This is a genomic window from Streptomyces sp. NPDC014676, assembly GCF_043084105.1.
In the GTDB taxonomy this organism is placed as follows: Bacteria; Actinomycetota; Actinomycetes; order Streptomycetales; family Streptomycetaceae; genus Streptomyces.
Genome location: NZ_JBIBZI010000016.1, coordinates 1 through 193,745 on the forward strand (window position 1 = coordinate 1; position 193,745 = coordinate 193,745).

The window sequence follows — 193,745 nt, forward strand, 5'->3', positions numbered from 1 at the left end:
CAGAGGAGGGCTTGGGTGTGGTGTTTGCCCTGGCTGATCTTCTTGTCGTAGTAGGCCCGGGAGACCGGGTCGGCCAGGGCCGCGAACGCGGAGAGGAAGAAAGCTCGTTTGAGCTGCTTGTTTCCTCTCCTGGAGGGCTGTTCGCCGCGGATTGAGGAGCCCGAGTTCCGGGTCGCCGGGGCGAGACCTGCGTAGGCGGCGAGGTGGCCGGCGGTCGGGAAGGTGCTGCCGTCGCCGACCTCGATCAGGATCCGGGCTCCGGTCCTGACGCCGACTCCAGGCATCGACGTCAGGACTTTCGAAAGAGGGTGGGCCTCCAGCAGTTCCTCGATCCGTCCGGCCAGCAGTTTCCGCTGGTCAAGGACGGCCGTGAGCGAGGCGGCGAGGCTCGGGACGATCAGCGCGGCCGCCTCGGTCCCGGGAACGGTGACGGTCTGCTCGTCCAACCCGGCGAAGATCTCCTCGACCAGCCGCTGGGCCATCCTCGGTGCCTTCGTCCGCAGCAGCGTGATCAGCCGCCGGCGGCCGGCCCTGCGGATCTGGGCCGGTGACCCGAACCGCTCCAGCAAGGTCAGGACGGCAGGGTGCTGCAACCGCGGTCCCAGGACCCGTTCCAGCGAAGGATGGATCTGGGTCAACAAGCCGTGCAGCCGGTTGGCGACCCGGGTCGCCTCGCCGACCAGGTCGTCGTCAAAGCCGACGATCATCTCCAGCTCGGCGATCGTCTCGTCCTGGCCGTCGATGGCCCGCAGCGTGTGGGGCATTGCGCGGGCCGCGTCCGCGATGATGAACGCGTCCTTCGCATCGGTCTTCGCCTCACCGGGATAGAGGTCGGCGATCCGTCGCATCGTTAGGCCCGGTAAGTAGGCGACCAGGCAGCCCATGTCGCGGGCGACGGCCAGTGGCAGGGCGCCGATCGAGGCCGGCTGGTCGACCACGACCAGCACCGTTCCGTGCTTGGCCTGCAGCTTGGCGAACAGCTCGCGGAGCTTGGGTTCGGTGTTGGGCAGCCGTTTGTCGAACGCCTTCTTCCCGGCCGGGGTGACGGCGGTGGCGTGGTGTTCGCCCTTGCCGACGTCCAGGCCGGGGAAGACGTCGATGTCGCCGGTGTCGATCACGTGCAGGCCCCTCCATCACGCTTCGTCCGGCCTTGCCTCGGCACCGAGCTGCCACATCCACGTTACGGAGAGCTCTTCCGGCTCGGATGAAGCCGGTGCTCAAGCTCCTCATCAGCGGTCCGTCGATGCCTTCGGACCCGGTGACACCACCCCCGGATCATCAACAACAGGAGGGGGAAGTCATGCCGGATCCGAAGGCCGGAGGCTCCATTGCGGAGCCAACGAAGACGGTAACGGGGGGAACGGACCAGCGACCTGCTGGAGGCCGAGTCATGAACGCATGGAATCCCCCGCACGCATCCGGTCCGCTGCCGCCGCGCCAGGAGCGCACCCCGAAGAGGACGAACCCTCTGCGACGTCCGTCCGACAGGTTCGAGTCCTGGTTCCGCGGCTTCCTGATGCTCGTCCTCGTCCTCGGCCTGCCGGCGGCCGCGCTCGGTGCGGGGCTGAACGTGTACGAGTCGTCGATGCGCACCGTGCAGACCCAGTCGGCCGAGCGGCACCAGGTCGACGCCCGGGTGACGTCGATCGCCGAGGAGGTCGGCGAGAACGCGAAACAGCAGGCGCGGGTCCGCTGGACCGACGACGACGGAACGGCGCGGACGGGAACCACCCTCGTGACGCCGGACACGATCGAGGGCACCACCGTGCGGGTGTGGGTGACCGGCGAGGGGGCCGTCACCAAACCGCCGATGACCGGCAACCAGGCCGTGACCACCGGCTGGTTCGCGGGCGGTGCGGCGGCGGTCGGCGTGGCGGCCGGGGTCTTCGCGGCGCGGGTGGGCGCGCGCCACGCGCTGGACCGGAGGAGGTACGCCCAGTGGGACGCCGAGTGGAACCAGGTGGAGTCCCTGTGGGCCGGCCGGTTCCGCCGGTGACATGAGGACGAGCCGGACAGGACCGAGGAGGCGACGCCGATGTCCGACGCGACGACCACCGACCTGTACGAGGTGACCATGGCCATGTCCTACCTCCAGGAGGGCATGACCGGCCCCGCGACGTTCAGCCTCTTCGTCCGCGACCTGCCCGCCGAGCGCGGCTTCCTGGTGGCGGCGGGGCTGGAGTCGGCCCTGGACCACCTGTCCGGCCTGCATGTCGGCCCGGAGGACATCGATGCCTTCGCGTCCGCGCTGCACCGCCCACCGAGTGACCTGCGGCCCCTGCTCGGCCTGGAGTTCACCGGAGACGTGCGGGCGGTGCCGGAGGGACGGATCGTCCTGGCGGGAGAGCCCCTGCTGGAGGTGACCGCGCCTCTACCGCAGGCACAGCTGGCCGAAACGTACGTACTCAACCAGCTCAGCCACCAGACCGCCGTCGCCTCGAAGGCCGCACGGTGCGTCCTCGCGGCGGCGGGCCGTCCGGTCGTGGACTTCTCCCTGCGCCGCACCCACGGCCCGCAGGCAGGGTTCCAGGCCGCCCGCCTCGGCGCGATGACCGGCTTCGCCGGAACCAGCAACGTGGCCGCCGCCACCGCCCTGGGCCTGACCGCCGTCGGCACGATGGCCCACTCCTTCGTCGAGGCGTTCGCCACGGAGGAGGACGCCTTCCGCGCCTTCGCACGGTGCCACCCGGGGCCGGTGACCCTGCTGGTGGACACCTACGCCACCGAGGAGGGCGTACGCGTCGCGGCGCGCGTGCTGCGGGACCTCGACCACGCGGCCCGCGGGCCCGGCTCGGCGGTACGGCTGGACAGCGGCGACCTCGGAGCCCTGGCGGTACGGGCACGCTCCCTCCTCGACGACGCGGGCCTGCCCGACGTACGGATCGTCGCGAGCGGCGGTCTCGACGAGTACGCGGTGGACGAACTGGTCCGCTCCGGGGCGCCGATCGACATCTACGCCGTCGGCACCCGCGTCGGCGTCTCGGCCGACGCGCCGTACCTGGACTCGGCCTACAAGCTGGTGGAGTACGACGGCCGGCCGGTGATGAAGCTGTCGTCGGCGAAAGTGACGGCACCCGGCCCCAAGCAGGTGTTCCGCCGCCCCGGCTGCGTCGACGTGATCACTCTGGCCGACGAGCAGCCCCCTGACGGTGGCACGCCGTTGCTGGAGACGGTGATACGGGGCGGGCGGCGCACCGGCGCCGGGCCCACGCTCGACGAGTGCCGGGAGAGGTTCACGGCGGACCTGGGCGGCCTGCCGCCGGCGGCCCGCCGGATCCGGGCGCCGGTCGCTCCCCGGGCGACGGCCTCCGAGCGGCTGGGCGCACTCGCCGCCCGCGTCCGGCGCCGCATCGAGCAACGGACGACGGAGGACTCCACCTGGTCCCGGGTCGCGGAACGAACCGTGTCCGGACCGCACGGGTCCGTACCGAGGTGAGGAGGAAAGCGATGCCGCACACGACGGAGTGGAGGGTTCGACTCGACCTCTTCGAGGACGACGACGGAACCACGAAGGCACACGTGGTGCTGGACACCGGCACCACGGAGCTCACCGGTCAGGGAACCGCGCACTGTCATCCGGCGGACGCGAACGTGCCGGAGATCGGCGACGAACTGGCGGCCGGGCGGGCCCTGCAGAACATCGCCCAGCGGCTGCTGAACACCGCCGAGCACGACATCGAGGGCATGGGGGTGCCGCGGCCCGGCCCCCGACAGGTCACCGGATGGCCCACATGACCGACGGCCGACACGACAAGGCAGGAGAATCAGCCATGACACATCCCGTACGACACGGCAGGGGCGGGCTCTCGGCGACCCTGCACGAGCTGGACGATCTCCGTACCCGGATGGACCAGCTCATGCACGCCGTCTTCCCCATCGGCGGCTATCCCGAATCCGGCACGGGCGAGCCGTGGGTGCCGCCGGCCGACGTCGCGGACACCGAGGACGCCTACCTGGTGGAACTGGAGCTTCCCGGCGTGGACAAGGACCAGATCGCCGTCGAGGTCGCCGAGGGCGAGCTCGGCATCCACGGTGAGATCAAGGAGAAGGAACACACCGGGGTGGTCCGCAGGCACACCCGCCGCATGGGGCAGTTCGACTACCGCACGACCCTGCCTCCGAACTCCGACACCGAGCACGTCAGCGCGGACCTGACGAGCGGAGTCCTCACGGTGCGCGTCCCGAAGACCGAGACGGGGAAGGCACACCGCGTCGAGATCACCGGCTGAGCCGGGGTGGCGCCGTCCGCCGGACCGTGTACCGGGTCCGGCGGACGCGTGCTGTTCCCTTCGCGCGGGGCCACGGCCTCGTGTGTCTCCCGGCCGTCGACGCCGACGGTTTCCTCATGGAGCGGTGGGGGACCGCCGGGCGTCGTCGGTCCGGTACGCGAGGCGCTCGGCGACCGGGACCACGCCGTGTCGACTCTCCCGTCCGGGTGGTGACCGTCCGGCATCCGGCCGGCCCGGCCCGTTCCCGCGGATGCGGGCCGGTCGTGCCGTGCGGCGGTGTGCCGCGCGTGGCACGTTGGATACAGGACCATTCTGAGGAGAGGGCGGCGATCATGCGAGCTCACCTCGGCGACCAGCTCGTCGTCGAAAGCCCGGCGACCGGCGCCACCAGGCGCGACGGCGAGATCGTCGGACTCCACCACGAGGACGGAACACCCCCCTACGACGTGCGCTGGTCGGACACGGACGACGTGACGCTCGTGTTCCCGGGGCCCGACGCGCACATCCGGCACGTGGAGCACGGGCGGTCCGGGACCCCCCGCGGGTCTTCCCGGCCCGACACGGGTGAGGCGCAGGCCATGTCCGAGGCCGCTCCGCCGCCCGGGACGCCCAACCCCGGCGACATCGGCCGGCGCGTGGCCGTCGAACGCCACCGGCACGGGCTCAGCCGGGAGGAGACGGCCCGCCGGGCCCGCATCTCGCCGGCCTACCTGGCGTACCTGGAGGAGCAGCCGGCCGACCCGACGACGGCGACCCTCCTCAGCCTGGCCGCCACGCTGGACACCACCGCCACGGCCCTGCGCGGGGCGGGCGTCGACCTGCCGCCCGGTCAGGGCCGCGCACTGCTGCGTCCACAGTTGCGGGACCTCGGCCCGGAGGAATGCCGCCACCTGCTGTCTACGCACGGCGTGGGGCGCGTCGCCGTGTCGGCGCCCGACGGCCGCCCCGCGGTCGTCCCGGTCAACTACGAGATCGTGGAGGACGAGATCGTCTTCCGGACCGCGCCCGACTCCGTGCCCGCTGCGGCTGTCGGAAGGGAGGTCGCCTTCGAGGTCGACCACGTGGACGAGGCGATGAGCCGGGGCTGGAGTGTGCTCGCGGTCGGCCCCGCGAGCGTCGTCACGAAGCCCGATGCCGTGCGCGCGCTCGTCCGGCGCGCACACACCGAGCCATGGCCGGGCGGTGCACGCGACATGTGGGTGTCGATCCGGCCCACGCATCTCACGGGCCGGCGCATCACTCCGGCCGATCAGTAGACGCCCACGGGGCGCCGACTCGAGAGGGGAGGCTTCGGTGAGCCGACTGGCACCGGCCGACGAGCAGGTGACGGCCCTGGTCCGAGCCGCCGCCGCGGCCCCGTCCATGCACAACGCACAGCCCTGGCTCTTCAGTTACTTCCGGCGCAACCGTACGTTCGAGATCCGCGCCGACCTCGAGCGCACCATGCCGCACTCCGACCCCGACACCCGCGGCCTGCACATCGGCTGCGGCGCCGCCCTGCTGAACCTGAGGGTCGCCGTGGCCCACGAGGGCTGGTGCCCGGAAACCCTCCTGCTGCCCGACCCCACCGACCCGGCGCTGGTCGCGACCGTGCGGCTGACCGGCTCCACGACCGACGAGAGCGACCTCGGCGCGCTGTACCCGGCGATACACCGGCGTCACAGCAGCCGTTACCCGTTCGAGGAGAGGGAGATCCCCGGCCCCGTGCGGGAGGCCCTCGGCGCGGCCGCCCTCGCCGAAGGAGCAACGCTGGCCTTCCCCACCCCGTGGCACCTGCAGGAGGTGCTGGAACTGGTCCAGGACGCCGAGGCACGCAACATCACCGACCCCGGCAGCGACCAGGACCTGGCGCGGTGGACGCGCACCGACGCCCCGTCGGCGGGCACCGCCGACGACGGAGTCCCGCACTACGCCTTCGGGCCGCGCAAGCGCGGGGGCAAGGCTCCCATGCGCGACTTCGCGGCCTCCCGGAGGGTGGCGGGCCGTGACGCCGCCGACTTCGAGCGCACCCCTCAGCTGGCCCTTCTCAGTACGAGCCACGATCACCCGGAGGACTGGCTCCGCGCGGGCCAGGCCGTAGAGCGCGTCCTGCTGCTGGCCACCCTCGAGGGCCTGTCCGGTTCCTTCGCCGCTCAACCCCTCGAATGGACCGACCTGCGCTGGCCGCTGCGCGACCCGGTGTCGGGGACGGGCTGCACCCAGATGCTCCTGCGCCTGGGGTACGGCCCGAAAGGACCCGGCACACCGCGCCGCCCGGTGTCGGACGTACTCGACATCCGACCCAGAGGGAACTCGGCGGGCCGGCGGTCGGCCTCGCACGCGGTCACCGGGTTGTTCCGGTCCCGTCCCGGTCCGCTGACTCGCCGGTGAGCTGCGGCTCGACGTCCACGACGCCCTCCACGGCGCGCACGAGACGCACGGCGACCGAGATGAGCGAGGTGTCGTGGATGTGCCCCCGGAGGGTGACGACACCCTCGTGGACGTTCACGTGGATGGCGTGGCTGAAGGCGGGGAAAAGGTAGGACACCACGGTGCGGCGGACCTCCTCCTCGATCTCCTCGTCCGGCCGCAGGAAGACCTTCAGCAGGTCGGCGCGGCTCACCATGCCCTGGAGCATGCCGATGTCGTCGACCACGGGCAGCCGCTTGACGTGCCGGACGGCCATGATCCTGGCCGCCTGTGCCAGGGTGGCGTCGGGGTGGACCGTGATCGCGGGGGTGCTCATGAGCTCCTCCGCCGTCACCGCCCCGGCCTTGGCGACGTCGGACAGGCGCCGGCGCTGCTCGAAGAGGCTCGGTTCGCTGTCGCGGAACTCCTCCTTGGGCAGCAGGTCGGCCTCGGAGACGACGCCGACGACACGCCCTTCTCCCTCCAGGACCGGCATCGCGCTGACCTTCCACTGCTCCATGGTCTGCACGATCTCCTTGAAGGGCGCGTCGCGTCCGACGGCCACGACCGTCCGGGTCATCACATCGCTGACGATGTGCGGGGTCTCAGGCACCGCGATCCTCCTCGTCTCGCCTCGTGGTGACGGGGAGGGAGCAGCCAGGCCCGGCCCGGCAGTTCCCCGGCACCGGTGGTCTCGATGACCGCCGCGCGGCGGCCGTGCCGACGATGCGAGGGAGGGGACCTCGCCCTTCCTCCGGCCGTATGACTCCACGATCGCCACAAATCGGCGCAGTGCAACCCGGGCCGAAGCCCCCGTCCGCGAGTCGGTCCATGTGCCGCGACGGAACCCGTGCGGTGCGACGGTATTGACAGGGACTTCAAGGCAGCGGCAGGGCAGGAAGGCGGTGGTGACCGTGGAGTTCCCGCTGGTCGTGGGTGTCGACGGATCGGATTCCAGCCTGGAGGCCGTGGACTGGGCGGTGGACGAGGCCGCGCGCCTCGGGCTGTCCCTGCGGCTCGTCCACGCCTCTTTGTGGGAGCGGTACGAGGGGGGTCTCCCGTCCTTCAGGACCGGCCGTCCGGCCGAAGAGGTCATGGCCGAGCACATCGCCGCGTCCTGCGCGGAACGCGCCCGGCTGCGCGACCCGGGGGTGAAGGTGTCGAGTGACGTGCTGCCCGACGACGCCGTGTCCGCGCTCCTGCACGCGGCTCATGAGTCCTCCGCCCCGGTCACGGGCTCCCGCGGCCGTGGGGGGATCAGGGGGATGCTGCTGGGTTCGGTGAGCCTCACGGTGGCCGCCCGTGCCGTGTGCCCGGTGGTCGTGGTGCGCGGCGGGGAGCGGAACCGGCAGGGCTCCTTCGGCCGGGTGGTGGTCGGCCTCGGCGACTCCACGGAGGGCTCGGCCGCCGTGCGGTTCGCCTTCCGCGAGGCACAGGCGCGCGGCTGCGGCCTGCACGCCGTACGGGCCTGGCGCCGCCCCGCCCACGAACACGTGGACCACCCCCTGATCGCGGACGATGCCGCCGGTGCCGAGGAGGAGCGCGCCTCCGCCCTCCTCACCGACGTGCTGCGCGACGCCGGACGCGATCACCCGCAGGTCGAAGTACGTCGTCAGGCGGTCGAAGGTCCCGCCCACAAGGCCCTCCTGGACGCTTCCTCCGACGCCGACCTGGTGGTCGTGGGGGCACGCAGGCGCCACGGCCACGTCGGTCTGCAGCTCGGCAGGGTGGCCCACGCCCTGCTGCATCACGCCGAGTGCCCGGTGGCGGTCGTCCCCCAACGGACCTGACCCGGACGTGCGTCCCGTGCTCCCGCACATGCGGTGAGGGGAGAAGGAGAGGACGCCACGTCACCTTCGGCGGATGCCTGGAGGAAGGCGCCAAGGGCTGGGTCGCCCGGATGATCCTGCGTAACGGAAAGGGGGGGCGACTTCCGCGACTTCGCCGCGATCGAGACGTGGGCGGCGCGGGTCGCCGACGAGATGAGGCACATGTGAGGAGCCGGTACGGCCCCTTGCCGAGACCCCGGTGCGGGGCACCGGGATCGTCCTCTTCGCTGATCCGGAAGCCGTGCGACTTCCTCATCGGACGGCGTGATGAGTGCGTCGTCCGGGCCCGCGCGACTCCGGGCATCGCAAAGGAGTGCCAGGAGCGTGCCCATCGAGGTGAGTACGAGAAGGGCACCGGCGGTAATGAGTACAGTCCACCACGGGCGCTCGGCCATCGCGCCCCCACCTCCACGGTGAGCCACTCCCACGGCATCTCGCCGATGGCGAGCACAGGAACCACGTACGGCGGAACCTTTAGGAACGGGCCGGGAGAACCGTCTTCGTCGAACACCGCGCCCTCTGACACGATGGACGGTGATCGGTGGGCTTGCTGTCAGGCGGCGCGCCTGAAGCGGTTGGCCCGGGAACGGGCGGGCAGCCCGAGGAGCTCGTGCAGGGCGGCGCCGGTTTCGGCCCGGCACCGCAGCTTCTCCCGGCCGACCCGGTGGACGCCGTGCCGGTCCCCCACTCCCTGGCGTCGCGGACGAAACCCGATGGGCCTGACGGCCCCGTGGAGAGGACCCGCCGGCCCCTGTGCACATGCTGCTGCCGGCGCGACGCTGAGAGCGGGGAAAGGGCCCTTCATGGGAGGTGGATGTCATGCTGTCGCCTGTTGTCGTCGGAGTGGACGGTTCGGCCGAGAGCCTGGCAGCGGCCGAATGGGCGGCCGGTGAGGCCGTGCGCACCGGGCGGTCGCTGCGGCTGCTGTATGTACGGAGCTGGCGCCCGCGTCAGGGTGAACCGGAGATCGCGGGCGTGGCCGAGCGGCACCTGGCGCGGCGCGTCCTGAGGCAGGCCGAGGAACGTGTCCTCGCCGTGTGCCCCGGGGTGCAGGTGCACGACGAGCAGGTCGAGGGGCCGGCCTCCGCCGCCCTGACCAAGGCGGTGGGCGACGCCGAGCTGCTGGCGCTGGGCTCGCGCGGGCTGGGCCGCATCACCGGACTGCTCGCCGGTTCGGTCGCGCTCGGCGTCGTGGCGGAGGCGCCGCGGCCCGTGGTCCTGGTACGGGCCGATGGTGCGGGCGAGGGCCCGGGAGGAGTCGGCCGGCGGGACGTGGTGCTGGGTGTCGACGTCACCGAACCGTGCGGCGAGGCGATCGAGTTCGCCTTCGAGGCGGCCCGCACCCGGGGCAGGCGGTTGAGGGCCGTGCACGCCTGGCGCGCACCCGACCCGCTCACCCTGGGAGCCGGCGAAGTCGGCCTGGTGAGCGATCCGCAGCGGGCCGAGGAATGGCTCGGCTTCCTGTCCGCCGTGCTCCAGGTCTGGCGCGACAAGTACCCCGATGTCGAGGTGCTGGAGTCGGTGGTGCAGGGCAAGCCCGCGGACGCGTTGACGAAGGCGGCGTCCGGAGCGGAACTGCTCGTCGTCGGGCACCGGCTAACCGACCGCCCGAGGATGCCGCGCACCGGCCCGGTCACCCATGCCGTGATCCACCACGTCACCTGTCCCGTGGCCGTCGTGCCCCACCACTGAACCACCAAGGGCGGTCCTCATGCTCAGACCGGTGGTGGTCCCTCCGGGTGGTTCGCGCGAGGACGACGCCGAGGCGAATCCGTCCGAGCACCGACGGGACATGCACGGCACGCTCGCCCGCGCCGTCATCCACCTCCTCGGCACCCTCGCCGTGGCCGCCGTCGTCTCCGGCATCGGTGCCCTGAACGGCTGGACCATGCTGTGCGCCGAGACGCCCTACGAGGCAGCCCGCGACGGCTCTTCCCGGCAGCCTCCGCGAGGCCGCACGGCGACAAGGACGTCCCGGTGTCCGGCATCGTGGCCTCGACCGTGCCGGCCTCGCTGATCACCGTCGTCGGCTACACCCTCTTCGACGACGTCTTCACCGACATCGTGCCGCTGAGCGTGCTGACCGCGGTGATCCCCACCTGTTCTCCGCCGCCCGGCTGTACCGGCTTCTGGTGCACGGCCGCGTGCCTGGACCGGCGGGCACTGCCCCGGGACGTCACCGTCGCGGTGCTCGCCATGGGCTTCTCCTCCTGACCGATCCAGGGCAGCGGCTACCAAGACCGTCTCCTACGGGCTCTTCGTCCTGCTCCTCGGCCTCCCGGGCCACGTCTGGCTCGAGCGCGACGGCGACGTGTCCGAGCGGCCCGGGATCGGAGCTCTCGATGCCGCGTACGCCATCGCCCACGGAACGTCGGGGACGCTCGTGCGACCTGAACTCGCCATCGGACGACAGCCGGCCGGCCGCGAACCGGTGGGCCGGGTACCGGGACCGTCGGCTTCCGGGCGAGGACCAGCGGCCCCTGCTGCCACCGCCCCGCGGAGCGAACACTTGGAGCAGCCTGAAGGAGGTTCACCATGACCCGCACCATCACCGTCGGACTGGACGGCTCGCCCACGAGCGTGGCTGCCGCGGACTGGGCCGCGCGCGAGGCACAGCTCAGGGACCTGCCCCTGCGGCTCGTGACCGCATGGGAGTGGCAACCGCCCGCCTACGCGCCGACGGCCGGACCCGGCGTGCCGGTGCCGCCGAGTGACCTCCGGCGCGCATGGGCACGGCGCCTGCTGGACGAGACGCGGGCCCGCGTCGCCGAGCGCCGGCCCGGGCTGCGGATCGACACGGACGAGATCTCCGGGCTGCCCGTCCCGGCCCTGCTGAAGGCCGCCGAGGACGCCGGGCTGCTGGTACTGGGATCCCGCGGGCTGAGCAAGACGGCGGGATTCCTGCTCGGTTCCGTCTCCCTCTCCGTCCTGGCCTCGTGCAGGCGGCCCGTCGTCCTCGTCCGGGCCGCCGGACACGGCGAGGAGGAAGCCCTGCCGGAGCCCTCGGCGCGCGGACTCTCCGCCGCCACCGACCACCGCGACGTCGTCCTCGGTCTCGACCTGCACAAGCCCGACGACGCGGTGATCGACTTCGCGTTCGACGCGGCTTCGCGGCGCACCGCACGCCTGCGGATCGTCCACGGCTGGACGCCGCCGCCCTACTACTACGGCGGCGAACTCATGCCCGACCTGAACGACCGCACGGCCGCACAGGTGCGACGCGAACTGTCCGACGTCCTGCGACCGTGGCAGGAGAAGTACCCCGCCGTGGACGTCAGCACGCAGGCCACGGTGGGCGGTGCGGGTCGTCACCTGGTCGACGCCTCCCACGACGCCGCTCTCGTGGTCGTGGGCCGGCAGATCCGTCGGGCGGCGGTCGGCGCGCACATCGGGCCGGTGACTCAGGCACTGCTGCACCATGCCGCCGCTCCGGTAGCGGTGGTTTCCCACGACTGACCGGAAAAAGTGCGTAGGACAACGGAGGTTTCAGGAGGACGTCGCCCCGAGTGAGCGGCGCGTCGGTGCGCGGCAGCCGCGGGGTGCGAGGCCCCGACCACTCCTGCTCGAATCCCCGGCCCGCCCGCGACGCGGTCGGTGAGAACACCGCCGTGTACCGGCGGGCTGTTCGCCGCCACGATCACGCCCCGCACGGCGCGCCACACGGGCTGCCGCCCGGACCACCACCGGAGCACCCGGCACAGTTCACCGGTCAGGACCGGCCTCGGCACAGCCGACGACCGTCCCGCGCGCGCCGTGGCCTCGAGCGGGACGGCCGCGCCGAACGGTAGCGCGAAGGAGTGCGTGGCGGCGGAAGCGGAGGAGGGCCCGGCCGACCCCATGGGGTACTCAGCGGCCAGGGGAGGGTAGGGCGTAGGACCTGTACGCACCTCCGCCGACCGAACCTTCGAGCCGCAAGGGAATCCAGCATGTCCGTCGATCCGCAGCAGGTGTCCGGTCCGCTCACAGACGAGGAATCAAGGACGCTGGACGCCCACTGGCGTGCCGCGAACTATCTGTCCGTCGGCCAGATCTATCTGATGGCCAACCCCCTGCTCACGGAGCCGCTGCGTCCGGAGCACGTCAAGCCGCGGCTGCTCGGCCACTGGGGCACCTCACCCGGTCTGAACCTCGTGTACACCCACCTCAACCGACTTATCTGCTCCCGGGGGCTGGAAGCGCTCTGCATCTGGGGACCCGGTCACGGAGGACCGGCGGTGGTGGCCAATTCCTGGCTGGAGGGGTCGTACACGGAGACCTATCCGGACGTCACCCGGGACGCCACCGGGATGGCCCGGCTGTTCCGGCAGTTCTCGTTCCCCGGGGGCGTGCCCAGTCACGTGGCCCCGGAGACGCCCGGATCCATCCACGAGGGCGGCGAGCTGGGCTACGCCCTCTCGCACGCCTATGGCGCGGCCTTCGACAATCCTGACCTACTGGTCGCCTGTGTCATCGGCGACGGCGAGGCGGAGACCGGGCCGCTGGCCGCCTCCTGGCACTCCAACAAGTTCCTGGACCCGGTGCACGACGGCGCGGTCCTGCCGATCCTGCACCTCAACGGCTACAAGATCGCCAATCCCACGGTGCTCTCCCGTCTGCCGGAACCGGAGCTCGACGATCTTCTCAAGGGGTACGGCCACGACCTGATCCACGTCACTGGTGACGAGCCGGCTGCCGTGCACCGCGCGATGGCCCAGGCCATGGACACCGCTGCGGACCGTATCGCCGGTATCCAGCGCGCCGCCCGCGAGGACGGGGCGACCGAGCGGCCCCGCTGGCCGATGATCGTGCTGCGCACCCCGAAGGGCTGGACCGGCCCGGCCGAGGTCGACGGCCTTCCCGTGGAGGGGACCTGGCGATCCCATCAGGTCCCGCTGTCCGCAGTCCGGGACAACCCGGACCACCTGCGGCAGCTCGAGGAATGGCTGCGCTCCTATAGGCCGCAGGAGCTGTTCGACGAACGCGGAGCGCCTCGCCCCGATGTCCTGACGTGCCTCCCTGAGGGCGCACGCCGGTTGGGGTCCACGCCGTACGCCAACGGCGGCCTGCTGCTGCGCGAACTGCCGCTGCCGCCGCTGGAACGGTACGCCGTCCCGGTGGACAAACCGGGCGCCACCCTGCACGAACCCACCCGTGTACTCGGTGATCTGCTGGAGAACGTCATGCGCGGGACCGCCGACCGGCGCGACTTCCGCCTCGTGGGACCCGACGAGACCGCCTCCAACCGCCTCCAGGCCGTCTACGCGGCCAGCGGCAAGGCGTGGCAGGCCGGCACCCTCGACGTGGACGAGCACCTCGACCGGCACGGTCGCGTGATGGAGATCCTCTCCGAACACACCTGCCAGGGCTGGCTGGAGGGCTACCTCCTCACCGGCCGGCACGGCCTCTTCTCCTGCTACGAGGCGTTCGTGCACATCGTCGACTCCATGGTCAACCAGCACATCAAGTGGCTGCGCGTCACCCGCCACCTGCCCTGGCGCGCGCCCGTCTCCTCCCTCAACTACCTGCTGACCTCCCACGTGTGGCGCCAGGACCACAACGGCTTCTCCCACCAGGACCCCGGCTTCGTCGACCACGTCCTCAACAAGAGCCCCGAGGTGGTACGGGTCTACCTGCCGCCGGACACCAACACCCTCCTCTCGGTCGCCGACCACGCGCTGCGCAGCCGCGACTACGTGAACGTGATCGTGGCCGGCAAGCAGCCCTGCTTCGACTGGCTGACGATGGAGCAGGCGAAGGCGCACTGCGCGCGAGGCGCCGGGATCTGGGACTGGGCCGGCACGGAGAACGGCGAACGGGAGCCCGACGTGGTACTCGCGGCAGCCGGTGACGTCCCCACCCAGGAGGTGCTGGCCGCCGCACAGCTGCTGAGGAACCACCTGCCGGAACTGGCCGTCCGGGTCGTGAACGTCGTCGACATCGCCCGGCTGCTGCCGAGCGGGGAACATCCCCACGGCATGAGCGACTTCGAGTACGACGGCCTGTTCACCCCCGACAAGCCGGTCGTCTTCGCCTACCACGGCTATCCCTGGCTGATCCACCGGCTGGCCTACCGCCGCACCGGACACGGGCACCTGCACGTGCGCGGCTACAAGGAGATGGGCACGACCACCACACCGTTCGACATGGTGGTCCGCAACGACCTGGACCGCTACCGACTGGTCATGGACGTCATCGACCGTGTTCCCGGTCTCGCGGTGCGCGCGGCGGCCGTGCGTCAGGAGATGGAGGACGCCCGGCTGCGACACCACGGGTACATCCGCGAGCACGGTGTCGACATGCCCGAGGTCGCCGACTGGTCGTGGGACGGCTGACGGAAGCCGACGGAGCCCGGACCGCGGACGTTCGATCCGCAGTCCGGGCCCCGTCGCCTCCCGGCGATCGGCTCCGGGTCTTCAGCAACCGCGTCGTGGCGACGGCCGGCCCCGTGTTCAGCCGTAGTAGGCCGCTCGCATGATCTCCTCCATGTCGTCGAGCATGGGCATGCGCGGGTTGGCGGGTGCGCACTGGTCCTCGTAGGCGTTGAGGGCCTGCTGGGGCAGGGCGTCGAGGAAGGTCCGCTCGTCGACGCCGAGGGCCTGGAACGACGATTCGATGCCGACGGTGTCGCGCAGGCGTTCGACGGCGGCGGTGAGGGATTCCACGCCCTCCTTCGGGGTGGCCGCGGGCAGGCCGAGGGTGCGGGCGATGTCCTGGAAGCGTTCGGGGGCGCGATAGTTCTCGTACTTGGGCCAGCCGGTGAGCTTGGTGGGGACGGTGCCGTTGTAGCGGATGACGTGGGGGAGCAGGACCGCATTGGTGCGGCCGTGCGCGATGTGGAAGGTGGCGCCGAGGGTGTGGGACATGGCGTGGACGATGCCGAGGAAGGCGTTGCCGAAGGCCATGCCCGCGATGGTGCCGGCGTTGTGCATCTTCTCCCGCGCCTCCTCGCTGCCGCCGTTCACCGAGGCTTCGAGGTTGCCGAAGATCAGCCGGATCGCGTGCAGGGCGAGGCCGTCGGTGAAGTCGTTGGCGTAGACGGACACGTACGCCTCGATGGCGTGGGTGAGGGCGTCGAAGCCGCTGTCGGCGGCCAGTGCCGGGGGCAGGGCGGTGGTGAGGAGGGGGTCGACGATGGCCACGCTGGGGGTGAGCGCGTAGTCGGCCAGCGGGTACTTCTTGCCGGTGGCGGGGTCGGAGATGACGGCGAAGGGGGTGACCTCGGCGCCGGTTCCGGAGGTGGTGGGCACGCACACCAGGCGGGCCAGCCTGCCCAGGGTGGGGAAGCGGAAGGCGCGCTTGCGGATGTCGGAGAACTTCTGCCGCATGTCGGCGAAGTCGATGTCGGGCTGCTCGTACAGCAGCCACATCACCTTGGCCGCGTCCATGGGCGAGCCGCCGCCCAGCGCGATGATCGTGTCGGGGCGGAAGTCCCGCATCAGGTCGGCGCCGCGCTGCACCGAGTCGATGCTGGGCTCCGGCTCGACGTTGTCGATGATCTGTACGGTCACCGGCTCACGACGCCGCTGCAGCACCCGTGTGATCCGGTCGACGAAACCGAGGCGGGTCATGGTGGTGTCGGTGACGATCGTGACGCGGTGGACGTCCGGCATGGAGGTCAGGTAGCGGATGGCCTGCGGCTCGAAGTAGATCTTCGGCGGGACCTTGAACCACTGCAGGTTGTTGCGGCGCGTACCGACCCGCTTGACGTTGAGCAGCTGGGCGGCGGAGACGTTGTTGGACACCGAGGTGCTCCCCCAGGAGCCGCAGCCCAGGGTCAGCGAGGGCAGCAGGCCGTTGTAGATGCCGCCGATCGCGCCCTGTGAGGAGGGTGCGTTGACGATGATCCGCACGGTCTTCATGCGTGTGCCGTACGACTCGGCCAGGGCGCGGTCCTCGGTGTGGATGACGGCGCTGTGGCCCTGGCCGTGGAAGGCGACCATGTCGGCGGCCAGGTCGAAGCCCTGCTCTTCGTTCCCGGCCCGCAGCACGGCCAGCACGGGGCAGAGCTTCTCCCGGGTCAGCGGCTCGTCCGGGCCCACGCGTCCGGTCTCGACGAGGATGACCGAGGTGTCGGCGGGCACGGAGAATCCGGCCCGTTCGGCGATCCAGGCGGGGCTTTGGCCGACGGCTGCGGCGTTGACCTTGGGCTCGCAGCCGGCGCCCGAGCCGCCGGCGGCGGGGAACAGGAAGGACTCCAGCTTCGCCTTCTCCTCGGCGGTCGCCAGATGGGCGTGCAGGGTCCGGAACTCGGCCAGCGCCGCGTCGTAGATCTCGTCGTCCAGGATGACGGCCTGCTCGGAGGCGCAGATCATGCCGTTGTCGAACGACTTCGACAGCACCAGGTCGTTGACGGCCCGGCGCAGCTTCGCGCTCTTGTGCACGTAGGCGGGAACGTTGCCGGCGCCCACGCCGAGGGCGGGCTTGCCGGCCGAGTAGGCGGCCTTGACCATGGCGTTGCCGCCGGTGGCGAGGATCAGCGAGACGCCCGGGTGCCGCATCAGCGTGCCGGTGGCCTCGACCGACGGCTGCTCGATCCACTGCACGCAGTGCTCCGGAGCTCCGGCGGCGACGGCCGCGTCGCGCACGACGCGGGCGGCTTCGGCGCTGCACTGCTGGGCGGAGGGGTGGAAGGCGAAGACGACCGGGTTGCGGGTCTTCAGCGCCATCAGCGCCTTGAAGACCGTCGTGGAGGTCGGGTTGGTGACCGGTGTGATCGCGCAGACCACGCCGACGGGTTCCGCCACCTCGATCATGTCCTCGATGTCGTCGCGGGCGATGACTCCGACGGTCTTCATGCGGCCCATGCTGTGCGTGACGTGCTCGCAGGCGAACATGTTCTTGGCCGCCTTGTCCTCGAACACACCCCGCCCGGTCTCCTCCACCGCCAGACGGGCCAGCGCGGTGTGCTGGTCCAGGGCGGCGACGGAGGCCTTCTTCACGATGTGGTCGACCTGCTCCTGGGTCAGGTCCTCGTAGTCGGCGAGTGCCTTGAGGCCGGCCGTGACCAGACGGTCCACGGCGACCGCGGTGTCGGACGGGGCGTCGGTCCCGCGGTCCTTGGTCCGCACGTTCTGTCGGGTCATGGTGGTCCGCCTCCGTTGTCAGGGGCCGCCGTGGTGTACGGCGGTGCCGCTCTCTGCCTTCACTGTCCTCCGGGACCGCCTGCCGCAGAGGGCGCCGAAAGGCCCCTCCCGCGTCCGTCCGGCCCGGCCCGGCAGGGACCGTCGGCCCTGGCCCGGTCGGGCCGCGACACGGGACCGCTCGCCGCCCCGCTCACGTGTTCCCGATCCGGGCGAGCGGGGAGGGCGGGGCACAGTCGTCGATGTGGAAGCCGAGGCGGTTCACCACACCGACCACGCCTTCGAGGCGCCAGGCGGCGTACAGGAGCTCCGGCACCTGACCGCGCCGCTCGACACGGCCGGCGAGGGTGACGACACCGTCGCGTACGGAGACGAGGACGGCGTCGGGCGGCAGTCCCAGTGCGCCGACGACGATGTCCCCGGTCACCTGGCGGCGGATGTCGTCGTCCGCGCGCAGGAAGACCCGGAGGAGGTCGCGGTGGGTGGCGATGCCGATGAGGCGGTCGGCTTCGTCGACCACGGGCAGCCGCTCGACGCCACGGCGCTCCATCAGCCGGGCCGCGTCCGGCACGGTCTGCTCCGGGTGCACGGTGATCGCGGGGCTCGACATCACGTCCCCCGCCGTCAGGGCGGGAGACGGCGCGGAGCCGTCCCGGTGTGCCTGGAGGCGTACCAGGTCGCTTCCGGACAGGACGCCGAGGACCTTGCCGTCGGCGTCGACCACCGGCAGCCCGCTGATCCGGTGGTGGTCGAGCAGCCGCACGACCTCCTTGAACGGCGTCGTCCGGTGGGCCTGGACGACGTCCCTGGTCATCACTTCACCGACGGTGTGAGCGGTCATGGCGGATCCTCCCTCACGAGCGCGGACGGGGAGGGCCGGAGCCGGAGGCCGGCTCCGGCCCTCCCGCCGGGTCGGGCAGGCGCCGTGCGGCGCCTACTTCTGCGGGCCGCCGCGCCACGGGGGCGGCGCGGCCGTCCGGCGGACGGTGTCGTCGCGGTGGGCGACGCGTCCGGTACCGGCGCACAGCCGGTCGTGGAGCCGGTCGGCGAGTTCGCGGGCGGTCGCCTCGCGGGCGTGGACGACGACGAGGTCGCCGCCGACCCGGATCTCGGCGCCGGCGGACCAGGGCAGCGTGACGTGGTGGGCCGAGGCCCGCAGGACGCGCACCTCACCGCTCACGGGCGGCAGTCCGGGCCGGTCCAGGGCGGCGGCGACCTTCTCGCGGAGATAGGCGAGGGACTCCTCGTCCACCTCGCCGTCGGCACGCACCCGTACGGTGGCGGTGGTCTCACGGGCACTGATGTCCTTGGCGGTCATGTGCTCCACTCCCTGTGATCGTTCTGCGACGCCTCAAGACTGCTGCGTTTCCCGTCCGCGTCCCAGAGGCGGTCGGCCCCCGGCCCCAGGGCCGAGGGGCCCGGGCCTCACCTGCTGTCGCTCCCCTCGGTCCCCTCCAGCGCCGCCCGGCCCGCCTCCAGTCGCGCCACCGGCACCCGGAACGGCGAGCAGGAGACGTGGTCCAGTCCCGCGGTGTGGAAGAAGTGCACCGAGTCGGGGTCGCCGCCGTGCTCGCCGCACACGCCGATCTTGAGGTCCGGGCGGGTGGCGCGGCCCTCGGCGACGGCGATGCCCCTTGGCGCGAGGTGCCGGCCGTCCTGCCCGGGGACCGGTCGGCCCCGGTCCACGCCGTTCGTCCCGGAAGGACCTTCGGGAGCTTCGCCGGGGCTGTACGGCCCGTGGACCACCGGATCGGCCGGGAGGACGCTCGAAGCCATCGGAAGTCATCGACCCGGGAGGGGACACGTCATGCCGCACGACATCGTGGTGGGGGTCGACGGATCGGCCGCGGGCCTCGCCGCCGCGCACTGGGCGGCGCAGGAGGCCCGGCGGAGGGGGACCGGGCTCAGCGTGGTCCACGCCTGGCACCGCCACGCCCGCCCCGCGCCGTACATCCCCATGGACAGCGACGAGCGTGACGGGGCCGAGCGGCTCCTGCGAGAGGCCGTGCGCAGTGTCCGTGCCGCCCATCCGGATCTGCGGATCACCGACCGACTCGTGTGCGACGCGACGGTCACCACTCTGCTGGCCGCCTCGGCCGACGCGGACCTGCTGGTCCTCGGTTCCCTCGGTCTCGGGGCCCTGAGCGGATTCGTGACGGGCTCCGTGTCCCAGCGCGTCGTCGGCCGGTCCACCCGCCCGGTCGTACTGGTCCGGGCGGGACGGGGAGCCGCCGACGAGCACCTGCCGGCCACGGACGGCGTCGCCCCGGAGGAGATCCCGAAAACGCCCTACCGCCAGGTGGTCCTGGGGCTGCGGACGGACCGTCCCTGCGACGAACTGATCGAGTTCGCCTTCGACGCCGCCCACCGGCGTGGCACCGGCCTGTGGGTGGTCCACGCCTTCCGGACGCCGCTTCGCCCCGCACCCGCTCCGTCGGCGCCCCTGGTGACCGCCGCCCCGGAGGGCCCGGCTCTCGCCCCGCAGCCCCGGGCCCAGGCGTCGGCGGACGAGGAGCGCACCCTGACGGCGGTGCTGCGCCCCTGGCGGGAGAAGTACCCGACCGTCCCGGTGACCGAGACGGTCACCGAAGGACGCGCCACCGTCGCACTGGTGCGGGCCGCCCGGAACGCCGGCCTCCTCGTGGTGGGCCGCCGTACCACCGACCCCCGGGTCGGTGCCCACACGGGCCCGGTCACCCACGCCGTCCTCCACCACGTCGGATGTCCCGTCGCCGTCGTCCCGCACGACTGAGGTGGCACGGCACATCGGCCGGCACCGGTCCGCCGGGGCCGGCCGGTCGGTGCCGGCCCGCCGGACGCGAGGGGACAGCGGCACCGCGACGTCATGGCCGGGCACGCACACCGTGCCTCTCCGGTTGTCCGCCGTCACCCCGGCGGCCCCGTCCCGCGGTGCGCGGGTTTCGGGACAGGGGGCCGAAGGTCCCGGCCGACCGGGGGCGGAGGGGACCCGCCCGGTGCCCTGTCCGGCACTCCTCGCCGCGGGCCCGCACGACGAGCATCGGCAGTGACAAGACCGTTCGACGAGAGGACCTGTGATGACCGCGACGGTGACAGCCGCCCCCCGGACCGCCGACGCCTGGCGGCAGTTCTCCGGAAGCGGATGGCGTGAGCGCATCGACGTGCGCGACTTCATCCAGGCCAACTACACGCCCTACGAAGGCGATTCCGCGTTCCTGGCCGGCCCGACCGAGCGCACGCTCGCGGTCTGGGGCAAGGTGGCCGCCCTGTTCCCCGAGGAACGGCGCCGGGGCGTCCTCGACGTCGACACGGGCCTGCCCTCCACCATCACCTCGCACCGGCCGGGCTTCATCGACCGAGACCGTGAGCTGATCGTCGGCCTGCAGACCGACGCCCCGCTCAGGCGGGCGATCATGCCCAACGGCGGGCTGCGGATGGTCGAGAACGGGCTGAAGGCGTACGGCTACGAGGCCGACCCCTTCGTCAAGCGCGTCTTCGGTACGTACCGCAGGACGCACAACGACGGTGTGTTCGACGCCTACACCCCCGAGATGCGGGCCGCCCGCAAGGCCGGGATCATCACCGGGCTGCCGGACGCCTACGGCCGAGGCCGGATCATCGGCGACTACCGGCGCGTCGCGCTCTACGGCACCGACCGCCTCATCGAGTCCAAGAAGGCCGAGCGGGCCCTGCTGGACGCCCAGCCCTCCAGCCCGGACGTCATCCGCGACCGCGAGGAACTCGCCGAGCAGATCCGCGCGTTGGACGAGCTGGCCCGCATGGCGGCCTCCTACGGCTGCGACGTCACCCGCCCCGCCGCCACCGCCCACGAGGCCGTCCAGTGGCTCTACCTCGGCTTCCTGGCCGCGGTGAAGGAGCAGAACGGCGCCGCGATGTCGCTGGGCCGCACCTCCACCTTCCTCGACGTCTACCTCCAGCGCGACCTGGACGAAGGACTCCTCGACGAGTCCCGCGCCCAGGAGCTGATCGACGACTTCGTGATCAAGCTCCGCATCGTGCGGTTCCTGCGCACCCCCGAGTACGACGCCCTGTTCTCCGGCGACCCGACCTGGGTGACGGAGTCCATCGGCGGCATCGGCGCGGACGGACGCACACTGGTCACCCGCACCTCCTTCCGCTTCCTGCAGACCCTCTACAACCTCGGCCCGGCCCCCGAACCCAACCTGACCGTGCTGTGGTCGCCGCGGCTGCCCGAGGGCTTCAAGCGGTTCTGCGCGCAGGTCTCCATCGACACCAGTGCGATCCAGTACGAGTCCGACGAGCTGATGCGCCCGCGCACCGGCGACGACACCGCGATCGCCTGCTGTGTCTCCGCGATGGCGGTGGGCAAGCAGATGCAGTTCTTCGGCGCCCGCGTCAACCTCGCCAAGGCACTGCTGTACGCGATCAACGGCGGCCGGGACGAGATGACCGGCGACCAGATCGCCCCCGAAATGCCGCCGCTGACCGGGGAACACCTGGACTACGACGAGCTGTCGGCCGCGTACGACCGAGTCCTGGACTGGCTCGCCCGGACGTACGTGGACGCCCTCAACGTCATCCACTACATGCACGACAAGTACGCCTACGAGCGCATCGAGATGGCCCTGCACGACTATCCGGTGCACCGTTTCATGGCGTGCGGCATCGCCGGCCTGTCCGTCGCAGTGGACAGCCTGTCCGCCGTCAAGCACGCCCGGGTCAAGGTGTTCCGCGACGCGACCGGACTGGCCGTGGACTTCAAGACCGAGGGCGAGTTCCCGGCCTACGGCAACAACGACGACCGCGCCGACGCGCTCGCCGTCGACCTGGTGGAGTCGTTCATGGAGAAGGTGCGCAAGCACCCCGCCTACCGCGACGCCGAGCACACCCAGTCGGTGCTGACCATCACCTCCAACGTGGTGTACGGCAAGCACACCGGCAACACCCCCGACGGCCGGCGCCCGGGCGCCCCGTTCGCCCCCGGTGCCAACCCGATGAACGGCCGCGACCGGCACGGGGTCGCCGCCTCCGCCCTGTCGGTGGCCAAGCTCCCGTACGAGGCGGCGCGGGACGGCATCTCCCTGACCACCACGATCACCCCGGAGGGACTCGGGCACGTCCCCGGGGAACGCGCCGATCACCTGGTCGGCATCCTCGACGCCTACATGGCCTCCGGCGGCTTCCACATGAACGTCAACGTGCTGGACCGGGCGACCCTGGAGGACGCCACGGAACACCCGGAGAAGTACCCCGAGCTGACGGTCCGGGTCTCCGGATACGCCGTCAACTTCGTCCGTCTCACCCGCGAACAGCAGCTCGACGTGATCAGCCGCACCTTCCACGGATCGCTGTGAACACCACGGAGAAGACCGTGAGGGGCCGGATCCACTCCTGGGACCTGTCCACGGGAGTGGACGGTCCCGGGACCCGGTTCGTGCTGTTCCTCAGCGGCTGCCCCCTGCGCTGCCGGTACTGCGCCAATCCCGACACCTGGCACATGCGGGACGGCAGACCGGCCACCGTCGACGAGGTGATGGCCGAGATCGAGAAGTACCGGGCCTTCCTCACCACCGCCGGCGGGGGAGTCACCCTCACCGGCGGCGAGGCCCTGCTGCAGCCCGCCTTCACCGCCGAGGTCTTCCGCCGCTGCAAGGAACTCGGCCTGCACACCGCCCTCGACACCTCCGGTTTCCTCGGCGCCCGCGCCACGGACGAACTCCTCGCCGACACCGACCTGGTGCTGCTGGACATCAAGTCCTTCGACGTCCGCACCTACCGGAAGCTGACCGGCGGCGACCTCGCTCCCACCCTCACCTTCGCCACCCGCCTGGACCAGCTCGGCGTCCCGGTGTGGATCCGCTACGTCCTTGTGCCCGGCTGGACCGACAACCCGGCGGCCGTCGACGGACTCGGCGCGTTCCTCGCCGGGCTGGGCAACGTCGACCGGGTGGATGTCCTGCCGTTCCACAAGCTCGGTGCCGCCAAGTACGACGCGCTGGGCATCCCCTTCCCCCTGCGGGACACCCCGGTCCCCGACACGGCGCTCGTGGACCGGGTACGGGGCCAGTTCCGTGGACGCGGCCTCGCGGCCCACTGAGGAGGGTGAGAACGAGGCCGACCGGCCCTGGACCTCGGCCGTCCTGGCAGGATGAGGAGTCCGACGGAGATCGAGGCAGCACGAGGAGCACGCGATGGCGCACAGTGAGCAGGACGACAGCACAGGAAGCCCGATCAAGGTCTTCCTCCTGGACGACCACGAGGTGGTACGGCGAGGAGTGCACGACCTGCTGGACGACGAACCGGACATCACGGTGGTCGGAGAAGCGGCGACGGTGGAGCAGGCACTGATCCGGGTTCCCGCCCTGCGCCCCGACGTGGCCGTCCTCGACGTGCGCCTGCCCGACGGAGACGGAGTGACCGTCTGCCGTGAACTGCGGTCGAGGATGCCGGACCTGGCCTGTCTGATGCTGACCTCCTTCGACGACGAGGAGGCACTCCTGGACTCGATCATGGCGGGCGCGGCCGGGTACGTGCTCAAGCAGATCCAGGGATCGGACCTGGTCTCGGCCGTGCGGACGGTGGCCCGCGGCCAGTCGCTGCTGGACGCCAGCGCCACGGCCAAACTGATGGCACGGCTGCGAAGCGCCGGACAGCAGCCGGCCGAGGAGCCGGACGTCCTGCCCGGCCTGACCGACCGGGAACGCGAGATCCTGGACCTGATAGGCGAGGGGCTGACCAACCGGCAGATCGGTCAGCGGCTGTACCTGGCCGAGAAGACGGTCAAGAACCACATCTCCCGTCTGCTTTCCAAGCTCGGCGTGGAACGCCGCGTCCAGGCCGCCGTCATCGCCACCCAGGCACGTGACCGCATGCGGCCCGAAGACCGATAGGGGTCGTGGCCCACCGGCCGGCGACACACCCGCCCCCGGGGCCGAAGAAGGCGGGTACGACCTGGGGCGGCACCACGTGATCTCCCGCGCCTGCGGAGCCGGGCCGCACGGCGGTGCTGATCTCTTGTTCTCCCCCCTGTTCGAGCCGCTACCGTGACAGCTGAACGGTACGGCTGCCGACAGGCGGTGAGGCGTTGGAGGAGTAGCGTTGGAGAACGCCGAGGAAGCCCGTGAGGCACGAGTACGACTGCCGCAACTGCGGCTGGACGAGTTGCTGGAGGAGCTGCAGGCCCGGCTGGACGCGGCCCGCGGCACCAGGGACCGGGTGCACAGCCTGCTGGAGGCGGTGCTGTCCGTCGGCCGTGAGCTGGACCTGGAGCAGGCGCTCCACAGCATCGTGGAGGCGGCGGCGGCACTGGTCGACGCGGAGTACGCGGCCCTCGGCGTGATCGGTCCGGACGGCAAGCGCCTGTCCGCCTTCCACACCGTGGGTGTCGATGACGAGCAGATCGCCCGCATCGGCCCCTACCCGGAAGGCCACGGCATCCTCGGCGAGCTGATCCGCCGTCCGGAGCCGCTGCGGCTGACGAAGCTGTCCGAGCACTCCGCCTCGTACGGTTTCCCGGCCCATCACCCGCCGATGAACAGCTTCCTCGGTGTTCCCATCCGGGTGCGGGACCACGTCTTCGGCAACCTGTACCTCACCGAGAAGCGTGGCGGCCAGCAGTTCGACGAGGACGACGAGGCGGTGCTGGCCACCCTGGCCGTGGCGGCCGGCGTGGCGATCGACAACGCCCGTCTGTACGAGGAGTCCCGGCTGCGCGAACGCTGGCTCCAGGTGAACGCCGAGATCACGCACACCCTCATGTCCGGCGCGGACCAGGGCGGGGTGCTGCCGTTGATCGCCGAACGGGCCAGGGAGATCACCGCCTCCGTCCTGAGCGTGGTGGCCATGCCGGTGAGCGGTACGGACACACTCGCCGTGGAACTCGCGACAGGCCAGGAGGCCGACGTGTGGCGCGGGGTCGTCCTGCCCGTGGAGGGAACTCTCATCGGGCAGGCGTTCGCTCAGCGGGTGTCCGTCAGCAGTCCGGATGCCTCACGTGACTCCCGGATCTCGGCCGGACCCCCGCGCTTCGACGGGCTCGGACCGGCCGTCGCCGTACCGATCGGCTCGGCCGACGACGCCCGCGGTGTGGTTCTGCTGGTCCGGCAGTCGGGTGGCCGTGAGTTCTCCGAGAAGGAGACCGAGCCGCTCCAGGTCTTCGCCGCCCAGGCCGCCGTGGCCATGGAGCTGGCGGAACGCCGCGCGGACGCCGAGCAGATCGCCCTGCTGGAGGACCGCGACCGGATCGCACGCGACCTGCACGACCTGGCGATCCAACGGCTCTTCGCCACCGGCATGACGCTGCAGAGCGCCGACCGGTTCATCCAGCACGAAGGGGCCTCGGACCGGGTCCAGCGTGCCGTGAACGACCTCGACGAGACCATCAAGATCATCAGGTCGACGATCTTCGGTCTGCGCTCCCGCGAGGACGACGCGGCTCCCGGCCTGCGCTCCCGCGCGGTGCGCGCGGTCGGCGAGGCCGCTCCGCTGCTGGGCTTCGCCCCCAGCGTCCGCATGGAGGGCCTGCTCGACACGCACGTCCCCGTGGAGACCGCCGACCACGTCCTGGCCGTCCTCACCGAGTCCCTGACCAACATCGCCCGGCACGCCCGCGCGGACCGCGCCGACGCCGTGCTGGAGACCGACGGCAAGGAGGTCCGCCTGACGGTCACGGACAACGGCGTCGGCATCCCGGCCGGGGGCCGCCGCAGCGGTCTGGCCAACATGGTGGAGCGGGCACGGAAGCTCGGCGGCGACATGGAGCTGGAGAGTCCGGGAGGAGGGGGAGCACGGCTCGTGTGGCACGCGCCGCTGGGGCGGTCCTCGGACGACGCGGAGGACGGCCGGCCCGCCTCGTGACGCACGGCGTCAGCGGATGAGCGGTCCTCGCGACTCCTCGAGGCCGCTGTCGAGCGAGGTCGGCCACTCACCGGGAGCACCGGCTCACAGTGCGGGCCCCTCCGGCCATGACGGCGCCCCGCGACCGCGACCGGACGGAAGGTGACCGATCCGCCTCCCCCATGGCACGCAGCACCCGATCAGTGTCCTTCGGCCCCGGAAAGCGGAGCGTCGCCCCCTCCAGGCGGGCCGCATCGGTCAGCTCGGCGAGCAGGTCCGACGGCAGCGGTCGCCCGGAGAAGGGGAAACGGCTGCTGTGCCGGTGCCACACCGCCTCGTACAGGCTGGCCGACCGTGCGCCGTGCGCTGATTCGGCGAGCCGGACCGTGGCGAGCAGGGCGGGACGGTCCGGGCAGGGGAGCAGCCGGGGCACCGGCTCCCGGCCGAAGTGGGAGGCCGCGATGCGCAGGTCGAGGACCGTGCAGCCCACGGACAAGTGCACGGCGCGGCCCACCGGATCGGTGTGGCGCAGTACCCGGTCCGTGGCGGCGTCGATCCGCACGGTGCGGGTGCCGGCAACGAGACGGAAGCGCCAGGGCTGGGTGTTGTGCAGGGACGGTGCGGCCGCGGCCGCCGCGACCAGCCGCTCCAGGGCAGGGGCGTCGAAGGCCGTAGAGCTCATCAGGACTCCTTCCCGCCTGCGGCCGAGGCCGGCTGGGCTGGTGGATGACCCTTTCCAGCCTCGGCCCTGACCCGCACGTGCGTGAGGGGCCGTGCGGGCCCCGTGCGGTGCCGTTCGGCCCTGCCGCGGGGGTTGGGGCCGAAGGTCCCTGTTGCTCGGGGCTGTTGAGTCCTCGGGTGCGGACCTTCGGCGTCGGGTGCGGGGTGGTGGGGGCCGGGAGAGTGGGTGGTGTCAGGAAGTAACCGGAGTTCGTCCGAAGGGATCACTGTCATGGCCGTGCACCAGCCCACGCATCGTGGTTCGGGTTTCCACCTGCCGTCGTTCCGTCGGAACCGCGCCGTTTCCGCGCCGGAGTCGGCCGAGTCGGCGGAGGCCGGCACGCTCACCGCACGGGCCTGCGTCTTCGCCTCGGCCCGGGTGTTGATGGGGTTTGTCTTCCTGTGGGCGTTCCTCGACAAGACGTTCGGCTTCGGATACGCCACCGCGTCCGGCAAGGGCTGGATCGACGGGGGCTCGCCCGCCGAGGGCTTCCTCGGACACGTCGCGGTCGGCCCGATGGAGTCGACGTTCCATGCGTGGGCCAGGGCGGCGTGGGCGGACTGGCTGTTCATGCTGGGGCTGCTGGGGATCGGGCTGGCGTTGACCGCCGGAGTGGCGCTGCGCCTGGCGGCGTTGGCGGGCACGGTGATGATGGCGTTGATGTGGGTGGCGGAGTGGCCGCCGGCGAAGCACCTGTCGGACGGGTCGGCGAGCATGTCGACGAACCCGTTCGTCGACTACCACCTGGTCTATGCGGTGGTGCTGATCGCGCTGGCCGTGGTCTCGGCCGGTGACGTGCTGGGTCTGGGCCGGTTGTGGGCGCGGCTCCCGCTGGTGCGCGACCACGGGTGGCTGCGCTGAACGCGGCTGGTGGGACGGGCCCGCCAAGGACCCGCCCCACCGACCCACCGGCAGGGACCGTCGGTCCCGTCCCGGGACCAGGGGCCCCTGCCCCCGCGGGGCCGCCGGAAGAGACGCTGAGAACGGATCGAACGACACAGGAGGTGGGCAACATGGCCCGCACGATCACCGTGGGACTCGACGGCTCGCCCGAGAGCCGGGCAGCCGCCGAATGGGCGGCCCGCGAAGCGGCGCTGCGCCGGATGCCGGTACGGCTGCTCCACGTGTGGCAGCCGGTTCCGGAGCCCATGGCCCAGGCCCCGCTCCTCGGCGCGGAGACGCACCAGCACTGGACCGAGCGGATCCCCCGGGAGGCCGCCGAGGGCCTGAGACTGCGGCACCCCGGGGCCGAGGTGACCACCGAGCAGCGGGCCGGAACCCCGGCCGACGTCCTGCTCGACGCCGCCCGTGACGCGGAACTGCTGGTGCTGGGCTCGCGCGCCCTCAGCGGACTGGCGGGCTTCCTGATCGGGTCCGTCGGCCAGTCGGTGGTCGCCCGCGCCGAGGTGCCCGTGATCCTGGTCCGAGCGGGCGAACAGGCCGCCGACGAACACGTCAAGGACCCCGTCGGCATCCCGTCCGCCGCCACCGGCTTCCGGCCCGTGGTCGTGGGGCTGGACACCGGCAGCCCCGACGAGACCGTCCTCGCCTTCGCCTTCGAGGAGGCGCTGCGCCGTCGGGCCCCGCTGACCGTCCTCCGGGTCTGGAACCTGCCGTCCTCCTACACCTACGTCCTGGCCGCCGGTTACGACCCGCGCGAGGACCTGGCCCGCGTCCAGGCCGAAGCGCTCACCGAGGCGCTGCTGCCGTGGCGGGAGAAGTACCCGGACGTCGAGGTGACCGAAGCGTCCCGGCTCGGCAGCCCCGCCGACCACCTCATCGACGCGGCCCACGACGCCTCCCTCGTCGTCGTCGGCCGCCGCATCCGCCGCAGCCCGTTCGGTGTGCACGTCGGCGCCGTCGCCCACGCGGTCATGCACCACGCCACCGCCCCCGTCGCCGTCGTCGCGCACGACTGACGCGGCCGGCCGAAGAGACACCGAAGGAGAAGGCACCATGAAGGCAGCGGTCGTACGGGAATTCGGCGAACCCCTGGTCATCGAGGAGCGCCCCGACCCCGAGCCCGGCCCCGGGCAGGTCCGCGTCCGTGTCGAGGCGTCCGGGCTGTGCCACACCGACATCCACGCCGCACACGGCGACTGGCCCGTCAAGCCCACCCCGCCGTTCGTCCCCGGCCACGAAGGCGTCGGCCTCGTCGAGAAGCTCGGCGACGGCGTGACCCACCTCTCCGTCGGACAACGCGTCGCCGTGCCCTGGCTCGGCAAGGCGTGCGGACGGTGCGAGCACTGCCGGTCCGGCTGGGAGACCCTCTGCGAGAGCCAGATCAACACCGGGTACGGCTGCGACGGCGGCTACGCCGAGAAGATGCTCGCCTGGGCCGACTTCGCCCAGCCGGTGCCCGAGGGCGTCAGCGCCCTCGACGCCGCCCCGCTGACCTGCGCGGGCGTCACCACCTACAAGGCCCTCAAGGTCGCGGACGTCCGGCCCGCCCAGCTCGTCGCCGTCTCGGGCGTGGGCGGACTGGGCCACCTGGCGGTGCAGTACGCGAAGATCGCCGGGGCGCGGGTCGCCGCGATCGACGTCACCGACGACAAGCTCGCACTCGCCCGGGAACTCGGCGCGGACATCGTCATCGACGCCCGTACCCAGGACGTCGGCGCCGAGCTGAAGCGGCACGGCGGCGCGCACGCGGCCCTCGCCCTCGCGGTGAACCCGGCCGCCTTCGCAGCCGTCAACTCCGGGCTGCGGCGCGGCGGGAAGCTCGTGATGGTGGCCCTGCCGGCACACGGCACGCTCGAGGTCCCGATCTTCGACACCGTGCTCAACGGCACCTCGGTGATCGGTTCCATCGTCGGCACCCGGCAGGACCTCGCCGAGGTCTTCCAGCTCCACGCCGAGGGCCGCACACAGGTCATCCGGGAGACCCGCCCGCTCACCGCCGTCAACGACTGCATCGACGAGGTCCTGCACGGTCACGTCAAGGCCCGCATCGTGTTCGACCTCGACGCGGAAGGCTGAGAACGATGTCCTCGCCCATGGTCGTCGGCGTCGACGGATCCGAGTCGAGCCTGCGGGCCGTCGACCGGGCGGCCGACGAGGCCGCCCGGCACGCGGTGGGTTCCTGCCGGACGGCCGCGGTGGTATCCCGGGTCCGGTCGAGCCGTGCGATCACGGGAGCGTGCACCGCCTCATGCGCTGTCACACCGGTAGGCCCGCCGGCCGCGCCGTCCCGCGGCCGCATCGCGTCTCCCCTCCGCGTGCGCGGTCGCGGGTGTCACCCTAGGGTGATCCGGTAGTGCGGCAGTGGCCGTCGAACGGGCGGCCGCCCGTCGATCCGCATCGGGAGTACGTCATGACGTCCGCCACCGAGCACCGCACCCACGAAGCCCATGATCACCGGCACGAGGAGGGCTGCGGACACGTCGCCGTGCCGCACGGCGACCACGTCGACTACATGCACGACGGGCACATCCACCGCGCGCACGACGGACACGTCGACGAGTGCACGACCGCCGGCCACAGGCCGCACGAGGGCCACGGACACCAGCACGGAAGCGGCTGCGGTCACGTCGCCGTGCCCCACGGCGATCATGTCGACTACGTGCACGACGGGCATCGGCACGCCGCTCACGAAGGACACTGGGACGACCACTGAGCCCTCCGGACCGCCGCAGGCGCCCGGAGGTTCCGCTGTTCTCCGCCCGACGGTCTCAGCGGCCGCGGATGACGCGCACACCCCCGATCGCACGGCCGTCGGGAACACGCGCAGGACGACCCTGCTTCCCCGCGGTCGGGGAACATCCGCACGGACATGACCGTACCGAGGCGCGCCCCTCGCTGCCCGTGGCGATCGGGCTCAGCGCTTCTCGTACGGATCCGACGGCTCCGCGATCCGTCGAACGGTGGTGGCATCCAGCACCGGGGGCCAGGCCTCCGGTGATCCCAGCTCGCCTTCGGGATGCCAGGCGCCTGTCACCACCACCCACGCGTCGGCCTCCGGTGCGTCCGCGCCGCGGACCTCCACCCTGACCGTCGTGGCGTCGGCCGCGCAGCACGCGACCCGGAGCCGGGTCACGTACCAGGCGCCGCCGTCGCCGTGCGTGACGAACCCGGTCAGCCGGACCGTGCGGCCCCTCAGCGAGTACCCGCTGTCGTAGACGGCGCGGGTACTGAACTCGGCCAGGCTCAGGTCCACCGGGTCCCCGACGGGCAGGGCGGGGAACGTGCCGACGTTCTCCGCGGCGTGCCGGGCCTCTTCGCGCGCGGCGCTGTAGGAACCGAGCGCGGGCGGCGGAAAGAGGAGAAGAGCGGTTGCGGGCAACGCGAGCAGCCAGGCGACGCGCGGGCCGCCCGCGGGGGAGTGGAGGTGGCCGTGTCCGTCCTCGGCCGGGTGCGCGCTCCGGTCCACGGAAGCGGTGCCGTCCCGTGCCGCTCGCGCCGTCAACGCCACCCGCGCCGCACCGAGCAGCACCAGCAGCACCCCGGACGCGACCAGGTAGGGCCGCAGCCCGGCCCGCACGTACCGCAGATACAGGTCACTGAACAGCGAGATCCGCAGCACCGCGGCGCCGACCAGCAGCAACAGCACGGCGGGACCGTACCGCCTCACAGCGCCCACCACCCCACGAGCGCACTGCTCGCCACCGCGACCACCCAGGTCACGGACGAGAACCGGATCGCGAACGCCCGCCCGAACGTGCCGGCCTGAAGCGCGAACAGCTTGAGGTCGACCATCGGGCCGACCACCATGAACGTCAGTTGCGCGATCGGTCCGAACCCGCTCAGCGACGCCGCCACGAACGCGTCCGCCTCGCTGCACACGCACAGCACCACGGCGAGGAGGGCCAGCAGGAGCACCGATACCCAGGCGGACGCCGTGAAGACGTCCAGCAGCGAACGCGGCACCGCGATGTTGAAGGTCGCCGCTGCCGCCGACCCCAGTACCAGGAAACCCCCGGCGTGCAGGAAGTCGTGCTGGAGCCCCGCCACGAAGGAGCCCGCGCGGGAGGTGCCGGACCCGGCCGTCGGCGCTCCCGGCAGCCGCAGCCACTCCTTCCTGCCGAAGCGTGCCCACAACCAGCCCATGGCGACGGCGGTGACGAGCGAGGCGACGAGCCGGGCCACCACCATCAGCGGCTGACCGGGAAACGCGAGGGACGTGGCGACGAGGACGACAGGATTGACCGCGGGCGCGGAGAGCAGGAACGCGAGCGCGGCGGCCGGAACGACTCCGCGCCGCATCAGGCTGCCGGCCACCGGCACGGACGCGCACTCGCAGCCGGGAAGCACCACACCGGCCGCGCCCGCGACGGGTACGGCGAGAGCCGGGCTGCGCGGCAGCAGCCGGGTGAAGACGCGCTCGGGCACGAACGCGCCGATGGCCGCGGAGACCAGCGCGCCGAGCAGGAGGAAGGGGACACCCTGGACGACGACGGCGGTGAACACGGTCCACCAGGCGGCGACGGGCGGAGTCCAGAGGTCGAGTGCGAGCACCGGCCCGAGGATTCCGGCGACCGTGATGATCGTGGCGAGTGCGAACCCGCCGAGGGAGATGTGCACGACCGCCCGCACGACGAGGCGCACGACGTCGGTGAGCCCGCCCCGCCTCCCGGCGTACTTCTGATCGCTCACGCCACTCGCTTCGCCGTACGGCAACACCGACGCGCCGCCCGCGGGAAGCCGCCGGAGCGACGACCGCGCGGTGCCGGACCGGGACACCTTACCGAGGCACCCTCCGCTGCCGGTCCCCAGGGCCTCGGGAGGCCCGACGGACCCGGCTGACGGCATATCAGCACCTCGTACATCTTTCTAGTAATGAAATTCATTTCTGATTACTGTACGGGGCGAACCGTGAGGCATCGAGTCTTTGGAGCAGTGATGAGCGACCCCTACGAGCGGTCCGCCGAGTACCTCGACATCCTGATCGCCGAATCGTGGGAGCCGTTGGCTCCGGCGCTGGCGGACGTCCTGTCGCACGTCCGCGCAGCGACCGGGTCCGTGGTGGACCTCGGGGCCGGGTCCGGCCGGGGCGTGCGCGTCATCTGCGACGCGCTGCCGCGGGTGCCGGTGCTCGCCGTCGAACCGTCCGCCGCGATGCGCGCCGTCCTGCTCGCCCGGGTCCACGAGGACGACGAACTGCGCAAGCGCGTCACGGTGGTTCCCGGCGACTGTGCGAGCGCCGACTGGCCCGACGGTGTGCGGGCCGTGGTGGCCCTGAACATGATCGGCCACCTGCCGCCCGGGCAGAGGCGCGCACTGTGGAGCCGCGCCGCCCGGCAACTCGCCCCGGGCGGGGCGCTGGTGTTCAACCTCGTCCCGCCGTTCGCCCCGGTGGAGGTGGGGCGGGTGCGGATGGCCCGGGTCGTCGTCGGAGAGCTGGAGTACGAGGGCTGGGCGAGCGCGCGTCCCACGGGAGCGGACGAGATCACCTGGCGCATGGACTACGGCGTCCTGCGTCAGGGCCGGCCGCTGGCCGGGACGTCGGTCGAGTACCGCTGGTGGGTCGCGACGGAGGACGCGTTGGCGGCCGAAGTCGCCGAGGCGGGGCTGGTGTTGCGCCGGACCGGCGATTTTGGCCTGGGGCTGTGCGTTCTCGAGCGTGCGAGTGATCCGACATCGCAAGTTGGTTGATCTGATAATCATTTTCAACTAGGTTCATCGGTGTTCCGCCTCCCCCGGATCTCTCTGCGGGGGAGGCGTCGCCCTGCCCGCCTTTCGACGGAGACCGGATGGACCAGCCTGTGCCGAGCGACGACCTCCTTGCCCGCGTCATCGACTGCATCGCCGAAGTCCTCGGCACGCCACCCCACGAGGTCCCACGGACGACTCCGCTCGCGGCCCTGGGGCTCGAATCGTTCACCGCGGTGCGGTTGAGGCGGAGGATCCGCGAACGCACCGGCCGGGACCTGCCGTTGACCGCCCTCCTGGGCGACGGCGCGACGGCCCGTGCGGTGGCGGACCGCCTGCTCGCCGGTCACACACCGGAGAAGGCCACCGATCCCGGGCCCCTCGGCGCCGAGGGCCGTGCGGCGGAGGAACCCGGCGGTGTGCGGAACGGCGGGGAAACGGAGGGGGAGGACTTCCCCCTGACACCCATTCAGGCTTCGTATCTGGCCGGGCGGGCCGAGGGCATGCCGCTGGGCGGAGTGGCCACCTTCTACTACCACGAGTACGACCGCACACCCGGCGACACGGACCCGCTCGTGGACGTGGCCCGGCTGGAAGCGGCCTGGAACCGACTGGTCGATCACCACCCGATGCTGCGCATGACGGTGGACGACCGGGGCCGCCAGCGCATCGCGGCCGCTCCCGGCCCCTACCGGATCGGAGTCACCGATCTGCGGGGCGAGTCCGCCGAACAGGTGAGGGAAACGTTGTCCGCCCAGCGGCGGGAGCGTTCCCACCAGAACCGGCCCACGGAGTCGTGGCCGTTGTTCGACATCCACGCCACACTGCTGCCCGACGGGCGGACCCGGCTGCACGTCGGCGTGGACGTGCTCCTGACCGACCTCACCGGCTGGATGCTGCTGATGCGTCAGTGGGGCCGCCTCGTCGCGGACCCCGACCACCGGCTTCCCGAGCCGGCAGCCCGGTTCGCCGACCTCCAGCGCGCCCGCTCGAGGGACCCGGAGTGGGCGGCCCGGCGCGCCCGCGACCACGCCTACTGGGCCGAACGAGCCCCCGGGCTGCCGCCGTCGCCACGGCTGCCCCTGCTGCGCGACCCCGCCGACACCACCCCGCCCCGCTTCGTCCGCTCCGCCGCCGAACTCGACGCCGACACCTGGACCCGGCTGCGAGCACGGTGCACCGAGTACGCGGTCACGCCGACCGCGGCCCTGCTCGCGGCCTTCGCCGTCGTCCTCGGCCGGTGGGGAGCCGGGGAACGGATCTGCCTCAACACCACCCTGTTCGACCGCCCGGAGGACGAGGGCGGCGCCGAGGGGGTGGTCGGCGACTTCACCACCACCGCCCTGGTCGGCACGCCACGCTTCGACCCCGCCGACTGGAAGGGCTTCGCCGACTACGCCACCGCCGTCAACCACCGCTTCTGGGAGGACCTGGACCACCGGTCCGTGTCCGGTGTCGAGGTGCTCAGGGAACTGCGGGGGCAGGACTCGCCGCCGGTGGGAGCCCCCGGCCACCCGGTGGTGTTCACCAGCGGGGTGGGCCTCGCGGGCGCCGGGGAGCCCCCGGCGTCCTGGATCGGACAGGAGGTGTACGGCATCTCCCAGACCCCGCAGGTCCTGCTCGACCACATCGTGTGGGACGAGGGCGGACGCCTCCGCCTGGCCTGGGACGCCGTCGAGGGGGCGTTCCCCGACGGCTGGATACCGGCCCTGCTCGACGCCTTCGTACGCCTGCTCCACACCCTGACGGACCCCGACGCCTGGCACGACACCGCCCTGGGCTGGGACCCGTCCTTCCACCCCGAAGAGCCCCTGGACGCCGTGCCCTTCCCGAACGCGGGCCCCCTGCTGCACGATCCGGTCACCGACGCGGCCCGGCGGCATCCGCGACGGCCCGCCCTGCGCACCTCCTCCACCACCGTCACCCACGCCCGCCTCGCGGACAACGCCGCCGCCACCGCGGCACTGCTGGCCGCACACGGGGTGGGGCCCGGCGACATGGTCGCCGTCGCCTGCGAGAAGGGCACCGCGCAGATCACCGCCGTACTCGGCGTCAGCCTGAGCGGGGCGGGCTACCTGCCGGTCGAACCCTCCTGGCCGGCCGCGCGGATCGCCGCCGTCTGCGAGCGGGCCGGGGTCCGGCACGCGCTGACCGGCCGCGGTGTGCGGACCGACTGGCCCGACGGCGTCACCGTCCACCGGCTGACCGCCGCGGGGCGCCCCGTCCGCACCGCCGCGGGCTCCGCCGCCCCCGCGGCACCGCTCACGGCCCCACGTCCCGAGGACATCGCCTACACCATCTTCACCTCGGGTTCCACCGGCAGCCCCAAGGGCGTGGAGATCGAGCACCGGGCCGCGCGCACGACCGTCGACGACATCGTCGACCGGTTCGCCCTCGGTCCCGACGACCGGGTGCTGGCACTGTCGGCGCTCAGCTTCGACCTGTCCGTGTTCGACGTCTACGGCGTCCTCGGCGCCGGCGGCTGTCTGGTGCTGCCCGACCCCGCCCGGCAGCGCGACCCGCAGCACTGGCTCGAACAGGCCGGCCGGCACGGCGTCACCGTGTGGAACACCGCGCCCGCCCTGCTCGAAATGCTCGTCGAGTACGCGGAGATGGAGCCGGAGGAGGCCGCCGGGGCGCTGCGCACCCTGCGCCTGGTGATGCTCTCCGGTGACTGGATCCCCCTGACCCTGCCCGACCGGCTGCGCCGGCTCGCACCGCAGGCGGAGGTGATGAGCCTGGGCGGAGCCACCGAGGCGTCCATCTGGTCCATCACGTATCCGGTGGGACACATCGATCCGGGGTGGCGCAGCATCCCCTACGGCCGGGCGCTGCGCGGCCAGAGCTTCTTCGTCCTCGACGAGGACGGCGCGCCCTGCCCGGTGGGCGAGGCGGGGGAGCTGTTCATCGGCGGCGACGGGCTGGCCCGCGGCTACACCGCCGATCCGGTCCAGACCGCCGAGAGGTTCGCCGTCCACCCCGTGCTGGGCCGGCGGCTGTACCGCACCGGGGACCTCGGCCGGTGGACCGCCGGGGGCACCATCGAGTTCCTCGGGCGCGTGGACCGGCAGGTGAAGATCCGCGGGCACCGCATCGAACTGGGCGAGGTGGAGGCGGTGCTGGCCCGCCATCCGGCGGTCCGCCAGTGCGTGGTGTCGTCGGTGCGCGGCCCCGACGGACGGCCGCGCCTGGTGGCGCACCTGTCGCCCCGGGGCGCGAGCGAAGCGCCGACCGCCCAGGAGCTGGCGGACGTCCTGCGCGAGCGGCTGCCCGACTACATGGTGCCCGGCCGGTTCGTGATCATGGACCAGCTGCCGGTGACGGCCAACGGCAAGATCGACCACGCGGCGCTGACCGCCGCACCCACCGATGACCGGACCGCCGGTGCCGACGGGCCGGCCCCGGTCGCCGCGGCGGAGGACGGACCCACCGCGGCACCGCGTACGGTCCCGGCCGGATCCGCCGCCGAGTCCGCCCCGGGCGGGGACTGGGTCGCCGCCGCGCTGGCCGAGGCGACCGCCCTGGGCCTGGAGGCAGCCGTCGTGGTCCGGCCCGGACGGCTCCGGCCGGACCAGGCGCTGGAGGCGTCGGCCCGATGGCTCCGGCACGTGGCGCGGACCACCGACGGCGAAGCCGCGGTTCCGCTCCTGGGACCCGGAGGACTGGCGGAGGTGGTCTGCCGCCCCCGGGCAGGGGACTCCCCAGCATCCTCCCCGTCCACCGGTCCGGCGCCCGGCGCCCCGGCCCCGGAACGGCACGGCACCGGACCGGACCAGGTGCCCCGGCATCGCGGGCCGGGCCCGGCCGCGCCCGTGGCACCGGCCGTACTGGAGGCCCTGACCGGCATCCTGGCCGACTTCACGGACGTGCCGGTGACGCCCGACAGCACCTTCAAGGAGCTGGGGGCCACCTCCCTCACCCTGGTCCTCACCCACCGCAGGCTCCGGGAGGGCATCGCGCCCCGGCTCGCACTGGCGGACATGTTCGAGCACCCCACCGTCGCGGCCCTGGCCGCCCGCATCACCGCCCAAAGCGCCCAGGACACCGACCGGGCCGCCACTGCCACCGCCGCCGACACCGTGACGCCCCCCGTGCCCCGGCGGTCCGAACGGCCCACGCGCAGAACGTCCCGCGTCGCCGCACGCGCCCTGGCCGAGGAGACCACACGATGACCGAACCGACGTCCTCCCGGAGAGACATGCCGGACATGCCCCGGCCCGACCACGAAGCCGGCGACGACCTGATCGCGGTCACCGCCCTGGACTGCCGGTTCCCCGGAGCCCCCGACACGGCGGCCTACTGGGACCTGCTCGTGGGCGGCCGCAGCGGACTGACCCGGCACGGCGAGCGGGAACTGGCCGAACGCGGCGTCCCGGCGGGGCTGCTGGCCAACCCCGCCCACATACCCGTCAGCGGGGTCATCGACGAACAGGACCGGTTCGACCCCGAGCCGTTCGGCCTGACCGACGCCGAAGCGGCCGTGATGGACCCCCAGCAGAGGCTCTTCCTCGAAGCGTGCCTGCGCGCCCTGGAGAGCGCCGGACACGGCGGCGGTGCCGGCGCGGGCGCCGTGGGCGTCTTCGCCGGCGCCGCCCACAGCGACTACCTCGCCCGCAACCTCGCCGACCGGTACGCCGCCTCCGCCACCGATCCCGTCGGCAGCCTCCAGGCGGCCCTCGCGGGTGTGGCCGACTACCTCCCCCTGCACGTCGCGCACCGCCTCGCGCTCACCGGACCCGCCGTCGCGGTCGGCACCGCGTGCTCGACCTCGCTGGTGGCGGTGCACCTGGCGGCCCAGTCCCTGCTGGCGGGGGAGTGCGACACAGCCCTCGCCGGCGGCGCCTCCCTGATCGTCCCGCAGGGCAGGGGCTACCTCCACGTCCCCGACGGGATCTTCTCCGCCGACGGGCACGTACGCACCTTCTCCGCCGAGGGCACCGGCATCGTGCACACCCAGGGCGTCGGCGTGGCCGTCCTGCGGCGGCTGCGCGACGCCCTCGCCGACGGCGACCCGGTGCTGGCCGTCCTGCACGGCTCCGCCGTCAACAACGACGGCGGCGACCGCACCGGCTTCACCGCCCCCTCACCGCGCGGACAGGCCCGTGCGGTCTCCGAGGCGCTCGCCGTGGCCGGTCTCACGCCCGGGGACATCACCTACGTCGAGGCCCACGGCACCGCCACCCGCCTCGGCGACGTCGTCGAGGTCGCCGCGCTGCGCCGCGTCTTCGGCGACACCGGCCCGGCCTGGTGCGCCCTGGGCTCGGTCAAGAGCAACATCGGGCACGCCAACTCGGCCGCCGGCATCGCCGGTTTCGCCAAGACCGTCCTCGCCCTGCACCACGGCGTACTGCCGCCCACCCTGGACGCCCTGCCCCTCAACCCCGATCTCCGGCTGGACGACTCGCCCTTCACCGTCGTCCACGAGACCACCGACTGGACCGGGCCCCGGTACGCGGGCGTCAGCTCCTTCGGCATCGGCGGCACCAACTGCCACGTCGTCCTGGGCAGCGCCCCCGTCCGGCCGGAACCGCCCGCCGATCCGCGCCCGCAGCTCGCCCTGCTCAGCGCGCACCGCGACGACGCCCTCGCCCGCCTCACCGAGGCCACCGCGACCGCCCTGCACACCGCGTCGGTCGACCCCGCCGACGCGGCCCACACCCTGCACACCGGCCGCGCGACGCTGCCGTACCGCGCCGCCGCCGTGATCACCGGAACGGCGGAGACCGACGGCCGCGCCCTGCGCGCCGCCCCGCGGCGCCGTCCCGGCCCCACCCCGCCCCGGATCGTGCTGGCCTTCCCCGGCGGGGGAGCGCAGTACGCGGGCATGGGACGCGAACTGTGCGCAGAGGAAGAGGAGTTCGACCGCACCGTGCGCGAGTGCGCCGACCTCTTCGACGACGGGACCGGTACCGGCCTCACCGCGCTGATCACCGCCGACCCGTCCGACGAGCACGCACGCCGGCTGCTGCGCGACCCCGCCCACGGACTGCCCGCCCTGTTCACCGTCTCCCTCGCCGCCGCGCGCACGCTGCGCTCCTGGGGCGTGAAACCGGACGCGGTGGTCGGTCACAGCCTCGGCGAATACGTGGCCGCCGTGCTGTCCGGAGCCCTGTCCCTGCCCGACGCCGCGACACTGGTGGCGGTCCGCTCACGCGGCATGTCCCGGGCGGCCGGCGGCGGAGTGATGCTGACGGTCCCGCTGACCGAGCGGCAGACCCTGGCCCTGCTCGCCGACCACCCGGAACTGGATCTGGCCGCCGTCAACGGCCCGCGGTCCTGCGTGGTGTCCGGACCCTCGCCGGCCGTGGCCGAAGCGGAGCGGGCCCTGACCGCACGCGGCGAGCGCACCGTGCGGCTCTCCCTCGACGCGGCCGCCCACTCGCGCCTGGTCGACCCGGTCCTGCCCGAACTGCGCACGGCCGCCCAGGCCGTCCGGGCGCGTGTCCCCGGCATCCCGCTCGCCACCACCCTCACCGGGAAACTGCTGGACACCGCTCCGGGCGCCGACCACTGGGTGGCGCACCTGCGCTCCACCGTGCGCTTCTCCGACGCCCTGGCCACCGCCCTGGGCGACGGGCCGGCCGTCCTCGTCCAGGCGGGGCCGGGCGGCGCACTGCTCCAACTGGCCCGTCAGCAGGGGCACCGGCAGCTCCTGGCCACCCTGGCCGCCTTCCCCGACCGCGAGCAGCCCGCCGGAGGACGTGCCGCGCTGCTGGCGGCCGCCGGAGAGCTGTGGACGCACGGGGTCCACCTGGACGCCGCGGCCCTGCACCGCCCGGGACGACGCCGTGTCGCCCTGCCGGGCCTGCCCATGGAGCGCCGCAGACTGTGGATCGATCCGCCGGCCGCCGCACAGCCCGGTGCCGTGGCCGGCCTCGGCCACGCTGCCGGACAGGCCGTCCCGGACGAGTCCGAGCCCCTCCACCTGCCCGTCTGGCGGCGCACGCCCCCCGTCGAGGCGGACCGGCCGGCACTGCGGGGCCGCTGGCTCGTGGCCGGCCCTCCCGGCTCGCCCTCGGCCGAGCGGGTGCGCGCCGCGCTCGCCGCCGCCGGGGCCGGCACCGTCACCCTCGACGAGGCGGTCCGGGACCCCGGCACCCCGTGCGAGGGCATCGTCGTGATCGGCCCGTACGGTGACACCGGCGACGACCCGGCCGAAACCGTCAGCGCGTCGGTCCTGCACTACGCGCAGGTGGCGCGGGCCGCCGCCTCCTGGGCGCACCGCACCTGCCTGCTGCACCTGAGCCACAACGCCCAGCAGGTGGAGAGCACCGACCGGCCCGCCGCCCATGCCGCCGCCGGCCTCGCCGTGCCCCGCGTCCTCGCCCAGGAGTTCCCGGGCCTGCGCTGGCGCTCGGTGGACCTGCCGGCCGGCCCGCCGCACGCCGACGACGTACGGACCGTGCCGGCGGAGGCCGCCGACCTGCTGGCGGGAGGCCCGAACGGCATCGAGTGCGCCCTGCGCGGCGGGCACCGCTGGACGCGCGGCATCACCCCCTGGCGGCCGTCCGCACCCGCGCCGGACACGGACGGCCCGGCCGTCACCGACGGCGGGACGGGCACGGCGGTGATCCTCGGCGGACTCGGGGACGTGGGCCTGGCCCTGGCCGGGCACCTGGCCCGCTCCGGACGGCGGGTCGTGGTGACCGGCCGCACCGGGCTCCCCCCGGACCCCGCCCCCGGCAGCACCGAAGCCGAACGGGCGGAGACGATCCGGGTCCTGCGGGACTCCGGCGCCGACATCGAGGTCCGTGCCGCGGACGCCGCGGACACCGCCGCCACGACGGAACTGCTGCGGGAACTGACCGACCGCGACGGCCCGCTGGACCTGGTCGTGCACGCCGCCGGCGTGGTCGCCTCCGCGGCCGTCGCGCCGTTGCGGACCACCGAGGAGCAGGCCGTGCGCGCGCACGCGCACGCCAAGGTCACCGCGGCCCTCGCGCTGCGTGGCGCCGTGCACGGCCTCCCGCCCGGCAGCCGCCCGGCCACCGTCCTGCTGATGTCCTCCGCCACGGCGTTCGTCGGAGGCCTCGGCCTCGCCCCGTACGCCGCCGTCAACCGCTACCTGGACGCCCTCGCCGAGCACGAGCACCACACGGACCCGGACGCACCCCGCTGGATCAGCGTTGCCTGGGACGGCTGGCGCGTCGGGCCCGGCCGGAGAGAGCGCACCGTCGCCTCCCGGCACTCGATCGGTCTGGCGGACGGCATGCGCACCGTGGACCGGCTGCTGGCGCTCGCGGCCGACGGCCGTGCCCCGGCCTCCGTCGCCGTCTCGCCGGCCGACCTCGCGCCCCGCACCGCGGGCACGCCCACCGCCGTACCCGCCTCCGTCGCACCGGCTCCCGGCACGCCCGCGGCCGGGCCGCCGGCCGGTGCGGGATTCACCACCGGTGCGGAGACCCTCCTGGCAGAGGTCTGGTCGGACCTGCTGGGCTTCCCCGTCACCGACCGCGACGCCGACTTCTTCGCCCTCGGCGGGCACTCCCTGCTGGCCACCCGGATGCTCGCCCGGCTGCGCGACGACCACGGCGCCGACCTGAGGCTGCAGGACCTGCTCGCCCGGCCCAGCATCGCGGCCCTGGCCCCGATGCTGCCCGGCGGGGAATCCCGGAGTGCTCCCGCCGCGCCCCGGACCGGGGGCGGTCCGTCTCCGCAATCCGGGGACGGCCCCCGGGAGTTCCCCCTCACCCGGGTGCAGCACGCCTACTGGGTCGGCGGATCGGGCGGTTACCGCCTCGGCGACGTCCCGTGCTCCTTCCACCTGGAGTACGACTGTCCCGGCCTGGACACCGACCGCTACGAAACGGCGTGGAACGCGGTCGTCGCCCGCCATCCGATGCTGCGCGCGGTCGTCTCACCGGAAGGCCGCAACCGGGTGCTCGACAAGGTGCCCCACTACCGGATCCGGGTGCAGGACCTGACGGAGGACGACGACGCCGAGCGAGCCCGGAAGCTGGAGCGCGTGCGCACCCGCATGGTGCGCCGCGAACCCCGCCCGGGCCGCTGGCCCCTGGTCGACATCAGGGCCGCCCGACTGCCCGGCGACGTCGTCCGGCTGTTCGTCAACGTGGACGTGCTGGTGTGCGACACCGCCAGCTACCTGATCTGGGACCGCGAACTGCGCACCCTCTACGACGACCCCGACGCCCGACTGCCGCCGCTGGAGACCACCTTCGCGGACTGTGTGGCCGCGCTCGAGCGCCGCGCCGAGGGCCCGGAGCACGCGCGGGCCGCCGCCTACTGGCGGGCCAGGCTGGACGACCTGCCCGGCGCACCCGCGCTGCCCGTCCGGACCGGGAGTCCCGGAGAGCGGCCCCGCTTCGCCCGGCGCACCGCCCGTCTGGAGCCGGACCGCTGGAGCGCCCTCAAGGCCGAGGCCGCCCGGCGCGGGCTGACCCCCACGGCCGTCCTGCTGGCGGCCTACGGCGAGGCCCTCGCCGAGTGGTCCGGGCAGAACGGCTTCGCCGTCACCCTCACCCTCTTCGACCGGCCCGCGGACCTTCCCGGGGCGGACGCCGTGGTCGGTGACTTCACCTCGCTGATGCTGCACGAGGTGGACCGCTCGGACACCCGCTGCTTCGCCGACGCCGCCGTACGGGCCCAGCGCACCCTCTTCGAGGACCTGGACCACCGGGAGTTCTCCGCGCTCGACCTGCTGGCCGAGAAGTCCTCGCGCACCGGCCGCACCGAGTCCGTTCCCGTGGTCTTCACCAGCGCCCTGGGCCTGTCCGGGCCGCTCGGCGGCGGACACGACCTGGACTGGGCGGGCACACCGGTGTACGGCGTGAGCAGCACCCCGCAGACCTGGCTGGACCACCAGGTGATCGAGCAGCACGGGGCGCTCCTGCTCCAGTGGGACGTCCTGGAGAACGCCCTGCCCGCCGACGAGGCGGACGCGGCGTTCGCCGCCTACACCGAGCGGGTGCGCCGGCTGGCCGACGCACCGCGGGCATGGGACACCGAGGAGCCCCGCACCGCGCCCGCCGCCCCGGCCCGCGAACCGCGGCGGCCGGCACCCACCGCGAGGAAGCGGACCGTTCCCGGCCCGGCCCCCGACACCGACGCGGCCATGCTGCTGCGCGACGGCAACGGCGACCGCCCCCTGTTCCTGATGCACCCCTCCGGCGGGGACGTACTGTGCTACGGCGAACTCGCCCGTCTCCTCACCGACGGCCGGCCCGTCGTGGCCCTCACCGACCCCGCCCTGACCGGCGGCACCGGGCCGCGGACCATCGCCGAGACGACCGACCGCTACCTCGCGGCGCTGCGCGCCCACCAGCCGCGGGGCCCCTACCTGCTGGGCGGCTGGTCGATGGGCGGCACCGTGGCCCACCAGATGGCCGTGGAACTCCAGCGACGCGGCGAGCGGACCGACCTCCTCGTCCTGATCGACTCCAACACCCCCGACCGCATCCGGGCGCTGGGCGGCACCGACCGCGCCCAGGACACCGCCTTCGCGGCCGTCCGCTACCTGCGCTCGCTGGAGGCGTTCCTCGACCTCGACCTCGGCCCGGACGCGGAGACGATCCGCACCGCCCCGGACCCGGCGGCGGTACGCCGGGCCGTCACCGAACGGCTGCGAGCGGCCGGCCTGCTCGGCCCTCGGGACACCGCCGACACCCGCCTCGAGGTCTTCGAACGCCACCTGCGGGCGCTGGCCGACCACAGGGCCGGACACCTCACCGACCCGGCCACCCGACTGCTGCTCATCGCCGCGTCCCGTCCCGCGCCGCACAACGCCGGCGTCGGCATGGGCGTCGACGACGCGGCGGACCTGCCCGCCCTCGGCTGGCTGCCGCACGTCAGCGGCCCCGTCGACGCACACACCGTCGAAGGCCACCACTACTCCCTGCTGCACGACCCCGCGGTCCGGCGGACCGCCGCCCTGATCGACCGGGCGCTGGCCGCCGTACACACCGGCCGGTGAGCCCGGCAGCCACTCCTGCCCCCGAACCCCTCGCGGAAAGCAACCATGCACCAGCACCCGTCATCCCGCAGCACCCTGTCCCGCAGATCCGTCCTCACCGCCCTCGGGACGGTCGGCGCCCTGCTGCTGAGCGCCTGCTCCGGCACACCCGCCGCCGACACCCCGGCCTCCCGCACCGGCGCGCCCGTCGACGGCGGCACCCTGCGGTACGCCGTCGCGGGGTCGCCCGCCACCGCCAGTGACGACCCGCACGGCGGCCTCGGCAACGAGTCCGACGTCCTGCGCTTCGCCCTGACGTACGACGTCCTCACCGTCCCCGGCGAGGACGGGAGGACCCGGCCGCGGCTCGCCACGTCGTGGAAGCCCAACGACGCCATGGACCGCTGGACCCTCACCCTGCGCGAGGACGCCCGCTTCACCGACGGCGAGCCGGTGCGCGCCGCCGACGTGCTGTACTCCCTGCGGCGCATCGGCGGCAAGGCCGCCGAGAACTACGGCCGGCTCGCCGACTTCGACATGGCGAAGTCCACCGCCCCCGACGAGCACACCGTCGTCCTGGCCACCCGCGCCCCGATGGCCGACGCGCCCCGGGCCCTGGAGTCCGTCACCTTCGTCGTCCCGGAGGGCACCGAGGACTTCTCCCGTCCCGTCACCGGCTCGGGCCCCTACCGGGTGGAGCGGACCGGCGCCCAGACCACCGTCCTGACCCGCAACGACACATGGTGGGGAGAGCGCCCGCACCTGGACCGCATCGAGATCCAGGCCGTCGCCGACCCGCAGGCACGGGCCGGTGCCGTCGCCTCCGGGCAGGCCGACGTCGCCGGCAGCGTCAGCCCCGCCGCGGTCAGGAGCGCCGGATCCCCGGCGAAGACCCAGGTCGTCCGGCGCGACGGAGTCACCGAGTACCCGTTCGTCATGCGTCTGGACACCGAGCCGTTCGACGACCCCAGGGTCCGTGAGGCGTTCCGCCTCGCCGCCGACCGCGAGGCCCTGGTCGACACGGTGTTCCTGGGCTACGGCAAGGTCGCCAACGACCTCCCCACCCCCTACGACCCCTCGGCCCCCGACGACCTGCCGCAGCGCACCCGCGACGTGAAGAAGGCCAGGAAGCTGCTGGCCGAGGCGGGCCACGCCGACGGACTGTCCGTCACCCTGCACACCACCACGTCCTATCCCGGCATGGACACCGCGGCCACCCTCTACGCCCAGCAGCTCTCCGACATCGGCGTCGACGCGGAGGTGAAGGTCGAGCCGGCGGACACCTACTGGACCGCCGTCTACGCCAAGAAGGCGTTCTACACCGGCTATTACGGCGGCATCTCCTTCCCCGACCTCGTCCGCGTCGGGCTGCTGTCCGACTCGCCGACCAACGAGACCGCCTGGCGCAGCGAGACCTTCGACGACGGCTTCGCCCGGGCCATGTCGACCGCCGACGAGGCGCGCCGCGAGGAGCTGCTCTCCGGCATCCAGCGCGAGCTGTGGGAGGACGGCGGCTACGTCGTCTGGGGCACCGGGGACGGCCTGGACCTCGCCGCGCCGGGCGTGCGCGGACTGCCCGACGGGCCCGGGTTCCAGCGCATGTTCATCGACCAGGTGTGGATGGCCGAGTGATCCCGCGCGCTGCCGGCCGCGCCCTGCGCCCGGCCGGCCGGGCCGCGGCCCTGGCCGTCGCCGCCACGGCCGTGGTCTTCACGGCCACCGAACTGCTCCCCGGTGACGCCGGGGAGTTGAGGACGGCGGGCCGGGCCACCGAGGAGGACGTCGCGGCGGAGCGGGAACGCCTCGGGCTGGACCGGCCGGCCGCGGTGCGCTACCTCGACTGGCTGTACGGCCTGGTCCGGGGGGACCTGGGACACTCGCTGGCGGGCGGCAGACCCGTGGCGACGCTGTTCGCCGAGCGGCTGCCCGCCACCGCCGTCCTGGTCGCGGCGGCGCTGGCGGTCACCGTGCTGCTGACCGCGACGGCCCTGGCCGTCACGTACCTGCGCGGCGGCCGGGGCGGCTCGGCCGCCACCGGACTGGCCGCCGTGCCGCAGCCGGTCCACGCGGCGGTGCTCGGCGCGGTCCTGGCCGGATTGCTGGGCTGGCTGCCCCCCGTGTCCCTGCTGCCGCCCGGCGGCTCGCCGCTGGCGGACCCCCGGCTCCTGGTGCTGCCCGCGCTCACCCTGGCGCTGCCCTCGGCCGCGTTCGCCACCGTCCTGCTGCGCGGGGCGCTGGGCGACGTCCTGCGCCGGCCCCACGTGGCCGACGCGCGGCTGCGCGGCCTGCCCGCCCCGCTCGTGCTGCGCCGGCACGTCCTTCCCTTCCTGTACGCGCCGGCGCTCCAGGTGACGGCCCTGCTGGCCGGTGGTCTCGTGGCGGGCACCGCCCTGGCGGAGACGCTGTTCGGCTATCCGGGCACCGGGCAGCTGCTGGTGTCCTCCGTCGCGGTGCGGGACGTCCCCGTCGTGCAGGCCGCGGCCCTCCTGCCGGCCGCCGTCCTGCTGCTGGGCATGCTCCTGGCCGACCTGGCCGCCCGTCGCACCACGGTGCCGGGGGAACCCGGCCCGTCGGTGGCGGCGGCGGGGAGGACCGTATGACCGGGACTCCTCTGCCGTTCCTCCTCCGAACCGCCCGCCCTTCGGTGTCCGTGACCGCGGCCCTCACCCTGCTGGTGTGCGTGCCGCTCGGCCGGTACGCCGCTCCGCACCCACCGGAGCGAACGGTCGCCGCCCCCTGGGCGCCGCCCGGCGGACGGCATCCGCTGGGCACCGACGCCCTGGGGCGCGACGTGCTGTCCCGGGTCCTGGCCGGGGGTACCCAGCTCCTGACCGTGTCCCTGCTCGCAGCGGCCGCCGCCGTCGTCTGCGGCGCGGGCCTCGGCCTGGCCGCGGGGTGGTCGGGCGACCGTACCGCCCGCACCGTACGGGCCCTGTGCGACCTGCTGCTGGCCGTTCCCGCCCTGGTCCTGGCGCTGGTGCTGGCCACCGCACTGCCGGGGGCGACCGCGGTCGTCGTGGCGTCGGTGCTCGCGGGAGCGCCGCTGACCGCGCGGGTCGTCGCCACGCAGTGCGCGCAACTGCGCGGCAGCGGGCACGTGCACGCCGCCGTCGAGCGCGGCGAGCGCACCCCCGCCGTGCTGCTCCACGAGGTGCTGCCCGCCCTGCGCCGTCTGGTCGCCGCCGACGCCGGGCTCCGGCTCGTCACGGCACTGCAGATCGCCGCGACCCTCGCCGTGCTCGGTCTGGGACCCCAGCCCCCGGACCCGGACTGGGCCCTGATGCTCAGCGAGAACCTGCCCGGCGCCGCACTCAACCCCTGGGCGCTGCTGGCGCCGGCGGTCCCCCTGGCGGGCTGCGCCTGGGTGTTCGCCGCGGCGGCCCGGACGGCCGCCCGTGCCCCGGGGGAGGCGGCATGACGGTCCATGACCATGAGGAGTCCGTTCCCACCGGTGCCCCGCTGCTGACGGTCGAGGGCCTGACCGTTCGCCGCGCTCTCGACGGAGCCACCGTCCTGCCACCGGTCGGCCTCCGCGTCGGTCCGGGGCAGGTGCTGGCCGTCACCGGCGTGTCCGGTGCCGGTAAATCCACGCTGCTGCGCGCCCTGCTCGACGTCCTCCCGGACGGACTGCACCGCGCGGCGGGCACCGTGCGCTGGCGCGGTGCGGCCGTGCCGCCCGGCCGGGCGGCACGGCGGTGGCGGCGTGCCCGGTGCGGCTGGCTGGCGCAGGACCCCGGCGCGGCCCTCAATCCGCTGTGGCGCGTGGACCGGCTGATCGGCGAGGAGTTCACCGGTGACCCCGCCGCCCGCGCCCGGCGGGTCGAGACCCTGATGCGCCGACTGGGCCTTCCGCCCGGGCTCGCCTCCCGGCGGACGGGGGAACTCTCCGGCGGCCAGGCCCAGCGGGTCGCCCTGGCCCGGGCCCTGTGCGCCGATCCGGAACTGCTCGTCCTGGACGAACCGACCTCGGCACTGGACCGCGCGACGGCCGACCTGGTGGCCGAAGAGGTGCGGTCCCGCCGTGGGAGCCCCGGCCGGTGCGTCGTCCTGGTCACGCACGATGCCCGGCTGGCCGCGGAGCTGGCCGACCGGACACTGGTGCTCGCCGCCGGCGCGCGCCCGGCCTCCGGTACGGACGCCGGTGCGCGGCACGCGGCACGTACGACCGCCGCCGTACGCGGACGGATGACACGCGCCCCGTGGGAGGAGCCGCTGCGCCCGGCCGCCGATCCCGCGCCACCACGGGCCGGGCGTCCGCCCCGCACGGCGGCGGACCCCGACCCGTCCCCGGCGCCCGTGCTGTCGGCGCGGGGTCTGACCCTGCGGACCCCGGACGGCACACCGCTGCTCGACGCCGGAGACCTGGACCTGCCGGCGGGCGGCTGGCTGGCCGTCACGGGACGGTCGGGCAGCGGGAAGACGACCCTGCTGCACGCCCTCACGGGCCGCCGCCCGCCGGCCGCCGGGCAACTCCTGCTGCACGGGCGCCCGCTGCCCGCCGGGACCCGCTCGCGCGACCGGCGGATGCTGCGCGCCGTCCAACTGGCCGGACAGGACACGGTGTCGGAACTCAACCCGGCGCACACCGTCGGCCGAGCGGTGGCCCGGCCGCTGAAGGTGTTCCACGGCACGACCGCGGCGGCCGGGCGGGAACGCGTACGGGAACTCCTCGAAGCCGTGGGCCTCCCCGCCGAGCTGGCCGGCCGCGGACCGGCGGAGCTCTCCGGCGGCCAGCGCCGCCGGGTGGTCCTCGCCCGGGCGCTCGCCGCCGGACCCGACGTGCTGCTGCTGGACGAGCCCACCGCGGGCCTGGACCCGGACTCGGCACGACTCGTCCTCGACCTGCTGGACCGGCTGCGGGCGGACGGCCCCGCCGTCCTGACCGTCACCCACGACGCCGGCACGGCCGCCCGCGCCGACCGCGTCCTCCACCTGACCGGGCGCCGCCTGGCCCCACCACCGCACACGACGCCCGACCACCCCCTCGACGAGAGAACGGAGCACTCCGGTGTCCGACCACACGACGGCTGAACACACCGGCCGGATCACGGACCTGCTGGCCGCCCATCCCTGGGTGGCCCGGGCCCGCCCCGCCCCCGACGGCGGCGTCCGGGTCGTCCCGCACCCGGACGCCGTGACCGCCGCACCCGAACCGGGCCCCCTGATGCGCGAACACCTCGAACAGTGGGCCGAGGTCTACGAGTGGACGTACGAGACGGCCGAGGGCCGGCACGCCGACGACCTCGACCTGTCCGGATGGCGGGCCTCCGACACCGGGGCACCGCTGCCCGAAGCCCACATGCGGGACTGGGTGGACCGCACCGTGGACCTCGTCCTGGCCCAGCGCCCGAGAAGGCTCCTGGAACTCGGCTGCGGCACCGGTCTGCTCGCCCACCGCCTGCACCCGCACCTGGACGGGTACGCCGGCACCGACGTCGCCCAGGTCGCGGTGGACCGCCTCGCCGCCGCCGGTCTGCCCCGCACCGCGTTCGTCCGGGCCGCCGCCCACGAGACGGCCGCGCCCCGGGTGCGGGACGCCATGGACGCCGCTTTCGGCCCCGGCGCGGACCCCGACTGCGTGCTGTTCAATTCGGTCACCCAGTGCTTCCCCGACCTGGCCTACCTGACCACCGTCCTGCACGGGGCGCTGTCGACGGTCGAGGACGGCGGCACCGTGATCGTGGGGGACATCCGGCACTCCGGCCTGCTGCTCGACCACTTCGGGCGGCTGGAACGGGCCCGGGACCCCGAGGCGGACGATACGACGATCGCCGCGAGGGCCGCGGCCGCCGCCGAGGCGGACGAGGAACTGTCCTTCACGCCGGCGGCCGTCGCCGCGGCGGTCGCCGCCCAGCCCCGTCCGGTCCGCATGGGCGTGCACGCCCGCACCATGGCCGAGGACACCGAACTCACCCGCTACCGCTACGACATCGTCCTGCGCGTCGGCCCGCACACCGACGGACCGGGGGCCCGGCGCGTGCGCCGGACGCCCTGGGACGGACACCGGGGGAGCGATGTCCGGCAAGTGCTGCGGGACGCGCTCGCCGACGCTCCCGTCGTCGTCCACGGCATCCCCAACGCCCTGCTCCACGACGCCCCCGGGGCGGTGACCCCGTACGCCCTGCGCGAGGCACTGCGGGGAGCGGACGCAGCCGTCCTGCTCGACGTCGCCGACCCGCGCGCGCTGGCCGTGGCGGCTCCCGCCGACTGCGCGCCCGCCGCGGCCGAGGACCTCCCGGCGTCCTCCGGCCCGCTCGCCCACGAGCCGTTCCCCCTGTTCGTCCGGCGCCGTCTGCCCGAGGTGCTGCGCGACCACCTGCGCCGGGCCGAGCCGGACACCGTGCCACCGGCGATCACCGTGGTGGACGTCGTCGAGGACGGCCGCGCGTGAACGGCGCACTCACCGACGAGAGCCTCACCGGGCTGCCCGGCGTGACGGACTGGCAGCTGGTGCGCGGGGACGGGCGGGACGCCCTGCTGGTGACGGGTCCGCCTCCGGTGGCGCGCCCGTCGTCCGGTCCCGGCCGGGACGACGCCCGCGCCGCCGGCCGGGCCGCGGACGCCGGTGACGCCGCCGTCCGCGGTACCGGCCTGACCGTTCTCCCGGCGCTGATGCGGCGGCTCGACGAGACGGCGCTGCTGACGATGGCCCGGGTACTGGACCGGACCCGTCTGTTCCGCGACGGCGGCCGGCCCCGCACCGACGAGATCCTCGAAGCCCTGGCGGTCGCTCCCCGGCACGCGTGGATCGTACGGCGCTGGCTGCGCACCCTGACCGCGGAGGGCCGGCTCCACCTGGACGCGGCGACGGGCCGCCACCACTCCCTCGCGGTGCCGGACCGCCGCGACCACGCCCGGGCCCTGCGCGAGCTGGACGGCGCCTGCGCGGGGCTGGGCTACCCGGCCTCCATGACCCGCTTCTTCCGGGCCGCGGCCGAACGGCTCCCGCTGCTGCTCCGGGACCGCGCGTCCCTGCAGGAGGTCCTCTTCCCCGACGGGGAGACAGGCACCGCGCAGGGCAACTACCGCGACAGCGTCCCCAGCCGCTGGGCCAACCACGCCGCCGCGTCCCTGATCGTCGGCGAGGCCCGCCGCCGGACGACGCCGGCACCCCTGCGCGTCCTCGAAGCGGGCGCCGGCGTGGGCGGCACCACCGGCACCGTCCTGGAGGCGCTGGGCGACACGCCCGTCGCCTACCTGTTCACGGACGTCTCCCCGTTCTTCCTGCGGACGGCCAGGGACGTCTTCGGCGACCGCCCCGGCCTGCGGCACGCCCTGTTCGACATCCAGGCCGATCCGCTCGAACAGGGCCTGGAGCCGGAATCCCAGGACGTCGTCCTGGCGGCGAACGTCCTGCACAACGCGCGGCACGTCGGACGCTGTCTGGCGGCCCTGCGGGAACTGCTGGCGCCCGACGGGCTGCTGGTCCTCGTCGAGTCGTGCCAGGAGCACTACCAGGCGCTCACCTCCATGTACCTGCTGATGTCGCCCGCGCCCGGCGAACAGGAGTGGTTCACGGACCTGCGGGCCGGCCAGGACCGGGTCTTCCTCACCGCCGGGGAATGGGCACGGCAACTGGACGCGGCGGGCTTCGACCCGCTGCCCGTTCTGCCGCACGAGGAGCATCCCCTCGCCGCGGCGGGCCAGCGCGTCGTCGCCGGCCGTGTCAGGTCACACGGCGCCCGCCCGGATCCCGGCCGCGTCCGTGCCGCGCTCGCCGGCCGCCTTCCCCCTGCCCTGCCCCTGCCACGGATCCACGCCGTGGACGACGTCATCCGCCCCACCGACCCGACTGGAGCCCCCTGTTGACCCCCGCATCCGCATCCGAGCACACCGCCGAGCAGACCTCGGCCGACCTGGTCGACGCCGTCCGCGCCGTGTGGGCCGACGCCCTGGAGACCGACCTGGCCGCCGTACCGGCGGACGCCAGCTTCCTGAGCCTGGGCGGCGACTCCGTCCTGGCCGTCCGCATGGCCGCGATGCTCCGCAAACGGCTGGGCACGCCGCTGGCACTGGCGGACGTCCGCGTCGAACAGAGCGCCGCGCAGCTCGCCGCCCTCGTCCACGAACGCAGTACCGGATCGGGAACGGGTGTCCTGCGCCCACTGCCCCTGGACCTGCGCCGACGCGAGGACCCGGACGCGCCGTTCCCGCTCCTGCCGCTCCAGCAGGGCTACTTCGTGGGCCAGCAGGACGCCTGGGAGCTGTCCTACCGCTCCGCACACCACTACGTGGACATCGGGCTGGAGGACATCGACGCCGACGAAGCCCCCGAGGCGCTGCAGGACGCCCTGGAGCGCCTGGCCGAGCACCAGGCCGTCCTGCGGGCCCGCATCCTGCCCGACGGTCGGCAGCGCATCCTGCCCCTGGACGACCCGGAGGCGGTACCGCGGCTCCGGGTCACCGACCTGCGCGACGCCGACGAGGAGACGGCCGCGGCCCGGCTCGCGGAGACACGCCACGAGATGAGCACCGAGGGCCCCGACCCGTCCCGGGGCTGCGGTCTGGACATGCGCCTGACGCTGATGCCCGGCGACCGCGCCCGGCTGCACTCCTCGACCAGCCTGCTGATCATCGACGGATGGTCCTCCGGCGTCTTCTACCGCGACCTGTTCGCCCTGGTCTCCGATTACAACGCCGTCCTCGCACCCCTGGACATCGACTACGGCGACTACGTGACGACCCTGCGGGACCTGCCCGGCACCGAGGCGTGGCAGCAGGACCGCGACTGGTGGTGGGACCGCCTCGACGACTTCCCGCTGCCGCCGGCCCTGCCGCTGGTGGCCGACCCCGCCGAGGTGCGCCCCACCCTGATGGGCACCCGACAGGCGGTGCTCGACCCGGAGCGCTGGTCACAGCTGCGCCGACTGTGCACCGAGCACGGGGTGACCCCGTCCGCGGCGATGTTCGCCGCCTTCGCCGCCGCCGTCGCCCGGGCCTGCGGCCACCGCCGCTTCCTGCTCAACACCCTCCAGCTGAACCGGCTCCCGCTCCATCCCGACGTGTCCCGCCTGGTGGGAGCCTTCTCCTCCACCATGCTCCTGCCGGTCGACCTGCCGGCGGCCCCCGTCTTCGCCGACCTCGCCGGCCGCGCCCAGCAGGACATCGGCGACGCGCTCGCCCACAATCTGATCACCGGCGTGGAGGTCTCCCGGGAACTGGGCCGCCGCCGGGGCACCCATCGTCCGGTGGCACCCGTCGTCTTCCAGTCCACCCTGGGTGTGGACGCGGCGCTGGGCAGCGAGGTGCCCCAGGAGGCGGGGCCGCTGGGCGCGATCGACCTGCTGAGCCACCATCAGCAACTGCGCACGCCCCAGGTGGCCCTGGAGGTGCGGCTGTTCGAGCTGCGCGGCGAGCTGGTGGTCGTCTTCTCGCTGGTGGAGGAGCTGTTCGCGGGAGCGGACGTCGACCGGATGTTCGCCGACCTCATGGCGACCGTGGAATCGCTGGTCGAACCGGACGGCTGGGCCGCCGTGGTCGAGCTGCCCGACGCGGTCGACGGTGAGGAGGCCGGGCCGGCCCGGCAGGCGTCCGGCCGGCGCCTGTCCGTACCCGCGGCGGCGGCCGGCGGAGCGGAACCGGGACCGCTCCGGGACGACACGGAACGAGCGGTCGCGGCGCACTGGCGGAAGCTGCTGGACTGTTCGGTGGAGGAACGCACCGCCGACTTCTTCGCGCTCGGCGGTGACTCGCTGCTCGCGGTGCGGATGCTCGGGTCGCTCGCGCGGGAGGGACTGGGGCGGGTGACGCCCCGCCGCTTCCTCCGGCAGCCCACGGTGGCCGGGCTCGCCGCCGCTCTCCGCGAACCGGACGACCGGTGAGAAGGGTGCGGCGGGGGCGGTCCCGCCCCCGCCGCACCCGGGTCTCAGCCGCCCAGGCCGGCGTCCTCGCGGAAGAGCTCCTGGTCGAGCCAGACCGCGGCACGGGCGCCGTCGGCGGCACCGGTGATCACGAAGGTGAGGGCGTCCGGCAGGGCCTCCAGCCGGGCGGTGTCACCGGCCGCGTACACGCCGGGCACGGAGGTGCGCTGGAACTCGTCCACCCGCACGCAGCCGTCCGGGAGGACCGCGCATCCCAACCGCTCGGCCAGCGGGGAGTGCTGACGGGTGGGCGCCCGGTGGTAGACGCCCTGCCGCTCGAGCACCCGTCCGTCGGCGAGGACCAGGCGGACGGCGCCCTCTTCCCCCTCGACGCGGGTCACGGCCGTCTCCTCCACGGCGATCCCGGCCTCGGCGAGACGGCCCGCGGCCTGCTCGGGCACCGGGTGACCGTCGGTGCACACGATCACGTCCTCGCTGAACCGGTCGGCCACGTAGAGGGCCTGCATGACCTGCGGCAGCTCGTGCCCCAGGACGGCCAGGCTCATCCCGCTGGTCTCCCAGCCGTGGCAGAACGGGCAGTGGTACACCCCTCGGCCGAACAGCGCGGACAGGCCCTCCACCCGCTCGTCGAGCACGTCCACCTGACCCGTGGCGAGGACCAGCTTCCGGGTCCGCTCCACGGTGCCGTCGGCCAGCGTCAGGGCGAACCCCCGCGGTTCGGGCGCGGCGGCGGTGACGGTCGCCTCGCGTACGGTCACGTTCGGGTAGGCGGTGAGCTGTTCCCGGCCTATGCGGCGCAGCTCGGCGGGCGGAAAGCCGTCCCGGCTGAGGAACATGTGCATCCGCGCCGCGGGTGCGTTGCGCGGGCGGCCCGAGTCCAGCAGGAGGACCCGCCTGCGCTGACGCCCGGACACCAGCGCCGCGTTGAGGCCGGCGGGCCCTCCGCCCACCACGATCACGTCGTACATCGTCGTCACTTCTTCCTTGGTCCGTCGAATAATGACTACGATAATAATTATCATTTTCATCAACCGGATCAGTGGGAAACAGGAGGAACACCGGTGCGACACCTGGCGGCCATCGGCGTCATAGGCGGTTACGGAGCAGTCGGCAGCGCGGTCGTACGGCGGCTCCACCGGGCGGGTGTCCACCCGCTGCTGGTGGCCGGCCGCGATCGGGGCCGGGCGGAAGCGCTGATCGCGGGTCTCCCGGAGGGCGGCCCGGACGTGGGCGCCCTGGCGGTGGACCTGACCGACCCCGACTCGCTGGAGCGCTTCACGGCGGGCTGCCGGCTCGTCGTCAACTGCGCGGGACCCTCGTACCGCGTCCTCGACGCGGTCGCCCGGGCCGCGCTGCGAGGCGGCGCGGACTACGTCGACGCGGCCGGTGACGACCCGGTCCACCACCTGCTGTCCGCCGACGGGGGCGCCGGGCGATGGGTGGCGGCCGGACGCGCGGCCGTGCTGTCCGCCGGCGCGCTTCCGGGCCTGTCCTCGCTGCTGCCCCGCGCACTGGCCGCCCGCGCCACCGGTCCCGTCGCACTGGACGCCTACGTCGGCGGCGTCGCGCCGCTCACCCCGGCCGCCGCCGGTGACGTGCTGCTCGGCCGCGGACCGGAGCACGGCACGCCGGCGGCCGCCTGGCACGAGGGCCGGATGCGGGAGCGTGCGCTGGCCCCCCGCCGAGGGGTGCGGCTCGACGCCTTCCCCGCCCCCGTCGACGCCTTTCCCTTCCTGTCCACCGAGGCCGTCCGGCTCGCCCGGGCCGCGGACATCGGCCGAGTGCGCTGGTACACCGTCTTCGGCGGCGGGCGCCTGGCCGAGGAACTGGCCATGGCATGGGCACTGGACAGCACGGAGACGGCCGACCTGGTCGCGGCGGCCGACGAGGACGTGCGGCGCCACGGGGCCTGGTACGGACAGGAGTTCCACCTCTGGGACGGGGCGACGGACGGCCCGCCCACCGCGAGGCTCGTCCTGCGCGCCCCGGACTCCTACGAGCTGAGCGGGTTCCTCGCCGCCGCCGCCGCCCTCCGGGTGCTCGACGGGGCGATCGCTCCCGGTGTGCACTTCGCCGCGGACGTGCTCGACCCCGTGCGGGTCACCGAGGAGCTGGCGGCCGATGACGCGGCGGAGCTCAGGACACTGTGAGTGTCCGCCGGGGCGCCCTCCGACCGGTGGGCAGGCCGGGGAGCGTCCCGACGGACAGGCGGCTGAGCAGGTCGGTCGTGCGCTCAGCGGCCGGTCGGGGAGAGGTTCGGCGGTCGACCGCCACTGGGCGGCACCCCGTGCACCCGGTCGGCGTCGGAGTCGGCGACCGGATCCAGCTTGTCGAGCACGAGCACGCCGGCGAACTCCACCTGGTCGACCGACAGACGGACTGCCGCTCTCCGAGCAGCGGGTGGTCGACGGCCGTACCCGGCGCGTCTGCAGGGCGACCGAGGCCGGGAAGCAGGCTCTGGCGGAGGACCGGCGGGCACTCAGGGAGCTGGCCCGTGAGGTCCTGGGAGACGAGGCGCCGTAGCGTACCGGCCCGGTCGACGGCGCGGGGGTCAGGAGGCGCGCGGGGTCACCAGGCCGGATTCGTAGGCGAGGACCACGAGCTGGGCGCGGTCGCGGGCGTGGAGCTTGGCCATGGCCCGGTTGATGTGGGTCTTGGCGGTCGACGGGCTGATGACCAGGTGATCGGCGATCTCGTCATTGGACAGGCCCTGTGCGGCCAGGGCGACCGCCTCGCGTTCGCGGCCGGTCAGCTCCTCCAGCCCGTCGCCGGCGCGGGCGGGCGCAGGCCGGGTGACGTACCGGTCGATGAGCTTACGGGTGATGGCGGGCGCGAGCAGGGCGTCGCCGCGGGCGGCTACGCGTACGGCGTGCAGGAAGTCCTCCGGCAGGATGTCCTTGACGAGGAAGCCGGCGGCGCCGGCGCGCAGCGCGTCGAAGACGTACTCGTCCATGCCGTAGTTGGTCAGCATGACGATGTGCACGCCGGCCAGGGCCGGGTCCGCGGCGATGCGCCGGGTCACTTCGATGCCGTCCATGACGGGCATCCGGATGTCGACGAGAGCGACGTCGGGCAGCCGCTCCCTGACGAGCACCAAGGCCTCTTGGCCGTCGGCGGCCTCGGCCACCACCTCGATGTCGTCCTCGAGGCCGAGCAGCGCGCGGAAGCCGCTGCGGATGAGCGGCTGGTCGTCGACCAGCAGGACCCGGATCACGAGGCTCCGTTCGTGGGAAGTTCGGCCTGGACGGTGAAGCCGCCTGTGCCGTGTGGCCCGGTGCGCAGCCGGCCGCCCAGGGCCGTGACGCGTTCGCGCATGCCGAGCAGCCCGAGACCGGGCGTCGGCGCGGGGTTCGAGGTGGCCTCTCCGTCGTCGTCGACGCGGAGGGCGAGAACGTCCGGCCGGTAGTCGATCAGTACCGAGGCGGTGGTGGCGGCGGCGTGCCGGGTGACGTTGGTGAGCGACTCCTGAACGATCCGGTAAGCGGTACGGCTCACCGCGGCCGGCACGGCGTGCGGATGTCCTTCGATCGTCAGCGTCGTCTCCAGGCCGGTCCTTCGGAACCGTTTCACCAGGTTCGGGATGTGGTCGAGTCCGTGCGGCGGGGTGGTGTCGTCGTCGCGCAGCGCCTCGAGGGTCGCGCGCAGCTCCCGGCTTGCCTCCCGGCCGGCTTCCTGGATCGCGAGCAGGGCCTCCGGCACCTGCTCGCCCCGCCGCCGGGCCACGTGGACCGCGACCTCGGACTGCACCTTGATGACCGAGATCTGGTGGGTGAGTGAGTCGTGCAGCTCCCGCGCGATGCGCAGCCGCTCCTCGTCGGCCCGGCGTCGCGCGGTCTCCTCGCGGGTACGCTCGGCTTCCTCCGCCCGCTGCTCGGCCTGCCGCACCGCCTCCCCGGCGGCGAAGGCGGCGATCAGCCAGGCGATCTCAAGGGTGTTCCGGGCCTGTGCCACGACCTCGCGCGCGGGCCCGTCGTGGGAGACCAGGGCGGTGAGGGGGAGTACGGCCAACAGGCCCAGGGACGCTGCGAGTGCGACGACGCGGTGCCCGGCGCGTACCGCGCCGTGGACCGCGACCAGGTAGGAGACGGCGAGCACCTCGAACCCGGCCGCCTGGTGGCCCACCGCGCACAGCCCGGTGACGGCCAGGACCACGAGCGGGGCCCGGCGGCGCGCGGCCAGTGCCAGCCCGCCGGCCACCAGCAGCGCGGAGCCCAGCAGCTCACGGTCCCCGGCCGGGTGTGGTCCGGACAGCCCGGTGCCCAGCGACAGCGTTGCCACGCCCACGGCGATCACCCAGCCGGTGACTCCGGCCGGGACGGCGAGCCGCCCTTTGTCCATGGGTGCACCGTAGCCGGATGCGGTGGTGGGCGAGTCCGACTCATGGAGGAGCGGCCGGCTACCGCGTGCGTGGTACCGGCGCGTCGTCCGGCGCGTCCGCGGTATCCGGATGCCGCGGCGGCGGTAGCGGGAAGTGTCCGCGTCTGCTGGACGACCGGCGGGAGGGCCGGCGCGCATGCTCTCCACACACATCGGATGGCGGCGACGGAGAAGGAGGAGAGCGGCATGAGTGCTTCAGCAGCGCTGGCGGCGGCCGCCGAGGGCGGGATCATCGGCGACGGGCGGACCGGTGCCAACCTGGCCCTCGGGGTGGGGGCGCTCGGCCTGGCCATCGGCTGGCTGGCCCTGGCCCGCGCCGGCGGCCGGATCAGCGCCGGCGACGCGCGCGTCGGCGGGATGTCGGCCATCACGGTGGGAGTGGTCGGCACGGTCCTCGCGGTGCTGCACGCGGCCACCTCCAGCGGCGGTCCCGGCACCGGCAACGGGCTCGTCGGCGCCGTCGTGGCCATCCCGCTGGGGCTGGGCGCCGTGCTCCTCGGCCGCCGGGTACTGACCCGGTGCCGTCGCGCCGGGCCCGCCGATCGGACGCCCGTCTGACTTCCCCGGTCACGACGGGCGTGTCACCCAGGAGGAGATCGACAGGCCGGGCATGCGGGCGGTCAGCACCTGATGGCGGCCCGGTCCGCGACCGAGGCCGTGGCGCGGCGTGCGGGAGCCCGGTGCGCGGACGCTCCGGGGTGGCCGGCACCCGGTCGGCGAAGGCCGGATCGTCCTCCGGTCCGGCACCGGCCCCCGCCACCGCGCGGCACCTCGCCGCTCACGTGGCGCCGGCTCGCACCGATCCCGCCGCGGCCTCGATCGCGCACCGTCCCGTTCGTGTCGAGGGCGCCGGGCACGAGGTGCGGGTGGATCTCGAAGGTGATGTCGACTCGGCAGGCCCTCTCGATCCGCTGCCGCCGGCCGTCGAGGCAGTGGTGCGGGAACGGCCGTGAGGCGTCCCGGGGATGGCGCGGCAGGGAGTCCGGATACCGCGCCGAGGCCGGACCGCGCCGGCCTTCTGTTCCCCGGCATGCTCACCGGACCGCGTCACCCCGTGGACCGGGAGCCGCTCCACCCGCACCTCGGCCACAGCGACCGCGGATGCCCGCACGCTGTGAGGAACGGCCCCGTCCCGCTCGACGCGGTCATCGTCCCGCGGGGGAACCCGGGCCGCCCGGTGGCGTGGCCGGGGCCCGCCGGCCGGTGGTCAGTTCGGCCCAGACGACACGTCCGGCCCGGCCCGGGGCGCGGGTGACCGCCCAGTCGCTGCTCAGCGCGTCGACCAGGAGCAGCCCGCGTCCGTTCTGGTCGTCGGGGCCGGGGCGGCGGAGCATGGGCGGCTTCGGGCCGCGGGCCTGGTCCTCGACCTCGACGCGGATCCGGTCCGCCCGTATGTGCAGCCGGCAGACGATCCGCTCACCGGCCGCGTGGGTGAACGCGTTGGTGAGAAGCTCCGAAGCCACGATGACAGCGTTGTCGCGCACCTCGTCGGCGACGCCCCGCGCGGTGAGCAGGTCCCGCACGCCGTTACGGGCGGCACGGACCGAGGCGGGGGTCGCCGGCAGGTCGAACACGCGGGTCTCCGCGCGGGGCCCGGAGGCGAGACGGCCGGGGCCGTCCGGCTGGGGGAGTGGAGCCGTCGGCTCGCCTCCGGGCGGTCCGGGGGAGGAGGGCCCGTGCCCGGCGTGGTGCTGCGGCCTGGGTAAGGGGAGCCGAGCCATCTCCGTGTGCCTTTCGTCTGCCTGCGCACCGGGGTCCGTCGTGCACAGGCCGCGGTCGACCGGCCGGTGCGGTACGGCCCTTCAGCGGGCCGGGGTGCGGTGCGGACACTCTGGCACCCGTCAACGGCGGGTCGCAACCGGCAAGTTGAAAATTGCAACCGGTCGCGTGCATGCTGCTTCCGTCGACGGGTGACCGAACGTGTCCGTACCGGCCGCCCGCGTGAGACGGTGAGCCCGGAACACCCGATGTGAGGGGGCACGGCGTGACCGCGGAGACCGACTGGGGCGGTGCCCCCTCCGTCCTGCGCATGATCCTCGGCAGACGGCTCGAGGAGTTACGCGTCCGGGCCGGTCTGACCTACGAGGAGGCGGGCACCGCCATCGGGGTCAGCCACTCCACGATCCGCCGGATGGAAGCCGCCAAGGTGGCCCGGCTCAGACTCGCCGACGCCGAGAAGCTGCTCCGCGTCTACGGCGTGACCGACCAGCAGGAGATCGACGCCTTCCTGAAGTCGGCCCGTGAGGCCAGCAAGCGGGGCTGGTGGCACACCTACCGGGATGTCATGCCGGACTGGTTCGCCGCCTATCTCAGCCTGGAACAGGCCGCCCTGCAGATCCGCGCCTACGAGAGCCAGTTCGTCCACGGGCTGCTGCAGACGGAGGCGTACGCCCGCGCCCTGCTGAACGCCGGCAACCCGCACGCCCCGGCGGAGGCCACCGAGCGCCGGATCGCCCTGCGGATGCGCCGGCAGGAACTGCTCGGCCGCGAGACGCCACCGCGGGTGTGGGTGGTGATGGACGAGACGGTGCTCCGCCGGCCGGTCGGGGGCCCGGAGGTGATGCGGGCCCAGATCGGCCACCTCATCGAACTGCACCGCCTGCCGCAGGTGACGCTGCAGATCATGCCGTTCGCCGGCGGTCCCCACCCGGCCATGCGCGCCGGGTCCTTCCAGCTCTTCCGGTTCCGGGCCCGTGAACTGCCCGACGTCGTCTACCTCAGCGGTCTGATCGGCGCCGTCTACCTAGACAAGGGCGAGGACGTCGTGGTGTACCGCGAGGCCCTCGACCGGACCGGTGCCCAGGCGACACCCGTGACCGGGACCGAGGCCGTGCTCGACCGGATCCGCAAGGATCTCTGACCGGCACCGCCCGCCCCAAAACCACGCCCCGCGAACCCGCCCGGGAACCACGCCCCGCGAAGGAGACACCAAGGTGACCGAGAACGGATGGCCGGCCGACCGCATCGACACCGAGAGCGCGCACTCCGCGCGGATCTACGACTACATCCTCGGCGGCAAGGACTACTACCCGGCGGACCGGGAGGCAGGCGACGCCATGGTCCGGGAGTGGCCCGCCCTGCCCGTTCACATGCGCGCCAACCGGGACTGGATGAACCGGGCGGTCCGGTGGCTCGTCGAGGAGGCGGGCATGCGCCAGTTCCTCGACGTCGGCACCGGCATACCCACCTCCCCGAACCTGCACGAGATCGCCCAGTCGGTGGCTCCCGGCGCACGCGTGGTCTACGTTGACAACGACCCCATCGTCCTCACCCTCTCCCAGGGGCTCCTGGCCAGCACACCCGAGGGAAGGACGTCGTACATCGAGGCGGACTTCCGCGACCCGGCGAGCATCCTGGACGCCCCCGAACTGCGGCAGACCCTCGACCTGGACCGGCCGGTGGCCCTCACGGTCATCGCCATCGTCCACTTCGTCCTCGACGAGGACGACGCCGTGGGCATCGTCCGCCGCCTGCTGGAGCCGCTCCCCCCGGGCAGCCACCTGGCCATGACGATCGGCACCGCGGAGTTCGCCCCCGAGGAGGTGGGGCGGGTGGCCCGCGAGTACGCGGCCCGCGGCATGCCGATGCGGCTGCGCACCGCCGGCGAGGCCCACGAGTTCTTCGAGGGCCTGGACCTGGTCGAGCCGGGCATCGTCCAGGTCCACAAGTGGCACCCGGACGGCACCGGCGAACAGGGCATCCGCGACGAGGACATCGCGATGTACGGAGCGATCGCCCGCAAGCCGTAGCGTCCCGGTCCGCGTCCGCGCCGGGGGCCGTACAGCCCGGCGCCGGCGCGGACCGCCGGACCCGGCGCGTTCCGCCACCGGTCCGAAGACCGGTGCGCCGCGGATGAATCCCGGCGGCCGGGCCCGCCGATGTCGGCGGTGATGCCGTGCGCGTACGCCATCATGCTGCTCATGAGTGACCCCGAACACATCGGCTCGGCCGGCGGCGGCAGGCTGGCGCACAGCCGGAAGCCGATGACCGGCCGTGACCCGGAGGAGCCGGGCAGGTCCGCCACACCCCTGGAACTGTTGTTCGACCTCACGTTCGTGGTGGCGGTGGGCACCGCGGCCTCCCACTTCGCCGAGATGCTCGCCGACGACCACGCCCTGGAGGCCGTCGGAGCCTTCACCCTGGCGATGTTCGCGATCGGCGTCGCCTGGATCAGCTTCAGCTGGTTCTCCTCCGCGTTCGCCACCGACGACTGGCACTACCGGGTCCTGACCATGGTGCAGATGGTCGGTGTCGTCGTGTTCTCCCTCGGCCTGCCGGCGATGTTCCACTCGGTCGGGGAGGGCGAGCACCTGGAGTTGCGCGCCATGGTGATCGGGTACGTCGTGATGCGGATCGCCATGGTGCTGCAGTGGTGGCGCGCGGCCCGCGAGTCTCCCCCGTTCCACGACGTGGGGACGCGGAACATCCGCTGGACCGTGCTGGTCCAGCTCGGCTGGGTCGTGGCGGGGTTCACGCGCCCGACGCTCGCGGTGGCGTTCGCCGCCTTCGCCGTGCTGGGGGTCGTGGAGCTGGTCCTGCCGCTGCTCGCGCAGGGCCGGGCCGGCGGCACGCCGTGGCACCCGCACCACGTCGCGGAACGGTACGGCCTGTTCGCGATCATCACGCTCGGCGAGGGCGTCGTCGGTACCGTCGCCTCGTCCGGTGACCTCCTGGGCGGCGCGGCCGGGACCGACTGGAGCGCCGACGCGGTCGCCGTGGTCGTCGTTGGTGTGGGACTGACCTTCGGCCTGTGGTGGGTGTACTTCAGCACCCCGTTCGGCGCCATCCTGGTCCACCGGCGCCGGCGTGGGTACCTCTTCGGCTACGGCCACATCCCGCTGTTCACCGGCATCGCCGGCGCGGGCGCGGGGCTGCACGTGGCGGGCCTGTACCTGGAGCACCACGCGAGGATCGGCGGTGTCGCCGTGGTGCTGTCGCTGGCGCTGCCGGTCGGCCTCTGTCTGCTGATGGTGTACCTGCTGCACACGCTGCTGCTGTCCGCGGGGGACAGGTTCCATCTGCTGCTGATCTCCCTCACCCTCGCGGTCCTGGCCGCGGCGGTGCTCCTTGCCGCCGCCGGGGTGGGGACGGCGGTGTGCCTGCTGGTGGTGATGCTCGCCCCGTTCGTCACCGTGGTCGGCTACGAGACGGTCGGCCACCGCCACCAGCGGCGGATGCTGCGCGACCTCGGCGCGGGGTGACGGCCCGCGGGGCCGGGAGGGGGCCCGTCCGCGAGGGCCACCGACGCGTCGACGTCACGTTTCCGTGCCGTCCACGCGGCCGCAAGGTGCCGTTGGCGCCGGGGAACGGCAGGGTGTGTGGGTCTCGTGAGGGTCGTCAAGTGACCCACCGGTCAGGTGGGTTGCCGCTGCCCGCCTGATACGATCATCGAACTTTCAGTAGGCTGGCGGCGCGTCGCGAACGCGCACGGGGGACAGTCTCTAAGGCCCCATCGCTGAGGAGTTGAGGCTTGGTCCGCCGCAGGCCCGCGCCGTCCGACGGCCCGGACCCGTCCCACGCATGCGCGGATCCGCCGAACTCCCGGCGCGATGCGACTTGAAGAGAGTCTCATGACGTCATTGATCGGGGATCCGCTGCTATGGATCCTGCTTGTGGTGCTCGTCGCTGCGGTGTTCGCAGTGCTGCGGGCCCGGAGAACCAATCTGGCGCTCCGAAGAACGAAGAAGGACCTGGAGGACGGACTGGGTCAGGCCCGGGGCCGGATCGACCAGCTCCAGGGACACATCGCCGCCCTGGACACCCAGCACCGCGGTGACCTCGCGGACGTCCGGGCGGACGCGGAGTCGTCGACCAAGGCGGTGCTGAAGTCGGCGATGGGCACGCTCCAGTCGCTCGCCGAGGAGCAGCAACTGCTGCTGGACGGGCTGCTGCAGAAGTACGGCAACGACACCGAGGTGCTGGCGGACCTGATGTCGGTGGACCACACCGGCAGTCAGTTCAGCCGCCGGGCCAAGGGTATCTCGGTGCTGTGCGGCGGCTGGCTGGGCCGGCGCGAGGGCGTGGCGACCGTCTACGACGTGGCCCGCAGCGCGCAGGGCCGCATCAAGGACTTCAACCGGGTGAGCATCCACGCGCAGGCGAGCGTCGCCGTCACCAGCAAGGCCGTCGAGCCGGTGGCGGTGGTCCTCGCCGAGCTGCTGGACAACGCGACCACGTACAGCGCCCCGGGCACACCGGTCGAGGTCAACATCCAGGCCGTGCCGACGGGTGTGTGCTTCATCGTCGACGACGCCGGTCTGGGCATGGACCAGGAGACCAAGGACCGGGCGGCGGCGCTGCTGTCCGCCGACGGCCCCGTCGACATCACCGGTCTCGGCGACCCGCCCCGGTTCGGGTTCGCGGTGTGCGGCATGCTCGCCGCGCGGTACGGCTTCGCCGTCTCCGTCGGTTCGGTGTCCCCCTACGGCGGAGTGCGCGCAGTGATCCGAGTACCGGAAAGCCTTCTGGCGGCCGAGGCCGTCACCCCCGCCGAACCCGTCCGGGAGCCCGTGGAGCAGGGCGGGGAGAGCGCCCCGCAGCGGCTGGCGCCCGTCCCGGTCGGCCCCTCCCACGTGGTGGGCACGACGACCGGCGGACTGCCCAAGCGCCGTCGGCGCCAGGGGCCCATCTCGGTGGTGCCGGCGCCGAAGGACACGGCCGCCATCGACCCGCAGACGTCCGAGTCGGCCGGCGAGGTGACCGCGTCACGCCTGGGGGCGTTCGCGCGCGGCACCCAGCTCGGGCGGACCAACACCACGGAAGGACCTGACCACCAGTGAACACCGACCTGTCGTGGGTGCTGAACGACGTGCTCGAGGTGCGTGGAGCCCGCCACGCGGTCCTCGTCTCGGGTGACGGCCTGCTGCTGCAGCGTTCGGACGAGATCTCACGCGACGACGCCGAGACGAACGCCGCCGCCATGAGCTCCATGCAGTCCCTGAGCCGGGCGGTCGCCGGTTTCGTCGGGGCGGGGCACGGCATCTGGAAGCAGACGCTGCTGGAATACGACGGCGGCTGGATCTTCCTCATCGCGGCCGGGCAGGGCGCCTACCTGGCCGTCTCGGCGGCGCTGGACGTCGACATGGAGGCCATGTCGTTCCGCATGCAGAAGACGGTGGCGGCGCTGAGCAAGGCGATGAGCGTGGCCCCGCGCTCGGACAACGGTGTCGGCGTATGACGACGCCCGGCGAGGAAGCACCCGTCACCAGTGACTTCGTCCGCTCGTACGTCATCACGGGCGGACGGAGCCTGCCGTCCTCGGACGAACTGGCGCTGCACACCTTGGTCACCCTGGCTCCCGAGCGGACGCTTCCGCTGGGGGCCGGCCCCGAGGTCAGGGCGATCTGGGAACTGTGCGCGGGTGGCTACCTGTCGGTCGCCGAGGTGGCGGGCCACCTCGGCCTGCCCGTCGGGGTGGCCCGGCTGCTGCTCACCGATTTAGCGGAGCAGGGGCACCTGCTCCGCCGGGCCGAGCCTCCCCGGGCCCAGAACGTTGACAGAGCGACCCTCGAGAAGGTTCTGAATGGACTCCAATCCCTCATCGGCTGAGACGGCGCAGAAGTCCATCTACGTCTCCAGCGCGGTGACCAACGCCGCCAAGATCCTCGTCGTCGGGCACTTCGCCGTGGGCAAGACGACCTTCATCGGCTCGCTGTCGGAGATCACTCCGCTGCGCACCGAGGAGAAGATGACCCAGGCGTCCGTCCACGTCGACGACCTGCGGGGCGTGGCGGACAAGACCACCACCACGGTCGCCCTGGACTTCGGCCGTCTCACCCTGAGCGACGACCTGGTGCTGTACCTGTTCGGCACCCCGGGGCAGCAGCGCTTCATGCAGCTGTGGGAGGACATGGCCCGCGGCGCGCTCGGGGCGCTGCTCCTGGTCGACCCGGGGCGTCTGGAGGAGACCTTCCCGGTCATCGACCTCATCGAGCGGTACGGCCTGGAGTACGCCATCGCCGTCAACTGCTTCGACCCCGCCGCCACCTACGGCGAGGCCGAGGTGCGCGAGGCGCTCGACCTGCTCCCGGACACCCCTGTCGTCTACTGCGACGCCCGCGACCAGCAGTCGTCCGCCAGGGCGCTGATCGCCCTGGTGAGGCACCTGCTCGACCGCGCGGCCTGACCGCCCCGCGCCCGCCCGGACCGGGAACAGCGGTTCTTCGACCCCTAAGGAACTTCATGGACCCCCAAGCACCGTCTGCCGCCACCGTCAGCAGATGCCCCATGCACGACGCCGCGTTCGCCGCCGATCCCCAGCAGGTCTACGACCGGCTGCGCGCCCACGCCCCGGCCGGCCCCGTCGAGCTCGCCCCCGGCGCGGACGCCACGCTGGTCGTCGGCCACGAGACGGCGCTGCGCGTGCTGCAGAACACCGAGCTGTTCGCCCGCGACGCCCGCCGCTGGAAGGCGCTCAACGAGGGTCGCATCGGCATGGACAACCCGGTGCTGCCGATGATGGCGTACCGGCCCAACTGCCTGTTCACCGACGGGGCGGTGCACCTGCGGCTGCGCAAGGCCGTGGTGGACAGCCTGGCCCGGCTCAACATCACCCGGATCCGGCGTGACGTCGAGCCGATCGCCGACTACCTGCTCGACCGGTTCAGCGAGCGGGGCCGGGCCGACCTGCTCAACGACTACGCCAAGCTGCTGCCGCTGCTGCTGTTCAACAAGCTGTTCGGCTGCCCCGCGGGCATCGGTGACACCCTCACCACCGCCATGTCGGCGATCTTCGACGGCAAGGACGCGCTGCGCGCCAACGAGGACCTCACCGCTTGTCTGATGGAGCTGATCGCGCTCAAGCGGCGCCAGCCGGGTGACGACGTCACCTCCTGGCTGATCCAGCACCCGGCCGGGCTGACCGACGAGGAGCTCAAGGACCAGCTGGTGATGCTGATGGGCGCCGGCGTCGAACCCGAGCGCAACCTCATCGGCAACGCCCTGGTGCTGCTGCTGTCCGGGGCGGGCGGCCGGGACAGCGGCATGCTGATCGAGGAGGCCCTCGACCACGTGCTGTGGAACCAGACGCCCATCGCCAACTACGCCACCCACTACCCGGTCCAGGACGTCGACCTCGGCGGCCACGTGGTGGAGGCGAACACCCCGGTCGTCATCTCCTTCGCGGGCGCCAACAGCGACCCCGCGCTCGCCGAGGCCCGCCGGGCGCACAGCAAGGGCGCCCATCTGGCCTGGGGGGCCGGCCCGCACGCCTGCCCCGCCAAGGACCCGGCGCAGGTCATCGCGACCACCGCGATCGAACGGCTCCTCAACGCACTGCCCGACCTCGCCCTGGCCGTGCCGGAGAAGGACCTGCAGTGGCGGCCTGGGCCGTTCCACCGGGCCCTGGTCGCCCTGCCCGTGACCTTCAGCCCCACCGCCGCCACCCGGATGGCGGCCGCGCTGCGGGACCGGGCCCCGGAACCGGGTGAGCGGCAGCCCTTCCCGGCGGCCGCGTCCGCGCAGGTCCGGCAGGAACCGGGACGGAAGAAGGGATTCTGGAGCAGTTTCCTGGACATCTTCCGTGTCTGATGCACGGCATGTGACAGGAGCAACACACAGGGGCGCATGACACAGGAGTGCGGACGGGTAGGTTCCGGCGGTACTGATCGGTAGCGCCCACTCAAAGGAGCTCTGCGTGACCGCCGTTGGCGACATACGCGGCACCACCCACGACCGCCGAGCCGTCATCTCCCTTCTCCGCCGCCTGCGTTCCCCGGAAGGGCAGGCCGACCCCCTTCCCATATGGGAGGAGATGCGCGCCCTGGGGGACGTCGTACGCGCCCCCTGGGGCGGCTATTTCGTCACCGGCTTCGAGGCATGCAGCCAGGTCCTGCGCGGCAGGAACTGGCTCGTGCCGGACTTCGCCTGGCAGGAGCGGCAGCCCGACCCGGAGCGCTGGCAGGCACCCGCCACCCGCGAGATGAGCCGCACCCTGCCCAGCCTCAACGCCCCGGCCCACACCTGCCGGCGACGCGCCCTGGGCAACCCGTTCGACCGCACCACCCTGGAGGGCCTGCGCCCCCGGGTCGCCGCTCTCGCCGCCGGCCTCCTGGACGGCCTCGAGGACCGGCTGCGCGCCGACGGGGAGGCCGACTTCGTCACCACCGTCGCCGAGCAGCTCCCCCTGCTGACCGTGGGCGACTGGCTCGGCATCCCCCCGGAGCACCACGCGCACATCCTGGACTTCACCCACCGGCAGGTCTACGCCCAGGAACTGCTGCCCACCAAGAGCGAACTCGCCGTGTCGGCACAGGCCACGCTGGAGATGCGGGCCTACTTCACCGAGCTGATCCGGCAGCGGCGGACCCGTCCTGGCAACGATGTCCTCACCGGCTGGATCCACCACTGGGACGCCCAGTACCCCGACGACCGGGCCGCCGCGGACCAGGTGATCTACGACCTGACGATGTTCATCACCATCGCCTCGCTGGAGACCAGCGCGGTGCTGCTGGCCAACGCCGTGTGGTTCCTCACCCGGGACCCCTCCCGCGCCGCGTGGCTGCGCCGGCACCCGCAGCACATCGACGACGCCGTCGAGGAGACGCTGCGCTACGACCCGCCCGTGGTCGTCAACACCCGTGTCGCCGCCGACGACACCGTCCTCGCCGGCACACCGGTCGCCAAGGACACCACCGTCCACGTGCTGTACGGGGCGGCCGCCCACGACCCCCGCCGCAACCCGGACCCCCACCTGTTCGACATCCGGCGCGGCGGCGGCCACCTCACCTTCGGCGGCGGCGCCCACTACTGCCTCGGAGCGGCACTCGCCCGGCTGGAGGCCCGGGAGCTGCTCACCCAGGTGCTGGAACGCTTCCCCACGCTGCGGCCCCTCGCACCCCCCTCCTACGACACCTCCCGCGTCGTCTTCCGCCGCATCACCTCCCTGAAAGTCACCGCATGAACGCCCCGCCCCTCGCCGAACTCCCCGCCGGACTTCCGGCCGACCGGATACTCAAGACCCTGCGCACCCACCGGCAGGGTCCTCTCCTCACCGTCGAACTGAACGTCCCTGAACAGGGCAACGCCGTCACCGACGCCATGCTGGACGACCTCCTCACCGTCCTCGACGACCAGGACCCGGCGGTACGGGTCCTGGTGCTGGCCGCCGCCGGCGACGACTTCTGCCTCGGCGGCGACCGCGGCGAGTTCGCCGAGCACCTCGCCCTCGACCCCACCGGCGGCGGCATCCGCGCCTCCGGGACCCGCGCCCGGCGCGTGTGCGAGGCGCTCACCGCCAACCCCGCCGTCACCATCGCCCGGGTCCAGGGGAGGGCCATCGGCGCCGGACTCGCCCTCGCCCTCGCCTGCGACCTGCGCGTCGGCGCCGACACGGCGGCCTTCCGCCTGCCCGAACTCGCCCTCGGCCTGCCCACCGCCTGGGGCGGGCTGCTTCCCCGCCTCATCAGCGAGGCGGGGGCCGCCCGCGTCCGCGACATCATCCTCACCGGGCGCGTCTTCGACGCCCACGAGGCCCACACCCTGTCGATCCTGCAGAAGGTCGTGCCCGAGGACGCCCTCGACGCGGCCGTCACGGCCTGGGCCGGACCCGTCCTGCGGCGCCCGGCCCCCGCCCTGCGGGTCACCAAGGCCCTGCTGAACTCGCTCACCGCGTCCACCCGCCTCGCCGACGTCTCGGTCCTCGATCCCGAGCTGATGGCGGCGGTCCTCACCCAGCAGCACCGGCCCGGCTGACCGCGGGCGTGCCGCTCGGCGGGCGGACGCGGTGATCCGCGCCGGTCAGGTGGACGTCCGTCCGTCGAGCGTCTCGCGCAGGACGCCGGCGTGTCCCGCGTGCTGCGCGGTCTCGGCGATGAGGTGCGTCAGCACCCCGCGCACGGCTCCCGGCTCGTGCCAGGGGCCTCGGTCATGAAGGCCGTCCGCGCCTCCTCGACGGCCGCGACATGCTTGATCAGCCCGCCCGGGCACAGGGCGCCGGCCGTCGGGCGCGCGGCGGCCTGTTCGTCGCTCAGTCCGCGCACCGTGGTGGTCAGGGACGCCCGCGCGACCGCGAGCGCGGCGAGCGGACCGGCCCGTTCGGCGTCGAGGGCGGGCGGCCGGGGCATGGCGGTGGTGGTCATGGTGATCGGGTCCTTCCGGTCGTCGTCGTGGCCGGACACGGGAGAACCGTCGCAGGGAAGCGGTCAGGGCGTGTCCTCATCCCGGGGCAGGATCGGCACCATGCCGAAAACCTCAGCCCGACTGCTGTCCCTGCTCTCCCTGCTCCAGGCCCGCCGCGACTGGCCGGGGGCGCTGCTGGCCGAGCGGCTGGGAGTGAGCCCGCGGACCGTACGCCGCGACGTCGACCGGCTGCGCGAACTCGGGTACCCCGTCGCGGCCTTCAAGGGACCCGACGGGGGCTACCGGCTGGACGCCGGCACCCGGCTGCCACCACTGCTGTTCGACGACGGGCAGGCCGTCGCCCTCGCCGTCGCGCTGCGCACCGCCGCCACCACGGGCGCCGCGGTCCGGGAGGACGCGGCCCGCGCCCTGGCCACCGTCCGGCAGGTCATGCCCGCCCGGCTGCGCCACCGCGTCGACACCCTCCGGGTGACCACCGTGGAGCCCGCGGCCCGTCCGCACCCACCCGTCGACGGCGCGCTGCTCATGACGCTGAGCGCCGCCGTCCACGCCGGCGAAGTGCTGCGCTTCGACTACGCTCCCGCCTCCCCGCCGCGCCGGGTGGAGCCGCACCGTCTCGTCAGCCGGGACGGACGCTGGTACCTCGTCGCCTTCGACCTCGACCGCGCCGACTGGCGCGTCTTCCGCGCCGACCGGATCACCCCGCGCAGCCCGACGGGGCCCCGCTTCACACCGCGCGAGGTGCCCGGAGGCGACGTGGCCGCGTTCGTCACCGGCAGGTTCCGCGGAGCGGACGGCTCCGGCGAGTGGCCCTGCCGCGGCGAGGTCATCCTGGACCTGCCCGCCGCCACCGTGGCCCGCCACGCCCACGACGCCGTCATCGAGGAGCTCGGCCCCGGCCGCTGCCGGCTCGTGACGGGCTCCTGGTCGTGGACCGCCCTGGCCGCCGGCATCGGACGGTTCGACGCCGCCGTCGAGGTCGTCGGCCCGCGGGAACTCAAGGACGCCTTCGCGCTCCTGGCACACCGTTACGCCCGTGCGGCGGCCGGCCCGCCCGACGCCTGACCCGCGGTCCCCGAAAAACCGTTGCGCCCCGTGCCCGGTCACCGGATTCTTGGGCCTCATGCCCTACGTACAGCGTCCCGCGGCACTCACCGACGTGCCCGCCGTCACCGAACTGCTCAACAGGGTCGACGAGATCGAGATCGGCCGGCCCGAGACCGACCTGCACACCGTCGAGGCCGAGCTCGGGCATCCCGGTACCGACCTGGAGCGGGACTCCTGGCTCGCCTGGGACGGGGACCGCCTGGTGGCGTACGGGCTGCTGTGGGACGAGTCCGGCGGCGAGCGCGTCGACATCGACCAGTACGTCCTGCCCGGGCACCAGGGGGCCGCCGCCCGGATGCTGGAGGCGATGGAGGCCAGGGCGCTGGAGAAGGCCCGGGAGAACGGGGCGGAACGGGCGGTGGTGCATCTGCACCTCAACGCGGCACCCACCCTCGACACCGGACTGCTCCGGGCGCGCGACTGGCGGACCGTACGCCGGTACCACGTACTGCGCCGCCCCCTGGACCCCGCACGGGACACGTTCCCCGAGGCGCCCGCCGGCGTCCGGGTGCGGGACTGCGCCGCCGAGGCGGACCGGTCGCGCGTCCACGAGCTGTACCAGGCGTCCTTCACCGACCACTTCGACTTCCGGCCGCGCGCCTACGACATGTGGCTGCACGACATCGACGCCCGGGGACTGGACTGGTCCCTGGTGTGGATCGTCGGCACCGAGGACCTGGGAGACGTCGGCTTCCTGCTCGCGCGGGACGACCGCGAGGCCATGGGGTGGATCCGCAGCCTCGGTGTGCTGCCCGCGGCCCGCGGCCGCGGACTGGGCGGATTCCTGCTGCGGCACGCGTTCGCGGCCTTCGCGGCGCGCGGACGGGACACCGTCGGGCTCGGCGTGGACACCGGGAACGCCACAGGAGCGCCCCGGCTGTACGACCGCCACGGCATGACGGTCCACTACGCCGTCGACACCTGGGAGGTGACAATCGGCCGGCGCACCGGCTAGAGCAGGCTGCTCCAGTACGTCCGGAAACGGGTCAGGACCAGCAGCACGACCACGCCGTACCAGCCGGCCAGCAGCAGCCAGTGGCTCTCCAGGACCAGGCCCAGGGCGGCGCGACCACGCCGGGGCACGGGAATGACACCGTGTGCGCAGTTGCGCAGGGTCACGTACCAGAACAGGGCGATGGTCACCACCCAGACGACGGCGCAGTACGGGCAGAGGCGGTCGAGTTCGTACAGCGACTGCCAGATCAGCCAGTGGACGAACCCCACCGCCGCCAGCGCCCCGCCGTTCAGCGCCAGCCACAGCGCCCGGTGGAGTCGCGCCCCCGTCAGCACGGTCACGCCGAGGACGGCCACCGCGGCGAAGGCGCCCAGGCCGATCAGCATGTTGGGAAAGCCCAGCAGATTCCCCTGCGGGCTCGCCATGGCGCTGCCGCAGCCCACCACCGGGCTGATGTCGCACGACGGCACGTAGTCGGGGTCCTCGAGCAGCCGCCAGTCGTCGATCGCGAGGCGCAGGGAGGCGAGCCGGCCGACGGCCCCGGTCAGCGTCATCAGCCATCCGACGCGCCTCCCCGGCGCTGTCGCCGTGCCGGCCGCCCCGCTCATACGGCCCGCCGCCCGCCCGGCGCGGTGGCGGCGGCCGTGCGCCGCCGGTAGACCACGTACGGACGTACGAGGTAGCCGCCCGGCGCGCTCCACACATGGACGAGCCGGGTGAACGGCCAGGCGGCGAAGAGCAGACAGGCGGTGAGCGCGTGGAGCTGGAACAGCAGCGGGGCCCCGGCGATCGCCCCGGGCTCGGGGGAGAGGGTGAACAGCCCCCGGAACCACACCGAGACGGTGGAGCGGTAGTCGTAACCGGCGCCGAAGACGTTGTGGGCGGCGGTGGCGGTGATGCCGAGCAGCACGGTCGCCGACAGCAGCGGGAAGAGGACCTTGTCGCTGCGGTCGGTGCGGAGCCGGATCCGGCGGCTCAGCAGCCGGCGGGCACACAGCATGCCGAGCCCGGTGACCATGGCGATCCCGGCGACCGAACCCGCCCACACGGCGACGGTGTGGTACGTGTGCTCGTCGACGCCGGCGGCCTCGGTCCAGGAGGCCGGCACCGCGAGACCGGCGACGTGCCCGCCGATCACCATGAACGCGCCGAGGTGGAACAGCGGGCTGCCCCAGCGCAGCCACCGGTGTTCCAGGAGCTGGCTGGTGCGCGAGGTCCAGCCGAACTGGTCCTGCCGGTAGCGCCAGACGTGCCCGACGGTGAACACCGCGAGGCAGACGTAGGGCACGGCGACCCAGAGGAACAGGTCGGCTGCGGAGGTGTTCATCAGTGGTCTTCCTGACGGTGCGCGGTGGACGGTGGCGCGAGGGTGGGCGGGGCCTGCTCGGGCGGGACGAACGAGCCCGGCGGCGCGAACTCACCGGCTCCGTAGGCCCCGTACGGGTCGAGCCCGACGTCCTCGTTCGGCGGGCCCTCGGCGGCCAGTTCGGCCACCGCCCGCAGATCGGCCCCGGTGGGCGGCGGCAGCAGCGCGGTCAGCGCCGCCAGGACGTGCCGGTAGGGGGAGTCCGCGTCGGTCAGGGCGCGGTGGATCAGTTCGATGCCGCGCCGGTGCTGGCGCAGCGGGGCCTCGCCCCGGCCGGGGCCGGTCAGGGCGGCGAACTCGAGGACGACCGGGAGGTGGTCGGGGAGTTCACCGGCGTCGGTGTCCCAGCCGGCCGCGCGGTACCGCTGGGCGAGGGTGAGCAGGGCCATGCCGCGGCGGCGGGTGTCGCCGTGCAGGTAGTAGGTGAGGTAGAGGCCGCTCCTGCGGCGCAGGTCGAACGTCTCGACGTAGTGCCGCTCCAGGGCGTCGGTCTCCTGTCCGGCGAACCAGGCGGTGAACTCGGCCAGGTGCCCGGCCGCCGGTGAGGGCGGCAGCGCCCCGACGGTGGCGGTGAGCACCGGCCGGGCGGCGGCGAGACCGGCGTCGGGGTACTGCAGCAGCAGCGACATCAGCCGCAGCAGCAGTGCCCGTCGCTCCGTCTCCTCGGGGGTGAGAGGCGCGGTGCGGGAGGTCCGGTCCGGGCGGCGCAGGGCGGCCCGGACCCGGGTGCGGACGATCCCGGGCACGGATGGGGGTCCCCCCAGGCGTTCAGCACTGGGGGAGGGCAGGGGGGTCACGGGTGGCTTCCGGCGGGGGTGTCGGTGGTGCGGCGGCGCAGAGTGGGGATGCCGAGCATCACGCGGCGGCCGTCGCCGGCCCCCGGCCCGTCGGCGGTCTCGACGGGGCAGCGGTTCTCCATCGCGGTCAGCGCCGCCGCGTCCTCCTTGTGCGCGGCGGGGACGACGTAGCGGTCCTCGTACTTGGCGACGGCGAGCAGCCGGTGCAGGTCCTCGGCCTCCCGCGCGGTCAGCCCGACGGCCTTGAGCACGGTCTCGTCGCCCTCCCCGCGGAGGCTGCGCTCGCGCATGTACGAGCGCAGCGCGGTGAGCTTCATCAGGACCCCGCCGACCACATCGGTGTCCCCGGCGGTGAACAGTTCCGCCAGGTACTCCAGCGGGATGCGCAGCCGGGTGACAGCGGCGAACACGTGGTCGGGGTCGTCCTGGTCGCCGCCGGCCGCGTCGACGGCGTCGAGGACGGGGGAGAGCGGCGGCACGTACCAGACCATCGGCAGGGTGCGGTACTCCGGGTGCAGCGGCAGCGCCACCTTGTAGCGCATGACCAGGTCGTACACGGGGGAGCGGCGGGCCGCGTCCAGCCAGTCCTCGGGGATGCCCGACTCCCGTGCGGCGGCGACGGCTTCGGGATCGAAGGGGTCCAGGAACACGTTCCGCTGGGCGTCCAGCAGGTCCTTCTCGTCGGGGGTGGCGGCGGCCTCGCCGACCCGGTCGGCGTCGTACAGCAGCAGGCCGAGGTAGCGCAGCCGGCCGACGCAGGTCTCGGAGCAGACGGTGGGCTGCCCGGCCTCGATGCGCGGGAAGCAGAACGTGCACTTCTCCGCCTTGCCGGTGGTGTGGTTGACGTACACCTTCTTGTACGGGCACGCGGTCACGCACATGCGCCAGCCGCGGCACTTGTCCTGGTCGACCAGGACGATGCCGTCCTCGACCCGCTTGTACATCGCGCCGGACGGACAGGCCGACACACAGGCCGGGTTGAGGCAGTGCTCGCACAGCCGGGGGAGGTGGAAGAGGAAGGTCTGCTCGAACTCGAACTTGACCTTCTGCGCCCACTCGCCGCTGAGGTTGGGGTCGCCGCCGGCGTTCTCGGGAGCCCCGCCGAGGCCGTCCTCCCAGTTGGCGCCCCAGGTGATGGCGGTGGGTTTGCCGGTGAGGACCGAGCGGGGCCGGGCGACGGGCATGCCGGGCCCGGCGGGGGCGCTGATGAGGTTGTCGTAGTCGTAGGTGACCGGCTCGTAGTAGTCCTCCAGGGACGGCAGGTCAGGGTTGGAGAACAGCGACAGCAGCCGCTTGACCCGGCCGCCGGAGCGCAGGACCAGGCGTCCGCGCCTGTCGAGCATCCAGCCGCCCTTCCACTGCTCCTGGTCCTCGTAGCGGCGGGGGTAGCCGACACCGGGCTTGGTCTCGACGTTGTTGAACCAGGCGTACTCGACACCGGTGCGGTTGGTCCACGTCTGCTTGCAGGTGACCGAGCAGGTGTGGCAGCCGATGCACTTGTCCAGGTTCATGACCATGGCGATCTGAGCCATGACGCGCATGTCAGTACTCCACATCCTGCGAGCGACGGCGGATGACGGTGACCTCGTCACGCTGGTTGCCGGTCGGGCCGTAGTAGTTGAAGGCGTAGGTGAACTGCGCGTAGCCGCCCGCGAGGTGCGTCGGCTTGAGCAGCAGGCGGGTCAGCGAGTTGTGCATGCCGCCGCGCTTGCCGCTGATCTCCGTCTTCGGCACGTTGATGTTGCGGTCCTGGGCGTGGTACATGTACACGGTCCCCTCGGGCATCCGGTGGGTGACCACGGCCCGGCAGGCGACGACACCGTTGCGGTTGTACGCCTCGATCCACTCGTTGTCCTTGACGCCGATCTTCCCGGCGTCCTCCAGCGACATCCAGATGACCGGGCCGCCGCGGGACAGGTCGAGCATGTACTTGTTGTCCTGGTAGTTGGAGTGGATGGACCACTTCGAGTGCGGGGTCAGATAGCGGACGGTGACCTCCGCCCGCCCGTCCTCGCGCAGCTGCTCGTCGCCGTACGCCCGCTGGGCGTTCAACGGCGGCCGGAACACGGGAAGTTGCTCGCCGAGCTCGGTCATCCAGTCGTGCTGGACGAAGAAGTGCTGGCGGCCGGTGAGGGTGTGCCAGGGCTTCTTGTGCTCGGTGTTGATGACGAACGGGGAGTAGCGGCGCCCGCCGGTCTCCGAGCCCGACCACTCGTAGGAGGTCATCACGGAGCGTGGCTGGGTGCGGGTGTCGGCGAAGGTGATCCGCTCGGCCTCGCGCTCGGAGGCGAGTTCCACCAGCCCCTCGCTGCCGGTCCGCCGCTCCAGTTCGCGGAAGCCCTCGGTGGCCAGCCGGCCGTTGGTGGTGCCGGACAGGGCCAGGATCGCCTCGCACATGTCGGAGGCGGTGGCCAGCGACGGCCGGCCGGCGGCCACACCGTCGCGGACGGTCCCGCAACGCCTGCGCAGGTCCTCGATCTCCCGGTCGGGGTGGACGGTGACGCCCTTGGTGGTGGTGCCCAGGGTGTCGAGGAGCGGACCGATGGCGCGCATCTTCTGCGCGACGGCCGCGTAGTCCCGTTCGATGACGGCCAGTTTCGGCATGGTCTTGCCGGGGATCGGTTCGCACTCGCCGGCCCTCCAGTCCCGTACGACCCCGCCGGGCTGGGCGAGTTCGTCGGGGGTGTCGTGCGTCAGCGGCACCGCGAGGACGTCGGTACGCGTGCCCAGGTGCTCGGCAGCCAGCTCGCTGAACCGGTCGGCGATGGTCAGGAAGGCGTCGTAGTCGGTACGGGCCTGCCAGGGCGGGGCGATGGCCGGGGTGAAGGCGTGCACGAAGGGGTGCATGTCCGTGCTGGACAGGTCGTCCTTCTCGTACCAGGTCGCGGCCGGCAGGACGACGTCGGAGAGCAGGCCGGTGGAGGTCATCCGGAAGTCCATGGTGACCAGCAGGTCGAGCTTGCCCTCGGGCGCCTCCTCCCGCCAGACCACCTCCCGCGGGCGCCCTTCCGGCGGGGTCTGCGCGGAGCGGACGTCCGCGTCCGTGCCCAGCAGGTGGCGCAGGAAGTACTCGTTGCCCTTGCCGGAGGAACCCAGCAGGTTCGCCCGCCACACGGTCAGCACGCGCGGGAAGTTGGCCGGGTCGTCGGGGTCCTCGACGGCGAACCGCAGCCGCCCCGACTTCAGCTCGTCCACGATGTGCTCGGCGACCGGACGCCCCCGCTGTGCCGCCTCGTCCGCCAGGTCGAGGGGGTTGCGGCCGAAGCCGGGGTGACCGGGCGTCCAGCCCAGCCGCACGGCCTGCGCCAGGCAGTCGGCGAACGTCTTGCCGGCGAGCTTGCCCTCACCCACCGGGGAGGCCAGCTCGTCCGCCCCGAACGCCTCGTACCGCCACTGGTCGGAGTTCATGTACCAGTAGGAGGTGCCGGTCATGTGCCGGGCCGGCCGCTGCCAGTCGAAGGCGAACGCCAGGTGCTGGAAACCGGTGAGCGGACGCACCTTCTCCTGGCCGACGTAGTGCGCCCAGCCGCCGCCGTTGACACCCTGGCAGCCGGTCATGGTGGTCAGCGCCAGGAACGCCCGGTAGATGGTGTCGGAGTGGAACCAGTGGTTGGTGCCGGCCCCCAGCGCGATCATGGAACGACCGTTGGTGCGCTCGGCGTTGCGGGCGAACTCCCGCGCGATCCGGGCCGCCTGCCGGGCCGGCACGGACGTGATCGTCTCCTGCCAGGCCGGGGTGTACGGCTCGGCGGCGTCGTCGTACGAGGACGGCCAGCGGCCCGGCAGACCCGGCCGCTCCACCCCGTACTGGGCCAGCATCAGGTCGAAGACGGTGGTGACCCGGCGCCCGCCGACGGTGCGCACCGGCACCCCGCGGACCATGGTCGTACCGCCCTCGGTGGCGCCCTCGTCGAAGCGGGGCAGCGTGACCTCGGCCGTCTCCACGGTCCGTTCCAGCAGGGTCAGTTCGGGCGTCACCTCGCCGAGGTCGAGGTTCCAGCGGCCCTGCTCGCCCTTGGCCCAGCGGAAGCCGAGCGAGCCGTTCGGCACGACCGGATCGCCCGTGGCCGCGTCGATCAGGACGGTCTTGGCGCCGGCGTTCTCCTCCTCGTGGCCGAGGTCGGCGGCGGTCAGGAACCCGTCCGGGACGAGACCGCCGTCCGTGTGCTCGCGCAGGGTGATCAGGAACGGGGCGTCGGTGAACTCGCGCAGGTAGTCCTGGAAGTAGGGCACCTCACGGTCGACGAGGAACTCCTTCAGGATGACGTGGCCCATGGCCATCGCCAGCGCTCCGTCGGTGCCCGGGTGCGGGGACATCCACTCGTCGGCGTGCTTGACGTTGTCGGCGTAGTCGGGGCTGACCGCGACGACCTTGGTGCCGTTGTAGCGGGACTCGGTGAGGAAGTGCGCGTCGGGCGTGCGGGTGACCGGGATGTTGGAACCCCACATGATCAGGTAGCCGGCGTTCCACCAGTCCGCCGCCTCCGGCACGTCCGTCTGGTCGCCGAAGACCTGCGGGGAGGCGACCGGCAGATCGGCGTACCAGTCGTAGAACGACAGCAGGGTGCCGCCGATCAGCGACAGGAAACGGGAACCGGCCGCGAAGGACGCCATCGACATCGCCGGGATCGGGGAGAAACCGGTGACGCGGTCCGGACCGTACTCCTTGACGGTGTGCACATGGGCGGCGGCGACCAGCTCGGCCACCTCGCCCCAGTCGGCCCGCACCAGCCCGCCCTTGCCGCGCGCCCGCTTGTAGGCGCGGGCCTTCGCCGGGTCGCCGGTGATCTCCGCCCACGCCGCCACCGGGTCGCCGAGCCGCTTGCGGGCCTCACGCCACAGCTTCAGCAGCGCACCGCGCACATACGGGTAGCGGACCCGGCTGGGCGAGTAGGTGTACCAGGAGAACGACGCCCCGCGCGGGCAGCCGCGCGGCTCGTACTCGGGGCAGTCGGTGCCGATCGACGGGTAGTCGGTGGCCTGGTGCTCCCAGGTGATGATGCCGTCCTTGACGTACACCATCCAGGAGCAGGAACCGGTGCAGTTGACGCCGTGGGTGGAGCGCACCACCTTGTCGTGGGACCAGCGGTCCCGGTAGAACCCCTCCCACTTCGGGTCGCCCGTGCCGAACACCGCGCGCCCGTCGGGCGAGACCTCACGGCGGTTCAGCAGTCTGCGCGTGGCCAGCGGCCAGGTCCCCGGTACGGGCTTCTGTCCCCGGCGTGCGCTCTGATCGTTCTCCATGGTCAGGAACCTAGGTCTCCGCCGGGGCGCCGGCCTTGGGCCGAACGGCCCCGGTCCCGCGTCCTACCGGCCCGCTCCCCGGCCCTGTGCCGGGACCCAGGGCCCCGGCGGGGTGGGCGAGGGCGGGGGCCCGGCGACGGGGCGGCGCGGGAGCACGACGCCGGGCCTCCCGCGCCGTCGGCGTACGGGTGGCGGAGCCGCGGACGGCCAGGACACCGGCCGGGCCGACACCACCGGCCGGTGTCCGCGTCGGCCCGTGCGACATCGGCGCCGCGCCCCTCGAAGGGGGCGCCGGGCGTGCGGACGCGTCCGGCCCGGGTGGCTGCCGTGATCCATGGGAGCGGACACCGGACCGCGCGGTTCGCGGCCCACCCGGGCCGAAGTGCCCACGGACCACCGGCCGTCCGGCCCCGTTCCGGGCGGTGGACAGGGACCGGTGGACGCCTGTGCGGACCCGCCCGGCCCAGGGAGAAGGGGCGCGGTACGGACGAAGCTGTGACGTGACCGGCCGGGAAGCGACACGGACCGTCACGTCACCCTGCGCGGCCACGTCTTCTCGTGCCACGGGCCGGGCAGCGGGCGCGGCGAGCTCCCGGACCGGTCACCGTCCGGCCGTTCCTCAGTCACGGCCGGACGCGCGGTCCACCACGTTCCGGGCCGGCCACCACCCGGGCCGGCCGCCCGGCGCCCCGGGTCCCGTCAGGGAACGTGGCGGACCGCGCCGCCCTCACCCGCACGGAACGGCCACCGCCGACGGCACCCCCGCCCTCGGGGCGTCTCCCGCGACATGGACCGGGCCTTCCGGCGCGCGGCCCACGGCGGTCGCCGTGAAGGGGGGCGGCCCCCAGGGCCCCGCTGAGGTGAGGCGGTCTCCTGCCCCGGTGTGGCCCCCCTGTCCCGCGGGTCCCGGTGCCCTGCCCCCTGCGCCACCCGGCGGGACGCCCTCCGCTCTCGCGGACACCACGCCCGCTCGAAGCGGTCTGTCGGGGCCGAGGCCCCCTTACTCGCGGGCGGGCCGGACGACCGCCGGGCCGTTCGGGCGGCACGGTCGCCGCGGAGAGGGACCATCGGCCCACCCGATCGGGACCGGTCGGCCGGGGTGCCGGCCAGGCCCGGTGCACGAGGCTGGTGCCGACCGATCCGGAGGTATCCCGTGCACCACCGCAACCAGCATCCGTGCGGATGTGTCCCCCGCAATCCCCCGTCGCGGGTGCTGCGCGCGGCACGGACCGGTCACAGTCCGGCCGCCCGGCCCACCGTCTGCCACGACTCCCGGGCGGCCGGACGAACACTCACCACGACACGGGACCGGAGGCGCCGGTGACCGGCGCACGCGCGATCCGCCGGCAGCACCAGGACGTCACCGACCGGCCGTTCATCGTCATCTGGGAATCCACCCGCGCCTGCCCGCTGGCCTGTCTGCACTGCCGGGCCGAGGCCGTACCGGACCGCGATCCGCGCGAGCTGGACACGGCCGCGGCCAAGGACCTCCTGGCCCAGGTCGCCGCGTTCGGGCAGCCCGCCCCGCTGTTCGTGATCACCGGCGGCGACCCGTTCCAGCGCCCCGACCTCAACGAGCTGATCGCCCACGGCAAGGAGGCCGGCGTCCGCGTCGCCGTGTCGCCGTCCGGCACCCCGACGCTCACCCCCGAGCGGCTGCGGGAGGTGCACGAGGCCGGTGCCGTCGGACTCTCCCTCAGCCTGGACGGCTCCACCGCCGAACTGCACGACGGCTTCCGCGGGGTTCCCGGCGTGTACGGCTGGACACTCGACGCGTGGGACGCCGCCCGCGCCATGGGCATGAAGGTGCAGATCAACACCACCGTCGCCCGGCACAACCTGCACGACCTGCCGGACATCGTCCGGCTCGTCCGTGACCACGGGGCGATGCTGTGGAGCGCCTTCTTCCTGGTGCCCACCGGACGCGGCCGGCAGCTCGGCGAACTCACCCCCGCCGAGACCGAGGACGTACTCAACTTCGTGTACGACGTCGGCCTCACCGTGCCCGCCAAGACCACCGAGGCCCACCACTTCCGCCGGGTGGCGATCCAGCGCGAGATCCTCGCCGAGGCCGGCGACGACCATGTGGCGGTGCTGGGACTCGGCCCGCTCTACCGGGAGCTGCGTGAGCGCTCCGTCCGGCTCGGCCTGGACGCCGGGGGACGGCGGGCCCGGCGTCCGCCGCTGGACGTCAACGCGGCCCGCGGCTTCGTCTTCGTGTCGCACACCGGCACCGTGCACCCCAGCGGATTCCTCCCCCTGGGCGCCGGCAGCGTGCGCACCCGCCCCCTGACCGAGATCTACCGCTCCTCGGAGCTGTTCACCGGCCTGCGGGACCCCGACCGGCTGGGCGGACGGTGCGGGGCGTGCGAGTTCCGCCGGGTCTGCGGAGGCTCGCGGTCCCGCGCGTACGGCGTCACCGGCGACCCGTACGCCGAGGAGCCCTGGTGCGGCTACCGGCCGGGGTCCTTCCCCCGCCGGCCCGAACCGGCGGCCCTGCTCGGCACCCCGCCGGTCCCCGGGGAGTGACGTGAGCGGCGACCACGACGGCCCCTCCCGGCGGCCCGCCCTGCTGGGCACCGCGGCCGGAGCGGCCCTGACCGTGCTGGCCGTGCTCGCCGCCAACAGCGGCGGGGACACGGACGGGCCGGACACCGCGAGCGGCACCGCCGTCACCCGCACCGTCGAGGTCACCCTGGACGGCATGCGCGTACGCCCCGCCCGCATCGACGTCACCGAAGGGACCGCCCTGCGTCTGAAGGTCACCAACACCGACGCGCAGCGCCACGACCTCAAGGTCGAGAACGGCCCCGCCACCCCGCTGCTCGTCCAGGGACAGAGCCGCACCCTCGACCTCGGGCCGGTCACCGAGGACCGCGAGGCCTGGTGCACCCTGCCGGGACACCGCGCGGCCGGCATGACCCTGGACATCGTCGTCCGCGGGACGGCCGCAGCCGAAAGCCACGACGGCCACGGCGGGCACTCCTTTGACGGCACGGGCCTCGACCTCGGCGCGGACTTCTCCCCGGACTGGCGGCCGCGCACGGCCGGCCTCGCCCCCGCACCGGAGGGACGGATCCACCGGCTGGAACTGCGCGCCACCCGCACCACGGCCGAGGTCGCCCCCGGCGTCGAACAGCAGATGTGGACCTTCGGCGGCACCGCGCCCGGCCCCACCCTGCGCGGCAAGGTCGGCGACGTCTTCGAGATCACCCTGGTCAACGACGACGACACCATGGGCCACGGCATCGACTTCCACGCCGGATCCCTCGCCCCCGACCGGCCCATGCGCACCCTCCGGCCCGGCGAACGCCTCGTCTACCGCTTCCGCGCGGAGAGAGCCGGGGCCTGGCTGTACCACTGCAGCACCGCCCCCATGCTCCAGCACATGGGCAACGGCATGTACGGCGCCGTCGTCATCGACCCGCCCGACCTGGAGGAGGTGGACCACGAGTACCTCCTGGTCTCCTCCGAGCTCTACCTCGGCACCCCCGGCAGCACCGCCCAGGTGACCAGGATGCGCGAGGGCACCCCCGACGCCTGGGTCTTCAACGGTGTCGCCGCCCAGTACGCGAAGCGGCCCCTGACCGTGAAGGCCGGGGAACGGGCCCGGTTCTGGGTGGTCGACGCCGGACCGGCCGACCCGGTGGCCTTCCACATCGTCGGAACCGTCTTCGACACGGTGTACAAGGAAGGCGCCTACCTGCTGACACCGGACCGGCCCGGCGGCGCGCAGGTGCTGGACCTGGCCCCGGCCCAGGGCGGCTTCGTCGAGACCACGTTCCCCGGGGCCGGGCACTGCTCCTTCGTCGACCACGACATGCGGCATGCCGAGGCCGGGGCACACGGCACCGTGGAGGTGAGCCGGTAGTGGACACCGTAGGTCCCTGGTCCCTGGTGCGCTTCGCGCACGTGGCGGGCGCCGCACTGTGGGTCGGCGGACAGCTCGCCCTGTCCCTGGTCATCCTGCCGCTCGCCAGGCGCCTGCTCGACCCCGACGCCAAGGACCGTTTCACCGCCGAGGCGGGACGCCGGTTCGGGATGCTGACCGGCGCCCTGTTCCTGCCGGTGCAGCTCGGCACGGGCATCGCCATGGCCTGGCACAAGGGCGTCACGTGGGCCTCCCTCGCCGAACCCGGCTACGGCCGTACCCTGGCCGCCAAACTCGCCCTGTTCATCCTGGTGATGGCCGCCGCGGCCGGCCACGGCATCGCGCACGCGCGACACCGCGCCGACCTGGCCCGCGCCCTCGCCGTCGTCTCCCTCGTCGGCTCCCTGGGCGTCGTCCTCCTCGCCGCCGCCCTGCCGGCCACCTGAACGCTCCGCCGGCAGCCGGAGAAGTACGGCGGTGTGCCGTCGGTCGTCCGCGGCGCCGTCGTGGCCGGTCGCGCCCACGCGGCGGGCCGCACGCCGGTACGGTCCCGCGCCCCTTCAGGGCGCCGCCGGACCCGCCCGGACGCCCGCCCCGAAGATCCCAGGGCCCCTCGGCGCGGGGCGAGGGGCCGGGCGGCCCTCGCCCCGCCCCCGACGGCGACGCAGGGTGGAGGCCACGGGCCGTACTCCTCCACACCGGAGGTTCCGGACAGCGAGGAGCCACTGTGCAGACCAAGGAGATAGACGCCACCGCCCTGGAGACGCTGCTGGCCGCGGCGGTGGCGGCGCCTTCGATCCACAACACCCAGCCCTGGCGCTTCGGCTTCGACCTGGACACCCGGGCGGTCACGGTCCACGCCGACCGCAGCCGGGCCCTGGCGCTGGCCGACCCGCACGGACGCGCCCTGCACCTGTCCGCCGGCTCGGCCGTCCTCAACCTGCGGGTCGCCGCCGCCCACCTGGGCTGGGAGCCCGTACCGCACCTGCTGCCGGACCCCCGCGATCCGGAACTGCTGGCCACCGTGCGGCTGACCGTCACCACGGGCTCCCCGCCGGCCCACCGCGCCCTGTACCCGGCCGTGGCACGGCGCCACTCCAGCCGGATGCCGTTCACCGGCCGCCCGGTGCCCGAACCGGTCGTCGCCGACATGACCGCCGCCGCGCGGGCCGAGGGCGCCCGCCTGTACGTCCCGGACATCCTCCAGACCCGCCGCCTGCTGCGGGTGACGTCGGCGGCCGAACTGCGCAACGCCACGGACGAGGCCCGTACCGCCGAGAGCCGCGCCTGGGTCGCCCCGCCCGGGGCGGGCCCGTACGGCATACCGCTCACCGCCGCCCGCCCGCTGGACGCCGCAGGACGCATGCCGATGCGCGACTTCACCGGCCGGGTGCCCGTGCCGGGACGGTCGCGGACGCGGTTCGAGCGGCACGCCCAGGTCGCCCTGCTGTGGACCGTCGGCGACCGGCCGCGGGACTGGCTCGCGGCCGGCCAGGCCCTGGAACGCGCGCTGCTGGTGGCCACCGCGCACGGGGTACGGACCTCACTGCTCCACCAGGCCATGGAGTGGCCGGACCTGCGCGAGGCGATGCGGGTCCCCGGCACCCGGTGGTGCCGCCCACAGGTGCTGATCCGCTTCGGCTACGGCCCCGAGGCGCAGGGCACCCCGCGTGCCGCGGCCCGCCCGGACGGCCGAACGACCGGTGCCGCCCGCCGTCCGGACCCCGGTCCGGGGACCGCCGGGCCCTGGTGATGAGGACTGACGGCCCACCCGTTCACCACCCTCCGCTGCCGATAGTGAGGGCGGGACACCGGGACACAGCCCGGGACCCGCGGCACCGACTGATCCGGGCCGCACCGCGAACAGGGAGGACAGGCGGCATGCTCCAGCCGTCGAGCAAGTCGAATCGAGCACCGGAACCCGGTGCGGCCGTGACCGGCCGGGCCTGGCTGATGCTGGCCCTGGCCACGGCCGGGTTCGCCCTCAACTTCTGGGCCTGGGCACTGCTCAGCCCCCTCGCCCCCCGGCTGCAGGACTCCTTGGACCTGTCGTCGTTCCAGCAGTCGCTGCTGGTGGCGGTCCCCGTCGTGGTCGGCTCCCTGGGCCGCATCCCGGTCGGCGCGCTCACCGACCGGTTCGGCGGACGGGTGATGTTCCCGCTGGTCTCGGTGACCACCATCGTGCCCGTGCTCTATCTGGGACTGGCCGGGCACTCCTCGCTCGCCGCGCTGCTGGTCGGCGGTTTCTTCCTCGGCATCGGCGGCACCTCCTTCGCCGTCGGCGTGCCGTTCGTCAGCGCCTGGTTCCCGCCCGGGCGCCGGGGCCTGGCCATCGGCGTCTTCGGCGCCGGTATGGGCGGCACCGCGATCAGTGCCCTCACCACGGTCAAGCTGGTCGACGCCCACGGGATGGCCAACCCCTTCCTGATCACCTCCGCGGCGCTCGCCGTGTACGCGGTGGTCGCCGCCCTGCTGCTGCGCGACGTCCCCGGACGCACCGTGCCGACCGAGCCGCTGGCCCGCCGGCTGGCCGCGACCTTCAGGCTGGGCATCACCTGGCAGGCGTCCGCCCTGTACGCGGTGGCCTTCGGCGGTTACGTCGCCTTCTCGGTCTACCTGCCGACCTACCTGAAGACCGGTTACGGTCTCACCCAGGCCGACGCGGCCAACCGGATGGCGGGATTCGTGCTGCTGGCCGTGGCCATGCGGCCGGTCGGCGGCTGGCTGTCGGACCGCATCGGTCCGGTACGGGTGCTCACCGGCTCACTGGCCCTGGTGGTCGCCGGCGCGCTCGCCCAGTCCTTCACGCCCTCCCTGGCCCCCGTCGGCACCATCGCCTTCCTGGCCATGGCCGCGGCGCTGGGCGCCGGCAGCGGCGCCGTCTTCGCCCTCGTGGCGCTGCTGGCCCCGGCGAGCAAGGTCGGCTCGATCACCGGCGTCGTCGGTGCGGCCGGCGGCCTCGGCGGCTTCCTGCCGCCGCTGCTCATGGGGGCCCTGCACGGCGCGTACGGCTCCTACGCCCTGGGCCTGGTGCTGCTGGCCCTGGTGTCCGCGGCGGCCCTGGCCTACACCGCGACCGGGGTACGCCGCGGGGCCACCCGACGGGTCCACGCCGTCCACTCGAACTGACCGTCACCCCCCTTTGAGGAGCCCACACCATGTACGAGTACTGCGGCTGCCAGTCCCTGACCGCGATCGACGACCTCACCCGCGAGCACGACGCGGTGGTGGACCTGATCAGCCACGTCCGGGACGCCCGCCGGGCGGGTGACATCGACCTGATGGCCCGGCTGGCCCGGCGGATCGGTGCCGTACTGGAGCCCCACACCCAGGTCGAGGAGCACGGGCTGTTCCCCGCCCTCGCCGACGACTTCCCCGAGCAGATGGCCGCGCTCGAGGCGGAACACCGCCGCATCGAGGCCGTGCTGGGAGAGGCCGCGGACGGCACACCACGGGACGCCGCCTGGCCGGACCGGCTGATCCGGGCGCTCGACCTGCTGCGCGAGCACATCCTCAAGGAGCAGGACGGTGTCTTCCCGGCCGCCCTGGCGGCCCTGTCGACCGAGCAGTGGGAGGAGATCGAGGCGGTGCGCGCCCGGGTCGGCACGCGCATGGAGCAGCCGACGGGCTGATACCCCTCCCGTGCCCCGGCCGGACAAGCGTCCGGCCGGGGCACGGGCATGCGGTGGCCCGCCGGATCAGTTCCGGGTGACCTGGGGAGCGATGTCCTCGGTGTAACCGCGGGCCGGGGCGGTGGACTTGGCGGCGGCCGTACCGGAGCCGCAGAAGGAGGCGTCCAGCGTGGCGCCGAGTGTGGCGTTCACGGTCCCGTTGTTGGAGGTGTTCGCCAGGGAAGTCATGCTGCGGGCGCCGTCGCCGGTGGTGAAGGCGTAGGTGTAGTAGCCCTGGACGGTGCCGGTGTGGCCGTAGACGGTGGTGCCGCAGGAGAGGGTGCGGGCCCTGAGGCCCAGCCCGTAGGACTGCTTCCCGTCCGCGGTCACCGGGACCATGGTGGTCATCTCCTCCAACTGCTCGGCGGGCAGGAGCCTGCCGGACAGCAGCGCGGAGAAGAAGCGGTTGAGGTCCTTGCCGTTGGAGACGACCGCGCCCGCGGACTGGGCCCAGGAGACGGTCTGTTCGGTGGAGTCGACCAGCGGCAGCGTGGTGTCGTCCGGGCGGAGGTAACCGCGGGAGTAGGAGCCGGAGAGGGTCGTGCGCGGATGGACGTACGAGGTGTTCCGCAGCCGCAGGGGAGCGAAGATGCGCTGCTGGTACTGGGTGGCGACCGGGGTGCCGGTGAGGTGTTCGATCATCTGCCCCAGCACCACGAAGTTGGTGTTGGAGTAGCTGTAGGCGGCGCCCGGCGTGTTGTTCAGGGGGCGCGCGGTCGACAGGTCGATGAGCTCCTGGTAGCTGAAGACCTTGTTCCGGACCGCCTCGAAACCCGGGACGGTGTGGAAGAACATGTCGTTGGTGTAGTCGTACAGGCCGCTGCGGTGGCTGAGCAGGTGCCGTACGGTGATGCGGTCGTCGGGCAGCGGTTCGGGCAGGTAGCGGTTGGCCGGGGCGTCGAGGTCGACGCGTCCTTCGGCGGCGAGTTGCAGCAGCACCACCGCGGTGAAGGTCTTGCTGACGCTGCCCACGCGGAACCGGCGGCCGGTGTCCATCGCCGTGTGGGTGCCGGTGTCGGCCTCCCCGGTGGCGACGCGGTAGGTGGTGAAACCCTCGTCGATCCGGGTGAGCGCTCCCGGAGCGCCTTGTGAGAGGGCCGTGTCGTGCACGGTGCGCACGGCGGTGAGGTCGGGGGCGGGCAGGGAGGAACCGTCCGCGAGGGCCGGAGCGGCCCCCAGGGTGACGAGCAGGGTGGAGCCGGCGAGCGCCAGGCTCACATCTTTGATCCGCATCCGCGTCTTTCCTGATGGTGGGGGAACCGGAGGGCGCTCGCGACCCCGGATCGGCCCAACTCCCGTTGTTCGTAGGAAAGTCGGAGAAGTCACCGGCGGCCGGGGCGGCACCTGGGGCATCGTAGTGCACCATCGGCCGCCCGCCGGGCACCAGGAACCCGGTCACCACATCCATGACACCGAGTACTCAGAACACTGTGACGCCAGGAATGTTGTGGGCCCGGTCCCTTTCTGTGCCGGGTGGGCCCGGAACCGCGGGAGGATCAGGAGCGCTTGGCGCGGTACAGGCCCCGGCCGCTGCGCCGGACGCGGGAGGTGGCGACGAGGCGGTCGAGGGTGCTGCGGACCGCGTTGATGCTCCCGCTGTCGGTGTCACGTCCGAGGGCCGCCGCCACATCGCGGGCCCGTACGTCGGCGTCCCCCACCGTGGCGAGGTGGTCGAGGATCTGCTCGGTGAGCCGGCCGTACCTCTTCCGCCCGTCCGCGCCCGCGTCGGCGGGTGCGTCCGCTCGGGGCGGTTCCGCCGCGGCGGCCGGGGCCGCGGGGACGGGGTCGCGCATCGGGACCTGGAGGGCGCCGAGAGCCCGCTGAACGGAGTCCACGTGGGCCACGACGGCGGCCAGTTCCCGCTCCAGGGCCTGCTTCTGCAACTTCAGGCGGTCCAGTTCCTCCTGGAGGCTTTCGGCGGTGACCTCGGTGGTGTGCGCTGTGCGGGCTCCAGAGATCATGTGTTCCCCTCGTCCTCGGCCTTCCCACCACAGCTTGTCGCCGACGGCGTCGGCACCGTTGCGGCACGGACGGGAGCGGCTGCGGGCGCCGGGGACCGGGTCAGCGCGTGTGGACGGCCATCCAGTCGTCATAACGGGTGGGGGCGAGACGGGCGTCGTCCTTGCCGGTGAGGACGTCCCCGCGGACGGCACCGAACATGCCGGCGCCGTCGTCCCTGACCACCGTGTGACGGGTGTCGCCACGGGCCTCCAGGGTGACCCGGCCCAGTTCGTCGAGGGGAAGGACCTCGGGGCCCGCGATGTTGCGGATTCCTCCCAGCGGGGCGCCCGCGGCCACCGAGGCGACCGCGTCGGCCACGTCCTCGGCGGCGATGACCTGGACCGGGGTGCCGGGCAGACGGACGGTGTCCCCTTCGGTGGTCCAGGACAGGATCGCGTCCACGAACTCCATGAACTGGGTGGCGCGCACGATGGAGTACGGGACCGGCCCGGCGGCCAGGAGCTCCTCCTGCAGGGCCTTCGCCCGGTAGTAGTCCAGCTCCGGCACCTGGTCCACACCGACGATGGAGAGGATGACGAAGTGACGCGCTCCGGCCTTCTCCGCGGCGGCCAGCAGCTTCTCCATCGAGGTCCGGAAGAAAGCGGGTGAGGCCTCGTCGAAGGTGGGGGAGTTCGTCAGGTCGACGATCACGTCGGCGCCCGCGGCGGCCTTCTCCAGCCCCTCACCGGTGAGCACGTCCACCCCGGTCGAGAGCGAGTGCGGCACCGCTTCGTGACCGGCGGCGTTCAGCTTCTCGACGACCTTCGACCCGATCAGTCCGGTACCGCCGAAGACTGCGATGCGCATGGTGTGCCCTTCCGGGAAGGAGCGACAGGGTGTTCATGGCCTGTCCGGCAACACGTTAGTGCCACTGTTGCGGCCGGCAAGGCGGAGCGCGCGTGTGACGCCGAAAGGCGGATCGTCCGGGTGACGGTCCGCCTTTCGGTCCGGTCCTACTTGCTGAGCCAGAGGTCGGGGCCGAACACCTCGTAGTGGATGTCCTTCGGGCCGACCCCCTGGGTGAGCAGGTCACCGCGGACGCCCCGCATGAAGGGCAGCGGACCGCACAGGAACGCGCTGACGCCCTCCCGCAGCGTCAGCCGGGTCACATCGGCCCGGCCCTCGTGGACGTGGGGCGGCACCTGCTCCCCGGGCGTCTCGTACCACACGTGCAGCGCGGCGTTCGGGAGTCGGCCGACCAGTTCCTCCGTCTCCAGGCGGTGCGCGTGGCGGGCGGGGGAGCGGTCGGCGTGCAGGACGGTGACGTGGCGCTCGGACGCGGTGTCGGCCAGGTGGTCCAGCATCGACAGCATGGGCGTGACGCCGATGCCGGCGGAGGCGAGCAGCAGCGGGCTGTCGCCCTCGGGGAGCACCAGGTCGCCGAAGGGCAGGGAGACCTTGAGGAGGTCACCCGGGCGGGCGTGCGCGTGGAGCCAGGACGACACCTCTCCCTCGGGCATCCGGCCGTCGGCGGAGCGCTCCCGCTTCACGGTGATCCGCCAGGTCTTGCGGCCCGGAGCGGAGGAGAGGCTGTACTGGCGTATCTGCTTCGCCCCGTCGGGGAGTTCGACCTGGACGCTGACGTACTGGCCGGGCGTGAACGGCTCGGTGGGATCGCCGTCGGGGCGGCGCAGCTCGAAGGAGGCCGCGTCGACCGACTCCTCGACGCGGTCGGCGATCTCCATGTCCCGCCAGACGGCCCCGTTCTCGACCCCCGCTCCGGCGTACAGCCGTGCCTCCATGGCGATCAGCGCGTTGGCCATGAGCCAGTACACCTCGTCCCAGGCGGCTCCCACCTCGGGGGTCACGGCGTCCCCGAGGACCTCGCCGACGGCCCCCATCAGATGCCGGCCCACGAGCGTGTACTGGTCGGCGGTGATGCCCAGGGAGGCGTGCTTGTGGGCGATGCGTCCGAGGACGGCGTCGGGACGCTCACCGGGCCGCTCCACCAGCGTGGTGGCGAAGGCCGCGACGGCGCCGGCGAGGGCCTCGCGCTGGGCGCCGCTGGCCTGGTTCGCCCGGTTGAACAGGCTGCGCAGCAGATCCGGGCGCTCCTCGAACATCCGGCGGTAGAACAGCTCGGTGATGCTGCCGAGGGAGCCCCCGACGGCGGGCAACGTGGCCCGGACGACCGGGATCGACTGGGTGGAAAGCATCCTCTGGCTCCTTGATCGGCACTGACGTGCTTCGTGGATCGCGCGCAGCAGCATGCTAGTTAATTGGCATCTAATATTCCTATTTAAGAGAGTGTGATCTGTACGACCCTCCCGCGCGCACCGCCGACGGACAGCGGGGCGGGCAGTACGTCGAGGACGTACGACGTGCTGCCCGTGTCCATTCCCGGCTTCGTCCGCCGGTGCCGGGGTGGGCGCCTCAGCCGAACTGGCCGGGCTGGTAGTCGCCGGCGGGCTGCCGGTTGATGACGTTGATGCGGTTGTAGGCGTTGATGATCGCGATCAGCGAGATCAGCGCGGCGAGTTCGTCCTCGTCGTAGTACTTCGCGGCGTCCGCCCAGGCCTCGTCCGTGACACCACCGGCGGCGTCCGCGATGCGGGTGCCCTGCTCGGCCAGTTCCAGGGCGGCGCGCTCGGCCTCGGTGAAGACCTTGGCCTCACGCCACGTGGCCACCAGGTTGAGGCGCTGCTGGGTCTCGCCCGCGGCGGTGGCGTCCTTGGTGTGCATGTCGGTGCAGAAGCCGCAGCCGTTGATCTGGCTGGCGCGGATCTTCACCAGTTCCTGGGTCGCGACCGGCAGCGCCGAGTCGTGCACCACCTTGTTCGCCGAGTTGATGTGCTTGAGCACCTTGCCGGCGAGCGCGTTGCCGAAGAGGTCGATGCGAGCGTCCATGGGGGATCCATCCTCCGTAGTGCGGTTACACCCGGATGACCGGGTGGGGGTGGCTCCCCGTGACACCAATCCGATGTGACGTGCGTCACCGCTCCGGCGTTCACGTGGTCCGGTCGACACGGTGGCGAACGGTGTGCGGCCGGCCTGCCGCTTTCGGGCGCTTGACGCTCCGGGGTGCTGAAAATATCTTTCAATTTCGAGCGGAACACAGGAAAGAAAATTTCAAAGACGCGCCGACTCCCCCTCACAGCAAGGCATGACCGCACCATGAGCGAAGAGAACAAGCATCACGCCACCGCTGCCGCCATCCTCCCCCTGGTCGGAGGCGCGCAGAACGTGACGTCGGTGACCCACTGCATGACCCGTCTCAGGCTGGGACTGCGCGACCAGTCCCTCGTACAGGACGAGCGGCTCAAAGCCCTCCCCGCGGTCATGGGGGTCGTCGAGGACGACACCTACCAGATCGTGCTGGGACCGGGAGCGGTGGCGCGTGTCACCCCGGAGTTCGAGGCCCTGGTCGAGGCGGAGAAGGCCGGGGCCGCGACGGCGTCCCCCGCCCCGGACCGCGGGGGCGACCCCGTGACGGCCGAGGCGCTCGCCGAGCGGGGAGCGGCGCTCAGGGCGGAACGGAAGGCGAGGAACGCCACGCCGTTCAAGCTGTTCCTGCGCCGCATCGCGAACATCTTCGTGCCGCTGATTCCCGCGCTCATCGGCTGCGGCATCATCGCGGGCCTGAACGGCCTGCTGGTCAACCTGCACTGGCTGCCGGGAATCACCCCGGCCCTGACCGCCGTGGCGTCCGGGTTCATGGCGCTGATCGCCGTCTTCGTCGGCCACAACACGGCCAAGGAGTTCGGCGGTACGCCGATCCTGGGCGGTGCCGTCGCGTCGGTCGTCGTCTACGCGGGAGTGGCGGACGTCGAGGCGTTCGGCCGGCACCTCTCACCGGGACAGGGCGGCGTACTCGGTGCCCTGGGTGCCGCGTGGCTCGGCGTGTACGTGGAGAAGTGGTGCCGGCGCCGGGTGCCCGAGGCCGTCGACGTCCTGGTGACGCCCACCGTCACCGTGCTCGTGGCCGGACTGGCGACCCTGTTCGGTCTGATGTTCCTCGCCGGCGAGGTGTCCACCTGGATCGGCGACGCCGCCGACTGGCTGCTGTCCCACGGTGGCGCGGGTGCCGGGTTCCTCCTCGGGGGCCTCTTCCTGCCGCTGGTCATGCTGGGCCTGCACCAGGCCCTGATCCCCATCCACACGACCCTCATCGAGGGCGCCGGCTTCACCGTCCTGCTGCCGATCCTCGCGATGGCGGGCGCGGGACAGGTCGGTGCGGCGATCGCGGTCTACTACCGGCTGCCGCACAACACCTCGGTCCGGACGACCGTCAAGTCCGCGCTCTGGCCCGGCTTCCTCGGCGTCGGAGAGCCCCTCATCTACGGCGTGTCCCTCCCCCTGGGGCGTCCGTTCATCACCGCTTGCGCGGGCGGAGCCTTCGGCGGCGCGTTCGTCGGCCTCTTCAACCAGCTGGGCACGGACGTCGGTTCGACCGCGATCGGCCCCTCCGGGTGGGCACTGTTCCCGCTCCTCGACGGCGACCACGGTCCGGCGCGGACGGTCGCCGTCTACGCCGCCGGTCTGCTCGTCGGTTATGCGACGGGCTTCCTCGCCACCTACTGCTTCGGCTTCACGAAGACCATGCTCACGGAACTCGACAAGGCGCCCGCCCCTCCGGCGGAGGGCCGGCCCGTCCCCGCGGAACGGGCCGCCGAAAAGGTCTGACCCGGTCCCCGGACGCCGTCCCGTCAGGGCCGGCACGACGGGGGATTCCGTACGACGCGGCCGGCGCGGACGCGCTTCGAGTACGGAGGCCCGGCACGGGCGGGCCCCAAAGAGCCCGGGGCCCGCGCCCGGAGGCGGTTCAGCCCTTCAGGGACGCCACATAGGCAGACAGCTTGTCCGGGTTCATCACCCACATGATCCGGTCGATCCCGTCCGCCGACACGTCGACGGACAGCAGTGCCACGGCGTTCTCGCCGACGGAGACGAGCACGGCCGGCCGCCCGTTGGCCTCGACCCACCGGGTCCGCGCCGGTGGCCAGAACCGAGGCGCGAAGGCGGTGAGGTACTTGGCGACGTGGTCACGTCCCACGACCGGGATCTTCGACGCGCCCCGGATGCCCCCGCCGTCCGCGTAGCTGACGACGTCGGCGGCGAGGACCTTCTCCAGCACCGCCAGATCGCCCTTCTGCGCGGCGGCGAGGAACACCTCCAGCAGGCGCCGGTGATCGGCGGGGCTGACGGGTTCCCTGCGCTCGGCGGCAAGGTGCTTGCGCGCACGGCTCACCAGTTGCCGTGTGTTGGCCTCACTGGTCTCCAGGATGTCCGCGACCTGCTTGTAGGGGTAGTCGAAGGCTTCCCGCAGCACATAGGCGCCCCGCTCCAGCGGGTTCAGCTTCTCGAGCAGGAGGAGGACCGCCAGTTCCAGCGCCTCGGCACGCTCCGCGCCCAGCTGCGGATCCTGACCGGTGTCGACCGGTTCGGGGAGCCACGGCCCGACGTAGGACTCCCGCCGCACCCGCGCGGACTGCGCGACGTTGATGGCCAGGCGCGTGGTGATCGTGGTCAGGAAGGCCGCGGGCTCGTGGATGTCGCCGCGGTCGGTGTTCTGCCACCGCAGCCATGCCTCCTGGAGGACGTCCTCGGCCTCCGCGGAACTGCCGAGCACGCGGTACGCGATCCCGAACAGTCGCGGACGTGCCGCGATGAAATCCCCCGTGGCCCGCTCGAGGGAATCGGTGTCGTCCCCGGTGCGCATGGTCGCCCCTTCCGGCTCCTGCGCGACCATGCTACAAGCCGGTCCGACGGCGTGCGCCCGGGACGTGGGAGCCCGCACACCGTCATGAACCCGGGATGACACACCGTTTCACTCCGCGGCGTGCACGCCGGCCCGCGACGGAAACGGACTCGTCACCGTGGCCCGCCCCGTTCCGGCGCCGACGCCCGGCACCCCGAACCGGGCGCCCGCGACGGCGCACGGGGAGATTCCGGCAGGCCCCGACCGGACGGTACGGTGCTGCGACGACGGACGAAAGCCCCCACGGAACGCACTGTGCCGGTCCTGCCCCTACCTGACCTGGAGAAGGTGTGAAGCCCAGATCCCGACGTCCTGTCCGCGCCACCGCCGTACTCGCCGTCGTACTCGCCGCCGTCCTGCCAATCACGGCCGCACCGGCCACGGCCGCCGGTGCTCCCGGCGCACACGCCCCCGCGGTGCCGCTGCGGGTGGCGACGTACAACATTCACGCCGGGGCCGGCCAGGACCAGGTCTTCGACCTGGACCGCACCGCGACGGCCCTGCGCGACCTGCACGCCGACGTGATCGGCCTCCAGGAGGTAGACGTCCACTGGGGTGCCCGGAGCGACTTCGCCGACGAGGCACGCGCACTGGCCGAGAAGCTGGACATGCGGGTGTTCTTCGCACCGATCTACGACCTGGACCCGGCCGACCAGGGCGGTGAGCGGCGGCAGTTCGGCGTCGCCGTGTTGAGCCGCCACCCGGTGCTCGCCGCCGAGAACCACGAGATCACCCGGCTCTCCACCCAGACACCCGATCCGATACCGGCCCCGGCGCCCGGCTTCGCCGAGGTGGTGGTCGATGTGCGGGGTGCCCACGTGCACGTCTACACTACGCACCTGGACTACCGGGCCGACCCGTCGGTCCGCGAGGCCCAGGTGGCGGACATGCTCGGCGTCCTGGCCGCCGACCGCGGACCGAAGATCCTGGTCGGCGACTTCAACGCCGAGGCGACCGCCCCCGAGTTGGCGCCGCTGTGGGAGCGACTGCGGGACGCCGCCCCCGACGCCGGCGGGACGTACCCGGCGATCGACCCGGTCAAGCGCATCGACCTGATCACCGTCTCGCCCGGCGTCCGCGTGACCGGCGCCCGTACGGTGGCGACGGAGGCGTCGGACCACCGGCCCGTGGTCACGGACCTGAAGGTCCGCCGGTACGGAAGGTAGCGGGAGGCGCCCTCACCCGCCCTGAAGGCGTTGCAGGTCGGAGAGGCGGACCTGGATGGCCACCACGGCGATCAGCGCGGCGAGCACGGCGAAGATCGCCGCCATGACGAAGGCCGCCGAGACCCCGGAGGTGAGGACCTCGTCGGCCCAGGGCGGTGGCAGCTCCCCGGTGCGCCGGAAGCGCAGGCGCTCGGCGGGGGTCGCCTGCCGCAGGAAAAGCGGAACCTGTTTCTCCGCCTCGTTGTTGCTCGCCGTACCGAACACCGTGACCAGAATGGACAGACCGAGCGAGCCGCCGACCTGCTGGGTGGCGTTGAGGAGGCCGGAGGCCGCGCCGCTCTCCCGCACGGGCACGTCCGACAGCGCCATCAGCGTCAGCGACACGAACTCCATGCCCATGCCGAGGCTGAAGACCAGCATCGGCCCGAGGACGCTGCCCGCGTAGGTGGAGTGGACGTCGGTCAGCGTCAGCCAGCCCAGGCCCGCCGCCGCGAGGACACCGCCCCCGACCATGAAGGGCTTGGGCCCGTACACGGGCAGGAACCGTGAGGCCAGCCCGGCACCGATCGCGATGACCGCGCTGACCGGCAGGAAGGCGAGTCCGGCCCGCAGGGGACTGAAGTCCAGTACGTTCTGCACGAAGAGCGTCAGGAAGAAGAACATGCCGAACATCGCCGCGGCCAGGCACAGCATGATGCCGTACGTGCCCGCGCGGTTGCGGTCGGCGAACATGTGCAGCGGGGTGATCGGCTGTCTCGACCCCCTCTCGACCAGGACGAACCCGGCGAGGACGAGGACGGCCGCGGCGAACGAGGCCAGGGTGAGCGCGTCCCGCCAGCCGTCCTGCGCGGCCCTGATGAACCCGTAGACCAGCAGCACCATGCCGGCGGTGGAGGTCAGCGCGCCGGTGAGGTCGAAGCGGCCCGGGTGGCGTTCGGACTCCTTGATCCAGCGTGGTGCGGCGAGGGCGATGAGCAGCCCGATCGGGACGTTGACGAAGAGCACCCACCGCCAGTTCAGCCACTCGACGAGCACACCTCCGGCGAGCAGTCCGATCGCGCCGCCGCCCGCCGACACCGCGGCGAAGACCCCGAAGGCCCGGTTGCGTTCCGGCCCTTCGCGGAAGGTCGTACTGATCAGGGCGAGGGACGTCGGGGAGGCGATGGCGCCTCCCACGCCCTGGAGGGCGCGGGCGGCGAGGAGTTGGCCGGAGTTCTGGGCGAGCCCGCCGAGCAGCGACGCCAGTACGAAGAGCAGCACGCCGGCGACGAAGACGCGCCGTCTGCCGAGGATGTCACCGGCCCGGCCGCCGAGCAGCAGCAGACCGCCGAAGGTCAGGGTGTAGGCGTTGACCACCCACGACAGGCTGGTGGTGGAGAAGTCCAGGGAGCGCTGGATGTGCGGCAGCGCGATGTTCACGATGGTGATGTCCAGCACCACCATCAGCTGACACGACGCGATGACCAGCAGCGCCATCACGTTTCCACCGCCGCCGGTGTCCTGGGCGGCGTTCTGCGGTGCGGAGGCCGGTCGCGGACTGCTTCTGGTCATGCCGGGTCACCCTTTCGGGGGTCCACCGTTCGACCGTACGCGCACGTCTCCTCGCCTACATCTCGATCACCACGGCCCGCCGGAGGCCGGTGACCGGCCGGGAAGTCCCGCCGGTCGCCGGTGCCGCCCGGCAGCCCGAGCCGCCCGGACCGGGCCGGGGTTCCCCGCGGTGCGGCGGATTCGGCTCCCAGCCTGCCGCTCCGGTCTCCGCGAGCCACCGGCGGGGCAGGGCGAACCGCGCCGCTCACCGGATCAACTGCCTGTCATCGGCCCGCATCACGGCGTTCGACGTACAGGCGGGCATCCTTCCTGCCGGTCCACTCCAGCCGTACGACACCGGGCACGGCGGCGTCGGCGACGCGCTCCGGGTCCTTCCAGTAGCCCTGGGCCGGGTTCCGGAAGAACGTCGCCCACAGGCCGCCCCCGTGGTCCTCGAAGAAGTTGTTGTGACCGGCGCCGACACCCGCGGTCCACCGCTCGGAGTACGGGCCCTCGAAGCTGTCCGAGACGGCGACGATCGCGTCGTACTGGTACTGCACGCGGCCCGCCCCGGGCGGGTCGTAGGCGTTGCGCGTGCTTCCGTAGGCATCGACCGACGTGCGGTCCCACGAGGCGTGGACCAGGTAGTACCTGCCCTTGTACGTGAACACGTACGCGCCCTCGAGGTACGGCTCGGGGGAGTAGGGCGTCTGCTGGAACCTCGGGAGGTCCGTCGTCGTGACGGTGTCCTCCATGACCAGTCATCACCCTTCCTGCTGCACCCCGGCCGACACACCGGTCATCCTCACCGTGCCACCCGCGCCGACGGCCGTACCCGACGCGGGACAGCGCTCGACCCGCGGGCAGGTCCGTCTGCCCGGGGGCGAGTTCGCCATGGGCGACGCCTTCGACGAGGGGTACCGCGCCGACGGCGAGACCCTCGTCCACCCGGTGCGTCTCAAGCCCTTCCACATCGACGAGACCGCCGTCACCAACGCCCGGTTCGCGGTCTTCGTCAAGGCCACCGGCCATGTCACCGACGCCGAACGCCACGGCTCCTCGGCGGTCTTCCGCCTCGTGGTCGACGCCGACCCGTCCGATGTCCTCGGCGCCGCGGCCGGAACGCCCTGGTGGATCAATGTCGGGGGGCGCCCACTGGTGCCGCCCCGAAGGCGGCCGGTCCGACATCACCGGCCGGCAGAACCACCCCGTCGTCCACGTCTCGTGGAACGACGCGACCGCCTACGCCCGGTGGGCGGGCAAACGCCTGCCCACCGAGGCCGAGTGGGAGTACGCGGCACGCGGCGGCCTGGCCGGACGCCGCTACGCCTGGGGTGACGACCTCACCCCCGACGGCCGCTGGCGCTGCGACATCTGGCAGGGACGCTTCCCCCACACCGACACCGCCGAGGACGGCCACCTCACCACCGCGCCGGTGAAGTCCTACCGCCCCAACGGCTTCGGCCTGTGGAACACCGCCGGCAACGTGTGGGAATGGTGCGCCGACTGGTTCTCGCCCACCTACTACGCCCACTCCGCCCCACAGGACCCGCGGCCCGGACACCGGAACCGCACGGGTCCTGCGCGGCGGCTCGTACCTCTGCCACGACTCCTACTGCAACCGCTGCCGGGTCGCGGCCCGCTCCTCCAACACCCCGGAGTCGTCCTCGGCCAACCTGGGCTTCCGCTGCGCCAACGACTTGCCGTCCCCGGAATCAGGTGATGCCGCAGGCGCGCTTCAGCGCGGGGACGAGGCGTAGCGCGTTGTCGCGGTAGATGCCGCGGCGCTGGTGATCGGTGAACGCGTGGTCGGCCTCGACGGCCGGCCCCGTGAAGCCGGTGATGATGTCGGCGGAGGCGGCCGGCCAGTCGGTGCCGTACAGGATCCGGTCGGCACCGGCCGTGGCCACCAGGGTGCACGCGGGGGAGAGGGGGCCGGCCGTGTCGTAGTAGAAGCGGTGGAGATAGTCCCGCACACGGGCGGCGTCGATGGGCGGGACGCAGAAGCCACCGAAGGCGTCGATACGGGTGGCGATGTGAGGAAGGAACCCGCCGGCATGCGGCAGGACGACTGACAGACGCGGGTACCGGTCGAGTGTCCGGGTGCGGATCAGATTGACCGCGGCGCGCGTGGTGTCCAACGCGAAGTCGCACATGAAATTCGGGATGCCCGCAACGGTGGGTACCCCCGGTGGTCTGCCCGGGAGATCCAGGGGGTGCGTGAAGAGAACGCCGGAGCGTTCGTCGAGTTCGGCGAGGAAGCGGTCGTACGAAGGATCACCGAGGTACACACCGTTGTAGTTGGCCTTCACACTCACTCCGACGGCGCCGAGGTCGTCGAAGGCCCGGCGGAGGGCCCACGTGGTGACTTCGGGGTGATCCAGGAGGGCAGGGCAGAGGAAGGCGAACCGGCCCGGGTGCTCATGCGTCAGGTCGGTCAGCGCTTCGAAAACGACGGTGAGCCCCTCCTTCGCCTGGGCCGGGGTGCGGTACCGGTCCTGCATGGTGGGATTGAGGACGGCGGTCGCGATCCCCACCCGGTCCATCACATCGAGCGCGGAGTCCACGTCCCAACGCGCCCACCACAGCAGTTCCTGCCGCCGCAGCAGGCCTTCGCGCTCCGCCCAGTCCACCCATGCCGGAGCGGTGACATGGTGATGGACATCGATCTTCGTCCGCCAGGCGGCGTCGTCACCTGCCGTGTCGGTCGGTCTCACCGTCCCCCGGGCGAGAGCGCGGGACTCGTCGGGGGCGGCGGTCACGGACGCCGCGGCCCCGCCGGCTATGAGAAGACTGCGCCGGCTCACGGACCGGCGGGAATTCGACATGTGCACATCCGTCCGTTGCCACCGTCTGCTGTCGTACCACGGTGACCCGGCGGCGGGCCGGTGAACTCCCGGGCCTGCTCCGTCGGGGGGACGGATTCCGCCGGACGGAGCAGCACCTCTCGGGAGTACGGCCTCCCAGGCGTTCGGGCGGTGCAGCGGTGGCTGCCGCAGCCGTCCTCCGCACGGGGGAACATCGCGTGGGTATGGGCGACCGCGTCCGGGTCCTCACCTCATGTCAGCACGGGCATGATCTCCTGATGTATCAGCCGCAGTTGGTCGTCCGCGTCCGCCACGTCCGCCAGATCCCGGCCGGTGAAGGCCCGCACCAGCCGCCGGTCGGTGACGGCGCAGATGACGTGGTTCACGCCGCTGGGCGCGATCTGGGTACGGATCTTCTCCGCGCACTCGGCCGGGGTGCCCGCGACGGACAGCCGCTCGGCGACCTCGGGCGTGGTGAGTTCGATGCCCCGCGCCAGATCGCCGGCGCCGATCGCCTCGATCACCGGTTTCAGCTCGGCGGGCTCGACGCCGTTGCGGCGCAGTTGCTCCTCGGGCATGGAGGAGGCGTAGATGCCCACCATGCTGCGGGCCGCCTCCTTCGCCGACCGGGAGTCGGGCCCGGTGGCGAACACCACCCAGGCGCCGATGTCGAGGGAGCGCCAGTCCTTGCCCGCCCGCTCCGCGCCGGCCTTGATGTGGCGGACCGCGTACGCGTAGGCCTCCGCGGTGTAGCTCAGCGCGTGGTGGCAGCCGTCGGACAGTTCACCGGCCGCCTCGAAGGACTTGGGTCCCCGCATCGCCCCGAGCTTCAGGGGTACGTGCCGCTGGACCGGGCGGGCGAAGGTGAACAGCCCGTCGTAGGAGTAGAAATCGCCGCGGTGGGTGATGGTGCCCTCGTCCAGCAGCGTCCGCACCACATGCAGTGCCTCCTTGACGCGGGACAGGGGCCGGGTACGGGTCCAGTCGATGCCGTACTGCGCCAGGAGGCCGAAGTTGCCGCTGGACAGCACGGCCTCGGCGCGGCCGTCGGAGAGTTCGTCGAGTGTGGCCAGGGCCTGCGCGATCAGTGTGGGCTCGCGCAGGGTGACGGGCGAGACGCTGGGTCCCAGGCGGATGGTGCGGGTCCGGCCGGCGGCCGCCGCGAACAGCAGCCACAGGTCCTTGTGCCAGGTCTCGTCCGCGGCGTAACAGGCGTAGAAGCCCAGTTCGTCGGCGAGCTCGATGGACGCCAGCGAATCCCGCAGCGGATAGTCGGGTAACAGGGCGTAGCTGAACCTCATGGGCGTGTCCTCTCCGGCCTCGGCCGATCGGTCACCGACCCGACCAGTGTTCAGGCCGGTCCGGCCGCCGGCCAGGGCGCGCACAGGCCACTTCCCACGTTCGGCGAACAAGGTTCACGCCCGCTTCACACCCGGCGCGGCGGGTGCGACGCGAGCCCGAGCCGTATCCGCGAGCTTGCCGCATCTATCGAATCTCGATAGTTTCCCATCGTGATTCGATCGAAGCGTTCGCCTTCGACGGCCTGAAGGAGCACAGCCATGCCCACAGCAACCCCCACCCCCCACCGCCCCGGAGACACGGCCGAAACGGATGTGCTGGTGGTCGGTGCCGGACTGGCCGGCCTGCACGTCGCCACACTGCTCGCCCGGCGGGGCCACGACGTGCTTCTGGCCGAACGGCGGACCGCCCTCGGCGGCGCGATCCGCACCACCGGGATCTTCGTGCGGAAGACGCTCGACGACTTTCCGCTGCCCGATGAGCACCTCGGACCGCCGATCCGGCGCGTGGTGCTGTATCCGCCCGGTCTGTGCCGCCCCGTCAGCCTGGTCAGCGACCGTGACGAGTTCCGGGTGGGGGACATGGCGCCGCTGTACGAGGCGGCGGCCGCCGCCGCGGTCGACGCCGGCGTGCGGCTGGCGCTGGGCACCCGCTACGCCGGCCGGCGGGACGGCACCTTCCGCCTGGTGGGCCGCGACGGGCCGGCCGCGGTCCGGGCGCGCTTCGTCATCGGCGCCGACGGAGCGCGTTCGAGCGTCGCCCGCGACCTCGGCCTCGACCGCAACCGCCGGCTGCTGATCGGGGCCGAGGAGGTCTTCGAGGTGCCCGCGAGCGGTGAACCCCCGACCTTCCACTGCATCCTCGACCCCTCGCTCGCCCCCGGGTACCTGGCCTGGGTGGTCAACGACGGGCGGCACGCCCACGTGGGGGTCGCGGGCTACGCCGACCGCTTCCCCCAGGGCCTGCGCCGGACCATGGAGCGGTTCAGCGCCTCGGCCCCCGGGCTGGCCGGCGTGGACCGGCCCGAGGCGGTGGAGCGACGCGGGGGCCCGATCCCCGTCGGCGGGGTGCTGCGCCGCATCGCCTGTGCCGAGGGACTCCTGGTGGGGGACGCGGCGGGCGCGGTCTCGCCCCTCACCGCCGGGGGCCTGGATCCGTGCCTGCGACTGTCGGAGCTGGCCGCCTCCGTCCTCGACGACGCGCTGCGGTCGGGGCGGCCGGAGGCGCTGGCCCACTACAGCGGAGCCGCCCTGCGCGCGCGGTTCCGGGGCCGGCTCACTCTGCGCAGGGGCCTGGCGCACATACGGACACCGGCCGCGTCCACCGCGGCGTTCGCCCTGCTGCGCACACCGCTCGGCCGGGCCGCGGCCGGCCGTGTCCTCTTCGGCGACCGGTCCTTCCCCGGCCCGTCGCCCACCGGTCAGAGGCCGGCGAGCAGACCGTCGAGCGGGGCGGGTACGCGCTCGGGGTGGAGGGCCTCGACGAGAACACGACCGTAGTGGATCTTGCGGCCCTTCTTCGTGCCGAGGAAACGCCGCAACCGCTCCTGTGCGGTGCGGTCCCGCTGGGCGGGCTGGCTCAGGAAGGTCCGCAGGGGGCGCAGGTCGCCCTCCGCCCGGACCAGTTCCTCCACCCGCGTCACCCCCAGCGCGCGGATGAGTTCGTCCTCCAGGTCCGCGGCACAGACGAAGAACTCCCGCCGTGCGACACCGGCCCGCTCCAGCCCGCGGGCGTAGTAACCGCGTTCGCCCTCGTCGCACAGCCCCGTGAGGCGCAGGCCCAGGCCGGGCGGCCCGAGCAGACGGGCGAAGCGCCCGATGTTCATCGCGCCTCCCATCGGCAGGACGCAGACCCCCTCGGCCGCCAGGTCCCGGCCGCGGCCCGCGGCCAGCGCGTCGACCGCCGCGGCGTCGCTCAGTCCTTCGAGCAGGACCGCCGTCCGGACGTCGAGCCGCGCCGCCAGCCCGCGCGCGGGGCCGCCCGGGCCACCGGCCGCCCACGCGGTGACCGCGTCCCGGAACAACTCCATGTCAGCCATGGGACGAGTCTCCGCCTTCCCCGGGCGCCGGCGGTAGGGGATTTCCGCCGGCGGCCCGCGGGGCGGACGGCACCGGTGGGCGCCGGTGCCGTCCGCCGAGGCCGGTTACGGCGTCACGCAGCCGATCGTGCCCACCGGGAAGTCATTGCCCGACGACGTGGCCGTGAAGCCGAACGTCACGCTTCCGTCAGGGTTGACCACACGGTTGTGATCGACGTTCCGTACCGTCACCGTGCCGTCGGATCCCTTGGTCAGGGAGCCGTTCCACGCACTGCCGATCGTGGTCCCGGCGCCGGGCTTCCACTGCACGGCCCAGCCGTTGAGCGGTGACGTCCCGTGGTTCATCACCTCGACGGAGCCCTGGAAGCCGCCGCTCCAGGAGTTCACCACGTTGTAGACGGCCATGCAGGAACCGGTGTGCGGGGGATCCGTCGGGTCCGGGTCCGTCGGGTCCGGGTCCGGTGTGCCGCCGGAGTCGCCGATGCCGGTCACCTCGCCGTTGCCGCCGTCGAAGACGATGTCGGAGCAGGAGAAGAAGTTCTCCTGGCTGTCCGAACGCACCCACTGCATGAAGATCAGCGCGTCCCCGGAGCGGCCGGAGGGCAGCTTGAGATCCCAGTAGTAGTGGCCCCCGTTGGCGCCGGCCGAGCCCCGCTGGGGCGGGTTGGTGACGGTCTGGATGAGCTCCAGGTCGTTCCAGCCCAGTTGCGACGTGGGCGACCAGCCGGGCTTGGTGAGGTAGACCCGGAAGTCACCGGGATGGGCGGCCCAGTTGCTGTACTGCACCTTGACCGTCGCTCCGGACGTCAGATGCGTCCGGGGCCAGTCGGAGCGGGCCGCGTTGTAGGCGGAGAAGTCGTACGGGGAGCGGTCGCCCGCGCTGCAGAGCGTGCCGTCCGGGACGTAACCGGCCCCCCGCCCGCCCGCGTTGGAGTCGAGGACGGCGAACCAGTTGTACAGCGCCGTGGCGCCGCTCCGGTCCAGCGCGTCCTGGCACGCCGGGTTGCTCGGGTCCAGTGCGCCGGTGCCGGTGATGGCGTCCAGCTGACAGAGGTAGGTGCGCGATCCGGGCATCATCGCCACGCCGTGCGCCCGCGCGTCGTCCTGCCAGAGGAAGCTCAGGCCGAGCCCTCCGAGGAGGGTGGCCAGTACTGCTGCCAAGGAGACGAATCTCCGTCGTAAGAGCATGGGGATCTCCTGTGCCGGTAGTGGATGGGTCGGGGAGCGGCGGGAGGTGGAATCCCCGCCCGTCGGGGAGGGGCGTCGACCGGACGGGCGGGGGGTTCGGGGGGCGGGACCCGGGGCCCGCCCTGTCGGCGCAGGGAGGAAGAGCGGGCCCCGGGCCCGGGGGACACGGCGGGTGCGCGGCCCGCCGGCCGGGTCAGGCGGCCGCGCAGGCGGTGCCGTTCAGGCTGAATCCGTCCGGCCGGGCGAAGGTGCCGCTGTAGGTTCCCTGGAAGCCGAAGGTCTGGCTCCCGCCGGGCGCGATCCGCGCGTTGCCGCCGAGCCCGCTGGCCGTGACCGCGCCCGAGGAGGGACTGACGGACGCGTTCCAGGCCTGGGTGACGCGCTGCCCGGAGGGCAGGGTGAAGGCGAGCTTCCACCCCTCGACGGCGGACGGACCGGTGTTCCTCACGGTGACGTCGGCGGTGAAGCCGCCCGGCCAGACGTTCGTGGCGTACGACACGGTGCACGCCGCCGGGCCACCGGGCTCCCCGGAGCCGCCGCCGGTGTTGACGGTGGAGGAGAAGGAGTTCACCGCGAGCCCGGCGCCGTTCTGCCAGGGCTCGAAGCCGGCCTGGACGCTCGTCAGGTACCAGTCGTTCCGCGCCATTCCGCGCGCGACGGTCTCTTCGACGAAGTCCATCACGTCGAAGCTCCAGCTGCTGATCGCCGACGGCGCGACGAACGACAGCACGTCGTTGGAGCCGTTCCCGCCCGACCACACCTGCCAGGTGCGCCCGGCCACGGTGGCCGTGCCGACCTGGGAGCCGATCGGCTGGATCGGGCCCACCTTGTTCAGCCAGATCATGATCTCGGTCCGGTTCACGCCGTCGGTCCGGGGCGTCGGGTCCAGCCAGATGTCGTACGAGGCGTTGTACACGGCGTCGCCGACATAGCCGTACGAGATGCTGCTGGGCGCGCTGGAGATGCCGCTGATCCGCGCGGGGAGGGCGGTTCCCGGCGAACAGTTGGTGTAGTGGCAGCCGTTGAAGACCGACGGGTACGACTTCGGGGCGCCGTTGGTGGGCACCGAGCCGTCGGCCTGGGCGACGCGGAAACCGGTGTCCGTGGCGGTGACGCACTGGGTGGCGCTGGTGCCCCAGCGGTTGTTCTGGACGACGTAGCGTCCCTGGATGACGGCCGATCCGTACTGTTCGCAGATCGTGGTGTCGGCCTGGGCCGGCGCCGTTCCGGTCACCAGCGCCGCGACCACGGCGAGAGCGGTGAGGAGCGTCGCGAACAGGCCGCGCAGGGCCCGGGTGTGGTGCGGTAACCGTCGCATGCGGGGGCCTCTCCAAGAGGGTGCGGGGGGCGACCGGGAGGGAGCGCTCCCCTCTCCCCATTGATGGGAGCGCTCCCATTTGTGTTTCGGAACGGGACTGTAGGAGCTACCCATGTCCCTGACAAGGCTGTGCGCGGGAAACTGTCGAATTAAATTCGAAGCCGCAGGTCAGAGAGGTGATCCACAAAGCCCGTCCACCTCGGGAGCGCTCCCGAAACATTCGATGACGCCATGACCCGTGAGGCGGTCGAGGGGAAGGGGAGGGCGGGTCAGGCGGAGCCGCGCAGCACCAGTTCCGTACGGAGGATGACGTGCCGCCAGGCGACCTCCGGCTCCTCCATCTCCTCCAGGAGCAGCCGCACCATCGTCCGGCCGATCTCCTCCAGCGGCTGGCGCACCGTCGTCAGTTTCGGATCGGTGTGCTGGGCGAGCGGGAAGTCGTCGAACCCGATCACCGCGACGTCCTCCGGCACCCGGCGCCCCGCCGTGCGCAGGGCGTCGAGCGCGCCCGCGGCCATGGTGTCCGACGCGGCGAACACGCCGTCGATCTCCGGGGCGCGCTCGATGAGTTCGGCCATCGCCCGGCGTCCGCTGTCCGCCGAGAAGTCCCCCTCGACGGTCCAGGCCGCCCTGTTCTCGGCGCCCGCCCGCTCCAGTGCCTCGCGGTAACCGCGCAGCCGGCACTGGGCCACGTACATGTCGAGCGGCCCGGTGATGGTCGCGATCGAGCGGCGTCCGAGGCCCAGCAGGTGCGCCACCGCGCCGCGGGCGCCACCGGTGTTGTCCGCGTCGACGTAGGTCACGCTCTCCTCGCCCGAGCGCCGTCCCAACAGGACGGTGGGCAGCCCCACTTCGGCCAGCATGTCGGGCAACGCGTCCTCGGCGTGCACGGACATCAGCATCACGCCGTCGACCCGGCCGCCGCGCGCGTACTCCACGAGGCGCTGCCGTTCGGCGTCCGTACGGACCAGGGTGAGCAGCAGCTGTACCTTGGTGTCGGTCAGCGCGTCACCGACGGAGCGGACGATCTCCGAGAAGAACGGCTCACCGAACTGCCGCCAGTCCGGCTCCGTCATGACCAGCGCGACGGCGTCGGCACGCCGGCCCGCCAGCGAACGGGCCGCCAGATTGGGGACGTACCCCAGCTCGGCGATGGCGCGCTGCACGGCACGGCGCGTCGAATCCTTCACGCCCGCCGCGTCGTTGATGACGCGGGAGACGGTGCCCCGCCCCACACCGGCGAGCGCGGCCACCTCCTCCAGCGTCGGTGTACCGGGACGCTGCCTGCGCATGACCACCCCCACGAGATCCCTAGATCTTACGGCCACCGAGTGCCGGAACGGCCGTTACCGGCCCACGCCTCACACCTGGACGGCGACCGGTTCCGGACAGCGGCACCCGCCTCCCGGCCGGCCGGGGGGAGAGGAGCGGGCATCACCGGATCCGGTGCCGCTCCGGCTTCCTACGGCGCGGACGGAGGGGAGAGCCGCTCGCGGACCCACGCGGGATCCGGGTTGACGTGCGGCCGGCCGCCGACGACGACCGTCGGCACGGTCTCGTCGCCGTCGTTGGCCGCCCTCACCACTGCCGCTCCGTCCGGGTCACGCCAGATGTTCACCCAGTGCACCTGCCCGGCGGCCCGGCCCGGCCGGATGCGCAGCCGCAGGCAGTACGCGCAGCCGGGCCGCCAGAAGACGACCGGCCGGCCGTCGGCCGCGCTGCGGCGTCGTGCCGTCACAGCGCCGATCGACCTCGGGAAGACGAGGGGCGAGTTCAGGCCCGCGAACGCCGGCAGTACCAGCGGAAGCGCCGCGGCCGCACCAGGACGGCCGGCGAGGACCAGCCCGGCCGCGACGACGGAGCCGCAGAGCACCAACAGCATCGGAAGGACCCGGACGCGCATCATGAGGACGCAGGCTGTCGGGCGCCCGCGGACACCACCGCCGCGCCTCGCGCTCCCCGGCCGGCCGCCCGCCACGACGCCGGCACGGGTTGCGGCGGAAGCCGCCGTCCGCCGGACCGGGAGGACGGCCCCGGACCCGCCCCCGCCGGCGGAGGCGGTACGTCAGGACGGCGTACGGCGTGCCCCCGGCGCCGGTTCCTCCCGTGTGGCCGGACGCGGCGCGCCGGGGCGGGCCTCCGGCGCCGGTGCTCCGCCCACCCGCAGGAACGGCCAGTCCGCGAGGTCCCGCAGGAGCCGGCGGTCGTGGGTCGCGACGACGACGCCGGCACCGGTGTCACGGAGCGCCCCGGTCAGCTCGTCGACCAGCGGCACCGACAGGTGGTTGGTCGGCTCGTCGAGCAGGATCAGCGTGGGCCGCCCGCACAACGCCAGCGCCAGGTCGAGACGCCGCTGCTGACCCTGGGACATCCGCCCGACCGGCGTGCCCGTCGCGTCGGGGTCCAGCAGTCCGAGGGATCCCAGCGGGACGGCGTCGCCGTCCCGGAGCACCCCGTCGGCCACCAGCCGCCCGACGTGCCGGTCGTACACCTCGCGGGCGGTGAGCCGGGCATCCTGCCGGGCGGTCTCCTGGGTGACCCGGACCACCCGCGCCCCGCTCGCCGTCCACACGTGCCCGGCGGTGGGCCGGAGGGCGCCGGCCAGCACCGCGAGCAGCGTGGACTTCCCGGCGCCGTTGGGCCCGGTGACGAGCAGCCGTTCGCCGCCGTCGAGGGCGAGGTCGACCGGAGGGGCCAGCCGCCCGTCCACGGCGACACCGTGCGCCCGTAGCTGCGGCGCGCCCGGCCGGACGTCCAGCCGGGGCCACCGCAGGGCGGGCGGCGGCTCCGGCACGTCGATCCGGTGCGCGTCCAGTGCCTCCTGCTGCCGGATCAGGGCCTGTACGACGCCCGGGGCGCGGGACTGGCGCTGATGCCTGCCGGTTCCCTTCTCCGGCCGCCAGCCGGTGGAGAGCCGGTCGCGGGCCCGTGACACCGCGTCCTGCAGCCGCCGGTGCTCGCCCTGTTGCCGCTCGTGGTCCTGTTCCCAGCGTTCCCGCTCACGGCGCCGGGCCTCCTGCCACGCGTCGTAGCCGCCGGCGTACAGGCGCGGCCTCCCGTCGCGGGTGGGGTCGAGGTCGAGGAACCGGTCCGCGACGTCGCGCAGCAGCGCCCGGTCGTGGCTGACGACGGCGAGACCGCCGTCGTGTTCGCGGAGCCTGCGGGTCAGGAAGTCCAGGCCGCCGGAGTCGAGGTGGTTGGTCGGCTCGTCGAGCAGCAGGACGTCGTGCCGCGCGCCGAGCAGGCACGCCAGCCGGACGCGGTAGCGCTGTCCGACCGACAGGGCCGACAGCGGCCGTTCCCGGTCGGCACAGGCACCGAGGGCCGCCAGGGCGACGTCGACGCGGCGTTCGGCGTCCCAGGCGTCGAGGCGGGTGGCGGCGTCGAGCGCGGCGGTGTAGCGGTCGGCGGCGGCGGGGTCGCCCTCGGCCATGGCGCGGCCCGCCTCGTCCAGCGCGGCGAGGGCCGCCAGGGACGGGGCCAGCGCCGCCGACGTGAGGGTGCCGACGGTCTCACCGTCGCGCGCGGACAGCTCCTGGCGGGCCAGGCCGACCGTACCCGTCCGGTGCACGGTGCCCGTGTCGGGCGTGAGCAGTCCGGCGAGGACGTGCAGCAGGGTCGTCTTGCCGCGGCCGTTCTCACCGACGACGGCGATCCGTGACCGGGCGGAGACGGTGACCGAGAGGTCGTTCAGGACGCGCCGGGAGCCACGGGTGACGGTGATGCCGTCGGCGCGGACATGGGCACGGCCGCCCGCCTCGACGGGCAGGGGCAAGGCTTCGGGGGTCGGGGTGGGGTTCAACGGACGCTCCGCGGCTCGCAGTGGAGCCGGGCAGCACGAGACAGCCGCCCGGCAAGGACCGGAACGGCGTGCGCTGATTCAGGGAGAAGGCGCCGCCGTCAGCGGGCGGATCGAACCTTCTGCGACCAGATACCTCGTGCCATGCCGAGCACCCTAACAGGGCCGGCGCCCCTGGTTCCCCCGGTTTTCGACGGGTACGGCCGGACCGTGCCCGGACCGCGGCGGGACGGCCGGCCCCGGGCGCCGGACACCGGCACGCGCCGGGCACCACCGCGGGACCTCAGGCACCCCCGCCGGACACCGGGCACCCTGCGGGATCATGACGGCCATGACACTCTTCCTCAGAACCCGCCCCGGCGGCGGTCCGGCACGGACCCGTGCCGCGGCGGCCGTGGCCGCGCTGGTGACCGTCGGCGCGGGACTGGGCCTGCGGGCCGTGGCGACGGGGGACGTGGCCAAGTACGGCGGGGACGCCCTCTACACCCTCCTGATCTTCGCCCTGGTGGTCCTGGCGGCGCCGCGGGTGACACCGCCGAGGGCCGCCGGGATCGCGCTCGCCGTCAGCTGGGGGATCGAGTTCCTGCAGCTCACCGGGGTGCCGGCGGAACTCTCCCGGCGCAGCGTCGCGGCCCGTCTGGTCCTCGGTTCCACCTTCAACGCGCCGGACCTGTTCTGGTACGCGATCGGCGCGATCGCCGGCTGGCTCCTCGCGCGGGGACACGCGGCGCCGACCGGGAAGCCGTGACCCACGGTGCCGGTTTCACCCGGCGGGGAGGTGATACCCGGCCCTCCGACCTGTTCCCCACGCGCAGGAGGGCTCATGGCAACCGGCGAGACGGGCTTCAGCGATGTCGTGTACGACCTGATCTCCGTGCAGTACCACTCGCTGAAGGCGGGCCACGACTACGGCCAGTACGTCCGCGACGCGGAGAACGCGGACCAGAAGGAGATCGCCGACTTCTTCAGGGAGGTCATGGAACAGGACGCGGAGCGCGCGGCCCGCTGCCACCGGTACCTGGCCCGGTTGTCCGGTACCGGGAAGGCCGGCCCGGCCGTCGGCTGACGGCACGGGCACGTCGCAGCCCCGCCCGGCCGGCACCGGGGCGGCCGGCCGGGCACCCGGCATGCGGGCGGACGCCGCTCGTTGCACGCTGGTGCCATGACGAGCGATCAGCCCATCGTGATCTACCCGCCCGGCGCGGACGGCGGTCGGCGCGTCCGCGGCGGCGCGCGGTTCCTCGGGATGGCGTACGGGCTGCTGGACGTGGTGGAGTTCCTGCGCCTCGAAGGGCTGGAGAGCGTCGACGACGACTGGCTGCGCCGGTCCGCGACGGTCGAGTGGCGCGGCGGCGGCCCGGACGTGTGGAGCGCTCACGGCTGATCGGCACGGTGGGAACGCCGCGACGCGGCGGAGCGGGAGGGGCTGGGGCAGGATGACGGCCGACGATGCTTGAGCGGGGCTCGCCGGGGCCGTGCGCGCGGTGCGCGGGAACTCGCCGAGGCCGTCGCCGGCGGGACCGGCGTACGCTTCGATCACCGGGCGCGGGGAGCCCGCCCGAGACGGAGGGGGCCCGTCACTCTTCGGGAAGTCCGACGCGCCCGGCTTCCTCGACGTTCCGTCCTCGCACCCGTCCCTGAACGGGGGCCGTGGGACGGCGGGTGACGCGCCGGAGCCCTGACAGGGCCTTGCGGTCCTGCCAGGGCGGAGCGGTCCGTCGGGAGGCGCGGGTCAGCGGGTGAAGGTGACCCGGTGCTCCTTCAGAGCGCCGCAGTTGGAGCCGTACACCTGTACGTACACGTTGTCGATGCCGCCGCCCCAGTCCACGCAGTGGCCCTTGCCGTAGACGTAGGCCGGTCCCGCGTACGACGTGAACCGTCCGTCGTCCTGGGCACCCTCCTCGGTGTCGGGGACGTAGATCCACGCGGACATGTCAAGCCTGGTGCCGGGGTTGGTGCGGATGGTCGCGACGCAGTTCCGGCCGTTGGCCGAGTTGTACGTCAGGTAGACGGTGCCCAGCGAGCCGACGGCTGCCGAGTTCACTGTCTTGTAGCCGCTTCCGCAGACCTTCTGCGGTGTGGTGTCGGGTGCGGCCGAGGCCGGTGACGCCAGGGCGGTCGTGGCTCCCACCGACAGGGCGGCCACCGCGGAGGCGGCCAGGACGGAACGGGTGAATCTCATATTTCCCCCTTGCGGCTCTTGGAGCGGTTGCTCCTTTCTGGTGTGACCCGCGGACCGGGCGAAGGGTTGTGCCGTGTTCGACGGTGAACTCCCTTGCCCGGTCCCCGGGTTCGCGGCGGGAGACCGGTCAGCGGCGCCGCAGTGACGCGTCGAGCAGCGCGGGCGGGGTGTCGTGCTTCTCGTGCGCGGCCAGGTCGGTGCCCGGGGCGACGACGGAGTCGATCGCGTCGAGTACGTCGGCGGGAAGCACGGTGTCGGCGGCGGCGAGCTGGGAGCGCAGGTGGTCCAGGGTGCGTGGTCCGACGAGGGCGCTGGTCACGGCCGGGTGCGCGGTGGCGAAACCGAGCGCGAGCTGGACCATCGTCAGGCCGGCCGCGTCGGCGATCCCGGCCAGTCGCTCGACGGCGTCGAGCCGGGCCCGGTTGGCGGGGAGAGCGGTGTCGAAGCGTTCCGGCATGAACGCCGAGCGGTGGGTGGTGACGTCCTTGCCCCTGCGCACGGCGCCGGACAGCCAGCCCGAGGCCAGCGGACTCCACACCAGCACACCCATCCCGTACTCCTCCGTCACGGGCAGGACGTCGGACTCGATCCCGCGCTGCAGTACGGAGTAGCTGGGCTGTTCGGTGACGTAGCGGCTCAGGCGGTGTTCGCGGGCGGCCCACTGGGCCTGCACGACGCGGTACGCGGGGAACGTCGAGGAGCCGAAGTAACGGATCTTCCCCGCGCGTTGCAGATCGGTCAGGGCGGACAGGGTCTCCTCGTCACTGGTGGCCGGGTCCCACCGGTGGATCTGATAGAGATCGACATGGTCGACGCCGAGCCGGCGCAGGCTGTCGTCCAGTGCGGTGACCAGCCGGCGGCGCGAGCTCCCCCGGTGGTTCCGCCCGTCGCCCATGGGCATGCCGGCCTTGGTGGCCAGCACGATGTCGTCGCGGCGGCCGGCGATCGCCCTGCCGACCATCTCCTCCGATTCGCCGTCGCCGTAGATGTCGGCGGTGTCGATGAGGTTGACGCCGGCCTCCAGCGCGGCGTCGACGATGGCGGTCGCCTCGTCCTGGGTGGTGTCGCCGATCCTGCCGAAGTTCATCGCGCCGAGCGCGAGGGTGCTGACCCGGACGCCGGTGCGGCCCAGGGTGCGGTACTGCATGGTCGTGTCTCCTCGGTACGGGAAGTGTGTGACGGCACGGCGGCGCACGGCTTGGTGGCCGGGCGTCCGCTCTGGCATGATGAGTAAACGGAACAGCGTTCCGGAACGATACGGAACATCGTTCCGTTTTGGCAAGCGATGGTGAGCGGAAGGAGCGGCGCGGTGAGCGACAGTGACGAGGGCGCCGGGCGCGCGGCTCCGTCCCGGCGCAAGGACGCCCGGCGCAACAAGGAGGCCCTGCTGGACGCCGCCGCCGCGGTCTTCGTCGCGTCGGGCGTGGACGCGCCGGTCCGCGACATCGCGGCCAGGGCCGGAGTCGGGCTGGGTACGATCTACCGCCACTTCCCGACGCGGGCGGACCTCATCATCGCCGTCTACCGGCACCAGGTCGACGCCTGCGCCGAGGCCGGCCCGGCCCTGCTGGCCGGCGGTGCGACTCCGCACGCGGCACTGGGGGAGTGGATCGGCCTCTTCGTCGACTTCCTGGTCACCAAGCACGGCCTCGCCGCCGTGCTGCACTCCGACGAGGCGGGGTTCGACGCCCTGCACACCTACTTCCTCGACCGTCTGGTGCCGGTCTGCGCCCACCTGCTCGAAGCCGCCGCGGCGGCCGGTGAGATCCGCTCCGACATCGACGCCTACACACTCATGCGCGGCGTGGGAAACCTGTGCATCGGTGCGGAGGACGACCCCCGCTACGACGCACGCCGACTGGTGGCGCTCCTCGTCGCGGGGCTGCGGTCACCTCAGAACCACCTTTCCGGGCGGTGAGTGACACAGGGCACCCCGTGTCACACCTTTGAGGGGCCTCCCGTCTTGCGGAAGGGAAGGCGGCGCATGGTGACCACCGGCCCCTCCGTCCCCCGTGCGAGAGCGCCGACTGCCGTCGAAGCAGGTCCCCGCCTCGCCCCGCCGGACCCGTGGGACGACGGGACGTGACAGGGGCCGGCCGACACCGCGCACCGGCTCGCGCGCGACTCCTGCGCTCTCGTGAAGCCGCCCGGCGCCCCCCGCGCGATCGGGCGGCGCCGTTCCCGGTCCGGCCCCGGACCGGGTGCCGTCCTTCTTCCGGCAGGCGACCGGCTCAGCCGAAGGGGGTGAGGAACTCCTTCACCGACAGGGGCCGGCCGACGATCCGGGTGTCGCCCATCCAGCCGTAGAACCCCTGGCCGAAGGTTCCGTCGAACTGGGTGGCGCCCAGCACGAAAGGCTTGCCCAGGGTGGCGATGCCGGTCGATGCCTGCGCCGGGTTGCGGGCAATCTTCGAACCGTCCACGTACATCACCGTGCGGCGGGTGTCGTTGACGACGGCGATATGCATCCAGCGCCCGGTCGGCACGGCGTGGCTCCACGACGTGGGGTCGGCGTCCTGCTCGTGCGGGTAGACGACGAACTGCAGGAACCGCTCGGGCGACAGATTGAGACTGCAGGTCGGTTCCAGCGGCGACCAGCCCGTTGTCTTGCCCGCCTCCGCGTTGCGGCCCTCCCAGCTGAGGATGCCCATCCAGCTGTGGTCGCCCTCGAACGGCTCGGGCAGCCGGACGAAGGTCTCGATGGTGTACCCGCGGAGGAACTTCTCGCTGTTCAGGGCCGCATGGGCGGCGGTGGTGAGGACGGCGCCGCGGTCGGGGTCCTTCCCGCCGTTGAAACGGAGGCTGGCGTGCGCGGGCTGTCCCCGGTGGTGGTCGGCCGACCAGGTGAGCGCCTCGGCACCGCTGGAGTGCAGCCGCCGCACCGTCAGGTCGTTGCCGTTGCCGGTCAGGTCCCGCACGACGGTGCCGTCGGCGACGCCGGCGCCGGAGGAGCCCGCGGCGTCGGTCCCGGCGGCGTCGAAGCGCCAGTAGGCGAGGGTGCCGCGGGGCATCACGGCGCGGGCGGGGCGGGGCTCGGCGGGCGTGACGGGGGCGAAGCCGGCGAACCGTTCGTCGAAGTCGACGGTGAGACTGAACCGGTCGGCGGGACCGGTCAGTTCGATCGTCTCGGCGGCCAGGGGGGAACGCTTCTCGGGGTCCCGGGCCAGGAACCAGGGTGAGAACGTCTCGACGTCGATGACCCCGCGCACCAGGTCGAACCCGTAGGTGCGGATCATTCCGGCGCCGCCGTAGTAGCGGTCCTGGTAGTTCGTGATGTGGACGTGGACGTCGTTGCCCGCGTCGTTGGTCAGAACCGTGCGGCCCGGCGGCCAGTAGTGCCCGCCCAGCGCCAGGAAGATCTGGTCGTTGCCCTTGATCAGACGTTCCCAGAGGCGCTGGCCGTTGCCGGACAGCCGGGCCTCGCCGTCATCGCCGGACCAGGCGATGTCGTGCGTGGTGAGCACCGCCGGGAGGGCGCGGTGGGCGTCGAGCACCTCCTGCGCCCAGGCCAGTCCCTTGTCGGAGACCCGCCAGTCCAGGGCGAGGACGAGCCACCTCCGGCCACCCGCCCGCAGGACGTGGTAGCTGTTGTAACCGTCGGGCGAGGCGCCGCCGAACGTCGGCATGGACCGGTAGCGGTCGGGCCCGAACGCGGAGAGATAGGCGGAGCCGCCCCGCTGGTCGTCGGTGGACGATCTGACGTCGTGGTTGCCCGCCAGCACGCTGTAGGGCACCTTGCCGTGCAGGAGGCGGAAGGTGTCGGCCGCGAGGCCGATCTCGTCCTCGGTGCCGTGCTCGGTGACGTCGCCGAGGTGTGTCATGAAGGCGATGTTGGCCCTCGACCGCTCGGCGGCGAGGTACCGGAACGTCTCCCGCAGCGGGGCGGGGTCGGCGCTGTCGGCGTCGAAGAGGTACTGGGTGTCGGGCAGCACCGCCAGCGCGAAGCGCGGACTCCCGGCGTCGAACCGGCCGCCGGCCGCCGGGGAGGCCTCCGACGCCGCGGCCGTACCGGCGGTCGCGGCACCGGCGGCCGGTACGACCACCGCCGCGCGCAGCAACGCGCGTCTGTGCAGGGTCTGGTGGGGATGTGTCTGTCGCTCCGCGCTCATCAGGGCTCCACGGGCCGGGTGTCGGGACGGGGTCAGCCCGAATGCTGCTCACCCGTGCTGACCGCCCGATGGCGCGGAGCTGAACACCGGCCACACGGCGGTGCGTCCGCCGGCGGGCCGACGGCGCGGGTGCTCCCGCCGGACGACCCGCGGGTACGTGGACCTGATCGGGCCCTCGGCCCGAGCGGACCCCGCGCCGGTGTGCCCCCTCCTGGCGTCGGGGCCGTGTCCCGGGCCCGGCGTCAGAACGGAAGCCGCCCGCGCGCCCGCCGCCCCGCGGAGCCGCTGCGGCCGACCGCGCGGGAGCTCGAGCGGAAGGGCTTGCTGAGGAGGCGCCCGAGTGGGCCCGGTGCCTTGGACCCGGCCCGGGAGCCGGCACCGAGGGTGCGTTGCGCTCCGTTCTGCGGGTGCCGGGAGAGACGGGGGACGAAGAAGGCGAGGACGGCGATCACCACGCAGACGGCGACGATGCCAACGACCATCATGGAGGCCTCCGGAGTCGGGAACGGGGACGCCGGACCGGTTGGTCCGCAGGGGACCGCTTGCCCCGTTCCCGCGTGAACACGCCCTGAACCGGGCATCGAGGACTTCACCGCGCCGCAGCGTCACGTGGCACCGTGCCCTCCCGGGGGGTCTGTGCGACACCCGCCTCGCGCGGCATCCCGAGGTGACGACCGGGCGTGGACCCGACCACAGGGACGCGGTGCCGGCCCGCCCCCGTCCGCGTTCGGCACCGCCGGACAGCACGGGCGCGATGCCCGGCCGTGCCGGACCGCCGGGGGCCCCTCAGGACTTTGCCTTCTCTTTGCAACCCGTACCGTCGCTGTCCCGTCTCTTCGCACGATCCATGACCCAGCCCGCCGGCCATCGTGCGGGCGGAGCGACGAAAGAGAGCGATCCATGCGCCGAACTGTCCTCAATGCCACGGCACTTGCCTGCACCGCCGTGCTGGCGAGCACGGTGCCCGCCTTCGCCGACGGGCCGTCCCCGGTCCCCGCTGCCACCGCGGCCCCCAGCGAGGCACCGGTCCCGGCCGACGCCACGGACCCGAGCCCCGTACCGGCCGAGAGCGAAGCGCAGGCCCCCGGCGAGGTCACCGTCGTACCGAGCGGTGCGCCCGACACCGGTGTCGCGCCCGCGTCCGCGGAGTCCGGAACCGACGGCGCGCTGCTCGGCGGGAGCGCCGCCGCGGTGCTCGCCGCCGGCGGCGCGGCGGTCCTCCTCGTACGTCGCCGGCGGGCGACCACGGCATGACGTCGCTCTCCAGGCGTGCCTTCGCCACCACGGCGGCGGCCGCGCTCCTCGGCGGCTGCGGAGGCGGCCACCGGACCGGCCGGCCCCCGGCCGGACACCCCGCGAGTGCGACGCCGTCCGCGCGGCCCTCCGGGAAACCGGCGCGTGCCCTCGGGCGTTCGGTCCCGGTCGGGCTGGAGATACCGGACATCGGGGTCGACACGCCGGTCATCCGGCTGGGGCTGGCCCCGGACCGCACGGTCCAGGTGCCTCCGGTCACGGCCCATGACCGGGCGGGCTGGTACCGGCACTCGCCGACGCCCGGCCAGACCGGCCCGTCGGTGATCCTCGGCCACGTCACGGTCGGCGCCCACGGGGACGGCGTCTTCCGGCACCTCGCACGTCTGCGCCCGGGGGACAGGGCCGTGGTACGCCTGGAGAACGGCACCTCGGCGGTGTTCGCCGTCGACTCGGTCCGGACGGTCGCCAAGGCGGACTTCCCGACGGACGCGGTCTACGGTGACGTCGGCCGGCCGGAGCTGCGGCTCATCACGTGCGGTGGCCCGCGTACCGGCGACGAGTACCGCGACAACGTGATCGTGTTCGCCTCGCTGACCTCGACGAGTCCCTGATCCACCACCGTGTTCCCGGGCCGCGGGCCGTGCGCCCGCGGCCCGGGAACCGACCCGCGACGGGTTCCACGACACCCGTACCGCCACGACCATGGAGAGCGTTGAAACGGTCCCGAGAGCAGGCGGCGTCCGAGCTCTTCGCCGCCCTCTACCCGCGCCTCGCCGGCTGGTGCCGCCGGCTGGTCGACGACGACGAGACGGCCCACGAGATCGCCTCGGAGGCGTTCACCCGGCTGTGGGCCCGCTGGACGTCCGTGGCCGAACCACGGGGCTTCCTCTACGTCACCGCCGCCAACCTCGTCCGGGACCACTGGCGCACCCTCGAACGCGAACGCAAGGCCGTACGCCGTGTCACCATCGAGACCGCCGTCCGCCCGCACGCCGAACAGTCCGACCCGTCCGTACGTCTGCTCGTGCAGTCGCTGCCGGAACGACTGCGTGTCCCGATCCTGCTGCACTACTACGCTGACATGCCGGTCCGGGAGGTGTCCGCGGTGACCGGACGCAAGGAGGGAACCGTCAAGGCCGACCTCCACGCGGCCAGGGAACTGCTCCGCGCCCATCTGAGGAGAAGTCTTGATCACATACTCTGACGACGGTCCGGAGTTCGAACCCGACGACCCCCTCGCCGTCATCCTGCGGCCGGCCTCCGACCGCCTCGGCCCGCCTCCCGGCCGGTACGAGGAGATCCGCCGCGGCGCGGCGCGGCGCCGGCTGGTCCGCGCCGCGGTCTGGGCCGGGACCGGACTGACGTGTGCCGTCGCCGCCCTCGTCGTGCTGCTGCCGCAGTCGTCGCCCCCCGGCGATCCGGTGTCCCCGTCGGTCCCGCTCGCCCCGCCGCCCGTGAGCAGCCCTTCCGTCGCACCCACTCCGTCGGTGTCATCGGAACCCGCCGAAGTCCACCCCTCCCCCCGGGCCCCGACCGACGGTCCCGGAACCCCGGTGACCGAGGTCGCCCCCGTTCCCGGTCCGAAGTGAGCCCGGATTCCGTCCCCGCGGCCTTCGCATCCCTTGAACTGCTCGGTCACCATGAGGTTCCTCAGTCACCGAAAAGTGCGTTCTTCCATGTCAGCGATCACTTTCCTATGGTTCCCCAGTAACCAAAAGAGACCGCAAGGGTCTTGCGTGACAAGGAGGCGGGCAGCATGGCCATCACTCTGGTGAACCCCGACGGATTGCCGAAGATCGACGTCTACCGGCAGGTGTCCATCGCCTCGGGGTCGAAACTGGTCTTCATCGCGGGGCAGGTCGCCTGGGACGCGGCGGGGGTCACGGTCGGGGCGGGCGACCTCGCCGCGCAGGTCGAGCGGTGCTACCTCAACATCGGCACCGCCCTGGCCGGGGCCGGCGGCTCCTTCGACGACGTGGCGAAACTGACGGTCCACGTCGTCGACTGGACTCCCGACAAGATGCCCCTGCTCCTGGAGGGGATCTCCCGCGCGGCCGCGAAGCTGGGAGTCACCCCGGTCCCGCCGGCCACGCTCCTGGGTGTGGCGGCACTCGACGTCCCCGAGCACCTGGTCGAGATCGAGGCCGTCGCGGTCCTCGACTGACGGGCCTCGCGCGCCGCTTCGGCCGACGCACGTGCCCGTGTCGGCCGGAGCGCCCGGGTTGTGAAGTGCCGGTGAAAACCCTGTGGAAGCGGTGTCGGTAGGGTCGCTTATGCTGCACCGGATGATCACGCGGGACCAGGGGAGGGCGCGGATGTTCGGCAAGCTGTTCGGGAGGGACGAGGCGAGACCGGCGGCGGATCCGCACGCCCTCTCGGCCCCGCGCAGGAAGAACGGAGTCTACGCCCTGCGCGCCCTCGGGGACACGCGGGTGCTGGCGGTCGTCGAGGCTGCGGACGCGGGTGACTGGGAGGCGGTCAAGACGGCCCTGGCCCCCTTCGACCTGGGCCGCGACCATCACGTCCTCGGTCAGCTGGCCGACCTGGACGGGGTGCAGGACTGGATCGGCCGTGCCATCGAGGAGGACAAGGAGCACCGCGCCCTGGCCCTGCTGATATCCGGGGCGCGGCACATCAGCTGGGGCTGGGAGGCCCGGACCAGCGCGCGTGCCGTGGACGTCACGCGGGAGCAGTGGCGGATCTTCCACGAGCGGCTCCGCATTGCCGAGGAGCAACTGTTCGAGGCCGCCGAACTGCGCCCCGGGTGGATCACCCCGTGGCGCCGCCTGCTGACCTCCGCCCGCGGCACGTCCCTGGGCCGCGTCGTCGGCGAGATCCGGCTGGACGCCGCCCTGCGCCGCGACCCGCTGGACCTGGAGAGCCACCTCGAATGGCTGTCGCAGCTCCAGCCCCGCTGGGGCGGTGAGCCGGGTGAGGCCCTGGAGTTCGCCCGCGCGGCGTTCGACAAGGCGCCCGACGGCCACCGGCTCGGCTGTGTCGTCGCCATGGCGTACATCGAGGAGTGGGTGGAGTCCGACGACAGCGCCTGCCTTCAGCATCCCAGGATCCGGACCGTGTTGAGGCAGGCGGCGGAGCGCAGCATCCTGCACCACGCCTACGAGCGCCGGCTGGGCTGGCAGGGCGACTACAACATGTTCGCCATGGCCCTGTCCCTGTCCGGAAGCAGCACGGCCTCGAACGTCTTCCGCGAGCTGGAGGGCGCGTACACGGAATGGCCGTGGACGTTCATGTCCGAGCCGCAGAAGGCGTACGCGCGCTTCCGCAAAGCCTTCTGAGCCCCGGCTCGTCCTTTTCCGCCGCCGCCCCGTGCCCTCACACCCCGGACCGCCCATGCCCCAGCCCGAGAACACCGCCGACCGCACCTTCCAGGTCGACCTGCGCGGCCTCGTCGACCTCCTCTCCCACCACCTCTACTCCAGCCCCCGCGTCTACCTGCGCGAACTCCTGCAGAACGCGGTGGACGCGCTCACCGCCCGGCATACCTTCGAACCGGACGCCCCCGCGGGCACTTTCGGCATCCGCCTGTACGCCGACGGCACGGTGGTGCGCGTCGAGGACGACGGCGTCGGCCTCACCGAGGCCGACGTGCACACCTTCCTCGCCACCATCGGCCGCAGCAGCAAGCGCGCCGAGAGGATCGCCGAGCAACGCGGCGACTTCATCGGCCAGTTCGGCATCGGACTGCTCTCCTGCTTCCTGGTCGCGGACGAGATCCACGTCCTGAGCCGCTCCGCCCGCACCCCCGACGCGCCCGCCGTGGAGTGGCGGGGACGCGGCGACGGCAGCTACACCGTCCGCGTCCTGCCCGCCACCGCCCGCCCCCGGCCCGGCACCACCGTCACCCTGACGCCCCGCACCGACGCGGGCGAGTGGACCCGCCCGGCGCAAGTCCACGCGCTGGCCCGGCACTTCGGTTCACTGCTGCGCCACCCGGTGACCTTCGACGACGGCACGGGCGCCACGTCCGTCAATCCCGAGCCCGCCCCCTGGGCACGTACGTACCCCACACCGGGAGCCCGCTCCCGCGCGCTGGCCGCGTACGGCGAGGAGGTCTTCGGCTTCAAGCCGCTGGACACCATCGAGCTGGACCTGCCGGCCGTGGGCCTCAAGGGCATCGCGTGCGTGCTGCCCGAGACGGTGCCGGCCGGCCGCAGCCACGGCCACCGCGTGCACGTCAAGGGCATGCTCCTGTCCGAGCAGGCCGAGGAGATCCTGCCCGAGTGGGCGTTCTTCGTCCGCTGCGTCGTCGACGCCGAGAGCCTGCGCCCGACCGCGTCCCGCGAGTCCCTGTACGAGGACGACACCCTCGCCGCCGTCCGCGACGCCCTCGCCGAGCGGCTGCGCGCGTGGATCGCCCGGGCCGCCGCCAGCGACCCGGACCTGCTGGCCCGCTTCCTCCACGCCCACCACCTGGCCGTGAAGTCGCTCGCCGTGCACGACGACGAGATCCTGCGGATGCTGCTGCCCTGGCTGCCGTTCGAGACCACCGACGGGCACACCACCCTCGACGAGTTCGCGCGCACCCACCGCACCGTGCTCGTGACCTCGAGCGTGGAGGAGTTCCGGCAGGTCGCGGCGATCGCCTCGGCCGCCGGGCTCGGCGTCGTCAACGGCGGCTACACCTACGACCGTGAACTGGTCCACCGGCTGCCGGAGATCAGGTCCGAGGTCACCGTCGCCGACCTCGACCCGGCGACCCTCACCGCCCACCTCGACCCCGTCGACCGGGAGACGGAACTGGCCGCCGCGGCCTATCTCGCCCGGGCCCGCGACGCCCTCGCCGTCTTCGACTGCGACGTCGCGCTGCGCACCTTCCAGCCCGCCTCCGCCCCCGCCCTCCTCGTCGACAGCCGCGAGGCCCGGCACGAACGCACCCGCTCCCAGCTCGCCCGCGAACAGGAGGGCGGCCTGTGGGGCGACATCCTCGGCGCCCTGCGCCAGGAGGCACCGCGGGCCCAGCTCATCCTCAACCAGCTCAACCCGCTGGTGCGCACCGCCGTCGCCATCGACGAGCCCGAGCTGGCCCGCACCAGCGCCGAAGCCCTCTACGGGCAGGCCGCGCTGCTGTCCCGGCGACCGCTCAGGCCCGCCGAGTCGAGCCTCATCAACCGCTCCTTCCTCGACCTCCTCGCCCACGCCCTCCGCAAGGACAGCTGACGATGCCCACCGCACCCCACCCCCAGAGCACCGACGAGCTGTACGAGGCGCTCCAGGAGAACCGCCGGCGCCCCTACGGCCGCCCCCGCACCGTCACCGCCGAGGAACTCGTCGACGCCGCCGAGCGGTTCGAGGAGCCCGTCCCGCTCGTCCGCGCGCTCCTCGAACTCCAGGAGGCGTACACCTACGGCTCCGAACCCCGGAAGTCGCCCGTCGTCTTCGCCCGCCTGCTCACCCTCTTCGACGAGCAGCCCGACGTCTTCGACGAGCGCCTGCGCCACACGCTGTTCTGGCGGTTCAAGTGGGTGGCGAACGCCCTGCGCGCGCTGCCCGAGATCCCGCTGAACAGCCTGCGCCAGTGGCTGACGGAGATGCGCGACCGCTACGAGAAGGCCGGCCTGGGCCTCCAGCCCTACTACGGACAGGCGTACCAGCTCGCCGCGCACATCGGCGAGGACACCGCCCTCGCCTACGAGCTGTGGGCCGGCCGCACCCGCACCCGGCTCAGCGACTGCGAGGCCTGCGAGATCTGCGAGCGCGCCCTGTACCACCTGGCGGCGGGCGACGACGAGCGGGCGCTGCGCGTCTGGGAGCCCGTCCTGGCCGGGAAGGAGTCCTGCCAGGAGGAGCCGGCCCGCTCCTTCTCGTACGCGCTGCTGCCCCTGCTGCGGGCCGGCCGCACCGACGAGGCACGCGAACTGCACCTCGCCGGCTACCGCGGCTGCCGCCGCAACCCCTCGATGTCCGGGGAGGTCGGGCGGCACCTGGAGTTCTGCGCGCTGACCGGCAACGAGGCACGCGGCCTGGAACTCCTCGCCGAGAACCGGAGCCTGTTCGACGAGGTGGACTCGCCGCGGGAGCAGTTCGACTTCCTCACCGGCGTGGAGGTCCTCCTCCGGCGCGTCGAGCACCTCGGCCACGGCGAACTGCCCGCCGCCGGATTCGCGGGCCGCGCCTGGACGGTGACCGGCCTGTGCGCGGAGGTGCGCGAGCGTGCCGACGACCTCGCCGCCCGCTTCGACGCCCGCAACGGCACCACCGCCCACACCGACCGCCGCGGAGTCCGCCTCGACCGCGCCCCCCTCCTGGACGCGCTGGAACTGACCCTGCGCACCCGCACCCTCGACGACGCGGCCCCGGCGGCCCCGGCCGCCGCGCCCGCCGCCCGGACGGCCCCCGCCGTCCCCGAATCGCTGCCCGAACTCATCGTCCGCGCGCGGGAACTGGACGAACAGGGGCACCCGGACGCGCGGGCCTGCTGGGCACGGCTGCGCACGCTCGTCGCCGCCCGCGACTACACCCACCCCGACGACCCGGCCGTGGGCCCGCTCGTCCGGCTGCGCGCGGACCTGCTGGACGACGAGGCGGGCCGGGCCCGTGAGAAGGACGAGTTCGCCGACGCAGCCGCCCTCCACGAGGAGGCCGCGGGCCTGTACGAGGACGCCGGGCAGCCGGGCCACGCGGCCCTCGCCCGTGCCTGCGCCCTGCTCGCCACCGCGGAGCTCCCGGCGCAGGACACCGGCACGGCACAGGACAGCGGTGCGGACGACACCCAGGCGCAGGGCACCGGCGGCGCCGAGGCGAAGGCCGCCGCGCTGACCGCCGCCCACGCGTCCATGGTCCGCCTGCACGAGGAGACGCCCGGCCTCACTCCGTACCAGGAGGCCCGCCTGCTGCGGCTGCGGGCCACCGTGCTCGGCATGCGCCTGCAGACGTCGGGAAGCGAGGAGCACATCGCGCCGGTCCTCGCCGAGGTGGACCTGCTGCACACCTTCGCCACCCGGCACGGCGTCGACGCGCAGATCGCCGGGGCCCTGCTGCTGCGGGCCACCACGTACGCCATGTCCGGCGACCTGCCCGCCGCACTCACCGAGACCGACGGCGCCCTCGACCGGCTCAAGGCGCACGGCCCGGCCTGGCACCTGCCCCGCACCCTCGCCCTGCGCGGCCGGCTCCAGCTCGGCCTGCGGAACGCGCAGGCCGCGTACACGGACCTGGCCGAGGGCCTGCGGCTGGCCGCCGACTGGCCGGCCGACACGGTCGACACCTCCCGCCTCCACAGTGAACTGGCCGGGGCATGCCTGCACCTGGGCCGCCCCGACGAGGCGCTGCGGCACCTGACCCGCTCCGCCGAGCTGGACCTCCGCGGCGGCAGCCGGTTCGACGCGTACTGCACCTACAGCAACGCGGCCCAGCTCAGCCTCGACCTCGGCCGCGTCGAGGACTGCATCGCGCTGCTCGACTCCGTGCTCGCCGAACCGGACGTCACCGCCGGGGAAGTGGACGACCGGCTCGTCGCCCAACTGCGTCTGACCCGCGCCCGCGCGCTGCACGCGGGGGACGACCTCAAGGCCGCCACGGCGGAGTTCGTCGCCCTCGCGGCCGAGTCGGCCGGCTGGGACGACGACCCGGGCAGCCACGCCATGATCGCCGCCGAGACAGCCGTACTCCTCGGCGAATCCGGCGAGTTCGGCCGCGCCCGCGAGGCCGCGGACCAGGCACTCGCCGCCCACGCCAAGGAGCCGCGCCCCGAGCAGCTCAGCAACTGCCTGCGCGAACTCGCCCGGCTCCAGGCGGAGCGGCAGGGCCCCGACGGCCTGGCCGGTGCCCGCGCCTTCCTCGCCGACGCCGGCCGGATCGCCGACGAGGCCCGCGCCACCGGGTACGAGGCCCACGGCCGCCCCCTGGACGCCGCCCTGGCCTACGAACACGGGCGGGTCAACGCCTACGCCGGTGAGTACGAGGACGCCCTGACCGCCCTGGAGAAGGCGCTCGCCCTGCTCGGCGAGCCGGGGCAGGACCAGGGGCACGCAGGCGAGTGGGCCGAGTGCGTCCGCCTCGCGGGTGCCGTGGAGGGCATCTACCTGGAACGCCCCGCCCCGGCCCTCACCCGCCTCGACGCCGCGGTCTCCCGCCTCACCGCGCTGGGGCACACCGAGGTGGCCGAGCCGCTGACCTCACTGGCGGCCCGGCTGCGCGACGAGGAGTGACGCGGCGGACACGCGGCCGGACGGCAGCCGCTCAGGCCGCCGTCCGCCCGTCCACCGGGACGCCCAGCCGGTCGGCCACGGTGGTGAGGGCCGTTCCCAGGGGGAGCGCGACCCGGGTGACGGCGTGCCGGTCGCCCCGGGTCGGGTCCCGGTTGACGATCAGTACCGGCGTGCCGGCCCGGGCGGCCTGACGGACGAACCGGAGCCCGGACATCACCGTCAGCGACGACCCGAGGACGAGCAACGATGTCGCCTCGCGAACCAGCGCGCGGCAGTGCTCGACCCGCTGCGGCGGCACGTTCTCACCGAAGAACACCACGTCCGGTTTGAGGACACCGCCGCAGACCGCGCAGGGCACCACACGGAAGTCGCCGACCTGTTCGTCGGTGAGGTCGGCGTCACCGTCGGGGTTGATCCCCGCGGCCACCGGAGCGAAGCCCGCGTTGGCCTCCTCCAGCCGCCGGGCGAGCTCGCGGCGCCGGCTGACGTCACCGCAGGAGAGGCAGACGACCCGGTCCAGGCCGCCGTGGAGTTCCACGACGTCCTCGCTGCCGGCGGCCTGGTGCAGACCGTCGACGTTCTGCGTGATCACACCCGAGAGCAGGCCGTGCCGCCCGAACGCGGCCACGGCCCGGTGCCCGGCGTTGGGCAGGGCCCGGCGGAAGGTGCGCCAGCCGAGGTGGCTGCGCGCCCAGTACCGGCGCCGTGCCCGCTCGCTGCCGGTGAAGTCCTGGTAGGTCATCGGTGTGTGGCGGCTCAGGCTCCCGCCCTCGCCACGGTAGTCGGGGATGCCCGACTCGGTGGAGAGGCCCGCCCCGCTGAGCACCACCACACCGCCGGCGCCCAGTGCGTCGGCGACCGGTCCCAGGTCCGTGGAGCCCGGCGGCAGGTCTTCTTCGGGGGTCCAGCTCAGAGTGGGACGCATGCGCATGCCGCCAGGGTACGGAACGCGGCCCGCACCGTGCCGGTGCGGCGGCCCGCCGAGGGGCACCCCTCGGCAGGTCAGCGTCCGGTCGCCCCGCCGATCAGTTCACGGAGGACGTCCGCGTGGCCGGCGTGGCGGCCGGTCTCCTCGATCATGTGGGTGAGCGCCCAGCCGACGCTCGGAGCGGGGCCGGGTCAGGCCGTGCGGCGGACGATCAGGACGTGGTCGGTGACCTCGGCGGTCCGGCCGTCCGGTCCGGTCGCGACCCGGCGGGGCGAGTCGGCCCGTTCGACCGTCCAGGCCGCCGGGTCCAGGGCGATGTCCGCGGCCACCTCCCGCGGGGCCGGGTACCGGACGTCGGGGTCCTGGTTCCACGACCACGGAGCGGTCGACCCGTGGTCGACGACCAGCAGCCGCCCGCCCGGCCGCAGAGCGTGCGCGGCCCTTCGCAGCACGGCCACCCGGTCCAGGTCGAGGGGGGTGTGCAGATAGTGGGCGCAGACGACGTCGAACTCGCCCTCCGGGAACGACTCCCGCAGGTCGTGCCGCCGGGCGGTGATCCGGTCGGCCAGGCCGTGCGAGACGGTGAGCGAGGTGAGGCGCTCGACCGCCACGGCCGAGACGTCGACGGCGGTGACGCGCCACCCCTGGCGGGCCAGCCACAGCGCGTCGCCACCGGCACCGCATCCGAGGTCCAGCACGTCACCGGGCGGCAGATCCGCGAGGGTCTCGGTGAGGCGTACGTTCGGCCGCGGATCGGTGGCCGCCGGCCGGGCCGCGTAGACGTCGTCCCAGAACCTGACCGCGTCGTCGGCGCTCATGCATGACTCCTTCTGCCGGGGGAACGCGTCCGAGCCTCGCCCGGCCCACGGCGAACTGCCAAGAGATGTTGCCGTTCCGGCAAGGCGCCGGTGGAGTCCGCCGTTCGAGGGCATGGCAGGCGGACGGACGAGTCCGGGGTGTTCCACCGGGTACCGGCCACCGTGGACCGCCGGCATCGCCCAGTGCCGGGCCTCGTGGTGGAGGACCGGGCCGCGGCGGGCACGGTCCTCCGGCTCGTACGGGCGGCGTTCCAGGACCGCTTCCGTGGCTTGTGCCGGCGCCGGACCGCCGTGATGCCGCATCACCCGTGCGGAGGCACGCCGTTCGGCGTGCAAGCGGTCCAGGCGCTCCGTCTCGCGCCACGTCATGGCCGAAACCTTGCGGTGTGTGCTCACCCGGTGGTGGCCCGACGCCGGGCCGCCGTCCCCTCGGGGACGTGAACGCGCCCTTCCCCTGCGTGGAGTTGATGGCGGAAGCGAAGGGAGTGCCCCCGTCCGGGCCGATCGCCACGTGGGGTCCGCCAGTGAGGCCGAATCACTTCTGACCATGGAGCCCGCGGTGGGGGCGGCCGCCGACCGGGCCGAGACCGTCCACCCTCCGGCGCGGACGCACCGGAGTCGTCCTCGTTCCTGTGCGCCCGCAAACGGGGTGTGCGGAGTCCGGCCCACGGGAGACGCCGGCGGTCGCGCCCCTGGGCCGCGGACCCCGTCGATCTCGTCCGTGCGCGTCACCGGTTCCGGAAAACACCTGGCGTCCCACACCTTGACCCCTTCGAACCGCGCGGTTTAGCGTTCCCGCGTTCGGTAGCGATTGAAACGATTCAATCCATGTGAACTTCTCTGGGGTGCACTCATGTACGACGAATCCGTCCCGCAACGTGGCGGGATGTCCCGGCGCACGGTCCTGGCCGCGGCGGTGACCGCGGGGACCGCGGCAGCCCTCGGCGCCGCCTCACCCGGTGCCGCCGCGACCCCCGCCGCCGGCGCCGCCGCGGCCCCCGCAGCCGGAGGCGCCGGACCGGCCGCCGACTGGTTCGCCGTCCCCGCCCGGTCGGTGCGTCCGAAGTTCCGGTGGTGGTGGCCGGACGGTCTCGTGGACCCGGACGAGATAGCCCGCGAGATCGACCAGATCGCGGACGCGGGCTTCGGCGGAGCCGAGATCGCCGCCGTGCACCACAGCATCAAGGACAAGTCGCTGCTCGACACCGCCCGGCACGGCTGGGGCAGCAGACCCTGGCGCGACGGCGTCGAGGCGGCCCTGCGCCGGGCGGCCAGACGCGGCCTCACCGTGGACATCACCCTCGGCCCGAGCTGGCCCGCGGCCGTCCCCGGCGTCACCCCCGACGACGAGGCCGCGACCCAGGAACTCGTCCACGGCCGGGTCCCGCTGACCGGCGGCGCCACCTACCGCGGGCCGGTGCCCCCGCCCGCGCACAAGGCCGCCTCAGGCGTCACCCGTGAGCACCTCGTCGCCGTCCAGGCGGCCCGGGTGGACACCGCCAATTCCACCCGCAAGGAGACCGGGCTCGCCCCCGACAGCGTCCGCGACCTGACCGGCACCGTCACCGACGGCACCCTGGAGTGGACGGCGCCCGCCGAGGGCGACTGGGTGCTGATCTCGTACTGGCGGCGCGGCTCGGGACAGCAGCCGGAATCCGGCCCCCACACCGCCCCCGCCGCCTACGTGGTCGACCACCTCGGCGAGGCCGGCACCGCCGCCGTCACCGACTTCTGGGACCGCCACATCCTGACCGACTCCCTGCGGCGCCTGCTCCGAGCCGCGGGCGGTGCCTTCTTCGAGGACTCCGTGGAACTGGAGACCGACGGACTGGTCTGGACCCGGCTGCTGCCGGAGGAGTTCGAGAAGCGCACGGGCCGCCCCCTGCTGCCCCACCTGCCCGCCGTCGTCCTCGACAACAGCAACCAGGTGTTCGCCTTCGACGCCCAGCTGACCCGGCAGATCCGGCACGACTTCTGGGCCACCGTGTCCGACCTGTTCAACCGCCACCACGTGCGCGCCCTCAGGGACTGGGCGCACGGCCTCGGCATGACCCTGCGCGCCCAGCCCTACGGCCTGCAGACCGACTCCATCGCCTCCGCCGCGATCCTCGACATCGCCGAGGGCGAGTCCCTCGGCTTCAAGAACCTCGACGACTACCGCTGCCTGGCCGGCGGCCGGGACATGGCGGGGCACACCGTGCTCTCCTGCGAGTCGGGCGCCTACAACGGCTCCGCCTACAGCACCACCTGGGACCGCGTGCTGCGCACCATGGGCGGCGCGTACGCGGCCGGCGTCAACCAGACCGTCCTGCACGGCTTCTCCTACGCGAAGGCCCCGGAGTCGCAGTGGCCGGGCTTCGCCGCCTTCAGCCCCTACAACGGCACCGCCGGCTACAGCGAGTCCTGGGGGCCCCGGCAGCCCACCTGGCGGCACGCCGAGGACGTCTCCGGCTACCTCGGCCGCGTCCACCAGGTCCTCCAGGCCGGCACGGCCCGCGCGGACGTCGCCGTCTTCCGGCAGACCGGCTACTCCGCCACCGGCATCGGCGCGTCCTGGTTCACCTCGACCGGCGTCCCGCTCGGATGGACCCACCAGTTCCTCAGCGGCCCGCTGCTCGACCTGCCGAACGCCAGGGTCTCCGGCGGCCGGCTCGCCCCGGACGGCCCGGCCTACAAGGCCCTGTTCGTCGAGGGCGACTTCTTCCACGGCTCCACCCCGACCCTGGCCCTGGCCGACGCCCGCAAGCTGTTCCGCTTCGCCGAGGCCGGGCTGCCCACGGTGTTCCTCGGCGCCTTCGACCAGGCGCTCACGCCGGGCGTCCCGGAGTCAGGGGAGACGGAGCGGCTGCGGGACGTCCTGGCCCGCCTGCTCGCCCTGCCCAACGTGGTCCGGGTCACCGACAAGACGGCGGTCGGTGACGCGCTCGCGTCCCTCGGCGTCACCCCCGACGTCCGCTACTCCACCGCCTCCACGCTCCTCAACGCCCACCGGGTGACGGACCAGGCGGACTTCTACTACCTGTGCAACGGCAAGCACGCCGAGACCGTCAAGCCGCCCGTCGCCGCGATCGACCACGAGGTCACCCTGCGCCGCACCCGCGGCGGCGCGTTCGTGCCCTACCTCCTCGACCCCTGGACGGGCAGGGTGGAACGTGCCGCGCGGTACACGCGGCAGGGCGACGAGGTCACCCTGCGCGTCGCGCTGCGGCCCGGCCAGACCACGATCGTGGCGCTGGGACGGCCGGGGCTCTTCGGGGACCGCAACGGCGACCGTCCGCACGCCGTCTCCTCGGACGCCGACGAGGTGCTGTTCACCCGTGGCGGGCTCACCGTGCGGGCCGGCGCCGGGGGTACGTACCGGACCCGGCTGTCGCAGGGCCGCACGGTCACCACCACCATCCCGGCCGTGCCCGCCGCGATCGAGCCGGACCGCTGGCGCCTCGACGTGGACGACTGGTTCCCGGGCGCCGACGCGACCCGGACCGAGAGCGTGCGCCGCGGCGTCGCCCTCGACACCCTGCTGCCCTGGTCGCGCATCCCCGAACTGGCGGACTCGGCCGGCGTCGGCACGTACCGCACCACCGTCGTGCTCCCGGACGACTGGAGCTCCTCCCACGGCGCCGTGCTCGACCTGGGACAGGTCAGCGACACCTTCCGGGTGACGGTCAACGGGCGGGCCGCGGGCCCCGCCGACCGCCTGTGCCCCGTCATCGACGTCGGTCCGCTGCTGCGGCGCGGCGAGAACACCCTCGAGATCGAGGTGGCGACACCGCTCGTGAACCGCCTGCGGACGACCCGTCCGGAGGTCTTCGGCACAGTCGCCCGCCAGGACCACGGGCTCGTGGGCCCGGTCCGCCTGGTGCCGTACGCCCAGACCACCCTCTGATTGAACGTTTCAACCCATCCGATTCCCGCCGGGGTTTCCCGGCCGTGAGACAGCCGCTGCGCGGACGGTGCCCACGCCCGTCCGCGCAGCGGCATGCCCGCGTGCGCCCAAATCGTGCACGTCATAGGGGTACTTGTCGCCCCACGCGCATCCTGTGAGAACTCTTGACGCTCGCTGCGGCGACGCTTAGCGTCTGCGCCGAGTCGAGTAAAACGATTCAACTCCCCTTGGTCTCCCCGTTCCTGACCCACCCGCCGCCGTTGCCAGTGAAGGGAGCCCCGTGCCATGCCCGCATCCTCCGGCAGGCCCGCCCCGTCCAGACGTCAGATCCTGTTCACCGCATCCGTCGTCACCGCCGCGGCGGTGACGACCCCCTCGTCCCCGGCCGCCGCGGCACCCGCACCCGCACCGGCGTCCGTACCCGCAGGACAGGCCGGCACGACCGGCCCGGAACCGGCGCTGGACGAGTTCGCGCTCTCCGAGGTCCGGCTGCTCGAGAGCCCGTTCCTCGCCAACATGCGCCGCACCTGCGCCTATCTGCTCTTCGTCGACACCGACCGGCTGCTGCACACCTTCCGCCTGAACGCCGGCCTGCCGTCGTCGGCGGAACCCTGCGGCGGCTGGGAGGCCCCCACCGTCCAACTGCGTGGCCACACCACCGGGCACCTGCTCAGCGCCCTGGCCCAGGCCCACGCGGCCACCGGTGACCGCGCCTACGCGGACAAGGCCCGCGCGCTCGTCTCGGCGCTCGCCGAGTGCCAGCGGGCGGCACCGTCGGCCGGCTTCCACCGGGGCTACCTCTCCGCGTTCCCGGAGGCGGTCTTCGACCAGCTGGAGGCCGGCGGGAAGCCGTGGGCGCCCTACTACACGCTGCACAAGATCATGGCCGGCCTGCTGGACCAGTACCGGCTGGCCGGTGACGCGCAGGCCCTGGACGTCCTGCTGGAGATGGCCGCCTGGGCCGAGGCCCGCACCGCGCCGCTGTCCCGCGAGCGGATGCAGAGCGTGCTGAAGGTCGAGTTCGGCGGCATGAACGACGTCCTCGCCCGGCTGTACCTGGTGACCGGCGACCCGGTGCACCTGCGCACCGCCCGGCGCTTCGACCACGACGAGCTGTACGCGCCGCTGGCCGCAGGCCGCGACGAACTCGCCGGCCGCCACGCCAACACGGAGATCGCCAAGGTGGTCGGCACCGTGCCGGGCTACGAGGCCACCGGCGAGCGGCGCTACCTGGACATCGCCGACACCTTCTGGACCACCGTCGTACGCGACCACTCGTACGCCATCGGCGGCAACTCCGACAAGGAACTCTTCGGCCCTCCCGGCGAGATCGTCAGCAGGCTCTCGACGGTCACCTGCGAGAACTGCAACAGCTACAACATGCTCAAGCTCGGCCGCCACCTCTTCCGTCACCGCCCCGAGCGCGCCGACTACCTGGACCACTACGAGTGGACCCTCTACAACCAGATGCTCGCCGAGCAGGACCCCGACTCCGAGCACGGCTTCGTCACCTACTACACGGGGTTGTGGGCGGGCTCGCAGCGGGAACCCAAGGGCGGACTGGGCGCCGCCCCCGGCAGCTACAGCGGGGACTACGACAACTTCTCCTGCGACCACGGCACCGGCCTGGAGACGCACACCAAGTTCGCCGACACCATCTACTTCCGCTCCCGCGGCACCCGCCGGCCCGAGCTGTACGTCAACCTGTTCATCCCCTCCGAAGTGCGCTGGGAGCAGACGGGTGTGACGCTGCGCCAGGAGACGGAGTACCCCGCGGGCGACCGCACCCGCCTCACCGTCACCGCCGGACAGGCGCGCTTCACCCTGCGGATCCGCGTCCCCGCGTGGGTCGCCGACGGCGACGGGCGGCGGGCCGTGCTGAAGGTCAACGGCCGGACCGCCGGGGCGCCGCCCGAACCGGGCGGCTACGCCGCCGTCACCTGCCACTGGCGCACCGGGGACACCGTGGAACTCGTCCTGCCGCGCGTCCCCGTCTGGCGTCCGGCGCCCGACAATCCGCAGGTGGCATCGTTGTCATACGGTCCGCTGGTGCTGGCCGGCGCATACGGCGGCACCGGCCTCGCGACCCTCCCCGTCATCCGCCCCGACACCCTGCGCCGCACCCCCGGTGAGAAGACCGCGTTCACCGCGGTCGCGGACGGCGGCCGCGTCGCCCTGCGCCCCTTCCACGAGGTCCACCACCAGCACTACAACGTGTACTGGGCGGTCACACCGCGCCGTACGGCCGCACGGGACGTCGCCCGCTACCCCCTCGACGAGGGCGGCGGCACCTCGGCCGTGGACCGCACCGGAACCTTCGCCGACGCCACCCTCGTGGGCGGCGCCGCCTGGAGCACCGACGGCGGCGTGAGCGCCGTGGCCCTCGACGGACGCGACGGCCACATCGCGCTGCCCGCCGGACTGCCCAGCGGCCTCGACGAGTTGACCGTGGCGGTACGCGTCCGCGTGGACGTCCTCGCGCCCTCCGCACGCGTCTTCGACCTCGGCTACCACAAGGACACCTACCTCTTCCTCGCCGCGACCACGGGCGCCGGCCGCGCCCGCGCGGCCCTGAAGATCTCCGGCATGGAGCGGGAGGACGTCGTCGACGCCACCGGCCCGCTGCCGGCCGGCCGGTGGGTCCACGTGGCACTCACCCTCGGCGGCGGCACCGGAGTGCTCTACGTCGACGGAGCCGAAGCGGGCCGCAACCCGGCCATGGTGGCCGGCCCCCTCCTCCTCGGCCGCACCAGCCGCAACTTCCTGGGCCGCTCGCAGAACAGCACCCATCCCTATCTGCGCGGGGCCGTCCGCGACTTCCGGCTGCGCAACCGGGCCCTGACCGCCGACGAGGTGCGCCGACTCGCCCAGGGCTGAGCGGCACATCCGCGCCCACGGCCCCGCCCACCCCGCCCACCACCCACTCCAGGAGCTCCGCCATGCCCGAAGACGCGACACCTGAACGCCCCGACGGCCCCGAAAGCGCCCTCTCCAGACGCCGGTTCGTGGCCGCCGCCGGAGCCGCCGGCGCCCTGGTCGCCGTCGGCCTCCCCGAGGCCGACTCCGCCGCGTCCGCCACCGAAGCGGCGGAGGCCGCCGCGGGACCCGACCGGGAGGACGCCTTCTCGCCCCGGTACTTCGCCGACCCGCGCCGCGACAGCCGCCCCACCGTCTACTGGTACTGGAACGGCCCCGTCACCCCCGAACTCGTGGACCGCCAGATGGCGGACCTCCGGGACAAGGGCATGTACGAGGTCGTCCTCTTCTCCTTCGACAACGCCGAGATGCGCCCGGTGTTCTTCACCGAGGAGTGGTTCGACATCGTGGGCCACGTCCTGCGCACCGCCGAACGCACCGGCATGCGCGTGTGGCTGTTCAACGACGACCACTTCCCCAGCGGACGCGCGGGGGAGTTCATCGTCAAGGGCGGACAGGTCGGCGGCCGCACCTACGCCCCCCGGCCCGACCTGCGCCTGAAGGCACTGGCCCGCTCCACCACCGTGGTGCGCGGCCCGGCCGTCGTCGACCTGCGCCGCAGCACCGGGGTCGGGATCGAGGCGGGACGCCTGGTGGCCGACGCCGCCGTGCTCCACGGCGCCACCGTCCTGCGCGACAGCGCCGGCTGGACCGACTACACCGTCACCGGCAGCGCCAAGGCCGAGCACGGCGCGGCCGGCCTCGTCGTCCGCGGCTCGGCCGACGGACGCTCCGGGTACGCCGTCACCTTCGACCAGACCGGCGTGACCACCGTCCACCGGCTGGCCCCCGGCACGGAACCCGCCGAGCTGCTGCGCAGCACCCGCACCGACGGCTTCAACAAGACCAGGTTCCACACCCTGCGGGTCACCGTCCGCGCCGACACGGTGTCCGTCACCCTCGACGGCCGGGACAAGGGCACCGTCCGGGACCCCGCCCACGCCACGGGCGGCACCGGCGTGCGCGCCGTCGACGAGCAGCGCGCCCTCTGGGAGAACCTCACCGTCGAGGGCGCCGACGGCACCGTCCTGTACGACGCGGCCTTCGACGACTCCGCCGCCGCCCGGGCCTTCCCCGAAAAGGAGCTGCCGGACGGGGATTTCACGGTCGCCGCCGCGGCCGCACGCCCTGTGGGCGCGGCCGGCGCGGCCGACGTCACCGACCTCACCGGCCGGCTGACCGGCGACCACACCTGGCAGGTGCCGGCGGGGGAGTGGCAGGTGGACCTCTTCGGCGGGGTCCTCCTCGTCGACGACTCCCAGGGCTACAGCCGCAGTTACGTCGACCTGCTCGACGACGAACCGGTCGAGCTGTTCCTCGACATCGTCCCCGCCGAGTACCACCGCCGCTTCGGACGGTACTTCGGCACGGTCGTCCCCGGCTTCTGGGACGACGAGCCCTTCTTCGCCTCCGCCGAGGCCCACTTCAAACGCCTGCCGTGGTCACCCTCCCTCGAAGGGGCCCTGCGCGCCGTCGGGGTCACCCCCGGCACCGCCTACGCCGCCGCCTTCGACGACCTCGGCCGCACGGGCCGCACCGTCCGCGGCCGCTACTGGCAGGCCGTCTCCGACCGCTTCGCCAAGGCCTTCGAGAAGCAGGCGCGGCTGTACGACGAGTGGGGCGTCGCCCTCGTCACCAACCCGCTCTACGACGAGACCGCCCCCGCCAAGCGCATCGTCACCACCGGCGACCTGCACAAGGTCCACCAGTGGGCGCAGGTGCCCGGCGGCGACATCATCACCGCCGAGTACAAGGCCGGCGAGCCCACCATGATCCCCCGCAACCCGGTCTCCGTCGCCCACCAGATGGGCCGCGAACGGGCCCTGCTGGAGATGTTCGGCAACATGGGCTGGCAGGTCACCCCCGCCTTCGTGCGCGCGACCGTGGGCGCGCAGGCGGCCCGCGGCGTCAACCTGACGGTGCTGCACGCGCTGTGGACCGACGAGACCCGCGTGTACTTCCCGCCGCCGTTCGGCCCGCGCGCGCCCTGGTGGTGGGCGATGCGCCCGCTCGCCGAGTGGATCGGACGGCTCATGGAGGCCGGCCGCGGCACCTCCGCCGCCCGCACCGCGCTGCTGCAACCGCAGCGCGCCGCCGAGCAGTCGACCGGCACCGGCCGGCAGGGCGACGTCGACGGCCCGCTCGCCGATGCCGCCTACGCCCTGGAACGCTCCCAGGTCGACTTCGACCTGCTGCACGAGGGCGCCCTCACCGGCGACCCGGCCCTGCGGGCCCACGCCGACGTCCGGGGAGGCCGGCTCGTGGTCGGCCACGCCGCCTACGACCTGGTGGTCGTTCCCGGGACGCCGACCCTGGCCGCGGACGGACTGCGGGTGCTGCGCGCGTTCGTCCGCGCGGGCGGCACCGTGATCGCGGTGGGCGCCCTGGACACCGACGAGGCCGACGGCGGCGACCGCACCCTCGCCCACGGCCTGCGCGACCTCTTCGGCGACCGCGTTCCCGGCAGCCGGACCCTCGGGCGCGGCCGCGCCGTACGCGTCGCGGACACCGGCGGGCTGGGCGCCGCCGCGACCGGCGCCGGGGCGGCCGCCGCCGTTCTCGACCCGCCCCAGGACACCGTCCGGGTGCTGCGGGTACGGCAGGGCGCGGACACCGTCTTCCTGATCAACAACGAGAGCGGCGAGCGGATCCGGACCGTCGCCGCCCTGCCCGCCGCCGGCGTGCCCCGGATCTGGGACCCGGAGACCGGCACCGGCGGCCCGGCACCGCTGCACCGGAGCACCAAGGACGGCGTACGGCTCCCGCTGGACCTGGAGCCGTACGAGACCCTGGTCGTCGTGGTGAGCCCCGGTGTCCGGCACGAGCCCCACCTCACGGACTCGCCCCTGCCGGTCCTGGCCGTGGAACGCCGCGGAACGGTGCTCAGGGCCACCGTGGAGGCCGCCGCGCCCGGCACCCACACCCTCACCGGCACCGACGGCGGCCACCCGCACCGCGGCACCGTGCGCGTCGACGACCCGCTCGAACCGGTCCCGGTGACCGGCGACTGGACGTTCGCCTTCGCCCGCGACGGCGCCACCCCCGTCACCGCGCCGCTGGGCAGCTGGACCGCGCACGACCCGCTGTTCTCCGGCAGCGGCACCTACACCACCACCGTCGACGTCGACGCCGACCGGCTGCGCGGACGCCGCATTCTGCTGGACCTCGGCGACGTGCGCGACGTCGCGGAGGTCACCGTCAACGGCACCGCGCTGCCGCCGCTGCTGTGGGCGCCGTTCGTCGCCGACGTCACCGGGCGGCTGCGCCCCGGCCGCAACACCCTGAGCGTGCGCGTCTCCAACACGCTGTCCAACGAACGCAAGAAGCCGCTGCCGTCCGGCCTGCTCGGCCCCGTGACCCTGCGGTTCCGGCGCCGCGTCACGGCCGAACTGCACCGCCTCTGACGTCCGTCCCCACCCGTCCCACTCACCCCGGCAGGAAGCCACATGCCCACACCGCACCCGCACCGCAGACCCGGGTGGTCCGCCGCCCTGGCCGCGGCCACCGCCTTCGCGACCGTGCTGGCCGGCGCGGTCACCGCAGACGCCGCCACCGGCGACGTCTCCCCGGCCCGGCTGCGCACCCAGCACCTCACCCAGGCCCTCGGCATCGACGACACCACCCCCGAACTCAGCTGGGAGATCGACGCCGGCCACCCCGGCGCCCGGCAGTCCGCCTACCGGGTGCAGGCCGCCACCTCGCCCCGGCTGCTCGACTCCTCCCGCCCCGACCTGTGGGACTCCGGCCGCGTCGACTCGGCGGTGCCCGCGACCACGTACGACGGGAAGGAACTGGGGTCCCGCACCCGCGTCTACTGGCGCGTCATGCTCTGGTCCGGGCCCGGACACAGGCACGGCGGCTGGAGCCGCACCGCCGTCTTCGAGACCGGCCTGACGAAGCGCTCGGACTGGGGAGCCGACTGGATCACCCACCCCGACTGGCAGTTGAGCGGGCGCACGGCCGAACCCGTCGTCGTGAAGCTCCCCAGGACCACCGCCCGCTACGTCCGTCTGGACGTCACCCGGCTCGGCCTGCCGCTCGCCGAGTCCTTCCCCGACCGCACCTGGCGGCTCCAGCTCGGTGAGATCGACCTCCGCGACTCCACCACCTCCACCACCGGCCTCGCCCGCGGCGCCGCGGTCACCGCGTCCGAGAGCAACACGCTGCGCAAGACCTGGGAACCCGCGCTGGCGGTGGACGGCCTGCCCAACAGCGCCCTGCAGACCGCGGCCGGCTACGCGAGCGCCCCGCACACCGGCCCGGACGTCTCCGCCGCCCCGGTCACCCTCACGCTCGACCTCAAGTCGGTGAAGACCTTCGACGAACTGGCGTTGTACCCGCGCGCCGACGTCCTCACCGACGACGGACACGTCCCCAACTTCCCCGTCGACTACGCCGTTTCCTCCGCCGACGGCGCGACCGGCCCGTTCACCGAGCTCACCCGGGTCACCGGCCGGCGGCCGCCCGCCCCGTACCTTCCGGCCGGACTGCCCCTGCTCGCCGACGACTTCACCCTCCCCAAGGCGGTGCGCAGCGCCCGCCTCCACATCGCCGGCCTCGGCGTCTACGAGGCCAGCATCAACGGCGAGCCCGTGGGCGACGCGGTCCTCGAACCGGCCAACACCGACTACGCCGAGCGCGTCCAGTACGCCACCTACGACGTCACCGAACGCCTGCGGACCGGATCCAACACCATCGGCGTGGCCCTGGGCAACGGCATGTCCAACGTCGTCAGCACCGCCGACCGCTACCGCAAGCTCTACGGCAACCTGTCCGACCCCAAGCTGATCGCCCGGCTGGAGGTCACCCTGGCCGACGGCCGGGTCCGCACCCTCACCAGCGGGGACGACTGGCGCACCACCCTCGGGCCCACCACCTCCTCGAACTGGTACGGCGGCGAGGACTACGACGCCCGCCGGGAGATCCCCCGCTGGGACGAGCCCGCCGGCGACCACTCCGACTGGCGGCGGGCGACCGTGGTGGCGGGCCCCGGCACCGCCGAACGGCCCGCCGCGCTCAGCGCCCGCGAGACGGAGCCCATCCGGATCGTCGAGACCCTCGAGGGCCGCGAGGTCGACGGTGCCGAGGGCAGCCGCGTCTTCGACCTCGGCCGCAACATCGCCGGCTGGCCGGAGATCACCGTGAACGCCCCCGAGGGCACCGCGATCCGGATCCACCCCGCGGAGAGCCTGAAGGACGGCCGCGCCTTCCAGTCCCTCAGCAACGTCGGCGCCCCCCTGTGGGACTCCTATACCGCCCGGGGCCGCGGCGACGAGACCTGGCACCCGCGCTTCAGTTACCACGGCTTCCGCTACCTCGAACTGAGGGGTGTGCCCGAGGGGACGACGGTGAGCGTGCGCGGGCACGTCCTGCACACCGACAACACCTCCGCCGGTGACTTCACCAGCTCCGACCCGCTGATCAACGACATCCACGCGCTGATCCGCCGCTCCATCGAGGGCAACATGATGAGCGTCCTCACCGACTGCCCGAGCCGCGAGAAGCTGGGCTGGCTGGAACAGAACCAGCTGGTCTTCCCGGCGCTCGCCGGCAACTACGACATGCAGGCCCACCTGCGCAAGATCGTCCGGGACATGGCGGACGCGCAGACCACCGAGGGGCTGATCCCGAGCACGGTCCCGGAGTACACGAGCCTGCCCGGCGGTTACCGCAACGACTCCAACTGGGGCGGCGCCTTCGTCCTCGTCCCCTGGCAGCTCTACACCACCTACGGCGACCGGCAGACCCTCGAGACGTACTACCCGCGCATGCGGCAGTACGCGGCCTTCCTGGAGACCCAGGTCAAGGACGGCATCCTCGACTACGGCCTGGGCGACTGGTTCACGCCCGACCGGACCTTCCCGCGCGCCGTGGCCGGCACCTACGGCTACTGGCGGGTCGCCGACGCCCTCAGCCGCATCGCCGGCGTCCTCGGCGACGAGGCGGCCGCGGACGAGTACCGCGCCAAGGCCGACGCGAGCGCCGAGGCCCTGGCCGCGAAGTACTACGACACCACCACCGGCACCTTCGGCGGCGGCGGCCACGGGGCCGAGGCGCTCGCCCTGGACATGGGCGCCCACCCGGCGGGGGAGCGGGACCGCCTGCTCACCCACTTCACCACCGCGGTCGAGGACGCGGGCCACCACCTGATCCTGGGCGAGATCTCCCTGCCCGCCGCCTTCCGGGTCCTCAGCGGGGCGGGGCGCGACGACCTCGTGCACGCCATCGCCACGCGGACCACCAGCCCCAGCTACGGCCACCAGGTACGCGCCGGCAACACCACCCTGGGCGAGTCCTGGGACGGCGGTCCCGGCCAGTCGCAGAACCACTTCATGCTCGGCGCCATCGACTCCTGGTTCACCACCCGGGTCGCCGGCATCTCGCAGACCGCCGATTCCGTCGGCTACACCGAGCTGCTGATCGCCCCGGCCGTCGAGAGTGACATGACCTCGGCGTCGGGCTCCTACCGGACGCCGTACGGCATCGCCCGCAGTGACTGGGAGCGGACGGACGGCCGCTTCCGGCTGACCGTGGACGTCCCCGCCGGCAGCACCGCCGAGGTGCACGTCCCCGCGGCCGGCGGACGGGCCGGGGCGCCGAAGGGAGCGCGCCTGCTGCGCACGTCCGGGGAGGAGGCCGTGTACCAGGTGGGTTCGGGACACTGGACCTTCCGCTCGGTCCCGCCGCGGTCCTGAGCGACGGCTCCTCCCGCCGGGCGGCGACGACGGCGCGTCGCCGCCCGGCGGGCCGGCCGCACGTTCCCGGCGGTCCGGCTGAACGGGCGGACCGCCGGGAACGTTGGAGAAGGGCGGACGGCCTTTCGCACACGCGCCCCCTGGCGCCGGCCCTCCACGTTGCACCGACCGACGCGAGGAGTACGCGACGATGAGCACCGCACGCCTGAGTGACCGGCTGGCCGGTCACCAACCGCTCGTTCTGGGCCTGTTCCGCATCGTCCTCGGCCTGCTGTTCACCAGCGAGGGCGCCGCCACGGTCTTCGGCGTGCTGGACAGGAAGGCCGCCCCGGCGGGTGACTGGCCGTTCTGGTACGCGGGCGTGATCGAACTCGTCTGCGGTGTCCTCGTCCTCCTCGGGGCCGTGACCCGCGGCGCGGCGTTCCTCAGCTCGGGAGCCATGGCCTTCGCCTACTTCACCGAACACCAGAAGGACGGTCCGTTCCCGCTGCAGAACGGCGGTCTGTCACCGGTGTTGTTCTGCTGGGGCTTCCTGCTCCTGGTCTTCTTCGGGCCGGGTGCCCTGTCCCTGACGGGTCTGCTCCGCCGCGGCGCATCCGGGGACACCGAGGCGGTCCCCGCATCGAGGTAGCGCGTGGCTCGGCCGGATCTCGTCCAGGTGCACCACCAGGTCCGCCGACCTCAGCAGGTCGACCCGGTCGCCGGCCGGCGGGTAGTCGGTGCCGATCTCCCGCTTGGGCCGGGTGACGTCCAGCAGGGCGCGGGCGGCGGGCGGCACGGTGCGCAGGTCGGCGTACCAGTTCCGGTGGCCCACCCGGTCCAGGACGTGCTCGGCCGAGCCGGGAGCGGCGGGCTCCACCTCGACCCGTCCGACGTCCTGATCGGCCGGGTTCTGCAGGCCCTGTGCGGTGGCGTGCACGGCACCCCGGTCGAAGGAGAGCCCCACCGCCAGATAGCCGTCGCCCAGCCGTCGCCGGAGCACCGCTCCCTGGGTGAGGGGCAGGGTGGGGGTGGAACTCCTGGTGTACAGATGGCTGTTGTGCCCGCCGAGCACGAGTCGGTGGCCCGTGTGGCGGTGCCACCACAGGGTGTTCTCCGCCATGACGGTGTCGCGGAGGGCCATGGCCTCCGGCCCGCTCCGGGGGTCGGAGAGGTCGAAGGCGTACAGGCGCGCCACCTGGTCGATGACGGTGGCGTGCTGGAGCGCCCAGGCATGGTCCTCGTCCGTCCCGGCGGGTCCGCGGGCGCGCAGTAGTTCCAGGACGCGTCCGGTGCGTTCGGCCCGCGCGCGGCGCTCGTCCAGGGGCGCGGTCACGGCGGTGCGCATCCACGCGTCGACGGGCAGGGCGGGGCGCAGCCCCCGGTACAGCTCGGTGACGGCGGGCAGCAGGCCGGGGTGGGCGCGCCGGACGTGGCCGACGACCCGGTCGTACAGCTCCGGGCCGGCGTAGCCGTTGTCGGTGCCGGCGAACCTGACCGGGTCGCCGGGATGGGCGACGTTGTACGCGCGCATCCAGCGGATCATGTCCAGGTACTCCTGGCTGTGCAGCAGCAGGTAGGCGTTCCGGAACTCCTCGGACATGATCCGGGCGGGATCGCCGCGCCCGGTGAGCAGGTAGTCGTCCAGCCGCAGCCCCGTGCTCCAGTTGGCCTCCAGGACGAAGGAGCGGAAGCCCTTCTCCTCGACCAGGTACCGCAGCACCCGGTGCCGGAAGGTGACGAAGTCGTGGGAGCCGTGGGCGGCCTCGCCGACACCGACCACCACGGCGTCACCGACCGCCTCCCCGAAGGGGCGCAGATCCTCGAAGGGGCCCGAGGGCTCGGTGGTGCGCAGCGGACGGGCGGCATCCTCCAGGGGCGACAGCGCGTCGCCGGTGGCCGTGGGAGATCCGTCCGAGGCCCCGGGGTCCCCGCCGGCCGGGGCCGCCGCCACGGCCGTCCCGGGGGCGACGGCGAGCCAGACCAGCAGCGCGGCGGCCGACCGCCTTGATAGGAAAGGTGTCATGGCGTCAGCGTCGTCGCCGCGGCGCCGGACCGCGCTCCGGAGGTCACCCGACCGGAGCAACGTCGCCGAGGCGGACCACCACGTACCCCGTCCGGGGCAAGGAGACGGCCGTCGACGAGCCGTCGCCCGACGGCACGGTGTAACAGTTCTCTATGAGTCATGGACGAAGTACCCCTACAGGTGACGTGCGGAGTTCGCGGGGGAGCCGGATCCGGGCCGCCGTGATCGTCCTGGTCGCCGCGGCAGCCCTGGGCACGACGGCCGAAGCGGAGGCGTCGTCCCCGTCGGCTCCCCGGGGCACCGACTGGGACGCCATCGCCGCGTGCGAGTCCGGCGGCGACTGGCAGGCGAACACCGGCAACGGTCACTACGGCGGCCTGCAGTTCACGCAGTCGAGCTGGGCCGCGGCCGGGGGACTCGAGTACGCCCCGCGTGCGGACCTGGCGACCCGCGAGGAACAGATCGCCGTGGCCAGGCGCCTGGCCCGGATCCAGGGGATGTCGGCCTGGTCCTGCGCCTGACTCCCCGCCCCGCGGCGGCGAGCGGCGGCCCGGCCGGAGGCGTCCCCCGGGCGGGCCGGGCCGTGCGACGTCCGCCCCCATGGAACATCCGGCTCATCCGGGCAGGCCGTCGCCGTCACCGGTGGTCCGGCCGACAGCCGGTGGACGGAGGCGGAACGGTGGGCCTCAGCTGTGGGAGAGGGCGAAGGAGACCAGGAAGCCGCTCACGGTGACCAGGCCGATGGCCAGGTGGGCGTCCTCGAACGCCTCGGGGATCATCGTGTCGGCGATCATCGCGAGGATGGCCCCGGCGGCCACCGCGGTCACGGCGGCGATCACAGCCGGGGAGAAATCCCCGATCACCGTGTAGCCGAGGACCGCCGCGAGGGTGCTCGCGGCGGCGATGGCGGCCCACACCCCGAAGACGTAGGCCCTGCCGCGCCCGGCCTTCTTCATGCCCGCCGAGCTGGACATCCCTTCGGGGACGTTGCTGATGAACACCGCCGCCACGGTCACCAGACTCACCGCTCCGCCGTCGAGCAGGCTCACGCCGATGACCGCGGACTCCGGGACGCCGTCGAGCAGCGCCCCGAAGGCGAGCGCGAGACCGGAGCCGGCCTGCTGTCCCTCCGACGGCTGCGCCTGTTCCCGCCGGTGCCCCGAGCGCTTGCGGTGCCGGGCGCCGCGGCGGGCCAGCCACATGTTGCCCGCGGTGTAGGCCACCGCGCCGGCCAGCGTGCCGACCGCCGCGGGAGCCAGCCCGGCCTGGTCGTAGGCCTCCCCGACCAGTTCGAAGCTGACCGCCGACAGCAGCACCCCGGCACCGAAGGCCATGACCGTCGCGATCACCCTCTGCGGGATCCGCAGTCCGTATCCCAGCGCCGCCCCGAGCAGCAGCGCCGAGCCCGCCACCAGTCCCCACCCACCCGCCTGAAGCACCTGTGTCATGTACTCCCGGTACCCGCCGCGGGCCGTCTCCTCTCTTCGCCGCGTCAGTCGCAGGGGCTGATGAGGAGCAGGGCGATGTCGTCGCCGGGAGCGGGGGCGTGGCGGATGAGGGTGTCGGCCATGGCGTCGAGGTCGGCCGGGTCCGCGTGTTCGAGAAGCCCCGCGAGGGCCGCGGTGGCGTCGTCGAGGTCCACGCCGGGAGCTTCGACGAGCCCGTCGGTGTAGAGGGCGAGCACACAACCGGCCGGCAGGGTGAATTCCAGGGCCGGGTAACGGGAGTCCGGCTCGATGCCGAGGAGGAGACCGGGGGGAACCGGGAGGACCTCGGTGCGTCCGTCGGCGTGGCGGAGCAGGGGTGGCGGGTGGCCGGCGGTGGCCACGCACGCGCGGCGCGTGGCGAGGTCGAGGTGGACGTAGAGGCAGCTGGTGAACAGGCCCGGTTCGAGGTCGGTGAGCAGACGGTTGGTGCCGGTCAGGACCTGGTCGGGGGCCGAGCCCACGGTGGCGTGGGCGTGGACGGCGGTGCGGACCTGGCCCATGAGCGCCGCGGCGTCCACGTTGTGGCCCTGCACATCGCCGATGGCGGCGCCGGCGGTGTGCTCGTCGAGACGGATGAGGTCGTAGAAGTCGCCGCCGACCCCCAGGCCCTGGGCCGCCGGGAGGTAGCGTGCGGCGACCTTCAGACGGGGGACGTCGGGAAGCGTGTGCGGCAGCAGGGCGGACTGCAGCCGGTGCGCGAGGTCGTCCTTGGTGTCGTAGAGGCGGGCGCGGTCCAGGGCCTGCCCCACCAGACCCGCCATCGAGGTGAGGACGGCGCGTTCACCGGGCGGGAAGGCGCGGGGCCGGCGGTAGGAGAGGAGGAGGGAGCCCTTGGGGCGGCCGGAGGCGATCAGCGGCAGGACGGCCCAGGCGGCCATCCCGTCCTCGTGCACCGTCGCCGGGAACGCGTTCCGGAGCTCGGCGAAACTCGCGAAGAAGCATGGGACGCCGGTGGTCAGGACCCTGGCGACGGGGAGGTCCGAGTTCAGGGGGACGGTGTCGAAGCGGTCGATGATGTCGGCGCTGTAGCCGCGGTGGCCGATGATTCTCAGCCGGTCGTCGTCGGAGGCCATCAGTACCATGCCCTGGGCGCCGAGGGCGGGCAGGAGCTGGTCGGCGGTCTGGTCGGCCACGTCCTGTACGCCGATGGCCTCGGTCAGGGTGGCGGCCAGCTGCATCAGCTGGTACAGCAGGATGGCGCGGCTGGGACCGGCGGCCGGCGCGGAGGACGGAGCGGGAGCGCTCTCGGACGGGTCGGTGCCGGTGATGCGGACGCTGATGCCGGAGGGGTCCGGGTACAGCTCGAAGGCCAGCCACGTGTCCGGGGGGCGCAGGACGGTGAACGTCTGCGGCTGATGACTGACCAGCGCGGCCCGGTAGCGGTCCTCGACCTGGGGGACGTCCATCCACGGCAGCGCTTCCCAGGGCAGGGCGCCCACCAGCTCGTCCGGACCGGCGCCGAGGAGCTCGGCACCGGCGGGGGTGACGAAGGTGATGCGGCCGTTCATGTCCAGCGCGCAGGACCCTCCGGGCAGACGGTCGATGAAGGCCGTGACCGCGGCCGCCTCGCCGGGCGGGGCGGTGCGTCCCGACGGCAGGGGCAGGGTCCGCGGCCGGCCGGCGGGCCGCAGCGGATCGCCGCGGTCCGCGGCCTCCTGGAGGAGGTCGCCCAGGCGGCGGCAGCCCGACTCGATGGCAGCGCGCTCGTCGGGACCGAGCCGCGGTGGATGGGTCCCGGGCCACAGCAGCACCAGCCCGCCCCGGACCGTGACGCCCGAGGTGACGGGGGCGGCCGACAGCGCGAAGTCGTACGGCAGTACGAGGGCCGGCCGCGGGTACCGGCGGGCCAGCTCCTCCTGTCCGCCGATCCACACCAGGCGCCGCTCGCGCACGGCGTCCGCCACCGGCATCGGATCGGTCAGCGCGATCCGCCGCCACGGAGTCGCGAGCTCGTGCGGGGCCCCCGCCACGATGACCAGCCACAGGGCGTCCTCGCCCGGCGGCAGCACGTACAGCAGCCCGCCGTACGCGCCGCTCTCCCGCACCACGGCAGCCATCGCGGTTTCCATCAGCCGCCCACCTGAACCCCACCAACCTCCCAGCCGGCCGCCGGTGTGCCGTACCGGCCACACCGAGCACCACCTCTATGCGGACAGTATGCCCAATGGGCCGCAAAGGCATCTAAATGCCCGCGTACCCGACGTTCGGCAGGGGCCTCCCGCGGCTCCCGCCACGTGCGCCGGGCACCGTTCCGTCACCGCGGCCCGTCCGCCCCGGGCGAGTGCCGGCCACCGCTCACCGCCCGGGGCACCCCGTGTTCGGCGAGCGGGCCGACCGACAGGCCCGCCTCCCGGCAGCCGTTCACGATGCCGGGGAGGGCGCCCAGCGCGGCCCGCCAGCAGTCCGGTGCCGACATCCTGTCCGTGTCGTGCAGAAGGACGGTGCCGCCGCCGCGCAGACCGGCCGCGACGGCCGAGCGCACCGACGCCGGGGTGGCCCCGGCCGTCCAGTCCCGGCCCCAGGCGGTCCACAGCACCGGCCGCAGACCCGCCGTACGGGCGGCGACCCAGCGCCCGGAGGTGAGGATGCCGTAGGGCGGGCGGTACCAGCGGGGGCGCCGGCCCGTCAGTTCCCGCACCGCGCCGGCGGCCCGCACCAGGCCGCGCACGTCCTCCGCCGGGGCCGGCAGCCAGGGCCGGTCGTGGCTCCAGCCGTGCACGGCCAGTTCGTGTCCGCGGCGGACGGTCTCACGGACCACGGAGGGATGCCGCACGACGTGGACGCCCAGGACGAAGAAGGTCGCCCGGACCCCGAGTTCCTCCAGCGCGTCGAGGAAGCGCGGGGTGGACCCGGGATCGGGCCCGTCGTCGAAGGTCAGCGCGACATGGGCGGGGTGCCCGACACCGGCGAGGCGCGGGAAACGGCGGCGCACCACGGGCAGCCAGGTCGCGGCGGGGGCGATGTGCGCCGCGGCGACGGCGGCGACGGCGGCCGGCACGGCCGCCGCCCGCCGGGCGGGGGAGGGGTCTGGAGACATGGGCATCGGCTTCCGGCTCCTTTCCGCGAGAGACCGCCGCGCCGGTTCGGGGTGCCTACGGCACGGACCGGGGCGAGTTGGTACCCGGACTCCGCGACGCCGCGTCCCAGCTTCCGGAGACCGACGGGGCGCGGGCCAGGCCCGCGGTGCCCGCCCCCATGAGCGCCACGCCGAGCACCGCCGGCACCACCCGCACACCGAGCGTGATCTGCTCCCCGAACAGCGCCCACCCCAGCGCCACGCTCGTCAGCGCGTCACCGAGGGTCAGGGCGGGCTGGGACGCCGCGAGCGTCCCGGCCCGGAACGCGCTCTGGAGCAACAGGAAGGCGACGGCCCCGGCGACGGCGGTGGCGTACACGGGCCACGTCCCCAGCACGGCGCCCACCCCGTCCGGAATCCTGCCGGTCACCTCCTTGAGCAGCGCCGCCGTCAGGGAGAACGACACGGCGGACGCCAGCCCCAGCAGCCCCGCGCGGGGCGCGCCCCGTACCGCGCGGGCCGTCACCACCAGCATCACGACGGCGCCCAGCACCGCCCCCGCGGTCACGAGCCACCGTCCCGCGGAGGCCGTGGACCGGCCGGCGGCCGGGGCGACCGAGATCAGGAACACCGCCAGCCCGGCGGCCAGGGCGGCGAACGCCAGCCAGGTCCGGGGGTCCGGACGACGGTGGAAGACCACGCTGCCGACGACGAGGGTGAACAGCAGCTCGGCGGCCATCAGCGGCTGGACCAGCGCGAGACTGCCCACGCCCAGAGCCGCCGCCTGCAGAACCGTCGACAGCGCCAGCATCCCGGCCCCCGCGACCCAGTAGGGCCGCCGCAGCACCTTCCCGAGCCAGCGGACGGCCTGGCGCACGCCCGCGCCGCCCTCCGGTTCGTCCGCCGCGGCCCGCCGCTGCAGCACCGAGGCCGCGGCGTTGGACAGCGCCGCCAGCAGGGCCAGGACGACGACCAGCACGCCGTGACGCCGTTCAGCCGAACACGGCGGCGGGCCGCCGGCACGGGCCCGGTGCCGTCCTGTGCAACCGGCCGGGGACGCAGACCTCGTCCCGCCCTCGGGAGACCGCGCTCCACAGGGCGTCGGCGACCCGCTCCGGCGGCACAGGACCGGGCCACGACCGCCGGCAGGGGACGCCCCGCCGTTCGAGGAACGGCGGGGCCACCACGCCCGGCACCACGAGGCCGACCGCGGCGCCGCCGCCGCGCGGCTCGTACCGCAGGGCGTCGGCGAAGACGCCCGGGGCGGTGCCGGTCACCAGCGCGGCGCGCGGGCGCCCGGTGCCGCCGTCCGGGGCTCCCGGCACCGCGACGGGCGTCCGGGGGAACGGCATGTCGGCCGTGCCGGCGGGGGAAGCATGAGACATGGGCTGCACCTCGGATACGAGGGTGAACGCCCGGAGGACCGCCGTCCGCGGCCGCTCCCTGCGTTCGTCGGGGGAGGGCACCCCGGAGTATCCCCGGTCCGGCCGCCGAAACGCGCGGGAGCGTGTTTCACCGGCGCGGCGCGGGAGACACACCATCCCGTGCACTCACCGTCCTCGGTACCCCGCCGGTACGCGCCGGCGGACGGCCGGCTGCGCCTGCTGATCGTCAGCGCGAGCATGGGAGCCGGTCACGACACGGTGGCCGGCGAACTCGCCCGCCGAGCCCGGGAACAAGGCCACGACGCGCAGATCGTGGACCTCCTGCGGCTGCTCCCGCACGGCCTGGGAACCGGCCTGCGCCGCTTCTACCAGTCGTCGGTGCGCCACTTCCCCTGGATGTACGCGGGCCTGTACCGGGCGCTGCTGCGCCCCGGCCCGCGGCACCGCCCCAGCGGCATCCCCCTCGCCCGGCTGGCGGGCCGCCGCCTGACGGATCTCACGGAGCGCACGGGCGCCGACGTGGTGGTCCCCGTCTTCCATCTGGCCGCTCAGCTGACCGGTCATCTGAGGGCCCGCGGACGGCTGCGGCCCCCGAGCGCCGTCCTCGTGATCGACTTCGCCGTCCACCGGCAGTGGCTCCACCCCGGCAACGACCTGTACCTCTGCCTCACCGACGACGCCGCGCGGGACGTGGGCCGGCGCATCGCGGTGCCCGTCGAGACGGCCGGACCGGTCGTGGCACCCGGCTTCTTCGCGCCGGCCGCCGGAGCGGAGCAATGGCGGCGGCGCTTCGAGCGGTACGCCCCCGGACACCCGCCCGTCGTCCTGTCCGCCGGCGCCTGGGGCGCGGCCTCGGAGCTGGACCGGACCGCCCGGCTGCTCGCCGCCGCCGGTTTCCTCCCGATCGTGCTGTGCGGCCGCAACGAACGCCTGCGGGCCCGCCTGGCCGGGCTGCCGGGCACGCTCGTACCGGACTGGGTCACCGACATGCCCGGCCTGCTGCGTGCGGCCCGCGTCCTGGTCGACAACGCCGCCGGCCAGACCGCCGTACAGGCACTGGCCTGCGGGCTGCCCGTGGTGGGCTACCGTCCGCTGCCCGGCCACGGCGCGGAGGGCGTGCGCCGGATGGCGGCACTCGGCGTCTCGGAGACCGCCACGGACGCCGCCGGCCTGCTGCGCGCGCTGCGGCGGCTGTCGGCGGACGGCCCGTACCGGGAGCACCGGATCGCCCGCGGGCGGCGGCTCTTCCGGGGAGACGTACTGGCCCGGGTGACCGCGCTCGCCGGCCCGCCCTCCGAGTGACCGGGCGTTCATGGCCCGTGCCGGTCGTCACCGGCCGGCTCCGTGCCGGGCGGCGGGGGCAGGTCCTCGGTGAACCGGTGCCCGTGGTGGTGGAGGAGCCAGCGGCCGAACAGGGCGCCGCCGAAGATGACGAACCCCACGCCGATGAGCCAGGACTCGACGATGAGGACGACACCGACGGTGCCGTAGCTGATCGCGTTGTCGATGATCAGCGGGGTGAAGACGAAGTAGGAGAAGCCCCGCAGACCGATCAGGCCCGCCATGGTGGCGATCGCGCCCGGCAGCAGATGCCACCAGCCGATCTGGCCGCCCAGCAGGAAGCGCTGCCCCCACCAGAAGAACAGCACACCGGTCGCCAGCGAGAGGGTGATCCGTTCCGGCCCGTGCAGGGCGTCGCGGGTCAGCACCTCCTGGTAGAGGTACGCGGTCAGGACGCACAGCCAGGTCGCCTGGCGCCAGATGCGGTGCCACGGCCCCGGCCGCAGGTTCCACATCCGCTCGTAGCCGTTCTGGACGCTCCCGCCGAACGGGATGCCGAACGCGGCGAGCGCCAGCACACCCCACAGGCTGGTGGTGCCGATCACCTCGCGCGGCGGGCTGATGACCTCCGTGAGGACGCGCGCGGACCGGCCGGACAGCCCCATGCCGTCCGCCAGCCAGGCCGCGAAGCCGCCCCGCCCGAGCGGGTCGGCGGCGGCGATCACGATGAGCAGGGGCGCCAGCGTGACCAGCGCCAGCGTGGCGAAACCCATGGCCCTGTGCATCAGTTCGATGTCACGGCCGCGCCGCATCAGGGTGTGGGCGCCCAGCCACTCCCACCCGTGCCGGAGCGTGCGCAGGCCACGCCTCACGGTGCGCTCCTTCGTCGGCTCGCGTACACGCACCTGTGTCACCCCTCGGCGGGCGGGACGAACCCGGTCGGGGACGGTGCTCTCTCCTCGGGCGCGCGGCGGGCGGGAGGGGGCCGCGCCCTCGCGGTACGCGACGCGGTTCTGGCGTACGTCCGCCATCGCGAGCCCGCGCGCCGCCGGGCCGGGTGTCCGTGACCGCGCCGGGGCCCTGTACCGGCCGCGGCACGCGGGGCCGGGCGTGCCGGGCCGGCGGCTCCCACGGGTCGTACCGGTTCCTCCGTGCCACGGAGGCCGCACGAGGTGCGCGCCGGCCGGGCCGCCCGCCCGGTGGCCGGACCCCGCGCCGCCCTGCCGGCTCCCGCGCGCGGCTCGCCCGCCAGGAGCGCCTCGCGGAGCCGGTCGAGGCAGCGCCGCAGGATGCGCGAGACCTGCATCTGGGAGACGCCGACGGCGTCCGCGATCCGCTGCTGGGTGTACTCCCGGTAGAAGCGCAGGTAGAGCACGTGGCGGTCGCGCTCCGGCAGCCGCCTCACCAGGGCGGTCAGGGACACGGTGTCGACCACCCGGCCGAGCGCCGGGTCCTCCGCGCCGACCAGACATGCGAGCGGGATCTCCTGGTCGTGCCCGGCGGGCTCGTCGAGGGACCGCGCACGGCACGCGTGCACCGCCCGCAGCGCGGACAGCACGCGGTCCCGTCCGAGCCCGGTGTGCACGGCGATCTGCTCCGGAGTGGGCGAGCGGCCGTCCAGCCGCTGTTCGAGCTCCTCGACGGCCTGGAAGATCCGGCCGCTCGCCTCCCGCAGGGGGCGGGGCAGCCGTACGGTGGCCGTGCGGTCGCGCAGATGCCGCCGGAGCTCACCGGTGACCTTGGGGACCGCGTACGACAGGAAGGCGTGGCCCAGGGCGGGGTCGTAGCCGTCGACGGCCTTGACCAGTCCCAGGGACGCGACCTGTACGAGATCGTCGAGTTCTTCCCCGTGGCGCCGGAAGCGGCGCGTGACACGCCGCGCCATCGGCAGCAGCAGGCGGATGACGTGCTCCCGGAGGGCGGCCCGCCGCGGTCCCGGCGGGTGCTCCGAGAGCTCGCGCAGCAGCGAGTCGAGCTGTTCCGAGGACGGCTCCGGTACGGCGTCGCGTGTCCGGATCACGTCGGCGGCTGAGGGGGACATGGGCCTCTCGGGGGTGTGACTCCGCTGTGGTCGGCGTTCGGGTGCGCCGGCCGCTCCGCGCGGGAGCGGTGTGCGCGCCAGTCTCGGAGTCACCCTTCGGCCGGACCGAGAAACACGGCCTGAGCCGCGTGCGGGACACCTGTCCTTCCCGCGAGTGACATCAGGCGCCGGCGGGTTGCGCTCCGGTCCGGTACGTGTCGTCCCGCCGGGACCGTACGGGGCAGTGGCCTGCTCCGTACGGGAGGGGCGGAACCGCTGCCGGGCGTGGTGCCCGGTGCGGAGTTCCCGTGCGTGCCGGAGCCGGGAGGTTCTCGGACGGGGCGGCGGCCGGCGGGTTCCGGACGAGCCGGCCAGGGGGAACGGACGGGACCGTTCCTGGTCCGGCGGGCGCGGCGCACGGGCGACGCCCCCGAAGCACCCGGCGTGAGGGGCCCCGTCCGCGGACCTGCTCCGGACGACCGTGGCGGTCCGCCGGGACCGGATCGCGGTCGCCGGACACTCGCTCGGCGGCCACACCGTCACCCTCCTGCCGGGCGCAAGGACGACTCCCGGCACTTCACCGACGCCGACCCCTGCCGGCTCGCCCCGCGCCCAAGACCCTGCTGACCCTGTTCGACGCCGGGCATCTGCTCGGCGGGATCTCCGGCTAAGACGCCGCGGAGACCACCGACGGGAACCCCGGCCGCGTCGCGGCGCTCGCCCGCATCACTTCGGCCTGCCTCTGCGCCCGGTTCCGGTGCGGCACCCACGACTGGCGGGAGGAGTGCGAAACGCCGACGCCGGGGCGGTTCCCGGTCGGACGGGTCGAGTTCAAGCAGTCCTGCCCCGGCGAGCACCACGCCGCACACCCGGCGGACGTGGGGAGCCGCTCATGAGCCGGCTCCTCGCCCCCGGTCACTTATGGCACCTGCCGGTCGGAACGGCCCAGGACACCGAGGTCTCCCCACACCCGGGCAGGGAGCAGGGAGCAGGGAGCCGGGAGCAGGGAGCCGGGAGCCGGGCGCGGTCACCGCCCCGTGGCTGGATCCGGACAATCATCGATGACTCGAGGTCAACGATCGTTGCCGCCGGGCGGGTACGTCACATAGGGTCCCGCGGACAACACCAGGCGCCGGTAACCGACTTGGGAGTGCAACGGTGGCATCACCCCCTCCTCTCGCCGAGACCCTGCGGCGCCTCGACGCGGCCGTGCGGGAGAAGGGCGTCCGTCCGGACCCGCTGGACGTGGCCGGACTGGCCGCCAGGACGGCCCTGCCGGCGTCCACGGTCCGCACCTTGCTCCGGGGCGGCACACCACCGGACGACTCCGTCAACGACCGGGTCCGGGCGCGGATCGCGGCGCTCGCCAAAGCCAGCATGACCACGACCGGCACCCGCATGTCCGACCTGGCTTCGGACATCTCCCGACGGCTGGGGGTGTCCGGGTACTGGGCCCGTCAGGTCTGCGACGGCAAGAAGGTGCCCAGCGTCGAACTCCTCCACGGGCTCGTCGAGTACTTCGGCGTCGAGGACGGAGAGGCGTTCTTCACCGCACCGGCCGCCGACGCGCTCAACCGCGCCCTGCTCCCCCTTCTGCGCGGGCTCGAACATCCCCAGAGCGATCCGGTGCTGGCCCTGATGGACCGCTACGGGGTGAACTCCGCCGACCTGCGCGCGCACGGTTCCCTGACCCGTGAGCAGGTGGAGCGTCTCCTCGAGGGAGTCCTCCGGTCCGTCGTGCCCCCGGAAGGAACCCGCGGGCAGTGAGCACCAAGGCGATGAAGACCTTACTCACCGTCCTGGGCCGCCGGGCGGCGGGAACCGTCGAGCGGCCGGCCGAGCCCCAGGAGGTCATGGAGGCGTTCTGCAAGGCCATGACCGCACGGACCGGCCGGCCGATCAGCCTCCTGTTCCGGGCGTTCCCGCCGGACATTCCCGTCTCCGGCATGCGACTGGACTGCGGGGACCACTCCATCATCGTCGTGGAGGAACGCACCGTCCCCGAGGCCCGGTTGGTCATCCTCGGCCATGAACTGTGGCACGAGGAGCAGGGCGACTGCGGTCACCACGTCGCGGGAATGCCGGCCGCCGCCCGCGCGCTGCCCGCCGGACAGGTCACGGAGGCGATCGAGCGGGCCATCGAGCAGATCCTCACCGCACACGAGGTACCCCGCGACGCGCTCCTCGCCGTCGCGGCCCGTGCCGGGTCGATGGACGACCACGAGGCGGACGCCGAGACGTTCGGGCTGCTCTTCGGCCGAGAGGCCCGCACCTGGATGAAAGGCCGCTACGCGCGGGGCCCGGTCAGCGCGGACACCGTGGAGGGCCGCATCAACCTGTCCCTGAGCAACCGCGGCGGGCACATCCTGTCATGAGCCCTTCCTTCCACGTCCCGTACCTCCTGCCCACCGTGCTCCTGGCGCTGGCCCTCGCCCTGAAGCTCCCCACGTTCCTGCGGGCCTCGCGCGACCCCGACGTCAGGGCGACCACCCTCCTGCTGACCTGGGCCACCGCCGTCCTCGTCGTGATCACCCCGGTCAACATAGAACGGCTCAACGCCCTCACGGGCGTACCGAACATCGCCGCCCCCTGGGCCTACTCCTTCCTCACCGCGTTCTGCGCGACCGGCCTGACCATGATCATGCGCTGGCGGGAGGAACCGTCGGAGGGGCGCCGGCGCAGAATCCGCCGCGTCTACTGGCTCTACGCGGGCGTCGTCGCCGTCCTGTGGCTGACGTTCCTCCTGGCGGACGTCCCGACGCCGCGCGTCTACGACCTGGACACCTACTACGCCGGCACCCCCTGGATGCGCGAACACATCCTCCTCTACATCGCCGCGCACATGGTGTCGTCCCTCGTGGCGGCCTCCATGCTCTGGAAGTGGTTCCCCGAAGTCGCCGACCGCTGGCTGAAGGCGGGGGTGGTCTTCCTGCAACTCGGCTTCGCGTCGGGACTCGTCTTCGACGTGGCGAAGACGGCCGCGGTCGGCGCCCGCTGGTCGGGACACGACTGGGACGTGCTCAGCACCCAGGCCGCACCCCCTTTCGCGCTGATGGAAGCCGCCCTCGTCGCCCTCGGTTTCCTCGTGCCGCAAGCCGGGCCGTTCCTGCAGAAATGGATCCGGGACCAACGCGAATACCGCCGGCTCGGCCCGCTGTGGCGCGCGCTCCGCGTCCTCACCCCGGCGGCGGCCGAAGCGCGCTTCGGGCCGTGGACCCCTCTCGACCTGCGCCTCATGCAACGTCAGCAGCGGGTCCACGACGCCCTGCGCATGCTCGACCCCTACGTCGACCCGGCTCTTCACCGGCGGGCCCGCGAGGCCGCGCGTGCCGGGCACGACGACATCCCGAACGCGGACGGTGTCGCCGGGGCGATCACGATCAGCGCCGCCCTCAGCGCCTACCGGCGGGGCGGACCTCCCGCCGCGCACTCCCGGGAGCCATGGGGAGGCACGGCCGTGAGCGACCGCATCGAAGCGATCGCGTCTGCCCTGCACCACCCGCACCTCCTCGAAGACGTCCGCCGACGCATGACCAGCACAGGAAGCGCGCACCACCATGGCTGAAGAGAACGCCCCCCGCCGCCTTGCCGCCGTGGTCGTCGGAGCCGGTGCCACCGGCCTGTTCGCCGCGGCGGCCCTCACGGACTTCGCCGACGTCACCGTCGTCGAACGCGACCGTCTCCCCGACGGGCCGGAACCGCGCCGGGGCGTTCCCCAGGCCCGCCATGCCCACCTGGTGTGGAGCGGAGGGGTCACAGCCTTCGACGAACTCCTCCCCGGTCTCACCGACGAGGTCGTCGCCCACGGCGGCCGTCTGGTGCACATCATGGGCGACATGGTCTCCCGGGCCCCCAACGAAGTATGGTTCCGCCGCTTCACCGCCACCCGTCACCGCAATCTGGTCTGCTCCCGCGACCTCCTCGACTTCGTCCTGCGCGGCCGCGTCCTGACCGACGGACGCGTCACACTCCGCGAAGGGACGACCGTCCTCGGCCTGGAGGGTGACGCCACGACCGTCACCGGCGTCCGCGTACGCACCGGCGACGAGGAGGGCACCCTCCGCGCGGACCTGGTCGTCGACGCCTCCGGCCGGGGCTCCCGTGCGCCGCAGTGGCTCACCGGACTGGGGGTGCCGACCGTCGCGGAGCGAGTGGTGAACGCCGGCGTCGCCTACGCCACCCGCGTCTACGACGCCCCCGAGGCGACCAGGGGGACCGGCTTCCCCCTGGTCAACGTGCAGGCGAACCCGGCGAAGGCGCCGGGGCGGGGCGGCATCGTCCTGCCCGTCGAGGGGAACCGCTGGATCGTCACCCTGTCCGGCACCCGCGGCGGCGAACCCACCGGCGATCCCGGCGCCTTCGTCGATTTCGCCCTCGGCCTGGGCGATCCCGTCATCGGCGAACTCATCAAGGACGCCCGGCCGCTCGGGGACATCGTCACCACCCGTGCCACGGCCAACCGCCGTCGCTACTACGAACAGGCCAGACGCTGGCCGGACGGCTTCGTCGTCCTCGGTGACGCCGTCGCCGGCTACAACCCCGTCTACGGCCACGGCCTCACCGTCGCCGTCCAGGGCGCCCTCGCCGTGCGCGACGTGCTGCGCGCGGCCGGGCAGGGGCGTCCCGGCCTCTCGCGCCGTCTCCAGCGCGCTGCCGCACGACCGGTGGCCGCCGCCTGGGACCTGGCCGTCGGCCAGGACGCCCTGTATCCGGGAGCCACCGGGACCCGGCCCAACGGCGTCGAACGCGTCCTCGCGCGCTTCGTCGACAAAGCGGTCGAGACCGGGGCACGCAATCCGCGCGCCATGGCGGCGCTGCTGGACGTCATGAGCCTGGAGAAACCCGCCACCCGCCTGTTCTCGCCGGACATGCTCGTCCCCATGCTCATCGGCCCCAGAAAGCCCCACCTGCAAGGCCCGCCCCTCACCGAGACGGAGCGGAAGGCCGCTCTGTCATAGCCGGGAGCCGGGCCGGTGCCGTGCTCGTCGCGGCGGAACGCCGGCCGCACCGTCCTCACGGCGCGGTACGGGCGCGCAGGATTCCCTCGACGCCCTGCAGGAAGGTCTCCGAGACCAGTTCGGGGTCGAAGAGACAACCGGCCGCCATGGCACCGTCCCGGAGCATGACGAGGTGCCGGCCGGCCGCCTCGGCGGGTGCGTCGCCGGTCTCCGCCAGCAGCTCCGTGACGGTGTCCAGGAACCACTGCCGGTGGGCCAGGACGGCTCGGTGGACCGGGTGGGCGGGGTCGGGATACTCGGCCACCGCGTTGAGGAAGGCGCAGCCGCGGAAACCGGGGGACCGGATGCCCTCGGTGATGGCCCCGGCGACGGCCCGGACCCTGTCGGCCGCCGGCCGGCCGCTCGCCAGGGCGGTGGCGACCTGCTCCCGGATTCCCCGGTCGGCCTGTTCGAGGTAGGCGAGAACGAGGTCCTCCTCGCCCGAGAAATGCCGGTACAGCGGCCGGCGACGACGCCACCTTGGCGAACCTCGCCGGCTACGCCTTCCTCGGAGGTGTCTTCTTCCTCGTCTCGGCCCTCCGGCTGAACCGGACCCGCGACGAGGTGTGACCTCCCCGGGCCCGGACGGGTCAGCCGGAGTCGTCGAACATGGCCAGCAGCGCCTGCTCGTCCGTCTCCGGTCCGGGCTGTTCCGGCTGCGGCAGCTGCTCGGCCCATACCGTCTTTCCCTGCGGCATGTAGCGGGCCCCCCAGCTGCTGGTGAACTGCGCCACCAGGAACAGACCGCGCCCGCCTTCCTCGGTCATGGCCGCCCGCCGGATGCGCGGAGAGGTGTTGCTGCGGTCGGAGACCTCGCAGATCAGCGAGTCGTCGCGCAGCAAGCGCAGGCACACGGGCCCCCGGCCGCCGTACCGCACGGCGTTGGTGACCAGCTCGCTGACCACCAGCCCGGTGTTGAAGTCCAGCTCCGACAGGCCCCAGGCGGCGAGCTGATCACGGGTCAGCGCTCTGGCCCGCGCCACGACCGAGGGGTCGGACGGGAACTCCCAGACCGCCACCCGGTCCTCGGACAGCGCGTGCACACGGGCCAGCAGAAGGGCCACGTCGTCGTACGGGCCGCCGGACGGGAGGGTGTCCGTGATCCGGTCACAGACGTCCTCCAGCCCCGGGCCGCCGTGGTCCAGCGAGTCCAGCAGCCGCCCGGTGCGCACGTCGGTGTCCCCGTAACCGCGGTCCTCCTTGAGCAGACCGTCGGTGTACATCGCCAGCAGGCTGCCCGCGGGCAGGTCGACGCCGGCGGACTCGTACGGCTGGATCCCGCCGAGCCCGAGCGGCGGACCGCCCGGCAGGTCGATCAGCCGCGCCCGTCCGCCCGGTGTCAGCACGGCGGGCGGCGGATGACCGGCCCGTGCGGCCGTGCAGCGGCACGACACCGGGTCGTACACCGCGTACAGGCAGGTCGTTCCCGTCGCGGGGTCCTGCTCGTCGTCCGACTCGCCGGGTGTCCGGCTGACCAGGTCGTCCAGGTGGGCCAGCACCTCCTCGGGCAGCAGGTCAAGACCGGCCAGCGTCCGCACCGCCGTACGCAGCCGGCCCATGGTCGCCGCCGCCTGCAGGCCGTTCCCGGGCACGTCCCCGACGACCAGCGCCACGCGCATCCCGGACAGCGGGATCGCGTCGAACCAGTCCCCGCCCACACCGGCCCTGGCGTCCGCGGGCAGATAACGGGAGGCGAGTTCGGCGGCGCTCAGCCGGGGCAGGACGTGCGGAAGCAGGCTGCGCTGCAGCGTCAGGGAGGCGCGGTGCTCCCGGCGGTAGTGGCGGGCGTTGTCCACGCTGATCGCGGCACGGGCCGCCAGTTCACCCGCCAGCGTCAGGTCGTCCTGCTCGTACGGCCTCGTCCTGCCGCGCCGGTAGAAGCCCGCCAGGCCCAGCACGGAGCCCCGCGCGGACAGCGGCGCGCCCAGATAGGAGTGCACGCCCTCGCCGAGCAGGCCGACGGGGTGCGCCCGGCCGGCCGGGGACCCGGACAGGGCGGCGGTCGGCACCGAGTCCGACACCGGCCGCCCGGTCTCCAGACACCGGGCCTGGGGCGTACCGTCGGGGTAGTCGACCGGTACGTCCACGCCGCCGGCCGGAGTGCCGCGGGAGTCCTCGCCCGCCCAGACGGCCACCCGGCGCAGTGCCGTGCCGGGGCGCAACCGCCCGGGCGGTGGTTCCTCGCCGGCCAGGACACCTTCCACCAGGTCGACGACGACCAGGTCGGCGAAGCGCGGCACGGCGATCCTCGCCAGCTCCTCGGCGGTACGCCACATGTCCAGGGTGGTGCCGAGCCGGGTGCCCGCCTCGTTCAGCAGGGACAGCCGACCGCGGGCCTCGGCGGCGAGCCGGCTGACGCCCGGCTCACCGACCAGCAGCAGCCACGCGTCGGCCGGCCCGGTGGCGGGCGGTTCCGCCGTCGCACCGGGCGCGTCCGCCCCCGCCGCCTCGGCGGGACGGTCCAGGAGCGGCACATGACGGCCGTCGGGGGCGGTCACGGTGCCCCGGCCCGGCGTCCCCCTGCCACGGATGTCCTCGAAGCTGACCTCGACCGCCGCGCCCTCCGCGTCGCCGTGGTGCAGCTCCCGGCGGCGCAGCACGGCCACGCGGCTGCCCGCGAGGGGCACCTCGGCGAACGCCTCACCGGCCGAGGAGATCAGCTCGACGGCACGCTCCAGCAGCATCAGCCGCTCCTGCGAGGCCAGGGGGGGAGCCAGCCCGCCGAGCCGGTGCAGCTCACCCGAGCCGAGGTCCAGCTCGGTGTGCCCGCCGCGCTCCCTGGCCCGCTGGAAGGAGCGCATCAGCTCGAGCTCGCGGGCCGTGCTCAGCTCCAGCAGGCGCTCCCCGATGCGTTCGGTGGCTTCCTGCAGGACCAGTGCCATGCCGGGGTCGGCCAGCGCCCGGGGCACGGAGAGGTTGACCGCGCCCCGCACGGTGCCGCCCACCGGGTCGCGCACCGGCGCGGCCATGCAGGTCAGCTCCTTGAGGCCGTGCAGGAAGTGTTCGTGGCCGACGACCACGAACGGCGCCCGGATGCTCAGCACCATGCTGACGCTGCTGGTCCCCATGAACCGCTCGTCGACGTTGGCGCCCGGTACCAGGGAGGCGGCGTCCATCAGCTCCAGCCCCGCCGGGGTGCCCCACCGGTCCACGATGTTCGCCCGTGAGTCGGCCAGCGCCACGGTCACCGGCACGCCCGAGAACCGTTCGTACAGGTGGTCCAGCACCGGCGCGGCGGCCCTGATCAGCCGGGAGTCGGGATCCAGGTCCCTCTCGACCGGCAGGGCCACCCCCTCCTGGTCGATGCCGAGCGACCGCGAGCGCTGCCAGGAGGCGAGGATCTCCGGACGTACTCCGGCGACCGGCTGCGTCCGGTCGCCGGGACCACCGCCCGAAGGAGTCGGATACGGGTCCACAGAATCAGGGTAATCGGGCACATGGGACGTGCGCTCGGTCGCGAGTGTCCCGGAGGCGAAGGATCCGGGTTCCGGACCCGGGACGGTCCCTCACCGGCCTTCACGGGCTGCGCAACAGCAGCAGGGCGATGTCATCGGTGGACGCGTGCCGGGGGACGGCGTGGCGCACCAGGTCGTCGGCCAGATCGTCGACCGGCTGGTCGCCCGCCCCGGTGAGGCGGTGTCGGCCGGGTGCCGGTCGTGGTTGGGGGAGACGAGGACGCTGATGCCGCTCTCGTCCGGGTGGAGCCGGAAGTCGAGCCACCGGCCGGGAGGGCGCAGCGCGGTGAAGGCGACGGGCTCACGGCTGAAGACCGCGGTGCGGTAGTGCTCCTCGTGGACCGGGTCGTCGAGCCGGGGCACGGCCTGCCACGGCAGGTTCCCCAGGAGGCGGTCGCGTTCGCGGCCGAGCAGCCGGGCCGCGGCGTCGTTGAGGTAGGTGATGCGCGCCTCCAGGTCGAGTCCGAGGGCGCCGACGGGCAGCCGCTGGATCAGGTCGACGGCGGCGATCCGGGCCTGCGCCGGATCGACGTCGGGCCGGCGCAGGGGCACGGTGCGCGGCTCGTCGGGAACGGTCCACGAGGCGGGCGACCGGTCCAGCAGCCGGGTGAGGCGCCGTGCGCTGGACAGGATGTGCCCGCGCTCGCGCGGCGTCAGGGACGGCGGATGGCTCTTGGCCCACACCAGCGCCATGACCCCGTAGCGGCGCACGCCGTGCAGGGGGTGAAGGCCACCGCGAACTGGTAGGGCATCCCGGCCGCGGCGTTCGGATACGGGCGGGCCATGTCCTCCTGGCGGCCCACCCAGACCAGCCGGTCCTCCCGCACCGCCTCCGACAGGGGGCCCGCGGCCGAGACCGCCACCCGCCGCCACGGAGCCACGGTCGCCCTCGGCATGCCGCAGACCGCGGCCAGGCCCAGTACCGGTTCCTGTGCCGACAGCAGGTACACGCCGTCCGCCAGTGCCCCGGTCCGGCGCACCGTGGCACCGAGCGCCTCGTCCAAGGAGGCCACGCCACCGTCACCGCCGGGCCTCTCATCACTCACCTGTCCGACAGTATGCGGTCGGTCGCCGGCGGGTGAAGGGTGTGCCGCGGTGTCCGCGCGGATGTGCCTGCCCCATGTGGCCGTGACCGCTGGCAGTCGTCCGGGCGGACGGCTGTGATGGACGTACGGGTCCGGTGTCCGCGCCGGGCACGCCCGCGCCGCGGGCCTCGTCCCCACCGGTCCGCCGGTCCTGTCCCGGTGTGCCTCGCGCGGCGTGGAGGGGAAGGACGGGGAGCACGCCGGCCGGCCGGTCACGGAGACCGTTCCGGCCCCGAGGTCCGGGCCCGCCGTCCAGGCGCGGTCGGACAGGAGAAGCAGAGGTGTGACATGGACAAGTCCCAACTGGCCCGGGCCAGTGTGCGCAAGGCCGCGCAGAGAGGCCACGACATCCGCGAGGAGGACGCGGAACAGGTGATCGACGCCCTGTTCGGCACGGTCGACATGGCGGGTGTGATCGCCGAGACACTCAAGCACGACGAAGCGGTGGTGGCCGGCAGCTTCGGCCGCTTCCACACCGACGGGGGTTCCGCCGCCTTCCAGCCGGGCAAGGCCCTGACCGAGTACCTCCACGACACCGCCCCGTGAGGGGACGTACGAATTCCCCGTCCCGGGTCGCGGGATCACGGCTGCCGGGTGGACGTACGGCGGGGATCCGCCTGGTGCCCCCGTACTCCGCCTCCGGCCTTCCGGGCCCGGCGGCCCGGTGCCCGCGCCCGCCGAGGGCCGTGCCGGCCGCGGACGGCACCACGGACGACGACCCGGTGTCCACTGCGGTGATCCCTGCCCGGGAAGCCGAGGTGCTCGCGCTGCCCGGGGAGCACCTCGGCAACGCGGAGACGGCCGCCCTGCTGTTCATCTCCGTACGCACGGCCGAGTCACACGTGTCCTCGCCGCCGCGCAGGCCGTACCCGCCCGGCCGGCAGGCAGCCGCCTTCGCCCGGCGACAGAACCCGGGCGGGGCGGGACAGCCCTTGGTGACCGTCCCGCCCCGCCGCGGTCCACGGGTTCCTCGTCACCTCCGCGGACGCCCGGCCTCCTCGAGCCGCCGGCGCGAACGGTTCCCGCCCCGGCTGCGCAGAGAGGCGTCCGCCTCGGTGAGGACACGGTGGACGAACCCGTACGACCGCCCGTGAGCTTCGGCGATGGCCCGTATGGACAGGCCGTTCTCGTACTGCTCCTTCATCTCCCGCGCGAGTTCCGCACGGGCCGTGCCGGTGATCTGTTTGCCCTTGTCCACGGCTCGTCTCCTTCGGTGATCGACGTCTGGCCGTGATCGTCGTCTACCCCCGACGAGGGACGAGCCACTCGACGGGCGACGGCGGAGGGGAACAATCCGCGGGCGGGTGCGGTTGGGAAGGACGTGGTCGTGGAGGGGACAGTGTCCCCGGGCCTCACCCCTTGCCCGCAGGGACGATCGTCCGGCTGAAGCCCTGTGGAGCCTTTCGCCGCGTAGGCGACCGCCCTCCACGGTCACGCACCCGGTGGCCCCGGCCCGCGCCGGCGCCGCCGCACCTCATGCATGACATGTTCGAGCCAATGAGCTCGGACGGTGACGGAAGGAGCACCTCATGGCACGCAGTACCGCGCGGCCGGTCGTCAGGCTCAGGTCGACGGCGGGCACGGGAGTCACCTACGTGACCCGCAAGAACCGTCTGAACGACCCCGACCGGCTGGTCCTGCGGAAGTACGACGCGGCCGTCGGCGCACACGTCCTCTTCCGCGAGGAACGATGAGACCCACCCCCGTCCGCCGCCGACAGCGGTGCCCCCTCCGGTCCCGCGGAAGGAGATCGTGATGAAGGTACGCACGTCCCTGCGCTCGTTGAAGGCCAGGCCCGGCGCCCAGGTGGTGCGTCGGCGGGGCGCGACGTTCGTGATCAACAAGAAGGATCCGCGTTTCAAGGCCCGCCAGGGCTGACGAGCCGCCTCACCGGCCGGACGGCCCGGCACCGCACGCGCGGTGCCGGGCCGTCCGCCGCTTCCCGTCCCGGCCCCCGACGTCGTTCCCGCCCGCCGGCCGGTCGGCGCTCCAGGTCCCCGCGCATCTCGACGAAGAGCTTCCCCGCGTCGGCGAGCGTGCTGTTCTCGAAGAGCGCGACGGCCGCCGTGCCCTCGTCGGCCCGGCCGCGGACGACGCCGCCGTCCTCGCTCAGCGAGGCGAGCAGGAACTCCACCGAGCCGCCGAGCGGTCCCGGCTTCCCGTAGGTGCCGGTGACCGGCGTCATGCCGTCCCGTATCCCGCCGGGGCCGACGGAGATGCCCGTGAAACCGTCACCGCGCCCGTCCGGGTCCCGCCGCACGCGACGGCGCGGGCGGCTGGTGGGTGCGGGTGCGGAGGGTGAAGGCGGCGAGTGCGGTGGTGGTCATGGCGGTCAGCCAGGCCGCGCTGTGCAGCAGGGGGCTCAAGGTGGCGTTCCGGGTGAAGCCCGCGGCGAGGCTGGTCTGGAGGGAGCCGTAGCTCGGAAGCAGCTCGACCAGGGCCTTGTCGGCGGTGGTGCTGGCGACGGGATTCTGCGGCGCGAGATCGATGATGCTGGTCATGATGATCGTGACCAGTCCTTCGACCTCGCCGCGCAGGAAGAGGGCCAGGCACATGCCCATGGCCCCGTAGACCAGGCAGACCGCCAGGACCGCGAGGCCGAGGAGGAAGGGCTGGAGGGGGGACCAGAACAGCAGCATCCAGGCGGTGGCATAGGTGCTGACCAGCACCGAGGCGACCAGGAGCGTGGTGAGTTTGGCGCCGATGAGGGCGGTTCGGGGATAGCCGGCCGCGGTGAGGCGACGGTCGAAGGCTTTGGTGCGGCGTGCGGCGCTGAACATCAGGAATCCCACGAGGAGGGACACGGCGTTCAGGGAGCCGCTGATCATCGTGATCTCGTCTCCGCCGGCGCGCAGCCAGGTTCCGGTGGCGCGCAGCCGGAAGGGAAACGTCTTCGGCGTGGTGAGGGTCTTCGCCACGGTGATCCACATCGGGATGAAGGCGACCAGGAGCACGGCGGCCAGCCGGTTCTTCGCCATGGCCAGCAGGGCGTAGCGGCAGGCGACCCGGTAGGCCCTCATGCGGTGTCCGCCGTGGGCGAGGGCCCGAGGAGGCCGTCGTGCAGACGGTGCAGGACGTCCAGGCGTCCGGTGTCGTGGGCGAGGTGGGAGACGATGATCACGGTACGGCCGCTGCCTTTCAGCTCCTGGGCGAGGTCCCAGAACCGCAGATAGGTCTCCCAGTCGAAGCCCTGGTACGGCTCGTCGAGCAGGACGACGTCCGGGTCGTGCATCAACGCCAGGACCAGGTTCAGCTTCTGCAGGGTGCCACCGCTGAGGACTTTCACCGGCGCGTCCAGATAACCGGCCGCGGAGAGCGTGTCGATCAGCCGGAGCGCGCGGCCGGGGTCCGGGAGACGGTAGGCGATCTGGAAGAGACGCAGGTGCTGGCGCACGGTCAGTTCCTCGTCCAGGACCGGGTGCTGGGGGCAGTAGCCCCGGGTGCCCACCAGGTCGACGCGTCCGTCGTCGGGGCGCAGGTCACCGCTGAGGATGCGCAGCAGGGTGGTCTTCCCGGCGCCGTTCTCCCCGACGATGCCCACCAGCTGCCCTGCCCGCGCCTCGAAGCCGACCCCGCGCAGGACCTGCCGGGACCCGAAGTCCTTGCGGACCGCCGTCACGCGCAGCACCACCGCCGGTTGCCGCCTCACGTCCGGGCCCGGACGTGCGTACGGTCGGCGAACGGGCACCGGAGGGACGGCGGGCCCTCGTCCCGGTCGGCGTACAGCGGGCTCGAACTGGCCACAGAGGCTCCTCGAGAGCGATGGAGTGCACGGGTTCCGACCGGCCAACGATCCACGAGCCTGTCGGGACACGTCACGCGCGCTTCCGGGGTGTGAGCGGCTCCGGAAGCCCCCGGAACCGCTTGTGGGCCCCGTCGGCCGGCTGCCGCGGCTCACCCCTCCACGGGCCCGTCCCGGACCCTCGGCCGCAAGACGGTGAGGGGGCCGCTCCCATGGCCCGTACACCCCGCCCACGCGCGGCCGACGGCGTTGCCGCCGAGCGCGTTCGTCCTGCTGGAGCGGTCACGTCGGCCGTAGCCCCGCCCGGCCCCTGGGCCGGCCCGCCGGTTTGCGACGACGCCACCGGCGGGCGGTTCAGAGATAGCTGACGCCGGTCAGTTCCTCGGCCGCCGTCCAGAGCCGCTCGCCGACGGCCGGATCGGACGCTTCCCGGCTGAGCCTGGCCTCGGTGACCCGGCCGCGCGTCTCGAAGAACCCGGCCGGCCCGAAGAACTGGCCGCCCCGCACTCCGGGGTCGGTCGCGGCGCGCAACTGCGGCAGCGCGCCCCGCTCCACCGGCTGGGTGACCAGCAGGCCGAGCCGCGCGATCAGCCGCCCGGTCCGGCCGCGGTGCTCCCAGGCACGCGGGGTCAGGTTGGTGCGGGTGAGACCGGGGTGGGCCAGCGCGCTGACGACCGGCGATCCGGCGGCGCGCAGCCGGCGGTCCAGTTCGACGCCGAAGACCGTGGTGGCGAGCTTGGACCGGCCGTAGGCGGAAGCGGCCCGGTAGTCCCGCTCGGACATCAGGTCGTCGAAGTCGAGGTGCGCGCTCTTGTGGGTGATCGAGCTGAGACCGACCACCCGGGCCTCCCTCCCCGCGGCCAGCCGGTCGAGCAGCAGTCCGGTCAGCGCGAAGTGCCCCAGCATGTTGGTGCCGAGGTGCAGCTCGAAGCCGTCGGCGGAGGTGCGGCGCGGGCCGAGCAGCACCAGGCCGGCGTTGTTGACCAGCAGGTCGACCGCCGGGTGGTCGGCGGCCAGCTTCGCGGCGAACGCGCGGACGGAATCGAGGGAAGCCAGGTCCAGTTCGCGCACCTCGACGTCTCCACCGATCCGGCGGGCGGCCTCCTCACCCGCCGCGGTGTCGCGGACGGCGAGCACGACGCGGGCGCCCCGGCGGGCCAGCTCGGTGGCGGTGACCAGGCCGAGGCCCGAGTTCGCGCCGGTCACGACGGCGGTCCGGCCGTGCTGGTCGGGGATGCGGTCGGCGGTCCATCCGGCCATCTGCTGCTCCTGGGGGTGTCGGTGCGGTGGACCGACGACGCTAGGGCCGGTGCGGGCCGGTTCGCTCGTTCCCCGTTGCCTAGGTCTGCGGGACCTACCCTGGACGCCCGGCGAGGGGACACACTGGCGGTATGACCCATCCCTACGCCCGTGAGCTCGGTGATTTCCTGCGCGCCCGGCGCGCCAGGCTGCGCCCGCACGACGTTGGCCTGGAGCCGGGCGGCCGGCGCAAGGTCACCGGGCTGCGGCGCGAGGAGCTGGCCCTGCTGGCCGGACTGAGCACCGACTACTACCAGCGCATGGAGCAGGGCCGGGAAGTACGCCCGTCCGACGGCGTCCTGGACGCGCTCGCCGGCGCGCTCGGCCTCGACGACGCGGAACGCCGGCACCTGTTCACCCTGGCCCGTGCCGCCCGCCGGCCCGTGCCCGCACGGAGGGAACGCGGTCCGGAGAGGGTGCCGGACAGCACCCGGCGGCTGCTGCGGGTCATGGACACCCCGGCGGTCGTGCTCGGCCGCCACCTCGACCTGCTCGACTGGAACCCGATGGCACAGGCGCTGCTCGGCAGCCCGGACGGCTACCCGCCCGACCGGCTCAACATGCTCCTGCTGCTGTTCGACGACACGCGGACCGGCGAGCGGAGCTGCCCGGACTGGGAGCGTCAGGCCCTGGAGTACATCGGCATGATGCGCGCCGCCGTCGCCACCGACCCCACCCATCCGCGCGCCACCGCGATCGTCGGCGAACTGAGCATCCGCAGCGCCGAGTTCCGGCGGCTGTGGGCCCGGCACGACGTACGGGTGTCGGTCAGCGGCACCAAGACCTTCCGGGTCCCCGAGGCCGGCGACGTCGTCCTGGACTGGGACACCTATCCGCTGCCCGGCGAACCCGGCCCGGTCATGCTGGTCTTCACCGCCGAGCCGGGCAGCGCCGACGCGGACCGGCTGCGGCTCCTGGCGTCGTTGCACGCGACCCGCTCGACACTCACCGACGGGCACCGCTAGCCGGTCGGGTCCCCTCTCCGCGGGCGGAGGCGTCCCGGAACGGCGCCGCCCGTTCCGCGTCCGGCGGGAGAGCCCCGGCCTCCGGCCGCCCCGCCCGTCCGACCAGGACTCCTGAACCGGAGGGACTAGTAGAAGGTGCGGTGGGCCTGCCGCGGCGGCTCCCCGTGCTCCTGGAACCTCTTCCAGACGCCGTAGGCCGCCGTCACCATCACCCGCCACTCCCGACCGCCCTCCCACCGCGCGTGCCTGCGCGCCGACTCGTCCTCGGTGAGCCCGAAGCGGACCTCCATGCCGTCCTCCAGGACGGCTCCCGTTCCGTCGCATTCCCGGAAGAGCCGCTCCGTCGGGACGAACAGCATCCAGCCGCGCCGTCCGTCGTCGGGCACCAGCCAGGAGTACACGAACCCCGCCCCCGCGCTCCCGGACGCCTCGGCGACGAGCCGTACGCCGATCGACGCCACCCCCATGCTCCGCCCTCCCGCGTTCCTCCGGCCACGGACGCCGGTCAGCCTACGTGGACCGGCTGTCCATCGAGCCCCGTTTGACCTTGACACGGTGACAAGGCCTTCACTGCTTGCCGAGGAGGTGGTCCCGATGGCCACGACGAGACAGGACACGGACGCGGTACGAGTGCTCCAGGGGCTGGAGGACGGGAGTCCGTCCGTGCGGTTGCGGGCCGCTCTGGCGGCCGGCACGGCACCGGACCCGTGCTTCGTCGACAAGCTCGTCCAACGATGCGCACTCGAACCGGAGTTCTTCGTCCGGGACATGCTGACCTGGGCACTCACCCGCCACCCGGTGTCCATGACGCTCCCCGCGCTGCTCCGCGAAGTCCGCTCGGAGCGTGCGCGGGCACGGAGCCAGGCGCTGCACACGCTGTCCAAGATCGGGGACCGGCGGGCGTGGCCGGCGATCACACCGCGGCTCCTGTCCGACACCGACGACGAGGTGGCGCGGAGCGCCTGGCGGACCGCGGTCGTGCTCGTGCCGGAAGGCGAGGAACCCGGGCTGGCCGCGCTGCTGGCGGGACAACTCGGGCGCGGCGAGCGGGAGACGCGGCTGAGTCTCAGCCGGGCGCTGGTCGCACTGGGCGGCGATGCCGTTTTGCCGGCTCTGCGTGCCGCGGCCATGGCCCCCGACCCGCGCGTGCGCGCGCACGCGCTCGCCACGGAACGGCTGCTGCGCGACCCGGACACCGGATTCGAGTACGCGATCGAGGAGGCGAAGCGCGTCGTGGCCCTCGGCGGCCCGGGCCAGGAGGGAAGATAGAACGTGTTGATCGGTGAGGTGGCGCGACGGTCCGGGGTCAGCGCCCGCATGCTCAGGCATTACGAGTCACTCGGCCTGGTGCGGCCTTCGGGCCGTACGGGCTCCGGCTACCGGGAGTACTCCGACGAGGACATCCGGCGGATCTTCCACGTCGAGAGCCTGCGATCGCTGGGGCTGTCGCTGCGTGAGATCGGGCGCGCGCTCGACGACCCCGGCTTCACGCCCTCGGCGCTCGTCGACGACCTCATCCGCCAGACGCGCGAACGCATCGCGGCCGAGACCGAGCTGCTCACGCGGCTCCGCCGGATCGATGCCGCGGAACCCGCCGGCTGGGAGGACGTCCTGCGGAGCGTCGCACTCCTCCAGGCACTCGGATCGAAGAGCGCCGACGCGCGCCAGCGCGCGGCCCTTTCCTCGGCCGGCGAGGTCCCGGTGCCGGTGGAGGCCCTGGCCGAGGCGGTGCTGCGCGAGACGGAGCCGAACGTCGCCGGGGCCCTGCGCTGGACACTGGCGCGATCCGGCGGCGACGGCACGGCACTGCTGGCGCAGGGCCTGGACTCACCGGTGGCCGCGGTGCGTGAACGCGCCGTCCGGTCCCTCGCCGAGATGCCCGGTGACGAGGCTGCCGCCCGGCTGCGGGACGCCCTCGCGCACCCTGACGCCGTGGTCCGCGGGTACGCGGCTCTGGCGCTGGCGGCACGTGGAGCGGCCGATACGGTCCCGGCGCTCATCGACATGATCGTGGAGGGGAGGAACGACACCGACGCGGCCGACGCGCTGAGCGGGCTGGCGAGCGACCCCGCGACGGCGGACCGGATCGCCACCGGGCTTGTCGACCGCCTCGCCCACGACACCACCGAAGCGCCCGTACGCCGGTGGCTGACCCAGGCGCTGGCGGACATCCCGGGAACCACGGCGTCACGTGCCCTCGTACAGCTCTCGCACGACGAGGACCGTGCCGTCGCACTGACCGCGGCGTACCTCCTTCACCTGCGCGACGCACGATGACGGACCCCCGGAGGGCCGACGGGCCGGGCCGTGCCACCGTCCGTCCAGGCGCGCACGCGGAGCGGGCCGCAGGGCGGTGATCACGGTGGCATAGGCGTCCCGATACGGGGCACATGAAGGTCTGCTCGGCGCTGCCCGGTGGTGGGCCGCGGCGCCGGCCGCCTTGTGAGACGGACTTCGAGGGGAGAGGCATCACCATGATCCTTCCGGCGGAGAAGGAACTGCGCGCCGTACTGGCCCGGTTCGCTCAGGCGCGCATCGAACACGATGTGCGCCCCACCGGCCGCACCAGCCGGGACCTCGAGGACTCCACCTACACGCTGTGCGTGATGACCGGGGCCCGCACCGTCGAGCAGGCTCTGCTCGCGGCCGACGCACTGCTCGAGCGGTACGGCACGGACCGTATGAGCTCCTCCCCGAAGGACGAGACACTGGCCGCGTAAGGCCGGATCCCCGCCCCTCGCCGTCGAGTCGGGCGACCGGCGCGCCGTAGGAGAACCCGTACCCGGCGAAGGCGACGGCCTCGGAGAACCCGGCTCATGGCGTGGTGGAGGGGCAACGGCCACGGCAGCCGGTCCCGTTCCGGCAGACCGAGAACACCGACGAGGCCGCCCGCCGCGACCGGCGCGAGGCGGTCGCGGCGGGCGGCCGGCACTCCCTTGGGGGTGGGGGGACCCGGAGGAGCGGAGCGGCCACGCCGTCCCGTCCCGCCGGAGACCGTCCCGGGCGGGCGTCCCCGGCGCCGTGCACGCCAACCCCTCGTACCGCAGAACGTCGCCCGCCACGCCCCGGAAGTCCCCGGACGGCGGAGCGCCCCCGCCCTCCTCACCGTCCTCGGCCACCAGCACGGTCGGCCCGGGCGGGACAGCCGCTCCCGCTGACGCGCCGGCCGGGTCGCATCGGTGATGAGCACGCGCGCACCACAGTCGTCCAGCGGACGGACCGGCGGTGACGACGGCCCTCGGTGACACGTGTCCTACGCCGGATCCGATCGTTGATCAGCGCGTCACTTCCTACGCGAAAGGGATAAAAGTGCGTAATAGTCTCGCCATCGGTGCCGTCGCGGCACTTGCTGCTGCCGGGGTGCTCTTCCCGGTCTCCGCCGCGCAGGCGGCCTCGCCCGTGCCGGCCGACCCGGCCGCCGAATCCGCCAGGGACGGCAGCAGCCTGGGGGACCTGGCATACCTGGTACCGAGCCTCGCTCGCGGCCTGCTGCCGGTAAACCCGGAGGGAGACAGCGGCCGCTCCCCCCAGGAGCCCGCCGACAGCCCTGAGGGACAAAGCTGAGGGGACACCGCTGGTAGTGCTTCGCCGGGTCCGGTCCTGGTGCGGGTACCGGTCCATCACCTCGGCAGGTCCTGGATGGCGCCCAGGAGCTGGCAGGGGGCCGGCATCCCGGCTTCCGCGCCGCACCCGCCCGGTGGAGCCGGGACCGGTTCCGGGGACGCCGCAGGCTTCCCGCGACCGGGACGGCGGGGCGCCCCTGCCCGGGACAGCGGAATCCGCGCGTGCCGCGCACCGGCCGTTCTTCCCCGGAGCGCGGGCGGACCGGCGCGGCCGGTATCCGGTGCGGCACGCCTCAGATCAGTTCGGGCTGGGGTTCCGGTCGCCGCGCCGGTGCGGTCCTCGGTTCCCACCGTGCGGTGGTCCGTACGTAGCCGTAGATCACCGAGACCATGGCCAGCACGAGCAGCGGTCCGGACACCCAGGGATGCGCGGCCATCGCCGACGGCAGGAACCGGTAGGACAGCAGAAGCGCGGCGAAGACCGTCACGCCGTAGGCGACCAGCCGGATCCCCGACCGGTCCCAGCCCTGGTCGAACGAGCGCAGGGCCGCCTCGATCGTGAGCGTGAACACCACGCCGGCGAGGAGGTCCGCACCGTAGTGGTAGCCGAATCCCAGCGTCGCGGCGAGCGTGGCGACCAGCCAGAACGTTCCCGCGAACCGCAGGACGCGAGGGCCCTTCCGGGAGTGGATGAAGATCGCGGTGGCCCACGCCGTGTGCAGGCTGGGCATGCAGTTCCGCGGGGTGATCCCGTCGAACGGCATGGGCTGCGGGGCATCGGCCGACGGCAGCGTCCGCGGCCACAGATCGGCCACGGCCCAGGGCTCGCTGGGCGGCATGTCCGGCGCCCACAGGCTGACCGCCGCCCAGTGCTCGGTGCCCGTGCCGTAGGCGAAGAGCGGTCCGACCACCGGGAAGATCATGTAGAAGGCCGGCCCGACGAGGCCGATCACCAGGAACGTGCGCACCAGGTGGTGGCGCGGGAAGCGGCGCTCGACCGCCACGTGGCGCAGTTGGTACAGCGCGGCGATGACCGCGGCCACCGCGAGATTGCCGTAGACGAAGTCGAGGAAGTTGAAGCCGACGGGGCCGGTGGCCGTCACGATACGGCCCGCCAGCCACGACGGGTCGCCCAGCGCGTGATCGGCGGTGGCCACGTACTGGTCGAGCACCGTCGGGCGGGTCTTCGAGGTGATGAGCAGCCAGGTGTCACCGGTCTTGCGGCCGGCCACCAGCAGCAGGGCCAGCCCGACGCCTTTCAGGAGCAGGACCCGTTCCCGGCCGGTGCGGCGGGTGACGGCGACGACCGCACAGCCAAGGATCACCCAGAGGGCGCCGTTGCCGAAGGGGTGGCCGCCGGCCGTGTCCGCGTCGGCCGCCCACCGGACCACCAGGAAGGCGACGTCGACACCGATCGCCGTGCCCACCGCGACGAACCGTTCCCGCCAGGTGAGCACCACCATCATCAACGCCATGGCCGCGTACAGCAGGCCGCCCGACTTGGGGGCGTACACCACCTCCCGCACCTGGTTGGTGAGCGGCCCCGGCAGGCCGTAGTGACGCGCGGCGAACTCCAGCGCGACGAGGAACCCGAGGGCCACGGCACCCACCGCGGCCCAGAGGACCGTCCGTGGCCGACGCCACAGGGGGAGCGCGGTTTCCCGGTCCGTTCGCGAAAAGTTCTGCGGTGGTATGTGTATCAATTTTCGACTGCTTTGCTAGAGGTTGGTCATGTCAGGGCGGGTTCCGCTCGTCACCTTCCGGCCGGCGTCGCTTTCCCCCTCGCCAAGGGCGGTCCGTCGGAGCAAGACGGAAAGAACGCGGCGCGGGTTCCGGCTAATTCGCCGTCGAGCCGCGCGTCATCCGCCGGCTCCGGTGCGGGGCGCCGTCCCGGCAGTCCGGCCACCGCCGTTCTCCGCGCCGCCGACGGCTCACGCCGCGGCGGGACGGGCGTCAGGGGGTTCGCCCGGCGGACGTGAGGGGATCGCCGGGGACCGGCCGGGGCACGGCCATGAGGCCGTCGTACAAGGATCACCGGCTTCGTGGCACCCGCCGCAGGGGCAGGCCCGGCCGAGGCGCACGCAGGTGCGACGCGGTCACTTCGTCAGCGTTCCCGCTGTGTCCCCCCATGCCCCGAGACACCTCACGCCCCCTCGATCCGCCCCTGCACGCCACCCGTGCCCCCGGTGTGCCTCCCCAGGCCCTCACGCCGAGACAAGCACAGCGCATTCGGGCAGGTCAATAGCCATGCGGAAGCCATACGACGATCCAGACGCGGATGCCCTCCATCCGCGCCGCACGCTTCCGCGGGTGTTCCGTCGTGTCCGCTCGCCGGTCAGCCGTCCGACGGACCCCGTCTCCGCCGCTCCTCCACCGCGCCCCTGCGCGCGGAACCACGCACCGCGTTCCGCCGCCAGGATCACCAGGTCCGGGTGACCGTGCCCCAGCCGCCGGCGTACGCCCGGCCGGCCCCGGCTCAGGAAGGAACCAGCCGAGAGGCCCGAGGGAGACGGCTGGGGGACACCGGCCGTACGCGCCGGGCACCGTTCCCGACGCGGTCGTCGTCATGGCGCCGGGCGGTGACGTACGGGCCCGGGGCGGCCGTCACCGCCGCGCAGCGGCACGGCGAAGAGGCGTGGCCGAGGGTGCCTCCCGCCGTCGAAGCCGCGGCCGGGGGGGCGAGGCCCGCGGTCCTGCCGAGGCCGCTCTCTCCCGGTCCGGCCCCGACGGCCCGGACAACACGGCCACGCACCCCGGCGTCCTCGGGGGCGACGAGACCGGCCACACCCGGTGCCCCGCCGGGACCCGGAGGCGAGACCCCGTCCTCCCGGCAGGGGCGAGCGGTGAGCGGTCCGCGCGTACGGCGGGTTCCTCCGTGCCGGGGCGCGGCTCGTCAGGGCCGCCGTCCCGCCGTCGGGTCGAGGCCGCAGGTCCCCGAGGCCGGCACTCCGTCCTTTCCCGTGAGCCGCACGGTGGCCCGGCCGTCGCCGCCTTGGCTGTAGGCGATCGTGCAGAACAGCTGGCGCAGCGCGGTCCGGCCCAGCCCGTCCAGCGCGATGGGCAGGCCGGCCGTGACCTCCTCGCCGCCGGGCGAGACCTCCACCCGGAGCACCGCGGACCGCGGGACGGGGGGAAGGGACGTGCCGAGCCCCGCTGCGCGGTCCTGTTCGTCGGGACCGCCGAGCAGCGCGAGGATCACCTTCTCCGCCGGCACGGGCACGGCGTTCGCGCCGGTGGGGTCCTGGCCGGCGACCGGGTCGTCTTCAGGGCCGTACTCGGGCACGGAACCGGTGGACCGGACCACCGGACTGATCCCGCCGTCGCGCGAGTGGAAGAAGAGCAGCATGTCGTAGTCGCGGTCGACGAACGCCTGGACGGAGGCGGGACCGCCCGCCTCGATCACGTCGGTCTCCTGGATGCCGCAGCCGCCGAGCAGCAGCACCCCCGACACGACGGCGACCGCGCGGGCACCCCGGCACATCCGCGCACGCCTCATCCGTCGGCCTCTTCCGGATGGAGCGGTATCTCGACGGTGAAGACGGCACCGCCTCCGGGAAGGTTCCCCGCGCGGACGGTCCCGCCGTGCAGCCGCACGTTCTCCTGGGTGATCGCCAGCCCCAGGCCGCTGCCCGCCGACCGGGTACGTGCCGCGTCGGCCTTGTAGAACCGGTCGAAGATGTGCGGCAGCACGTCGGGCCGGATGCCGGGCCCGCTGTCGGCGACCTCGGTGATCAGTACGGGCGGGCCGGGGGAGCGCGCTTCGCCGCGCAGGCTCACGGTGACGGGCGCGCCGCCGTGCCGCAGGGCGTTGCCGACGAGGTTGGCGATCACGATGTCGAAGCGGCGCGGGTCGAGCCGGGCGCGGATGCCGGGGGGCAGCGCGGTGCGGACGCGGCCGTCGGTCCAGTGCCGGTTCTGCAGCGTCTTGCGGATGGTCTGCGCGACGTCGACCTCGTCGGTGTTGAGCTCGGCGGCGCGGGCGTCGAAGCGGGAGATCTCCATCAGGTCCTCGACGAGCACGGCGAGCCTTCCGGTCTCGGTGCTGACCAGCCGGACCGCGCGGGCGGTGTCGGGGTCCAGCCGGTCGGCGTCCTCGTCGAGGACCTCGGTGACGGCGAGCATTCCGGTGAGCGGTGTGCGCAGTTCGTGGGAGACGTCGGAGGCGAAGCGGCGGGCGCGTGCCTCGGCCTCGCGCAGTTCGCGTACGGAGCGTTCGAGTTTGCCGGCGGAATCGTTGAAGGTGCGGGCGAGATCGGCCAGTTCGTCGCTGCCGCGTACCGTGATCCGCGTGTCGAGCCGGCCGCTGCCCATGCTCCGGGCGGCCTGGCGCAGTTCCCGCACCGGCCGCAGCACGCTGCGCGCGGCGATCAGACCGGGGATCAGCGCGACGACGAGGCCGGGCAGGGCGCCGTCCCGGGCGGCCACGAGGAGCGCGTCGACGTTGACCTGCTCGTCGGTCATCCGCATGACGGCGTAGAGGACGAGTCCGCTGGGCAGCACGCCCTCGGGGCCGGTCCTGATGACGGTGGGCATGGCGATGGTCAGGTAGGGCACGCCGTCCTTCACGACCCGCTCGAAGCTGCCGCTGGGGTGGGCGTGTGCGGCGCGGCGCAGTCCGGGGGTGATGACGGTGGAGACGGGGTTGTCGCCGGAGGAGGCGCGGAGCGAGCCGTACTCCGCGAACACCACCCAGGGGCGCGGCTTCCCCTTGCGGGCGAGGTCACGCAGGATCTCCTCCAGCCCTTCCCGCTGTACGGGCAGGCCCCAGCCGGTCTGCTGGACCTGGTCGCGGAACGAGGAGACCGCGGTGTCCTGGGCGGTCTTCAGCAGGGCGTTGCGGGCGTCGCGGTAGGTCAGCGCGGACGTGGTGCCCGCGCTGACGGCGGCGACCAGCAGGAAGGCGAACACCAGCCGGGTGCGCAGCCCGAACGCCCTGGCCCGGGCCCGCCCCGCAGGGGGGCCGCCGGACGTGCCGTCGTCGGGCGCGCCGTCGTCGGTTCCGCGGCGCCGGGCGCCGGAGAGGCCGCGCAGGAGCCGCCGCGCCGGGCCGGGGCCGCAGGTCACAGCGGTCCGAAGCGGTAGCCGAAGCCCCGCAGTGTCTGGATGTAGCGGGGGCTGCCCGCCTCGTCCTCGATCTTGCCGCGCAACCGTGCGACGCAGGCGTCGACCAGTCGTGCGTCGGCGTGGAAGCTGTGCTCCCACACGTGTTCCAGCAACTGCTGCCTGCTGAACACCTGCTCGGGGGCGGCGGACAGATGGAGCAGCAGTTTGAGCTCGGAAGGGGCCAGCGCGAGGTGCCTGCCGGACTTGGTGATACTCAGCGCGGCCCGGTCGATGGCCAGTTCGCCGTGGACCTCGACGGCCGTCCGGCCCTGGCCGGTGTGGTCGATGCGGCGCAGCACGGCACGGATCCGGGCCTCGATCACCTCGGTGCGGGCGGGTTTGACGATGTAGTCGTCGGCACCGGCCTCCAGGCCGATCACCACGTCGAAGTCGTCACCCCGCGCGGTCAGCATGATGATCGGCAACTGGCTCCGCTCGCGGACCCGCCGGCAGACCTGCACCCCGTTCATGCCGGGCAGCATCAGGTCAAGGAGCATCAGATCGGGCCGGAACTCCGTCAGCGCGGCGAGACCGGCCTCGCCGGTCGCGGCCGCCCGTACCTCGTGTCCACGGCGGCGCAGACCGAGTTCGACCCCTTCACGTACGGAAGGGTCGTCCTCGACGAGGAGCACGCGGGGCATGAGTGGTTCTCCCTCGGTGGTGGTCAGGTCCGGGTCACTCTCCGGCGTGCGCCGGAGAGCAGGGCGTCGAGTTCGGTGAGCCGCAGCGGACGGGCGAGCAGGGCGAAGGAGAACACGACGGCGGCGGCCCCGGCGGTTGCGGCGGCGAGGGCTCCCGCCCGTGCGGCCCCCAGCGCGGCCAGGTGGCCCAGTACGGTGGCGGGTACGGCGGCGAGGACGAGCCGCGCGTGCGTTCCCGCGGCGGTCGAGCGCAGCGGACGGGCGACGGCGAGCCGGCGGCTCAGCACCCGGGCGGTCACCGCCCAGCCCGCGCACAGCGCCACCGAGTACGCCGCCGCCATGCCGGTCACGGCCCAGCGGGCGGGCAGCAGTTGGGCCGCCGCCACGGACAGTCCCGCGTTGAGGACGACGATCACCAGGTTGAGCAGGAACGGCGTACGGGTGTCGGAGAGCGAGTAGAAGGTGCGGGAGAGCACGTACTGGCCCGACATGGCGACGAGCCCGGGTGCGAAGGCCATCAGGATCACGGCCATGGCCGCCGTGTCGTCGGCACCGGTCCTGCCGTGTCCGAAGACGAGATCCGTCACCGGCCGGGCGAGGGCGAGCAGCATGCACGCGGCGGGTACGACGGCGGACGCGGAGGTGCGCAGGGCCCGGGAGACGTCGCGCCGCAGGGCGGCGGTGTCCCCGTCGGCGGCGGACGCGCTCATCCGGGGCATCAGCGCGGTGACCAGGGAGACCGTGATGATGCCGTGCGGTACGACCCACAGGACGTAGGCGTTGTTGTACGCGCTGAACCCGGGGCCGCCGTCGAGTCCCGCGGTCGTGGCCAGCCGGGTGGTGACCCAGTAGGCGGCCTGGTTGGCCAGCACCAGCAGCACCAGCCAGAAGGCCGACCGCAGTGGGCGGGTCAGTCCGCCGCCACGCCAGTCGAAGCGGGGCCGCCAGCGGAACCCCGCCGCGCGCAGCGCGGGGAGGAGGGCGAGGGTCTGGACGGCGATGCCGGCGGTGGTGCCCCAGCCGAGCAGGGCGGTCTCGGCCGGAGTGAGGGTGTCCCCGCCCGTGGCGAAGGCCAGGTACAGGCCGAACACGGCCATGACGACCAGGTTGTTGAGGACCGGCGCCCACATCATCGCGCCGAACCGGCCGCGTGCGTTGAGGACCTGCCCGAGCAGGGTGAACAGCCCGAGGAAGAGGATCTGCGGCAGGCAGTAACGGGCGAACGCGGTCGTCATGGCGGCCTGCCGGCCGCGGTAGTCGGTGTACGCGTCGACGATCGCGGGAGCGGCCCACACCGCGGCCGCGGTGATCGCCAGCAGGCCGGCCACGCAGACGGTGACGAGCCGGTCGGTGTACGCGACGCCGCCGTCCTCGTGTTCCTTGGCCGTCTTGACCAGTTCGGGGACGAAGACGGCGTTGAGCGCGCCGCCGAGGAGGAGCATGTAGACGATGGTGGGCAGGGAGTTGCCGACCGCGTAGCCGTCGGCGGTCGGCCCGATGGTGCCGAGCGCCGCCGCGACCACGGCGGAGCGGGCGAAACCGGTGCCCCGGGAGACGATCGACCCGGCGGCCATGACGGCACTGCCGCGTGCCGTGGAGGCCGTCTTCGCACCGGTGCCGTCGTCGCCGGACCGCCCGCCGTCCGGCCGGGAGGCGGCACCGTCCGTACCGGTCGGAGCCGTGGCGCTCACCGGCGGTTCAGGTACGCCTGGAAGGCGCGGTACAGCGTCTGGTTGGCGGTACCGCCCAACGGTCTCTCCCATTCCCCCAACGTCTCGACGACCTGCCCGCCGGTGCCGAGCTTCCACCGCAGCAGTCCGTACGCACGTTCGGCGGGGTCGAGAGTGGAGGGTACCCCGCGCATGTCGTAGACGTCGGCGCCGAGGGCGTGGGCGTCCTGCAGCATCCGCCACTGCAGGGCGTTGGAGGGCCTCACCTCGCGGCGGTGGCCGGCCGACGCCCCGGTCTGGTACCAGACCCGGCGGCCCACCGTGATCATCGTGTGGGCGGCGAGGACCTCACCGCGGTGACGGGCGAGATACAGCTTCATCCGGCCCGGTTCCTCGGCGTTGAGCGCCGCGTACTGACGCTCGTAGTAGGCGAGGGAGCGGCCGAGCCGGAAGCCGTCGCGCTGCTCGGTGATGCCCAGCAGCCGGTAGAACTCGGGGAGTTCGGCGGCGCTGCCCACGACCACCTCCACGCCCTCCTTCCGGGCGCGCCGGACGTTGCGCCGCCACTCCTGGTTGAGCCCGGACCACAGGTCCTCGGTGGTGCGTCCGGCGAGCCGTATCCGGAAGACGTGGCGGGGCTGGGCGTCCCCGTCGTCCGCGGTCCCGTCACCGCCGCAGCGGCGCCACCCCCGGGCGCGCAGCCGCTCGGCGACGGCGGTGCCGAGCGGGTCGACCTCACTGGCGAGCACGTCGCCCAGCCGGCGGCCCGGTCCGGCGAGCGGCTTCAGCGCGGAGGCGTCCCAGCGCCGGTACGCGGGGGAGGGGCCCATGCGTACGGCGAACACGCCCGCGCCGCGCAGGTGGTCGAGCAGCGGCGTGAGCCAGACGTCGACGTCGGGATCCGTCCAGTCGGCCACGGGTCCCTCGGGAAGGTAGGCGAAGTACCTGCGGGTGCCGGGGAACTGACGCAGCAGCACCAGTGCCACGCCGCTCAGCGCCCCCGATCCGGGATCCGTGCCCCAGCCGAGCAGCCGGGCCCGCCAGCCCTCCTTGACGTCGGCCCAGGAGGGGCACTGCAGGAAGCCGGGGCCAAGGGCCCGGCCGGTGGGCGACGCCAGGAAGCCGCGGTAGACCTCGGGCGTGACGGGCCCGAGGACCACGGGCCCCTTCCCCGCCCGGGGGACGCGGCCGGGCGGTACGAGCAGTGCTGACACGGTCCGATCCTCGCTTTCTCCCCGGCCTGTCGCAGGGACGACGACGATGCTCACAGCGGTCCGTGACCGCTCCGCACGGCGAATGTGACGGGACCATGACCGTTCCTCACCAACCGCCGTCACATTGCCCCGTAGCGGCTGACCTGCCCTTTTCCTGGTTCTGAAGTCACGATCGTCCGCTCGTCACCGCGGAGTCGTCCGTCACGGAGGTCCCCTTGCACCGCACACGTGTGTTCGCCCACGCCCCGATACGGGCCGCCGTCGCGGCGGCCCTGCTGGCGCCGCTCGCCGCCTGCTCGATGGGTTCGCCGCCGGCCGCCTCGGACACGCCGCGGACCGGGAAGCCCGGCGACCGGCCCGTCACGGTCACCGTCACCCCCGAGGGGCGGCAGGCCGCGCCGGGCCGGCCGGTGACGGTCACCGCCTCCCACGGCCGTCTCACCTCGGTGACCGTCACCGACGCCGACGGCCGCCGGCTGCCCGGCGAGGTCGCGGCCGACGGCGGGACATGGACGTCGGACCGCAAGGCCGCGCCCGGCACGGCGTACACCGTCGCCGCCGCGACCCGCACCGAGGGCGGCACCACCGCGACCACCAGGACCTCCTTCACCACGGCAGAGGCGGACAAGGTCAACAAGGTCGACTGGCGTCCGGGCACCGGCACCACCGTCGGCGTGGCCCAGCCGGTCTCCCTGGTCTTCGACAACCCGGTCGCGAACCGGGCCGAGGTCGAGAGGCAGCTCGAGGTCACCACCTCGGACGGCACCGAGGGCTCCTGGGGCTGGATACGCGACTGGTCGGGCAGGGACAGGGCCGACTGGCGTCCGAAGTCGTACTGGAAGCCCGGGACGAAGGTGACGCTGAACGCCGAACTGAACGGCACCGACTCGGGCCCCGACGGCGGCTGGTTCGTCCGCGACTACACGACGACCTTCACCGTCGGCGCCCGGCAGATCGTCGAGGTCGACCTCGACCGCCACCGGCTCACACTGGTACGCGACGGCGAGACCGTCCGGAGCATCCCGGTCTCCGGCGGCACGCCCGGCGGCGACAAGCGCTCCTGGCACGGAACGGCCGTGCTCATGGCCAAGGAGGGCACGATCAACATGAACTCCGAGACGGTCGGACTCGGCGACGCCTACGACAAGATGGTCGACTACTCGATGCGGCTGACCTGGTCGGGCATGTACGCGCACGCCGCCCCGTGGAACGCCCCCTATTTCGGCAGCGCCAACCGCAGTTCGGGCTGCATCGGTATGAGCGACGCGGACGCGGCCTGGTTCTACGGGCAGGTACGGCCGGGCGACCCGTTCGAGATCACGGGCGAGGAGACCAAGGGCGTGGTCGACCCGGGCAACGGCTTCGGTGCGTGGAACGTGCCGTGGACCGACTGGCGGCGCAAGAGCGCGCTGCGGTGAGGACGGCGCCGACGCCGGGGTCACCGCACCGGGCCGGCGTGCCTTGTCCGCAGGCCTTTCCGACTCAGCGGAACTCGTGGACCACCTGGATCCTGCCGACGATGTGGGCGTTGAAGTCGTCCAGTTCCCCGGCCGGGACCCAGAGTTCGAGGATCGTCCGCCCACCCGCCTGCTGGATGGGATACCGGCTCAAGAACTCCGACTCGACCTCGAAACGAGTGACGAAGCCGGCGCCGTCGTGCTTCACGTTCCAGTCCCGGGCGATCCTGATCGCGTAGTCCTCGTCGAGGACCGGGTAGAAGATCGGCTGCTCGGGCAGCCGGGGCGGCCACGCACGCCAGTTCAGCTCCCGAACCAGATCCAGCTCCTTGGGACCGGTGGGACGCCACAGGGTCGTCGTCGCTTGCCGACTGGTCATGCCCATCACTCTCTGAACACAGGCCGCCGGTACGGCGGTCCGGGAACCCGGACGATACCGGCACCACCGACCCGGCAGCCACGCGGTTTCCGCTTCTGCCCCGACGACATGGGGACGGGGGCGGCTCCGCAGCGCGCCGAGGGCGGTGGCACGCACACCGGGGTCGGGGTCGTCGGCGAACGGCGGCAGCGCGTCGTCGGCGAGAGAGCCGGGCATCCGCGGCGCGGACAGCGCCCGGGCCCGGACCGCGGCCCGTGGGTGACGGGCGAGGGGGCGCAGCAAGGCGGCGTCCTCGGGACACCGCTGCTTGGCCGGCCCGACGAGTGCCGCCGGTGCGACGGCAGCCGGGCCGGCGCACAGCGCCCGGTAGTGCGCGTGGGGGTCGTCGCCCGCCGCCCGGAGTTCCCGGCACACCGCCGCGCTGACGGTGCCCGACCGGACGCCGGCATCGAGGATGATCCGGTCCTCGGCCGGCCCGGCACCGACCGCCGAGTCCACACCCTTGCCGTGAAGCAGCCGTTCGCCGGGGGGTGTGCAGCAGGGTGGGGCGGAGTCCGTACGTCGTCATGGGCGGACTGCAACGCCCTTGCCCACCGCCCTCACCAGTTCTTTTCCCTCTCCCGGTGCTGCCGTCGTGGACAGCCGGAGCGCCGGGCCACGGAGCGCGGTGGGCCGCACGGCAGTCACCTGAGACCCATAGGATCCTCGCTCACGCAACCCACGTCGATGCTGAGGCGTCCAACTCCCTGACAGGCGGCCGCCGATCACCCAGGAGAGCTCGTGGCGAAGAAGGACCCGATGACGGACGCGGCGGGGGAGAAGGACCGCGAGAAGTGGATGGCGCGTTTCCAGGTACGGCTGGCCATGCAGCCGGGCGTGGACCGGGCGGTCGTGCTCCAGGCGGTCAAGGAGGTCACGGCGCACTGCGCGGATACGGGAGAGCACCCGCGGACCGCCTTCGGCGACCCGGACGCCTACGCCGTACAGGCCGCCGCGCGGCTGGTGCCGGCGGACCGGACGGCGCGCGCGAGGCGGCACAACGCCGTGGTGGACGCGCTCGACTCCGTGTCCAGGAGGGCCGGGGACGTCGCCGGTCTGTGACCGGTCGAAGCGACTTCCGTCATGCCCGGCGCCCGGGTTCTGACACAGGCTTCTGTCCGCGACGACCGTCGTGGCCGGGCCTGGTGGCGTCAGCGGCCGGTCAGGGCGGCGAGGGTGGCGTCCAGGTCGGCTGCCCCGGGCCGATTGTGGGGGAGCTTGGCGAGGATCCCGGCCATGCCGCAGGTGTCGGTCAGGGCGGAGAGGACCAGGCCGCCGGCGACGCCCGCGGACAGCCGGCGCGCCGCGCTCCAGCGCTGTCCGGCGATCAGACCGGTCAGGACGAGGGATCCGGCGACGAGGCGGACCTGACGGTCCATGGCCCGAGGGGAACGGGTGACGGCGGGGCGGTGGATGTCGTGACCGAGTTGCGTCCAGGCGGTGGTGCCCCCGGTGAGAGTGGCGGCGCTGATGCCCTGACCTGACCGGCCCCGGTCCGGTGGACCGCCGGGTGACGTCCGCGGACGGTGCCTTCGAGGCGACGGTGGAGCACCGGCCGCGGTCCTTCCAGCACCTGGCCGGGATCACCGCGTACCACAACACGCGCAACTGGTACTTCCCGCACGTCACGGCGGACGACGAGGGGCGGACGGTGCTGCGGGTGGCGGGCTGCGACCGCGGCGCGCTGAGCGTGGACGAAGCCGGCGAGGTGTCTCTCGGTGAGACCCGCCGCCTGCGTCCCGGCCTCGACCTGCGAGGGGCCGTCCTGCGTTTCCGTTACGCCACCGGCGACGACTGGCAGCCCCCCCGGACCGCCGCTCGACGCCACCGTCCTGTCCGACGAGCACGCGGAAGAATTCGAGGACGGGCGGATCCGGGCTCTCGGCTTCACCGGCGCGTTCGTCGGCATGTGGGCCTGGGACCTCACCGGGGGCGGCCTGCCCGTCGACTTCGACGAGGTGACCTGGCGCGCACTTCGTCAGCACCGCGAAGCGCCGTGATCGCTTCCAGGGGGAGCGGCCGCCGGGGGGAGGGCTGTCCGGGGCCTCCCCTCAGGGCCGGTCCTGCCCGCCGGTCACGGCGTCGACCGGGTGTCTGCGTGGCCGTGGCGGAATGGACCGCGGCATGTCGGCTGAAGTCCTCAGGAACGGGGCCGCCGTCTCGGTGCCGCGCCTCGAACGCGGCACCACCCGGCCCGCGTCCACGGAGAACAGGGCCCTGAACCCCGTCCCGCTCGCACGCGACGATGCCGAACGGCTTCTCGAGTTCGACCACGGTTTCGTCGGGCAGGCCGTGGTCCGGCTGGTGGCGTTCGGCTTCCTCGGGGCGGTTCCTCTTGCCTGCCTGACGTTCCGCCTCGTCGGGTCACCGCTGCCTTGGAACGTGTGTCACCAGCCGCAGCCGCTGCTCGCACCTGCCCACCCGTACCGTCTGCCCCCATGTCAGCTCCAGGGCATCGCCCTCCACACCGTCCCCGAAGGCGACGAGACGTTCGGACTCGACGGTGAGGCGCAGCCGGCCGGTGGCGGCGAGTTCGCCGGCCACCAGGGACGTCCCGGTGGCCGGCGACGGCCAGGCCTCGCGGACGAACCAGAGCAGGCGGTCCTCCGTGGGGTGTGGCAGACGCAGAGCGCTGCTCCGCTCCTGCCACACCGACCGGAGCCAGCCGGTCGCGCCGGTACCCGTGCCCACCAGCACTCCGGAGGAGGCCTGGGCCTCGACGACACCCCCGTCGCCCTCCAGGCCCAGGCGGTACCTGGCCGTCTGGTGTCCGACGGCGCCGAGGTAGATCTCGTTGAGCGCGACCAGCCGCTGGGTGTCGTCGGCGACGGCCTCGACCATGGTGAGTTCATCCGCCCGGGCCGTGGACGCGCCGCGCAGCAGCGCCGCCGCGTCGGCCGCCCGGTGCCGCACCAGTACGCCGGGGTTGCGCCCCGGCTCGGGATCGACACCGATCACCGGCTGCCCGGCGAGGTACTTGGCCACGTTGGCCACCAGTCCGTCCTGTCCCACCACGACCACGACGTCCTCCGGGGCGAACAGGAAACGGTCCAGGTCGCTCCGCTCCACCCGGGCCTGCCGCCAGGTCAGCGGGACCGCGGCCGCCACCTCGGCCAGCGCCCGGTGCGCGCGGCGGTGGCGTTCGGCGACTTCTCCGAGATCCCGGCCCCGGGAGGAGAGGAAGAAGGCGGCCTGTCCGTGGGTACCGTGCCGGGCCACCAGTTCCTCGTACTCCGTGGTGCGGTGGACCAGGACGGCCCGCGGGGCGAGGCTCACCCCCGGGCCCCGCCGCCGAGCCGGGCCAGCAGCCCGGTCAGCACGTCCGGCGAGACGGTCACGCTGTCGATGCGCGGCAGGTTCTCCGCCAGCCGCGTCCCGGTGAGCGCGTGCAGCGTCGCCACGTCGACATCGCCGTGGACGCGCAGCCAGGCCGCCTGGGCCTCGGCCCGGGCCTCGCCGACCTCGCGCGCCGCCTCGGCCTCCGCGCGGGCGAGCGCCACCGAACGGGCGGCCTCGGCCTCGGCGAGCTTGACCGTGCGCGCCGCCTCGGCCTGTGCGCGCACCCGGTCCGCCGCCGCGCCCTCCTCCGCCTCGCGGCGCGCGTTCGCCCCGCGCTGTTCCACCAACCGTTCCTCGCGGCGGGCGAGTTCGATCTGGCTGGCCAGTTCGTTCTCGGCGATGGCGCGCTCGCGCTCGACGGCGACGGCCCGCCGCTCGTACGTCGCCCGGTCGGCCTCCTGCTGGATCAGCTCCCGGGCGGGCGTACGCAGCGCGCGCTCCACCTCCGCCTCGGGACGTACCGCCATGACCCGTACGGCCACCACCTCGATCCCGGTGGCCGGCAGCCGCGGCTCGGCGCCGAGGCCCGCCGCGATCCGGTCGCGCACCGCGGCCACCCCGTCGATCAGTGCCGCGGACAGCGGGGTGCGGGCCAGCACGTCCAGCGCGTGCTGCTGAGCCGTCTCGGTGAGCAGTGTGCCCAATTGCTCCAGCGGGGCCCCGCGCCAGGCTCCGGTGTCGGGGTCGACGGAGAAGTCCAGGCGGGCCGCGGCGAGTGCCGGGTCGCCGATCCGGTAGGTGACGGTCGCCTGCACCGACACGTCCTGGAAATCGGCGGTACGGGCGCGGAAGGTCATGGCCAGCTCCCGGTCCTCGACCGGCACCTCGGAGAGCGCGGCGGTCAACGGGCGGAACCAGAAGCCGAGTCCTGGCCCGTCGTGCACCAGCTTGCCGCCGCGGTGGTAACGGATGTGGGCCGTGGGCGTGGAACGCAGGTGGCGCCAGCCCAGACGCCGGGTGATGTCGGCCATGGGATCTCCTTCTTTCTCGTCTTATTGACGATAATGCGGAATTTTCTTATCGTCAAGAGGACGAAAAAAAGGGGGGTGCGGTGTGGCTGTCGCGCCTGTGGGCGGCGGAAGGCCGGCACCCGGGGCGACGGCCGGGCGGCAGACCCTGCCGGCCCTGGCCCATCTGCGGTGCGGCGACACCTGTGCGCAGCGTGCCACCAGGCCCGGTGTCGCGACCGTCCATTGCTACGCGCGCGCGAGGCGGCACGGGATGAACGTCCACGTCCGCACGGATCTGTTCGGGCGTACTGCTACGGGCCTCACCCGCGCTGCCCGGCGCCACGCGCGACCCGGCCGCGGCCCACGTACACCCGCGGCTACCTGTGGATCGCCCGACGCGCTCCTTGCGACGCACCGCCGGGTCCAGGCTGCGTTACCCTACGGCCAATCAAGGTCACACCATGTTGGGGGCGGACATGGCGGTGCGGGGCGAGGCGATCCTGGCCGAACTCGGCTCTCTTCCGGCTCACGTGCGCGCGGACTACATCCGTGTCCTCGAGACGGTCGCACGGATCGCTCCTCGCATGTGGACCCGTCGAAGGGGCGTCCGGCTACAGTGGATCATGCTCCGTGACGGCGACGATGCCGTCGTGACGCAGGTGGACTCCGGCGAACTGAGCAAGCACGTCGACTGGGACGGTCCACGGTCCGCCCGCTCTTTCACCGGTGCCCTACGGGAAAAGCTGGGAACGAACCGGTGCGCCGCTCTGGTCTACGGGAACGCGGTCGACTCGCGCACATGGGGTTGGGTCCTCCCGCTCCTGCTCGGGCGGCTGCCCAGGCTGGACACAGCGGTGATGGTCGAGGTCGAACACCGCACCGGAGCCCGGTCCACCTTCTCGTTCCCGATCAAGTACCGGCGCCTGCCCGTCCGAGGCCTGGGGTTCGAGGAGGACGTGCACGCGATCCTGCGGTGCGCCAGGAACCCGTGACCCGTGTTCCACGTCCCCACCGATGACGTCCCTTTTCGCGGTGCAGGCGATCAGCCGTCCGGCGCGGCGGAGGAAAGCGGGGGAGGACGGGGCCGCTGCGCGGGTCCCGTCCTCCGAGCTGCGGTCCGGCGCGCGGGTCAGACCGGTACGGGAGTTTCGTCGCGTGTCTCCGCGTCCAGCCGCCGGTTCAGCTTCTCGCCCTCGATGTCGAGGTCGGGCAGGGCCTTGTCGACGGGCCCCGGCAGCCACCAGGCGGCACGGCCGAGCAGGGACATCACCGCCGGTACCAGCGCCATGCGGACGACGAAGGCGTCGATGACCACGCCGACGGCGAGGGCGAAACCGATGGATTTGATGATCGGGTCGTCCATCAGGACGAAGCCTCCGAACACGGACGTCATGATGAGCGCGGCGGCCGTGACGACACGGGCGTTGTGGCCCATGCCGCTGACCATGGCCGCCTGCGGGTCGGCGCCGTGGACGAAGTCCTCGCGCATACGGGAGACGAGGAAGACCTCGTAGTCCATGGCGAGGCCGAACAGGATGCCGATGAGCAGGATCGGCAGGAAGCTCACCAGCGGGCCGGGGGTGTCGACGCCCACCAGGCCGGCGAGGTGGCCCTCCTGGAAGAGGGCGACGGTGATGCCGAAGGTCGCGCCCACGGTGAGCAGGAAGCCCAGGGCCGCTTTCAGCGGCACAAGGACCGACCGGAAGACCAGCATGAGCAGCAGGAAGGACAGGCCCACCACCAGGAGCAGATACACCGGCAGGGCGTCGGCGAGCTTCTCCGAGACGTCGATGCCCAGGGCGGTCGCGCCGGTGAGGGCGATGTCGGCACCCTCGATGTCCGCGACCCGGTCGCGGATGTCGTGGACGGCGTCCTCGGTGGCGACGGCGGTCGGGCCGGACTCGGGGATGACGGCCAGCAGGGCGGTGGTGCCTTGTTCGTTCAGCTGCGGCGGGGCCACGGCCAGGATGCCGTCGGTGTCCTTGATGAGTGCGGTGGCCTTCTCGGCGGCCGCCCCGGTGGACTGCGCGTCCTCACCGTTGACGACGGCGATGAGACGGCCGTTGAAGCCCTCGCCGAAGCCCTCGGACGTCAGGTCGTACGCCTCTCGCGCGGGGGAGCCCTCGGCGGCGGTGCCCGCGTCCGGGAGGGCCATGCGCATGTCCTGGGCCGGGAGGGTGAGCGCGCCCAGGCCGAGGACGCCGACGACCAGGAGCGGTACGCGCAGCCTGGTGACGAGCCGGCCCCAGGTGAAGCCGAAGCCCTCGGTGGCGGCGCCCTCCTCGGCGGGCTTTTGGCCCGCGCGGCGCTGCTTGCGCGGCAGGATCCTGTCGCCGGCGAAGGAGAGGAAGGCCGGCAGCAGGGTGAGGGCGACCAGCACGGCGACGGCGACGGTGCCCGCCGCGGCCAGGCCCATCACGCTCAGGAAGGGAATGCCGACGACGGAGAGGCCCGCCAGGGCGATGACGACGGTGGCGCCGGCGAAGACGACGGCGGAGCCGGCGGTGCCGGTCGCGCGGCCGGCGGCCTCCTCGGGCTCCAGGCCCTCGGCGAGGTACTGGCGGTAGCGGGAGGTGATGAAGAGCGAGTAGTCGATGCCGACGGCCAGGCCCAGCATCAGCGCCAGGATGGGGGCGGTGGAGGTCAGTTCGATGACACCGGTCAGGGAGAAGAGGCCGGCCATGCCGACCGCGACACCGATCAGCGCGTTCAGCAGGGTCATGCCGGCGGCGACCAGCGAGCCGAAGGTGACGACCAGGACCACCGCGGCGACCAGGACGCCGAGCGCCTCGGTGGAGCCGACCTCCACCTCACCGCCCATGACCTCGCCGCCGTGCTCGATCCGCAGGCCCTCGGCGTCGGCGCCGACGGCCTCGTAGGCCGACCTCTGCTCGTCGGTGACCTCGTCGGCGGCCTCGTCGAACTGCACCTGGATCAGGGCGTAGCGGCCGTCCTGGGAGACGGAACCGGCCTGGAACGGGTCCATGGCGGCGGTGACGCCGTCGATCCCGGAGGCTTCCTTCACCACGGGCGCCACCGCGGCGGGGGACAGCCTCTCACCCTCGGGCGCGGCGACGACGATGGTGCCGGTCGCCCCGCCGGCCTGCGGGAACTGCCGGTCGAGGTCGTCCAGCGCCCGCTGGGACTCGGTGCCCGGCATGGAGAACTTGTCGCTGGTCGGGCCCATCAGGGTGGCGGCTCCGACACCCAGCAGGGTCAGCAGGAGCAGCCAGAGGGCGGCTATTCGGCCTCTTCTGCGGAAGGAGAACCGCCCGAGCCGGTACAGCAAGGTCGCCATGGAGGAGGGGTCTTTCCGTGAGGGGTCAACTGGGGGTGTGGTCAAGCGTCCGCAGCGCACTGCGGATCATTTCGGCACGCAGCACCTCGTCCGGCGCCACCTCGTCATCGGTGGCGCCGGTGACGAAGACGCCGCCCAGCACCATCCACGCCGCCACCCGGGCCGGCGGGTGCTGCGAGCGGCCGGCCAGCGCGTCCAGCAGCCGGTCCGCCAACTCGATGACGTTGAGGTCCTGGTGGCAGGACATCTCGGCGATGTCCTCGAAGAGGAGCCGGATCTCGCGGCGGAACCGCAGCGTCAGGTCGACGTATCCGACGACGGTCTCCTCCACCAGCCGGCCGCCCTCCAGCCCGGCCACGCGGTCGAGCAGCGCGGCGAGGGCGTCCTGGGCCGGGGTCAGCAGTTCGGTGAGGATCTTTTCCTTGCCGGCGAAGTGGTAGAGGAGTGACGCCTTCGAGCAGCCCACGTCGGAGGCGATGTCCTGCAACGAGGTGCCACGGAAGCCGTGCACGGCGAACAGCCGCAGTGCCGACTCCAGGATCTGACCGCGCATGGCGGAGGCGGAGCGTGCCATGACCCCACCATAACTGTCCGATCGGTCAGGACTGACCGATCGGACAGTGTGTCGCTATGGCTTGCGCCACTCCTCCTGTCCGGGGCTTGCACGGGCCGCACACCGCCGGCCTCACCGACTCGCGCACGGGAAAGCACCGCCCCTCGAGGCGCGACGCCGGAGCACGCACGGAAACCCCTGTGCACCGCCCCGCACACCTCTGCGATCATCTCCGAATGGCGCACAGTCTCGAGTCGCTGGTCATCCGGCACACCCACCGCCTTCCCTCCCCCCGGGGCTCCGCGGGCGAAGGAGCCACCGCCACGCGGCAGTTCGACGCGGCGTTGGCATCCGTGGGCTTCAAGCTCTCGGCGGAGCTGCTGGAGCGGCTGTCCGGGCTGTCCGAGGCCGCGGTCGTGCACACCGCCAAGCGGACGCTGCGCACCGTGAGCGAGATGGTGGGCGACCACGTCCGGCACAACGCGTACTTCATCGACTTCCCGGCGAACGTGCCGGACACCGAAGAGTTCTGGATGCGGTGTGTGACGACGGCGCTCATCGACGACACGTCGCGGGAGAACGTGCTGACACAGTCGGCACACGGGGTGCTGGACCTGCTCGGCCTCCCCACGTACGGCCGCTACCAGCACACCTACGAGGAGATGCTCGCGGCGCAGGACGAGCTGATCGCCTCGGCGGGCGACCGGGTGACCGTCCTGCACCTCGGGCGGGATCTGGACGACGAACTCACCGGCCTGTACCTGGCCTTGGCGGGCAGTACGACGCCGCTGGGCGAGGACCACCTGCGCGACCTCGGGATCCTCGCCGAGCGGTGCGCGCTCGGCCCCCAGCCGGAGCCGATCCCGGTCCGGGAGAACCGGGCGGTCGTCAACAAGGCCCGTCTCGCCGTCGGCGCGGACCTTCTGCTGGACACCGTCACCGATGTGCTGCGGCTGGCCTGCGCGCTGTCGGGCGGCGACGTGACGCTGCAGGAGCCGACCCGGTTCCGGTCTCTCCCGCGGCCGGCCCGCCGTGCGCTGCTCGCGGGCCTCGACGCCGTGGTCGCGGCGAACCCCGCCAAACTGGCCGATGTGCACGCGCACCGCGAGCCCTTCAAGCGGCTCGGTGAGCGCCTCCACCCGCACGAGTACCCGCGCTGGCCGCACGCCGCCGATGTGTTCGCCGTGGCGCGGGGCGAGAAGGAGGCACGGTCCTTCGACAGCCGTGTCGAGGAGTTGCTCGACGAGTCCGACGTCCTCGGTGCGGTACGGCTGCTGAAGTCCGCGCCCGGCAAGCTGTTCCGCTCCCTGGACCACCTGCTGCGCATCGCCGCCGACCAGGAGCAGCGGGACGCGGTGACGGCCGCCGCGGTGCGGGTCGCTCCCGAGGTCTCCGGCCGGGTCGTGCTCTCGGTCCGCGAGCACTTCCGGAACCGGGAGCGGGAGACCGGCGAACTCCGGATCTTCGTCAACCGCCGGGGCCGGGGCTGGGCCGCCCCCGACACCCGGCTGCCGGTCCCCGCCGCCGACCGCGACCGCCTGGTCGCCGCCCTCGACGCCGAGATGCGCCGCAGGCTCCCGGCACCGGACCGGCTGCTGCTCGGCCCCGACGTCCTCGACGTGGCGCTCCCGCTCAGCGGCAGGGCGACCGCGACCGGGCTCGGCGTACTGCCGCGAGGTTCGCTCTCGGCGGTCGACGGCGAACGACTGCGCTTCTTCGTGTACTGGAAGGAGACCGGGCGCCGGACCGACTACGACCTCTCGGCGCTGCTTCTCCGCAGCGATTACAGCACCGACTCCTGGCTCTCCTACACGTCCCTCAGGGCTGTCGGGGGCAAGCACTCGGGCGATGTCACCGAGGCGCCCGACGGGGCCTCGGAATTCATCGAGCTGTCCCTGGACCGGGTACGCGGCACTTTCATCGTTCCGCAGGTCAACATCTACGCAGGCGAGGGCTTCGAGGAGGTCGAGGAGTCGTTCTTCGGTTTCATGCTGCGCGACGGTGAACAGAGGGGCCGGCCGTTCGAGCCCCGCACGGTACGTATGAAGTCGGAGCTTCGCGGGGCGGGCCGAGTGGCGCTGCCCCTGGTGTTCCGGCGCGAGAATGACGGCCGGTGGCGCGCGAAGTGGCTGCACCTGTACCTGAAGGGCATCTCGTCGGCCAACCGGGTCGAGGAGAACCAGGTGTCGGTGTCCAAGGTGGTGCGCGCCGTGGTGGAGCGCGAGCACCTGACGGTGCGGTACCTGACCGGCCTGATGTCCGGCGACACCACGGCCGTGGAATCGTGGGACGGCGGGCCGGTCCCGGAGGAACCCGTGATGTACATCGGTCTCGAACGTCCCGAAGGGCTGCACCCGGACTCCCGGGTCATCACCCTGGAGAATCTGCGCGACTTGATCCCGGGCTGAATGCTAGCCTTGCCCACGGCGAGGCCATGAAAGGGCTTCCTTCTCAACTCCTTTCGACAGCAAGCTCTTTCGCTTTCCTCGCCCTCGACATCGCTTCGGGCGGCACCCGCACTCACCACGCGGGGCCGCCCGAACCGCCGTGACTCACCCCGCGGACGAAACGGTTCGGGTGTACGCGCTCGTCGAGCTCTTCGAGGTGTTCGTCCCTGCCGGTGTCCCGGCTGCCGGCGCTGCCGCCTGCGGACCGCCTCCGTGGATTCCGTACGTCGCTACGACGAAACGAGGACCTGCTCAGACGTCGGCAACCTCATGTCCCGCAACAGCTAGGGTCCGTCTTCAAAGATCATCTAGGTGGTGGATCATGGTGTCGTGGTACGTCGTCATGAACTCACGGACCAAGAGTGGGATTTGCTCGCTCCGCTGATACCCCGGGCCGCGACGGGCAGGCCCCGCGTGGCAGACCGGCGGGTCATCAACGGGATGGTCCACAAGATCCGCACCGGGATCTCCTGGCGTGACCTGCCGGAACGCTACGGGCCGTGGAAGACCGTCTACACCCGCTTCCGCCGCTACGCCCTCGACGGAGTCTTCACCCGGGCCCTGCAGCAGGTCCAAGCCCACTCCGACGCCGCCGGCGACATCGACTGGCTGGTCCAGATCGACTCCACCATCGTCCGCGCCCACCAGCACGCCGCCGCCACCGGCCGAAAAGGGGGCGGCACCAACAG

At 73.3% G+C, this 193,745-nt stretch carries 155 protein-coding genes and 10 pseudogenes; 93 read left to right on the forward strand and 72 right to left on the reverse strand.

What is annotated here, in order from left to right; all coding sequences use genetic code 11:
• A partial coding sequence (locus ACF1DX_RS32395) for an IS110 family transposase (RefSeq protein ID WP_391794726.1) occupies positions 1-1,118 on the reverse strand: 1,118 nt, incomplete at its 3' end.
• Positions 1,119-1,390: 272 nt separating this feature from the next.
• Between ACF1DX_RS32395 and ACF1DX_RS32400 the strand changes: the two genes are divergently transcribed.
• The 6 genes from ACF1DX_RS32400 (at position 1,391) to ACF1DX_RS32425 (ending at position 6,599) form a co-directional block, all read left to right on the forward strand.
• Positions 1,391-1,996, forward strand: coding sequence for a hypothetical protein (locus ACF1DX_RS32400; protein ID WP_391794727.1), 606 nt, complete (start codon positions 1,391-1,393; stop codon positions 1,994-1,996).
• 39 nt (positions 1,997-2,035) lie between these two features.
• Positions 2,036-3,436, forward strand: coding sequence for a nicotinate phosphoribosyltransferase (locus tag ACF1DX_RS32405; protein ID WP_391794728.1), 1,401 nt, complete (start codon positions 2,036-2,038; stop codon positions 3,434-3,436).
• A gap of 11 nt (positions 3,437-3,447) precedes the next feature.
• Positions 3,448-3,735, forward strand: coding sequence for a DUF1876 domain-containing protein (locus ACF1DX_RS32410; protein ID WP_391794729.1), 288 nt, complete (start codon positions 3,448-3,450; stop codon positions 3,733-3,735).
• Between the two features lie 35 nt (positions 3,736-3,770).
• A complete protein-coding gene (locus ACF1DX_RS32415) occupies positions 3,771-4,229 on the forward strand; it encodes an Hsp20/alpha crystallin family protein (protein ID WP_391794730.1) in 459 nt (152 codons plus the stop codon).
• A gap of 332 nt (positions 4,230-4,561) precedes the next feature.
• A complete protein-coding gene (locus ACF1DX_RS32420) occupies positions 4,562-5,485 on the forward strand; it encodes a DUF1918 domain-containing protein (protein ID WP_391794731.1) in 924 nt (307 codons plus the stop codon).
• Positions 5,486-5,522: 37 nt separating this feature from the next.
• Positions 5,523-6,599, forward strand: coding sequence for an Acg family FMN-binding oxidoreductase (locus ACF1DX_RS32425; RefSeq protein ID WP_391794732.1), 1,077 nt, complete (start codon positions 5,523-5,525; stop codon positions 6,597-6,599).
• On the opposite strand, the gene ACF1DX_RS32430 is transcribed toward ACF1DX_RS32425, so the two are convergent.
• Positions 6,553-7,230 (reverse strand): CBS domain-containing protein, encoded by a 678-nt coding sequence (locus tag ACF1DX_RS32430; protein WP_391794733.1) that lies wholly within the window; start codon positions 7,228-7,230, stop codon positions 6,553-6,555. The two genes, ACF1DX_RS32425 and ACF1DX_RS32430, sit on opposite strands and share 47 nt — an antisense overlap.
• 301 nt (positions 7,231-7,531) lie before the next feature.
• On the opposite strand from ACF1DX_RS32430, the gene ACF1DX_RS32435 reads away from it, so the two are divergent.
• The 6 genes and pseudogenes from ACF1DX_RS32435 to ACF1DX_RS32460 all read left to right on the forward strand — a co-directional run bounded on the left by ACF1DX_RS32435 (position 7,532) and on the right by ACF1DX_RS32460 (position 14,757).
• Positions 7,532-8,407: a universal stress protein gene (locus tag ACF1DX_RS32435; protein ID WP_391794867.1), complete on the forward strand. Its 876-nt coding sequence runs from the start codon at positions 7,532-7,534 to the stop codon at positions 8,405-8,407.
• 56 nt (positions 8,408-8,463) lie between these two features.
• A pseudogene (locus ACF1DX_RS32440) lies at positions 8,464-8,614 on the forward strand (flavodoxin); the annotation flags it as partial.
• 651 nt (positions 8,615-9,265) lie between these two features.
• On the forward strand, positions 9,266-10,138 hold the full coding sequence (locus tag ACF1DX_RS32445) for a universal stress protein (protein ID WP_391794734.1): 873 nt from the start codon (positions 9,266-9,268) through the stop codon (positions 10,136-10,138).
• Between the two features lie 285 nt (positions 10,139-10,423).
• On the forward strand, positions 10,424-10,660 hold the full coding sequence (locus tag ACF1DX_RS32450; RefSeq protein WP_391794735.1) for a hypothetical protein: 237 nt from the start codon (positions 10,424-10,426) through the stop codon (positions 10,658-10,660).
• A gap of 321 nt (positions 10,661-10,981) precedes the next feature.
• Positions 10,982-11,902 (forward strand): universal stress protein, encoded by a 921-nt coding sequence (locus ACF1DX_RS32455; protein WP_391794736.1) that lies wholly within the window; start codon positions 10,982-10,984, stop codon positions 11,900-11,902.
• 470 nt (positions 11,903-12,372) lie between these two features.
• Positions 12,373-14,757 carry a phosphoketolase gene (locus ACF1DX_RS32460; RefSeq protein ID WP_391794737.1) on the forward strand — a complete coding sequence of 795 codons (2,385 nt, stop codon included), beginning with the start codon at positions 12,373-12,375 and terminating at the stop codon, positions 14,755-14,757.
• Between the two features lie 117 nt (positions 14,758-14,874).
• On the opposite strand, the gene adhE is transcribed toward ACF1DX_RS32460, so the two are convergent.
• The 4 genes and pseudogenes from adhE to ACF1DX_RS32480 form a co-directional block, all read right to left on the reverse strand.
• Positions 14,875-17,508 carry a bifunctional acetaldehyde-CoA/alcohol dehydrogenase gene (gene adhE / locus ACF1DX_RS32465; protein WP_391794738.1) on the reverse strand — a complete coding sequence of 878 codons (2,634 nt, stop codon included), beginning with the start codon at positions 17,506-17,508 and terminating at the stop codon, positions 14,875-14,877.
• A gap of 190 nt (positions 17,509-17,698) precedes the next feature.
• Complete coding sequence (locus ACF1DX_RS32470) at positions 17,699-18,346, reverse strand: CBS domain-containing protein (protein WP_391794739.1); 648 nt, start codon at positions 18,344-18,346, stop codon at positions 17,699-17,701.
• A gap of 93 nt (positions 18,347-18,439) precedes the next feature.
• Positions 18,440-18,823, reverse strand: a complete 384-nt coding sequence (locus tag ACF1DX_RS32475; protein WP_391794740.1) for a hypothetical protein — start codon at positions 18,821-18,823, stop codon at positions 18,440-18,442.
• Positions 18,824-18,930: 107 nt separating this feature from the next.
• Positions 18,931-19,137, reverse strand: a pseudogene (locus tag ACF1DX_RS32480) (putative PEP-binding protein); the annotation flags it as partial.
• Between the two features lie 175 nt (positions 19,138-19,312).
• On the opposite strand from ACF1DX_RS32480, the gene ACF1DX_RS32485 reads away from it, so the two are divergent.
• The 5 genes from ACF1DX_RS32485 to ACF1DX_RS32505 all read left to right on the forward strand — a co-directional run bounded on the left by ACF1DX_RS32485 (position 19,313) and on the right by ACF1DX_RS32505 (position 26,322).
• The gene (locus ACF1DX_RS32485; protein ID WP_391794741.1) at positions 19,313-20,257 is read left to right on the forward strand and encodes a universal stress protein; all 945 of its coding nucleotides are present in this window, start codon (positions 19,313-19,315) and stop codon (positions 20,255-20,257) included.
• 304 nt (positions 20,258-20,561) lie between these two features.
• Complete coding sequence (pflB, locus tag ACF1DX_RS32490; protein ID WP_391794742.1) at positions 20,562-22,820, forward strand: formate C-acetyltransferase; 2,259 nt, start codon at positions 20,562-20,564, stop codon at positions 22,818-22,820.
• Positions 22,817-23,563: a pyruvate formate-lyase-activating protein gene (pflA, locus tag ACF1DX_RS32495; protein ID WP_391794743.1), complete on the forward strand. Its 747-nt coding sequence runs from the start codon at positions 22,817-22,819 to the stop codon at positions 23,561-23,563. The genes pflB and pflA overlap by 4 nt, the downstream gene beginning before the upstream one ends.
• Positions 23,564-23,657: 94 nt before the next feature.
• Positions 23,658-24,356 carry a response regulator gene (locus tag ACF1DX_RS32500; RefSeq protein WP_391794744.1) on the forward strand — a complete coding sequence of 233 codons (699 nt, stop codon included), beginning with the start codon at positions 23,658-23,660 and terminating at the stop codon, positions 24,354-24,356.
• 208 nt (positions 24,357-24,564) lie between these two features.
• The gene (locus ACF1DX_RS32505; protein WP_391794745.1) at positions 24,565-26,322 is read left to right on the forward strand and encodes a GAF domain-containing protein; all 1,758 of its coding nucleotides are present in this window, start codon (positions 24,565-24,567) and stop codon (positions 26,320-26,322) included.
• 67 nt (positions 26,323-26,389) lie between these two features.
• Here ACF1DX_RS32505 and ACF1DX_RS32510 read toward each other — a convergent pair whose 3' ends face one another.
• Positions 26,390-26,983, reverse strand: coding sequence for a hypothetical protein (locus tag ACF1DX_RS32510; RefSeq protein WP_391794746.1), 594 nt, complete (start codon positions 26,981-26,983; stop codon positions 26,390-26,392).
• A gap of 270 nt (positions 26,984-27,253) precedes the next feature.
• Between ACF1DX_RS32510 and ACF1DX_RS32515 the strand changes: the two genes are divergently transcribed.
• The 4 genes from ACF1DX_RS32515 to ACF1DX_RS32530 all read left to right on the forward strand — a co-directional run bounded on the left by ACF1DX_RS32515 (position 27,254) and on the right by ACF1DX_RS32530 (position 30,638).
• On the forward strand, positions 27,254-27,883 hold the full coding sequence (locus ACF1DX_RS32515) for a hypothetical protein (protein WP_391794747.1): 630 nt from the start codon (positions 27,254-27,256) through the stop codon (positions 27,881-27,883).
• A 152-nt stretch (positions 27,884-28,035) separates the two neighbouring features.
• Positions 28,036-28,941: a universal stress protein gene (locus ACF1DX_RS32520; protein ID WP_391794748.1), complete on the forward strand. Its 906-nt coding sequence runs from the start codon at positions 28,036-28,038 to the stop codon at positions 28,939-28,941.
• A gap of 37 nt (positions 28,942-28,978) precedes the next feature.
• Positions 28,979-30,001 (forward strand): alcohol dehydrogenase AdhP, encoded by a 1,023-nt coding sequence (adhP, locus tag ACF1DX_RS32525; RefSeq protein ID WP_391794749.1) that lies wholly within the window; start codon positions 28,979-28,981, stop codon positions 29,999-30,001.
• Between the two features lie 334 nt (positions 30,002-30,335).
• Positions 30,336-30,638 carry a hypothetical protein gene (locus ACF1DX_RS32530; RefSeq protein WP_391794750.1) on the forward strand — a complete coding sequence of 101 codons (303 nt, stop codon included), beginning with the start codon at positions 30,336-30,338 and terminating at the stop codon, positions 30,636-30,638.
• Positions 30,639-30,839: 201 nt separating this feature from the next.
• Here ACF1DX_RS32530 and ACF1DX_RS32535 read toward each other — a convergent pair whose 3' ends face one another.
• Together ACF1DX_RS32535 and ACF1DX_RS32540 are read right to left on the reverse strand one after the other, a co-directional pair.
• Positions 30,840-31,592 (reverse strand): TIGR03943 family putative permease subunit, encoded by a 753-nt coding sequence (locus tag ACF1DX_RS32535; RefSeq protein WP_391794751.1) that lies wholly within the window; start codon positions 31,590-31,592, stop codon positions 30,840-30,842.
• Positions 31,589-32,614, reverse strand: a complete 1,026-nt coding sequence (locus ACF1DX_RS32540) for a permease (RefSeq protein WP_391794752.1) — start codon at positions 32,612-32,614, stop codon at positions 31,589-31,591. Before ACF1DX_RS32540 ends, ACF1DX_RS32535 begins: the two co-directional genes overlap by 4 nt.
• A 246-nt stretch (positions 32,615-32,860) precedes the next feature.
• Between ACF1DX_RS32540 and ACF1DX_RS32545 the strand changes: the two genes are divergently transcribed.
• From ACF1DX_RS32545 to ACF1DX_RS32590, 10 genes are all read left to right on the forward strand, one after another.
• A complete protein-coding gene (locus ACF1DX_RS32545) occupies positions 32,861-33,613 on the forward strand; it encodes a class I SAM-dependent methyltransferase (protein ID WP_391794753.1) in 753 nt (250 codons plus the stop codon).
• A 98-nt stretch (positions 33,614-33,711) separates the two neighbouring features.
• On the forward strand, positions 33,712-37,782 hold the full coding sequence (locus ACF1DX_RS32550) for an amino acid adenylation domain-containing protein (protein WP_391794754.1): 4,071 nt from the start codon (positions 33,712-33,714) through the stop codon (positions 37,780-37,782).
• Positions 37,779-44,540 (forward strand): SDR family NAD(P)-dependent oxidoreductase, encoded by a 6,762-nt coding sequence (locus ACF1DX_RS32555; protein ID WP_391794755.1) that lies wholly within the window; start codon positions 37,779-37,781, stop codon positions 44,538-44,540. The genes ACF1DX_RS32550 and ACF1DX_RS32555 overlap by 4 nt, the downstream gene beginning before the upstream one ends.
• Positions 44,541-44,585: 45 nt before the next feature.
• Positions 44,586-46,151, forward strand: a complete 1,566-nt coding sequence (locus ACF1DX_RS32560) for an ABC transporter substrate-binding protein (RefSeq protein ID WP_391794756.1) — start codon at positions 44,586-44,588, stop codon at positions 46,149-46,151.
• Positions 46,148-47,119, forward strand: coding sequence for an ABC transporter permease (locus tag ACF1DX_RS32565; RefSeq protein ID WP_391794757.1), 972 nt, complete (start codon positions 46,148-46,150; stop codon positions 47,117-47,119). The genes ACF1DX_RS32560 and ACF1DX_RS32565 overlap by 4 nt, the downstream gene beginning before the upstream one ends.
• Positions 47,116-47,937 (forward strand): ABC transporter permease, encoded by an 822-nt coding sequence (locus tag ACF1DX_RS32570; protein WP_391794758.1) that lies wholly within the window; start codon positions 47,116-47,118, stop codon positions 47,935-47,937. The genes ACF1DX_RS32565 and ACF1DX_RS32570 overlap by 4 nt, the downstream gene beginning before the upstream one ends.
• A complete protein-coding gene (locus ACF1DX_RS32575) occupies positions 47,934-49,550 on the forward strand; it encodes an ABC transporter ATP-binding protein (RefSeq protein WP_391794759.1) in 1,617 nt (538 codons plus the stop codon). The genes ACF1DX_RS32570 and ACF1DX_RS32575 overlap by 4 nt, the downstream gene beginning before the upstream one ends.
• Entirely contained in the window at positions 49,528-50,910 is a 1,383-nt protein-coding gene (locus ACF1DX_RS32580) for a class I SAM-dependent methyltransferase (protein WP_391794760.1), read from the forward strand. The genes ACF1DX_RS32575 and ACF1DX_RS32580 overlap by 23 nt, the downstream gene beginning before the upstream one ends.
• A complete protein-coding gene (locus tag ACF1DX_RS32585; protein WP_391794761.1) occupies positions 50,907-52,328 on the forward strand; it encodes a class I SAM-dependent methyltransferase in 1,422 nt (473 codons plus the stop codon). The genes ACF1DX_RS32580 and ACF1DX_RS32585 overlap by 4 nt, the downstream gene beginning before the upstream one ends.
• Positions 52,325-54,340 (forward strand): condensation domain-containing protein, encoded by a 2,016-nt coding sequence (locus ACF1DX_RS32590; RefSeq protein WP_391794762.1) that lies wholly within the window; start codon positions 52,325-52,327, stop codon positions 54,338-54,340. Before ACF1DX_RS32585 ends, ACF1DX_RS32590 begins: the two co-directional genes overlap by 4 nt.
• 44 nt (positions 54,341-54,384) lie before the next feature.
• On the opposite strand, the gene ACF1DX_RS32595 is transcribed toward ACF1DX_RS32590, so the two are convergent.
• On the reverse strand, positions 54,385-55,308 hold the full coding sequence (locus ACF1DX_RS32595; RefSeq protein WP_391794868.1) for an NAD(P)/FAD-dependent oxidoreductase: 924 nt from the start codon (positions 55,306-55,308) through the stop codon (positions 54,385-54,387).
• A 93-nt stretch (positions 55,309-55,401) separates the two neighbouring features.
• On the opposite strand from ACF1DX_RS32595, the gene ACF1DX_RS32600 reads away from it, so the two are divergent.
• Complete coding sequence (locus ACF1DX_RS32600; RefSeq protein ID WP_391794763.1) at positions 55,402-56,490, forward strand: saccharopine dehydrogenase NADP-binding domain-containing protein; 1,089 nt, start codon at positions 55,402-55,404, stop codon at positions 56,488-56,490.
• A 401-nt stretch (positions 56,491-56,891) separates the two neighbouring features.
• On the opposite strand, the gene ACF1DX_RS32605 is transcribed toward ACF1DX_RS32600, so the two are convergent.
• Together ACF1DX_RS32605 and ACF1DX_RS32610 are read right to left on the reverse strand one after the other, a co-directional pair.
• On the reverse strand, positions 56,892-57,554 hold the full coding sequence (locus ACF1DX_RS32605) for a response regulator (protein WP_391794764.1): 663 nt from the start codon (positions 57,552-57,554) through the stop codon (positions 56,892-56,894).
• A complete protein-coding gene (locus tag ACF1DX_RS32610; RefSeq protein WP_391794765.1) occupies positions 57,551-58,678 on the reverse strand; it encodes a sensor histidine kinase in 1,128 nt (375 codons plus the stop codon). Before ACF1DX_RS32610 ends, ACF1DX_RS32605 begins: the two co-directional genes overlap by 4 nt.
• Before the next feature lie 225 nt (positions 58,679-58,903).
• Here ACF1DX_RS32610 and ACF1DX_RS32615 point away from each other — a divergent pair, with 225 nt between their 5' ends.
• The gene (locus ACF1DX_RS32615) at positions 58,904-59,275 is read left to right on the forward strand and encodes a DUF6223 family protein (RefSeq protein WP_391794766.1); all 372 of its coding nucleotides are present in this window, start codon (positions 58,904-58,906) and stop codon (positions 59,273-59,275) included.
• 587 nt (positions 59,276-59,862) lie between these two features.
• Here ACF1DX_RS32615 and ACF1DX_RS32620 read toward each other — a convergent pair.
• On the reverse strand, positions 59,863-60,291 hold the full coding sequence (locus tag ACF1DX_RS32620; protein ID WP_391794767.1) for an ATP-binding protein: 429 nt from the start codon (positions 60,289-60,291) through the stop codon (positions 59,863-59,865).
• A gap of 410 nt (positions 60,292-60,701) precedes the next feature.
• On the opposite strand from ACF1DX_RS32620, the gene ACF1DX_RS32625 reads away from it, so the two are divergent.
• The 10 genes from ACF1DX_RS32625 to ACF1DX_RS32670 all read left to right on the forward strand — a co-directional run bounded on the left by ACF1DX_RS32625 (position 60,702) and on the right by ACF1DX_RS32670 (position 70,408).
• Entirely contained in the window at positions 60,702-61,577 is an 876-nt protein-coding gene (locus ACF1DX_RS32625; RefSeq protein ID WP_391794768.1) for a helix-turn-helix domain-containing protein, read from the forward strand.
• A 73-nt stretch (positions 61,578-61,650) separates the two neighbouring features.
• Entirely contained in the window at positions 61,651-62,466 is an 816-nt protein-coding gene (locus tag ACF1DX_RS32630; RefSeq protein WP_391794769.1) for an SAM-dependent methyltransferase, read from the forward strand.
• A 234-nt stretch (positions 62,467-62,700) separates the two neighbouring features.
• Entirely contained in the window at positions 62,701-63,918 is a 1,218-nt protein-coding gene (locus ACF1DX_RS32635; protein WP_391794869.1) for a low temperature requirement protein A, read from the forward strand.
• 369 nt (positions 63,919-64,287) lie between these two features.
• The gene (locus ACF1DX_RS32640; RefSeq protein ID WP_391794770.1) at positions 64,288-65,496 is read left to right on the forward strand and encodes an ATP-binding protein; all 1,209 of its coding nucleotides are present in this window, start codon (positions 64,288-64,290) and stop codon (positions 65,494-65,496) included.
• The gene (locus tag ACF1DX_RS32645; protein WP_030861626.1) at positions 65,493-65,894 is read left to right on the forward strand and encodes a roadblock/LC7 domain-containing protein; all 402 of its coding nucleotides are present in this window, start codon (positions 65,493-65,495) and stop codon (positions 65,892-65,894) included. The genes ACF1DX_RS32640 and ACF1DX_RS32645 overlap by 4 nt, the downstream gene beginning before the upstream one ends.
• Positions 65,891-66,265: a DUF742 domain-containing protein gene (locus ACF1DX_RS32650; RefSeq protein ID WP_030827099.1), complete on the forward strand. Its 375-nt coding sequence runs from the start codon at positions 65,891-65,893 to the stop codon at positions 66,263-66,265. Before ACF1DX_RS32645 ends, ACF1DX_RS32650 begins: the two co-directional genes overlap by 4 nt.
• Positions 66,240-66,842: an ATP/GTP-binding protein gene (locus ACF1DX_RS32655; RefSeq protein ID WP_391794771.1), complete on the forward strand. Its 603-nt coding sequence runs from the start codon at positions 66,240-66,242 to the stop codon at positions 66,840-66,842. Before ACF1DX_RS32650 ends, ACF1DX_RS32655 begins: the two co-directional genes overlap by 26 nt.
• A 101-nt stretch (positions 66,843-66,943) precedes the next feature.
• Positions 66,944-68,245, forward strand: a complete 1,302-nt coding sequence (locus ACF1DX_RS32660; protein WP_391794870.1) for a cytochrome P450 — start codon at positions 66,944-66,946, stop codon at positions 68,243-68,245.
• Between the two features lie 106 nt (positions 68,246-68,351).
• Positions 68,352-69,617 (forward strand): cytochrome P450, encoded by a 1,266-nt coding sequence (locus tag ACF1DX_RS32665; RefSeq protein WP_391794772.1) that lies wholly within the window; start codon positions 68,352-68,354, stop codon positions 69,615-69,617.
• The gene (locus tag ACF1DX_RS32670; protein WP_391794773.1) at positions 69,614-70,408 is read left to right on the forward strand and encodes an enoyl-CoA hydratase/isomerase family protein; all 795 of its coding nucleotides are present in this window, start codon (positions 69,614-69,616) and stop codon (positions 70,406-70,408) included. Before ACF1DX_RS32665 ends, ACF1DX_RS32670 begins: the two co-directional genes overlap by 4 nt.
• Before the next feature lie 45 nt (positions 70,409-70,453).
• On the opposite strand, the pseudogene ACF1DX_RS32675 reads toward ACF1DX_RS32670, so the two are convergent.
• Positions 70,454-70,794, reverse strand: a pseudogene (locus ACF1DX_RS32675) (DUF664 domain-containing protein).
• A gap of 100 nt (positions 70,795-70,894) precedes the next feature.
• On the opposite strand from ACF1DX_RS32675, the gene ACF1DX_RS32680 reads away from it, so the two are divergent.
• On the forward strand, positions 70,895-71,860 hold the full coding sequence (locus ACF1DX_RS32680) for a helix-turn-helix transcriptional regulator (protein ID WP_391794774.1): 966 nt from the start codon (positions 70,895-70,897) through the stop codon (positions 71,858-71,860).
• Positions 71,861-71,918: 58 nt separating this feature from the next.
• Positions 71,919-72,857: a GNAT family N-acetyltransferase gene (locus ACF1DX_RS32685; protein ID WP_391794775.1), complete on the forward strand. Its 939-nt coding sequence runs from the start codon at positions 71,919-71,921 to the stop codon at positions 72,855-72,857.
• On the opposite strand, the gene ACF1DX_RS32690 is transcribed toward ACF1DX_RS32685, so the two are convergent.
• From ACF1DX_RS32690 to ACF1DX_RS32710, 5 genes are read right to left on the reverse strand one after another with little or no spacing between them, the layout of a single operon-like run.
• Entirely contained in the window at positions 72,854-73,411 is a 558-nt protein-coding gene (locus tag ACF1DX_RS32690; protein WP_391794776.1) for a vitamin K epoxide reductase family protein, read from the reverse strand. The two genes, ACF1DX_RS32685 and ACF1DX_RS32690, sit on opposite strands and share 4 nt — an antisense overlap.
• 50 nt (positions 73,412-73,461) lie before the next feature.
• Complete coding sequence (narI, locus tag ACF1DX_RS32695; protein ID WP_391794777.1) at positions 73,462-74,184, reverse strand: respiratory nitrate reductase subunit gamma; 723 nt, start codon at positions 74,182-74,184, stop codon at positions 73,462-73,464.
• Positions 74,184-74,969: a nitrate reductase molybdenum cofactor assembly chaperone gene (gene narJ, locus ACF1DX_RS32700; RefSeq protein ID WP_391794778.1), complete on the reverse strand. Its 786-nt coding sequence runs from the start codon at positions 74,967-74,969 to the stop codon at positions 74,184-74,186. Before narJ ends, narI begins: the two co-directional genes overlap by 1 nt.
• Positions 74,970-75,016: 47 nt before the next feature.
• Positions 75,017-76,561: a nitrate reductase subunit beta gene (gene narH / locus ACF1DX_RS32705; protein ID WP_391794779.1), complete on the reverse strand. Its 1,545-nt coding sequence runs from the start codon at positions 76,559-76,561 to the stop codon at positions 75,017-75,019.
• Position 76,562: 1 nt separating this feature from the next.
• Positions 76,563-80,264 (reverse strand): nitrate reductase subunit alpha, encoded by a 3,702-nt coding sequence (locus ACF1DX_RS32710; protein WP_391794780.1) that lies wholly within the window; start codon positions 80,262-80,264, stop codon positions 76,563-76,565.
• A gap of 1,320 nt (positions 80,265-81,584) precedes the next feature.
• On the opposite strand from ACF1DX_RS32710, the gene ACF1DX_RS32715 reads away from it, so the two are divergent.
• The 6 genes from ACF1DX_RS32715 to ACF1DX_RS32740 all read left to right on the forward strand — a co-directional run bounded on the left by ACF1DX_RS32715 (position 81,585) and on the right by ACF1DX_RS32740 (position 87,767).
• Positions 81,585-82,793: a TIGR04053 family radical SAM/SPASM domain-containing protein gene (locus tag ACF1DX_RS32715; RefSeq protein ID WP_391794781.1), complete on the forward strand. Its 1,209-nt coding sequence runs from the start codon at positions 81,585-81,587 to the stop codon at positions 82,791-82,793.
• 1 nt (position 82,794) lies between these two features.
• Entirely contained in the window at positions 82,795-84,135 is a 1,341-nt protein-coding gene (locus tag ACF1DX_RS32720; RefSeq protein ID WP_391794782.1) for a multicopper oxidase domain-containing protein, read from the forward strand.
• Positions 84,135-84,581, forward strand: coding sequence for a hypothetical protein (locus ACF1DX_RS32725; RefSeq protein WP_391794783.1), 447 nt, complete (start codon positions 84,135-84,137; stop codon positions 84,579-84,581). The genes ACF1DX_RS32720 and ACF1DX_RS32725 overlap by 1 nt, the downstream gene beginning before the upstream one ends.
• A gap of 281 nt (positions 84,582-84,862) precedes the next feature.
• Complete coding sequence (locus ACF1DX_RS32730; RefSeq protein ID WP_391794784.1) at positions 84,863-85,888, forward strand: Acg family FMN-binding oxidoreductase; 1,026 nt, start codon at positions 84,863-84,865, stop codon at positions 85,886-85,888.
• A 128-nt stretch (positions 85,889-86,016) separates the two neighbouring features.
• Entirely contained in the window at positions 86,017-87,264 is a 1,248-nt protein-coding gene (locus tag ACF1DX_RS32735) for an MFS transporter (RefSeq protein WP_391794785.1), read from the forward strand.
• A gap of 29 nt (positions 87,265-87,293) precedes the next feature.
• Positions 87,294-87,767, forward strand: a complete 474-nt coding sequence (locus tag ACF1DX_RS32740) for a hemerythrin domain-containing protein (protein WP_391794786.1) — start codon at positions 87,294-87,296, stop codon at positions 87,765-87,767.
• Positions 87,768-87,833: 66 nt separating this feature from the next.
• Here the strand turns inward: ACF1DX_RS32740 and ACF1DX_RS32745 are convergent, their stop codons facing one another.
• The 5 genes from ACF1DX_RS32745 to ACF1DX_RS32765 all read right to left on the reverse strand — a co-directional run bounded on the left by ACF1DX_RS32745 (position 87,834) and on the right by ACF1DX_RS32765 (position 92,654).
• Positions 87,834-89,039 (reverse strand): serine hydrolase domain-containing protein, encoded by a 1,206-nt coding sequence (locus tag ACF1DX_RS32745; protein WP_391794787.1) that lies wholly within the window; start codon positions 89,037-89,039, stop codon positions 87,834-87,836.
• A gap of 263 nt (positions 89,040-89,302) precedes the next feature.
• Entirely contained in the window at positions 89,303-89,767 is a 465-nt protein-coding gene (locus tag ACF1DX_RS32750; RefSeq protein ID WP_391794788.1) for a hypothetical protein, read from the reverse strand.
• A 100-nt stretch (positions 89,768-89,867) separates the two neighbouring features.
• On the reverse strand, positions 89,868-90,614 hold the full coding sequence (locus ACF1DX_RS32755; RefSeq protein ID WP_391794789.1) for an SDR family oxidoreductase: 747 nt from the start codon (positions 90,612-90,614) through the stop codon (positions 89,868-89,870).
• A 146-nt stretch (positions 90,615-90,760) separates the two neighbouring features.
• Positions 90,761-91,963, reverse strand: a complete 1,203-nt coding sequence (locus tag ACF1DX_RS32760) for a globin domain-containing protein (protein ID WP_391794790.1) — start codon at positions 91,961-91,963, stop codon at positions 90,761-90,763.
• 217 nt (positions 91,964-92,180) lie between these two features.
• Complete coding sequence (locus tag ACF1DX_RS32765) at positions 92,181-92,654, reverse strand: carboxymuconolactone decarboxylase family protein (RefSeq protein ID WP_391794791.1); 474 nt, start codon at positions 92,652-92,654, stop codon at positions 92,181-92,183.
• A 267-nt stretch (positions 92,655-92,921) separates the two neighbouring features.
• On the opposite strand from ACF1DX_RS32765, the gene ACF1DX_RS32770 reads away from it, so the two are divergent.
• Positions 92,922-94,430, forward strand: a complete 1,509-nt coding sequence (locus ACF1DX_RS32770) for a PTS transporter subunit EIIC (protein ID WP_391794792.1) — start codon at positions 92,922-92,924, stop codon at positions 94,428-94,430.
• A 139-nt stretch (positions 94,431-94,569) separates the two neighbouring features.
• Here ACF1DX_RS32770 and ACF1DX_RS32775 read toward each other — a convergent pair whose 3' ends face one another.
• Complete coding sequence (locus ACF1DX_RS32775; RefSeq protein WP_391794793.1) at positions 94,570-95,466, reverse strand: RNA polymerase sigma-70 factor; 897 nt, start codon at positions 95,464-95,466, stop codon at positions 94,570-94,572.
• Positions 95,467-95,795: 329 nt separating this feature from the next.
• Between ACF1DX_RS32775 and ACF1DX_RS32780 the strand changes: the two genes are divergently transcribed.
• Positions 95,796-96,671 (forward strand): endonuclease/exonuclease/phosphatase family protein, encoded by an 876-nt coding sequence (locus ACF1DX_RS32780; protein ID WP_391794794.1) that lies wholly within the window; start codon positions 95,796-95,798, stop codon positions 96,669-96,671.
• Positions 96,672-96,683: 12 nt separating this feature from the next.
• Here the strand turns inward: ACF1DX_RS32780 and ACF1DX_RS32785 are convergent, their stop codons facing one another.
• Positions 96,684-98,222, reverse strand: a complete 1,539-nt coding sequence (locus ACF1DX_RS32785; RefSeq protein WP_391794795.1) for an MFS transporter — start codon at positions 98,220-98,222, stop codon at positions 96,684-96,686.
• A 263-nt stretch (positions 98,223-98,485) separates the two neighbouring features.
• Positions 98,486-98,956, reverse strand: a pseudogene (locus ACF1DX_RS32790) (hypothetical protein); the annotation flags it as partial.
• Between ACF1DX_RS32790 and ACF1DX_RS32795 the strand changes: the two are divergent.
• Positions 98,955-99,961, forward strand: a pseudogene (locus tag ACF1DX_RS32795) (formylglycine-generating enzyme family protein). The pseudogenes ACF1DX_RS32790 and ACF1DX_RS32795 overlap by 2 nt on opposite strands.
• Here the strand turns inward: ACF1DX_RS32795 and ACF1DX_RS32800 are convergent.
• Together ACF1DX_RS32800 and ACF1DX_RS32805 are read right to left on the reverse strand one after the other, a co-directional pair.
• The gene (locus ACF1DX_RS32800) at positions 99,917-101,029 is read right to left on the reverse strand and encodes an amidohydrolase family protein (protein WP_391794796.1); all 1,113 of its coding nucleotides are present in this window, start codon (positions 101,027-101,029) and stop codon (positions 99,917-99,919) included. The pseudogene ACF1DX_RS32795 and the gene ACF1DX_RS32800 overlap by 45 nt on opposite strands.
• 230 nt (positions 101,030-101,259) lie before the next feature.
• Positions 101,260-102,309, reverse strand: a complete 1,050-nt coding sequence (locus ACF1DX_RS32805) for an LLM class flavin-dependent oxidoreductase (RefSeq protein WP_391794797.1) — start codon at positions 102,307-102,309, stop codon at positions 101,260-101,262.
• Positions 102,310-102,567: 258 nt separating this feature from the next.
• Here ACF1DX_RS32805 and ACF1DX_RS32810 point away from each other — a divergent pair, with 258 nt between their 5' ends.
• Positions 102,568-103,806 (forward strand): FAD-dependent oxidoreductase, encoded by a 1,239-nt coding sequence (locus tag ACF1DX_RS32810; RefSeq protein WP_391794798.1) that lies wholly within the window; start codon positions 102,568-102,570, stop codon positions 103,804-103,806.
• Here ACF1DX_RS32810 and ACF1DX_RS32815 read toward each other — a convergent pair.
• The 6 genes from ACF1DX_RS32815 to ACF1DX_RS32840 all read right to left on the reverse strand — a co-directional run bounded on the left by ACF1DX_RS32815 (position 103,728) and on the right by ACF1DX_RS32840 (position 110,653).
• A complete protein-coding gene (locus ACF1DX_RS32815) occupies positions 103,728-104,345 on the reverse strand; it encodes a TOPRIM nucleotidyl transferase/hydrolase domain-containing protein (RefSeq protein WP_391794799.1) in 618 nt (205 codons plus the stop codon). The genes ACF1DX_RS32810 and ACF1DX_RS32815 overlap by 79 nt on opposite strands.
• Positions 104,346-104,450: 105 nt before the next feature.
• Positions 104,451-105,533: a lytic polysaccharide monooxygenase gene (locus ACF1DX_RS32820; RefSeq protein ID WP_391794800.1), complete on the reverse strand. Its 1,083-nt coding sequence runs from the start codon at positions 105,531-105,533 to the stop codon at positions 104,451-104,453.
• 193 nt (positions 105,534-105,726) lie between these two features.
• Positions 105,727-106,851, reverse strand: a complete 1,125-nt coding sequence (locus ACF1DX_RS32825) for a cellulose binding domain-containing protein (protein WP_391794801.1) — start codon at positions 106,849-106,851, stop codon at positions 105,727-105,729.
• A gap of 269 nt (positions 106,852-107,120) precedes the next feature.
• A complete protein-coding gene (locus ACF1DX_RS32830) occupies positions 107,121-108,143 on the reverse strand; it encodes a LacI family DNA-binding transcriptional regulator (protein ID WP_391794802.1) in 1,023 nt (340 codons plus the stop codon).
• Positions 108,144-108,313: 170 nt separating this feature from the next.
• The gene (locus ACF1DX_RS32835; protein WP_391794803.1) at positions 108,314-108,757 is read right to left on the reverse strand and encodes a hypothetical protein; all 444 of its coding nucleotides are present in this window, start codon (positions 108,755-108,757) and stop codon (positions 108,314-108,316) included.
• A gap of 159 nt (positions 108,758-108,916) precedes the next feature.
• Complete coding sequence (locus ACF1DX_RS32840; RefSeq protein ID WP_391794804.1) at positions 108,917-110,653, reverse strand: ABC-F family ATP-binding cassette domain-containing protein; 1,737 nt, start codon at positions 110,651-110,653, stop codon at positions 108,917-108,919.
• 328 nt (positions 110,654-110,981) lie between these two features.
• Between ACF1DX_RS32840 and ACF1DX_RS32845 the strand changes: the two genes are divergently transcribed.
• From ACF1DX_RS32845 to ACF1DX_RS32855, 3 genes are all read left to right on the forward strand, one after another.
• Positions 110,982-111,398, forward strand: a complete 417-nt coding sequence (locus tag ACF1DX_RS32845; protein ID WP_391794805.1) for a DUF2809 domain-containing protein — start codon at positions 110,982-110,984, stop codon at positions 111,396-111,398.
• A gap of 75 nt (positions 111,399-111,473) precedes the next feature.
• Positions 111,474-111,716: an acyl carrier protein gene (locus ACF1DX_RS32850; RefSeq protein WP_391794806.1), complete on the forward strand. Its 243-nt coding sequence runs from the start codon at positions 111,474-111,476 to the stop codon at positions 111,714-111,716.
• Positions 111,717-111,812: 96 nt separating this feature from the next.
• Positions 111,813-112,034 (forward strand): hypothetical protein, encoded by a 222-nt coding sequence (locus ACF1DX_RS32855; protein WP_391794807.1) that lies wholly within the window; start codon positions 111,813-111,815, stop codon positions 112,032-112,034.
• Positions 112,035-112,382: 348 nt separating this feature from the next.
• Here the strand turns inward: ACF1DX_RS32855 and ACF1DX_RS32860 are convergent, their stop codons facing one another.
• Together ACF1DX_RS32860 and ACF1DX_RS32865 are read right to left on the reverse strand one after the other, a co-directional pair.
• Entirely contained in the window at positions 112,383-112,832 is a 450-nt protein-coding gene (locus ACF1DX_RS32860) for a spore-associated protein (RefSeq protein WP_391794808.1), read from the reverse strand.
• Positions 112,833-112,959: 127 nt separating this feature from the next.
• On the reverse strand, positions 112,960-113,979 hold the full coding sequence (locus tag ACF1DX_RS32865) for an aldo/keto reductase (protein WP_391794809.1): 1,020 nt from the start codon (positions 113,977-113,979) through the stop codon (positions 112,960-112,962).
• Between the two features lie 162 nt (positions 113,980-114,141).
• Here ACF1DX_RS32865 and ACF1DX_RS32870 point away from each other — a divergent pair, with 162 nt between their 5' ends.
• Positions 114,142-114,750 carry a TetR/AcrR family transcriptional regulator gene (locus ACF1DX_RS32870; protein ID WP_391794810.1) on the forward strand — a complete coding sequence of 203 codons (609 nt, stop codon included), beginning with the start codon at positions 114,142-114,144 and terminating at the stop codon, positions 114,748-114,750.
• A 313-nt stretch (positions 114,751-115,063) separates the two neighbouring features.
• On the opposite strand, the gene ACF1DX_RS32875 is transcribed toward ACF1DX_RS32870, so the two are convergent.
• A complete protein-coding gene (locus ACF1DX_RS32875) occupies positions 115,064-116,941 on the reverse strand; it encodes a LamG-like jellyroll fold domain-containing protein (RefSeq protein ID WP_391794811.1) in 1,878 nt (625 codons plus the stop codon).
• A 242-nt stretch (positions 116,942-117,183) separates the two neighbouring features.
• A complete protein-coding gene (locus tag ACF1DX_RS32880) occupies positions 117,184-117,426 on the reverse strand; it encodes a DUF6411 family protein (protein WP_030861713.1) in 243 nt (80 codons plus the stop codon).
• Between the two features lie 415 nt (positions 117,427-117,841).
• Here ACF1DX_RS32880 and ACF1DX_RS32885 point away from each other — a divergent pair, with 415 nt between their 5' ends.
• From ACF1DX_RS32885 to ACF1DX_RS32920, 8 genes are all read left to right on the forward strand, one after another.
• Positions 117,842-118,195: a sortase-dependent protein gene (locus tag ACF1DX_RS32885; protein ID WP_391794812.1), complete on the forward strand. Its 354-nt coding sequence runs from the start codon at positions 117,842-117,844 to the stop codon at positions 118,193-118,195.
• A complete protein-coding gene (locus tag ACF1DX_RS32890; RefSeq protein ID WP_391794813.1) occupies positions 118,192-118,806 on the forward strand; it encodes a class F sortase in 615 nt (204 codons plus the stop codon). The genes ACF1DX_RS32885 and ACF1DX_RS32890 overlap by 4 nt, the downstream gene beginning before the upstream one ends.
• Positions 118,807-118,907: 101 nt before the next feature.
• A complete protein-coding gene (locus ACF1DX_RS32895; RefSeq protein ID WP_391794814.1) occupies positions 118,908-119,399 on the forward strand; it encodes an RNA polymerase sigma factor in 492 nt (163 codons plus the stop codon).
• Positions 119,383-119,784: a hypothetical protein gene (locus tag ACF1DX_RS32900; protein ID WP_391794815.1), complete on the forward strand. Its 402-nt coding sequence runs from the start codon at positions 119,383-119,385 to the stop codon at positions 119,782-119,784. The genes ACF1DX_RS32895 and ACF1DX_RS32900 overlap by 17 nt, the downstream gene beginning before the upstream one ends.
• 167 nt (positions 119,785-119,951) lie before the next feature.
• Positions 119,952-120,359, forward strand: a complete 408-nt coding sequence (locus ACF1DX_RS32905) for a RidA family protein (RefSeq protein ID WP_391794816.1) — start codon at positions 119,952-119,954, stop codon at positions 120,357-120,359.
• A 151-nt stretch (positions 120,360-120,510) separates the two neighbouring features.
• Positions 120,511-121,491, forward strand: a complete 981-nt coding sequence (locus ACF1DX_RS32910; RefSeq protein WP_391794871.1) for a hypothetical protein — start codon at positions 120,511-120,513, stop codon at positions 121,489-121,491.
• Between the two features lie 55 nt (positions 121,492-121,546).
• Positions 121,547-123,373 carry an HSP90 family protein gene (locus tag ACF1DX_RS32915; RefSeq protein WP_391794817.1) on the forward strand — a complete coding sequence of 609 codons (1,827 nt, stop codon included), beginning with the start codon at positions 121,547-121,549 and terminating at the stop codon, positions 123,371-123,373.
• Positions 123,374-123,375: 2 nt separating this feature from the next.
• Positions 123,376-126,363: a hypothetical protein gene (locus tag ACF1DX_RS32920; protein ID WP_391794818.1), complete on the forward strand. Its 2,988-nt coding sequence runs from the start codon at positions 123,376-123,378 to the stop codon at positions 126,361-126,363.
• Between the two features lie 31 nt (positions 126,364-126,394).
• Here ACF1DX_RS32920 and ACF1DX_RS32925 read toward each other — a convergent pair whose 3' ends face one another.
• The 3 genes and pseudogenes from ACF1DX_RS32925 to ACF1DX_RS32935 all read right to left on the reverse strand — a co-directional run bounded on the left by ACF1DX_RS32925 (position 126,395) and on the right by ACF1DX_RS32935 (position 128,109).
• Complete coding sequence (locus tag ACF1DX_RS32925; protein ID WP_391794819.1) at positions 126,395-127,294, reverse strand: NAD-dependent protein deacetylase; 900 nt, start codon at positions 127,292-127,294, stop codon at positions 126,395-126,397.
• A gap of 71 nt (positions 127,295-127,365) precedes the next feature.
• Positions 127,366-127,482: pseudogene (locus ACF1DX_RS32930) on the reverse strand (DUF664 domain-containing protein); the annotation flags it as partial.
• Positions 127,483-128,109 carry an SAM-dependent methyltransferase gene (locus tag ACF1DX_RS32935; protein WP_391794820.1) on the reverse strand — a complete coding sequence of 209 codons (627 nt, stop codon included), beginning with the start codon at positions 128,107-128,109 and terminating at the stop codon, positions 127,483-127,485.
• 886 nt (positions 128,110-128,995) lie between these two features.
• Here ACF1DX_RS32935 and ACF1DX_RS32940 point away from each other — a divergent pair.
• The 5 genes from ACF1DX_RS32940 to ACF1DX_RS32960 all read left to right on the forward strand — a co-directional run bounded on the left by ACF1DX_RS32940 (position 128,996) and on the right by ACF1DX_RS32960 (position 142,297).
• On the forward strand, positions 128,996-131,995 hold the full coding sequence (locus tag ACF1DX_RS32940) for a glycosyl hydrolase (RefSeq protein ID WP_391794821.1): 3,000 nt from the start codon (positions 128,996-128,998) through the stop codon (positions 131,993-131,995).
• A 285-nt stretch (positions 131,996-132,280) separates the two neighbouring features.
• A complete protein-coding gene (locus tag ACF1DX_RS32945) occupies positions 132,281-134,872 on the forward strand; it encodes a beta-L-arabinofuranosidase domain-containing protein (RefSeq protein WP_391794822.1) in 2,592 nt (863 codons plus the stop codon).
• Positions 134,873-134,934: 62 nt separating this feature from the next.
• Positions 134,935-138,375 (forward strand): glycosylhydrolase-like jelly roll fold domain-containing protein, encoded by a 3,441-nt coding sequence (locus tag ACF1DX_RS32950; RefSeq protein ID WP_391794823.1) that lies wholly within the window; start codon positions 134,935-134,937, stop codon positions 138,373-138,375.
• Positions 138,376-138,417: 42 nt separating this feature from the next.
• Positions 138,418-141,666, forward strand: a complete 3,249-nt coding sequence (locus ACF1DX_RS32955; RefSeq protein ID WP_391794824.1) for a family 78 glycoside hydrolase catalytic domain — start codon at positions 138,418-138,420, stop codon at positions 141,664-141,666.
• 190 nt (positions 141,667-141,856) lie between these two features.
• Positions 141,857-142,297, forward strand: a complete 441-nt coding sequence (locus ACF1DX_RS32960) for a DoxX family protein (protein WP_391794825.1) — start codon at positions 141,857-141,859, stop codon at positions 142,295-142,297.
• 30 nt (positions 142,298-142,327) lie between these two features.
• Here the strand turns inward: ACF1DX_RS32960 and ACF1DX_RS32965 are convergent.
• A pseudogene (locus tag ACF1DX_RS32965) lies at positions 142,328-143,671 on the reverse strand (erythromycin esterase family protein); the annotation flags it as partial.
• A gap of 152 nt (positions 143,672-143,823) precedes the next feature.
• On the opposite strand from ACF1DX_RS32965, the gene ACF1DX_RS32970 reads away from it, so the two are divergent.
• A complete protein-coding gene (locus ACF1DX_RS32970) occupies positions 143,824-144,192 on the forward strand; it encodes a transglycosylase family protein (protein ID WP_030861748.1) in 369 nt (122 codons plus the stop codon).
• Between the two features lie 165 nt (positions 144,193-144,357).
• On the opposite strand, the gene ACF1DX_RS32975 is transcribed toward ACF1DX_RS32970, so the two are convergent.
• From ACF1DX_RS32975 to ACF1DX_RS32995, 5 genes are all read right to left on the reverse strand, one after another.
• The gene (locus ACF1DX_RS32975; protein WP_391794826.1) at positions 144,358-145,119 is read right to left on the reverse strand and encodes a ZIP family metal transporter; all 762 of its coding nucleotides are present in this window, start codon (positions 145,117-145,119) and stop codon (positions 144,358-144,360) included.
• Positions 145,120-145,163: 44 nt separating this feature from the next.
• Complete coding sequence (locus ACF1DX_RS32980; RefSeq protein ID WP_391794827.1) at positions 145,164-147,227, reverse strand: SpoIIE family protein phosphatase; 2,064 nt, start codon at positions 147,225-147,227, stop codon at positions 145,164-145,166.
• 185 nt (positions 147,228-147,412) lie between these two features.
• On the reverse strand, positions 147,413-148,201 hold the full coding sequence (locus tag ACF1DX_RS32985; protein WP_391794828.1) for a polysaccharide deacetylase family protein: 789 nt from the start codon (positions 148,199-148,201) through the stop codon (positions 147,413-147,415).
• A 49-nt stretch (positions 148,202-148,250) separates the two neighbouring features.
• On the reverse strand, positions 148,251-149,153 hold the full coding sequence (locus tag ACF1DX_RS32990) for a DMT family transporter (protein WP_391794829.1): 903 nt from the start codon (positions 149,151-149,153) through the stop codon (positions 148,251-148,253).
• Positions 149,154-149,166: 13 nt separating this feature from the next.
• Positions 149,167-149,559 (reverse strand): hypothetical protein, encoded by a 393-nt coding sequence (locus ACF1DX_RS32995; RefSeq protein WP_391794830.1) that lies wholly within the window; start codon positions 149,557-149,559, stop codon positions 149,167-149,169.
• A 237-nt stretch (positions 149,560-149,796) separates the two neighbouring features.
• Here ACF1DX_RS32995 and ACF1DX_RS33000 point away from each other — a divergent pair, with 237 nt between their 5' ends.
• Positions 149,797-150,861: a galactosyldiacylglycerol synthase gene (locus ACF1DX_RS33000; protein ID WP_391794872.1), complete on the forward strand. Its 1,065-nt coding sequence runs from the start codon at positions 149,797-149,799 to the stop codon at positions 150,859-150,861.
• Positions 150,862-150,869: 8 nt separating this feature from the next.
• Here ACF1DX_RS33000 and ACF1DX_RS33005 read toward each other — a convergent pair whose 3' ends face one another.
• Positions 150,870-151,712: a ribonuclease BN gene (locus ACF1DX_RS33005; RefSeq protein ID WP_391794831.1), complete on the reverse strand. Its 843-nt coding sequence runs from the start codon at positions 151,710-151,712 to the stop codon at positions 150,870-150,872.
• 38 nt (positions 151,713-151,750) lie between these two features.
• The gene (locus tag ACF1DX_RS33010; RefSeq protein ID WP_391794832.1) at positions 151,751-152,881 is read right to left on the reverse strand and encodes a sigma-70 family RNA polymerase sigma factor; all 1,131 of its coding nucleotides are present in this window, start codon (positions 152,879-152,881) and stop codon (positions 151,751-151,753) included.
• Between the two features lie 1,137 nt (positions 152,882-154,018).
• On the opposite strand from ACF1DX_RS33010, the gene ACF1DX_RS33015 reads away from it, so the two are divergent.
• From ACF1DX_RS33015 to ACF1DX_RS33030, 4 genes are read left to right on the forward strand one after another with little or no spacing between them, the layout of a single operon-like run.
• Complete coding sequence (locus tag ACF1DX_RS33015) at positions 154,019-154,627, forward strand: hypothetical protein (RefSeq protein WP_391794833.1); 609 nt, start codon at positions 154,019-154,021, stop codon at positions 154,625-154,627.
• The gene (locus tag ACF1DX_RS33020; protein ID WP_391794834.1) at positions 154,624-155,235 is read left to right on the forward strand and encodes a toxin; all 612 of its coding nucleotides are present in this window, start codon (positions 154,624-154,626) and stop codon (positions 155,233-155,235) included. Before ACF1DX_RS33015 ends, ACF1DX_RS33020 begins: the two co-directional genes overlap by 4 nt.
• The gene (locus ACF1DX_RS33025; RefSeq protein ID WP_391794835.1) at positions 155,232-156,425 is read left to right on the forward strand and encodes an MAB_1171c family putative transporter; all 1,194 of its coding nucleotides are present in this window, start codon (positions 155,232-155,234) and stop codon (positions 156,423-156,425) included. The genes ACF1DX_RS33020 and ACF1DX_RS33025 overlap by 4 nt, the downstream gene beginning before the upstream one ends.
• On the forward strand, positions 156,418-157,818 hold the full coding sequence (locus ACF1DX_RS33030; protein WP_391794836.1) for an FAD-dependent oxidoreductase: 1,401 nt from the start codon (positions 156,418-156,420) through the stop codon (positions 157,816-157,818). Before ACF1DX_RS33025 ends, ACF1DX_RS33030 begins: the two co-directional genes overlap by 8 nt.
• 55 nt (positions 157,819-157,873) lie before the next feature.
• On the opposite strand, the pseudogene ACF1DX_RS33035 reads toward ACF1DX_RS33030, so the two are convergent.
• From ACF1DX_RS33035 to ACF1DX_RS33050, 4 genes and pseudogenes are all read right to left on the reverse strand, one after another.
• Positions 157,874-158,326: pseudogene (locus ACF1DX_RS33035) on the reverse strand (TetR/AcrR family transcriptional regulator); the annotation flags it as partial.
• 121 nt (positions 158,327-158,447) lie between these two features.
• Positions 158,448-161,273, reverse strand: coding sequence for a SpoIIE family protein phosphatase (locus ACF1DX_RS33040; protein ID WP_391794837.1), 2,826 nt, complete (start codon positions 161,271-161,273; stop codon positions 158,448-158,450).
• Between the two features lie 90 nt (positions 161,274-161,363).
• Positions 161,364-162,023 (reverse strand): PAS domain-containing protein, encoded by a 660-nt coding sequence (locus ACF1DX_RS33045; protein WP_391794838.1) that lies wholly within the window; start codon positions 162,021-162,023, stop codon positions 161,364-161,366.
• Positions 161,966-162,358, reverse strand: a complete 393-nt coding sequence (locus ACF1DX_RS33050; protein WP_391794839.1) for a hypothetical protein — start codon at positions 162,356-162,358, stop codon at positions 161,966-161,968. The genes ACF1DX_RS33045 and ACF1DX_RS33050 overlap by 58 nt, the downstream gene beginning before the upstream one ends.
• 327 nt (positions 162,359-162,685) lie before the next feature.
• Between ACF1DX_RS33050 and ACF1DX_RS33055 the strand changes: the two genes are divergently transcribed.
• Entirely contained in the window at positions 162,686-162,943 is a 258-nt protein-coding gene (locus ACF1DX_RS33055; protein WP_385049867.1) for a hypothetical protein, read from the forward strand.
• Between the two features lie 427 nt (positions 162,944-163,370).
• Here ACF1DX_RS33055 and ACF1DX_RS33060 read toward each other — a convergent pair whose 3' ends face one another.
• Positions 163,371-163,595 (reverse strand): helix-turn-helix domain-containing protein, encoded by a 225-nt coding sequence (locus ACF1DX_RS33060; RefSeq protein ID WP_391794840.1) that lies wholly within the window; start codon positions 163,593-163,595, stop codon positions 163,371-163,373.
• A 331-nt stretch (positions 163,596-163,926) separates the two neighbouring features.
• Between ACF1DX_RS33060 and rpmG the strand changes: the two genes are divergently transcribed.
• The gene (gene rpmG / locus ACF1DX_RS33065) at positions 163,927-164,091 is read left to right on the forward strand and encodes a 50S ribosomal protein L33 (protein ID WP_391794841.1); all 165 of its coding nucleotides are present in this window, start codon (positions 163,927-163,929) and stop codon (positions 164,089-164,091) included.
• A 61-nt stretch (positions 164,092-164,152) separates the two neighbouring features.
• The gene (gene ykgO, locus ACF1DX_RS33070; RefSeq protein ID WP_391794842.1) at positions 164,153-164,275 is read left to right on the forward strand and encodes a type B 50S ribosomal protein L36; all 123 of its coding nucleotides are present in this window, start codon (positions 164,153-164,155) and stop codon (positions 164,273-164,275) included.
• Here ykgO and ACF1DX_RS33075 read toward each other — a convergent pair.
• From ACF1DX_RS33075 to ACF1DX_RS33090, 4 genes are all read right to left on the reverse strand, one after another.
• Positions 164,256-164,582, reverse strand: coding sequence for a hypothetical protein (locus ACF1DX_RS33075; protein WP_391794843.1), 327 nt, complete (start codon positions 164,580-164,582; stop codon positions 164,256-164,258). The genes ykgO and ACF1DX_RS33075 overlap by 20 nt on opposite strands.
• A gap of 46 nt (positions 164,583-164,628) precedes the next feature.
• Positions 164,629-165,417: a hypothetical protein gene (locus tag ACF1DX_RS33080; RefSeq protein WP_391794844.1), complete on the reverse strand. Its 789-nt coding sequence runs from the start codon at positions 165,415-165,417 to the stop codon at positions 164,629-164,631.
• The gene (locus tag ACF1DX_RS33085; protein WP_391794873.1) at positions 165,414-166,028 is read right to left on the reverse strand and encodes an ATP-binding cassette domain-containing protein; all 615 of its coding nucleotides are present in this window, start codon (positions 166,026-166,028) and stop codon (positions 165,414-165,416) included. Before ACF1DX_RS33085 ends, ACF1DX_RS33080 begins: the two co-directional genes overlap by 4 nt.
• A 465-nt stretch (positions 166,029-166,493) precedes the next feature.
• Positions 166,494-167,399 (reverse strand): oxidoreductase, encoded by a 906-nt coding sequence (locus ACF1DX_RS33090; protein WP_391794845.1) that lies wholly within the window; start codon positions 167,397-167,399, stop codon positions 166,494-166,496.
• 131 nt (positions 167,400-167,530) lie between these two features.
• On the opposite strand from ACF1DX_RS33090, the gene ACF1DX_RS33095 reads away from it, so the two are divergent.
• Positions 167,531-168,403, forward strand: coding sequence for a helix-turn-helix transcriptional regulator (locus ACF1DX_RS33095; RefSeq protein WP_391794846.1), 873 nt, complete (start codon positions 167,531-167,533; stop codon positions 168,401-168,403).
• Between the two features lie 125 nt (positions 168,404-168,528).
• On the opposite strand, the gene ACF1DX_RS33100 is transcribed toward ACF1DX_RS33095, so the two are convergent.
• The gene (locus ACF1DX_RS33100; RefSeq protein WP_391794848.1) at positions 168,529-168,870 is read right to left on the reverse strand and encodes a hypothetical protein; all 342 of its coding nucleotides are present in this window, start codon (positions 168,868-168,870) and stop codon (positions 168,529-168,531) included.
• Positions 168,871-168,997: 127 nt separating this feature from the next.
• Between ACF1DX_RS33100 and ACF1DX_RS33105 the strand changes: the two genes are divergently transcribed.
• From ACF1DX_RS33105 to ACF1DX_RS33120, 4 genes are all read left to right on the forward strand, one after another.
• Positions 168,998-169,672 carry a HEAT repeat domain-containing protein gene (locus ACF1DX_RS33105; RefSeq protein ID WP_391794849.1) on the forward strand — a complete coding sequence of 225 codons (675 nt, stop codon included), beginning with the start codon at positions 168,998-169,000 and terminating at the stop codon, positions 169,670-169,672.
• 3 nt (positions 169,673-169,675) lie between these two features.
• Entirely contained in the window at positions 169,676-170,680 is a 1,005-nt protein-coding gene (locus ACF1DX_RS33110) for a MerR family transcriptional regulator (protein ID WP_391794850.1), read from the forward strand.
• A 197-nt stretch (positions 170,681-170,877) separates the two neighbouring features.
• Complete coding sequence (locus tag ACF1DX_RS33115) at positions 170,878-171,123, forward strand: DUF5133 domain-containing protein (RefSeq protein WP_391794851.1); 246 nt, start codon at positions 170,878-170,880, stop codon at positions 171,121-171,123.
• Positions 171,124-171,712: 589 nt separating this feature from the next.
• Positions 171,713-171,967: a hypothetical protein gene (locus tag ACF1DX_RS33120; RefSeq protein ID WP_391794852.1), complete on the forward strand. Its 255-nt coding sequence runs from the start codon at positions 171,713-171,715 to the stop codon at positions 171,965-171,967.
• Between the two features lie 292 nt (positions 171,968-172,259).
• Here the strand turns inward: ACF1DX_RS33120 and ACF1DX_RS33125 are convergent, their stop codons facing one another.
• The 6 genes from ACF1DX_RS33125 to ACF1DX_RS33150 all read right to left on the reverse strand — a co-directional run bounded on the left by ACF1DX_RS33125 (position 172,260) and on the right by ACF1DX_RS33150 (position 180,594).
• Positions 172,260-173,612: a DUF5933 domain-containing protein gene (locus tag ACF1DX_RS33125; RefSeq protein WP_391794874.1), complete on the reverse strand. Its 1,353-nt coding sequence runs from the start codon at positions 173,610-173,612 to the stop codon at positions 172,260-172,262.
• 1,247 nt (positions 173,613-174,859) lie between these two features.
• Complete coding sequence (locus ACF1DX_RS33130; protein ID WP_391794853.1) at positions 174,860-175,462, reverse strand: hypothetical protein; 603 nt, start codon at positions 175,460-175,462, stop codon at positions 174,860-174,862.
• Entirely contained in the window at positions 175,459-176,889 is a 1,431-nt protein-coding gene (locus tag ACF1DX_RS33135; protein ID WP_391794875.1) for an ATP-binding protein, read from the reverse strand. The genes ACF1DX_RS33130 and ACF1DX_RS33135 overlap by 4 nt, the downstream gene beginning before the upstream one ends.
• A gap of 137 nt (positions 176,890-177,026) precedes the next feature.
• On the reverse strand, positions 177,027-177,710 hold the full coding sequence (locus ACF1DX_RS33140; protein ID WP_391794854.1) for a response regulator: 684 nt from the start codon (positions 177,708-177,710) through the stop codon (positions 177,027-177,029).
• Positions 177,711-177,733: 23 nt separating this feature from the next.
• Positions 177,734-179,473: a murein biosynthesis integral membrane protein MurJ gene (gene murJ, locus ACF1DX_RS33145; RefSeq protein WP_391794855.1), complete on the reverse strand. Its 1,740-nt coding sequence runs from the start codon at positions 179,471-179,473 to the stop codon at positions 177,734-177,736.
• Complete coding sequence (locus ACF1DX_RS33150; RefSeq protein WP_391794856.1) at positions 179,398-180,594, reverse strand: lipid II:glycine glycyltransferase FemX; 1,197 nt, start codon at positions 180,592-180,594, stop codon at positions 179,398-179,400. Before ACF1DX_RS33150 ends, murJ begins: the two co-directional genes overlap by 76 nt.
• 215 nt (positions 180,595-180,809) lie before the next feature.
• Between ACF1DX_RS33150 and ACF1DX_RS33155 the strand changes: the two genes are divergently transcribed.
• A complete protein-coding gene (locus tag ACF1DX_RS33155; RefSeq protein ID WP_391794857.1) occupies positions 180,810-182,012 on the forward strand; it encodes an Ig-like domain-containing protein in 1,203 nt (400 codons plus the stop codon).
• 64 nt (positions 182,013-182,076) lie between these two features.
• On the opposite strand, the gene ACF1DX_RS33160 is transcribed toward ACF1DX_RS33155, so the two are convergent.
• Complete coding sequence (locus ACF1DX_RS33160) at positions 182,077-182,430, reverse strand: hypothetical protein (protein WP_391794876.1); 354 nt, start codon at positions 182,428-182,430, stop codon at positions 182,077-182,079.
• A gap of 780 nt (positions 182,431-183,210) precedes the next feature.
• Between ACF1DX_RS33160 and ACF1DX_RS33165 the strand changes: the two genes are divergently transcribed.
• Positions 183,211-183,531 (forward strand): hypothetical protein, encoded by a 321-nt coding sequence (locus tag ACF1DX_RS33165; protein ID WP_391794858.1) that lies wholly within the window; start codon positions 183,211-183,213, stop codon positions 183,529-183,531.
• A gap of 89 nt (positions 183,532-183,620) precedes the next feature.
• Here ACF1DX_RS33165 and ACF1DX_RS33170 read toward each other — a convergent pair.
• Positions 183,621-183,962 (reverse strand): annotated as a pseudogene (locus ACF1DX_RS33170) (DUF2892 domain-containing protein); the annotation flags it as partial.
• A 50-nt stretch (positions 183,963-184,012) separates the two neighbouring features.
• On the opposite strand from ACF1DX_RS33170, the pseudogene ACF1DX_RS33175 reads away from it, so the two are divergent.
• A pseudogene (locus ACF1DX_RS33175) lies at positions 184,013-184,210 on the forward strand (glycoside hydrolase 43 family protein); the annotation flags it as partial.
• Positions 184,188-184,469 (forward strand): hypothetical protein, encoded by a 282-nt coding sequence (locus ACF1DX_RS33180; protein ID WP_391794859.1) that lies wholly within the window; start codon positions 184,188-184,190, stop codon positions 184,467-184,469. The pseudogene ACF1DX_RS33175 and the gene ACF1DX_RS33180, both read left to right, overlap by 23 nt.
• Positions 184,470-184,833: 364 nt before the next feature.
• Here ACF1DX_RS33180 and ACF1DX_RS33185 read toward each other — a convergent pair whose 3' ends face one another.
• Both ACF1DX_RS33185 and ACF1DX_RS33190 read right to left on the reverse strand, forming a co-directional pair.
• Positions 184,834-185,745: a hypothetical protein gene (locus ACF1DX_RS33185; protein WP_391794860.1), complete on the reverse strand. Its 912-nt coding sequence runs from the start codon at positions 185,743-185,745 to the stop codon at positions 184,834-184,836.
• Entirely contained in the window at positions 185,742-186,779 is a 1,038-nt protein-coding gene (locus ACF1DX_RS33190; protein ID WP_391794861.1) for an SPFH domain-containing protein, read from the reverse strand. The genes ACF1DX_RS33185 and ACF1DX_RS33190 overlap by 4 nt, the downstream gene beginning before the upstream one ends.
• Positions 186,780-187,408: 629 nt before the next feature.
• On the opposite strand from ACF1DX_RS33190, the gene ACF1DX_RS33195 reads away from it, so the two are divergent.
• The gene (locus ACF1DX_RS33195) at positions 187,409-187,750 is read left to right on the forward strand and encodes a hypothetical protein (protein ID WP_391794862.1); all 342 of its coding nucleotides are present in this window, start codon (positions 187,409-187,411) and stop codon (positions 187,748-187,750) included.
• A 137-nt stretch (positions 187,751-187,887) separates the two neighbouring features.
• Here ACF1DX_RS33195 and ACF1DX_RS33200 read toward each other — a convergent pair whose 3' ends face one another.
• Both ACF1DX_RS33200 and ACF1DX_RS33205 read right to left on the reverse strand, forming a co-directional pair.
• Positions 187,888-190,056 (reverse strand): MMPL family transporter, encoded by a 2,169-nt coding sequence (locus ACF1DX_RS33200; protein ID WP_391794863.1) that lies wholly within the window; start codon positions 190,054-190,056, stop codon positions 187,888-187,890.
• Positions 190,057-190,081: 25 nt separating this feature from the next.
• Entirely contained in the window at positions 190,082-190,630 is a 549-nt protein-coding gene (locus tag ACF1DX_RS33205) for a TetR/AcrR family transcriptional regulator (protein WP_391794864.1), read from the reverse strand.
• 215 nt (positions 190,631-190,845) lie between these two features.
• Between ACF1DX_RS33205 and ACF1DX_RS33210 the strand changes: the two genes are divergently transcribed.
• Positions 190,846-193,017, forward strand: a complete 2,172-nt coding sequence (locus ACF1DX_RS33210) for a TerD family protein (RefSeq protein WP_391794865.1) — start codon at positions 190,846-190,848, stop codon at positions 193,015-193,017.
• A 369-nt stretch (positions 193,018-193,386) separates the two neighbouring features.
• Positions 193,387-193,745 (forward strand): IS5 family transposase (locus ACF1DX_RS33215; protein WP_391794866.1); only part of this gene is annotated, 359 nt, incomplete at its 3' end.

What these genes read in the sequence shown, in the direction of transcription:
- ACF1DX_RS32995 (WP_391794830.1), bottom strand. Translation starts at nt 149,559, where the DNA reads ATGTCTCATGCTTCCCCCGCCGGCACGGCCGACATGCCGTTCCCCCGG.
- ACF1DX_RS32940 (WP_391794821.1), top strand. Translation starts at nt 128,996, where the DNA reads ATGTCCCGGCGCACGGTCCTGGCCGCGGCGGTGACCGCGGGGACCGCG.
- ACF1DX_RS32680 (WP_391794774.1), top strand. Translation starts at nt 70,895, where the DNA reads ATGCCGAAAACCTCAGCCCGACTGCTGTCCCTGCTCTCCCTGCTCCAG.
- ACF1DX_RS33100 (WP_391794848.1), bottom strand. Translation starts at nt 168,870, where the DNA reads ATGGGGGTGGCGTCGATCGGCGTACGGCTCGTCGCCGAGGCGTCCGGG.
- ACF1DX_RS32970 (WP_030861748.1), top strand. Translation starts at nt 143,824, where the DNA reads ATGAGTCATGGACGAAGTACCCCTACAGGTGACGTGCGGAGTTCGCGG.
- ACF1DX_RS32670 (WP_391794773.1), top strand. Translation starts at nt 69,614, where the DNA reads ATGAACGCCCCGCCCCTCGCCGAACTCCCCGCCGGACTTCCGGCCGAC.
- ACF1DX_RS32405 (WP_391794728.1), top strand. Translation starts at nt 2,036, where the DNA reads ATGTCCGACGCGACGACCACCGACCTGTACGAGGTGACCATGGCCATG.
- ACF1DX_RS32685 (WP_391794775.1), top strand. Translation starts at nt 71,919, where the DNA reads ATGCCCTACGTACAGCGTCCCGCGGCACTCACCGACGTGCCCGCCGTC.
- ACF1DX_RS32810 (WP_391794798.1), top strand. Translation starts at nt 102,568, where the DNA reads ATGCCCACAGCAACCCCCACCCCCCACCGCCCCGGAGACACGGCCGAA.
- ACF1DX_RS33025 (WP_391794835.1), top strand. Translation starts at nt 155,232, where the DNA reads ATGAGCCCTTCCTTCCACGTCCCGTACCTCCTGCCCACCGTGCTCCTG.
- ACF1DX_RS32650 (WP_030827099.1), top strand. Translation starts at nt 65,891, where the DNA reads ATGACGACGCCCGGCGAGGAAGCACCCGTCACCAGTGACTTCGTCCGC.
- ACF1DX_RS32610 (WP_391794765.1), bottom strand. Translation starts at nt 58,678, where the DNA reads ATGGACAAAGGGCGGCTCGCCGTCCCGGCCGGAGTCACCGGCTGGGTG.
- ACF1DX_RS32830 (WP_391794802.1), bottom strand. Translation starts at nt 108,143, where the DNA reads ATGCGCAGGCAGCGTCCCGGTACACCGACGCTGGAGGAGGTGGCCGCG.
- ACF1DX_RS32615 (WP_391794766.1), top strand. Translation starts at nt 58,904, where the DNA reads ATGAGTGCTTCAGCAGCGCTGGCGGCGGCCGCCGAGGGCGGGATCATC.
- ACF1DX_RS32445 (WP_391794734.1), top strand. Translation starts at nt 9,266, where the DNA reads ATGCTGTCGCCTGTTGTCGTCGGAGTGGACGGTTCGGCCGAGAGCCTG.
- ACF1DX_RS32765 (WP_391794791.1), bottom strand. Translation starts at nt 92,654, where the DNA reads ATGGACGCTCGCATCGACCTCTTCGGCAACGCGCTCGCCGGCAAGGTG.
- adhP (WP_391794749.1), top strand. Translation starts at nt 28,979, where the DNA reads ATGAAGGCAGCGGTCGTACGGGAATTCGGCGAACCCCTGGTCATCGAG.
- ACF1DX_RS32910 (WP_391794871.1), top strand. Translation starts at nt 120,511, where the DNA reads ATGTTCGGCAAGCTGTTCGGGAGGGACGAGGCGAGACCGGCGGCGGAT.
- ACF1DX_RS33105 (WP_391794849.1), top strand. Translation starts at nt 168,998, where the DNA reads ATGGCCACGACGAGACAGGACACGGACGCGGTACGAGTGCTCCAGGGG.
- ACF1DX_RS33010 (WP_391794832.1), bottom strand. Translation starts at nt 152,881, where the DNA reads ATGTCCCCCTCAGCCGCCGACGTGATCCGGACACGCGACGCCGTACCG.
- ACF1DX_RS32515 (WP_391794747.1), top strand. Translation starts at nt 27,254, where the DNA reads ATGGCCGTGCACCAGCCCACGCATCGTGGTTCGGGTTTCCACCTGCCG.
- ACF1DX_RS32485 (WP_391794741.1), top strand. Translation starts at nt 19,313, where the DNA reads ATGCCGCACGACATCGTGGTGGGGGTCGACGGATCGGCCGCGGGCCTC.
- ACF1DX_RS32915 (WP_391794817.1), top strand. Translation starts at nt 121,547, where the DNA reads ATGCCCCAGCCCGAGAACACCGCCGACCGCACCTTCCAGGTCGACCTG.
- ACF1DX_RS32460 (WP_391794737.1), top strand. Translation starts at nt 12,373, where the DNA reads ATGTCCGTCGATCCGCAGCAGGTGTCCGGTCCGCTCACAGACGAGGAA.
- ACF1DX_RS33190 (WP_391794861.1), bottom strand. Translation starts at nt 186,779, where the DNA reads ATGGCCGACATCACCCGGCGTCTGGGCTGGCGCCACCTGCGTTCCACG.
- ACF1DX_RS32980 (WP_391794827.1), bottom strand. Translation starts at nt 147,227, where the DNA reads ATGGAAACCGCGATGGCTGCCGTGGTGCGGGAGAGCGGCGCGTACGGC.
- ACF1DX_RS33030 (WP_391794836.1), top strand. Translation starts at nt 156,418, where the DNA reads ATGGCTGAAGAGAACGCCCCCCGCCGCCTTGCCGCCGTGGTCGTCGGA.
- ACF1DX_RS32955 (WP_391794824.1), top strand. Translation starts at nt 138,418, where the DNA reads ATGCCCACACCGCACCCGCACCGCAGACCCGGGTGGTCCGCCGCCCTG.
- ACF1DX_RS32455 (WP_391794736.1), top strand. Translation starts at nt 10,982, where the DNA reads ATGACCCGCACCATCACCGTCGGACTGGACGGCTCGCCCACGAGCGTG.
- pflB (WP_391794742.1), top strand. Translation starts at nt 20,562, where the DNA reads ATGACCGCGACGGTGACAGCCGCCCCCCGGACCGCCGACGCCTGGCGG.
- ACF1DX_RS32975 (WP_391794826.1), bottom strand. Translation starts at nt 145,119, where the DNA reads ATGACACAGGTGCTTCAGGCGGGTGGGTGGGGACTGGTGGCGGGCTCG.
- ACF1DX_RS32575 (WP_391794759.1), top strand. Translation starts at nt 47,934, where the DNA reads ATGACGGTCCATGACCATGAGGAGTCCGTTCCCACCGGTGCCCCGCTG.
- ACF1DX_RS32750 (WP_391794788.1), bottom strand. Translation starts at nt 89,767, where the DNA reads ATGATCTCTGGAGCCCGCACAGCGCACACCACCGAGGTCACCGCCGAA.
- narH (WP_391794779.1), bottom strand. Translation starts at nt 76,561, where the DNA reads ATGCGCGTCATGGCTCAGATCGCCATGGTCATGAACCTGGACAAGTGC.
- ACF1DX_RS32545 (WP_391794753.1), top strand. Translation starts at nt 32,861, where the DNA reads ATGAGCGACCCCTACGAGCGGTCCGCCGAGTACCTCGACATCCTGATC.
- ACF1DX_RS32985 (WP_391794828.1), bottom strand. Translation starts at nt 148,201, where the DNA reads ATGCCCATGTCTCCAGACCCCTCCCCCGCCCGGCGGGCGGCGGCCGTG.
- ACF1DX_RS32875 (WP_391794811.1), bottom strand. Translation starts at nt 116,941, where the DNA reads ATGAGCGCGGAGCGACAGACACATCCCCACCAGACCCTGCACAGACGC.
- ACF1DX_RS32640 (WP_391794770.1), top strand. Translation starts at nt 64,288, where the DNA reads ATGACGTCATTGATCGGGGATCCGCTGCTATGGATCCTGCTTGTGGTG.
- ACF1DX_RS32935 (WP_391794820.1), bottom strand. Translation starts at nt 128,109, where the DNA reads ATGAGCGCCGACGACGCGGTCAGGTTCTGGGACGACGTCTACGCGGCC.
- ACF1DX_RS32655 (WP_391794771.1), top strand. Translation starts at nt 66,240, where the DNA reads ATGGACTCCAATCCCTCATCGGCTGAGACGGCGCAGAAGTCCATCTAC.
- ACF1DX_RS33075 (WP_391794843.1), bottom strand. Translation starts at nt 164,582, where the DNA reads ATGACGCCGGTCACCGGCACCTACGGGAAGCCGGGACCGCTCGGCGGC.
- ACF1DX_RS32820 (WP_391794800.1), bottom strand. Translation starts at nt 105,533, where the DNA reads ATGCTCTTACGACGGAGATTCGTCTCCTTGGCAGCAGTACTGGCCACC.
- ACF1DX_RS32475 (WP_391794740.1), bottom strand. Translation starts at nt 18,823, where the DNA reads ATGACCGCCAAGGACATCAGTGCCCGTGAGACCACCGCCACCGTACGG.
- ACF1DX_RS32785 (WP_391794795.1), bottom strand. Translation starts at nt 98,222, where the DNA reads ATGACCAGAAGCAGTCCGCGACCGGCCTCCGCACCGCAGAACGCCGCC.
- ACF1DX_RS32775 (WP_391794793.1), bottom strand. Translation starts at nt 95,466, where the DNA reads ATGCGCACCGGGGACGACACCGATTCCCTCGAGCGGGCCACGGGGGAT.
- ACF1DX_RS32760 (WP_391794790.1), bottom strand. Translation starts at nt 91,963, where the DNA reads ATGCTTTCCACCCAGTCGATCCCGGTCGTCCGGGCCACGTTGCCCGCC.
- ACF1DX_RS32415 (WP_391794730.1), top strand. Translation starts at nt 3,771, where the DNA reads ATGACACATCCCGTACGACACGGCAGGGGCGGGCTCTCGGCGACCCTG.
- ACF1DX_RS32530 (WP_391794750.1), top strand. Translation starts at nt 30,336, where the DNA reads ATGACGTCCGCCACCGAGCACCGCACCCACGAAGCCCATGATCACCGG.
- narI (WP_391794777.1), bottom strand. Translation starts at nt 74,184, where the DNA reads ATGAACACCTCCGCAGCCGACCTGTTCCTCTGGGTCGCCGTGCCCTAC.
- adhE (WP_391794738.1), bottom strand. Translation starts at nt 17,508, where the DNA reads ATGACCCGACAGAACGTGCGGACCAAGGACCGCGGGACCGACGCCCCG.
- ACF1DX_RS32635 (WP_391794869.1), top strand. Translation starts at nt 62,701, where the DNA reads ATGACCGGCCGTGACCCGGAGGAGCCGGGCAGGTCCGCCACACCCCTG.
- ykgO (WP_391794842.1), top strand. Translation starts at nt 164,153, where the DNA reads ATGAAGGTACGCACGTCCCTGCGCTCGTTGAAGGCCAGGCCCGGCGCC.
- ACF1DX_RS32745 (WP_391794787.1), bottom strand. Translation starts at nt 89,039, where the DNA reads ATGCGGATCAAAGATGTGAGCCTGGCGCTCGCCGGCTCCACCCTGCTC.
- ACF1DX_RS32660 (WP_391794870.1), top strand. Translation starts at nt 66,944, where the DNA reads ATGCACGACGCCGCGTTCGCCGCCGATCCCCAGCAGGTCTACGACCGG.
- ACF1DX_RS32510 (WP_391794746.1), bottom strand. Translation starts at nt 26,983, where the DNA reads ATGAGCTCTACGGCCTTCGACGCCCCTGCCCTGGAGCGGCTGGTCGCG.
- ACF1DX_RS33000 (WP_391794872.1), top strand. Translation starts at nt 149,797, where the DNA reads ATGGGAGCCGGTCACGACACGGTGGCCGGCGAACTCGCCCGCCGAGCC.
- ACF1DX_RS32925 (WP_391794819.1), bottom strand. Translation starts at nt 127,294, where the DNA reads ATGCGCATGCGTCCCACTCTGAGCTGGACCCCCGAAGAAGACCTGCCG.
- ACF1DX_RS32420 (WP_391794731.1), top strand. Translation starts at nt 4,562, where the DNA reads ATGCGAGCTCACCTCGGCGACCAGCTCGTCGTCGAAAGCCCGGCGACC.
- rpmG (WP_391794841.1), top strand. Translation starts at nt 163,927, where the DNA reads ATGGCACGCAGTACCGCGCGGCCGGTCGTCAGGCTCAGGTCGACGGCG.
- ACF1DX_RS33205 (WP_391794864.1), bottom strand. Translation starts at nt 190,630, where the DNA reads ATGGCACGCTCCGCCTCCGCCATGCGCGGTCAGATCCTGGAGTCGGCA.
- ACF1DX_RS32850 (WP_391794806.1), top strand. Translation starts at nt 111,474, where the DNA reads ATGGCAACCGGCGAGACGGGCTTCAGCGATGTCGTGTACGACCTGATC.
- ACF1DX_RS32825 (WP_391794801.1), bottom strand. Translation starts at nt 106,851, where the DNA reads ATGCGACGGTTACCGCACCACACCCGGGCCCTGCGCGGCCTGTTCGCG.
- ACF1DX_RS33210 (WP_391794865.1), top strand. Translation starts at nt 190,846, where the DNA reads ATGGCGCACAGTCTCGAGTCGCTGGTCATCCGGCACACCCACCGCCTT.
- ACF1DX_RS32770 (WP_391794792.1), top strand. Translation starts at nt 92,922, where the DNA reads ATGAGCGAAGAGAACAAGCATCACGCCACCGCTGCCGCCATCCTCCCC.
- ACF1DX_RS32805 (WP_391794797.1), bottom strand. Translation starts at nt 102,309, where the DNA reads ATGAGGTTCAGCTACGCCCTGTTACCCGACTATCCGCTGCGGGATTCG.
- ACF1DX_RS32500 (WP_391794744.1), top strand. Translation starts at nt 23,658, where the DNA reads ATGGCGCACAGTGAGCAGGACGACAGCACAGGAAGCCCGATCAAGGTC.
- ACF1DX_RS32950 (WP_391794823.1), top strand. Translation starts at nt 134,935, where the DNA reads ATGCCCGAAGACGCGACACCTGAACGCCCCGACGGCCCCGAAAGCGCC.
- ACF1DX_RS32555 (WP_391794755.1), top strand. Translation starts at nt 37,779, where the DNA reads ATGACCGAACCGACGTCCTCCCGGAGAGACATGCCGGACATGCCCCGG.
- ACF1DX_RS32945 (WP_391794822.1), top strand. Translation starts at nt 132,281, where the DNA reads ATGCCCGCATCCTCCGGCAGGCCCGCCCCGTCCAGACGTCAGATCCTG.
- ACF1DX_RS32890 (WP_391794813.1), top strand. Translation starts at nt 118,192, where the DNA reads ATGACGTCGCTCTCCAGGCGTGCCTTCGCCACCACGGCGGCGGCCGCG.
- ACF1DX_RS32740 (WP_391794786.1), top strand. Translation starts at nt 87,294, where the DNA reads ATGTACGAGTACTGCGGCTGCCAGTCCCTGACCGCGATCGACGACCTC.
- ACF1DX_RS32845 (WP_391794805.1), top strand. Translation starts at nt 110,982, where the DNA reads ATGACACTCTTCCTCAGAACCCGCCCCGGCGGCGGTCCGGCACGGACC.
- ACF1DX_RS33095 (WP_391794846.1), top strand. Translation starts at nt 167,531, where the DNA reads ATGACCCATCCCTACGCCCGTGAGCTCGGTGATTTCCTGCGCGCCCGG.
- ACF1DX_RS32690 (WP_391794776.1), bottom strand. Translation starts at nt 73,411, where the DNA reads ATGACGCTGACCGGGGCCGTCGGCCGGCTCGCCTCCCTGCGCCTCGCG.
- ACF1DX_RS33080 (WP_391794844.1), bottom strand. Translation starts at nt 165,417, where the DNA reads ATGAGGGCCTACCGGGTCGCCTGCCGCTACGCCCTGCTGGCCATGGCG.
- ACF1DX_RS33130 (WP_391794853.1), bottom strand. Translation starts at nt 175,462, where the DNA reads ATGAGGCGTGCGCGGATGTGCCGGGGTGCCCGCGCGGTCGCCGTCGTG.
- ACF1DX_RS33115 (WP_391794851.1), top strand. Translation starts at nt 170,878, where the DNA reads ATGATCCTTCCGGCGGAGAAGGAACTGCGCGCCGTACTGGCCCGGTTC.
- ACF1DX_RS32815 (WP_391794799.1), bottom strand. Translation starts at nt 104,345, where the DNA reads ATGGCTGACATGGAGTTGTTCCGGGACGCGGTCACCGCGTGGGCGGCC.
- ACF1DX_RS32710 (WP_391794780.1), bottom strand. Translation starts at nt 80,264, where the DNA reads ATGGAGAACGATCAGAGCGCACGCCGGGGACAGAAGCCCGTACCGGGG.
- ACF1DX_RS33090 (WP_391794845.1), bottom strand. Translation starts at nt 167,399, where the DNA reads ATGGCCGGATGGACCGCCGACCGCATCCCCGACCAGCACGGCCGGACC.
- ACF1DX_RS32855 (WP_391794807.1), top strand. Translation starts at nt 111,813, where the DNA reads ATGACGAGCGATCAGCCCATCGTGATCTACCCGCCCGGCGCGGACGGC.
- ACF1DX_RS32470 (WP_391794739.1), bottom strand. Translation starts at nt 18,346, where the DNA reads ATGACCGCTCACACCGTCGGTGAAGTGATGACCAGGGACGTCGTCCAG.
- ACF1DX_RS32735 (WP_391794785.1), top strand. Translation starts at nt 86,017, where the DNA reads ATGCTCCAGCCGTCGAGCAAGTCGAATCGAGCACCGGAACCCGGTGCG.
- ACF1DX_RS33140 (WP_391794854.1), bottom strand. Translation starts at nt 177,710, where the DNA reads ATGCCCCGCGTGCTCCTCGTCGAGGACGACCCTTCCGTACGTGAAGGG.
- ACF1DX_RS32865 (WP_391794809.1), bottom strand. Translation starts at nt 113,979, where the DNA reads ATGCAGTACCGCACCCTGGGCCGCACCGGCGTCCGGGTCAGCACCCTC.
- ACF1DX_RS32860 (WP_391794808.1), bottom strand. Translation starts at nt 112,832, where the DNA reads ATGAGATTCACCCGTTCCGTCCTGGCCGCCTCCGCGGTGGCCGCCCTG.
- ACF1DX_RS32905 (WP_391794816.1), top strand. Translation starts at nt 119,952, where the DNA reads ATGGCCATCACTCTGGTGAACCCCGACGGATTGCCGAAGATCGACGTC.
- murJ (WP_391794855.1), bottom strand. Translation starts at nt 179,473, where the DNA reads ATGGGAGAGACCGTTGGGCGGTACCGCCAACCAGACGCTGTACCGCGC.
- ACF1DX_RS32880 (WP_030861713.1), bottom strand. Translation starts at nt 117,426, where the DNA reads ATGATGGTCGTTGGCATCGTCGCCGTCTGCGTGGTGATCGCCGTCCTC.
- ACF1DX_RS32595 (WP_391794868.1), bottom strand. Translation starts at nt 55,308, where the DNA reads ATGTACGACGTGATCGTGGTGGGCGGAGGGCCCGCCGGCCTCAACGCG.
- ACF1DX_RS32570 (WP_391794758.1), top strand. Translation starts at nt 47,116, where the DNA reads ATGACCGGGACTCCTCTGCCGTTCCTCCTCCGAACCGCCCGCCCTTCG.
- ACF1DX_RS33160 (WP_391794876.1), bottom strand. Translation starts at nt 182,430, where the DNA reads ATGACCAGTCGGCAAGCGACGACGACCCTGTGGCGTCCCACCGGTCCC.
- ACF1DX_RS32920 (WP_391794818.1), top strand. Translation starts at nt 123,376, where the DNA reads ATGCCCACCGCACCCCACCCCCAGAGCACCGACGAGCTGTACGAGGCG.
- ACF1DX_RS32800 (WP_391794796.1), bottom strand. Translation starts at nt 101,029, where the DNA reads ATGTCGAATTCCCGCCGGTCCGTGAGCCGGCGCAGTCTTCTCATAGCC.
- ACF1DX_RS32400 (WP_391794727.1), top strand. Translation starts at nt 1,391, where the DNA reads ATGAACGCATGGAATCCCCCGCACGCATCCGGTCCGCTGCCGCCGCGC.
- ACF1DX_RS32410 (WP_391794729.1), top strand. Translation starts at nt 3,448, where the DNA reads ATGCCGCACACGACGGAGTGGAGGGTTCGACTCGACCTCTTCGAGGAC.
- ACF1DX_RS32835 (WP_391794803.1), bottom strand. Translation starts at nt 108,757, where the DNA reads ATGATGCGCGTCCGGGTCCTTCCGATGCTGTTGGTGCTCTGCGGCTCC.
- ACF1DX_RS32550 (WP_391794754.1), top strand. Translation starts at nt 33,712, where the DNA reads ATGGACCAGCCTGTGCCGAGCGACGACCTCCTTGCCCGCGTCATCGAC.
- ACF1DX_RS32755 (WP_391794789.1), bottom strand. Translation starts at nt 90,614, where the DNA reads ATGCGCATCGCAGTCTTCGGCGGTACCGGACTGATCGGGTCGAAGGTC.
- ACF1DX_RS32520 (WP_391794748.1), top strand. Translation starts at nt 28,036, where the DNA reads ATGGCCCGCACGATCACCGTGGGACTCGACGGCTCGCCCGAGAGCCGG.
- ACF1DX_RS32960 (WP_391794825.1), top strand. Translation starts at nt 141,857, where the DNA reads ATGAGCACCGCACGCCTGAGTGACCGGCTGGCCGGTCACCAACCGCTC.
- ACF1DX_RS32885 (WP_391794812.1), top strand. Translation starts at nt 117,842, where the DNA reads ATGCGCCGAACTGTCCTCAATGCCACGGCACTTGCCTGCACCGCCGTG.
- ACF1DX_RS33055 (WP_385049867.1), top strand. Translation starts at nt 162,686, where the DNA reads ATGGACAAGTCCCAACTGGCCCGGGCCAGTGTGCGCAAGGCCGCGCAG.
- ACF1DX_RS33200 (WP_391794863.1), bottom strand. Translation starts at nt 190,056, where the DNA reads ATGGCGACCTTGCTGTACCGGCTCGGGCGGTTCTCCTTCCGCAGAAGA.
- ACF1DX_RS32560 (WP_391794756.1), top strand. Translation starts at nt 44,586, where the DNA reads ATGCACCAGCACCCGTCATCCCGCAGCACCCTGTCCCGCAGATCCGTC.